The 230,686-nt window shown below is 65.0% G+C and carries 179 protein-coding genes, 2 pseudogenes and 2 riboswitches (1 of these 183 cut by a window edge); of the genes and pseudogenes, 109 read left to right on the top strand and 72 right to left on the bottom strand.

Translation table 11 applies throughout. The features are described 5' to 3' along the window. The first annotated feature begins 180 nt into the window (after nt 1–180). The 7 genes from BMX85_RS01580 to BMX85_RS01550 all read left to right on the top strand — a co-directional run bounded on the left by BMX85_RS01580 (nt 181) and on the right by BMX85_RS01550 (nt 10,071). Complete coding sequence (locus tag BMX85_RS01580) at nt 181–609, top strand: type IV pilin protein (RefSeq protein ID WP_090313939.1); 429 nt, start codon at nt 181–183, stop codon at nt 607–609. Further along, nucleotides 597–1,247, top strand: a complete 651-nt coding sequence (locus tag BMX85_RS01575; RefSeq protein ID WP_090313938.1) for a pilus assembly FimT family protein — start codon at nt 597–599, stop codon at nt 1,245–1,247. Before BMX85_RS01580 ends, BMX85_RS01575 begins: the two co-directional genes overlap by 13 nt. After that, nucleotides 1,244–1,654 carry a type IV pilus modification PilV family protein gene (locus BMX85_RS01570; protein ID WP_090313937.1) on the top strand — a complete coding sequence of 137 codons (411 nt, stop codon included), beginning with the start codon at nt 1,244–1,246 and terminating at the stop codon, nt 1,652–1,654. Before BMX85_RS01575 ends, BMX85_RS01570 begins: the two co-directional genes overlap by 4 nt. A 1-nt stretch (nt 1,655) precedes the next feature. Then, nucleotides 1,656–2,900 carry a PilW family protein gene (locus BMX85_RS01565; RefSeq protein ID WP_090313936.1) on the top strand — a complete coding sequence of 415 codons (1,245 nt, stop codon included), beginning with the start codon at nt 1,656–1,658 and terminating at the stop codon, nt 2,898–2,900. After that, on the top strand, nt 2,897–3,544 hold the full coding sequence (locus BMX85_RS01560) for a pilus assembly PilX family protein (protein WP_229210236.1): 648 nt from the start codon (nt 2,897–2,899) through the stop codon (nt 3,542–3,544). The genes BMX85_RS01565 and BMX85_RS01560 overlap by 4 nt, the downstream gene beginning before the upstream one ends. Before the next feature lie 2 nt (nt 3,545–3,546). After that, the gene (locus BMX85_RS01555) at nt 3,547–8,268 is read left to right on the top strand and encodes a pilus assembly protein (protein ID WP_229210235.1); all 4,722 of its coding nucleotides are present in this window, start codon (nt 3,547–3,549) and stop codon (nt 8,266–8,268) included. A gap of 135 nt (nt 8,269–8,403) precedes the next feature. Continuing rightward, nucleotides 8,404–10,071, top strand: a complete 1,668-nt coding sequence (locus tag BMX85_RS01550) for a peptide chain release factor 3 (RefSeq protein WP_090313935.1) — start codon at nt 8,404–8,406, stop codon at nt 10,069–10,071. Nucleotides 10,072–10,076: 5 nt separating this feature from the next. Here the strand turns inward: BMX85_RS01550 and BMX85_RS01545 are convergent, their stop codons facing one another. The 4 genes from BMX85_RS01545 to BMX85_RS01530 are packed head-to-tail and all read right to left on the bottom strand — an operon-like array spanning nt 10,077 to nt 13,007. After that, nucleotides 10,077–10,970 carry an NAD(P)H-hydrate dehydratase gene (locus BMX85_RS01545; RefSeq protein ID WP_090313934.1) on the bottom strand — a complete coding sequence of 298 codons (894 nt, stop codon included), beginning with the start codon at nt 10,968–10,970 and terminating at the stop codon, nt 10,077–10,079. After that, the gene (locus BMX85_RS01540) at nt 10,967–11,737 is read right to left on the bottom strand and encodes a histidine phosphatase family protein (RefSeq protein WP_090313933.1); all 771 of its coding nucleotides are present in this window, start codon (nt 11,735–11,737) and stop codon (nt 10,967–10,969) included. Before BMX85_RS01540 ends, BMX85_RS01545 begins: the two co-directional genes overlap by 4 nt. Then, nucleotides 11,737–12,522 carry an exodeoxyribonuclease III gene (gene xth, locus BMX85_RS01535; RefSeq protein ID WP_090313932.1) on the bottom strand — a complete coding sequence of 262 codons (786 nt, stop codon included), beginning with the start codon at nt 12,520–12,522 and terminating at the stop codon, nt 11,737–11,739. The genes BMX85_RS01540 and xth overlap by 1 nt, the downstream gene beginning before the upstream one ends. Before the next feature lie 23 nt (nt 12,523–12,545). Continuing rightward, nucleotides 12,546–13,007: a DUF421 domain-containing protein gene (locus BMX85_RS01530; RefSeq protein ID WP_090315130.1), complete on the bottom strand. Its 462-nt coding sequence runs from the start codon at nt 13,005–13,007 to the stop codon at nt 12,546–12,548. Between the two features lie 144 nt (nt 13,008–13,151). On the opposite strand from BMX85_RS01530, the gene BMX85_RS01525 reads away from it, so the two are divergent. From BMX85_RS01525 to BMX85_RS01510, 4 genes are all read left to right on the top strand, one after another. Next, a complete protein-coding gene (locus BMX85_RS01525; RefSeq protein WP_090313931.1) occupies nt 13,152–13,403 on the top strand; it encodes a hypothetical protein in 252 nt (83 codons plus the stop codon). 84 nt (nt 13,404–13,487) lie between these two features. Next, complete coding sequence (locus BMX85_RS01520) at nt 13,488–13,886, top strand: GntR family transcriptional regulator (RefSeq protein WP_090313930.1); 399 nt, start codon at nt 13,488–13,490, stop codon at nt 13,884–13,886. Continuing rightward, entirely contained in the window at nt 13,883–14,758 is an 876-nt protein-coding gene (locus BMX85_RS01515) for an ABC transporter ATP-binding protein (RefSeq protein ID WP_090313929.1), read from the top strand. Before BMX85_RS01520 ends, BMX85_RS01515 begins: the two co-directional genes overlap by 4 nt. Next, nucleotides 14,755–16,203 (top strand): hypothetical protein, encoded by a 1,449-nt coding sequence (locus BMX85_RS01510; RefSeq protein WP_090313928.1) that lies wholly within the window; start codon nt 14,755–14,757, stop codon nt 16,201–16,203. Before BMX85_RS01515 ends, BMX85_RS01510 begins: the two co-directional genes overlap by 4 nt. A gap of 22 nt (nt 16,204–16,225) precedes the next feature. Here the strand turns inward: BMX85_RS01510 and BMX85_RS01505 are convergent, their stop codons facing one another. Together BMX85_RS01505 and BMX85_RS01500 are read right to left on the bottom strand one after the other, a co-directional pair. Beyond that, nucleotides 16,226–16,615, bottom strand: a complete 390-nt coding sequence (locus BMX85_RS01505) for a cupin domain-containing protein (RefSeq protein WP_090313927.1) — start codon at nt 16,613–16,615, stop codon at nt 16,226–16,228. 91 nt (nt 16,616–16,706) lie between these two features. Next, complete coding sequence (locus BMX85_RS01500; RefSeq protein WP_229210234.1) at nt 16,707–17,045, bottom strand: DUF6677 family protein; 339 nt, start codon at nt 17,043–17,045, stop codon at nt 16,707–16,709. Nucleotides 17,046–17,169: 124 nt separating this feature from the next. Between BMX85_RS01500 and BMX85_RS01495 the strand changes: the two genes are divergently transcribed. Next, a complete protein-coding gene (locus BMX85_RS01495; RefSeq protein ID WP_090313926.1) occupies nt 17,170–17,619 on the top strand; it encodes a cache domain-containing protein in 450 nt (149 codons plus the stop codon). A 12-nt stretch (nt 17,620–17,631) separates the two neighbouring features. After that, nucleotides 17,632–19,260, top strand: a complete 1,629-nt coding sequence (locus BMX85_RS01490) for a methyl-accepting chemotaxis protein (protein WP_090313925.1) — start codon at nt 17,632–17,634, stop codon at nt 19,258–19,260. Between the two features lie 101 nt (nt 19,261–19,361). Here BMX85_RS01490 and BMX85_RS01485 read toward each other — a convergent pair whose 3' ends face one another. The 4 genes from BMX85_RS01485 to gcvT all read right to left on the bottom strand — a co-directional run bounded on the left by BMX85_RS01485 (nt 19,362) and on the right by gcvT (nt 24,462). Beyond that, nucleotides 19,362–19,775 carry a hypothetical protein gene (locus BMX85_RS01485; RefSeq protein ID WP_090313924.1) on the bottom strand — a complete coding sequence of 138 codons (414 nt, stop codon included), beginning with the start codon at nt 19,773–19,775 and terminating at the stop codon, nt 19,362–19,364. Nucleotides 19,776–19,891: 116 nt separating this feature from the next. Continuing rightward, nucleotides 19,892–22,786 (bottom strand): aminomethyl-transferring glycine dehydrogenase, encoded by a 2,895-nt coding sequence (gene gcvP, locus BMX85_RS01480; protein ID WP_090313923.1) that lies wholly within the window; start codon nt 22,784–22,786, stop codon nt 19,892–19,894. Between the two features lie 116 nt (nt 22,787–22,902). Further along, entirely contained in the window at nt 22,903–23,283 is a 381-nt protein-coding gene (gene gcvH, locus BMX85_RS01475; protein WP_090313922.1) for a glycine cleavage system protein GcvH, read from the bottom strand. A 51-nt stretch (nt 23,284–23,334) separates the two neighbouring features. Continuing rightward, a complete protein-coding gene (gene gcvT, locus BMX85_RS01470) occupies nt 23,335–24,462 on the bottom strand; it encodes a glycine cleavage system aminomethyltransferase GcvT (RefSeq protein WP_090313921.1) in 1,128 nt (375 codons plus the stop codon). Nucleotides 24,463–24,537: 75 nt separating this feature from the next. Continuing rightward, nucleotides 24,538–24,660: riboswitch (glycine riboswitch) on the bottom strand. Between the two features lie 46 nt (nt 24,661–24,706). After that, nucleotides 24,707–24,804, bottom strand: a riboswitch (glycine riboswitch). Between the two features lie 150 nt (nt 24,805–24,954). Between gcvT and BMX85_RS01465 the strand changes: the two genes are divergently transcribed. Continuing rightward, nucleotides 24,955–25,515, top strand: a complete 561-nt coding sequence (locus tag BMX85_RS01465; RefSeq protein ID WP_090313920.1) for an ATP-dependent Clp protease proteolytic subunit — start codon at nt 24,955–24,957, stop codon at nt 25,513–25,515. Between the two features lie 98 nt (nt 25,516–25,613). Here BMX85_RS01465 and BMX85_RS30875 read toward each other — a convergent pair whose 3' ends face one another. Beyond that, nucleotides 25,614–25,964: a hypothetical protein gene (locus BMX85_RS30875; RefSeq protein WP_229210232.1), complete on the bottom strand. Its 351-nt coding sequence runs from the start codon at nt 25,962–25,964 to the stop codon at nt 25,614–25,616. A gap of 15 nt (nt 25,965–25,979) precedes the next feature. Beyond that, nucleotides 25,980–27,866 carry a methyl-accepting chemotaxis protein gene (locus BMX85_RS01455; protein WP_090313918.1) on the bottom strand — a complete coding sequence of 629 codons (1,887 nt, stop codon included), beginning with the start codon at nt 27,864–27,866 and terminating at the stop codon, nt 25,980–25,982. Between the two features lie 225 nt (nt 27,867–28,091). Between BMX85_RS01455 and BMX85_RS01450 the strand changes: the two genes are divergently transcribed. Continuing rightward, nucleotides 28,092–30,473 carry a DUF1631 family protein gene (locus BMX85_RS01450; RefSeq protein ID WP_090313917.1) on the top strand — a complete coding sequence of 794 codons (2,382 nt, stop codon included), beginning with the start codon at nt 28,092–28,094 and terminating at the stop codon, nt 30,471–30,473. Between the two features lie 49 nt (nt 30,474–30,522). Here BMX85_RS01450 and BMX85_RS01445 read toward each other — a convergent pair whose 3' ends face one another. After that, nucleotides 30,523–31,161 carry a LysE family translocator gene (locus tag BMX85_RS01445; protein ID WP_090313916.1) on the bottom strand — a complete coding sequence of 213 codons (639 nt, stop codon included), beginning with the start codon at nt 31,159–31,161 and terminating at the stop codon, nt 30,523–30,525. A gap of 252 nt (nt 31,162–31,413) precedes the next feature. On the opposite strand from BMX85_RS01445, the gene BMX85_RS01440 reads away from it, so the two are divergent. The 7 genes from BMX85_RS01440 to BMX85_RS01410 all read left to right on the top strand — a co-directional run bounded on the left by BMX85_RS01440 (nt 31,414) and on the right by BMX85_RS01410 (nt 41,456). After that, nucleotides 31,414–32,001 carry a phosphatase PAP2 family protein gene (locus tag BMX85_RS01440; protein WP_229210231.1) on the top strand — a complete coding sequence of 196 codons (588 nt, stop codon included), beginning with the start codon at nt 31,414–31,416 and terminating at the stop codon, nt 31,999–32,001. A 120-nt stretch (nt 32,002–32,121) separates the two neighbouring features. Further along, nucleotides 32,122–35,649 carry a chromosome segregation protein SMC gene (gene smc / locus BMX85_RS01435; RefSeq protein WP_090313914.1) on the top strand — a complete coding sequence of 1,176 codons (3,528 nt, stop codon included), beginning with the start codon at nt 32,122–32,124 and terminating at the stop codon, nt 35,647–35,649. Beyond that, entirely contained in the window at nt 35,646–36,872 is a 1,227-nt protein-coding gene (locus BMX85_RS01430) for a cell division protein ZipA C-terminal FtsZ-binding domain-containing protein (RefSeq protein ID WP_090313913.1), read from the top strand. The genes smc and BMX85_RS01430 overlap by 4 nt, the downstream gene beginning before the upstream one ends. Before the next feature lie 14 nt (nt 36,873–36,886). After that, complete coding sequence (gene ligA, locus BMX85_RS01425; RefSeq protein WP_090313912.1) at nt 36,887–39,220, top strand: NAD-dependent DNA ligase LigA; 2,334 nt, start codon at nt 36,887–36,889, stop codon at nt 39,218–39,220. 16 nt (nt 39,221–39,236) lie between these two features. Then, on the top strand, nt 39,237–39,773 hold the full coding sequence (gene def / locus BMX85_RS01420; protein WP_090313911.1) for a peptide deformylase: 537 nt from the start codon (nt 39,237–39,239) through the stop codon (nt 39,771–39,773). Between the two features lie 26 nt (nt 39,774–39,799). Next, a complete protein-coding gene (locus BMX85_RS01415; protein ID WP_090313910.1) occupies nt 39,800–40,858 on the top strand; it encodes an AI-2E family transporter in 1,059 nt (352 codons plus the stop codon). 265 nt (nt 40,859–41,123) lie between these two features. Next, the gene (locus BMX85_RS01410) at nt 41,124–41,456 is read left to right on the top strand and encodes a hypothetical protein (protein WP_090313909.1); all 333 of its coding nucleotides are present in this window, start codon (nt 41,124–41,126) and stop codon (nt 41,454–41,456) included. 71 nt (nt 41,457–41,527) lie between these two features. On the opposite strand, the gene BMX85_RS01405 is transcribed toward BMX85_RS01410, so the two are convergent. After that, the gene (locus BMX85_RS01405) at nt 41,528–41,947 is read right to left on the bottom strand and encodes a hypothetical protein (RefSeq protein WP_090313908.1); all 420 of its coding nucleotides are present in this window, start codon (nt 41,945–41,947) and stop codon (nt 41,528–41,530) included. Nucleotides 41,948–42,069: 122 nt separating this feature from the next. Here BMX85_RS01405 and BMX85_RS01400 point away from each other — a divergent pair, with 122 nt between their 5' ends. Next, nucleotides 42,070–42,972 (top strand): hypothetical protein, encoded by a 903-nt coding sequence (locus BMX85_RS01400; protein ID WP_090313907.1) that lies wholly within the window; start codon nt 42,070–42,072, stop codon nt 42,970–42,972. Here the strand turns inward: BMX85_RS01400 and BMX85_RS01395 are convergent. Together BMX85_RS01395 and BMX85_RS01390 are read right to left on the bottom strand one after the other, a co-directional pair. Beyond that, entirely contained in the window at nt 42,958–44,055 is a 1,098-nt protein-coding gene (locus BMX85_RS01395; RefSeq protein WP_090313906.1) for a DNA topoisomerase IB, read from the bottom strand. The genes BMX85_RS01400 and BMX85_RS01395 overlap by 15 nt on opposite strands. 114 nt (nt 44,056–44,169) lie before the next feature. Continuing rightward, nucleotides 44,170–44,397, bottom strand: a complete 228-nt coding sequence (locus BMX85_RS01390; RefSeq protein WP_090313905.1) for a hypothetical protein — start codon at nt 44,395–44,397, stop codon at nt 44,170–44,172. A gap of 140 nt (nt 44,398–44,537) precedes the next feature. Between BMX85_RS01390 and BMX85_RS01385 the strand changes: the two genes are divergently transcribed. The 6 genes from BMX85_RS01385 (at nt 44,538) to urtE (ending at nt 51,213) form a co-directional block, all read left to right on the top strand. Continuing rightward, nucleotides 44,538–45,674 (top strand): porin, encoded by a 1,137-nt coding sequence (locus BMX85_RS01385; RefSeq protein WP_177196623.1) that lies wholly within the window; start codon nt 44,538–44,540, stop codon nt 45,672–45,674. Between the two features lie 81 nt (nt 45,675–45,755). After that, entirely contained in the window at nt 45,756–46,967 is a 1,212-nt protein-coding gene (urtA, locus tag BMX85_RS01380) for an urea ABC transporter substrate-binding protein (protein ID WP_229210318.1), read from the top strand. Nucleotides 46,968–47,049: 82 nt separating this feature from the next. Continuing rightward, on the top strand, nt 47,050–48,615 hold the full coding sequence (urtB, locus tag BMX85_RS01375; RefSeq protein WP_177196665.1) for an urea ABC transporter permease subunit UrtB: 1,566 nt from the start codon (nt 47,050–47,052) through the stop codon (nt 48,613–48,615). After that, the gene (gene urtC, locus BMX85_RS01370) at nt 48,612–49,715 is read left to right on the top strand and encodes an urea ABC transporter permease subunit UrtC (protein WP_090313902.1); all 1,104 of its coding nucleotides are present in this window, start codon (nt 48,612–48,614) and stop codon (nt 49,713–49,715) included. Before urtB ends, urtC begins: the two co-directional genes overlap by 4 nt. Continuing rightward, the gene (gene urtD / locus BMX85_RS01365) at nt 49,712–50,509 is read left to right on the top strand and encodes an urea ABC transporter ATP-binding protein UrtD (protein ID WP_090313901.1); all 798 of its coding nucleotides are present in this window, start codon (nt 49,712–49,714) and stop codon (nt 50,507–50,509) included. Before urtC ends, urtD begins: the two co-directional genes overlap by 4 nt. Nucleotides 50,510–50,514: 5 nt before the next feature. Then, nucleotides 50,515–51,213 carry an urea ABC transporter ATP-binding subunit UrtE gene (gene urtE, locus BMX85_RS01360; RefSeq protein ID WP_090313900.1) on the top strand — a complete coding sequence of 233 codons (699 nt, stop codon included), beginning with the start codon at nt 50,515–50,517 and terminating at the stop codon, nt 51,211–51,213. Between the two features lie 14 nt (nt 51,214–51,227). Here the strand turns inward: urtE and BMX85_RS01355 are convergent, their stop codons facing one another. Further along, on the bottom strand, nt 51,228–52,109 hold the full coding sequence (locus BMX85_RS01355) for a c-type cytochrome (protein WP_090313899.1): 882 nt from the start codon (nt 52,107–52,109) through the stop codon (nt 51,228–51,230). 231 nt (nt 52,110–52,340) lie between these two features. On the opposite strand from BMX85_RS01355, the gene BMX85_RS01350 reads away from it, so the two are divergent. Genes BMX85_RS01350 through BMX85_RS01335 form a run of 4 tightly spaced genes read left to right on the top strand, consistent with a single transcriptional unit; the run spans nt 52,341 to nt 56,480 of the window. Further along, nucleotides 52,341–52,628: a c-type cytochrome gene (locus BMX85_RS01350; protein ID WP_090315124.1), complete on the top strand. Its 288-nt coding sequence runs from the start codon at nt 52,341–52,343 to the stop codon at nt 52,626–52,628. An 8-nt stretch (nt 52,629–52,636) separates the two neighbouring features. Next, nucleotides 52,637–53,596, top strand: coding sequence for a cytochrome c oxidase subunit II (locus BMX85_RS01345; RefSeq protein ID WP_229210230.1), 960 nt, complete (start codon nt 52,637–52,639; stop codon nt 53,594–53,596). Beyond that, nucleotides 53,593–56,148 (top strand): cytochrome c oxidase subunit I, encoded by a 2,556-nt coding sequence (gene ctaD / locus BMX85_RS01340; RefSeq protein WP_090313897.1) that lies wholly within the window; start codon nt 53,593–53,595, stop codon nt 56,146–56,148. The genes BMX85_RS01345 and ctaD overlap by 4 nt, the downstream gene beginning before the upstream one ends. 2 nt (nt 56,149–56,150) lie before the next feature. Further along, the gene (locus tag BMX85_RS01335; RefSeq protein WP_090313896.1) at nt 56,151–56,480 is read left to right on the top strand and encodes a hypothetical protein; all 330 of its coding nucleotides are present in this window, start codon (nt 56,151–56,153) and stop codon (nt 56,478–56,480) included. A 7-nt stretch (nt 56,481–56,487) separates the two neighbouring features. Here BMX85_RS01335 and BMX85_RS01330 read toward each other — a convergent pair whose 3' ends face one another. The 9 genes from BMX85_RS01330 to BMX85_RS01290 form a co-directional block, all read right to left on the bottom strand. Beyond that, entirely contained in the window at nt 56,488–57,234 is a 747-nt protein-coding gene (locus tag BMX85_RS01330; RefSeq protein ID WP_143067876.1) for a hypothetical protein, read from the bottom strand. Between the two features lie 86 nt (nt 57,235–57,320). Then, nucleotides 57,321–58,259, bottom strand: a complete 939-nt coding sequence (locus BMX85_RS01325; RefSeq protein WP_090313894.1) for a response regulator transcription factor — start codon at nt 58,257–58,259, stop codon at nt 57,321–57,323. After that, nucleotides 58,243–61,662, bottom strand: a complete 3,420-nt coding sequence (locus tag BMX85_RS01320) for a hybrid sensor histidine kinase/response regulator (RefSeq protein WP_090313892.1) — start codon at nt 61,660–61,662, stop codon at nt 58,243–58,245. The genes BMX85_RS01325 and BMX85_RS01320 overlap by 17 nt, the downstream gene beginning before the upstream one ends. A 175-nt stretch (nt 61,663–61,837) precedes the next feature. After that, a complete protein-coding gene (locus BMX85_RS01315) occupies nt 61,838–62,509 on the bottom strand; it encodes a flagellar brake protein (RefSeq protein WP_090313890.1) in 672 nt (223 codons plus the stop codon). 269 nt (nt 62,510–62,778) lie between these two features. Continuing rightward, nucleotides 62,779–63,528 carry a pseudouridine synthase gene (locus BMX85_RS01310; protein WP_090313888.1) on the bottom strand — a complete coding sequence of 250 codons (750 nt, stop codon included), beginning with the start codon at nt 63,526–63,528 and terminating at the stop codon, nt 62,779–62,781. A 37-nt stretch (nt 63,529–63,565) separates the two neighbouring features. Then, on the bottom strand, nt 63,566–66,133 hold the full coding sequence (locus BMX85_RS01305) for a [protein-PII] uridylyltransferase (protein WP_090313886.1): 2,568 nt from the start codon (nt 66,131–66,133) through the stop codon (nt 63,566–63,568). Between the two features lie 21 nt (nt 66,134–66,154). Next, nucleotides 66,155–66,991, bottom strand: coding sequence for a type I methionyl aminopeptidase (map, locus tag BMX85_RS01300; protein WP_090313884.1), 837 nt, complete (start codon nt 66,989–66,991; stop codon nt 66,155–66,157). Nucleotides 66,992–67,179: 188 nt separating this feature from the next. Continuing rightward, a complete protein-coding gene (locus tag BMX85_RS01295; RefSeq protein WP_090313882.1) occupies nt 67,180–67,989 on the bottom strand; it encodes an MHFG family PEP-CTERM protein in 810 nt (269 codons plus the stop codon). Between the two features lie 282 nt (nt 67,990–68,271). Continuing rightward, a complete protein-coding gene (locus BMX85_RS01290; protein WP_090315122.1) occupies nt 68,272–69,045 on the bottom strand; it encodes a 3-keto-disaccharide hydrolase in 774 nt (257 codons plus the stop codon). A gap of 285 nt (nt 69,046–69,330) precedes the next feature. Between BMX85_RS01290 and rpsB the strand changes: the two genes are divergently transcribed. The 18 genes and pseudogenes from rpsB (at nt 69,331) to BMX85_RS01200 (ending at nt 88,754) form a co-directional block, all read left to right on the top strand. Beyond that, nucleotides 69,331–70,083 carry a 30S ribosomal protein S2 gene (rpsB, locus tag BMX85_RS01285; protein WP_090313880.1) on the top strand — a complete coding sequence of 251 codons (753 nt, stop codon included), beginning with the start codon at nt 69,331–69,333 and terminating at the stop codon, nt 70,081–70,083. A gap of 134 nt (nt 70,084–70,217) precedes the next feature. Continuing rightward, the gene (gene tsf / locus BMX85_RS01280; RefSeq protein WP_090313878.1) at nt 70,218–71,129 is read left to right on the top strand and encodes a translation elongation factor Ts; all 912 of its coding nucleotides are present in this window, start codon (nt 70,218–70,220) and stop codon (nt 71,127–71,129) included. Nucleotides 71,130–71,289: 160 nt separating this feature from the next. Continuing rightward, a complete protein-coding gene (gene pyrH, locus BMX85_RS01275) occupies nt 71,290–72,006 on the top strand; it encodes a UMP kinase (protein WP_090313876.1) in 717 nt (238 codons plus the stop codon). A gap of 55 nt (nt 72,007–72,061) precedes the next feature. Further along, complete coding sequence (gene frr, locus BMX85_RS01270) at nt 72,062–72,622, top strand: ribosome recycling factor (protein WP_090313874.1); 561 nt, start codon at nt 72,062–72,064, stop codon at nt 72,620–72,622. A 178-nt stretch (nt 72,623–72,800) separates the two neighbouring features. After that, entirely contained in the window at nt 72,801–73,553 is a 753-nt protein-coding gene (gene uppS, locus BMX85_RS01265) for a polyprenyl diphosphate synthase (protein ID WP_090313872.1), read from the top strand. Next, nucleotides 73,553–74,389 carry a phosphatidate cytidylyltransferase gene (locus BMX85_RS01260; protein WP_090313870.1) on the top strand — a complete coding sequence of 279 codons (837 nt, stop codon included), beginning with the start codon at nt 73,553–73,555 and terminating at the stop codon, nt 74,387–74,389. Before uppS ends, BMX85_RS01260 begins: the two co-directional genes overlap by 1 nt. 11 nt (nt 74,390–74,400) lie before the next feature. After that, nucleotides 74,401–75,582 (top strand): 1-deoxy-D-xylulose-5-phosphate reductoisomerase, encoded by a 1,182-nt coding sequence (gene ispC, locus BMX85_RS01255; RefSeq protein WP_090313868.1) that lies wholly within the window; start codon nt 74,401–74,403, stop codon nt 75,580–75,582. Beyond that, complete coding sequence (gene rseP / locus BMX85_RS01250) at nt 75,579–77,006, top strand: RIP metalloprotease RseP (RefSeq protein ID WP_090313866.1); 1,428 nt, start codon at nt 75,579–75,581, stop codon at nt 77,004–77,006. The genes ispC and rseP overlap by 4 nt, the downstream gene beginning before the upstream one ends. A gap of 34 nt (nt 77,007–77,040) precedes the next feature. Next, a complete protein-coding gene (gene bamA, locus BMX85_RS01245) occupies nt 77,041–79,377 on the top strand; it encodes an outer membrane protein assembly factor BamA (protein WP_090313864.1) in 2,337 nt (778 codons plus the stop codon). A gap of 67 nt (nt 79,378–79,444) precedes the next feature. After that, the gene (locus BMX85_RS01240) at nt 79,445–79,969 is read left to right on the top strand and encodes an OmpH/Skp family outer membrane protein (RefSeq protein ID WP_090313863.1); all 525 of its coding nucleotides are present in this window, start codon (nt 79,445–79,447) and stop codon (nt 79,967–79,969) included. A 23-nt stretch (nt 79,970–79,992) separates the two neighbouring features. Further along, complete coding sequence (gene lpxD / locus BMX85_RS01235; RefSeq protein WP_090313860.1) at nt 79,993–81,048, top strand: UDP-3-O-(3-hydroxymyristoyl)glucosamine N-acyltransferase; 1,056 nt, start codon at nt 79,993–79,995, stop codon at nt 81,046–81,048. 2 nt (nt 81,049–81,050) lie between these two features. Next, nucleotides 81,051–81,560, top strand: a complete 510-nt coding sequence (gene fabZ / locus BMX85_RS01230) for a 3-hydroxyacyl-ACP dehydratase FabZ (RefSeq protein ID WP_090313858.1) — start codon at nt 81,051–81,053, stop codon at nt 81,558–81,560. A 2-nt stretch (nt 81,561–81,562) separates the two neighbouring features. After that, on the top strand, nt 81,563–82,354 hold the full coding sequence (gene lpxA, locus BMX85_RS01225) for an acyl-ACP--UDP-N-acetylglucosamine O-acyltransferase (protein ID WP_090313857.1): 792 nt from the start codon (nt 81,563–81,565) through the stop codon (nt 82,352–82,354). Then, nucleotides 82,338–83,516: a lipid-A-disaccharide synthase gene (lpxB, locus tag BMX85_RS01220; RefSeq protein WP_373923099.1), complete on the top strand. Its 1,179-nt coding sequence runs from the start codon at nt 82,338–82,340 to the stop codon at nt 83,514–83,516. Before lpxA ends, lpxB begins: the two co-directional genes overlap by 17 nt. Nucleotides 83,517–83,525: 9 nt before the next feature. Continuing rightward, a complete protein-coding gene (gene rnhB, locus BMX85_RS01215; protein ID WP_229210229.1) occupies nt 83,526–84,239 on the top strand; it encodes a ribonuclease HII in 714 nt (237 codons plus the stop codon). Then, nucleotides 84,236–85,021: a TrmH family RNA methyltransferase gene (locus BMX85_RS01210; protein ID WP_090313853.1), complete on the top strand. Its 786-nt coding sequence runs from the start codon at nt 84,236–84,238 to the stop codon at nt 85,019–85,021. The genes rnhB and BMX85_RS01210 overlap by 4 nt, the downstream gene beginning before the upstream one ends. Before the next feature lie 20 nt (nt 85,022–85,041). Next, nucleotides 85,042–86,253 (top strand): EAL domain-containing response regulator, encoded by a 1,212-nt coding sequence (locus tag BMX85_RS01205; protein WP_090313851.1) that lies wholly within the window; start codon nt 85,042–85,044, stop codon nt 86,251–86,253. 86 nt (nt 86,254–86,339) lie between these two features. Next, nucleotides 86,340–88,754 (top strand): annotated as a pseudogene (locus BMX85_RS01200) (catalase). Nucleotides 88,755–88,763: 9 nt separating this feature from the next. On the opposite strand, the gene BMX85_RS01195 reads toward BMX85_RS01200, so the two are convergent. Next, nucleotides 88,764–89,738 (bottom strand): endo-1,4-beta-xylanase, encoded by a 975-nt coding sequence (locus BMX85_RS01195; protein WP_177196622.1) that lies wholly within the window; start codon nt 89,736–89,738, stop codon nt 88,764–88,766. A 76-nt stretch (nt 89,739–89,814) separates the two neighbouring features. Continuing rightward, nucleotides 89,815–90,663, bottom strand: a complete 849-nt coding sequence (locus BMX85_RS01190; RefSeq protein ID WP_090313847.1) for a posphoenolpyruvate synthetase regulatory kinase/phosphorylase PpsR — start codon at nt 90,661–90,663, stop codon at nt 89,815–89,817. A 164-nt stretch (nt 90,664–90,827) separates the two neighbouring features. On the opposite strand from BMX85_RS01190, the gene ppsA reads away from it, so the two are divergent. The 5 genes from ppsA to BMX85_RS01165 all read left to right on the top strand — a co-directional run bounded on the left by ppsA (nt 90,828) and on the right by BMX85_RS01165 (nt 96,019). Beyond that, nucleotides 90,828–93,257: a phosphoenolpyruvate synthase gene (gene ppsA, locus BMX85_RS01185; RefSeq protein ID WP_090313845.1), complete on the top strand. Its 2,430-nt coding sequence runs from the start codon at nt 90,828–90,830 to the stop codon at nt 93,255–93,257. A gap of 122 nt (nt 93,258–93,379) precedes the next feature. Further along, the gene (locus tag BMX85_RS01180; RefSeq protein WP_090313843.1) at nt 93,380–93,799 is read left to right on the top strand and encodes an NfeD family protein; all 420 of its coding nucleotides are present in this window, start codon (nt 93,380–93,382) and stop codon (nt 93,797–93,799) included. A 2-nt stretch (nt 93,800–93,801) separates the two neighbouring features. Continuing rightward, nucleotides 93,802–94,581: a hypothetical protein gene (locus BMX85_RS01175; protein WP_090313841.1), complete on the top strand. Its 780-nt coding sequence runs from the start codon at nt 93,802–93,804 to the stop codon at nt 94,579–94,581. Nucleotides 94,582–94,641: 60 nt separating this feature from the next. Continuing rightward, on the top strand, nt 94,642–95,592 hold the full coding sequence (locus BMX85_RS01170; protein WP_090313839.1) for an SPFH domain-containing protein: 951 nt from the start codon (nt 94,642–94,644) through the stop codon (nt 95,590–95,592). 10 nt (nt 95,593–95,602) lie between these two features. After that, on the top strand, nt 95,603–96,019 hold the full coding sequence (locus BMX85_RS01165) for a DUF4259 domain-containing protein (RefSeq protein ID WP_090313837.1): 417 nt from the start codon (nt 95,603–95,605) through the stop codon (nt 96,017–96,019). Nucleotides 96,020–96,059: 40 nt separating this feature from the next. On the opposite strand, the gene BMX85_RS01160 is transcribed toward BMX85_RS01165, so the two are convergent. The 4 genes from BMX85_RS01160 to BMX85_RS01145 are packed head-to-tail and all read right to left on the bottom strand — an operon-like array spanning nt 96,060 to nt 99,617. After that, nucleotides 96,060–96,764 (bottom strand): TorF family putative porin, encoded by a 705-nt coding sequence (locus BMX85_RS01160; protein WP_229210228.1) that lies wholly within the window; start codon nt 96,762–96,764, stop codon nt 96,060–96,062. Beyond that, nucleotides 96,761–98,275 carry a S8 family peptidase gene (locus tag BMX85_RS01155; RefSeq protein ID WP_229210227.1) on the bottom strand — a complete coding sequence of 505 codons (1,515 nt, stop codon included), beginning with the start codon at nt 98,273–98,275 and terminating at the stop codon, nt 96,761–96,763. The genes BMX85_RS01160 and BMX85_RS01155 overlap by 4 nt, the downstream gene beginning before the upstream one ends. Next, complete coding sequence (locus BMX85_RS30870) at nt 98,272–99,036, bottom strand: zf-HC2 domain-containing protein (protein ID WP_090313833.1); 765 nt, start codon at nt 99,034–99,036, stop codon at nt 98,272–98,274. The genes BMX85_RS01155 and BMX85_RS30870 overlap by 4 nt, the downstream gene beginning before the upstream one ends. Beyond that, nucleotides 99,033–99,617: an RNA polymerase sigma factor gene (locus tag BMX85_RS01145; RefSeq protein ID WP_090313831.1), complete on the bottom strand. Its 585-nt coding sequence runs from the start codon at nt 99,615–99,617 to the stop codon at nt 99,033–99,035. Before BMX85_RS01145 ends, BMX85_RS30870 begins: the two co-directional genes overlap by 4 nt. 158 nt (nt 99,618–99,775) lie before the next feature. Here BMX85_RS01145 and BMX85_RS01140 point away from each other — a divergent pair, with 158 nt between their 5' ends. Then, nucleotides 99,776–100,603 carry an NAD-dependent protein deacetylase gene (locus tag BMX85_RS01140; protein ID WP_090313829.1) on the top strand — a complete coding sequence of 276 codons (828 nt, stop codon included), beginning with the start codon at nt 99,776–99,778 and terminating at the stop codon, nt 100,601–100,603. A 12-nt stretch (nt 100,604–100,615) separates the two neighbouring features. Here the strand turns inward: BMX85_RS01140 and BMX85_RS01135 are convergent, their stop codons facing one another. The 3 genes from BMX85_RS01135 to smpB all read right to left on the bottom strand — a co-directional run bounded on the left by BMX85_RS01135 (nt 100,616) and on the right by smpB (nt 102,491). Further along, entirely contained in the window at nt 100,616–101,170 is a 555-nt protein-coding gene (locus BMX85_RS01135; protein WP_090313827.1) for a FlgO family outer membrane protein, read from the bottom strand. Continuing rightward, complete coding sequence (locus tag BMX85_RS01130) at nt 101,171–101,842, bottom strand: hypothetical protein (RefSeq protein ID WP_229210225.1); 672 nt, start codon at nt 101,840–101,842, stop codon at nt 101,171–101,173. It abuts the gene before it with no gap. Between the two features lie 199 nt (nt 101,843–102,041). After that, nucleotides 102,042–102,491, bottom strand: a complete 450-nt coding sequence (gene smpB / locus BMX85_RS01125) for an SsrA-binding protein SmpB (protein WP_090313823.1) — start codon at nt 102,489–102,491, stop codon at nt 102,042–102,044. A gap of 99 nt (nt 102,492–102,590) precedes the next feature. On the opposite strand from smpB, the gene BMX85_RS01120 reads away from it, so the two are divergent. The 3 genes from BMX85_RS01120 to BMX85_RS01110 all read left to right on the top strand — a co-directional run bounded on the left by BMX85_RS01120 (nt 102,591) and on the right by BMX85_RS01110 (nt 104,297). Continuing rightward, on the top strand, nt 102,591–103,025 hold the full coding sequence (locus tag BMX85_RS01120) for a type II toxin-antitoxin system RatA family toxin (RefSeq protein WP_090313821.1): 435 nt from the start codon (nt 102,591–102,593) through the stop codon (nt 103,023–103,025). Next, nucleotides 103,015–103,299, top strand: coding sequence for an RnfH family protein (locus BMX85_RS01115; RefSeq protein ID WP_090313819.1), 285 nt, complete (start codon nt 103,015–103,017; stop codon nt 103,297–103,299). Before BMX85_RS01120 ends, BMX85_RS01115 begins: the two co-directional genes overlap by 11 nt. A gap of 323 nt (nt 103,300–103,622) precedes the next feature. Then, entirely contained in the window at nt 103,623–104,297 is a 675-nt protein-coding gene (locus tag BMX85_RS01110) for a hypothetical protein (protein ID WP_090313817.1), read from the top strand. 51 nt (nt 104,298–104,348) lie between these two features. Here the strand turns inward: BMX85_RS01110 and BMX85_RS01105 are convergent, their stop codons facing one another. The 7 genes from BMX85_RS01105 to BMX85_RS01075 form a co-directional block, all read right to left on the bottom strand. Continuing rightward, nucleotides 104,349–106,613 carry a glycoside hydrolase family 3 C-terminal domain-containing protein gene (locus BMX85_RS01105; RefSeq protein ID WP_090313815.1) on the bottom strand — a complete coding sequence of 755 codons (2,265 nt, stop codon included), beginning with the start codon at nt 106,611–106,613 and terminating at the stop codon, nt 104,349–104,351. A gap of 27 nt (nt 106,614–106,640) precedes the next feature. Beyond that, a complete protein-coding gene (locus tag BMX85_RS01100; protein ID WP_090313813.1) occupies nt 106,641–109,022 on the bottom strand; it encodes a GH36-type glycosyl hydrolase domain-containing protein in 2,382 nt (793 codons plus the stop codon). Between the two features lie 37 nt (nt 109,023–109,059). Then, entirely contained in the window at nt 109,060–110,406 is a 1,347-nt protein-coding gene (locus BMX85_RS01095; protein WP_090313811.1) for an MFS transporter, read from the bottom strand. Between the two features lie 251 nt (nt 110,407–110,657). Then, nucleotides 110,658–111,182 (bottom strand): gluconokinase, encoded by a 525-nt coding sequence (locus BMX85_RS01090; protein WP_229210224.1) that lies wholly within the window; start codon nt 111,180–111,182, stop codon nt 110,658–110,660. Nucleotides 111,183–111,321: 139 nt separating this feature from the next. After that, complete coding sequence (locus BMX85_RS01085; protein WP_090313807.1) at nt 111,322–112,350, bottom strand: HTH-type transcriptional regulator GntR; 1,029 nt, start codon at nt 112,348–112,350, stop codon at nt 111,322–111,324. Nucleotides 112,351–112,424: 74 nt separating this feature from the next. Beyond that, complete coding sequence (locus BMX85_RS01080) at nt 112,425–112,982, bottom strand: DUF4124 domain-containing protein (protein WP_143067874.1); 558 nt, start codon at nt 112,980–112,982, stop codon at nt 112,425–112,427. Nucleotides 112,983–113,128: 146 nt separating this feature from the next. After that, on the bottom strand, nt 113,129–113,842 hold the full coding sequence (locus BMX85_RS01075; protein ID WP_090313803.1) for a hypothetical protein: 714 nt from the start codon (nt 113,840–113,842) through the stop codon (nt 113,129–113,131). Between the two features lie 263 nt (nt 113,843–114,105). Between BMX85_RS01075 and guaB the strand changes: the two genes are divergently transcribed. From guaB to BMX85_RS01060, 3 genes are all read left to right on the top strand, one after another. Then, nucleotides 114,106–115,578 (top strand): IMP dehydrogenase, encoded by a 1,473-nt coding sequence (gene guaB / locus BMX85_RS01070; protein WP_090313801.1) that lies wholly within the window; start codon nt 114,106–114,108, stop codon nt 115,576–115,578. A 66-nt stretch (nt 115,579–115,644) separates the two neighbouring features. Continuing rightward, nucleotides 115,645–117,255 (top strand): glutamine-hydrolyzing GMP synthase, encoded by a 1,611-nt coding sequence (gene guaA / locus BMX85_RS01065; protein WP_090313799.1) that lies wholly within the window; start codon nt 115,645–115,647, stop codon nt 117,253–117,255. A 320-nt stretch (nt 117,256–117,575) separates the two neighbouring features. Further along, nucleotides 117,576–118,415, top strand: a complete 840-nt coding sequence (locus BMX85_RS01060; protein ID WP_090313797.1) for an aldose 1-epimerase — start codon at nt 117,576–117,578, stop codon at nt 118,413–118,415. Between the two features lie 409 nt (nt 118,416–118,824). On the opposite strand, the gene BMX85_RS01055 is transcribed toward BMX85_RS01060, so the two are convergent. From BMX85_RS01055 to BMX85_RS01035, 6 genes and pseudogenes are all read right to left on the bottom strand, one after another. Continuing rightward, nucleotides 118,825–121,791, bottom strand: coding sequence for a TonB-dependent receptor domain-containing protein (locus tag BMX85_RS01055; RefSeq protein ID WP_143067873.1), 2,967 nt, complete (start codon nt 121,789–121,791; stop codon nt 118,825–118,827). Between the two features lie 492 nt (nt 121,792–122,283). Further along, a complete protein-coding gene (locus BMX85_RS01050) occupies nt 122,284–123,024 on the bottom strand; it encodes a FadR/GntR family transcriptional regulator (protein ID WP_218147296.1) in 741 nt (246 codons plus the stop codon). Nucleotides 123,025–123,322: 298 nt separating this feature from the next. After that, the gene (locus BMX85_RS01045) at nt 123,323–124,627 is read right to left on the bottom strand and encodes a rhamnogalacturonan lyase family protein (RefSeq protein WP_090313791.1); all 1,305 of its coding nucleotides are present in this window, start codon (nt 124,625–124,627) and stop codon (nt 123,323–123,325) included. Nucleotides 124,628–124,709: 82 nt separating this feature from the next. Beyond that, nucleotides 124,710–124,871, bottom strand: a pseudogene (locus BMX85_RS30865) (hypothetical protein); the annotation flags it as partial. A gap of 313 nt (nt 124,872–125,184) precedes the next feature. Then, nucleotides 125,185–128,130: a sugar-binding domain-containing protein gene (locus BMX85_RS01040; protein WP_090313789.1), complete on the bottom strand. Its 2,946-nt coding sequence runs from the start codon at nt 128,128–128,130 to the stop codon at nt 125,185–125,187. 3 nt (nt 128,131–128,133) lie between these two features. Beyond that, nucleotides 128,134–130,554, bottom strand: coding sequence for a glycoside hydrolase family 2 TIM barrel-domain containing protein (locus BMX85_RS01035; protein ID WP_218147295.1), 2,421 nt, complete (start codon nt 130,552–130,554; stop codon nt 128,134–128,136). A gap of 220 nt (nt 130,555–130,774) precedes the next feature. On the opposite strand from BMX85_RS01035, the gene BMX85_RS01030 reads away from it, so the two are divergent. The 9 genes from BMX85_RS01030 to BMX85_RS00990 all read left to right on the top strand — a co-directional run bounded on the left by BMX85_RS01030 (nt 130,775) and on the right by BMX85_RS00990 (nt 146,341). Next, nucleotides 130,775–131,353: an RNA polymerase sigma factor gene (locus tag BMX85_RS01030; protein ID WP_090313785.1), complete on the top strand. Its 579-nt coding sequence runs from the start codon at nt 130,775–130,777 to the stop codon at nt 131,351–131,353. Further along, on the top strand, nt 131,340–132,317 hold the full coding sequence (locus tag BMX85_RS01025) for a FecR family protein (protein WP_090313783.1): 978 nt from the start codon (nt 131,340–131,342) through the stop codon (nt 132,315–132,317). The genes BMX85_RS01030 and BMX85_RS01025 overlap by 14 nt, the downstream gene beginning before the upstream one ends. A 61-nt stretch (nt 132,318–132,378) precedes the next feature. After that, nucleotides 132,379–135,723: a TonB-dependent receptor gene (locus tag BMX85_RS01020; protein WP_090313781.1), complete on the top strand. Its 3,345-nt coding sequence runs from the start codon at nt 132,379–132,381 to the stop codon at nt 135,721–135,723. A 134-nt stretch (nt 135,724–135,857) separates the two neighbouring features. Continuing rightward, nucleotides 135,858–136,088 carry a hypothetical protein gene (locus BMX85_RS01015; protein WP_090313779.1) on the top strand — a complete coding sequence of 77 codons (231 nt, stop codon included), beginning with the start codon at nt 135,858–135,860 and terminating at the stop codon, nt 136,086–136,088. Beyond that, a complete protein-coding gene (locus tag BMX85_RS01010; protein ID WP_143067872.1) occupies nt 136,078–136,332 on the top strand; it encodes an STN domain-containing protein in 255 nt (84 codons plus the stop codon). Before BMX85_RS01015 ends, BMX85_RS01010 begins: the two co-directional genes overlap by 11 nt. Before the next feature lie 194 nt (nt 136,333–136,526). Then, entirely contained in the window at nt 136,527–139,646 is a 3,120-nt protein-coding gene (locus BMX85_RS01005) for a TonB-dependent receptor (protein ID WP_229210223.1), read from the top strand. Between the two features lie 149 nt (nt 139,647–139,795). Further along, the gene (locus tag BMX85_RS01000) at nt 139,796–141,088 is read left to right on the top strand and encodes a glycoside hydrolase family 43 protein (protein ID WP_090313776.1); all 1,293 of its coding nucleotides are present in this window, start codon (nt 139,796–139,798) and stop codon (nt 141,086–141,088) included. A 155-nt stretch (nt 141,089–141,243) separates the two neighbouring features. Beyond that, on the top strand, nt 141,244–144,228 hold the full coding sequence (locus tag BMX85_RS00995; protein WP_177196621.1) for a TonB-dependent receptor: 2,985 nt from the start codon (nt 141,244–141,246) through the stop codon (nt 144,226–144,228). A gap of 76 nt (nt 144,229–144,304) precedes the next feature. Then, on the top strand, nt 144,305–146,341 hold the full coding sequence (locus tag BMX85_RS00990; protein ID WP_177196620.1) for a beta-galactosidase: 2,037 nt from the start codon (nt 144,305–144,307) through the stop codon (nt 146,339–146,341). 17 nt (nt 146,342–146,358) lie between these two features. On the opposite strand, the gene BMX85_RS00985 is transcribed toward BMX85_RS00990, so the two are convergent. From BMX85_RS00985 to BMX85_RS00965, 5 genes are all read right to left on the bottom strand, one after another. Beyond that, a complete protein-coding gene (locus BMX85_RS00985) occupies nt 146,359–147,861 on the bottom strand; it encodes an AbfB domain-containing protein (RefSeq protein WP_143067871.1) in 1,503 nt (500 codons plus the stop codon). A gap of 176 nt (nt 147,862–148,037) precedes the next feature. Beyond that, nucleotides 148,038–150,833 carry a glycosyl hydrolase 115 family protein gene (locus BMX85_RS00980; RefSeq protein WP_090313772.1) on the bottom strand — a complete coding sequence of 932 codons (2,796 nt, stop codon included), beginning with the start codon at nt 150,831–150,833 and terminating at the stop codon, nt 148,038–148,040. Between the two features lie 63 nt (nt 150,834–150,896). Next, nucleotides 150,897–152,276: an enolase C-terminal domain-like protein gene (locus BMX85_RS00975; protein ID WP_090313770.1), complete on the bottom strand. Its 1,380-nt coding sequence runs from the start codon at nt 152,274–152,276 to the stop codon at nt 150,897–150,899. Between the two features lie 2 nt (nt 152,277–152,278). After that, nucleotides 152,279–155,323, bottom strand: a complete 3,045-nt coding sequence (locus BMX85_RS00970; protein ID WP_090315115.1) for a TonB-dependent receptor — start codon at nt 155,321–155,323, stop codon at nt 152,279–152,281. Between the two features lie 250 nt (nt 155,324–155,573). Next, on the bottom strand, nt 155,574–156,281 hold the full coding sequence (locus BMX85_RS00965) for a GntR family transcriptional regulator (protein ID WP_090313768.1): 708 nt from the start codon (nt 156,279–156,281) through the stop codon (nt 155,574–155,576). Between the two features lie 190 nt (nt 156,282–156,471). On the opposite strand from BMX85_RS00965, the gene BMX85_RS00960 reads away from it, so the two are divergent. The 3 genes from BMX85_RS00960 to BMX85_RS00950 all read left to right on the top strand — a co-directional run bounded on the left by BMX85_RS00960 (nt 156,472) and on the right by BMX85_RS00950 (nt 161,573). After that, nucleotides 156,472–157,245, top strand: a complete 774-nt coding sequence (locus tag BMX85_RS00960; protein ID WP_090315113.1) for an SDR family oxidoreductase — start codon at nt 156,472–156,474, stop codon at nt 157,243–157,245. A gap of 41 nt (nt 157,246–157,286) precedes the next feature. After that, the gene (locus BMX85_RS00955) at nt 157,287–159,746 is read left to right on the top strand and encodes a beta-galactosidase (protein ID WP_090313766.1); all 2,460 of its coding nucleotides are present in this window, start codon (nt 157,287–157,289) and stop codon (nt 159,744–159,746) included. A gap of 315 nt (nt 159,747–160,061) precedes the next feature. Continuing rightward, complete coding sequence (locus tag BMX85_RS00950; protein WP_090315109.1) at nt 160,062–161,573, top strand: family 43 glycosylhydrolase; 1,512 nt, start codon at nt 160,062–160,064, stop codon at nt 161,571–161,573. Between the two features lie 4 nt (nt 161,574–161,577). Here the strand turns inward: BMX85_RS00950 and BMX85_RS00945 are convergent, their stop codons facing one another. Continuing rightward, the gene (locus BMX85_RS00945) at nt 161,578–162,558 is read right to left on the bottom strand and encodes a LysR substrate-binding domain-containing protein (RefSeq protein ID WP_090313764.1); all 981 of its coding nucleotides are present in this window, start codon (nt 162,556–162,558) and stop codon (nt 161,578–161,580) included. Between the two features lie 246 nt (nt 162,559–162,804). On the opposite strand from BMX85_RS00945, the gene BMX85_RS00940 reads away from it, so the two are divergent. Next, nucleotides 162,805–163,620 (top strand): aldose epimerase family protein, encoded by an 816-nt coding sequence (locus BMX85_RS00940; protein WP_177196619.1) that lies wholly within the window; start codon nt 162,805–162,807, stop codon nt 163,618–163,620. Between the two features lie 167 nt (nt 163,621–163,787). After that, nucleotides 163,788–165,218, top strand: a complete 1,431-nt coding sequence (locus BMX85_RS00935) for a sugar porter family MFS transporter (protein ID WP_090313761.1) — start codon at nt 163,788–163,790, stop codon at nt 165,216–165,218. Nucleotides 165,219–165,229: 11 nt separating this feature from the next. Here BMX85_RS00935 and BMX85_RS00930 read toward each other — a convergent pair whose 3' ends face one another. The 3 genes from BMX85_RS00930 to BMX85_RS29900 form a co-directional block, all read right to left on the bottom strand. Next, entirely contained in the window at nt 165,230–166,105 is an 876-nt protein-coding gene (locus BMX85_RS00930; RefSeq protein ID WP_177196618.1) for an SMP-30/gluconolactonase/LRE family protein, read from the bottom strand. A 542-nt stretch (nt 166,106–166,647) separates the two neighbouring features. After that, a complete protein-coding gene (locus BMX85_RS29905; RefSeq protein ID WP_143067870.1) occupies nt 166,648–167,160 on the bottom strand; it encodes a hypothetical protein in 513 nt (170 codons plus the stop codon). Between the two features lie 138 nt (nt 167,161–167,298). After that, nucleotides 167,299–167,883, bottom strand: a complete 585-nt coding sequence (locus BMX85_RS29900) for a hypothetical protein (protein ID WP_143067869.1) — start codon at nt 167,881–167,883, stop codon at nt 167,299–167,301. 277 nt (nt 167,884–168,160) lie between these two features. Between BMX85_RS29900 and BMX85_RS00920 the strand changes: the two genes are divergently transcribed. Beyond that, nucleotides 168,161–168,598 carry an MFS transporter gene (locus BMX85_RS00920; RefSeq protein WP_229210222.1) on the top strand — a complete coding sequence of 146 codons (438 nt, stop codon included), beginning with the start codon at nt 168,161–168,163 and terminating at the stop codon, nt 168,596–168,598. 11 nt (nt 168,599–168,609) lie between these two features. On the opposite strand, the gene BMX85_RS29895 is transcribed toward BMX85_RS00920, so the two are convergent. Together BMX85_RS29895 and tssK are read right to left on the bottom strand one after the other, a co-directional pair. Continuing rightward, nucleotides 168,610–168,870, bottom strand: a complete 261-nt coding sequence (locus tag BMX85_RS29895; protein ID WP_143067868.1) for a hypothetical protein — start codon at nt 168,868–168,870, stop codon at nt 168,610–168,612. A 367-nt stretch (nt 168,871–169,237) separates the two neighbouring features. Next, a complete protein-coding gene (gene tssK, locus BMX85_RS00915; RefSeq protein ID WP_090315107.1) occupies nt 169,238–170,590 on the bottom strand; it encodes a type VI secretion system baseplate subunit TssK in 1,353 nt (450 codons plus the stop codon). A 230-nt stretch (nt 170,591–170,820) separates the two neighbouring features. On the opposite strand from tssK, the gene tssF reads away from it, so the two are divergent. From tssF to BMX85_RS00850, 12 genes are all read left to right on the top strand, one after another. Then, complete coding sequence (tssF, locus tag BMX85_RS00910) at nt 170,821–172,644, top strand: type VI secretion system baseplate subunit TssF (protein WP_090313753.1); 1,824 nt, start codon at nt 170,821–170,823, stop codon at nt 172,642–172,644. Next, nucleotides 172,608–173,705 carry a type VI secretion system baseplate subunit TssG gene (gene tssG, locus BMX85_RS00905; protein ID WP_090313745.1) on the top strand — a complete coding sequence of 366 codons (1,098 nt, stop codon included), beginning with the start codon at nt 172,608–172,610 and terminating at the stop codon, nt 173,703–173,705. The genes tssF and tssG overlap by 37 nt, the downstream gene beginning before the upstream one ends. A 145-nt stretch (nt 173,706–173,850) precedes the next feature. Further along, nucleotides 173,851–176,508 carry a type VI secretion system Vgr family protein gene (locus BMX85_RS00900; RefSeq protein WP_229210221.1) on the top strand — a complete coding sequence of 886 codons (2,658 nt, stop codon included), beginning with the start codon at nt 173,851–173,853 and terminating at the stop codon, nt 176,506–176,508. Nucleotide 176,509: 1 nt separating this feature from the next. Beyond that, complete coding sequence (locus BMX85_RS00895; protein ID WP_177196617.1) at nt 176,510–177,436, top strand: 3D domain-containing protein; 927 nt, start codon at nt 176,510–176,512, stop codon at nt 177,434–177,436. Continuing rightward, nucleotides 177,433–177,909, top strand: a complete 477-nt coding sequence (locus tag BMX85_RS29890; RefSeq protein ID WP_143067867.1) for a hypothetical protein — start codon at nt 177,433–177,435, stop codon at nt 177,907–177,909. Before BMX85_RS00895 ends, BMX85_RS29890 begins: the two co-directional genes overlap by 4 nt. A gap of 307 nt (nt 177,910–178,216) precedes the next feature. Next, on the top strand, nt 178,217–178,597 hold the full coding sequence (locus BMX85_RS00890; RefSeq protein ID WP_090313741.1) for a phospholipase D-like domain-containing protein: 381 nt from the start codon (nt 178,217–178,219) through the stop codon (nt 178,595–178,597). 179 nt (nt 178,598–178,776) lie between these two features. Next, a complete protein-coding gene (locus BMX85_RS00885) occupies nt 178,777–179,628 on the top strand; it encodes an SEL1-like repeat protein (protein WP_229210220.1) in 852 nt (283 codons plus the stop codon). Between the two features lie 18 nt (nt 179,629–179,646). Then, nucleotides 179,647–179,925 (top strand): PAAR domain-containing protein, encoded by a 279-nt coding sequence (locus BMX85_RS00880; protein WP_090313740.1) that lies wholly within the window; start codon nt 179,647–179,649, stop codon nt 179,923–179,925. 592 nt (nt 179,926–180,517) lie between these two features. Then, nucleotides 180,518–180,796 carry a PAAR domain-containing protein gene (locus tag BMX85_RS00875; RefSeq protein ID WP_090313738.1) on the top strand — a complete coding sequence of 93 codons (279 nt, stop codon included), beginning with the start codon at nt 180,518–180,520 and terminating at the stop codon, nt 180,794–180,796. A 1,011-nt stretch (nt 180,797–181,807) separates the two neighbouring features. Continuing rightward, nucleotides 181,808–183,331, top strand: a complete 1,524-nt coding sequence (locus tag BMX85_RS00860) for a pilus assembly protein TadG-related protein (protein WP_090313734.1) — start codon at nt 181,808–181,810, stop codon at nt 183,329–183,331. Further along, nucleotides 183,328–183,783: a TadE/TadG family type IV pilus assembly protein gene (locus tag BMX85_RS00855; protein WP_090313732.1), complete on the top strand. Its 456-nt coding sequence runs from the start codon at nt 183,328–183,330 to the stop codon at nt 183,781–183,783. The genes BMX85_RS00860 and BMX85_RS00855 overlap by 4 nt, the downstream gene beginning before the upstream one ends. A 46-nt stretch (nt 183,784–183,829) precedes the next feature. After that, nucleotides 183,830–184,375: a TadE/TadG family type IV pilus assembly protein gene (locus BMX85_RS00850; RefSeq protein ID WP_218147294.1), complete on the top strand. Its 546-nt coding sequence runs from the start codon at nt 183,830–183,832 to the stop codon at nt 184,373–184,375. 89 nt (nt 184,376–184,464) lie between these two features. Here BMX85_RS00850 and BMX85_RS00845 read toward each other — a convergent pair whose 3' ends face one another. Next, complete coding sequence (locus BMX85_RS00845) at nt 184,465–187,143, bottom strand: glycoside hydrolase family 3 C-terminal domain-containing protein (protein ID WP_090313728.1); 2,679 nt, start codon at nt 187,141–187,143, stop codon at nt 184,465–184,467. Nucleotides 187,144–187,360: 217 nt separating this feature from the next. Here BMX85_RS00845 and BMX85_RS00840 point away from each other — a divergent pair, with 217 nt between their 5' ends. Next, nucleotides 187,361–188,497, top strand: a complete 1,137-nt coding sequence (locus BMX85_RS00840; RefSeq protein WP_090313726.1) for a branched-chain amino acid ABC transporter substrate-binding protein — start codon at nt 187,361–187,363, stop codon at nt 188,495–188,497. A 197-nt stretch (nt 188,498–188,694) separates the two neighbouring features. Continuing rightward, the gene (locus BMX85_RS00835; RefSeq protein WP_090313724.1) at nt 188,695–191,574 is read left to right on the top strand and encodes a sensor domain-containing diguanylate cyclase; all 2,880 of its coding nucleotides are present in this window, start codon (nt 188,695–188,697) and stop codon (nt 191,572–191,574) included. On the opposite strand, the gene BMX85_RS00830 is transcribed toward BMX85_RS00835, so the two are convergent. Further along, nucleotides 191,556–192,401, bottom strand: a complete 846-nt coding sequence (locus BMX85_RS00830) for a 3-keto-disaccharide hydrolase (protein ID WP_090315102.1) — start codon at nt 192,399–192,401, stop codon at nt 191,556–191,558. The two genes, BMX85_RS00835 and BMX85_RS00830, sit on opposite strands and share 19 nt — an antisense overlap. Nucleotides 192,402–192,762: 361 nt before the next feature. Between BMX85_RS00830 and BMX85_RS00825 the strand changes: the two genes are divergently transcribed. Beyond that, nucleotides 192,763–193,371: an XAC2610-related protein gene (locus BMX85_RS00825; protein ID WP_143067865.1), complete on the top strand. Its 609-nt coding sequence runs from the start codon at nt 192,763–192,765 to the stop codon at nt 193,369–193,371. Nucleotides 193,372–193,464: 93 nt separating this feature from the next. Here the strand turns inward: BMX85_RS00825 and BMX85_RS00820 are convergent, their stop codons facing one another. Next, a complete protein-coding gene (locus tag BMX85_RS00820; RefSeq protein WP_177196616.1) occupies nt 193,465–196,137 on the bottom strand; it encodes a TonB-dependent receptor in 2,673 nt (890 codons plus the stop codon). 518 nt (nt 196,138–196,655) lie between these two features. Here BMX85_RS00820 and BMX85_RS00815 point away from each other — a divergent pair. Beyond that, a complete protein-coding gene (locus BMX85_RS00815; RefSeq protein WP_177196615.1) occupies nt 196,656–198,164 on the top strand; it encodes a metallophosphoesterase family protein in 1,509 nt (502 codons plus the stop codon). 331 nt (nt 198,165–198,495) lie between these two features. After that, a complete protein-coding gene (locus tag BMX85_RS00810; RefSeq protein ID WP_090313718.1) occupies nt 198,496–198,981 on the top strand; it encodes a DUF2165 family protein in 486 nt (161 codons plus the stop codon). 73 nt (nt 198,982–199,054) lie between these two features. On the opposite strand, the gene BMX85_RS00805 is transcribed toward BMX85_RS00810, so the two are convergent. Continuing rightward, nucleotides 199,055–199,699, bottom strand: coding sequence for a TetR/AcrR family transcriptional regulator (locus tag BMX85_RS00805; protein WP_090313716.1), 645 nt, complete (start codon nt 199,697–199,699; stop codon nt 199,055–199,057). Between the two features lie 130 nt (nt 199,700–199,829). Between BMX85_RS00805 and BMX85_RS00800 the strand changes: the two genes are divergently transcribed. Beyond that, nucleotides 199,830–200,723: an NAD(P)/FAD-dependent oxidoreductase gene (locus tag BMX85_RS00800; RefSeq protein WP_090313715.1), complete on the top strand. Its 894-nt coding sequence runs from the start codon at nt 199,830–199,832 to the stop codon at nt 200,721–200,723. 120 nt (nt 200,724–200,843) lie between these two features. Here BMX85_RS00800 and BMX85_RS00795 read toward each other — a convergent pair whose 3' ends face one another. From BMX85_RS00795 to BMX85_RS00785, 3 genes are read right to left on the bottom strand one after another with little or no spacing between them, the layout of a single operon-like run. Further along, nucleotides 200,844–202,586 (bottom strand): putative bifunctional diguanylate cyclase/phosphodiesterase, encoded by a 1,743-nt coding sequence (locus BMX85_RS00795; protein ID WP_090315101.1) that lies wholly within the window; start codon nt 202,584–202,586, stop codon nt 200,844–200,846. Further along, the gene (locus BMX85_RS00790; protein ID WP_090313713.1) at nt 202,583–203,905 is read right to left on the bottom strand and encodes a sensor domain-containing diguanylate cyclase; all 1,323 of its coding nucleotides are present in this window, start codon (nt 203,903–203,905) and stop codon (nt 202,583–202,585) included. Before BMX85_RS00790 ends, BMX85_RS00795 begins: the two co-directional genes overlap by 4 nt. Next, nucleotides 203,902–204,291 (bottom strand): phosphonate transporter, encoded by a 390-nt coding sequence (locus BMX85_RS00785; RefSeq protein WP_090313711.1) that lies wholly within the window; start codon nt 204,289–204,291, stop codon nt 203,902–203,904. Before BMX85_RS00785 ends, BMX85_RS00790 begins: the two co-directional genes overlap by 4 nt. 436 nt (nt 204,292–204,727) lie before the next feature. Here BMX85_RS00785 and BMX85_RS00780 point away from each other — a divergent pair, with 436 nt between their 5' ends. Together BMX85_RS00780 and BMX85_RS00775 are read left to right on the top strand one after the other, a co-directional pair. After that, on the top strand, nt 204,728–207,568 hold the full coding sequence (locus tag BMX85_RS00780; RefSeq protein ID WP_090313709.1) for a TonB-dependent receptor: 2,841 nt from the start codon (nt 204,728–204,730) through the stop codon (nt 207,566–207,568). A gap of 32 nt (nt 207,569–207,600) precedes the next feature. After that, nucleotides 207,601–209,580 carry an NPCBM/NEW2 domain-containing protein gene (locus BMX85_RS00775; protein WP_090313707.1) on the top strand — a complete coding sequence of 660 codons (1,980 nt, stop codon included), beginning with the start codon at nt 207,601–207,603 and terminating at the stop codon, nt 209,578–209,580. A gap of 7 nt (nt 209,581–209,587) precedes the next feature. On the opposite strand, the gene BMX85_RS00770 is transcribed toward BMX85_RS00775, so the two are convergent. The 3 genes from BMX85_RS00770 to BMX85_RS00760 are packed head-to-tail and all read right to left on the bottom strand — an operon-like array spanning nt 209,588 to nt 212,792. Next, nucleotides 209,588–210,973 (bottom strand): Dyp-type peroxidase, encoded by a 1,386-nt coding sequence (locus BMX85_RS00770; RefSeq protein WP_090313705.1) that lies wholly within the window; start codon nt 210,971–210,973, stop codon nt 209,588–209,590. Then, nucleotides 210,973–211,695 carry a hypothetical protein gene (locus BMX85_RS00765; protein ID WP_090313703.1) on the bottom strand — a complete coding sequence of 241 codons (723 nt, stop codon included), beginning with the start codon at nt 211,693–211,695 and terminating at the stop codon, nt 210,973–210,975. The genes BMX85_RS00770 and BMX85_RS00765 overlap by 1 nt, the downstream gene beginning before the upstream one ends. Nucleotides 211,696–211,706: 11 nt before the next feature. Then, a complete protein-coding gene (locus BMX85_RS00760) occupies nt 211,707–212,792 on the bottom strand; it encodes a catalase family protein (protein WP_177196614.1) in 1,086 nt (361 codons plus the stop codon). A 189-nt stretch (nt 212,793–212,981) separates the two neighbouring features. On the opposite strand from BMX85_RS00760, the gene BMX85_RS00755 reads away from it, so the two are divergent. Together BMX85_RS00755 and BMX85_RS00750 are read left to right on the top strand one after the other, a co-directional pair. After that, on the top strand, nt 212,982–215,243 hold the full coding sequence (locus BMX85_RS00755; protein ID WP_177196613.1) for a TonB-dependent receptor: 2,262 nt from the start codon (nt 212,982–212,984) through the stop codon (nt 215,241–215,243). Between the two features lie 11 nt (nt 215,244–215,254). Continuing rightward, the gene (locus tag BMX85_RS00750; protein WP_090313699.1) at nt 215,255–216,679 is read left to right on the top strand and encodes an arylsulfatase; all 1,425 of its coding nucleotides are present in this window, start codon (nt 215,255–215,257) and stop codon (nt 216,677–216,679) included. A 23-nt stretch (nt 216,680–216,702) separates the two neighbouring features. Here the strand turns inward: BMX85_RS00750 and BMX85_RS00745 are convergent, their stop codons facing one another. After that, entirely contained in the window at nt 216,703–217,551 is an 849-nt protein-coding gene (locus BMX85_RS00745) for a formylglycine-generating enzyme family protein (protein WP_090313697.1), read from the bottom strand. Between the two features lie 463 nt (nt 217,552–218,014). On the opposite strand from BMX85_RS00745, the gene BMX85_RS00740 reads away from it, so the two are divergent. The 3 genes from BMX85_RS00740 to BMX85_RS00730 all read left to right on the top strand — a co-directional run bounded on the left by BMX85_RS00740 (nt 218,015) and on the right by BMX85_RS00730 (nt 220,040). Then, entirely contained in the window at nt 218,015–219,067 is a 1,053-nt protein-coding gene (locus tag BMX85_RS00740; RefSeq protein ID WP_090313695.1) for a catalase family peroxidase, read from the top strand. Beyond that, entirely contained in the window at nt 219,064–219,600 is a 537-nt protein-coding gene (locus tag BMX85_RS00735) for a cytochrome b (RefSeq protein ID WP_090313693.1), read from the top strand. Before BMX85_RS00740 ends, BMX85_RS00735 begins: the two co-directional genes overlap by 4 nt. A gap of 209 nt (nt 219,601–219,809) precedes the next feature. Further along, nucleotides 219,810–220,040 carry a hypothetical protein gene (locus BMX85_RS00730; RefSeq protein ID WP_090313691.1) on the top strand — a complete coding sequence of 77 codons (231 nt, stop codon included), beginning with the start codon at nt 219,810–219,812 and terminating at the stop codon, nt 220,038–220,040. Between the two features lie 39 nt (nt 220,041–220,079). On the opposite strand, the gene BMX85_RS00725 is transcribed toward BMX85_RS00730, so the two are convergent. Then, on the bottom strand, nt 220,080–220,976 hold the full coding sequence (locus tag BMX85_RS00725) for a LysR family transcriptional regulator (RefSeq protein ID WP_090313689.1): 897 nt from the start codon (nt 220,974–220,976) through the stop codon (nt 220,080–220,082). A gap of 117 nt (nt 220,977–221,093) precedes the next feature. Here BMX85_RS00725 and BMX85_RS00720 point away from each other — a divergent pair, with 117 nt between their 5' ends. The 6 genes from BMX85_RS00720 (at nt 221,094) to BMX85_RS00695 (ending at nt 230,367) form a co-directional block, all read left to right on the top strand. Next, nucleotides 221,094–221,963 (top strand): SDR family oxidoreductase, encoded by an 870-nt coding sequence (locus BMX85_RS00720; protein ID WP_090313687.1) that lies wholly within the window; start codon nt 221,094–221,096, stop codon nt 221,961–221,963. A gap of 198 nt (nt 221,964–222,161) precedes the next feature. Continuing rightward, a complete protein-coding gene (locus BMX85_RS00715) occupies nt 222,162–225,407 on the top strand; it encodes an efflux RND transporter permease subunit (RefSeq protein ID WP_090313685.1) in 3,246 nt (1,081 codons plus the stop codon). After that, entirely contained in the window at nt 225,397–226,560 is a 1,164-nt protein-coding gene (locus BMX85_RS00710) for an efflux RND transporter periplasmic adaptor subunit (RefSeq protein ID WP_090313683.1), read from the top strand. The genes BMX85_RS00715 and BMX85_RS00710 overlap by 11 nt, the downstream gene beginning before the upstream one ends. Further along, nucleotides 226,557–227,960 (top strand): efflux transporter outer membrane subunit, encoded by a 1,404-nt coding sequence (locus BMX85_RS00705; RefSeq protein WP_090313680.1) that lies wholly within the window; start codon nt 226,557–226,559, stop codon nt 227,958–227,960. The genes BMX85_RS00710 and BMX85_RS00705 overlap by 4 nt, the downstream gene beginning before the upstream one ends. Before the next feature lie 148 nt (nt 227,961–228,108). Next, the gene (locus BMX85_RS00700; protein ID WP_177196612.1) at nt 228,109–230,163 is read left to right on the top strand and encodes a TonB-dependent receptor; all 2,055 of its coding nucleotides are present in this window, start codon (nt 228,109–228,111) and stop codon (nt 230,161–230,163) included. Between the two features lie 6 nt (nt 230,164–230,169). Further along, nucleotides 230,170–230,367 carry a DUF1289 domain-containing protein gene (locus BMX85_RS00695; RefSeq protein WP_090313678.1) on the top strand — a complete coding sequence of 66 codons (198 nt, stop codon included), beginning with the start codon at nt 230,170–230,172 and terminating at the stop codon, nt 230,365–230,367. Nucleotides 230,368–230,407: 40 nt separating this feature from the next. Here BMX85_RS00695 and BMX85_RS00690 read toward each other — a convergent pair whose 3' ends face one another. Next, nucleotides 230,408–230,686, bottom strand: the 3' portion of a protein-coding gene (locus BMX85_RS00690) for an alpha/beta fold hydrolase (protein ID WP_090313676.1). Its footprint extends 651 nt past the window's final position; only the last 279 of its 930 coding nucleotides appear in the window; its start codon lies beyond the right edge, outside the window; the stop codon is at nt 230,408–230,410.

Here is a 230,686-nt window from a genome sequence, read left to right as displayed (position 1 = left end):
GGGTAGGGGTTGCGGGTAGGGGATGCGGGTAGGGGTTGCGGTTTACCGCCGGGTTCGCTTAGCAATGGCGGAGCTGACGTCGGATGTGTTGTTTGTCAGGAGTTTGTCAGCATTTCCTCAGGGAAATGCAAGCTAGCGCGCGTAGACTGGTTCCAGCAGATAACATCCTCGGAGCCGGCCATGAACAAACGTCTACAACGCGGTTTTACGCTGATCGAGGTCATGGTCACCGTCGCCATCGTCGGCATCCTGCTGGCCGTGGCCATCCCCGCCTACAGCGATTACGTCGTGCGCGGCCGCTTGAGCGAGGCTTTCACCGCCCTCGGCGGCGCCCAGCCGGCCGCCGAACAATATTGGTCGAACAACCGCACCTACGTCGGCTTCGGCGCCGCCAACACCTTTCCGGCCAGTACCCCTTACTTCACCTACGCGCTCAGCGGTGAGTCGGCCTCGACCTACACGCTGACCGCGACCGGCGCCGGCAAGATGAGCGGCTTCGTCTACACCATCGACCAGAACGGCACTCACGCCACCACCGGCAGTCCCGCCGGCTGGGGCGTCAACGCCTCCTGCTGGGTCGACCACAAGGGTGGCGCATGCACCAATTGACGCCTCCGTCCCGGCGCGGCCGGCGACGCCAACGCGGCGTCACGCTGGTCGAGCTGCTGGTGACGATCAGCATTTTCGGCATCATGCTGGCGATCGGCATTCCCAACGCCAGCCGCTGGCTGCTGGCCAACCGCGCGCGCGGCGCCAGCGAGTTCTATGCCGACGGCTTCAGCCTGGCGCGCCGCCAGGCCGTCGCCCATAACGCCTTCAGCCGCATTTCGCTGACGCCCAACGTCAATACCGGCCAGATGGATTGGCAGGTCGACATTTGCTTCGTCAGCCAGGCCGCCCAGTGCACCGACGCCCAGGGCGCCTGGTCGACCACCGACGCGCCGTCGGCCAGCGACCCGGAAGGCGCCGCCGGCTGGAAGTCGGTGTTCCGCGCCGCCGACGCGCTGCCGCCGGCCGAGATCCTGCAGCCGACCACGCAACCGGCCGGCAGCAGCCAGGTGTACTACACGCCGCTCGGCTGGGTCGATCCGCTGATCGCCAACCGCCTCGCCAGCCTGCGGCTCGATCCGTCCACGGCGTTCGCCGACGCGGTGCAGCCGGTGGCGCTGGTGGTGACGCTGGCGGGCATGGCCACGAAGTGCAATCCCACCTTGCCCGGCACCGATAGCCGGGGTTGCCCGCCATGAAAACCACGCGCCGCCAGGACGGCATCGCGCTGCTGGAGGCGATGCTGGCCATCGTGATCCTGGGCATCGGGCTGCTGGGCACGATCGGCCTGCAGGCGCGCGCCTATTCCGCGCTGTCGGACGCCGGCATGCGCGCCGAGGCCACCATCGCCGCCGAGAAGCTGCTCGGCGTGATGACGGCCGACATGGCCAACCTGGCGGACTACAACCTGGCCGAGAACGGCACGCCGGGCGCGGCCATCGCGCCGTGGGTGGCGCAGACGCGCGCGGCGATCCCCGGCGCCATCGTCTCGGTGAACGTGAACCGCCAGGCGTTCCAGACCCAGGTCGATATCGCGATCCGTTGGCGGCGCAAGGCCAACACCGAGCAGAACCGGCACCTGCTCACTTCCTATATCGCGAACTGACATGGGCGCCCATCCTTCCCGCCGCCACGCCATCCGCGCCGCCCGGCGCCGTCACGGCGGTGGATTTTCGCTGGTCGAGCTGATGGTCAGCGTGGTGATCGGCCTGCTGGCGCTGGTGTTCGCCACGCGCCTGGTCGTCAGCGGCGAACAGAACAAGGATGCCGCCGTCGGCGGCTCCGACTCCATGCAGAATGGCATGCTGGCGCTGTTCTCCGTCAGCGGCGACGCCGCCGACGCCGGCTGGGGCTTGAACGATACGATGCTGTCCGGCTGCGATACCGTGTTCTCCGACGTCAACGGCTACCAGCTGGCGGCCGATCAGCGCGGCGGCGCCGCGATCACGCCGCTGGCGCCGGTCGTGATCCAGGCCAACGGCGCCGGCAGCGACGTGGTGTCGTTCTACAGCGGCACCTCGCAGGCCGCCGTCGGCTCGACCAAACTGCTGACCAACTATGTCCCCGGCGAGAGCACACTGACCGTCGACAGCCGCACGCCCTACGACTTCAATGTCGGCGACGTGCTGGTGGTGGCGCCGATGGTGCCCGGTTCGCGGCCTTGCACGCTGTTCCAGTTGTCCGGCTTCGGCATCGGCATCAACGCCAACCAGTTGCAGGTCGCCAGCGGCATCGATTTCCCGTTCAATCCGCAGACCGGCCTGAGCACCGCGTATCCGCTCAACGTCAGCTATGTCTACAACCTGGGCAGCGCCGCGCGGCTGCATTTCCATACCTGGTCGGTCGACAACGGCATCCTGCTGCTGCGCTCGACCGACATGCCCGGTTCGGCGCAGCGGGGCGCCTCCGTGATCGACAACGTGGTGTCGCTCAAGGCGCAGTACGGCTTCGACAACCGCGCGCTGGCGGCCTACGACCCGAATACGCCCGGCAACAGCTCGGTGCCGGTGTCGACCGCCAGCGGCATGCGCATCGGTGTGTGGAGTTCGACCATGATCGACGCCGACAACGATGGCGTCGTCGGCGGCGCCGGCGACTACCAGCGCATCGGTTCGGTGCGGCTGGCGGTGGTGGCGCGCAGCAAAAGCGCCGAGAAGCCCAACAGCGCCGGCCAGTGCGGCGCCACCACCGTGCAGCCGACCGTGTTCGCCGGCAACGCGCCGGCGACGGTCGCGGCCGCGCCGGTGCGGGTGAACGTGGCGGTGGACGGCGACAGCGTCGACTGGAAGTGCTATCGCTACCGCGTGTTCGAGACCATCGTGCCGATCCGCAACGCCCAATGGAGGCCATGATGGCGACGGTACCATCCACATTGCCGCCGGCGCCATGCCGCCTGCGCCGCCATCGGCATGGACGCGGCCGCCGCCGGCCGCAGCGCGGCATCGCCTTGCCGGTCATGCTGATCATGCTGGCGGTGATGCTGGTGAGCAGCATCTACCTGCTCAAGTCGAGCACGTCGACGACGATGACCGCCGCCAACCTGGCCTACGACTCGGCGTTGAGCAAGTCGGCCGACGCCGGCCTGCACGCCGGCTTCGCCTATCTGCGCTCGGTGGCGAACCGTTCCGATCTGCTGGTCAACCAGCCGGCGCAGGGCTATGTGGCGACCCTGACACCGACCTGGACCGTCAGCAACGCCGCCTTCTGGCTGGGCGCGACCACGTTGCCGGCCAATCCGGTCACCGGCGACCAGGTCCAGTACGTGATCCACCGCATGTGCACCTTTGCCGGGCCGTACAACAGCAACAACAACCGCTGCCGGACGACGTCGGCGCGGCCCAACAGCCAGGCGCCGCAACCGTTCGGCACGTCGCTGGCGCTGGGCGGGCCGAAATTCCTGCAACAGCCGCAGCTCCACTATGTGGTCACGGCGCGCATCAACGGCGCGCGCGGCGCCAACGTGGTCACGCAGGCCGTGGTCTTGAAGGGGCCGTAACTATGAACAAGCGCATGGACAAGCACACCTCGCTGGCGCGCATCGGCGCCGGCGTCACGCTGGCGCCGGCACTGGCACTGGCGCTGGCGTTGGCGCCATCCACGGCCGGCGCCGCCGCCACCCAGATCGCCCAGGTGCCGCTGTTGAATATCACCGGCACCGGCACCGTCAAGCCCAACCTGATGCTGCTGTTCGATAACTCCGGCTCGATGGAACAGACCTACACGCCGGATTACGTCAACGACAGCCTGTGCCGCAGCGGCGCCACCTTGCAGGCCGGCACCACCGTCTGCACGGTCGGCCATCCGCCGTTCATGAGTCCCGACTTCAACAAGCAGTACTACAACCCGGCGATACGCTATCTGGTGCCGATCAGGGCCGACGGCAGCTTCTATCCGGAGCAGAACCGGGCCGCCACCGTCGACTGGACTTCGGTCAGCGGCGACGGTTTCGGCGCCAGCAAGCGCGACCTGGCCGGCGCCGCCGTCACCGCCAACCTCAACCTGGTGACCGGGTTCCCGGACCTGCGCTGGTGCGCCGGCGGCACCTGCCGCGCCAACACCTCCAGCTACACCTATCCGGACGCGACCTACCAGACCGCCAGCGCGGTCACCACCGGTCCGTATTACTACACCATCGGCGTCGGCCAGTTCTGCACCGACGAGACGATGAAGGTGTGCCAGTCGACCGCCGTCGGGGCCACCGCGCCGGCCGGCTATCCGGTGCCGGTCAAGGTGCGCTGGTGCAGCGACCGGCTGTTGACGCAGTGCCAGGGCAAGCGCGTCGGCAGCTTCATCTATCCCAGCTACTCGGCGCCGGCCGGGGCGGTGGCCGCCTATGGCACCATCGCCATCGGCGCCTCGGCCACGGCGACCTCGATGACCATCACCGGCGTCACGCTGACCGACGCCGGCGGCGTCCAGACCGGCCTGACCAACGCCACCATCACCGCCGCCGCCGGCACCAACACGGCCACCAAGCAGCAGGCGCTGGCCAGCGCGCTGGCCGCCAACATCATCGCCACCACCAACCCGACGCAGAAACAGATGTTTGCCTGCGTGCGCACGCCCACCAGCCAGTCGAACGTGCCCGCTTGCAGCGTGTTCGGCATCACCCTGGCGTCCGACAACATCGTCGCCGTGGTGCCGGTGAACTGCGCCAGCACGCCGAAGACCGTGGCCGGCTGCGTCGCCGTCAGCGACAACAGCCGCGCCGGCTGGGGCCTGTCCGTGACCGCGCCGCAGGCGGTGGTGTCGGCGATGGTGCCGGCCAAGTCGGTGATCACGTTCGCCGGCACCAATACCGCCAGCGGCACCGGCCAGAACGCCATCCTGCGCAACCTGTCGCTGGGGACGACGGTGCTGGTCGGCGGCAGCAGCGGCGGCAATCCGCCTTACCTGAACATGGGCCGCAACCGCAGCCCGAGCTATGTGGCAAGCGCGCTGGCCAGCGATATCGGCGTGTCCGGCGCCATCCGCGCCTATCTGGGCGGCCACGCGCTGTGCCCGGGCCTGGCCAACACCAGCGTATGCCTGCTCGATTATGGCGCCACGTCGAACGCCGCCGCGATCAGCAATTTCACCATGGACAACCAGGGCGGCGTGACGTGGACGCGCGGCGCCACCGGCGGCTACCAGGCCGCCGTCAACGACGGCATTCCGACGTCGACGGCGGCCATTTCGGCCGGCTCGAGCGCGCCCAATCCGTTCGTGCGCGTCGACATCGTCAGCGGCCGGACCTATCCGAAGGGCGCCGAGCGCGTCGATTGCGCCGGCGCCAGCTGCAGCTACGACGAGGAGATGACCAATTTCGCCAACTGGTACGTCTACTACAAGAGCCGCCTGCAAATGATGAAGACCTCGGTCGGCCTGGCCTTCGCGGCCATCACCGGCAACTACAAGGTCGGCTACGTCAAACTGTCGAACGCCGGCTCCGGCCTGGCGATCGACCAGAAACCGGCCGACTTCACCGGCACCGCCCGCACCAACTGGTACAACAATTTATACACCACCACCACCTCGGGCTCGACGCCGATCCGCACCGCGATGGACAACGTCGGCAGCATGTTCGGCAACCTGGCCCCCTACAACTACGGCACGGGCCAGGAGGTGGTGCAATATCCCTGCCAGCAGAACTTCCTGATCCTGACCACCGACGGCTACTGGAACGGCAGCACCACCAACAACGTGGTCAACAACGACAACCTGGAAAACCCGGCCCGTTTCTGCACCCAGGCGCGCGGCTGCGTCGATGGCCGGGCGCAGGGGCAGCCGTCGATCGCCGACGTCGCGCTGCACTGGTACAACGGTGGTTCGAGCACCACCACGGTGTCGCTGCGCCCGGCGCTGGAGCCGGACATGACGCGCCCCGGCTCGGTGCCGGCCGGCCCCGGCGAGAACACCCACCTGCACATGAACACCTACACATTGGGCCTGGGCGTGGACGGCGTGATGACCTACGAGCGCAACTACGACACCGCCGCCCGGCCCGGGGGCGACTTCTACAACCTGGTCACCGGCGCCACCAGCGGCTGCCCGTGGAACGGCAACGGCGCCTACGTGTGGCCCGATCCGGCCACCGCCAGCACCGCCAACACGGTGCAGGAGCGGGTCGACGACTTGTGGCACGCGGCCATCAACGGCCACGGCAAGTACTTCAGCGCGCAGGAGCCGAAGGAGGTCATCAGCGGCCTGAGCGAGGCGCTGTCGAACATGCAGGTGCGCAGCGGCGCGGCGGCGGCGGCCGCGACGTCGACGCCGAACATCACCCGCACCGACAACGATATCTTCTCCGACACGTTCACCACCGTGAAATGGTACGGCGAGCTGTCCAACCAGAAAATCGACAGCACCACCGGCGATGTCATCCAGACGCCGGTCTGGAGCACCAACAAGACGCTCGGCAAACGCGTCGCCGGCGGCACCGATACGCGCCGCATCTATATGATGAATCCGGCGGGGGCGCCCGGCGGCGACCTGCTCGATTTCCGCTTCGCCAATATGAGCGGCATCACCGCCGGCTGGTTCAGCAACAAATGCGCGGCGCTGTCGCAGTGCACCTTGCTGTCGGCCGCCGACCGCGCCATCGTCAACGACGGCGGCAACCTGGTCAACTGGCTGCGCGGCCAGCAGCAGCACGCCGACGACAACCTGTTCCGCGCCTATTCGATGACGCCGGACGAGCCGAGCGGCGCCTCGACGCCGATCCCGATCGTGCTTGGCGATATCGCCTCGTCCAAGCCGGCCTTCGTGCGCGCGCCGCTGGGCGAATATCCGGACATCGACTACGACGCCTACAAGGACAAGTACGGCAATCCCGACAGCCCGAGCTACCGCGCCGGCACCGTGTACACCGCCGCCAACGATGGCATGCTGCACGCGTTCAACGCCCAAAATGGCGAGGAGGTGTGGGCCTACGTGCCGCGCATCACGATGAAAAAGCTGCACGCGCAGGCCAGCACCACCTACGGCACCAACCACCAGTACACCACCGACGGCTCGCCGGAGGTGGCCGACGTCAAGGTCGACACGCCTTCCGGCAAGCAGTGGCGCACCATCCTGGTGGCCGGCCTGAACGGCGGCGGCCGCGGCTACTACGCGCTCGACGTCACCGACAGCGGCGGCGCGCCCAAGCAGCTGTGGGAGTTCTGCGCCGATCCGGCCGTGTGCGCGCTCAACGACCCCGATTTGGGGCTGACCTTCGGCAATCCGCAGTTCGGCACCTTGGCCGACGGCCGCTGGGTGGTGTTCGTCACCTCCGGCTACAACAACATCACCGGCACGGACGGCGTCAGCGGCGGCGACGGCAAGGGCTACCTGTACATCCTGGACGCCTACACCGGCCAGTTGTTGAAAAAGGTGGGCACCAATTCCGGCGACGCCGTCACGCCGTCGGGGCTGGCCAGGATCACCGCCATTTCCGACGATCCGAGCTCGGACCCGAAGGCGACCTTCATCTATGGCGGCGACAACCAGGGCCAGATGTGGCGCTTCGACCTGACGGCCGCCAGCGGCGCGGTGTCGGTGATCAAGATGGGCGACGCCGGCGTCAACAAGCCGATCACCACCCGTCCCGACGTCACGATGTGCGGCGTGCAGACCACCGCCACCACCGGCGGCGTGACCACCACCAGCACGCAGGGCGTGCGGGTGGTGCTGTTCGGCACCGGGCGCCTGCTCGATATCCCGGACACGTCCAGCACCGCGATCCAGAGCCTGTACCTGCTCAAGGACAGCGGCGTGCCAATCGGTAACGTGCGCGGCGGGACGATGGTGCAGCAGACACTCAGCCTGCTCGGTTCGAGCAGCAACACCAACAGCTACGCGATCACCAGCAACCCGGTCGACCTGTCGCAGAAGGATGGCTGGTTCTTCGACTGGTCGGCCGTGCCCGGCGAGCGCATGAACCTGGACCCGCAGATCGTCAGCGGGGTGGCCAACGTGGTGACCAACCTGCCGACGTCCTCGTCGTCGTGCTCGGTGGGCGGCTCGAGCAACCTGTACCAGGTCAATGTCTGCAACGGCCACGCGATCGGCACGCAGCCGGCCGGCATCACCTTGTCGAGCACGTCGGCGGCGGTCGGGTTCATCATCGTGCGCCTGCCCAGCGGCCAGCTCAAGCTGATCTCCACGCTGGCCGACGGCCGCAAAGTGGTCAACGAGGGGCAGGAGGAGGCCGCCGCCGAGGCGCACCGGGTGGGCTGGCGCCGCGTCCGGGGCGAATAAGCGCCGTGCGCGGCGGGGCGGCGGACGACGATCCGGGGGCGGGGCGGCCCGGCCGGGCCGTGAAACAATTCACACGGCCGAGCCAAGTATCGGTAAAATCGAGGGTTTTGCAGAACCGCCTTAGATCGCGAACAAATGGTCAACGATATCGAAACCGCAATACCCGAAAATAACGACGACGCCGCCCCGGCGGCCAGCGCCAAGACGCCGGCGCTGATCGCGCGCGAAGTGCAGCGCCGCCGCACCTTCGGCATCATTTCCCACCCCGACGCGGGTAAAACCACGCTGACCGAAAAGCTGCTGCTGTTCTCGGGCGCGATCCAGATGGCCGGTACCGTCAAGGCCCGCAAATCGGGCCGCCACGCGACCTCGGACTGGATGGAGATCGAGAAGCAGCGCGGCATTTCGGTCGCCTCGTCGGTGATGCAGTTCGAATTCCGCGACCACGTGGTCAACCTGCTCGACACCCCAGGCCACCAGGACTTCTCGGAAGACACCTACCGCGTGCTGACGGCGGTCGACTCGGCGCTGATGGTGATCGACGCCGCCAAGGGCGTGGAGGCGCAGACCATCAAGCTGCTGGCCGTCTGCCGCATGCGCAACACGCCGATCGTCACCTTCATGAACAAGATGGACCGCGAGACGCGCGATCCGCTCGAATTGCTCGACGAGCTGGAATCGGTGCTCAAGATCCAGTGCGCGCCGGTGACCTGGCCTATCGGCATGGGTAAGAACTTCCGCGGCGTGTACCACCTGCTGAACGACGAGATCATGCTGTTCAAGGCCGGCGAGGAAAAGGCCGACGGCGCCTTCGAGATCATCAAGGGCATCGACAATCCGCGCCTGCAGGAGATGTTCCCGCTGGAGATGGACCAGCTGCGCATGGAAGTGGAGCTGGTCAACGGCGCCTCGCATCCGTTCGACCTGGAGCAGTTCCTGTCGGGCGTGCAGACGCCGGTGTTCTTCGGCTCCGCGATCAACAACTTCGGCGTGCGCGAGATCCTGTCGGCGCTGGTCGACTGGGCGCCGGCGCCGCGCGAGCGCGACGCCACGGTGCGTTCGGTCGATCCGAAGGAGCAGCCGTTCACCGGTTTCGTGTTCAAGATCCAGGCCAATATGGACCCGGCGCACCGCGACCGCATCGCCTTCCTGCGCGTGTGTTCCGGACGTTTCGAGCGCGGCATGAAGGTCAAGCATCTGCGCCTGGGGCGCGAGATCAAGGTGTCGTCGGTGGTGACGTTCATGGCGTCGTCGCGCGAGCAGGTGGAAGAGGCGTACGCCGGCGACATCATCGGCCTGCCGAACCACGGCAACATGCAGATCGGCGACTCGTTCTCCGAAGGCGAGTTGTTGACCTTCACGGGCATTCCGTACTTCGCGCCGGACTTCTTCCGTTCGGTGCGGATTCGTAATCCGCTCAAGATCAAGCAGCTGCACAAGGGTTTGCAGCAGCTGGGCGAGGAGGGCGCGGTGCAGGTGTTCAAGCCGGTGCAGGGCGGCGAGCTGGTACTGGGCGCGGTCGGTGTGCTGCAGTTCGAGGTGGTGGCCAGCCGCCTGCTCAACGAGTACGGTGTCGACGCCGTGTTCGAAGGCACCAGCATCAGCAGCGCGCGCTGGATCTCCAGCGACGACAAGAAGGCGCTGGCCGACTTCGAGAACGCGCTCGGCCACAACGTCGCCTACGACGCCGCCGGCAACATGGCCTATCTGGCCACGTCCAGCGTCAATTTGCGGCTGACCGAGGAGCGCTGGCCGAAGCTGAAGTTCCACGCCACGCGCGAGCACTCGGCCAAGCTGGTTTAATAGTGTTAATGCGCCGCGAGGGCCCGCAATAGCGCGGGCACCTCGCCGCTGATCTCGCGCGCCAGATACCCCAATGGCCCGTGCCGCAGCGACAGCTGCTCCCCGGCCATCGCGTGCAAGGCCACGCCCCACGCGGCGGCCTGCTCCAGCGCCGCCCCGCGCGCCGCCAGGCCCGCGATCAACCCCGCCAGCACATCGCCCGATCCCGAAATCGCCAACCCCGTGTTGCCGCCTTCATGGCGCCAGCGCTTTCCCGACGGGTCGACGATCGTGGTGACCGCGCCCTTGAGCGCCACCACCGCGCGCCAGCCGCCAGCCGCCCGCCGCGCCGCCAGTTCCGGCTGCGCCGCGATATCCTCTTTTTTAGTACCCGTCAGCCCGGCCAGCTCGCCCGCGTGGGGCGTCAGCAGCACCGGACTGTCGAAGCGGAAGCCGTCGCGCACCAGGCACATGGCGCCGGCATCCAATATCAGCGGCGCGTGCGCGCAATGCGGCAGCAACGCCCGCACCAGCGCCGCGCTGGCCGCTTCGTCCTGCATGCCCGGCCCGATCAACACCGCGCTGGCGCGCTCGCACGCCTTGTACAGACTCGCGCAGCCGTCGGCCACCAGCCCGCCGCCGGCCGTCTCGCCCAGGCCGATCACGCGCGCCTCCGGCAGCGCCACGCCCAGCTGCGGCGCCACGCTGGCCGCCGTGGCGATGGTCAGCTTGCCGGCGCCCGCCCGCAGCGCGGCCGTCGCCGCCAGCAGCAAGGCCCCGGGCATCTCGCGCGAGCCGGCGACGATCAGCACATGGCCGCGCACCTCCTTGTCGGCGTCGTGCCCCGGCATCGGCAGCTTCCAGTCGCGCAGCGAGCCGGCGGTGATATCAACGCCCGGATGGTTTTCGCGCGCGCTCATGATTTGGGGGCGGCCGGCATGTCCGGCTGGTGCGTGACCGGCGTGCCGCTGTCTTCCAGCGGCGCGACGAAGTTGGCCTGCACCAGCACCAGCTTGCCGTGCTTGCCGGCCTTGGGGTCGAAACGGTATTCGGTGATGCCGCAATTGGGCACGTCCCCCATGCGGTCGATCGCCAGGATGCCTTCCTCGTCGAGCCGCTCGAGCAGGTAGCGGAAGCAGTTGACGATCACCTGGTGGGCGACGATCAGCACCCGCTCGCCCCGGTATTCGCGGCTGATGGTGTCGAGCGTGCTGCGCAGGCGCAGGATGACGTCGCACCAGCTTTCGCCGCCGGGCGGACGGAAATAGAATTTGCCCACGTGCTGGCGCTGCTCGGCCAGCTCCGGGTATTTGTCATGAATGCCCAACGGCGTCAGGCGGTCGAGGATGCCGAATTCCTTCTCGCGCAGGCGCTCGTCGGCCACCACGGTGCTCAGGGTCTCGCGGCCCAGTTGATCGAGCACCGCGCTGGCCGTGGCGCGCGCGCGGACGTACGGCGAAAACAGCACCACCGTCGGCTGGCCGTCGGGGCCGAGCGCGCGGAACCAGCCGCCCAGCGCCTGCGCCTGGCGCTCGCCCAATGGCGATAGCGGCACGTCGACGTCGCGCTCGGCGATGTCGATCAAGAACTGCGACGCGGCTTCCGCGGCGTCGCGCGCGACATTGCCGGCGCTTTGGCCGTGCCGCACCAGCCAGATTTGGTCGGGCCATTTTTGTTCGCGTTCCATCACTTGCCTCCGTCAAGATCGAGTTCGATCCACACCGGCGCGTGGTCGCTGGGTTTTTCGCGCCCGCGCACGTCGCGGTCGACCTCCGCCGCCTTCAGCGACGGCGCCAGGTCCGGGCTGAGCAGCAGGTGGTCGATGCGCAGGCCGGCGTTGCGCCCATAGGCGTTGCGGAAGTAATCCCAGAACGTGTAGATCGTTTCGCCCGGATGCATGGTGCGCAGCGCGTCGGTCCACCCCTGCGCCTGCAGCCGGTGGAACGCTTCGCGCACCTCGGGGCGGAACAGCGCGTCGTCGCCCCAGCGTTCCGGCTTGTAGACATCGAGCTCGGTGGGCATGACGTTGAAGTCGCCGGCCAGCACGGTCGGCGCGCCGCTGTCGAGCAGGCGCGCCGAATGCGTGATGAGGCGCTCGAACCATTGCAGCTTGTAGTCGAATTTGGGGCCGGGCGCAGGATTGCCGTTGGGGAGATACAGCCCGGCGATCAGCACGCCGTTGACGACCGCTTCGATGTAGCGGCTTTGCTCGTCCTCCGGATCGCCCGGCAGGCCGCGCCCGACTTCGATCGGTGCCACGCCGCGCGCCAGGATCGCCACCCCGTTCCAGCTTTTCTGCCCGTGCCAGACGGCCTGGTAGCCGGCGTCGTTGAGCGCCGCCTCGGGGAATTTTTCCTGCGGCGCTTTGAGCTCCTGCAGGCAGACGGCGTCCGGCTGCGTCTCCTGCAGCCATTGGAGCAGTGCCGGCAGGCGGCTGCCGATGCCGTTGACGTTGAAGGTGGCGATGCGCATGGATCTCCTTGTGATTTGTTTGGCTACTCGTCGTGGAGGACGGTGATCTGGCCGTTCGCCTCGAGGAATAGGCATTTCATTTTATCTTGCGTGCAGTTGGCCTCGCGCAGCGCCTGGTCGACGTCGCCCTTGGCCACGTGGTTGCGGCGCATGGCGTCGTGGAACACCTTGCCGTCGCGCCCCAGCAGCACCGCCTCGCCGTCGATGATGGCGGCGATTTTCTCGCTGCGCGAGGTGGCGATCGCGATGCCGACATTGAGCACGATTAGCGTCAGCGCCAGGATCAGGGCGCCGGGGATCGAGTCGTCGCCGCCGGACAGCGACGACGATACCGCTTCGCTTAGCAGCATGACGACCAGCAGGTCGAACGGCGTGAACTGGCCCACCGTCCGCTTGCCGGAAAAGCGCATCATGACCAGCAAGGCGATATACACGATACTTGCGCGCAAGACGAATTCCCACCATGGCAATTCCATGTCGAACATGCTTTTCTCCAGTACCATCCATCCAGCGGTTTCATTGCATTATATGCAGCACGCCGCAGGCATGGCGCGCTGGTGCTGAGCCAAATCGTGGCGGCCGTGAGGCAACGCACACAGGGCGGGGCGCCGACCCCATAAGCTGTGAACATGCCCGATTGGATCGATTTCTTGCAGTGGCCAGCGATGGCGGTGACCGTGCTCGCCGCATGGCTGGTCGCGTCCACCCAACACACCCGACGCAAGGTCGGGTTTTGGTGTTTTCTCGCCAGCAATGTGCTGTGGGTGGTGTGGGGCCTGCACGACGACGCCTATGCCTTGATCGCGCTTCAACTGTGTCTGGTCGCGACCAATATCCGCGGCGCGTTCAAAAACGAAGACAAGCCCGCCGAAGAAAAATAAGCCGGTAAAAAATATCGCAACACGCGTTCGAGGTTGGTGTATTATTCAACTAATGCACCAATACATCAAACCCTGCGACCAGCGATGACCTCCCACTCCGCCAGCCTGTTTACGATCGCCGTCGGATCGTCCGATCCGATCTACCGGCAGTTGATCGAGCAAACGCGCCGCCTGGTCGCCGCCGGCGTGCTGGCCCCCGGCGACGTGCTGCCGTCGGTGCGCGACGTCGCGCTGGCGCTGGCCGTCAATCCGATGACCGTCTCCAAGGCCTACAACATGCTCGAAACCGAAGCCGTGCTGTCGCGCGCACGCGGCATCGGCATGCTGGTGGCCGAGCGCCCGGCGCAGGCGCACAGCCAGCGCGACCGCGAAAGCCTGTTGCGACCCACCTTGCAACGGGCGGCGGCCGAAGCCCGCCAGCTCGAACTGGATCCAGATGCCGTCCTCGCACTTTTTAAGAAAATCCTCAAGGAAGAACCATGAAATCATCCATCGTCGATGTCGCCGGCCTGCATAAATCTTTTGAGGGCCAGCAGGTGCTGCAGGGCGTGAACTGGTCGATCGAACCGGGCACGGTGATCGGCCTGCTGGGCCGCAACGGCGCCGGCAAATCGACCTTGCTGGCCTGTTTGCTCGGGCTGCGCGAGTCCGACGGCGGCGCCGTCACGCTGTTCGGCGAACAAGTGCCCGAGTTGAGCGACACGGTGCGCGCGAAAATCGGCTATGTGCCGCAGAAGTCGGACCTGTTCGAGTGGATGACGCCGGTGCAGATGCTCGACTACTTCAAGGCGATGTATCCGCGCTGGAACGCGGACAAGGTGGCGGGATTGATGCGGCGCTGGGGCCTGGACGGGGCGGCGGCGCGTCAGCAGATCGGCAAGCTGTCCGGCGGCGAGAAGCAGCGCCTGTCGATCATCCGCGCGCTGGCCCACGATCCCGAACTGCTGGTGCTCGACGAGCCGGTCGCCAGCCTCGATCCGGTCGGCCGCCGCGACTTCCTGCACGAGCTGGTGGACGACGTCATCGAACGCGATACGACGGTGATTTTCTCGACCCATATCCTGTCCGATCTGGAGCGGGTGGCGCTGGACGTGGCGTTTCTGCAGGGCGGGAAGATCACCTTGCAGGCGCCGCTCGACGAGCTGCTGGAAAGCGCGCACCGGATCACCGGCAGCGGCGCGGCCATGGCGGCGATGCGCTTCAGCGACGAGATCCGGCGCGTGCGGGACGGCGGCGACCGCGCTTGCGTGCTGGCGCGCCTGACCGGCGCCGAGGCGGCGGCGTTGAACGCCACTCCGGGATTGCGCGTCGAATCCCTCAGCCTCGAGGACCTGTTCGTCGAGGTGACCAAATGAACGCCGCTTATCGCGCACATCGCGGATATCGCGCCTACGCGCCGTTGTTCTATCAAATGTTCGGCCATGCCGGCAGCCGCCGCACGCTGCTGTGGATGAGTGGCCTGTCGGCGGTTATCGCCGTGCTGGGGGCGTGGTTGTCGGTCGCGGTCGAACGCGCGGCGGAGGGCGGCGCCGTGCTCTGTTGCTTGGCGGTGGTTCTGTTCCTGTGGATCTGGTCCAGCGTTTTCGTGAGCACCGCCATGCTCCAGAATCATCCGGCGAACGCCTGCCTGGTGCCGCATCTGCGGCGACGCCTGATCACGGCGTGCGTCGCGCTGTTTGTCGCCGCCAGCGTCGTGCTGGCGGCCACGGTCAGCGCGTTCTTCGGCCATTTCGGCTACGCGCTGGCGGGCGCCGGCTTGCTGATTCCTTATGTTCTGCTGGCGCAGCGCTTTCCGTATCTCGCCATGCTGCCCGTGTATGCCCCGCTGCTGTCGCAGTTGGTGCCGGTGGCCTGGAGCGACGGGCTGACAGCCTCGCTGGCGTCGATCGACGAATCCACGTTGTCGTTGCTCGGTATCGCCGCCGATATCGGCTTGTTGGCATGGGGTTTAAGCATCGCGCTGCCGCGCGGCGGCGACCGGCACTTCGCGATGAGCGAGCGTCGCACGTTGTGGCAGGCCGCCGGCAAGGACCCCGCGGCGCTGCGGGAGCTGCAGCGCCGCGGGGTGTGGCGTTGGGGCTACGCGCGCGTTCTGCGCCGCGATAGCCTGCGGGCCGGCGCGCCGGGGATCAAGATGCTGCATACGATGGGGACGGCCGTGAACGGCGGAAGCGCTATTGGCGGGGTGGTGGTTTGCGCGGTGGTCGGGGTGCTGGCGGCATTCTCGGGCATCTCGGATCGGAAGATCGTCGGGCCGTTGACCGTCTTCGACTTCGCCCAAGGCATGATGTTGATGTCGATTTCGTCGTACGCGATCGCGCTCCTGTCGGCGGCGGTCGCGCACAACGCCGAGCAGGGGCTGTACCGGCTGACGCCCGGGGCGCCGTCCGCGCGCGACTTGAACCGCGTGTTCGCCAAAACCGTTGTGCTGCGGTTTCTGAAGATTTGGCTGGTGGTGCTGGCGGGCCTGGTGGCGCTCGACTGCGCGCGGCGCGGCAGCCTGGAAGTGCGGGCTTATCCGCTGGCGCTGGCGTCGCTGACGCTGCCCTTTGTCTGCTTGCTGCTGCCGGATTATGCGCGTCTGCGCGCCGGCCCGCGCTGGGGTGTCGGCGTCGGCCTGCCGGTGGCGCTGATCCTTGGGTATCTGTTTTTCGCGGCGCTCGCCGCACGGCATCCCGGCTTCCCGTGGCTGGTGCCAGCGGGTCTCATCGCCGTCTGCTCGCTGTTGACGTTGTGGGTGAAGTGGACATCGATGATCAAATTGCCGCCGGCATTCCCCGCCGGCCGCCTGGCCGCCTGATGGCCGCCGGGCGGCGGACGCGCTATTTCGCGGGCGTCGCCAGCGGCTTGCCTTTTTCGACCACGAACACGCCCACCAGCTTGAGCGTGCCGGGTCCGGCGTTGACGGCGTCGTGGACGGTGCCGGCCGGGATGATGTACGACTCGCCGGCCTTGATGCGGCGCGGGTCCTCGCCGTCGACCACCAGATCCGCTTCGCCCTCCATCACATAGCCGATTTCATCGCCCGGGTGCGAGTGGCGCCCGGCGGTCGCGCCCTTGTCCAGCTCCACGCGGGCGACGACCGCCTCCCGGCCCGGCACCGAGACGTCGGCTTTTTGAATCACCGTGCGGCGGATGGCCGACGATTGCGCCAGCGCGGCCGCCGTCAAGGCGCTGGCGGCCAGCAGCAGCATCGGCGCGATGAAGCGCATCTTCGGAGTGGGGCGGGGGAACGGCGGCTGCATCATGGCGTATCCTTTCTGGGATGGATTGACCTCGGGGCGCGGGGAGCGCCGTTCGATTCTACGCCTGTCCACGCCGCCCCAGCCAATAGGCGTCGGCCACCGACCCGACCCAGCACAACAGGATCGCCAGCGAGGCGGCGTTGGTGGCCGGACTGTCGACGCCGGAGGCGTGGATGCGCGCGATGATGTCGATTGGATCGAGCGCCAGTTTGCCGCTGTTGATCTCGTCGACCAGGTTGTTGGCCAGCTCCAGCGTGGTGCGCAGCAGGAAGCCGATCGCCAGCAGCGCCGGCACGACGAACAGGCAGCCGCGCAGCGGCCGTTTCAACACCAGATGGCCGAGACCGGGGAAAATCAGCGCCGACACCAGGGCCGCCTTGGTAGTGGGTTTCATCATGCTTGCGTGGTTCCGTTCGTTGTGGCTGTTGTTTATTGGCAGGGCTGTCGCCACGTTGAGGCAACGCAAGATTGCGTAGGGGTACGAGGCGTAGATTACAGCATGTTACCTGCGGGGGAAAATCATGCGCGCCTTATTCGGAATCATCACATTGCTAAGCTGTTTATCGGTCAACGTCGCCGCCAACGCCGAACCCGGCGAGAAGGACGCCGTCGCGCTGGCCGAGCGCGGCGCCATGTTCATCAAAACCTACGGCAAGGCGGAAATGATCGCCCGCATCAACCGCAAGGACCCGCAGTTCAACCAGGGCGCGCTGTACCTGGCGATGCGCGACATGCGCGGCATCACCATCGCCCATCCCACCCACGCGTTGATCGGCAAGGACTTCCTCGACGTGCCCGACGCCGACGGCAAAGCCTTCCGCCACGAGATGGTGGCCGTGGCCCAGGGCAGCGGCAAAGGCTGGGTCGATTACAAATTCCGCAATCCCGCAACCGGCAAGGTCGCACCCAAGAGCACCTACGTGCTGCGGGTGGACGACGTGGCGCTGGAAGCGGGCATCTACAAACACTGACCGGTCAATGTCATGCTGAGCAAACTTCGTATAGGTCCCAAATTGTTGTTGGCCCCCGGTGTGGTGCTGATCCTGCTTGTTTGCCTGTCCGCCGGGGCCTACCTCGGCATGGTGCGGCAAAACGCCTCGCTCGAAAACATGGTGCAGCAGCGCGCGGTGCGCCTGAAGGCCACCGCCGACCTGGTGGCCGGCGCCAACCGCGCGCATACCGAGATCTACCAGCTGCTCACCTGGATCAACGCCAGCTTCGCGCCGGCGCGCATCGACGCGCTGGTGCGCGACATCCACACCCGGCACGCGGCGCTGGACCGCCAGTTCGCGCAGCTGGAAATGGTCACGCAATCGAGCGCCGCCGAGCGCCGCTTCGTGGTGCAGTCGCAGGCCGCGCACGCGCAGTACGTCAAGGCCGTCGCCGATGTGGTCGAGCTGGGAATGGCCGATCATTCGATGGCGGCCAACGCCATGTTCAAGGCCGAGCGGGCGTTCGACGTGGTGTCGCAGCGGCTCGAGGAGCTGTCGAAGCTCGAACAGTCGCTCAGCGAGCGCGCGTTTTCGGAGGCGGAATCGGAATTCACCAGCGTGTCGGTCTGGATGCCGATCATGGTAGCGATATCAATTGTTTTGTCGCTATTGGTGACGATGGCGGTGCGCAACGCCTTGCTGAAGGAGGTGCGCGAGATCGGCGCGGCGGCGATCGACCTGGCCGAGGGCAACCTGACGGTCAAGAACCGCGTCTACGGCCGCGACGAGATCTCCGAGACCTCGCGCGCGCTCGACACCAGCATCCGCAACCTGAACACCACGCTCAAGACGATCCTGGCGTCGGCCGAATCGATGGATACCGCTTCGCGTTCGGTGGTCCAGGGCAGCGTGGATCTGACGCAGCGGGCCGAAAAACAGGCCAGCTCCATGGGCGAGGCCAGCGGCGCGATGCGCGAGCTCACGTCCACGGTGGCGCAGACGGCCAACAACGCGCAGCTGGCCAACCAGCTGGTGCGCTGCGCCACCAACTTCGCGGTGCGCGGCGGCAGCGTGGTGCAGCGGCTGGTGGTGACGATGGCGTCGATACGCGGCAGCTCGCGCAAGGTGGTGGACATCGTCGGCGTCATCGACAGCCTGGCGTTCCAGACCAATCTGGTGGCCTTGAACGCGGCGGTGGAGGCGGCGCGCGCCGGCGCCCAGGGCGAGGCGTTCGCGCAGGTGGCCAGCGAGGTGCTGACATTGGCGCAGCGCTCGGCGACGGCGGCGCACGAGATCAAGGCCCTGATCGCCGAGTCGGTGGCGGAGATCGAGGGCGGCGCGCGCTCGGTCGAGGAGGCCGGCGACAGCATGTCGGAGATCGTGGCCTCGGTGCAGCAGGTCGGCGACATCATCGGCCAGATCAGCGAGGCCAGCGCCGAGCAGGCCGAGGGCTTGCAGGGCGCGCACATGGCGATCCTCGAGATGGACCAGGTGACGCAGCAGAATCTGGCGCTGGTGCGGCAGGCGGCGGCGGCGTCCACCGGTTTGCAGCGCCAGGCGCTCAACCTGTCGGAGGCGGTGGCGATGTTCAAGCTGGAAGAAGGGCAGGAGCCGAACGCCCCCCAGCAACCGGGCTCGCCGCGGGTGGTGCGCCTGCGGCTGGCGTCGATTAGGAACTGAACGCACCGAACGCACCGGGCGGCGACCGCTGCCCTGCTGGTCGCGCGCAGCCGCTTGGCCGATCGCGCCGCGCCCATCCGGCCGACGCGCTCGATCTTTTTTTACGCGCCCGTGCCGCGCCAGCGGTCGCCCGGGCGCTTCACGTAATGGTCGACAAAATACCGCCACGGCATGGCGATCGGTATCATCACCACCAGCAGGCAGGCGAACACGTTTTCCATCATGGCCTGGTCCATGTGCCCGGCGCGCCACGCCGGCAGCGCGACGATCGCCAGCCACAACGTTTTCCACAGCAGCTCCCACAGCAGCACCGGCAGCATTTGCAGCGGGTAGCGCACGCCGACGGCGCACAGCAACCCGAAAGCGGCCAGCATGCAGTTGACGAAACCCTGCATCAACTCCCACGGTTTGTCATGATGGACGATGCCCGGCCACACGACCATGCCCAAACCGACGGCGATGATCAGATAGACGGCCCGCAGCATGTACAGGCGTGTCAACGACACTTGATGCATGGTTCAGCTCCCCGGAGACAAAGAATATCTATCTTACAATGAAAAAAGCAGGCGTAACCGTGAGGCTTGCCTGCTTTTTTTGGGGAGGGGCGCGGCGTGCCGCGCCTTGCCGCCGTTTACTCGTAGTCGCTCATCGGCGCGCAGCCGCAGAACAGGTTGCGGTCGCCGTAGACGTTGTCGGCGCGGCCGACCGGCGGCCAGTACTTCTGCTTGCGCAGCGACGGCACCGGGTAGGCCGCCACTTCGCGGCTGTACTTGTGCTCCCACTTGTCGGCGGTCAGCACCTCGGCGGTGTGCGGCGCGAACTTCAACGGATTATCCAGCTTGTCGAATTCGCCGCTTTCCACTTTGGCGATCTCGCCACGGATGGCGATCATGGCGTCGATGAAGCGGTCCATCTCGGCCTTCGATTCGCTCTCGGTCGGCTCGATCATCAGGGTGCCCGGCACCGGGAAGCTCATGGTCGGCGCGTGGAAACCGAAGTCCATCAGGCGCTTGGCGACGTCCTCGTTGCTGATGCCGGTCGCGTCCTGCAGCTGGCGCAGGTCGATGATGCACTCGTGCGCCACCAGGCCGTCATGGCCGGAATACAGCACCGGGTAGTGCGGCGACAGGCGGCGCGCGATGTAGTTGGCGCTCAGGATCGCCGTCTCGGTGGCGGCGGTCAGGCCTTCGGCGCCCATCATCGCGATGTACATCCACGAAATTGGCAGGATGCTCGCCGAGCCGTACGGCGCTGCGCTGACCGAACCGATGCCGGCGTTGTCGCGGATATAACCGTTCGAACGCTGGTTCGGCAGGAACTTGGCCAGGTGCGCGCCGACGCCGATCGGGCCGACGCCGGGACCGCCGCCGCCGTGCGGAATGCAGAAGGTCTTGTGCAGATTCAGGTGCGAGACGTCGCCGCCGAACGCGCCCGGCGCGGCCACGCCGACCAGCGCGTTCATGTTGGCGCCGTCGATGTAGACCTGGCCGCCGTGGCCATGGACGATTTCGCACAGTTCCTGGATGCCTTCCTCGAACACGCCGTGGGTCGAAGGGTAGGTCACCATGACGGCGGCCAGGTTCTTCGAGTGCAGTTCGGCCTTGGCCTTCAAATCGGCCAGGTCGACGTTGCCGTTGGCGTCGCAGGCGGTGACCACCACCTGCATGCCGACCATGTTGGCCGACGCCGGGTTGGTGCCGTGCGCCGACGACGGAATCAGGCAGATGTTGCGATGGCCTTCGCCACGCGACTGGTGGTAGGCCTGGATCACCAGCAGGCCGGCGTACTCGCCCTGCGAACCGGCGTTCGGCTGCAGCGAGATGGCGGCGTAGCCGGTCACCGCGCACAGCATCTCTTCGAGCTGCGCGATCATTTCGCGGTAGCCGATGGTCTGGCTGTCCGGCGCGAACGGGTGGATGTTGGAGAACTCGGGCCAGGTCACCGGGATCATTTCGCTGGTGGCGTTGAGCTTCATGGTGCACGAACCGAGCGGTATCATGGTGCGGTCCAGCGCCAGATCCTTGTCCGCCAGGCTGCGCAGGTAGCGCAGCATTTCGGTTTCGGAGTGGTAGCGGTTGAAGACCGGGTGCGTCAGGTAGTCGCTCGAACGCGCCAGCGCCGCCGGGAACGATTCGGCGACCGCCGCTTCGACGCTGTCGAACGCCGGGCCGTGGGCCGGGCCGCCGACAGGGTGCGCGAACACGGTCCACAGCAGGGCGATATCTTCGCGCGTGGTGGTCTCGTCGAGCGAGACGCCGACGTGCGAGGCGTCGATCACGCGCAGGTTGACGCCGTGCGAGTGGGCCGACGCGTGCAGCTGTTCGGCGTTGGCGGTGGCGACGGTCAGCGTGTCGAAGAAGGTGTCGTTGGTGACGGTGTAGCCGAGCGTCTTCAGGTTGGCGGCCAGCACGCCGGTGTAGCGATGCACGCGCTGGGCGATCTGCAGCAGGCCTTTGGGACCGTGGTAGACGGCGTACATCGACGCCATCACCGCCAGCAGCACCTGCGCGGTGCAGATGTTGGAGGTGGCTTTTTCGCGGCGGATGTGCTGCTCGCGGGTTTGCAGCGCCAGGCGGTAGGCCTTGTTGCCCTGGGCGTCGATGGTGACGCCGACCAGGCGGCCGGACATGCTGCGTTTGAATTCGTCGCGGGTCGACAGGTAGCCGGCGTGCGGGCCGCCGAAGCCCAGCGGCACGCCGAAGCGCTGGCTGTTACCGACGACGACGTCCGCGCCCCATTCGCCCGGTGGCGTGAGCATGGTCAGCGCCAGCAGGTCGGCGGCGACGACGACCATCGCGCCCTTGGCCTTGACCGCCTCGACGCCGGCCTTGTAGTCGCGCACCACGCCGTTGACGCCGGGGTACTGCAGCAGCACGCCGAACGCTTCGCCGATGCCGGACAATTCGTCCGGGTGGAAGCCCTTGACTTCGATGCCCAGCGGCTTGGCGCGGGTCTCGACCACTTCGCGCGTTTGCGGCAGCACGTCGTCGGCGACGTAGAACACGTTCGACTTCGATTTGCCGACGCGCTGGATCAACGTCATCGCCTCGGCGGCGGCGGTGCCTTCGTCGAGCATCGAGGCGTTGGCGATGCCCATGCCGGTCAGGTCGGTGATGGTTTGCTGGAAGTTCAGGATCGCTTCCAGGCGGCCCTGCGAAATCTCCGGCTGGTACGGCGTGTACGCGGTGTACCAGGCCGGGTTTTCGAAAATGTTACGCAGCACCACCCCCGGGGTCAGCGTGTTGTAGTAGCCCTGGCCGATCATCGACTTCAGCACCTTGTTCTTGCCGGCGATTTTTTTCAGCTTGTTCAGCGCTTCCTGCTCCGGCATCGGCTGCGTGTACGCGCCCAGCGGCAGGGTGGCCTTGTTGCGGATGTTGGCAGGGACGATGGTGTCGATCAGGGCGGCGCGCGAGGCGTAGCCGAGGACATCCAGCATGGCTTGCTGTTCTGCGGCGTCAGGGCCGATATGGCGTGCGATGAAAGCGTCGCGGGCTTCGAGTTGGGTCAGGCTGGAGCGGGTCATGATTTGTCAGGGCCAAAAGAGATGCGAAGTGCCGGCGCGGCGCGCGGGCAAGGGAGGCGAAACGGGCGGGCAGGCAAACTGGCGCCGGGCCGGCGCCGGCCCGGGTCGAACCGTGGTTACGCTTCGGTGGTCTTGCCGTAAGCGGCGGCGTCGAGCAGGCCGTCGATCGCGCCGGCGTCGGCCGGTTTGATCTTGAACAGCCAGGCGGCGTAGGCGTCGGTGTTGATCGATTCCGGGGCGCTGGCCACGTCTTCATTGACGGCGATGACTTCGCCCGACACCGGCGCGTAGATGTCGCTGGCGGCCTTGACCGATTCGACCACGGCGGCGTCGTCGCCGGCGGTGTAGCTCTTGCCGACCTTCGGCAGTTCGACGAAGACGATGTCGCCCAGCGCGTCCTGCGCGTACTCGGTGATGCCGACGGTGACGGTGCCGTCAGACTCCGCGCGTACCCATTCGTGGGATTCGGTGTACTTCAGGTCTGCAGGAATATTCATGTAAGGCTCCAGAGGGTAGGGGGCGGGTTCGAACTACGATACTAAATCAATTTAAACAGCGAGGATTTTACCGTTGCGCACGAACGGCAGCTTGACCACCGACGCGGCCAGCTTCTTGTCGCGGATCTCGACGTGCACGGTGTCGCCGACGGCCACGCCGTTGGGCACGCGCGCCAATGCGATCGCCTGCTGCATGGTCGGGCTGAAGGTGCCGCTGGTGATCTCGCCGACGGCGTCGGTGCCGGCCACGATGACTTTCTGGTGGGCGCGCAGGACGCCGCCTTTTTCGCGCAGGATCAAGCCGACGAACTGGGCGTTCTGGCCCATCGCCCGCAGCGCCGCCTTGCCGATGAAGTCACGCTCGGACACCAGGTCGATGGTCCAGGCCAGGCCGGCGTCGAGCGGGTTGACGGTTTCGTCCATGTCCTGGCCGTACAGGTTCATGCCGGCTTCGAGGCGCAGCGTGTCGCGCGCGCCCAGGCCGGCAGGCCTGACGCCGGCGGCGGCCAGCGCGTTCCACAGCTTCTCGGCCTGGCCGGCGGCGACGCCGATTTCGAAGCCGTCCTCGCCGGTGTAGCCGGTGCGGGCGATCATCGCCTCGCCGAAGGCGGCGCTGTGCGCGAAGGCGACGTTGAACGGTTTCATGTCGGCGGTGCCGGCCTTCGATTCGGGGATCACTTCCCACACCTTGGCGCGGGCGTTCGGGCCTTGCACGGCGATCAGCGCCATGGCGCTGGAGACATCGCCGTCGCGGCGCTGGGTGATCGTCACGCCGCTGTTGGTGGCGGTGTTCTGCGCCTGCATCCACGCCACGTCTTTTTCGGCGGTGCCGGCGTTGACGACCAGGCGGAACCAGCTCTCGTCGATGAAGTAGACGATCAAGTCGTCGATGACGAAGCCCTGCGGGTTGAGCATGCACGAGTACAGCGCCTTGCCCGACACCTGCAGCTTGTCGACGTTGTTGGCCAGCAGGCCGCGCAGGAAGGCGCGCACGTTGGCGCCCTTGATGTCGACCACGCACATGTGGGCGACGTCGAACATGCCGACGTCGGTGCGCACGGCGTTGTGTTCTTCGATCTGCGATCCGTAGTTGACGGGCATGTCCCAACCGCCGAAATCGACCATCTTGGCGCCGGCGGCGCGGTGTGCGTTATTGAGTGGGGTGGCTTTGAGCGTCATAATTCCTCGGTCCATATCGAAAAGGGGTTAACAGAACATACAAGGAACGGCTAAAAAGCTGTTTCCACAATGATCGCAGACCCCTCTGTCCTTGGTACCTGAGAGATTACGGGCGAGTCGTGCGGCCGGACTCGATTCCCGTGCGCCCCTTCGGTGGGCCGCCGGCGTATGCCGCGACCGCTCTCCAGAGTTGGACCAGTTGGCATCCCGCCTTGATAGAACCTATCAAACAGCGGCCGCGTTGGTCCCTTGATCGGTCCTTTTGCCTGAGAGTTTTTGGGTAGTGCCCCTTCGGCGGCCGCGTTGGCGTATCCGCCCGCAACCCTCTCCCGATCAAGACTCGGGAATATATGTCAGAAGGGCCTGAATGTCAATCTTGCGGGCAAGGCGGAAGGGCCCGGTGGACGGGGGCGCGCACGAATGGAAGACAATTAAAACGCCGTATAAACAACTATTTGCTAGAATAAATCACACTTATTCGAGAGCCCACCCATGAGCCAAGATACAAATTCCTACGAGGGCCACGCGTGGTTCACGCTGTCAGGCGATGTCAACAGTGACATGGTGCGCCGAGTCTTCGACGCCGTTGCCGATATGACGGAGGACCGCATCACCACCGCCCACATCCTGATCCAGTCCAACGGCGGCTATGTCAGCGACGGCATCTGCCTGTACAACTACCTGAGCAAGCTGCCGATCAAGATCGTCACCTACAACGCCGGCGCCGTGGCGTCGATCGCGGTGATCCTGTTCCTGTCCGGCAAGGAACGTTATGCCAGCGATACGGCCCGTTTCATGGTGCACAAGTCGCACGCCAGCGCGCCGCACGGCGCCCGGCCGGACGCGCTGCGCATCATCGTCGAAGGCTTGCAGGCCGACGACGCCCGCACCGAGCAGATCCTGCGCGAACACGTGCAGCTGACCGAGGAGCACTGGCGTACGCACGCGTATTCCGACCTGCACCTGACGGCGGCCGAGGGTGTGGCGGTTGGGATGGTCAACGCGGTCAAGGATTTCGTGCCGCCGCGCGGACAGCGGGTGGCGAATATTTGATCGCGGACGCGGGCCGTATCCCGAGCGCGAATTGCAAGCTGGAAATGGAGCGGCGCCAGGGAGGCGCCGCCGATGCCGCTAATTATGGTGCAGCCTGATTAGCGGTTTTTGTTGCCCGTCTGCTTGTTGCCGTCATTTTTGTGGCTTTGCCGGCCGGCTTCCACATGTTGCTCATGGGTGCCGCCCTGGGTGCCGGAACGCGAGCCGCTGGAAGAACCCTGGTCGCCCGATTGCTTGCTGCTGCCTTGGTTGGAGCCCTGCTTGCTGCTGCCGCCTTTTTGATTCGAGTTCATTTTAATTCCTTTGTGAAAGTGAAAGAACGTACTCGCCATCAGCGCGCCGTGCTCGTCGAAAACCGGCTGGCACCGTGCGCGTTTTTGGTAGAGCAATGATGCGTTTTCGCTCAGGCACTTGCTATCGGAATGCGTCTTGGGGGGATGTAGGAACATGCCTCGCACTCGTCGTTAAAACTCTTCCCATTCCACTTCACTGCCGAGCTTGCCGGAGGCTTTTCCCAAGCCGCTGCTGGACGCGCGCCCGCTCGGGCGGACTTTGGCGCGCGCGCCGGCGTCCGGCTTGGCGCTGTCGGCCGGGCCGGTATTGCCGGCGGGTCGGCGTGGCGCGGCCTTGCGCTGGTGCGGCGGCGGCAGCGCCGCCTTGAGCCGCCCGCTGCGCAGCATGGCGGGGGCATACGCCGCAGCCTCGCCGTCCACCACCTGCGCCGCGCCCGTCATGCCGGCCGTGCCAGCGGTATTCAACGGGTCGGCGGCGCCGAACGGCGACGGCGCCGCGGCGCGCCGGGACGCGCCGTCGTGCACGGCGAAGGCGCCGATCGCCTCGTTCAGCTTGCCGGTTTCATCGCGCATCGACGACGCGGCCGCAGCAGCCTGCTCGACCAGCGCGGCGTTTTGCTGGGTCACCTGGTCCATCGCCGCGATCGCCTGATTGACCTGCTCCAGGCCGGCGGTCTGCTCGGCGCTGGCGTCGGCGATTTCTCCGATCAGCCCGGTTACCCGCTGGACGCTGCCCACCACCTCGTCCATCGTCAGGCGCGCCTGGTCGGCCAACTGGGTGCCGCGCACGACCTTGTCGACCGAGTCGTCGATCAGGCTTTTGATCTCTTTGGCGGCCGCCGCGCTGCGCTGGGCCAGGTTGCGCACTTCGGAGGCGACCACGGCGAAGCCACGGCCCTGCTCGCCGGCACGCGCCGCTTCGACCGCCGCGTTCAGGGCCAGGATATTGGTCTGGAAGGCGATGCCGTCGATGACGCCGATGATTTCGGCGATTTTCTTCGAACTGTCGTTGATTGAGGCCATCGTGCCGACCACCTGCTCGACATCGTTGCCGCCGCGCACCGCGACCGCCGACGCCGACACGGCCAGCTTGTTGGCCTGCACCGCGTGCTCGGCGTTTTGCTTGACCGTGGCCGTCAGCTGCTCCATCGACGACGCGGTTTCCTCAAGCGACGCGGCCTGTTGCTCGGTGCGGCTCGACAGGTCCTGGTTGCCCTCGGCGATTTCGGCCGACGCCTCGCCGATCGCCCGCGCGCCGCTTTGCACCTGGGCGATCATCGTCATCAGGCTGTCGTTCATGTGTTGCATCGCGCGCAGCAGCTTGCCCGTTTCGTTGCTCGATCCCGCGTCGATGTGGGTGCTCAGGTCGCCATCGGCGATGCGCTGCGCCACCCGCATCACCTGCTGCAACGGCGCCGAGATCGAGCGCGCCAGCCACAGCGCCAGCAGCACGCCGACGCCGATCGCCGCGCCGAGCGTGGCCAGGGTGGTCACGCGCGCCAGCGTGTACACATGGTCGGCGCCGCGCGCCGCTTGCTGGCTCCCGGACATGTTACTGGCCAATAATTTGTCGAGCTGGGCGTTGACCGCGTCCAGCGCCGGTTGCGACGAGCCCGTGAGCACGGCGACCGCCTCGTCCTTCTTGCCTTCGTTGGCCAGCGTCATCATTTTGCCGTGTTCGGCCAGGTAGGCGACGGCGATGCGTTGTAATTCGGTCGCCTCGGCCTTGATGTTTGCCTGGTTGACCGTCCTGTTGAGCCTGTCGGCATTGTCACGGAACGCCGATAGTGCGAGACTTAGTTTTTGCTCGGAACCGTCGATGCTGGCCTTGTCGCTGATGACAACGTGCTCGAGCTTGCGCAATTCCTGCAGATCGTTTTTGAGTGACAACACGGCAATGGTCTGCGGCAGCCAACTGCCCGACAATTGCGTCGATGCGTTGTTGATGTCGCCCATGCGCCCCAGTGAGTTGACGCCGAGCAGCACGGTCAGCATCAGCACGGTGGTGAAGGCGAGCAGCAGTTTGCTGGAGGTTTCCAGGCTATGCAGGAATTTCATGGGTATCCTTGGTAAGGGCGATCAATGAAGGCGACAAACGGACCAGTTAATGATGTTAAGCAAAGTCCAAGCTTGTTCATTGCGCCCCGTCAAAGCCGATGTTGGAACCGGGAAAGTGCGCGGACCGGCAAAAAAAGTCACGGATTCTTTCAAAGTAGATATTGCCATGTGGAAATACTGTGCAAGAATGAGATCTACGGATCGATAAGCGGGCGCGCCCACACCATGGCTGACACTTCGACAATTCCTGCGGCGCCAAAGAAGACGGTGTCGCCGCGGCATGGCGTGCTGGAGGACTTGATCGCGATTGCCGTCAAACACGCGGGCGATCAATATCTGGAGCTGGCCACCAAATTGGCCGGCGCCCTGATCGACGCCACCGACGGCGATACGCGCGCCATCCAGCAGCGCCTGCGGGCCGGAAATATGCTGCGCAACCGCCACTTCGCATTTTTGCATCTGGCGACGGAGTGCCTGGAAAAAGTGCTGCGCCACGAGATCGCCGAACTGGCGCCCGCGGTGAACGCCAAGCTCGGCGGCGGCCTGCCGATGGCGCTGGTGCCGTTCGAGGAAATGGATACCCGGGTGGCGCTCGGCGGCGTCAGCAAGCCGTTCGAATCGCTGTACTCGGACGCATTGCAGACGCTCAATGTGCGGCTGGCGTTTCTGTTGGACCGCGATATCTTGCGCGTGAGCCAGAACCCGTTTCGTCCGGAGGTGTTCCTGATGGCGTTGCAGCGCGCCTGGCTGGCGTTCGATCCCGAGCCGGAATCGGCGCCGTTGTTGCAACCACTGATCAAACCGGGCATGTTCATCGAGCTGGGTCCCATGTTCGAGGCGCTCAACCTGGCGTTGCAGAGCAAGGGCGTGCTGCCGGGCTCGGTGGATGGCTACCGGGGGCGCAAGGCCGACGCGGCGCCTGGCGCGGCGGGCGAGCGCGCGCGCGACAGCCAGGCCGCGCTGGCCCAGCAACTGCGGCAATTTTTCGCCTCCAGCGACGTGGCCGGTTCGGCAGCTGGCGAGCTCGTCGATGACATCGCCGGCGGCTTGCTGCACGGGGCCGGCGGTATCGATCTGCGTATTCCCGATCTGCCGCCGTCGGCGCTGTACGCGGATTCCGGACGGGTGCAAGGCGCGGCGCCGGGCCTGCAGTCGCGGCGCGTCGGTGATGAGCAAGCGCTGCGGCGGTCAGCGACCGGCGTCAGGCGGCCGCTGTTCGCCCATCTGGCGCAATTGCAGGCCACCACGCGGGCGGGCGTGGCCGGCGCGGGGGGCGCCGATGGCGAACCGGCGCCAGGCGACGCCGCGGCCACCCCGGCCAACGTGTTCTATCTGCCCAACATCAAGCAAAGCCTGCCGCAGGGCAGCCTGACCCGGGCCGACGAAAGCACCATCGATCTGCTAACGGCGATCTTCGACACGGTCTTCCGCGACCAGAACATCTCGCAGGAAATACGCGACCTGATCCGTTTCCTGCAAATTCCCGTGCTCAAGGCTGCGCTGGCCGACAAGAATTTCTTCTTCCAGGAGGAGCACCCGGCGCGCCGCATGATCGATCTGCTGTCGCGCATGGGATGGGAGCAGCGCAAGGGGCCGGAAGATCCGCTGTTCAAGGCGATGCAACGCAGCGTCGACCGCGTCGGCCGCGATGTCGACCAGGAGCTGTCGGTGTTCGCGCACGCCGTCAACGATCTGGAAGCATCGATCCAGGACGAGGAGCGCGCCGCCGCCGCAGCCATCGCCGAGCCGATCGCCGCCGCGCTCAAGCAGGAAAAGATGGCGGAATCGGCCAAGCTGGCGAAAAACGTCGTGGCCTTGCGCATCGGCACGGGCGAGGTCATTGCCGTGGTGGAAGCCTTCCTGGAGAAACGTTGGGTCTCCGTGCTGACGGTCGCCTATAGCGTCGAAGACGGCAAGCCGGGCGCCGTCAACAACGCCACCAGGGCCATGGACGAACTGATCTGGAGCGTGCGCCCCAAGCTGAACGCCGATGACCGCAAGCTGCTGATCGCCAAGTTGCCGGGCATGCTGGCGACGTTGAACCAGTGGCTCGACGTGATCAAGTGGCAGGACGCCGAGCGCCTGCAATTTTTCGCCGAGCTGGCCGAGTGCCACGCCTCGATCGTGCGCGCGCCGCTGGACTTGTCGCCGGAACGCCAGCTGGAAATATCGGTGCAGGTGGCGAAGCAGGCCGCCGAGCGGCGCCTCGAACTGCAGGCGAAAGCCGACGCGGCCGACAAAGCCGAGGCCGACGCGCGCGCGAGCCGCCCGGAGCTTGTCGCGGCGGAGCAGCAAGCCGCCGTCGAAGTGGAGGGTTTACGGCGCGGCATGTGGCTGGCGTTCGCGCAGCCGGACGGCGGATGGCGCAAGGTCAAGCTGGCGTGGATCAGTCCGCTGCGCACGCTGTACATCTTTTCCACGGCGGCGCGGCAGGAGGCTTTTTCGATGTCGGGCGAGCATTTGGCGCGGCAATTGCGGGAACGCACCGCCCAGGTGGCGCGCAACGACGGCGTCGTCTCGCACGCCTTGTCCGAAGCGCTGGCGCGGGGCGCCAGCGATGGGGCGGCCGCTGCGGCGCGGCCGCCGTCCGGTTTCGGCTTCGGCTAAGGCTACGACTAACGCTTCGACTAAAGCTTCGGCCAAGGCCCGTGCCCTTTTATTTCACGGTCAGCAGCGCGCCGCCCATGCCGATGAACAAGGCGCCGGTGGTGCGCTTGGTGAAGCGCGAGCGGGCCGCGCTCTGGCGTACCCGGCGCTTCATCCACGAGGCGCACACCACGTAGAAAAAGTGCGACAGCAGGCTGCAAGCGGTGAAGGTCGACGTCAGCAGCAGGAAACGCATCGGGTCGATGTGGTCCGGCGGCATGAACTGCGGGAACACGGCGGTGAAGAACAGGATCGCCTTGGGATTGCTGACGGCCACCAGCAGGCCGGAGCGGAAGGTGCTCCAGCGGCTGGCCTGGACGACCGGCGCCGTCGGCGCCGATTCATCGGCCTGGGCTGGCGCCTGCGACGCCTGGCGCCAGGTCTTCACCCCAAGATAGATCAAATAGGCGGCGCCGGCCACCTTGACCGCCCCAAAAGCGAGCGCCGAGGTCTTCAGCACGAGGCCGAGGCCGGCGACGGCGGTGGTGGCGACTATGAAGACGCCCAGCGCGTTGCCCAGCGAGCTGTACAAGGCGCGCCGCGCGCCCTGCGTGGCGGCGGTGGAGATCGCCATCAGCACGCCCGGGCCGGGGCTGAACGCCGCAGCCAGGGAAACGGAGAGGAACAGCAGCCAGGTCGAGAGTGTCATAAAGCGTATCCGATCAAACAACAGTGAGCATGGGCAATAGTATGCCATGCGCCGCCGCATGCTGCTGACGGCCCCGTGTTTCATCCCGGGCATGGTCCTTGCCTCATTATCTTTGCCTCAATCATGTTGGTACGCGGCAATTGTTCAGTTAAATACGGTCCGGTGTGCTTTAATGATGGTGCAGTGCAAAAATTGAAAGGCGGTGATTGGATGATGTGGTGGCATGCTTTAAGCGTAGCGGGTAGTTTGGCGGTGACGGGACCGATAGGCGTGGCGATCGGCGTATGGCTGCTCGCCGGCAAGTCCTGGAAGCTCTCATGGATGTGGGCGCTGTTGTTCGGCATCGGCATGGCGCTGGTCGTCATCACCAAGATGGCGTTCGTGGGCTGGGGCGTCGGCATTGAGGCGGTGGAGTTCGCCGGTTTCAGCGGCCACGCGATGCGCTCTGCAGCCGTGTATCCGGTCGCCGCTTTCCTCGCATTCCGCAGCTCCCGCAGCAATGCAAGGTATGCCGCCACGGCGATCGGCGTGGTCTTCGCCGTCCTCATTTCCATCTCGCGGGTGCCGACGATGGCGCACTCGGTGTCCGAATCGGTCACCGGAACGATACTGGGGCTGGCCATCGCCGCCGCGTTCATCCGTTATGCCAGCAGCGAGCGCCATTGGGCGCTGAGCCGCATGCTGGTCGTGCTGTGCCTGCCGATCCTGTTGATCGCGCCGCGCGTCGAGCCTGTTCCGGCTGAGCAATGGATCACCCAGGCGGCGTTGTATCTGTCCGGCCGCGACCAGCCTTATACCCGCGCCATGTGGACTGAGTCCAAGCATCGCGGCCACGAGTAGGGGCTTGGCGGGGGCTGTAGCGCCCTTCCGGCTGCGGCCGGGCTGCCCGTGTTTAAACCTTATTTAATGCGCTAAATGGTATTATTGTGATCTTTTACAGCCCATAGCCCAGATAATCACGTGCGTCTATCTTCCATTAAATTGTCGGGATTCAAGTCTTTCGTTGATCCCACCAATTTCCAGGTGCCGGGCCAGCTGGTTGGCGTGGTGGGACCGAATGGTTGCGGCAAATCGAATATCATCGATGCCGTGCGCTGGGTGCTGGGGGAATCGAAGGCCTCGGAGCTGCGCGGCGAATCGATGCAGGACGTGATTTTCAACGGCTCGACCCACCGCAAGCCGGCCGGGCGGGCGTCCGTCGAACTGGTCTTCGACAACAACGACGGCAAGGCCGCCGGCCAGTGGGGCCAGTACGCCGAGATCGCCGTCAAGCGCACCCTGACCCGCGACGGCACTTCGACCTATTACATCAACGGTCAGCCGGTGCGCCGGCGCGATATCCAGGACATCTTCCTCGGCACCGGACTCGGTCCGCGCGCCTACGCCATCATCGGCCAGGGCATGATCAGCCGTATCATCGAATCGCGTCCCGAGGAACTGCGCGTGTTCCTGGAGGAGGCGGCCGGCGTCTCCAAGTACAAGGAACGGCGCCGGGAGACCGAGAACCGCCTGCACGATACGCGCGAAAACCTGCTGCGCGTGGACGACATCCTGCGCGAGCTGAATTCGAACCTGGAAAAGCTGGAAGGCCAGGCCGCCGTCGCGACCAAATTCCACCAGCTGCAATCGGACCAGGAAGAGAAGCAAAAGCTGCTTTGGCTGCTGCGCAAGATCGAGGCGGAAAACGAGCAGAAAAAGTACTTCCGCGAGGTCGAGCAGGCGCAGAACGATCTGGAGGAGCAGACCGCGAAGCTGCGCAACGTCGAGGCGACGCTGGAGCACATGCGCCAGGCGCACTTCGCCGCCGGCGACCGCCTGCACACGGCGCAGGGCAGCCTGTATCAGACCAACGCCGAAATCGGCAGCCTGGAAGCGCAGATCAAATTCGTCATCGAATCGCGCGGCCGCCTGCAATCGCAGCTGGCGGCGCTGACCGCGCAGCGCGACCAGTGGCAGAACCAGGCCACCGAGTACGGCGGCCAGATCGAGGAAGCCGAATTCACGCTCGAAGAACTGTCGGCCAAGGTCGAGCAATCGCAGATGATGGCCGAGCAAAAAGGCGAGTCGCTGCCGATGCTGGAGCAGGCGTGGCGCGAAGCGCAGGCCAGGAGCACCGAATCGCGCGCCCGCATTATGCAGGCGCAGCAGCAGCTGGAGCTGGAGTCGGCGCACCAGCGCAACGCCAGCAACATCCTCAACGGACTGGCCGTGCGGCGCGAGCGCCTGCAGCAGGAAAAGGGCGGGCTGAGTCTGCCTGACAGCGCGCACCTGACCAATATGCGCATGCAGCTGGAGGAAAAGCAGCAGGCGCTGGAAGAACAAAGCTTCCTGCTGGAGGAGGCGCTGGAGCAGCAGCCGCGCCTTGAAGAGGAACGCCAGGCCGCGCAGCAGCAGGTCAATAGCGAAACCGCCGCCAACGCCCAATTGGAAGCGCGCCTGAACGCGCTGCGCCAGTTGCAGGAACGCGTGCAGACCCAGGGCAAGGTCACGCCGTGGCTGCAAAAGCACGAGCTGGACTCGTTGCCGCGCCTGTGGCAAAAACTGCATATCGAATCGGGCTGGGAGACTGCGCTGGAATCGGTGCTGCGCGAGCGCACGTCGGCGCTGCAAATGTCGAACATCGAATGGGCCAAGGCCTTCTTCGGCGACGCGCCGCCGGCCAAGCTGGCGCTGTTCGCGCCGTCGACGGCGGTGCCGCCGGCGCCGCTGGAAGCGCCGGGCCTGAAGCCGTTCCTGAATCTGCTCAAGCTCAACGACCCGTCGCTGCGCGGTTTGCTGCAGGACTGGCTGCACAACGCCTACCACGCCGAGGACGCGGCCGAAGCCTTCGCCGAACGCGCCAAACTGCCGGCCGGCGGCTACTTCGTCACCCGCCAGGGCCACGTCGTCACCCAGAACAGCGTGCGGTTTTACGCGGCCGATTCGGAGCAGGACGGCATGCTGGGACGGCAGCAGGAAATCGAGAACATCACCAAGCAGTTGCGCGCGCAGCAGATGCTGGCCGACGAGGCGCGCGCCCGTTCGGTGCGCGCCGAGGCGGCGCTGTCCGAGCACACGCGCCGCCTGACCGAGTACCGCGCCAAGCTGCAAAGCCTGCAGCAGTCGGTGCATACCTTGCAGCTGGATGTCGTCAAACTGTCGGAGATCGAGGCGCGCTTCAACCAGCGCAGCAACCAGATCGAAACCGACCTGGCCGAAATCGCCGCGCAGGAAGAGGAACAGACCCAGATCAAGATGGAGTCCGAGGAAAAGTTCGAGCAGCTCGATATGGAGCTGGGCAACCTGCAGGGCGACCACGAGGACGGCCAGACGGTTTTCCTGGAAAAGGAGCAGCGCCTGGCCGACGCCCGCGAAGCCTTGCGCGATCTGGAGCGCGCCGCGCAGGAGGCGCAATTCGCCGAAAAATCACAGCGCAACAAGATCGAGGAGTTGCGCCGTTCGATCGCCACCGCGACCGCGCAGGTGGCGCAGGTGACGCACAGCCTGGAGGCGGGCCAGCTCGAATTGGCGACGATGGAATCGGGCTCCGCCAACGACGGCTTGCAGGACCTGCTGGACCGCCGCACGGACCAGGAGAAGGCGCTGTCGGACGCGCGCCATGAACTCGACCAGATCACGCAGCAGCTGCGCCAGTTCGAGGAAGGTCGCATGTCGAGCGAACGCGCGCTGCAACCGCAGCGCGACAGGATCATGGAAATGCAGCTCAAGGAGCAGGCCGCGCGCCTGAACCAGGAGCAGTTCGCCGCGCAGCTGGCCGAGGTGCAGGCCGACGAGGCGGCGCTGGCCGAGAAGCTGCATCCGGATATGAAGGCGTCGTATCTGCAGGGCGAGGTCACGCGCCTGACCAACGCCATCTCGATGCTGGGCGCGGTCAACCTGGCGGCGCTGGACGAACTGGCGACGGCGTCAGAGCGCAAGAACTTCCTCGATTCGCAGAACGCCGACTTGAACGAGGCGATCAACACGCTGGAAGACGCCATCGCGCGGATCGACAAGGAAACGCGCGATCTGCTGCAAGATACCTTCGACCGCGTCAACGGTCACTTCTCCGAGCTGTTCCCGATCCTGTTCGGCGGCGGCCAGGCCAAGTTGATCATGACCGGCGACGAAATCCTCGACTCCGGCGTGCAGGTCATGGCGCAGCCGCCGGGTAAAAAGAACGCCACCATCCACCTGCTGTCCGGCGGCGAAAAAGCGCTGACGGCGACGGCGCTGGTGTTCTCGATGTTCCGACTTAACCCGGCGCCGTTCTGCCTGCTCGACGAGGTCGACGCACCGCTGGACGACGCCAATACCGAACGATTCTGCCGGATGGTCAAGCGCATGTCCGACCATACCCAATTCCTCTTCATCTCGCACAATAAGATTGCGATGGAGATGGCCAATCAACTAATCGGTGTGACGATGCAGGAGCAGGGCGTATCGCGCATCGTGGCGGTGGATATGCAGTCCGCCGCCAATTTCGCTTCAGAGGCACAAGCAGCATGACAGACCTTCAAATGAGTTTGATCGGGATCGCCGGCGTATTTGTCGCCGGTGTCTTCACCTACAACAAAATCCAGGAATACAAGGCCAAGAAGAGCGTCGAACGCGCCTTCGCGACCGATCACGACGATGTGCTGATGCGCACCGGCGAGGCGTCGCCTTCGGCGCCGGCCGCGGCGCGTCCCGAGCCGCGTCTGGAACCGCGCGTCGACCCGGTCGGCGGCGCGCGCCAGGAGCCTAGCTTCTCGCTCGACGGCGACACGCCGGCGCCGGGCGTCGCCGCGGGCTCCGAGGCGGCCGTGGCCGCGTCGCTGGGCGCCGTCGGCGGCGACTTCAGCACCGACCCTATCGATCCTTCCTCGTCGACCGAGGCGGCCGAAGCGGCCATGATCGCGCGCGCCAACGCCGCATCGGCGGCCGCCGCCGAACAGGCCACGGCGCTGGTCGACCCGTTGATCGACTGCCTGCTGCCGCTGGCGCTGGAAGGCGCGGCGCGCGGCGACAAGCTGCTGCCGGTGCTGCAAACGCTGCGCATGGTCGGCAACAAGCCGGTGCACTACATCGGCCTGGCCGTCAGCGGCGACTGGGAACCGATCGTCCACGGCGGCGTCTACACCAAGCTGCAGGGCGGCGTGCAACTGGCCAGCCGCAGCACCGCGTTGAACGAGCTGGAATACTCGGAACTGGTGACGCGCCTGCGCGCCATGGCCGACGAAATCGGCGCCGAACCTGAGATACCGGACATGATCGAAGTGATGGCCGAGGCGCGCAACCTGCACCGCTTCGTCGCCGGCCACGACGCGCAGCTGGGCGTCAACCTGCAATCTAACGGCGCGCCGTGGGCGATTTCGACCCTGATCGGCGCGCTGGAAAAGCAGGGCTTCGACGTGCGTCCGGACGGCCGCTTCGTCATGCCGGACGGCGACGGCGGCTTCCTGTTCTCGCTGTCGACCAACGTCACGCTGGCCGAGGAAACCACCTCGCGTCTGACCTTGCTGCTGGACGTGCCGTGCGTGGCGCCGGCGCGCGACGGCTTCGGCGCCATGGTGGCCTGCGCCAAATCGCTGGTGGGACGCCTGGACGGCACCATCGTCGACGACTACAACCAGCCGCTGACCGATGCCGCGCTGGGCGAGATCGCCACGCAGGTACAGGATTTTTACACCGAGATGAACGAGGCCGATATCCCGGCCGGTTCCACCCGCGCCCTGCGTTTGTTTAGCTGATTCTGGAAGTAGCAATGACTGAAGTGGATTACAAGGCGCGTATCGAATCGCTGAGCGCTGAGCTCAATCGCCACCTGCACGCCTATCATGTGGAAGACGCGCCGACCATCCCGGACGCGGAGTACGACAAACTGTTCATGGAGCTGCAGGCGCTGGAGCTCGAACACCCCGAGCTGGCGCTGGCCGACTCGCCCACCAAACGCGTGGGCGCGGCGCCACTGCCGCAGTTCGACCAGGTCACCCATTCGGTGCCGATGCTGTCGCTCAATAACGGCTTCGCCGACGAGGATGTCGAAAACTTCGACCGCCGCGTGCGCGAGGGCCTGGACGCGGCCGGCGCCGTCGAATACGCCGCCGAAGTCAAATACGATGGCCTGGCGATCAACCTGCGCTACGAAAACGGCGTGTTGGTGCAAGCGGCCACGCGCGGCGACGGCTACACCGGCGAGGACGTGACGGCCAACATCCGCACCATTCGCAGCATTCCGCTGCGCCTCAATTCGTCCAACCCGCCCGCCGTCCTCGACGTGCGCGGCGAGGTGCTGATGTTCAAAGCCGACTTCGACGCCATGAACGCGCGCCAGCGCGAAGCGGGGCAGAAGGAGTTCGTCAACCCGCGCAACGCGGCCGCGGGCAGCCTGCGCCAGCTTGATTCGCGCATCACCTCCGCGCGCAAGCTCAGTTTCTTCTGCTACGGCATCGGCATGCTCGATGGCGCCGAGATGCCGCCGTCGCATTCCGCGCTGCTGGAGTGGTACCGCACGCTCGGCTTGCCGGTGGCCAAGGAGGGCAAGGTGGTGAGCGGCTACGACGGCTTGATGGCGTACTACAAGCAGATCGGCCAAGCCCGTCCGACGATGCCGTACGAGATCGACGGCGTGGTGTACAAAGCCAATCTGCTGCAGGACCAGCGCACCCTGGGCTTCGTCTCGCGCGCGCCGCGTTTCGCGCTGGCGCACAAGTTTCCGGCCGAGGAGGCGCTGACCACCGTGCAGGCGATCGAAGTGCAGGTCGGCCGCACCGGCGCCATCACGCCGGTGGCGCGGCTGGCGTCCGTATTCGTCGGTGGCGTCAACGTCACCAATGCGACGCTGCATAACGAAGATGAAGTGCGCCGCAAGGACGTGCGCGTCGGCGACACGGTGATCGTGCGCCGTGCCGGCGACGTGATTCCGGAGGTGCTGGCCGTGGTGCTGGAGCGCCGGCCGACGCCGGAGCCGGCGATGTACGAGCTGCCGAAAACCTGCCCGGTGTGCGGCTCGCACGTGGTGCGGGAAGAGGGCGAGGCCATCGCCCGCTGCTCCGGCGGTTTGTTCTGCTCCGCGCAGCGCAAGGAGGCGATCCGCCACTTCGCCGGCCGCAAGATGATGGACATCGAAGGCCTGGGCGACCGCTATATCGACAGCCTGGTCGAATGGGGCAAGGTGCAGCGCGTGGCCGACCTCTACTCGCTCAAGCTCGACGACCTGCTGGAGATGAAGCGCCTGGCCGACGAGCGCGATGGCACCACTCCGGACACCGTCGCCAAGGGCAAGATCGCCACCAAGTGGGCCGACAATCTGCTGGAAGCCATCGCCGCCAGCAAGAACCCGCCGCTCGAACGCCTGCTGTTCGCGCTCGGCATCCGCCACGTCGGCGAATCGACCGCCAAGACCCTGGCCGAGTGGCTGGGACGCTTCGACCTGATACGCCGCGTGCCCGCCGCGCTGCTGCGCGTGCTGCCCGATATCGGTGGCACGGTGGCGCTGTCGATCGCCGAATTCTTCGCCGAGCCGAAAAACCAGGAGGCCATCGACGCCTTGCTGGCCGCCGGCGTGACGCCGAAAGGCGAGCATCCGCCGAGCGCCAAGCTGCGCGAGAAGCTCGACACCGTCAAGCTGATGGCGGCGCTGGCGATTCCGAAATTGACCGAACCGCGCAGCAAGCAGCTTGTCGACCAGGGCATGAGCCTGAAGGCGATGTCCAACCTGCCGATTTTCACCGTGTTCGGCCTGCCCGCCGCCGTCGGTGAAGCGCTGACGGCGTGGATGGCCGAACCGGGCAACCGCGAACTGGTCGCGTCGCTGCACCAGCTGCGCGAGGACTTGCTGGCGCAACTGCCGGCGGAAGCGGCCGAAGGTCCGCTGACCGGCAAGACCTTCGTGCTGACCGGGACCTTGCCGAACCTGAGCCGCGACGAGGCGGCCGCGCTGATCGAAGCGCAGGGCGGCAAGGTCTCCGGCTCGGTGTCGAAGAAGACCCACTACCTGGTGGCGGGCGCCGATGCCGGCAGCAAGCTGGCCAAGGCGCAGGAACTGGAAGTGACCATCCTCGACGAGGCGGGCCTGCAGGAACTGCTGGCGAAATAATGAAAGAGGTGGCGAGATGACCGTACGTGAAATCCTGAAGATGGGCGATCCGCGCTTGCTGCGCGTGGCCGAACCGGTGACCGAATTCGGCACGCCGGAGATGGCGCAGCTGATCGCCGACATGTTCGACACCATGCACGCGGCCAATGGCGCCGGCCTCGCGGCGCCGCAGATCGGCGTCAACCTGCAGCTGGTGATTTACGGCTTCAAGCAAAATCCGCGTTATCCGGACGCGCCGCAGGTGCCGGAGACGGTGCTGATCAACCCCGTCCTGACGCCGCTGTCGGATGAAAAGGAAGAGGGTTTCGAAGGCTGCCTCTCGGTGCCCGGCCTGCGCGGCAGCGTGCCGCGTTGGACCAAACTGCGCTACGAAGGCGTCGACCAGTTAAACCAGCCGATCGCGCGCGACGTGGACGGCTTCCACGCGCGCGTGGTCCAGCATGAAGTCGACCACCTGCTCGGCATGCTGTACCCGATGCGCATCACCGACTTCACCAAGTTCGGCTTCACCGACGTGATGTTCCCCGACCTCGATCCCAACGACGACGACTGAGGTCATCGTTCCAATAACTATAAACCATGCCACAATTCTCGTTCCAACAAAAAGTCTTCCTCTTCCTGCTGGGCATGGTCACCATCGCCTTCGTGTGGATACTCGCGCCCTACGGCGGCGCGATTTTCTGGGGCGTGGTGCTGGCGATCCTGTTCGCGCCGATCTACCGCTGGTTGTTGCAAAGAACCAGGAACAAGGCCAACCTGGCCTCGCTGTTGACGCTTTTGTTAATCATCGTGATCGTCATTCTGCCGCTGACCTTGGTGTCGATATCGATCGTCAACCAAGCCGCGTCGGTGGTGGAGATGGTGCGCTCCGGCGAAATCACCGTGGCCATGTTCTTCAACAAGATCATGGCCGCGCTGCCGAATTGGCTGATCTCGCTGCTCGACCGCTTCCACTTGACCAGCCTGGCATACCTGCAGGACCGGCTCACCGAAGTGGCGTCGCAAGTGAGCCAGGAGGTGGCCAAGCGCGCCATCAACGCCGGCCTGTACACCTTCGATTTCCTGACCAGCCTGTGTATTTTGCTGTACCTGCTGTTCTTCCTGCTGCGCGACGGCGACAAGCTGGCCAAGCGCATCCGGGAAGCCGTGCCGCTGAGCCCGAAGTACAAACAGCGCCTGTTCGTGAATTTCACGACCGTGATCCGCGCCACCGTCAAGGGCAACATCCTGGTCGCCATCGCGCAGGGCGCGCTTGGCGGCCTGATCTTCTGGTTCCTGGATGTGCGCGCGCCGGTGCTGTGGGGCGTGTTGATGGCGTTCCTGTCGCTGCTGCCGGCCATCGGCGCGGCCATCGTCTGGGCGCCGGTCGCGGTCTACTTCCTGGCGACGGGCGCGGTGTGGCAGGGCGTGACGCTGGCCGCGTTCGGCGTGTTCGTCATCGGCCTGGTCGACAACTTCCTGCGTCCGGTGCTGGTCGGCCAGGACACCAAGATGCCCGATTACGTGGTGTTGCTGTCGACGGTAGGCGGCATGGCCTTGTTCGGCCTGAACGGCTTCGTCATCGGCCCGGTGATCGCGGCGCTGTTCATCGCAGCCTGGGACTTGTTCGCCACCGCCCCCGAATTTCACGCCGACTAACCCCCCCGAGGGTCAGTGCCGACATTCGGACACGAACTGAACCACCCCGCGAGGGTCAGTGCCGACATTCGGACACGAACTGGACCTCAGCATTGCCGAGCTCCTGTCCGAATGTCGGCACTGACCCCCCTTAGGTCTTTGGGTTAATGTTGAGCTCCTGTCCGAATGTCGGCACTGACCCTCGGCGCTGCTGACCCTCGGTGCTCACCCGCGGTGGGTTAGGGGCCGTACGAAGGGCGGCATCGGCGCAGGGTATAGTTGTCCCATGCCTTCTCCGAAAAAATATCCCAGCACGTTGGACGGCCGCTACTTCATTGTCGACGGCCGGCTCTGGCGCATGAGCAATCCCGACCTGGCGCCGGAAGAACGGCAGCGGCTGGTCGACTTGCTGATGCGGGCGCGCCGCCAGGTGGGGGTGGCGAAGAAGGCCGGCGACGCCGAGGCGGAGCGCCGCGCCCGCGCCGCCGTCGATGAGGCCAAGCGCGCCTTGGGCGAGCGCGGCCCCGTTTGGTGGACCGACGGCGCCCCCGATTTCAACCGGCGATCTGTCGCGAATACCCCGTACGCCGACCAGGAAGTTCTTCATCCTCCAGCCTGAACACGACGACCAAGCGCGCCAGATTGGCAGCCTGCGTTTCCCGAATATGGCACTGCGCAGCCGCGCGGGGCCTAGTCGGCGGCGAGCAGGTCGCGCGCGTTGAGCAGCGCGTAGATGATCTCGGGATGCTGGCCAAAGCAGCGGCGTATCGCGGCGGGGATGTTTTCGCGGGTGCGCCGGCACAGGCCGGGCTGCTCCGCCAGTTTGATCTGCAAACCCATGACGGTGCGCACGCCGTTGGCGCTCGGGGTGATCGTCAGGCGTATGCCCAGAAGTTCCTGCATGCGCTGCTCGATGCGGCCCAGCGCCTCGTAGCTGTCGATCGCTTCGATGCGGGCGATCAGGGCTTTTTCCTCGTCGCGCGTCAGGCGCAGCACGCGGATGTCGGTCCGGTTGTCGCGCTCCCACGCGTCCAGCAGCTCGCCTTGCCGGCATTCGCAGGCGCCGGGCGGGCACTCTTTGCGGATGGGAAATGGCAGGGCAGCAGGCATGGGCGCACTCGCGGGAAAGGGAGTTAGATTCTACTCCGAAGGCGAAAGCCACGCGAGCGCCGCGCAACCGCGCATGTGGCCGGTATGTTAAGATTTTCCTTTCGCCAATAACCCATTTTTCCATGCGTTCGATCTACACAGTGCTGCTCGCGTGCTCCTTGCCGTGCGCGGTCCATGCGGCCGATTGGCATCCGTTCCGCTGGTACATGGCCAGCATCGGCGGCGGTCCCGTCGAGCGGGCGGCGATGCTGCTGCCGGTGAAGGTCAACGGCATCGATTGCCAGGTACAGCTCGATACCGGCGTCAGGGACGCGCTGATCTGGTCCAGACCGGCGCCTCCCTCCGGGACCGCGCCCGGCGAGACCCGGACGGCGCTGATCGAACTCGCCGGCATCCGCACGCACGTGCCCGCCCAGCCTGCCAACCTGTCGCCGTTGACGGCCGAGACCTGCTCCGCCGGCCCCATCGCCACCGTCGGCAACGCGTTTTTCGAGCATGGCACGCTGACCCTCGATTTGGGCGGCGCGCGCTTCGCGTTCGAGGCGGCGCCGACGTTGGCGGGTGAACCGGCGGCGCAATCCATGCGCTACACGCGCTGGCGGGAAGGCGGCGGCGCGCCGCTGGTGGAGGTGAAACGTCCCGGCGGCAAGACCGGCTACGCGCTGCTGGACACCGGCTCGGCGCGCTTCGGCCTGGTGGCGACCAGCGCGGACGCATGGGCCGACTTGTCCGGCGGCTTGGCCCTGGCTGCGGGGCCGCAGGTCAAGACCATGTCGGTGCAGAGCTGGGGGCGCCAGCTGCCGTGTTACGAGACCGCGCTCGCCGGCGGATTCGACGCCGGCGGAGCGCCGGGCTTGCAGGCCACCGTCTCCTACTGCGTGGAGCAGGAGTTCCATTTCGCCGTCAAGGTGATTGGCGTGCTCGGTTTGCGCCCGTTAGGCGACCGGGTGATCGCGCTCGACTACCTGTCCAACCGCTGGCGCCTGTCGGAAGCGGCGCCGCGGCCAGCGTCAGCCGGCCTGTAAGCGCTGCTGCAACAGCGCCAGCACGGCCGCTTCCTCCGGACGCAGCTCGTGCAGGTCTTCCTTCAACTCCTGCTTGGCGCGCTGGCGCAACGCCGTCAGCATCGTGCCGTCGAGATAGGACTCGATCACCGCCGGATGCACATAGCATTTGCGGCAAATGGTCGGCGTGTTGCCGAGTTTTTTGGCCACCGATTCGATCGCCTGCACGATGTTTTTCTTGGCCTGCGCCTCGGAGTCGTATTTTTCGTACTCCAGCAGCGCCACCGCCGCCAGCACGGTGCCCGACCAGGTGCGGAAGTCCTTGGCGGTGTAGTCCTCGCCGGCGATCGATTGCAGGTACTCGTTGACGTCGGCCGAGCCCACCGTATGCGGATTGCCGTCGTCGTCGACGTACTGGAACAGCTCCTGGCCCGGCAGGTCCAGGGTGCGGCGGATGGTGTTGGCCAGGCGCCGGTCCTGCACCTGCACCGTGTGGTTGACGCCGCTCTTGCCGCGGAAGCGGAACTCGACCTTGCTGCCGTCGAGCCGCACGTGGCGGTCGCGCAACGTGGTCAGGCCGAAAGACTTGTTCTCGCGCGCGTATTCCTCGTTCCCGATACGCATCATGGTCGCCTCCAGCAGGTAGACGATGGTGGCCAGCACCTTTTCGCGCGGCAGGCCCGGCTGCTTGAGCGCGGCGTCGACGGCCTTGCGGATGGCCGGCAGCGCCTTGCCGAATTTGAGCATGCGCTCGTATTTCGATTCGTCGCGCACCGAACGCCAGCGCGGATGGTAGCGGTACTGCTTGCGGCCGCGCGCGTCGCGACCCGTCGCTTGCAGGTGGCCCAGCGGCTGTTTGCAGATCCAGACGTCGGTCCAGGCCGGCGGTATGACCAGCGATTTGATGCGTGCGAGCGTGTCGGCGTCCTTGACCGCGTGGCCGTCGGCGTCGACGTAGTGGAAAGTCTTGCCGCGCTTGCGGCGCGCGATGCCCGGCTGGTGGTCGTGCACGTAGCGCAGGCCAGCCGCTTTGGCGGCGGTCTGCGCCTCGTCGGTGGCCGGGCCGGGGGCCGTTGTGACGGCAGCTGGGAGGTCGCGCTTCATTGCTGTCCTTGGGTAAGCAGTTTGGAAACAATCCTACCTTTTGAACCAGGGCAACGATGTGCGATAACGCACGCTTTATTCCATACGCTTAATCCATACGCTTAATCCATACGCTTAATCCATACGTTTGAGACGCTGGCCGAGGATGCCCCATTTGCACGGTTCGCCATCGACGGTGCCCGTCAAAGCCCAGCCGGTGCCGACCTTTTCGACCCCGATCTCGCATTCGAGTTCCTTGGCCAGTTTTTCGGCCCAGCCGCGCGCGGCGCCCTGGCCTTTGAACAGTTCGTTGCCTTCATAGATGACGGTGGCGTCGAACACTGGGGCGGCAAAGATGGTCATGATGGTCTTCCGTTAAATCTGAAAGCGCGATTGTGCCACTAATCGTGCCGCCGTACGTCATTCGACGTATTCCCCGCGTTGGCCACGCTGGATAAAGTTGCAACATTAGTTCAACAACAGTCCAACCAAGGGGAAACACGATGCGTCTGAAACGGGGAGGCCGGCAAGTGCTGCTGGCGGCGGCGGTGGCGGCGGTGGCGGCGGGCATAGCCAACCCGGCTTGCGCCGGCGCGACGATCAACATGGGCGACGACAAGTCGGTCAGCGTCGGCTTCGGCCTGCGCGAGAGCTTCACCAGCGCGGAAGACGCGGCGCCCAACGGCAGCGGGCGTTCGCAGGACTTCAACCTCGACAGCGGCCGCCTGTACTTCGGCGCTTCGTTGAACAAGAACATCAAGGGCATGTTCAACACCGAGTGGGACGGCGACAAGATCCGCGTGCTCGACGCCGCCGGCCAGTTCGCCATCTCGCCCGAATTCAATATCTGGGCCGGCCGCCTGCTGTCGCCGAGCGACCGCGCCAACATGGCCGGTCCGTACTACTCGATGGGCGGCGGCTACTGGGCCGGCGTGGCCTCGCGCTACGGCTACAACGGCGGCATCTTCCGCGGCCGCGACGACGGCGTCGTCGTCTGGGGCAACGTCGCCGACGGCAAGCTCGGTTACTCGTTCGGCGCCTTCGAGGGCCACACCTTCGGCATCGGCTCGCTGACGCAGTCGCAGGCCAAGGCGGCCGGCGTCAACGCCGACGACTCGCTGATGTACGCGGGCCGCCTGCAGTACGACTTCTGGGACGCGGAACCGGGCTACTACGGCACCGGCAATTACCTCGGCAACGCCGACATCCTGTCGATCGGCGTGGCGGGGCGCTACCAGAAGGACGGCATCCTGACCGTCGCCAAGAACGGCAAGTACAGCTCCTACAACGTCGACTTCCTGATGGAGAAGCGTTTCAAGGGCTCCGGCGCGGTGGCGGTGGAAGCGGCCTACTACGACTACGACACCGACGACATCATCCTGGCGGAGCAGGGCAAGGCCTATTCGGCGGGCGTGTCCTATATCTTCGAACAGAAGGCCGGCTGGGGCAAGCTGCAGCCGTTCGCGCACTGGCAGAAGTTCTCCGCCGATACCAACATCGACACCAAACAAGTCGACGCCGGCGTGAACTACATCATCGACGGCTACAACGCCCAGGTGAGCGCCTTCTACTCGAAGACCAAGGTCACCAGCGTGGCCAGCCAGGACAAATTCTCGGTCACTTTGCAGCTGCAATACTAATCTCGCCACCCACGGAGTCATCACATGCAAAATCGTCGCAATTTCATCGGCACCATCAGCCGCATCGCCGCCGCAACCTCCATGCTGGCCGCCGGCGTCACGCTGTCTACCTCGGCCTACGCCGCCGACACCATCAAGGTCGGCATCCTGCACTCGCTGTCGGGCACCATGGCCATCTCGGAGACGTCGCTCAAGGACGTCGCCTTGATGACCATCGACGAGATCAACGCCAAGGGCGGCGTGATGGGCAAGAAGCTCGAGGCGGTGGTCGTCGATCCGGCCTCCAACTGGCCGCTGTTCGCCGAAAAGGCGCGCGGCCTGATCGCCCAGGACAAGGTGGCCGCCGTCTTCGGCTGCTGGACGTCGGTGTCGCGCAAGTCGGTGCTGCCGGTGTTCAAAGAGTTGAATAGCCTGTTGTTCTACCCGGTGCAGTACGAGGGCGAGGAGCTGGAGAAGAACGTCTTCTACACCGGCGCGGCGCCGAACCAGCAGGCGATTCCCGCCGTCGAATACCTGATGAGCAAGGACGGCGGCGGCGCCAAGCGCTTCGTGCTGCTGGGGACCGACTACGTTTATCCACGCACCACCAACAAGATCCTGCGCGCTTTCCTGAAAAGCAAAGGCGTGAAGGATAGCGACATCGACGAGGTCTACACCCCGTTCGGCCACTCCGACTACCAGACCATCGTCGCCAACATCAAGAAGTTCTCGGCGGGCGGCAAGACGGCCGTGATCTCGACCATCAACGGCGACTCCAACGTGCCGTTCTACAAAGAGCTGGGCAACGCCGGCCTGAAGGCGACCGACGTGCCGGTGGTGGCGTTCTCGGTGGGCGAGGAGGAACTGCGCGGCGTCGACACCAAGCCGCTGCTGGGCCATCTGGCGGCCTGGAACTACTTCGAATCGGTGAAGAATCCGGTCAACACGGAATTCATCAAGAAGTGGAAGGCCTACGCCGTCGCCAAGAAGCTGCCGAACGCGAAAACGGTGGTGACCAACGACCCGATGGAAGCGACCTACGTCGGCATCCACATGTGGGCGCAGGCGGTGGAGAAGGCCAAGTCGACCGATACCGACAAAGTGATCGCGGCGATGGGCGGCCAGACCTTCAAGGCGCCGTCGGGCTTCACCCTGACGATGGACGCGACCAACCACCACTTGCACAAACCGGTGTTCATCGGCGAGATCCGCGCCGACGGGCAGTTCAACGTCGTGTGGAAGACGCCTGGTCCGGTGCGCGCGCAGCCTTGGAGCCCGTACATCCAGGGTAACGAAGGCAAGCAAAAGCTGTAATCGTGAGCCGGCCGCCGTCCGGCGGCCGGCCGGCTTCACTTGAGGAATACGTATCTTGAAAAAACTCCTGCTTATCGCCGCCATGCTGCTTGCCGGCGCGGCACAGGCGGCCATCGACAGCGCCTTGCTGGCGCCTTTGACTGGCGACGACCCCGACGCCCGCATCGAGGCGGTCGGCCGGATCGGCGCCCTGGCCAGTGACGACGCCACCCGCCTGCTGATGGCGATGAAAAACGGCGACGCCTACGCGGCGCCGGATGGCCAGGTATTGATCGTCACCGACGACAAGGCCTACAACCCCGCCACCGGCGCCACCGGGCCGCTGCCCGAGGGGATCGATGGCCTGATGATCAACAACCGGCTGCGCGGCGCGATCGACGACGCGTTGTCGGCGCTTAAACTCCTTTCCTCCGACCGCACCGAACGCCTGGCGGCCGTCACCGAACTGCAAAAAAGCGTGACCCTGGCGCAGGCGCCGCTGATCGACAAGGCGCTGGCCAAGGAAACCGACGCCGACATCCGCCCCCTGCTGCAACTGGTCGCGGCGACCGCCAACCTGCAATCGCCCGACGCCGCCAAGCGCAAAGCGGCGGTGGAGGCGTTGGCCGACAGCAGCAACGCCAACCTGCGCCCGACCTTGCAGGCGATGCTGAACAAAAACGCCGACGGCACGCCGGCCGAACCGGATGAAGGCGTGCGCGTGGCCGCCGCGCGCACGCTGGCGGCCATCGACAGCCGGCTGGCGCGCACTGAATTCATCGGCAATGTCTTCTACGGCATCTCGCTGGGCAGCGTGCTGCTGCTGACGGCCCTGGGCCTGGCGATCACTTTCGGCCTGATGGGCATCATCAACATGGCGCACGGCGAACTGCTGATGATCGGCGCCTACACCACCTATCTGTGCCAGACCGCCTTCCGCCAGTACTTTCCATCGGCGGTGGACGCCTACCTGATCGCCGCGCTGCCGGCCGCCTTCCTCGTTACGGCGGCGGTGGGCGTGGCGATGGAACGCACGGTGATCCGCTGGCTCTATGGCCGTCCGCTGGAGACGCTGCTGGCCACCTGGGGCATCAGCCTGATTTTGATGCAGGGCGTGCGCACCATCTTCGGAGCTCAAAACGTCGAAGTGGCCAATCCGTCGTGGATGTCGGGCGGCGTGACGGTGCTGGGCAACCTGGTGCTGGCGTACAACCGCATCGCCATCATCGTCTTCGCCATGATCGTGGTGGCGGGCGTGTGGCTGATCCTGAACAAGACGCGACTGGGCCTGTTCGTGCGCGCCGTGATGCAGAACCGCCGCATGGCCGGCTGCGTCGGCGTCTCCACCGCCAAGATCGACATGATGACCTTCGGCCTGGGTTCCGGCATCGCCGGCCTGGGTGGCGTGGCGCTGTCACAGTTGGGTAACGTGGGACCGGACCTGGGCCAGGGCTACATCGTCGATTCGTTCATGGTGGTGGTGCTGGGCGGCGTCGGCCAGTTGGCCGGCACGATCATCGCGGCCATCGGCCTCGGTGAGGCCAACAAATTCCTGGAACCGGTGGCCGGCGCGGTGCTGGCCAAGATCGCCATCCTGATCTTCATCATTATCTTTATCCAGAAGCGGCCGCAGGGGCTGTTCGCCATGAAAGGCAGGAGTGCCGAATGATTCATAGCTCATTGTTTTCGCGCCGGGCTTGGAGCGGCATCGTCGCCACCTGCGTCGTGCTGGCGGCGCTGCCGTTGCTTAATCTGGTTTTCCCGGACGGCCACGCGCTGCACGTGCCCAGCTACATGGTCAGCCTGATCGGAAAGTTCATGTGCTACGCACTGGCCGCGCTGGCGCTCGACATGGTGTGGGGTTACGCCGGCATCCTGTCGCTGGGCCACGGCGTATTCTTCGCGCTGGGCGCTTACGCCCACGGCATGTACCTGATGCGCGCCATCGGCAGGGACGGCGTGTACCAAAGCGATCTGCCGGACTTCATGGTCTTCCTCGATTGGAAAACCTATCCGTGGTACTGGACCGCGACCGACAGCTTCTGGTACTGCCTGGCGCTGGTGGTGCTGGTGCCCGGCGTGCTGGCCTTCGTGTTCGGCTTCTTCGCCTTCCGCTCACGCATCAAGGGCGTGTACTTCTCGATCATCACGCAGGCGATGACCTACGCCTTCATGCTGCTGTTCTTCCGTAACGACACCGGCTTTGGCGGTAACAACGGCTTCACGGACTTCAAACGGATTCTCGGCTATTCGATCAGCGCGCCGGGCACCAAGGCGACCTTGTATCTGGTGACCCTGGCGGTGCTGGCCGGATCGCTGCTGCTGTGCCGCGCGATCGTGCAATCGAAGCTGGGAAGGGTGCTTCAAGCCGTGCGCGATTCGGAATCGCGGTTGATGTTCATCGGCTATAACCCGCTGTGGTTCAAATTGTTCGTGTGGACGCTGTCGGCGGTGCTGTGCGGGATCGCCGGCGCCCTGTATGTGCCGCAGGTCGGCATCATCAACCCGTCCGAAATGTCGCCGGCGAATTCGATCGAGATGGTGATCTGGGCCGCCGTCGGCGGGCGCGGAACCCTGATCGGTCCTATCATCGGCGCGTTCTCGGTCAATGGTTTGAAGAGCTGGTTCACCGGCGCCTTTCCGGACCTGTGGCTGTTCGCGTTGGGATTGATATTCATTTTAGTGACGCGCTATCTGCCGCAGGGCATCGCCGGCCTGGCGGCGCGTTGGGGCAATGGCCGGGACAAGGCGCACGAGGAGGCGGCATGAGCGGAAACGAGAGCTATGACCGCGTTGCAGGGCAGGGACTGGATACGACGCACGGCGCGATCCTGTACCTGGAGGAGATCACGGTGTCGTTCGACGGCTTCCGGGCGCTCAATAAACTGAGCCTGGATATCTCGGTCGGCGAGCTGCGGTGCATCATCGGGCCCAACGGCGCCGGCAAGACGACGATGATGGACGTCATCACCGGCAAGACGCGGCCGACGTCGGGCACCGCCTACTTCGGCCAGACCATGGACTTGAGCCGCATGACCGAGTATCAGATCGCCCACGCCGGCATCGGCCGCAAGTTCCAGCGTCCGACCATCTTCGAGCAGCATACGGTGTTCGAGAACCTGGAGCTGGCGATGAAGACCGACAAGCGCGTGCGGCCAACCCTGTTCGCGCGGCTGAATTCCGAGCAGCGCGGCAAGATCGACGAGATCCTCAAGCTGATACGCCTGAACGGCAGCGAGAGGCGGCTGGCCGGCCTGCTGTCGCACGGGCAGAAGCAATGGCTGGAGATCGGCATGCTGCTGATGCAGGAGCCGCAGCTGATTTTGCTCGACGAGCCGGTGGCCGGCATGTCCGACGCCGAGACGGCGCGCACGGCCGAACTGTTGAACGAATTACGCGGCAAGCATTCGATCATGGTGGTCGAACACGACATGGCGTTCGTGACGGAGATCGCGCAGCAGGGCGTGGTGACGGTGCTGCACGAGGGTTCGGTGCTGGCGCAGGGGACGATGGCGCAGGTGCAGTCCGACGAGCGGGTGATCGAAGTCTATCTGGGACGCTGAAGAATATGCTGCAAGTTGAAAAAATCAATCAGTACTACGGGTCCTCGCATACCTTGCGGGGCGTGTCGCTGGAGCTGGAGCGCGGCAAGTGCATGGCGCTGTTGGGCCGCAACGGCGTGGGCAAGACCACGCTGTTGAAGTGCCTGATGGGCGTGTTGCCGGTGTCGGCGGGGAGCGTCAAGCTGGAGGGACGCGACATCACGCGTATGGCGCCGCACCAGCGCGCGAGGGCGGGCATCGCCTACGTGCCGCAGGGACGCGAGATTTTCGCGCGCCTGACGGTGGAAGAGAACCTGCTGATGGGGCTTGCCACGCATAGCGGCAAGAAGGCCGGCATCATCAAGGGCGAGGTGTATGAGCTGTTCCCGGTGCTGAAGGATATGCTGCACCGGCGCGGCGGCGACCTGTCCGGCGGCCAGCAGCAGCAACTGGCGATCGCGCGCGCGTTGTTGGCGGAGCCGAAGTTGATCATCCTGGATGAGCCGACGGAGGGTATCCAGCCGTCCATCATCAAGGACATCGGCAATGTCATCCGCTTATTGCGCCAGCGTGGCGACATGGCGATTCTGCTGTGCGAGCAGTATTTCGATTTCGCGCACGAATTGGCGGACCAGTTCATGGTGCTGTCGCGCGGCGAGGTGGTGGCCTCCGGCGCGCAGGCGACGATGAACGATCCGGACGTCAAGCGGCATCTGGCGGTGTAGCCGTTAGTTGCCAGCTACTTGGACAGTAAATATGCGGCCATGTCGCGCGCGTCCGATTCGGTGACGTCCATTGCCGGCATCGCTGTTTGCGGATTGATCTGGCGCGGATCGCGTATCCAGCGCGCCAGGTTGGCGGCGCTGTTGGGCAGGTGCCCGGCGATGTATTTGCGCGCTGCCAGGTCCTTGAGCGGCGGACCGACGAACGTATCCGGTCCGGTCACGCCGGGAATCACATGGCAGGCGTTGCACGCATACTGGCTCAGCGCCAGCCGTCCGCGCACGGCGTCGGCGTGGGCGCGCTCCGGCCGTGGCGCGCGCGGCTGCGGGCCGGCTTGTTTGGTGACCGCCGCATACGCCTGCGGCGACAGTTCCGGCAGCGCGACCAGAAAGCCGACCACCGCCCACAAATCCTCGTCGGCGAGATGGAACTCCCACGCCGGCATGCCACTCATCTTGATGCCGTGGCGGGTGATCCAGTACAGCTCGTTGGGAAGCCAGCGGCGCGAGGCGTCGGCCAACGGCCCCGGCACCGGCTGCATGCTCTTTCCGATATCGTGCTGCGCCACGCCGGGCGCGCCATGGCACACCACGCAATTGTCCCGATACAGTCCGGCCCCGCGCAGCAAGGCCGGCGACGAGGCGACGCCGCCGTCCGCTACCGCCCGCGCCTTGGCCTGCGCCACGAACGCCGGCGTCCGGACGTCGCGCGCGTAGTGCCGCACCGATTCGCGCATGCCCTGCTCGAGCACCGTGTGCACCGGCTGGAAATGGAGTTTGGTCGAGGAGATGTCGTAATAGCCGCCGAAAAAAATCACCGCGCCGATCGCGGCGCCCAGCGTCCCGAGCGTCGCCAGCGTGGCGGCGACCGTGATCAAAACGAGTCGTCGGCGGTGCATCGTCATCGTGCGGGCCCTTCGCTGAACGGGCCGACAGGCCCGCGCCGGCTGGTGTTCTGTTGAAAATAGCGGAATGATATGTTTCTTGTATTATAGCCATTCGACAGGCTTGAGCTGCTTCCAATCGTGCGCATCCTTCACCTTTCCCTACCGGCCTTGGTGGCCTTGCTGGCGGCTTGCGATTCGGGCGAGCAGGCGCGTGCGCCTACGGGCGAGCAGGCGCGTGCGCCCGTGCCAGGCGCCGACGTCGGGCGCGGCAAGCTGCTGCTGGCGCAGTACCAGTGCGGGTCCTGCCATCAGATCCCGGAGGTGGCGGCGGCGCGCGGCACCCTTGGCCCGGCGCTGGAAAGCTATGGCCGGCGCAGCTATATCGCCGGCCAGATTCCCAATCGTCCCGATGCGCTGGCGCGCTGGATCGTCGATCCCGCGTCCATGAAGCCCGGCACCGCGATGCCCGCCATGGGCGTGTCGGAAGCCGACGCCCGCGACATGGCCGCCTTCCTGTACGCGCTGCCATGAGTGCGGCCATGAGTCCCGCCGCCTGGCTGCAATCGGCGCTGCACCCGGCCGGGCCGGATGCGGCCGTCATCGCGCAACTGACCTGGGTGTTGTTCATCGGCGGCACGCTGCTGTTCATCGGCGTGATGGTCCTGTGCGCGATGAGCCTTCGCGGCGGGCGACCGGTGCGGCCGATGGTCTGGATCATCGGCGGCGGCGTGCTGCTGCCGCTGGTGCTGCTGTCGGCATTGCTGGTGTTCGGCACGTGGCGCAGCGCGCAGTTAAGCAAACCGACGTCGCAGCACGCGATCAAGATATCGGTGATCGCGCGCATGTGGTGGTGGGAGGTGCGCTACACCGACCCCGCCGGCGGCGAGGATATCGTGCTGGCCAACGAGATCCGCGTGCCGCTCGGCCAGCCCGTTTACCTGGGCCTGAGCAGCGCCGACGTGATCCACAGCTTCTGGGTGCCGGCGTTGGCGGGCAAGGTGGACATGGTGCCGGGCCGCGTGCACGGCATGACGTTGCAGGCCGACCGCGCCGGCGTGTACCGCGCACAGTGCGCCGAATACTGCGGCGAGCAGCACGCGCGCATGGCCTTGCACGTGGTGGCGCAATCGCCGGCTGAATTTCTCGCCTGGCTGGCGGCGCAGGCGCGGCCTGCGGGCGTCATGGTGCAGGGAGTCGAGGTCGAACGCGGACGGCGCGCATTCGACGAACAACGTTGCGCCGCCTGCCATACGATACGCACGCGACCAGGCGCTAACACGCCGACGGACAACGGCGGCGCCGCCTTGGGTCCCGACCTGACGCACGTCGGCAGCCGCCTGTATCTGGGCGCCGGCACCTTGCGCAACGGGCAGGGCGCGCTGGTGGCGTGGATCGCCGATCCGCATGTCGCCAAGCCCGGCGTGCGCATGCCCGCCAGCGCCGACATGGACGGCGCCACCCTGCGCGCGCTGGCCGCTTACCTGGAGCAGCTCAAATGACGGCGGTACATGACCTTCCAAGCTCGCTGCCACGGCCGGCGGGCGAGCTTGAACAACTTGAACGCGTCTGGCGCACGCCGCGCGGGCTGGCCTTTCTAACATCCGTCAACAACACCAATATCGGGCTGCTGTACATCGGCACCGCGCTGCTGTTCTTCATCCTGGCCGGCATTCTGGGTCTGATGATCCGGGCGCAGCTGGCGGTGCCGGAGAACGCGCTGCTCAGCGCCGGCACCTACAACCAGGTGTTCACCATGCACGGCACCGTGATGATGTTCCTGTTCGCCATTCCGGTGGTCGAGGCGATCGCGGTGTTCCTGTTGCCCGGTATGCTCGGCGCGCGCGACCTGCCGTTTCCGCGCCTGTCGGCCTACGCCTTCTGGGCCTACGCGGTGGGCGGCCTCGGTTTTTTCACCAGCCTGTTCTGGGGGCTGGCGCCGGACGGCGGCTGGTTCATGTATCCGCCGCTGACGGGTAAGGAATACTCACCCGGCCTGAACGCCGATTTCTGGCTGCTGGGCATAGGCTTTATCGAGATCTCGGCGATCGCCGGCGCCATCGAGCTGATTGTCGGCATCCTGTTCACGCGCGCGCCGGGCATGACCCTGGGCCGCATGCCGGTGTACGCGTGGGCCATGCTGGTGGTGGGCGTGATGATCGTGTTCGCGTTCCCGGCGGTGATCGCCGGCACCACCTTGCTGGAACTGGAGCGCGCCTACGACTGGCCGTTCTTCATTCCCGCGCGCGGCGGCGACCCGCTGCTGTGGCAGCACCTGTTCTGGTTCTTCGGCCACCCCGAGGTGTATATTATTTTCCTGCCGGCGGCCGGCATGGTCTCGACGATGATACCGGCGCTGGCCGGCACGCCGCTGGTCGGGCACCGCTCGATCGTCGCGGCGCTGGTGGCCGTGGGCTTCTTCAGTTTCGCGCTGTGGGCGCACCATATGTTCACGGCGGGTCTGGGGCTGCTGGAAACGAGCCTGGTGTCGGCGGCCAGCATGGCGGTGGCGATACCGACCGGCGTGCAGGTGTTCGCGTGGATCGCCACCTTATGGCGCGGGCAGGTGCGCATCAACGCCCCGACCCTGTTCCTGCTCGGCTTCATGTTCATCTTCGTGCTGGGCGGCCTGACCGGCGTGATGGTGGCCGTGCTGCCGTTCGACTGGCAGGTGCACGACACCTACTTCATCGTCGCCCACCTGCACTATGTGCTGATCGGCGGGCTGGTGTTCCCGATGTTCGCGGCACTGTATTACTGGATGCCGCTGGTGAACGGCAACCGCATGTCGGAGCCGGTCGCGCGCTGGGTGTTCGGGCTGATGTTCGGCGGGATGAACCTGGCGTTCTTCCCGATGCATATCACCGGTTTGCTCGGCATGCCGCGCCGGGTGTACACCTACTCGCCCGAAATGGGATGGGACCTCCTGAACCTTTTATCCAGCATCGGCGCCTTCGCCCTGGCGCTGGGCGTGCTGGTGTTCATCGTCGACGCGGTGCGCACCTTGCGCCAGCCGGAGCGCGAGCATGGCAATCCGTGGAACGCCTCCACGCTCGAATGGCTGCCGGCCGACGATTACGCCACACGCAGCATTCCGCAAGTGGAGTCGCGCGAGCCGTTGTGGGACAGGCCGCAACTGGCGCAAGAGGTGGAAGAGGGCGCGCACTGGCTGCCGGGCACCGCGACCGGACGGCGCGAGTCCATCGTCACCAGCCCGGTGCGGGCGCGCCCGCTGTATTTACTTGTGCTCCCGGGCGACAGCTGGTGGCCGTTCGCGGCCGCCGTCGGCACGGCCGGCTTCTTCCTGCTGTTGACGATCAAAATGACCCTGGTCGCGTGGGCCTGTGGCATCGTCGCGGTGGCCTCGGTGCTGGCGTGGATGTGGCAGTCCGACAAGCCGCCGGTGCAGCGCACGGCCAAGGTGTCGGATGACGTGTCGTTGCCGGTCGGCGTCACGGGCACGGCCTCGCATTCATGGTGGGGCACCGTCATCATGCTGGTGGTGGACGGCACCATCTTCGCCGCCTTCCTGTTCGCACATATTCACATATCGATGCGGCTGGAAGTGTGCCCGCCGCCCGGAAGCCGCTTGCCCGAAGCGGTTTGGCAGTTGCTGTCGTGCGGCCTGCTGCTGGCCGGGTCGATGCTGATCGAATGGACACGGCGCACCTGCGCCGTCGCGCCGGCCGAGGTCAGTAAGGCTAACAGGGCGCCACGCCGGGGGCAGGGTTGGCAGCGGCTGGCGATCGCGCTGGCGTTGGCGTGCATGCTCGGCTCCTTCGGACTCGATCTGCGCGGACAGGCGCTGGCGGGACTCGATCCCACAGCCCACGCATGGGGTGCGACCGTGGCGGCGATGCTGGCCTATCAGGGGCTGCACGCGGTATTGTTGTTCATCCTGGCGTTTTATCTGCTGGCCCGCTCGTGGACCGGCAGGGTGGCGCCGGCCAGTCGTGCCACCTTGGACAACTGTGCACTGGTATGGCATTACGCCACGCTGCAAGGTCTAGTCATCGCGGCGGCTGTGCAATGGCTTCCTAAAGTGATGGGGTGACCATGCGCACTCAAGACATGCTGTTACGCAAAATGACGCTGACGGTGGCCCCGCTGCTGGTTTGGGCCGCCCACTTCTTTTTTTGTTATGCGTGGACGGCGGCGGCTTGCCAGCGCAACGGCGATCCAGCCTTGGTGCTGGGCGTGGTGTCGGTGTTGGCGGTGAGCGCGGCGGCGCTGCTGCTGGCGCATTCGCTGCGCCGGCTGTGCCGCGCGCCGCAACCGGTACCCTTGATCGTCTGGGTCCACTTCGCGTCGGCCGCGCTGGCGCTAACCGCCGTCGTGTGGACTTGCGTACCGATATTGATGCTGGCGAGGTGCACCGGCCCTTGAAACGCCGCTAGCATCCTTTGGGCGAAAACTGCCCCACATGGCTGCCATCCTTGCGGCGTGTCGGAATATAGCCGGCTTTCGGCAGCGCCGGTCCAGCGCCGCGAACGGGTTTATATAGCGTGACTTTGTAGTAACGTCGGGAGCCTTGCTTGACGATGCCGTCGATGCGGTAGGGTTGCTGGCTGATCGATTCAAGTTCGTACTTCCCGGCGACCACGCGTTCGATTTCTTTGCGCATGGTTGTAGGCAGCGCCGCGCACTTGCCCGGGTGGCTGCACCAAGTGTCTAGATCCTCGGCCCAATTCGCCAGCGACTCATAGTCGTCGGTTTCTCGCGATGGCGTTTGTATCCAGAATTTGCCGTCCTCGTATTCGACTTCCGACCATGCCTTGCCCGACAGGCGCAGCACCGGCCGGTACGTCACCAGCGACTCCTGATCGTAGCCCACCATTTGGTGGTAAAGCTCGATGCGGCGTCCACCCGCCAGCTTCAAATACCAGGCGCGCGGCGCGCCGCAGGCATAGCCGTCGTCGCCAGCCGGGCATGGCGACAGGTCCGCGACTACTTGTCCGATTGTTTTTCCGGATGGGCGGTCAAAGGCGGGCAATGGCGCGTAGGGCGCGCGCGGGCTTCCCTCGCTCGGGAATAACTGCGGTGGCGAGATGAAGGCCTCGACCGGGCGCGGTCGGGTCTCCACGGCATGACTGATGGACAGGCAAAGCGCTGCCAAAATGGCGAGACGGGCGACTTTCATGGCACGGGGCCTATGCAATGGGGAGGGAGTGCTAGATTATCACCCGCCTGGGTGCCTTGCTTGCGCTTGCTCATCAACCGCGTCGGTCAGGAGCGCTCCAGCTCTTCCTTGCGGCCGCCGCCGCGCAGTTTGGTCATGGCGACCGCCGCTGCCGAGGTGCGCGTCTCGACGCCGAGCTTCACGAACACGTGCTCGAGGTGTTTGTTGATCGTGCGCGGGCTGGTGCCGAGGATCTCGCCGATGTCGCGGTTGGTCTTGCCCTTGATGAGCCAATTGAGCACCTCGGATTCGCGCTGCGTCAGTTTGAAGGCTGCCATCAGCTTTTCGATCTGGACGGCGTCCGATTCCTCGCGCAGCACAATCATCCATTGTTCGTCCTCGCTGAATTCCGCCGCCGAGAAAATCAGCCGGCGGCTGCCGCGCGCCAAGGTTAAAGGCGGATGCGATTGGCCCTGGCTGTGCGCGGTCTGCGTCGCCGCCAGCCAGTCGGTCAGTTCCGAGTCGACCAGATACCCCTGCATCAAGGTGCGCGCCAGCGGCGTTTGCCAGACGATCTTGCCGTCGCGCGGCGACATCGCGATGACGGCGTTGCCGAAGGCGTCGAGCGCGCTGCGGGCCTGGTCCATCAGGCGCGCCGTCTGCATGTGGGCGGCGATCCTCGCCAGCACCTCGCCGGTGCGCAGCGGCTTGGTGACGTAGTCGTTGCCGCCCGCCTCGAAGGCGGCCACCACGTGCTCGGCCTCCGTCAGGCCGGTCATGAACACCACCGGAATATGGCGCGTGGCCAGATTGGCCTTGAGCCTGCGGCACGCTTCGAAACCGTCCATGCCGGGCATGATGGCGTCGAGCAGGATGATGTCCGGCTGCGCCTCGGCGGCGCGCTGCAACGCGACCTCGCCGTTGTTCGCAACCAGCACCGTGAAGCCCGATTCGTCGAGCGCGTCGTGCAGCACGGCGAGGTTCTCCGGGACGTCGTCGACCACCAGCACCAGGTTGCCGCGCGCGGGTTCAATGTTGAAGTTCATCGCTCTTATTCTTTCGGACAAAGTCGGCCATCGCATCAAGCTGGAAGCGCTTGGCGAAATCGCGCATGGCGTGGGTGAAGCGGGAGTAGTGCGCGTTGAGCGCGTCGATCTCGTCGAGTTTGGACTGGATGCCGCGCACGTAGCCGATGCGTATCAGTTCCTCCAGCGCCGTCATTTGCGCGGCCGGCGGCAGCGCCATGGCCTCGGCGCCCGCGGCGGCCGGCACCTCGCTGCTGATCGCTTCCGCGCGCGGCTGAGTAATCCATTCCAGCGCGAGTTTGCGGCCGATCCAGTCCAGCAGCTCGCCGACGTTGACCGGCTTGATGATGAAGTCTTCCGCCTTGATGCCGGCGGCGTTCTCCATGCCCTTGTCGAAGGCGTTGGCGGAGACGATGGCGATCGGCACCGGCGACAACTGGCGGCGACGCAGGATGTAGCTGGCCTCCCAGCCGTCCATCCCGGGCATGGCGAGGTCCATCAAAATCAGGTCCGGCCGGAACGCGGCGTGCAGGTCGAGGCATTCGAGGCCCGACGCGGCCTGCGCGATCTCGAAACCGAGCGGCGCCAGGATGTTGAGCAGCAGTTCGCGGTCGACCCGTTCGTTGTCGACAACCAGGATGCGCCGGCGTGCGCCGCGATAGCCGGTGCGCTGCTGCGCCGGCGCCTCCAGCTCCCTGAGCTCCTTGCCGGTGACGTGCACGCTGGGCAGGAACAGGCGGATGTGGAACAAGCTGCCCTGTAGCGGCGCGCTGCGGATCTTCATTTCGCCGCCCATCAGCTGCGTCAGCATTTTGCTGATCGGCAGACCGAGGCCGGTGCCGCTGGCGTTGGCGTGCGCGCTGGCGCTGCCGCGCGTGAACGGTTCGAAGATGTGGTCCAGTTCCTCCTGCAGGATGCCGGGGCCGGAGTCCTCGATCTCGAAGGAGGCGATCTCGCGCGCGTACTTCAGCCGCAGCACGACGCCGCCCTCGCTGGTGAACTTGACGGCGTTGCCGAGGATGTTGATGAGGATCTGGCCCAGGCGTTTGCGGTCGGCGCGCACGATGCGCGGCAGCGCGCCGGTCAACTCGTAGCGGAAGGTCAGGCCCTTGTTGGCCGCCTGCAGTTCGAACATGCGCACCAGCTGCCCGATGAAGTCGGGGAAGTTGATCTCCTTGGTGTCGAAGGTCAGCTTGCCGCCCTCGATGCGGGCGATATCGAGCGTGCCCTCGATCAGCGACAGCAGGTGCTCGCCGCTGCTGCGGATCACGCGGATGGCCTGCTGGCGGTGCTCGGGAATCGACGGGTCGTTGTCGAGCAGCTGGGCGTAGCCGAGGATGGAATTGAGCGGCGTGCGGATCTCGTGGCTGATGCCGGCGATATAGCGGCTCTTGGCCTGGTTGGCCAGGTCGGCGGTCTTCTTGGCCTGCTGGAGCTGGGCGTCGGTCTGGCTGTGCAGTTCGATCTCGCGCGTCAGCAGGCCGGTTTGCCGGTTCGATTCCTCCTGCGCCACGCGGCGGCTTTCGCTGGTGAGCACCAGCCACCAGGCGACGATGCCGCTGGTGATCAGGAGCGCGGCGAAGATCTTGAAGAACACCAGCCGCAGTTGCGGCAGCAGCGCGGCGTCGCCGGCCGGCAGCACCGATTGCTCGTGGTAGTAGATCAATCCGAGCAGGGCGCCGAGGAACAGCACCGTGACGATCATCAGCAGCAGGTAGTGTCCCAGGCCGCTGCCCAGATAGCGCCACAGCGATTTGGGCAGGATCGCCCGCATCGCCTGCTGCCACTGCGCCGACACCTTCGCGTGCGGCTTGCAGACGTCGTTGCAGCGCGCGTCCAGGCAGCAGCACAACGAGCAGATCGAGCCCTGGTAGGCCGGGCAATGCGCCATGTCTTCGGCCTCGTATTCCTTCTCGCAGATCACGCAAGTCTTCTGCACCACGCCCGGCTGGCGGGCGATGTAGTACTTGCCGTTGGTGGCGATGGCGATCAGCGGCGAGACCACCAGCGCCGTCAGCAGCGCGATGAAGGCGGAGAAGGCCTGCGCCTGGTGGCCGAACACGCCCATGAAGGCGGCCACCGACAGCGCCGACGCCAGCACCATCGCACCGACGCCGACCGGATTGATGTCGTACAGGTAGGCGCGGCGGAACTCGATGCCCTTGGGGCTCAGGCCCAGCGGCTTGTTGACCACCAGGTCGGCCACCACCGCCGTGATCCACGAGATCGCGATGCACGAGTACAGCCCGAGCACCTGGTCGAGCGCCTGGAACACGTCGAGCTCCATCAGCAGCACGGCGATCAGTGCGTTGAACACGGCCCACACCACGCGGCCGGGATGGCTGTGCGTCAGGCGCGCGAAGAAGTTCGACCACGCCAGCGAGCCGGCGTAGGCGTTGGTCATGTTGATCTTGACCTGCGAGACCACCACCAGCAGCGCGGTGGCCAGCAGCGCCCAGCGCGCATCGGCGAACACCTGGCCGTAGCCGGCCAGGTACATATGCGTCGGGTTGACCGCCAGGTCGAGCGGCACGGCGCTGCTGATGGCGAGGAATGCCAGCAGCGCGCCGCCCAACATCTTGACGATGCCCAGCAAGATCCAGCCCGGTCCCGCGACCAACACGCCCAGGTGCCAGCGCACGCGGTTCTCCGCCGTCTTGGGCGGCATGAAGCGCAGGAAGTCAACCTGTTCGCCGATCTGCGTGATCAGCGCCACGCCGACGGCGGTGGCGGCGCCGAACATCAGCACGTTGAACTGGCCGTTCTGGCCGGAGCGGCCGGCGTAGTCCATCAGTTGCGGCAGCAATTCCGGCTGCTTGTGCAGGATGGCGACGAAGGGCAGCGCCATCAGCACCAGCCACACGGGCTGGGTGATCATCTGGATGCGGCTGATCAGGGTCACGCCGTGCGTCACCAGCGGGATGACGGCCAGCGCGCTGACCATGTAGCCCAGGTAAAGCGGCAGGCCGAAATACAGTTCCAGCGCGTAGGCCATGATGGCCGCCTCCAGCGCGAACAGGATGAACGTGAACGAGGCGTAGACGAAGGACGAGATGGTCGAGCCGATGTAGCCGAAGCCGGCGCCGCGCGTGAGCAGGTCCATGTCGACGCCGTAGGTGGCGGCGTAGTAGCTGATCGGCAGGCCGGTGAGGAAGATGATCAGGCCGACGGCCATGATGGCCCACAGCGCGTTGATGAAGCCGTAGTTGACGGTGATGGTGCCGCCGATCGCTTCGAGCACCAGAAAGGAGATGGCGCCGAAGGCCGTGTTCGAGACGCGGAACACCGACCATTTGCGGAACGAGCGCGGCGTGTAGCGCAGCGCGTAATCCTCGATCGTCTCGTTGGCCACCCAAGTGTTGTAGTCGCGCCGGATCTTGACGATGCGCTGGGGCGGTTCGGTCTCGGCCGCAGTGGTGCTCATGTGCTCCCTGTTCTAGCTTATCGTTATGTTCTCCTGACTTTCAAGCAAGAAATATGCCGATAAATGCACGCGAACCCGGGGAATGACAAGGCTGGGAGCGGACGCTGGCGGACGCCGCGCCCCATCGCGGTGCGGCCGGCACAGGCCGCACCATGATGGTGCTAAACGGGAGGGGTCAACGGTGGCGAGCGCTGTTGAGCTTGTCGAGCAGGCGGGTCAGCTCGTCCCTCATGGCCGGCGACAGATTGGTGAACTGGCAACCGATCTGCACCTGTTCGCCCAGCAGGAAGGAGCGGAAGGTGCGCGACAGGCGCACCTCGAGGTCGGCGATCATGACCGATTCGGGGCCCAGTTCCAGCCGCACGCGCTGCAGCTTGCGCCCCACGTGCAGGCCGACGCAGTCGCGCGGCGGCGCGCGCATGCCGACGCCGCCGGACGAGAAATCGTACAGCTGCAATTCGTATGGTTTGCCGTTCAGTACGAACGAGGCCATGTAGTAGATGCCCAGCGGCGTTTCGAGCCGGGTCGAGGCGCGCCGGTTCAGCACCAGGCACTTGAGCGGGAAGCCCAGCGGGATCAGCGTCGGCGTGCCGGGCAGGCTGGCCCAGTCGTCGGATGTCAGGTTGAACTGGATCTTGGCCGAACGCAGCCAGGCGACAAAGGTCGCCTCGCCGGGCGGCAGGAACTCGCCCTCGTTCAGTTCGAGCACGAAGCGGGGATTTTCCGGGTCCACCGAGCGGATGCGCGCCATCACCACGTTGCTGGTGCTGGCGGGGTAGATCGAGACCGGGTCGCCATTGTCGGCAAGCAGGGTCAGCGAGTCGCCGATGTCATGCTCATCGGTCATGTCATGCGGCTTCGAACCCGCCGGTATTGGCTCCACAGCGTCTTTTAGGCTGGGCGGGCCGCGGCGAATTTCGTTTGGTATGGGATCGTTCACGACGGCATATCTCTTTGATTATGACTTCAGCAATGCGAGGTCGGTTCGAACAGTTTACAAGTTATTCGCGCGCTTGGCTTGCTAAATAGCAATAACCAGCGAGAATATTTCGCTGAATGTGCGGTTTGATCCACGCGCGGCCGGGCGGGGCGCCACCGGCGCCCCCGCGCCGCCGCTTAGAACTGTTCTTCGGGACGCAGGTAGCGCCATTGGCCGACCGGCAGGTCGCCCAGTTTGACCTTGCCGATGCGTACCCTTTTCAACCCGATCACTTTCAGGCCGACCATGTCGCACATGCGGCGGATCTGGCGCTTCTTGCCCTCGCGCAGCGTAAAACTGAGCTGGTCGTCGTTTTGCCAGCGCACCTTGGCCGGCAGCAGCGGTTTGCCGTCCATCCACAGGCCGTGGTTGAGTTTTTTCAGGTCGCTGTCGGGCAGCTTGCCCGGCTTGGTGTACTCCACGCGCACCAGGTATTCCTTGTCGACGCTGGTGGTCTCGCCGATCAGGTGCTTGGCCACGCGGCCGTCCTGGGTCAGCACCAGCAGGCCGACCGAATCGATGTCGAGGCGGCCGGCCGGCACCAGCGAGCGCAGCTGGGTAGGGTGGAACAGCTCCGGCGACGGATCGTCCGGCCAGCGGTTTTCCGGCTTGACCAGCACCACGGCCGGCTGGTAGCCGTCCTCGGCCTGGCCGCTGACGTAGCCCATCGGCTTGTTGATCAGCACCGTCACGCGCTTCGATTGCTCGGCGGCGGCCTGGCGCTCGACGGTGACCTTCTGGCTCGGGTAAACCTTGCTGCCGAGCTCGGAAACGACCTGGCCGTCCACACGGACCCAGCCGCGCGCTATCCACTCGTCGGCTTCGCGGCGCGAGCACAGGCCCAGCTCGGACATGCGCTTGGACAGGCGTAATAATTCTTCTGACATGATGCTTTTCTATAAATGATGGTGGGGTAATGCCGATCTAAACCTTGATCGCCTCGAGCAGATCGGTTTCCAGCTGCAGCTGGCTGCGCGCATTGCCCAGCGCCGCGCCGTCGATCAGGAACACGTCCTCGACCCGCTCGCCCAGGGTCATGACCTTGGCCGTATGCAGGTTGACGCGGTACTTGGCCAGCACGTTGGCGATCGAGTACAGCAGGCCGGTGCGGTCGTTGGCGGCGATCGACAGCAAGTAGTATTGCCCGCGCTCGTCCGGGCGCAGGTCCACCGTCGGCTGCATCGGGAAGGTGCGCGACAGGCGCGACAGGCGGCCCTTGCCGGGCGTGGTCAGCGGCTCCGGATGGGTCAGCGCGCCGCACAGCTCGTGCTCGATCAGGTTGATGATGTCGCGGTAGCTCTTGGCGAAGTTCTGCTCGGTCACCAGGAAGGTGTCGAGCGCGTAGCCGTGGCGCGTGGTGTGGATCTTGGCATCCAGGATGCTGAAGTTCTTGCGGTCGAAGTAGCTGCAGATGCGCGCGAACAGGTCCGGCTGGTCGCGGATGTAGACGGCGATCTGCAAGCCTTCGCCGATCGGCGCCAGGCGGCACTTGACGACCGGCTTGTCGCTGGTGAAGCGGTCGTACAGCGCGCGCGTCTGCCAGGCGATGTCGGAGGCGTCGTGGCGCAGGAAATAGGCGACGTCGAGTTGGCGCCAGAAGGCCTCGTGCGCGTCCGGCCCCAGGCCGTACAGGCGCAGGGTGGCCAGCGCTTCCTGCTGGCGGTTTTTCAGTTCGTGGTCGGCGCTGTGCGGCTCGCCGCCCAGCACGCGCAAGGTGATGCGGTACAGGTCCTCGAGCAGCTTGGCCTTCCACGCGTTCCACACCTTGGGGCTGGTGCCGCGGATGTCGGCCACCGTCAGCAGGTACAGCGCGGTCAGGTGGCGCTCGTCGCCGACCGTCTTGGCGAAGGCGGCGATGACGTCCGGGTCCGACAGGTCCTGCTTCTGCGCCACCTGCGACATGGCCAGGTGCTGCTCGACCAGGAACACCACCAGCTCGGTGTCCTCGGCGCTCATGCCGTGCTCGGTGCAGAACTGCTGGGCGTCGACCGTGCCCAGTTTGGAGTGGTCGCCGCCGCGTCCCTTGGCGATGTCGTGGAACAGCGCGCCCAGGTACAACAGCCACGGCTGCGCGAAGTTGGCCATCAACTGGCTGCAGAACGGGTACTCGTGCGCGTGCTCGGCCATCGTGAAGCGGCGCATGTTGCGCACCACCATCAGGATGTGCTGGTCGACCGTGTACACATGGAACAGGTCGTGCTGCATCTGGCCGACGATCTTGCGGAAGTTGGGCAGGTAGCGGCCCAGGATCGACAAATCGTTCATGCGGCGCAGCGCGTGGATGATGCCTTGCGGCGCCTGCAGGATGCGCAGGAACAGCGCGCGGTTGGCCGGGTCGGCGCGGAAGGCGGTGTCGATCAGGAAGCGGTCGTGCCACAGCGCGCGCATGGTGCGCGAGGTCATGCCCTTGAGCGACGGACGCTCGGTCATCAGCACGAAGATTTCGAGGATGGCCGGCGGCCGCCGGGCGAAGGTGTCGTCCTCGCGCATGTCGATCAGGCCGTTCAAATCGTTGAAGCGCTCGTTGATCGGCACGGCCAGCTCTTCCTGCGGGAACAGCCGTTCCTCGATGTTTTGCAGCAGGATGGTGTTGAGCTGGGTGACGGTCTTGGCGGCCCAGTAATAACGCTGCATCAGGTATTCGCTGGCGCGGCGCATGCCGGGACCGCTGCCGGTGGCCTGCAGGCCCAGCGACTCGGCGATCGCGGTCTGGATGTCGAACACCAGGCGGTCCTCGCGCCGGCCCGCGTGCAGGTGCAGGCGCACGCGGATGTCCTTGAAGGCGCGTTCCTTCTCCATCAGCTGCTTGGCCTCGGTCTGCGTGATCAGGCCGCTGGTAGCCAGCGTGCGCCACGAGTTGGCCAAGCCGGCGGCCTTGACCAGCCACAGGATCACCTGCAGGTCGCGCAGGCCGCCCGGGCTTTCCTTGCAGTTCGGCTCCAGGCTGAAGGCGGTGTCCTCGTACTTGGCGTGGCGCTGGCGCATCTCCAGCAGCTTGGCGTGGTAGAAGGCGCGCGGGTCCATCGCGGCGTCGTAGCGGCGCTGCAGCTGTTCAAATAGTTGCTCGTCGCCGCAGATCACGCGCGCCTCGAGCAGGCTGGTTTGCACGGTGATGTCGGCCGCCGACTCGGTCAGGCATTCATCGACGGTGCGGATGCTGTGGCCGATCTCCAGGCCCAGGTCCCACAGCAGCTGCACCAGCTCTTCCAGCTTGGCGGTGGTGGGGGCGTCGGGCGCCTCCTCGAGCAGGATCAGCAGGTCGACGTCGGAATAGGGGAACAGTTCGCCGCGCCCGTAGCCGCCGACGCCCACCAGCGCCGTGTTGGCCGGCAGGCGCGCCTCGTGCCAGGCCGTCGTCAAGACCGCGTCGACGCTCTGGCGCAGGCTGCGCAGCAGCTTTTCCGGCATGCCGTCGGCCTGGAAGCCGGCGATGACGATCTGGCGTTCGGCCTTGAGCTGGCGCTTGAGCTGCTCGCGCAGCTCGTTCTTCATGACGGCCGCCGACATGCGCGCTTACGCCGCCACGGCCGGTGCGGCCGACGCATCGGCGTTCAGGATGAAGGCGGGCGGCGGCGGGCTGCCGGCCGACAGGGTCAGCACCTCGTAGCCGGTCTCGGTGACCAGGATCGTGTGTTCCCACTGCGCCGACAGGCTGCGGTCCTTGGTTTTGATGGTCCAGCCGTCGCCCATTTCGCGGATCTCGCGCTTGCCGGCGTTGATCATCGGTTCGATGGTGAAGATCATGCCCGGCTTGAGCTCGTCGAGCGTGCCGGGACGGCCGTAGTGCAGCACCTGCGGCTCTTCGTGGAAGATCTTGCCGATGCCGTGGCCGCAGAACTCGCGCACCACGCTGTAGCCGGCTTTTTCGGCGTGCTGCTGGATCGCGTGGCCGATGTCGCCCAGGTGCGCGCCAGGCTTGACCTTGGCGATGCCCAGCCACATGCATTCATAGGTGATGTCGGACAGGCGCTTGGTCATGATCGACGGCTCGCCGATCAGGAACATGCGGCTGTTGTCGCCGTGGTAGCCATCCTTGATGACGGTGATGTCGAGGTTGACCGAGTCGCCGCTCTTGAGCACCTTGTCGCCCGGGATGCCGTGGCAGATGACGTCGTTGACCGAGGTGCAGATCGCCTTCGGGTACGGCGTGTAGCCGGGCGGGCAGTAGTTCAGCGGCGCCGGGATCGTGCCCTGGACGTTGACCATGTATTCGTGGCAGAGGCGATCCAGCTCGCCGGTGGTCACGCCGGCCTTGACGAAGGGGGTGATGTAGTCCAGCACTTCGGAGCCCAGGCGGCCGGCCACGCGCATGCCGGCGATATCTTCGGCGGATTTGATGGAGATAGACATAGAGGATCGCAATCAGCAAGGTAAACGGTAAAAACGCAGGCGGCGAGCGGACTTTCGTCCCTCGCGGCGTGCAAATATGCTGAAATTATAAACGACGCGGGGGACGTCGCGTGCGGCAGCGACCGGTCTGTGGTGGAATCGGTCCCTGTTCGGTCCCTGTTCGGTCCCGGCGCGCCGCGGCCGCGGGCTTAGGCGGCCTTGCCTGCGGCGGCCGCGGCCGCGGCGGCGCGGCGTTTGCGGCGGGCGGCGAAGCCCAGCAGGCCCAGGCCGCTCAGCAGCATGGCGTAGGTTTCCGGTTCGGGTACCGGGGTGACCGGCGGCACGCCCGGCGCCGGCGGCGTCAACGGACGCACGCTGCCGCCCGGGAAGATCGGCTGGTTGCCCGGGACCGGACGGCCGAAGCCGCCAGGGCCTTCGATCGTGCGTTCCTCGACCGGCGCCATGGCGACCGGCGCCGGCAGGAAGCCGGCGGTGCGCAGGTTGGGCACGTCTTCCACGATGGGCGCGTCCACCAGGCCGAGGTCGGTGTCGCCGACATGCTCGCTCCAGTTCGGCGGCGCTTCGGCGGCGGGTGGCGGCACTTGCGCCACGGCCGGGCGCGGGCGCACGATGCGGCTGACGTTACCGCAGATTTTTGGTACCAAAATGCAATGTTGGTCGACGCAGTAGACGGCGCCCGGCTCGTTGCGGCTTGCGGCCCACTTGCTGCGGGTGACGGTATGGCAGACCGAGGCGGCGCCGAAGTGCATGTCGCGGATTTCAGCGTCATAGACGTATTTGCCGGTGATCGCGTCGCGCGTGATGTTGACGGTCTCGTCGGGATTGCCATAGTTGAGCCGGTGCTTGAGCTTGACGCGGGTGCGTTCCGGAATGTCCGTATAGCGGTCGATCGCGGCGTCGGCATTGCCGGTATACGGATTGGCGCCCGGCCGGTCCCACGAACAGCTGGGTTGTACGGTGGCGGCAGCCGCAAGGGTAATGGCAAAAAGGGTAGACATCGAGACAATCTCCGGGACACAACATTGCAATTTTATCAGATATTACAGAATAGCAAGTATCTTAATGCCGAGGCACTAAACTTTGGCAAATGATATTACAAATTGGATAAATTCCGCGCGATACAGAACAATAAATTCCCGAATGTTACAATTTAACGTTTGCCGCGTTGTATTGCCGTCGCGATTCGAGATTGTTGTCCAGGGCAGGGTGGCGCGCGGCGCGGGGGCAGGGTTCTGGAACTTATCGGATTTGCAAGCATGTGTGCCGGAATTGTTGGTGCCTCATTCAAGTTCGCGCACCCAGATATTCCTGAACTCGACGCCCGGCCCCTTGTCCCCGTGGTCCTGCAGCATGATCGGTGAGCGGCCATGCGGGAAATACCGGGGCGTTCCCGCGTACACCGTTTCACCCGTGAGCTCGGCGTTCCATTGCACCAGTACCCCGTTATGGAATGCCGTCACACGGGCCGGGCTGCGCAGCGTGCCATCGGCAAGAAAGCGCGGGGCGGTCCACAGGATGTCATAACTTTGCCACGCGCCATTCGGACGGCAGGCATTTACCAGCGGAGCAAGCTGTTTATAGATGCTGGCCGCCTGGCCGTTGACATAAGTCTGGTTCGCCGCGCAGTCGAGCACCTGCAGCTCGTACCCGCGCAGTGCCGGACCGGTGGCCGCCAGGAATACCCCGCTGTTGCCGCGACTTTGGCCGGTGCCCACGACATCGGCCGGCGTACGCCATTCGATGTGCAGCTGGTAATCGAGGAAGTCGCGCCGTGTCTGGATGTGGCCGGCGCCGCTGCGCACTTTGAACGCACCGTCGGCCACCGGCCACTTGGCCGCGACCGGCTTGGCGTCGGTCGACATCCATTCTTCCAGACTGGCGCCGCCAAACAGCACGATGGCATCCGATGGCGGCTTGGCGCCGTCGCCCGGCGTCACCCTGGCCGGCTCTGGTGTCCACAGTTCGGTCGCGGCAGGGTCCGGCTGTGCGGCCGAGGCGGCCGAGAGCTGCAAGCAGGCGAGCACGACGCTCGCATAAACGGATGTGATTTGCATAAGTTTCCTATCGGGCGGGTGGCTGCGGGGCGCGCGCAGCGAGTTTACCAGCAACATTCGCCATTTTTGCGCATGCGGTGGATTCGCCCCGTCCGATCGCCCGCGAAGGCGCCGCCGGACTTGCCTAAGTGGCTGTTTTCAGGGTAGAATCTCGGGTTGCTTGGATTTGACTTTCGGTTCAGGCAATAAAGTAGTCAATATTGTTTATTCATAAACGCGAATCCGATCGACAAGGGTGCCTCTATGGTGACTGATCGGATTCCAGACCCAACCCTGGAGTTAAATATGTCCGTAACGATGCGCGAAATGCTGGAAGCCGGTGTCCACTTTGGTCACCAAACCCGTTTCTGGAACCCAAAGATGGCACCGTTCATCTTCGGTCACCGCAACAAGATCCATATCATCAACTTGGAAAAGACGATGGGTATGTATCAAGAAGCGATGAAACACGTGAAGCAGGTTGCTTCGAACCGCGGCACCATCCTGATGGTCGGCACCAAGCGTCAAGCCCGCGAAATCATCGCTGCCGAAGCGGCACGCGCAGGTGTTCCTTTCGTCGATCAGCGTTGGCTCGGCGGCATGCTGACCAACTTCAAAACCATCAAGACCTCGATCAAGCGCCTGAAAGACATGGAAGCCCAGATCGAAGACGGTTCGGTTGAGAAGCTGTCGAAAAAAGAAGCGCTGATGTTCCAACGCGAAATGATCAAGCTGCAAAAATCGATCGGCGGTATCAAGGACATGGGCGGCGTTCCTGACGCAATCTTCGTCGTTGACGTTGGCTACCATAAAGGCGCCATCACCGAAGCCGCGAAACTGGGCATCCCGGTTATCGGCGTGGTCGATACCAACCACTCGCCAGAAGGCGTTCAGTACGTCATTCCAGGCAACGACGACTCGTCGAAAGCCATCACGCTGTACGCCCGTGGCGTTGCAGATGCGATCCTGGAAGGCCGTGCAGCCGCCGGTAACGAAGTAGTTGAAATGGTCAAAGCCGCAGCAGGCGACGAATTCGTCGAAGTGAACGAACAGGCTTAATTGTTCCTAGCTAGCTGTAAGCTGTGAGGAAAAAGGGGTGGCCAACAGCTCCCCCTTTTTTTTAACGTAAATGGGTAGAGCAGGGCTTACCGGCCGCTCCCCTTCCACCGAATACCGAATACAGGAGAAACACTATGGCAGCGATTACTGCAGCAATGGTAGGCGAACTGCGCGCCAAGACGGACGCGCCAATGATGGAATGCAAAAAAGCACTGACCGAAGCCGAAGGCGACATGGGCCGTGCCGAAGAGATCCTGCGCGTCAAGCTGGGCGGCAAGGCCTCGAAAGCGTCGTCGCGCGTGACCGCCGAAGGCGTGGTCGCCACCTACATCGCCAACGGCGTGGGCGCGCTGATCGAAGTGAACTCGGAAACCGACTTCGTCGCCAAGAACGACGACTTCCTGAACCTGGCCAACACCGCCGCCAAGCTGGTCGCCGAAAACAACCCGGCCGACGTCGCCGCGCTGCTGGCCCTGCCAGCTGGCAACGGCCAGACCTTGGACGAGGTGCGTGCCGCCTTGATCGGCAAAATCGGCGAAAACATGTCGATCCGCCGCTTCCAGCGCTTCGAAACGACCGCCAAGCTGGCGTCGTACCTGCACGGCACCCGTATCGGTGTCGTGGTCGAGTTCGACGGCGCCGACGAGCAAGTCGGTAAAGACGTCGCCATGCACATCGCCGCGATGAAGCCGGTGTCGCTGTCGGCCGACCAGGTTCCTGCCGAACTGATCGAAAAAGAGCGCTCGGTCGCCCAGTTGAAGGCCGACGAGGACGCGGCCACCGCCGCCGCCGCCGGCAAGCCTGCGCAATCGCCGGAAATCGTCGCCAAGCGCCTCGAGGGCTCGGTGCAGAAGTATCTGAAGGAAGTGTCGCTGCTGAACCAGGCGTTCGTCAAGAACGACAAGCAGTCGATCGAGCAGATGCTGAAGGAAAAAGCGACCACCGTGAAAGCGTTCACGATGTACGTCGTCGGTGAAGGCATCGAGAAGAAGGTCGATGACTTCGCCGCAGAAGTGGCCGCTCAGATGGCCGCTTCCCAGGGTTAATAGTGAAAACGGGCCGCGAGGCCCGTTTTTTTAGCCCGGCAAGATAATCTTGTCTGTAACACCAGTTGTCCCCGGCGGCCGTCGCGCCTATCTCAAGGTATGATAGGCGCCGGCAGCCTTCCCTGAATCAACCCCATACACACTTTAGGAGCCCCGTCTCATGTCCAAACCAGCCTACAAGCGCGTCCTCCTCAAATTGTCCGGCGAAGCCCTGATGGGCGATGATCCTTACGGCATCAACCGCGGCACGATCGAACGGATGGTCGCCGATGTGGCCGAGGTCGCGAAAATGGGCGTGGAACTGGCGATCGTCATTGGCGGTGGCAACATCTTCCGCGGCGTCGCCCCCGGCGCCCAAGGCATGGACCGCGCCACCGCCGACTACATGGGCATGCTCGCCACCGTCATGAACGCGCTGGCGCTGGCCGACGCCATGCGCCATGTCGGCATCACCGCGCGCGTGATGTCGGCCATCGGCATCGAGCAGGTGGTCGAGCCGTATGTGCGCCCGAAAGCGCTGCAGTACCTGGAAGAGGGCAAGGTCGTGGTGTTCGCCGCCGGCACCGGCAACCCGTTCTTCACCACCGACACGGCCGCCGCGCTGCGCGGTTCCGAGATCAGCGCCGAGATCGTGCTGAAGGCCACCAAGGTCGACGGCGTCTACACGGCCGATCCGAAGAAAGACCCGAACGCCACCTTGTACCACTCGATCACCTTCGACGAAGCGATCGCCAAGCACCTGCAAGTCATGGACGCGACCGCCTTCGCGCTGTGCCGCGACCAGAAACTGCCGATCAAAGTGTTCTCCATCACCAAGCCGGGCGCGCTCGCACGCGTCATCATGGGCGAGGATGAGGGTACACTGGTTCACGTTTAACGCTGTTGTTTAGTTAACACCATCATTATTTATATCCGATCACAGGAGAGCAGCAATGTCCGTAGCTGACGTTAAAAAGAATGCGCAAGAACGCATGACCAAATCGCTGGAAACCCTGCGCGCCGATCTGGCCAAGGTGCGCACCGGCCGCGCCCACACCGGCATCCTCGACCACGTGATGGTCGAGTACTACGGTTCGCCGACCGCGTTGACCCAGGTGGCCAACGTCACCCTGATGGACGCGCGCACCATCGGCGTGCAGCCGTTCGAAAAGAAAATGGCCTCGACCATCGAAAAAGCCATCCGCGACGCCGACCTGGGCCTGAACCCGTCGTCGCAGGGCGACATGATCCGCGTGCCGACGCCGCCGCTGACCGAGGAACGCCGCAAGGAAATGGTCAAGCTGGTCAAGAGCGAAGCCGAGGACGCCAAGATCGCGGTGCGCAACATCCGCCGCGACGGCAACGAATCGCTGAAGAAACTGGTCAAGGACAAGGCCATCTCCGAGGACGACGAGCGCCGCGCCTCCGACGACGTGCAAAAGCTGACCGACAAGTTCATCGCCGACATCGACAAGATGGTTGTCGAAAAAGAAAAAGAAGTGCTGACGGTTTAAGTTCGGCGACGCCCCGACCGCCAGCCGCCCGGCCGCTTCTGTGCGTCCGGGCGGCGTCCGCTTTAGTGGCGTCCTGTTTTGGCGTCCTGGTTTGGCATCCTGGTTTGGCATCTTGTCCTGGCGTCTTGTCTTTTTGCGTCACACCTGCAATACTTTATACTTTGGCACCAAAGTTTTCATGAAATATACGAGTTCGACTACTGAGGTTCCGGAAGCCCCGAATGTGCCGCGTCACGTGGCGATCATTATGGATGGCAACGGCCGCTGGGCGACCAAACGCTTTCTGCCGCGCGTGGCCGGCCACGTCAAGGGCGTGGAGGCGGTGCGCACCGTGGTCGAGGCCTGCGCCCGCCGCGGCGTCGAATACCTGACGCTGTTCGCCTTCAGCTCCGAAAACTGGCGCCGCCCGGAAGAGGAAGTATCGCTGCTGATGCGCCTGTTCGTCACGGCGCTCGACCGCGAAGTGTCCAAGCTGCACGCCAACAATATCCGCTTGAAGGTGGTTGGCGACCTGAGCCGCTTTGACGCCAAGCTGCAGGGCATGATCGCCAGCGCCGAGCGCAAAACCGCCAACAACACCCGCATGACCGTCACCGTCTGCGCCAACTACGGCGGGCGCTGGGACATCATGCAGGCGGTCGGCAAGATGGTGGCCGCCCATCCGGGCGCCGGCAACTTCACCGAGGAACAGCTGGCGCCGCACCTGGCGATGGCCTATGCGCCCGAGCCGGACCTGTTCATCCGCACCGGCGGCGAGCAGCGCATCTCCAATTTCCTGCTGTGGCAGCTCGCCTACACCGAACTGTTCTTCACCGAGACGTACTGGCCCGATTTCACCATCGAATGCCTCGACGAGGCGATCGCCTCCTACCAGCACCGCGAGCGCCGTTTCGGCCGCACCGGCGCGCAACTGGCGGAAAAGAAAAACTAATGCTGAAAACACGGATTATTACCGCGGTGCTCTTGCTGGCGGTGTTGCTGCCGGTCCTGTTCTTCAATTATTTCCCCGCGTTCGCCGTGGTCGTGACGCTGTTCGTCGGCGCCGCGATGTGGGAGGGCGCGCGCCTGTTCGGCCTGTCGCCGACCGCCGCCAAGGTCGCCGGCGTGGTCAGCTGCGCCCTGTTCGTGCTGCTGATGTACAGCGCCAAGCCGGGCGCCGTCACCGCGCTGTACGGCGTGGCCGCACTGCTGTGGCTGATCCGCTACGCGCCGACGCTGGGCCTGGGCCTGCCGCCGCTCAAGGGCGCGGCCAACTGGTCGATGGCGATCACCTTCAGCTTCGCCATCTTCGCCTGCTTCTTCGCCATCGTCGGCCTGTACCTGAAATCGCCGCTGTACCTGCTGTCGGTGCTGGCGCTGGTCTGGATCGCCGACATCGGCGCCTATTTCTCCGGCAAGGCCTTCGGCAAGCGCAAGCTGGCGCCCACCATCTCCCCCGGTAAATCGTGGGAGGGCGCCATCGGCGGCGGCATCGCCGTGCTGGCGATCGCCTCGCTGACCATCATCTTGGCAGGCTTGGCGCCGTGGCTGCGCGACACCTTCGCCGTGCAACTGCAGGCGCGCTTCGGCTGGGCGTTGACCTTGCTGGCGCTGCTGGTGATCGTCGCCGCCTCCGTCATCGGCGACCTGTTCGAATCCCAACTCAAGCGCCGCGCCGCCATCAAGGACAGCAGCAACCTGCTGCCGGGCCACGGCGGCGTGCTCGACCGTGTCGACGCGCTGATCCCCGTGCTGCCGCTGGCCGCGCTGCTGACCGCCTGGCTCTGAAAGACATTCCTATGCAACGCATCACCATCCTTGGCGCCACCGGTTCGATCGGCGTGTCCACGCTGGACGTGCTCGCCCGCCATCCGGAGCGCTACTCCGTCCACGCGCTGTCGGCGCACAGCCGCGTCGACGAACTGGCCGCGCAGTGCGTCCAGTTCCGTCCGGCGCGCGCCGTGGTCGGCACGGCCGACGCCGCCGAGCGCCTGGGCGCGTTGCTGCGCGCGGCCGGCGTCGCCACCGAGGTCGACTACGGCGAGGCGGCCCTGTGCGCGATCGCCAGCGCCCCCGAGGTCGACAGCGTGATGGCCGCCATCGTCGGCGCCGCCGGCCTGGCGCCGACCCTGGCCGCCGCCCGCGCCGGCAAAAAAGTGCTGCTGGCGAACAAGGAAGCGCTGGTCATGTCCGGCCAGCTGTTCATCGACGCGGCGGCCGAAGCGGGCGCCGTGCTGCTGCCGATCGACAGCGAGCACAACGCGATTTTCCAGTGCCTGCCGTCGTCGTACGGCCGCGCTCCCGACTCGAGCGGCGTCGCCAAGATCCTGCTGACCGCCTCCGGCGGTCCGTTCCTGACGCGCGCCGTCGAGACGCTGGAAGACGTCACGCCCGAGCAAGCCTGCAAGCACCCCAACTGGTCGATGGGCCGCAAGATCTCGGTCGACTCGGCCACGATGATGAACAAGGGGCTGGAAGTGATCGAGGCGCACTGGCTGTTCGGCGCCCCGGCCGACCGCATCGACGTCGTCATCCATCCGCAGTCGGTGATCCATTCGATGGTGTCGTACGTCGACGGCTCGGTGCTGGCGCAGCTGGGCAACCCCGACATGCGCACGCCGATCGCCCACGCGCTGGCCTACCCGGAGCGCATCGACTCCGGCGTCGCCCAGCTCGACCTGACGCAAGTCGCCACCTTGCAGTTCGAGCGTCCCGACTTCGCCCGCTTCCCGTGCCTGGCGCTGGCCTTCGACGCGCTGCGTGCCGGCGGCACCGCGCCGGCGCTGCTGAACGCGGCCAACGAGGTCGCGGTGCAAGCCTTCCTCGACCTGAAAATCGGCTTCCGCCAGATCGACCGCGTGATCGCCCAGGTGATGGACGCGTTGCCGCACGGCGCCGCCGACAGCATCGAGGCCGTCATGGCGCAGGACGCGCTGGCGCGCGCCGCCGCCGACAGCATCGTCGCCGGGATGGCAAAATGAATTTCCTGCAAACCGTGCTGGCGTTCGTCGTCTGTCTCGGCTCCCTGATCGTCTTCCACGAATTGGGCCACTACCTGGTGGCGCGCTGGTGCGGCGTCAAGGTGCTGCGCTTCTCGGTCGGCATGGGCAAGGTGGTGTGGTCGCGCCGCTTCGGCCCCGACCAGACCGAATGGGCCGTGTCGGCGCTGCCGCTGGGCGGCTACGTCAAGATGCTCGACGCCCGCGAGGGCGACCTGTCGGCGCTGCCGCCGCAGGATTTGAAGCGCGAGTTCACGCGCCAGAACGTGTGGAAGCGCATCGCCATCGTCGCCGCCGGCCCGCTGGCCAATTTCCTGATCGCGATCGTGCTGTTCGCCGGCCTGTACATGTATGGCGTGGAAGAGCCGGTCAGCAAGATCAGCGTGCGCGCCGGCGAGGCGGCCGCGCTGGCCGCCGGCGCTGCGGCGGCGGACCAGGCCGATGCCGCGCCGTCCGCGCCGTCGGCCACGCCGGCCTGGCGCGCCGGCCTGCGCAGCGGCGACCTGGTCACCGCCGTCAACGAACAGCCGGTGGCCGTCTGGTCCGAGCTGCGCTGGAACCTGATGCAGTCGGCCATCGACAAGAAGGAGGCGCGCCTGACGGTCGAACGTCCGGGCCAGGGCCGCATGCACTTCGCGTTGCCGGCCGACGTGCTGGCCGCGCTCGACCTCGAGGGCGACGTGCTGGGCAAACTGGGCCTGGGCGTGGCGCGTCCGGCGCCGGTGGTGCAGCAGGTGCTGGCCGGCGGCCCGGCCGAGCGCGCCGGCCTGCGCGTCGACGACCTGCTGCTGTCGGTCGGCGGCACGCCGGTGGCCGACGGCATCGCCTTCATCGACATCATCCGCGCCTCGGCCGGCAAGACGGTCGAGGTGGTGGTGCGGCGCGCCGGCCAGCCGCTCGCGCTGGCCATGACGCCCCAGGCCGAGCAGGCAAAAAGCGGCAAAGGAACTGTAACAGTCGGTAAGATCAGCGCTTACGTCGCTTTGCAGCCGGATATGATCGTCGTGCCATCGTCGCCGCTGCAGGCGGTGGGCAAGGCCATGACCCGCGTCTGGGATACTTGTACGATGACGCTGAAGATGATCGGCAAGATGATCGTCGGCGAGGTCTCGCTCAAGAACGTCACCGGCCCGATCACGATCGCCGACTACGCCGGCCAGACCGCGCGCATGGGCGTGGTCAGTTATTTAAGCTTTATCGCCTTCATCAGCATCAGTTTAGGGGTAATGAATTTGCTACCGATTCCGGTTCTAGATGGGGGGCATTTGCTGTATTATTCGCTGGAAGTTTTAACTGGGCGTCCTGTGCCGGAACGTTTTAACGAGATTGCACAGCGAGTTGGCATCGGTTTGCTGATGACGTTAATGCTGTTGGCGGTATTTAACGACGTCGCCCGGCTTTTATAAAGTAGTTCGTTGATTTAGCCATTGAATAACCCCAATGAAATTATATTCTGACCGTATTACTTCACCTTCTTTACGCCGCAGTCTGATCGGCGCCGCCGTCCTGGCGCTGTGCGCCGGCCGCGCCATGGCGATCGAGCCGTTCGTCATCAAGGACATCCGCGTCGAAGGTATTCAGCGTACGGAGGCCGGCACCGTGTTCAGCTACCTGCCGGTGCGGGTGGGCGAGACCTTCAACGACGACAAGAGCGTCACCGCCATCAAGGCGCTGTACGCGACCGGTTTCTTCAAGGACGTCAAGCTCGAAGCGGACGGCCAGGTGCTGGTGGTGCTGGTCGAGGAACGCCCGGCCATCTCCAAGGTGGAGTTCACCGGCACCAAGGAATTCGAGAAGGACACGCTGGTCAAGGCGCTCAAGGACATCGGCGTCGGCGAGGCCAAGATTTTCGACAAGGCGTCGGTCGACCGCGCCGAGCAGGAATTGAAGCGCCAGTACCTGTCGCACGGCCTGTACGGCGTCAAGATCGTCACCACCGTCACGCCGATCGAGCGTAACCGCGTCAACATCACGTTCGCGGTCGACGAGGGCGACGTCGCCAAGATCAAGCAGATCAACATCGTCGGCAACAAGGTCTTCGACGATAAGGAATTGAAGCAGCAACTGGCGCTCAACACCGGCGGCTGGTTCAGCTGGTACACCAAGGCCGACCAGTATTCCAAGACCAAGCTGACCGGCGACATCGAGTCGCTCAAGTCGTTCTACCTCGACCGCGGCTACATCGAGATGAACATCGACTCGACGCAGGTGTCGATCACGCCGGACAAGAAGGACATCTACATCACGATCAACATCACCGAAGGCGAGAAGTACACCGTCTCCGGCATCAAGTTCGAGGGCGAGACCTTCGGCCGCGAGGAGGAGCTGCGCTCGCTGGTCCTGCTGCGCAACGGCGAGACCTATTCGGGCGCGCGCCTGACCGCCACCAACAAGCTCATTTCGGACCGCCTCGGCACCTTCGGCTACGCCTTCGCCAACGTCAACGCCAATCCGGACATCAACCGCGACAAGCGCGAAGTGGCGTTCACCTTCTTCATCGATCCGGGCAAGCGCGCCTACGTGCGCCACATGAACATCGCCGGCAACACCACCTCGCGCGACGAAGTGATCCGCCGCGAGTTCCGCCAGTTCGAGTCGTCCTGGTACGACGCCAACAAGATCAAGCTGTCGCGCGACCGCGTCGACCGCCTGGGCTACTTCAAGGACGTCACCGTCGACACGCCGGAGGCGCAGGGCACCTCCGACCAGGTCGACGTCAACCTGACCGTGGTCGAAAAGCCGACCGGTAACTTCCAGATCGGCGGCGCGTTCTCGCAGTCGGAGAAGTTCACCTTCCAGGCGGCGATCCAGCAGGCCAACTTCGCCGGCTCGGGCACCACCGTCGGCATGGAACTGAACACGTCCAAGTACAGCCGCACGATCTCGTTCTCGCAGACCGACCCGTATTACACCGACGACGGCGTCTCGCGCTCGTACGAGATCTACCTGCGCACGCAAAAACCGCCGGCGCTCAACACCGGTTACTACACCATCAAACAGCAGGGTGGACGCGTCAGCTACGGCGTGCCGTTCTCCGAAGTCGACACGGTGTTCTTCGGCATCGGCCTGGAACGCTCGAACATCGAGACCGACGCCACCTCGCCGACCCGCTTCCAGCAGTATGTGCGCGACATCACCGGCATCCAGAGCGGCATCGGCAGCGCCAAGACCAACGCCGTGCCGCTGACGATGGCGTGGGCGCGCGACAGCCGCGATTCGGCGCTGACGCCGACGGTCGGCCGCTACCAGCGCGCCAACCTGGAACTGGACATCATCGGCCAGCAGAAGTACTACCGCGCGGTCTACGAGCAGCAGTGGTACAAGCCGCTGTTCTCGAAGGTCACGCTGGCGCTCAAGGGCGAGATCGACTACGGACGCGGGCTGCGCGACAGCTCCTATCCGGTGTTCAAAAACTTCTACGGCGGCGGTATCGGTTCGGTGCGCGGCTACCTGAGCTCCTCGCTGGGCGCGGTCGATCCGCGTTACGGCGACGCGCTGGGCGGCGCCTCGCGCCTGATCGGCAACGCCGAGCTGCAGCTGCCGTTCCCCGGTTCCGGCCAGGACCGCAGCCTGCGCTGGTTCGGCTTTGTCGACGGCGGCCAGGTGTACCAGGAAGGCGAGAAGATGCGCCTGCAGCAGCTGCGCTATTCGGCCGGCCTGGGGATCAGCTGGATTTCGCCGGTCGGTCCGCTCAAGTTGAGTTATGCTAAGCCTTTGAATGCCAAGGAAGGCGACCGCCTGGAACGCTTCCAGTTCCAGATGGGTAGCGGCTTCTGATGCGGGCGGGTGGTTTACAGCGTACCGCTACGGCACACCGTACCAATATTTACCTCGGAGAAACAAGTTGAAGACTGCATCCGCTAATCTGACCAAATATCTCGCCGTGCTTGCGCTGGGCTGGAGTGCATTGGCGCCGGTGCAGGCCCAGACCTCGGCCTCGCGCATCGCCTGGCTCAGCCCCGAGCGCATCTACAACGAGTCCAAGCTGGCCAAACTGGCCAGCGAGAAGCTGCAGGAAGAGTTCAAGAGCCGCGAAAAAGCCATGCAGGAGATGGCCGGGCGCCTGAAGACGGCGTCCGACAAGCTGGAAAAAGAGGCGCCGGCGCTGTCCGAGGCCGACCGCGTCAAGCGCCAGCGCGACGTGTTCGAACTCGATAAGGAATACCAGCGCCGCCAGCGCGAGTTCCGCGAAGACCTGAGCCAGCGCACCAACGAGGAGCGCCAGGCCATCTCGGACCGCGCCACCAAGATCATCCGCCAGATGGCCAATGTCGAAGGCTTCGACATCGTGCTGCAGGACGCGGTGTGGGCGAGCCCGCGCATCGACATCACCGACAAGGTGCTGGCGGCGCTCGATAAAGACAAATAAATCACACAAGATTGGATACCCCGATGGGCACTCGACTGGGAGAATTGGTCGAACGCTTCGGCGGGCAGTTGATGGGTGACGCGAACCTGGAAGTGACCGGGATCGCGCCATTGACCGACGCCGGCGTTTCGCACATCAGCTTTCTGAGCAACAGCAAACTGCGCGCCCAGGCGCTGCAGACGGCGGCGGCGGCATTGATCGTCTCGCCCGCCGATGACGAATTCATCGCCGCCGGCTACACCGGCGCGCGCATCGTCACCCCCAACCCGTACGTCTACTTCGCCAAGGCGGCGCAGTATTTCCACTCGCTGACGGCCATCGTGCCGCCGGCGGGCATCCACCCGACCGCCTTCATCGGCGAGGGCGCGCAGATCGCCGCCACGGCCCATATCGGACCGAAGGTGGTGGTGGAGGCGGGCGCCGTCATCGGCGAGCACGCCGTCATCGACGCCGGCTGCTACATCGGGCGCGAGGCGGTGATCGGCGAGGGCACTCACTTCTTCGCCAACGTCACCTTCCACGCCTATTGCCAGATCGGCGCGCGCGGCATCATCCACTCGGGCGCCGTGATCGGCACCGACGGTTTCGGCTTCGCCAACGAGAAGGGCGTCTACATCAAGATCCCGCAGACCGGGCGCGTGATGATCGGCGACGACGTCGACATCGGCGCCAACACCACGGTCGACCGCGGCGCATTGGCCGACACGGTGATCGAGGACGGCGTCAAGCTCGACAACCTGATCCAGATCGCCCACAACTGCCACATCGGCGCGCACACCGCGATGGCCGGCTGCGTCGGCATGGCCGGCAGCACCACGGTGGGCAAATACTGCACCTTCGGCGGCGCCGCCATGATCAACGGCCATATCACCATCGCCGACCACGTGAACGTCGGTCCGTCGACGATGATCCCGCGCTCGCTGACGGAACCCGGCACCTATATCGGCTACTACCCGATGTCGCGCCCGGCCGAATGGGAAAAGTCGGCCGTCATCGTGCGCAACCTGTCGGCCATGCGCGACAAGGTGCGGGCGCTGGAAAAAACAATTAAAACACTGACGAATCAAGAAGAGAAATAATTATGACCACCACTCCGGAAACCACCGAATCGTCCTGCACCAAGAAGTGCCTGGATATTCACGCGATCAAACAGTACCTGCCGCACCGTTATCCGATGCTGCTGGTAGACCGCGTGCTGGATTGGGAGGCCAACAAGCGCATCACGGCGATCAAGAACGTCACCGTCAACGAGGAGTTCTTCAACGGCCACTTCCCGCACAAGCCGGTCATGCCGGGCGTGTTGATGATCGAGGCGATGGCGCAAACGGCGGCCATCCTGTCGTTCCTGTCGATCGGCGTCAAGCCGGACGAGAATTCGGTGGTCTACTTCGTCGGCATCGACAACGCGCGTTTCAAGCGTCCGGTCGAGCCGGGCGACCAGCTGGTGATGAACGTCGAGATCCTGCGCCACGCGCGCGGCATCTGGAAGTACAAGGCCGTGGGCACGGTCGACGGCCAGCTCGCGCTCGAGGCGGAACTGATGTGCACCATCCGCAGCGCCGTCGACGCCAGCCAGCCGATGGGGAAGTAAGCATGTCGAAGATTCACGCCACCGCCATCGTCGATCCGAAAGCGGAACTCGACAGCAGCGTCGAGGTCGGCCCGTACTCGGTCATCGGTCCGAACGTGCGTATCGGCTCGGGCACCGTGGTCGGACCGCACGTGGTCATCGAAGGCCACACCAGCATCGGCTGCGACAACAAGTTCTTCCAGTTCTCGTCGATCGGCGCCGCGCCACAGGACAAGAAGTGGTCGGGCGAACCGACCCGCCTGGAGATCGGCGACCGCAACACGATCCGCGAATTCTGCACCTTCAACACCGGCACGGTGCAGGACAAGGGCGTCACCACGCTCGGCCACGACAACTGGATCTCGGCCTACGTGCACCTGGCGCACGACTGCCAGGTCGGCAGCAACACGATCTTCTCGAACAACGCGCAGATCGCCGGCCACGTGGAAATCGGCGACTGGGTGATCATGAGCGGCTTCGCCAACGTGCACCAGTTCTGCAAGATCGGCGCCCACGCTTTCGTCGGCATGAGCACCTCGCTGACCCAGGACGTGCCACCGTTCGTGCTGTTGAACGGTAACCCGGCGCAGGCGCACGGCGTCAATATCGAGGGTCTGAAGCGGCGCGGTTTTACGCGCGAGCAGATCAACGGCATCCGCACCGCCTACAAGCTGATTTACCGCTCCGGCCTGACGCTGGAAGAGGCCAAGGCCGCGCTGCTGGCGGAGGAAGAGGCGTCGCCGGCGGCGGTGGCCGAGCACATTCGGTCGATGCGCGAATTCCTCGGCGTCGCCAGCCGTGGCATCGTCCGCTGACATGACGCAGCCGGAACGATCGCCACTATCGCTGGCGGTCGTCGCCGGCGAGCCTTCGGGCGACGTGCTGGCCGCGCGCCTGTTGTCGGGACTGCGTCCGCATCTGCCGGACGCGCGCTTCCACGGCATCGGCGGCGAGCATATGATCGCGCAGGGATTCGAATCGCACTACCCGATGGACAAGCTGACGGTGCGCGGCCTGCTGGCCGTGATCCCGCGCTATCCCGAAATCAAACGCATCCAGAACGAACTGCGCGACCGCCTGCTGGCCGAGCGGCCGGCCGCCTTCATCGGCGCCGACTATCCGGGCTTTAACCTGGGCCTGGAGATGCAGCTCAAGGACGCCGGCATCCCGACCATCCACTACATCGGGCCGCAAATCTGGGCCTGGCGCGGTGGCCGCATCAAGAAAATCATCAAGGCTGTGTCGCACATGCTGGTGGTCTTCCCGTTCGAGGAGGAGATCTACCGCCAGGCCGGGGTTCCGGTCAGCTATGTCGGCCATCCGCTGGCCGAGCTGATACCGATGGCGCCCGACGAGGCGGCGGCGCGCCGCGTCCTCGGCCTGCCGGAGGACGCCAACGTCGTTGCGATCATGCCCGGCAGCCGCATGTCCGAGTTGAAGTACAACACGGCGGCGTTCATCGGCGCGGCCAGGCTGCTCAAGCAGCGCGACCGCTCGCTGCGCTTCGTCGCGCCGATGGCGGGCGAGCGCCAGCGCCGGTACTTCCTCGAACTGGTGGCGCAGGCCGGATTGCAGGACGTGGAGATCCAACTGCTCGACGGCCAGTCGCACACCGCCATCGCCGCGGCCGACGCCGTGCTGGTGGCGTCGGGCACGGCGTCGCTGGAGGTGGCGCTGTTCAAGAAGCCGATGGTCATCGCCTACAAGATGATGGCGGCCGAATACCAGATCCTGCGCCACTTCGGCTACCAGCCGTGGATCGGGTTGCCGAACATCCTGGCGCGCGAATTCCTGGTGCCGGAGATGCTGCAAAACGACGCCAGCCCGCAGGGACTGGCCGACGCCATGTGGAAGCAATTGAGCGACGTGCCGCACCGCCTCAAGCTGGTGCAGCGCTTCAGCGACATCCATCACAGCCTGCTGCGCAACAGCGCGGTGGAGAGCGCGGCGGCGGTGCTCAAGGTCATTTCAAGATAGAGAATCAACGTGAAAAATCAACATCCCGGTCTGTTCGACGACCTGCCCGATTCGCCCGACGAAATCATTTGCGGCGTCGATGAAGCCGGCCGCGGCCCGCTGGCCGGTCCGGTGTTCGCCGCCGCCGTCATCCTCGACGTCTCGCGGCCCATCGCCGGCCTGCGCGACTCGAAAAAGCTGACCGAAGCCAAACGCGATTTGCTGGCGCCGCTGATCAAGGCGCAGGCGCTGGCCTGGGCCATCGCCGAGGCGTCGGAAGAAGAAATCGACAAGCTCAATATCCTGCAGGCGTCGATGCTGGCCATGCGGCGCGCGGTCGAGGCGCTGAAGACGGTGCCGACCTTGGCGCTGATCGACGGCAACCGCTGCCCGGTCATGAAAATCCAGAGCATCGCCGTCATCGGCGGCGACGACAAGGTCGACGCCATTTCGGCGGCGTCGATCCTGGCCAAGACCGCGCGCGACGCCGCGCTGGTGGCGCTGCACGCGCAGTATCCGCATTACTGCTTCGACCAGCACAAGGGCTACGGCACGGCGCTGCATATGGAACGCCTGCGCGAGCATGGCGCCTCGCCGGTGCACCGCCGCTCGTTCGCGCCGGTGCGCGAGGTGCTGGAGCTGCACGCGACGCGCAACGGCGTGGTGGTCGAGACAGTCAGGATTGAACAGAAGGTGCAACCGGCGCAAACCATGGACTTGCTGCTTGCCGGAGGGTTCGCATGAAGACCATCACCTCGCGCGACAACGCGCAGTACAAGGAACTGGTCAAGCTGGCCGGCAGTTCGCAGGCGCGCCGCAAGTCCGGCCGCACCCTGCTCGATGGCGTGCATCTGTGCCAGGCCTACTTGCAGCTGCGCGGCCTGCCGGAGCAGTGCATCGTCAGCGAGACCGCGCTGCACAATCCCGAAGTGATGGAGATCGTCGGCCAGCTCGAGGCGAAGCACGCGCACGTGCTGGCGCTGCCCGATGCGCTGTACAACGCCGTCAGCCAGGTCGAACACGGCGTCGGCGTGATGTTCTCGGTGCCGACGCCGGAGCGCGCCGTCGGCGAGCCGCTGGCCGTATCGGCCGTGCTGCTCGATAACGTGCAGGACCCCGGCAACGTCGGCTCCATCCTGCGCAGCGCGGCGGCGGCTGGCATCAAACAAGTCTATTGCAGCGCCGGCACCGCGTTCTGTTGGTCGCCCAAAGTGCTGCGGGCGGCGATGGGCGCGCACTTCGTGCTCGATATTTTCGAGAACGTCGACCTGGCCGCGCTGGTGTCGTCGTCCAGGGTGACGTCGCTGGCCACCAGCGGCTACGCCACCCAGCGCCTGTACGACGTCGATCTGCGCCAGCCGGTCGCGTGGCTGTTCGGCCATGAAGGGCAGGGCGTGGCGGACGATCTGCTGTCGATGGCGACCCACCAGGTGGTGATCCCGCATCTGGGGCAAGTGGAGTCGCTGAATGTCGCCGCATGCGCGGCAGTATGCTTTTTCGAACAAGTCAGGCAGAATCAACTGTAGAACGTTTGATCGGAGCCCCCATGGATATCGCGCCGTTGCACTCGCAGTTGCACTTTCTTGTAGCGGAAGGGGATCAAATACAACGACACGCGCTGGCCGATATCCTGGTCCATCTGGGCGTGGGCCGCATCACGCAGGCGCCCGACGGCTACACCGCGCTGCGCCACTTCAGCGCCGGCATCACGCCGCCGGTTGATATCGCCATCCTCGACCTGGCGTTGCCGGGGATGGACGCGCTGGAGTTGATACGCCGGCTGGGTGAAGCGAAAAGCACGGCCGGCATCATCATCGTCGGCGCACAGACCAACGCGGTGCTGTTTTCGGTCGAGACCATGGCCGACGCCTACGGCGTCAACGTGCTGGGCGCGATCGGCAAGCCGGTGATCGGCAGCCGCCTCGAAGCGCTGGTCGCCAACCATCTGCACCGGCCGGAACCCCACGCCGCCACCGGCAAGGTGCGGCCGATGTCGTTCGCCGAAGTGGGCGCCGGATTACAGGGGCGCGAATTCGATCCCCACTTCCAGCCCAAGATAGAACTGGAGACGGGGCAGGTCAAGGGCCTGGAGATGTTCGCGCGCTGGCGCCATCCGCTGCACGGCGTACTGGGGCCGGCGTCGTTCATGCCGGCGCTGGAGCAGAACCGGCGCATCGACTTCCTCGACTGGAGCATGATCGAAAAGTCGGTCGCCGCCTGCCGCACCTTGCACGACCAGGGCATTCCGATCTCGTTCTCGATCAACGTCGACCAAAGCACGCTGGCGCACCCGCAATTCATGGAGCAGATCGCGGCCTGCCTGACGCGGCACGGCATCCTGCCGGACTACATCACGTTCGAGATGACCGAATCGGCGGTGCTGACGACCGATCCGCACTTCCTCGAGCGGCTGCTGCGGCTGCGGATGAAAGGCTTCGGCCTGGCCATCGACGACTACGGCACGGGGCGCAGCAATTTGCAGCTGCTGGCGCGCATCCCGTTCTCGGAGCTGAAGATCGACCGCAGCTTCGTCGACGGCGCCTCCAAGAAGCAAGCCATCGGCACGGTGCTGCGTTCCTGCCTCGGCCTTGCGCGCAGCCTGGACCGCCGCTCGGTGGCGGTCGGCGTCGAAACCAAGCAGGACTGGGATTTCCTGCAAGGGCTGGGCTGCACCTACGCCCAAGGCTACTACATCGCCAAGCCGATGCCGGTTGAAGAATTCCCCGCCTGGCTCGCCGACTGGCAACATTTTTTCTAATACCCTGGAATTGCGCCGTATCAAACCTGCCACGCCTTAACAAAAGCAAACTCGACCTCAGCGTTCATTTTTGATGAGGTCCAGACATGGCTAAACGTAAAACCAATGGTGGCGCGGTCGATGGCGCCGGCTCCGTGTTGAGCACTATCGCGGGGCCGGCCGAGCCGGCGCATCCGACCCGGCTCGGGCCGCCCAACCAGATCGCCGAACAGCTGTTGACGAAAGTCGTCACCGACCAGGCGCTGGCCGCCGGGATGCCGTTCAATCCCACCAAACCGCTTGAATACGGCGAGGCGGCCTACACTCCTCACGAGGGCGACACCGAAAGCCCGGCCAGCGATTGGGCCACCGCCAGCACCAGCACCGAGAGCGTCGCTTCGCCCAAGGTCGGCGACGGCCGGCCCGACATCGGCGGCAATCCGCTCGACGGCCCGCTGGACCGCGTGCGGGTCGACGACAGCGGCCGCGAGCTGACCACCAATCAGGGCGTGCCGGTCGCGGACAACCAGCATAGCCTCAAGATCGGGCTGCGCGGTCCGACCGCGATGGAGGATTTCATCCTGCGCGAGAAGATCACCCACTTCGACCACGAGCGCATTCCCGAACGCGTGGTCCATGCGCGCGGCTCGGCCGCCCACGGCTATTTTGAAAGCTACAACGACCTGTGCGCGATCACGCGCGCCGCGCCGTTCAGCGCCGCCGGCAAGCGCACGCCGGTGTTCGTGCGTTTCTCCACGGTGGCCGGCGAGCGCGGTTCGGCCGACACCGTGCGCGATGTGCGCGGTTTCGCCACCAAGTTCTATACCGACGAGGGCAACTGGGATCTGGTCGCCAACAACATCCCGGTGTTCTTCATCCAGGACGCGATGAAGTTCCCCGACCTGGTCCACGCGGTCAAGCCGGAGCCGCACCACGCGATGCCGCAGGCCTCCAGCGCCCACGACACCTTCTGGGATTTCGCCTCGCTCAGTCCCGAGATTTTTCACATGCTGATGTGGCATACGTCGGACCGCGCCATCCCGCGCAGCTACCGCATGATGCAGGGCTTCGGCGTGCACACCTTCCGGCTGGTGAACGCCAAGGGCGAGTCGGTGTTCTGCAAGTTCCATTAGACGCCGAAGGCCGGCACCCATTCGCTGGTCTGGGACGAGGCGGTGCGCCTGGCCGGCGCCGATCCGGACTACCACCGCCGCGACTTGTGGGAGGCGATCGATAGCGGCCAGTTCCCCGAGTGGGAGCTGGGGCTGCAGCTGTTCAGCGAGGAGCAGGCGGCCCAGTTCCCGTTCGATATCCTCGACCCGACCAAGATCGTGCCGGAGGAGATGGTGCGTTTGCGTCCGGTGGGCAGGCTGGTATTGGACCGCAATCCGGATAATTTCTTCGCCGAGACCGAGCAGGCGGCGTTTTGCGCGGCCCACGTGGTGCCGGGTATCGACTTCACCGACGATCCGCTGCTGCAAGGGCGGCTGCATTCGTATATCGACACCCAGATCTCGCGGCTGGGCGGCCCGAACTTCCACGAGATCCCCATCAACACGCCGCTGGCGCGGATCCACAACAACCAGCGCGAGGGTTTTCACCGGCAGTCGATCAACCGCGGGCGCGTCAACTACGAGCCCAATTCGCTGGCCGGCGGCTATCCGTTCCAGGCCGGAGCGGGCGGGTTTGTCAGTTTTCCCGAGCCTGTGCGGGCGACCAAGGTGCGCGGCAAGCCGGAGCTGTTCGCCGACCATTATTCCCAGGCGCGGCTGTTCTGGATCAGCCAGACCCCGATCGAGCAGGCGCACATCATCAACGCCTTCCGTTTCGAATTGACGCGGGTGCAGACGCCGGCCGTGCGCGAGCGCGTGGTGGCGGGGCTGGTCAATGTCGATGAGCGGCTTGCGGCGATGGTCGCTGCGGGCCTGGGGATGCAGGTGCCGCCGCCGCTGCCGCTGGCGACCGACCGGCCGATGTACCAGTATGCGCCGTCGTCGGCGCTGTCGTTGTTCAGCCGTCCGGGCAATCTCGGCGTGGCCACGCGGCGGGTCGCGCTGCTGGTGTCGCCGGGCGTGGATGGCAAGCAGACGCGCAAGCTCTACGCGGCGCTGCTCGATGCCGGCGCCGTGCCGCGACTGGTCGGCCAGCGGGTGGGGCCGGTGGCTTCCGCCAACGATGCGCCTTTGGATGTCGAAATCAGTTTCGAGGCCGGGCCTTCGGTGCTGTTCGATGGTGCCATCGTTCCCGACTGCGCGGACGGTGAGGGGAGGCTGAGACGGGATGCGTTGGCGATCGAGTTTTTGAAGCTGCAGTACCGGCACGACAAGCCACTACTGGCGCTGCGCTCGGGGGCCGTGCTGCTGCGGGCGGCGGGGATTCCCTCCAAGCTGCCCGATGGCGAGCCCGATCCTGGTGTGATCGTCGCGCAGGAGGGGGAGGTGGGGCCGGCGCTGGCGCGGTTCGAGACGGCGTTGGCGCAGCACCGGATTTATGCAAGGGAGACCGATCCACCTCGGGTTTGAGTTCCCCGCCTATTTTGCCGCGTCGAGCATGCCGGTGAACGCTGGTTTGGGTTTTTGCTGGCGGTCGAACAGCAGCGGCGAGTCGTGGCGTCCTTCGTATTCGCCGTGATTGAGCCAGGTGTGGCTGTCGGAGATGCCCCACAGCGTCACCGCGCGCAGCTCGGGATGCGCCAGGAAGACCTTCATCAGCGCCGCATAGCGCTCGCCCTGCAGTTGCAGCAGCTTTTCCTCGGTGTCGGACAGCGACTTGGCCTGATACCGGTACAAGCTGACGTCGAGCTCCGTGACCTGGTTTTCCAGGCCCAACCGGGCGAACGTGGCCAGCGATTCATCGACCGATTCCGTCGACGGCCCGAACACCGACACGTGCATCTGGTGTCCGACGCCGTGCACCGGAACCCCGCGCGCGATCAAGCCCTTGACGATCCGTTGCAGGCAATCGCGTTTGGCCGGTTCGTCGGTCGAATAGTCGTTGATGTACAAACGCGCCTTCGGATCGGCGGCGTGGGCGTAGCGGAAGGCCTTCTCGATATACTCGTCGCCGGTCGCCGCGAACCATTTGTCCTTGCGCAGGCAGTTGGGCTGCTTCTCGTCGATGACTTCATTGACCACATCCCAGGCGTACACCGCGCCCTTATAGCGGCCGACGACCGTGTCGATATGCGACTTCAAACGCGCCAGCACCAGATCGCGCGACGCCGGCTTGCCCTGTTTGTCGGTCCACATCCACTCGGGCGTGCGCAGATGCCACAGCAGCGTGTGGCCGCGCATGGCCATGCCGTGTCCCTGCGCGTAGGCCACCAGCTTGTCGGCCGGCGCGAAATTGTATGCGCCTTCCTTGGGCTGGATATCGGCCGGCTTCATGACGTTTTCGGCGACGATGCTGTTGAAGTGCGCCGCCAGCAGCGGCGCCTCGGCCGACGCCAGTTGCGACGGCTCGATGGCGGCGCCGATCTTCAGCCGTCCCTCGTAGGCTTTCGCCAAAGAGGGCGTCTGCTGCGCCGCCCCGTTCAAAACAACTGTCCCCAATAGCATGGTCAACGCGGCGCGCCGGATCATTTCAGTACTCCCGACGGTTAGGTTTGATCTCTTGAAGGATCGTGGTCGAAATCTCCTCGATCGACTTGGTCGTCGACGACAGCCAGCGGATGCCTTCGCGCTTCATCATCATTTCCGCCTCGTTGACCTCGTAGCGGCAGTTCTCGATCGACGCGTACTTGCTGCCGGCGCGGCGCTCGTTGCGGATCTCGGCCAGGCGCTCCGGCGTGATCGTCAGGCCGAAAATCTTCGGCTTGTAGTCGTACAGCGACGACGGCAGCTTGCCGCGCTCGAAATCGTCCGGGATCAGCGGATAGTTGGCCGCCTTGATCCCGTACTGCATCGCCAGATACAAGCTGGTTGGCGTTTTGCCGGAGCGCGAAACGCCCACCAGGATCACGTCGGCCGAGGCCAGGTTCTTGTGCGATTGCCCGTCGTCGTGCGCCAGCGAGAAGTTGATCGCCTCGATGCGGTTTTTGTATTCCTCGCTGTCGACGATGTTATGCGAGCGGCCGATGGTGTGTGTCGACTTGACATTCAATTCTTGTTCCAGCGGGGCAACAAATGTCTGGAACAAATCCATGTACATGCCTTTGCAGGCGCGGATCACGTCCGACAACTGGGTCTGCACCAGGGTCGAAAAGATGATCGGGCGTTGACCATCGGTTGCAAAAGCTTCGTTGATCTTGCGCGCCGCGTCGTGCGCTTTGTCGAGCGTGTCGATGAACGGCAGGCGCACCTGGCGGAAGCGCAGCTCGAACTGGGTCAGGACGGAGTGACCAAAAGTTTCAGCCGTGATGCCGGTGCCGTCCGAGACGAAGAACACGGTGCGGGCGGACGACGGCAGGGGAAGACGTTGTTCTTGTGTCATGTGATGTAAGCCTGTCAGGATTGTGAATCGTCAATTTGAGCCGCAGGCTGTAGAATGGACGCCATAGGTAAGATTGTGCTGCACGACGACCAGAATAACAAGAATGAAACATGGTACAGCGTCTGCGCACCGCCGGAAGATTTCTATCATCAAAAGGTGTCAATATGTCTAACGCAGCATTGAAGGAGCAAAATAACGAAGCGGTTTACGTCGCATCGTTCGAAAATTTGCGCATGACGGATGTCGAATCCGTCGGCGGCAAAAACGCCTCGCTGGGCGAAATGATCAGCCAACTGGCGGAAGCCGGCGTGCGTGTTCCGGGCGGTTTCGCCACCACGGCGCAGGCATTCCGCGACTTCCTGTCGCATAGCGTCGACGGCGGCAAGCCGCTGGCCGACCGCATCGCCGACCGCCTCGCCGATTTGAACATCGACGACGTGCGCTCGCTGGCGCAAGCGGGCGCCGAGATCCGTCAATGGATCGTCGAAACCCCGTTCCAGCCTCGCCTGCAGCAGGAAATCGAGACCTTCTACGACAAACTGGTGGCCGATTCGAGCACCGAAATGTCGTTCGCCGTGCGTTCGTCGGCCACCGCCGAGGATTTGCCGGACGCCTCGTTCGCCGGCCAGCAGGAGACCTTCCTCAACGTCGTCGGCATCGAAAACGTGCTCGACGCGATGAAGCACGTCTTCGCCTCGCTGTACAACGACCGCGCGATCTCGTACCGCGTGCACAAAGGCTTCACCCACGCCGAAGTGGCCCTGTCGGCCGGCGTGCAGCGCATGGTCCGTTCGGACCTGGGCGCGGCCGGCGTGATGTTCACCATCGACACCGAGTCCGGCTTCAAGGACGTGGTCTTCGTCACCTCCAGCTATGGCCTGGGTGAGACGGTGGTGCAGGGCGCGGTCAATCCGGACGAATTCTACGTCCACAAACCGATGCTGGAAAAAGGCAAATCGCCTGTCATCCGCCGCAACATCGGCTCCAAGCTGCTGAAGATGGAGTTCACCAGCGAAGCGAAGGCCGGCCGCTCGGTCAAGACCGTCGACGTTCCCGTCGAAATGCGCAACCGCTACTCGCTGAACGACACCGAAGTGGTGGAGCTGGCCAAGTACGCCGTCATCATCGAGAACCACTACGGCCGTCCGATGGACATCGAGTGGGGCAAGGATGGCCGCGACGGCAAACTGTACATCCTGCAGGCGCGTCCCGAGACCGTCAAATCGCAGCAGAAGGCGACCGACGTGCAGCAGCGCTTCAAACTGAAGTCGAGCGGCACCGTGCTGACCTCGGGCCGTGCGATCGGCCAGAAGATCGGCGCCGGTCCCGTGCGCGTGATCCACGACCCGGCCGACATGGAACGCGTGCAGCCGGGCGACGTGCTGGTGGCCGACATGACCGACCCTAACTGGGAACCGGTCATGAAGCGCGCCTCGGCGATCGTCACCAACCGCGGCGGCCGCACCTGCCACGCGGCGATCATCGCCCGCGAACTGGGCGTGCCGGCGGTTGTCGGTTGCGGCGACGCCACCGAGATCCTCAAGGACGGCACCTTCGTCACCGTGTCCTGCGCCGAAGGCGACGAGGGCAAGATCTACGACGGCCTGCTGGAAACGGAAGTGTCGGAAGTGGCGCGCGGCGAACTGCCGAAATTGTCGACCAAGATCATGCTCAACGTCGGCAATCCGCAGCTGGCGTTCGACTTCCAGTCCGTGCCGAACGCCGGCGTCGGCCTGGCGCGTCTGGAATTCATCATCAACAACAACATCGGCGTTCACCCGAAAGCGATCCTGGAATATCCGAACATCGATGCGGACCTGAAAAAAGCGGTGGAGTCGGTCGCGCGCGGCCACGCCTCGCCGAAAGCCTTCTACGTCGACAAGCTGGCCGAGGGTATCGCCACCATCGCCGCCGCCTTCTGGCCGAAACCGGTGATCGTGCGCCTGTCCGACTTCAAGTCGAACGAGTATAAAAAACTGATCGGCGGTTCGCGCTACGAGCCGGACGAGGAAAACCCGATGCTGGGCTTCCGTGGCGCGGCGCGCTACCTGGCCGAGGACTTCGCCGGCGCGTTCGAAATGGAATGCCAGGCGATGAAGCGCGTGCGTAACGACATGGGCCTGACCAACGTCGAGATCATGGTGCCGTTCGTGCGTACCCTGGGCCAGGCCGAGAAGGTCGTCAACCTGCTGGCCAAAAACGGTCTGGTGCGCGGCGAAAACGACCTGCGCCTGATCATGATGTGCGAAGTGCCTTCGAACGCGATCCTCGCCGACCAGTTCCTGGAGCACTTCGACGGCTTCTCGATCGGTTCCAACGACCTGACCCAGCTGACGCTGGGCCTGGACCGCGACTCCGGCATGGCGCTGCTGGCGGCCGACTTCGACGAGCGCGATCCGGCCGTCAAGGCGCTGCTGTCTCTGGCGATCAAGGCTTGCCGCGCGCAGGGCAAGTACATCGGTATTTGCGGCCAGGGTCCTTCCGACCATCCGGACTTCGCGGTCTGGCTGATGGAGCAGGGCATCGAGTCGATGTCGCTCAATCCGGACTCGGTGATCGACACCTGGCAGAAGCTGGCCGCGCTGCAGAAGTGATAGCGTGCTGAAAAATATAAAGAAGGCAAAAATAATGTCTTCACAACGATAAGGATATCCTTTATCGTTACCCTCGCCGCCCACAGGGCCGCGGGGGTTTTTACTTTTTGGGGGGCAAGAACATGACGGACTGGATTATGTGGCTGGCGGTGGCGGGCGCGCTGGTGGCGCTCGAGCTGTTCGTCGGCACGTTCTACCTGCTGATGGTGGCGCTCGGCGCGCTCGCGGCGGCGTTGGTGGCGCTGCTGCGCATCGATATGCCGGTGCAGATGCTGGCGGCGGCCATCGTCGGCGTCGTCGCCACCTTGCTGCTGCGCCGCAGCCGCTTCGGCAAGCGAACCAAGCTCGACGCCATGCGCGACCCGAATGTGAATCTCGACATCGGCCAGGCGGTGCAGGTGGCGCACTGGGACCACGGCGCCGCCCGCGTGATGTACCGTGGCGCGCAGTGGGACGTGGAGCTGGCGCCGGGGGCGGCCGCGCAGGCGGGGCGCTTCATCATCCGCGAGGTGCGCGGCAGTACACTCATCGTGGGGCACTGAGCATGGCCGACACCAAGATCACCGAACCGACAGAGATCCTGCTCGCCTTCATCGACGACGAGGACAAGGCGCTCGAAAAGCTCGAGCAGGGCTCGTTCTACTGCTACAACCATTACGAGATCAAAGCACTGATTCCGCGCGCGCCCAGGTTGCTCGACGACGAGCAGCTGTTCATGTTCTATTTCCACCTGCTGCGCAACGACGTGCTGCCGGCGGTGAAGAAAGAGGAAGACTTCGAGGTGCTGCGCCTGGCCTACCAGCCGGTGACGAATTTGCTGGGCTCCGATTACACGCTGTGCGGCCTTGGACGCGCGCAGGGCATCCTGCTGTTCGGCCACGATGGCAAATGGGCGCTGGCCAACGAGGAACCGCTCACGCTGGAGGCATACCTGAAGTACCGCAAGGTGTGGGCGCACGTGAACAATTACGTTTCGATCCCGGGCATGCTGGAGAAGAAGGCCAGGTTCCTGCCCTACGGCGAGGACATCCTGCTCGTCATGCGCATCATGAAAGTGCTGCGAGGGCAGCGCTATACCGAAGCGGAGAATCTCCGCGTGACGCAGTTGTGGTTCTGGGGCCTGGTGTTCATCGCGCTGCTGCATCCGCCGTCGGCCCGCGTGGTGGTGGAGGATTTGACGACGCTGTTCGATGGTTCCGGGGACTGGATCGACCGCCTCGAGATCCTGCGCCGATACCTGGTCGTCGCCGGCTATCCCGACCTGGTCGAGAAAACAGATTTGAAGCTGGCGACGGCGACCGGATCGCGGCCTGAACTGGCCTAAAAGCGGCCTGAATCGGGCCCAACTGGCCTGAATCGGCCTTACTTATTAGCAGAGGAATTTATGGATATCTCATTTGGCAGCGTCACCCTGGTGATCCTGTTTGTGGCGCTGGTGTTCGTGTTCAAGACGATCAACGTGGTGCCGCAGCAGCACGCGTGGGTGGTCGAGCGGCTTGGTAAATACCATGCCACGCTGGCGCCCGGACTCAATATCGTGATCCCGTTTGTCGACCGCATCGCCTACAAGCACGTGCTCAAGGAGATCCCGCTCGACGTGCCGCCGCAGGTCTGCATCACCAAAGACAACACGCAGCTGCAGGTGGACGGCATCCTGTACTTCCAGATCACCGACGCCATGCGCGCCTCGTACGGTTCGTCGAACTACATCGCCGCCATCACGCAGCTGGCGCAGACCACCCTGCGCTCTGTGATCGGCCGCATGGAACTGGACAAGACCTTCGAGGAGCGCGACCACATCAACACCACGGTGGTCAACGCCATCGACGAATCGGCCGCCAACTGGGGCGTGAAGGTGCTGCGCTACGAGATCAAGGACCTGACGCCGCCGAAGGAGATCCTGCACGCGATGCAGGCGCAGATCACCGCCGAGCGCGAAAAGCGCGCGCTGATCGCCGCCTCCGAGGGACGCAAGCAGGAACAGATCAACATCGCCAACGGCGAGCGCGAAGCGCAGATCGCCCGCTCGGAGGGCGACAAGCAGGCTGCCATCAACCGCGCCGAAGGCCAGGCCGCCGCCATCGTCGCGCTGGCGGAAGCCAATGCGACGGCGCTGCGCCAGGTGGGCGCCGCGATCCGCGAGCCGGGTGGCGAGGACGCGGTCAACCTGAAGGTGGCGGAGCAGTACGTCGGCGCCTTCGGCCAGCTTGCCAAAACCAATAATTCGATTATCATCCCGGCCAACCTGGGTGAAATGAGCGGCTTGATCGCCACCGCCATGCAAGTGGTGAAGACGCAGAAGGACGCGCCGCTGATCAAACCAGCCAAAGTATAAGGAGCAGGCGATGGGGACATGGGCGGTGGACGCTTTCGGCAACGACTACGCGCAGGACTGGGCGCAGGATTTGCAGGAGATTAGCAATCTGGACGCGGTCGAGGACACGCTCAACACGGCGCTCGACACCAGCGCCGGCGAGCTGGAGGCGCCGTTCGCGGCCGAGGCGCTGGTGGCCGTCGAGGTCATCGCGCGCCTTCAGGGCAAGGGTGGCGCGGCCAGCGAAGACAGCGCGGTGGTGGACCAGTGGGTCGCGGCGCGCAAGCCGAAGGCGCGCCGGCGCGCCGATCTGGAGGACAAGGCCCTGCAGGCCATCGCCCGCATCCTGTCGGACCAATCGGAATTGCGCGAGCTGTGGGCCGAGAGCGAGCATTACGAGGCGTGGCGCGCGTCGGTCGAGGAGCTGCGCGCGCGCGTGCAGCCGTGAAGCCGTGAAGCCGTGAAGCCGTCGGCGGGCGGTCGTTCGCTTAGAACGCGTAGGTCAGGCCCAGGCTCCACGATTTTGGCGGATGCACCGGATACCAGGCATAGCGCCGGCCGTCGTCCTGCACATATTCGCGGGCGATTTGCACCGTCCAGTTGCCTAACGGGATGCCGACGCCGAGCCGCGCGTCGATGCGCGAGGAAGTCGGGATGCCAGGCCAGTAGTCGCCGCTAACGTTATGCAGCACGCCGGCGTGGGCGATCAGGTTGAAGCGCGGATGCACCGGGTAGAACGCGCTCACCTCGGCGTACACCGTCTTCACCGGGAAGCCCAGGTACTTGGGCGAATAGTAGATCCGCGTGCTGCCACGCTCGAAGCTCAAGCCGGCGTAGCACTCCGAGAAGTCATTTTGGTGCGCTTGCGTGTAGGTGATGCGGCTGCAGCCCGCCTCCCAGCTGCCGCCCGAGGCGAGCCGTCGCGCATAGCCGGCGTAGCCTTGCAGCTTGTAGCCTTCGGCGTCGCCGATGGTCATGGCGCTGGCGAACCCGCCCAGATACCATCCCGCCACGCCGTCGACATTGACGGTCACCTGCGGCACGGCGTTGCCCTTGCCCGGATTTTGTCCGCGATAGCGGTACTCCGACTGCAGCGCCACGCTGCCGCTGATGTCCATGTCCGCCTGCGCGCGCGCCGCCGGCGCCAGGGCGCACAGCCAGGCGAGGGCGACGGCAGCGCCGCGCGGCTTCACCGGGTGGCGCCGCGCTGGGTCAACTTCGCTGGGCAGCCGCAGGTGCAACGGTCGATGAGATGGGAGATGGTGGCGCATGCGTCAATATTAACAGCGTTCAATACTTCCGGCGCTTGCAGCATGCCCCGCAGCTGGGCGGGCGTGGCGCCGGGTTGCAACTCCCCCAGCAGCGCCAGCATACCGGAGACGTGGGCCGCCGCGTACGAGCTGCCGCTGACGAAGGCCCAGCGCGCGCCCGGGGCGGTGGTCGGCACGTCGTTGCCGGGGGCGAACAACGGCCGCTCCAGGCCGGCCGCCGCCGCGGTCTTGACCATCAACGCGGCCGCGCTCACGGGCGCGAAATTGCCCGACACTTTGACGCTCGGCTGCGACGCGACGGCCAGCACGCCGCGATGGCTGGCGGGGAATGTCGGCGCGCCCGCCTGCGCGTCCACCGCGCCGACCACGCCGATGCCGCGCTGCAGCGCGACGTCCAGTAAACGGTCCAACAGCCTGTCGGGCGGACCGGACAGGCTCAGGTTGATGACTTTGGCGCCGTTGAGGATCGCGTAGTTGATCGCCTTGCTCAACGTGAAGCTGTTGCACCGGGTGCTCTGATTGGGCAGTTGCCAGCAGGCCCGCAACCCCATCAGTTTGGCCTTGGGCGCCACGCCGACGATGCCGCCGTTGCCGCTGCGCGCGGCGATGATGCCGGCGACGGCGGTGCCGTGCAGTTCCGGCGGCGGCTCGCCGTTGTCGACGAAATTGGCGTTGACCGCCAACTGGCCGTGCAGGTCGGGGTGGCTGCCGTCGATGCCGCTGTCGATCACCGCGACCCGGACCTCGCGGCCGGTGGTGTAGCGGTGCAGGTCGGCAACGTGCCAGTAGCGGGCCGCCGGCTGCACCGGATACAGCGCGTCGGCGGCGGCCGGCGAACCGGCAGTCGGCGCCACCGGATTGGCCGAATTCATCGAGGAGGCCGGCGCGGAATCACCGCCGGGCGCGCCGCGCGGCGCCTGGCCGGCCATACCTTCGAACCTGGCCACCGGCTGCGCCCATTCCACCTGCGGGTCGCGCGACAACTGCTCGATGATGCGGGCGGCGTCGGCGTCGTCCTTGTAGCGCATCACGTAGCAATCGATGCCGAGCAGCGACATGGCCCAGCCCTCGACCACCGTCATGCCGTGCTGCCGCGCCAGCGCCTCGGCGCGGCGCCGACGTCCGCCGCTGCCGCTGTCGTCCATGTAGCGGCCGCCGTAGGTGGCGTCGGGACGGTAATGCGTGGCGGGCAGGCGCAGCATCACCAGCAACTGGTTCGCGCCCGGATCAAGCGAGCCGTCGTCGGCTGGCGGCAGGATGCGTTCGTCGCCCGCCGGCGGCGAGGCGCCGGCCACGGGGGCCGACGCTGCCGCTTGCGGCTCTGGGACGTCCGCATGGAGCGCGCCCGCCGCCGCTGGCGCCAGCACTGTCGCCAGCACGGCGGCCAGCACGGCCGGCAGCAAGGCCGCCCGCACGATGGCGCGCGCGGTCACGGCGTGCCGCCGTCGTCGAGCGCCTCGGCGAATTTGACGGCGGGGTCGGCGCGCAGCGCTTGCAGCGCGCGGTCGCGGTTCTCGTCCGCTACGCTGATCAGGTAGGCATCGGTGACGGTGGGGCCATCGACCACGCGCGCGCCTTGCGCTTGCAGGATGCGCCGCAATTCGCGTTCGGTGGTGGTGGGCTGGAACATCACGACGAGGTTGCCAGCCGGGGCCGCGCCGACGCTGTTGCCCAGCACGCGATAGGCGGCGGGCGGCGCGTCCGGACGCGCCAGCAGCGCCACCAGACCGACGATCAACACCCATTGCGCCGCCACCGCCCAGCGCAGCCAGGTCGGCTGGTTGGCCGCGCCCATGGCCCACCAGCGCCGCGGCACGGCCGGCACGATCGGGAGCGCGGGCGCATCGGCCGGCGGGCTGACATCGGCGGCGGCGGCGGTCGTGGCCGTGCCGGCCGGCGCCGCGTCGGCGCGCGCCGGAACATCGCCGGTGTCGTCCACCGGACCGAGCGCCGGCAGCAGCCGCGCCCAGGCGCGTTCCATGTCCACTCCCGGCGGCAGGGCGGTGTCGGCGCTCCCTTGGTCCAGCATCTCGCGCTCCCATTGCAAATCCTGACGGCATTGCTCGCACGTGTGCAAATGCGCTTCCACGCGGTGCGCGTCGTCGGGTTCCAGTTGCGATGACGCGTACCAGGGCAGCAGTTCCTGCACCGCCTGGTGCGCCGGGACATCCAGTCTGAAGACTCGCCCGTTCATCGCCCGTTCTCTCTCTCGTTCCACAACAAATCCTTCAATCTGTGCCGCGCATGAAACATCCGGGTTTTGACCGTGTTCACCGGGCAATCGACCACTTCAGCGATGTCGCTGTAGGCCATCTCATGATAATAGGTTAGTACCATCACCGCGCGCTGTGCGGCCGGCAATTGATCCAACGCCTCGGCGACCGTATTCTGCAATTGCAGCCGGGTAATCGCCTGCTCCGGCTGGTTGCCGCTGTCGTCCTCGTACAGCGACGCGTCGGACTCCACCGGATCGTCGCTGCCACGCAAACCCTTCAGCGTTTTGCGGTAGGCGATGGCGAAAATCCACGTGGAAGGCTTGCAACTGCCGTCGAAGGTCTCTGCTTTTTGCCAGACCACCAACATGGTGTCGTTGACAATTTCCTCGATCAAGGTCGCGTTGCGGGTCATGCGTCCGATGAAGCGCGACAGGCGCGAAAAATAGCCGCGGTACAGCTGCTCGAAGGCGGCCCTGTCCCCGCCCGCTATCCTGCCCAGCAGGCACGCCTCGTTCGCATCCGGTAATGAGCCCGTCGACAGGCCCTGTGATTGACGCATCCGCCATCCTCCATTGTTTGCCGTAGATGCCGTTCGGCGGGCAAATGGTTCTACTAAACAGCAAATATATATGCGCAACAAGCACGCAACCGTGCGCGACAGCGACGCCGGGTCAAAAACCTGTCCATCGCGCATGCTACCACCCGGATTCGGCTACCATGGCATGCATGGACCTGAACGCTCACATCGACCACCTGCAAACGTTTTTACACCGGCACCGGCGCGTGCTGGTGCTGACCGGGGCCGGTCTCAGCACCGACTCCGGTATTCCCGACTACCGCGACAGGGACGGCGTGCGCCGTGGCCGCACCCCGATCCAGGGCCCGGATTTCCGCCGCGACGAGGGCGTGCGCCGCCGTTACTGGGCGCGCAGCATGGTCGGGTGGCCAACGTTGGCGCAGGCCGCGCCGAACGTCGGCCACCGCGCGCTGGCGGCGCTGGAGGAGGCCGGCCGCATCGACGGCGTGATCACGCAGAATGTCGACGGCCTGCACCAGCGCGCCGGCAGCCGCCAGCTGATCGAGCTGCACGGCAACATCCACGGTGTCGTCTGCCTGGACTGCCGCCGGGTCGCCGGGCGCGCCGCGATCCAGGCCGAGCTGCTGGAAGCGAATCCCGGCCTGTTCGCGGTCGACGCCGAGGTGCGCCCCGACGGCGACGCCGAGGTCGAGCTGGAGGCGCTGCAGCACTTCCACGTGCCGGTCTGCGCGCACTGCGGCGGCACCCTGCAACCCGACGTGATCTTCTTCGGGGATAATATTCCGGCCCAGCGCACCGCCGACGCGCTGGCCATGATGGAGCGCGCCGACGCCTTGCTGGTGGTCGGCTCGTCGCTGATGGTGTTTTCGGGCTACCGCTTCTGCAAGCTGGCGGCGGCGACGGGCAAGCCGATCGCGGCGATCAACCTGGGCAAGACGCGCGCGGACGACCTGATCGGACTGAAGGTGGAGGCGGCGGCGGCCGAGGTGCTGCCGCGCCTGTTGTGAGCGGGTGGCGGCTTAGTTCCGCTGCAGCATCGAGCGGACGATGGCTTCCTTGGCCAGCACATAGTCCTGGCCGGCCAGCACCAGGTTGGAGTTCGGCTGGATCACCTTGACGTTGATGAACACCATGTCGCTGGTTTCCGCGTACGATCCCACCACGATGGCCTGGGCGTTGTGCGCAGTCGCCACTTCGCCGATTTCGCGGGTAAGCATCAACTCGCCCTGGTTGCGCTTCAGGTAGACGTTGTTGCGCAGTTTCATTTCGATCATCCGCATGCCGCCCTGCGCCAGGCGGGTCGACACCTGTTCCGACACCAGCCGGCCCAGCGTCGTGGTCTGCTCCAGCGCGTCGATGTTGACGATGGTGGCCATGATCAGCGGCTTGTCGGCGGTCAGCTTGCCGCTCAGCTGGTGCATCAGCGAATCGGCGGCCTTGTAGTTGGCGTCGATGAACTGGTTGGACGAGATCGTCGAATAATTGCCTTCCTCCTTGGTGGCGGTGGAGGAGCAGGCCGCCAGCAGCAGCGGCAGCGCCAGCGCGGCGGCGCGGGCCAGGGATGTCATGGGCATTTACATGTCTCCACGTACTTTGAAGGTACGGGTCAATTTGGTGAGTTCGGCGTCCTGCTCGAGCACGCCGTACAGTTCGCGGTCGGAATCGGCCACATAGTAGGCCGACGTGGTGCGCGCCAGGTAGCGGTACTGGTCGGACACCGACAGCGTGACGATGATCTCGGTCTTGGGCGTTTGGCCGGGGGCGAACTGTGCGTTGTTGAGGTCGTACGGGTCCCAGCCGGCGTTCATCGCGTCCTCGTCCGACATCGGCGTCGGCGACAGCTCGGCCATCGAGACGCCGCCGGGCAGCGCGGTGCGCTCGCCGATCGGACGGTATTGCGGACGGTCGGCGGCGAAGGTGACGGCCTGGATGTCCAGATCGATCTTGAGCGAGCCGGCCGGCGTGCGCGTGACGACATAGCCGTCGTTCACCAGCGAGGTCGTCAGCTGGGTGACCAACGCGCGCTGGAAGGCGTTCGAATCGGCCGGCTCGTTGATGAAGACTGGGCGCGGCGGACTTTTCTTGAGCTGGGCCACCAGCCGTTTTTCGATGCTGTTGGACACCACGCCCCAATGGTAGGCCGCTTGCAGCTTGGCCTGCTTGGTGGTGGGGAAGTTCGCCGCCAGCGGAGTCGGCGTATAGCGCGCCGCACATCCTGACAGGACCAATCCGGCTGCCAGAGCCATTGCAGTTTTCAGCGCCATTGTTGCCTCATCGTCAAAAGTCTACCGTGATCCGTGCCCGCGCGCAGTGCCTGGGGGCGCGAATGTGAAATCATCCAGCGTCCAGTTTAGCATGGATGTTTCCGATTAGAAATTCTGAAGGCGATAAAAAACCCGGTTCGGGACCGGGTTGTGTACGGAGCGCGCAACAGTTTTGGCGGTTTCAGCGGCTGTGGGTCTTCATCGCCGCCGCCACTTCGCGTTTGCCGTCGCGGTCCTTCTCGGTGGCGCGCTTGTCGTGCATTTTTTTACCCTTGGCCAGGCCGATTTCACATTTGACCCGTCCGCCCTTGTAATGCAGGTTGAGCGGCACCAAGGTGTAGCCGGAGCGCTCGACCTTGCTGATCAGCTTGTCCATCTCCTGGCGGTGCAGCAGCAGCTTGCGGGTGCGCACCGCTTCCGGGCTGATGTGGGTCGAAGCGGTGGGCAGCGCGCTGATGTGGGCGCCGAACAGGAACAGCTCGTCGCCACGGATGGTGACGTAGGCCTCCTTGATCTGGACGCGGGCGTCGCGGATTGCCTTCACTTCCCAGCCTTCGAGCACGATGCCCGCTTCGTAGCGGTCCTCGATGAAGTAGTCAAAAAAGGCTTTTTTGTTATCGGCTATGGTCATGGGGTTCGTAAATCAGCTGAAAACCCGTGCGGGTCGGTTAAACTACTGCTTCGCGTCAAAAAACGCGACTAATTCAACATCATAGCAAATGGTTAGCCAATGGCAGTAGTGCACAAATCAGTTTTCCTCGGTTACAGCGCCCAGCAGATGTTCGACCTGGTTGCCAACATCGATGACTATCCCAAGTTTCTGCCGTGGTGCAGCGGCGTCGAGATCCGCGAGCGTGGCGACAGCGTGGTGGTGGCCAGCATCGGCATCAACTACCACGGCGTCAAGCAAAGCTTCACCACCTCCAACGAGAACACGGCGCCGACCACCATCAAGATGAAGCTGGTCGACGGTCCTTTCAAGTGCCTCGACGGCGTGTGGACGTTCAAGGCGCTGCGCGAGGATGCCTGTAAGATCGAACTGGATATGCGCTACGAATTCTCTGGCACCCTGCTGGACAAGCTGGTCGGGCCGGTGTTCGGCATGATCGCCAACAGCATGGTCGATTCCTTCTGCAAACGGGCGGAAACCGTCTATGGCGGCTGAACCGATCAACGTCGAGGTCTGCTACGCCAGCGACGCGGTGCAATTCCTGCGCGCGTTGCGGGTGCCCGTGGGCACCACGCTGGAGCAGGCCATCGCCGCCAGCGGCGTGCTGGCCGAGGTGCCCGGCATCGACCTTGCCACGATGCAGGTCGGCATCTATGCCAAGAAAAAGCCGCTGGACACGGTGCTGCGCGAGCACGACCGCGTTGAAATCTACCGCCCGCTGATCGCCGATCCCAAGCAAGCGCGCCGCCGCCGCAAGCTCTCCGCCTGACAGCCCGGGGTCAAGTCTGTCATTCGGACACGGCCTGATCAATCTGTGACGCCTTCCCGTTGAATGGCGTAACGGTTTGCGCCGATTTTGCTCAGGCGCTCTATCCGGCCGGTCCCAATGCGGCTTCCATTGAGATAGCTCAGACGCCGTGCCATTGGTGGGAAGAGAATGACGCGGTCTTGATTTCGCCGGGAGCATGATTTACTACAATCTTTTCGTCGACTGCATGCGGATTCACCCACTGACATCGAGCGCGGCATAGGCGAGCGGCCGGTTTGGCATCAGCTACAATATTGGCTCATTGTAATTACTGCGGAGCCAAATTGATCGAAACGCACACCGCACCACCAATCCTGCACCGCGCCGGCGTCGTACTGCTGGTGGTTGGCGCGGTCGATATCGCCTACATGATCTGGCGCCTGTCCACCGGCGCCAGCTATTCCTACAGCATGACCATCCCCGCCGTGATCGCCGGCGTGCTGCTGATGCGCGGCAGCCTCAAGGCTGCCTCCGCACTGATCTGGATCGCCGCCATCCTGCTGCCGATGGCGATCGCCAGCGGCGCGATGTCGCTGATGCAGCCGCTCGACCTGACTATCACCGAACTACGCGTGGCGCCCGCCGCCCATCTCGGCGCGGCGCTGCCGCTGGCGGTCTTCTGCGCGCTGTTGTACTGGCTGTTGCAGCAACTGGGCCGCCTGCCGGTGCAATCGGCGATTCAGACCGCTGGCCGCAAGAAGCCCGCCATCAACGTGGCGCTGACCATTGGCGTGGCGCTGTCGATGCTGGCGCTGACCGGCAAACAGCTAGGCCAGAACAGTGATTTAAAGAAGAAGGCAGAACAGCTTGCGCAGGAAAAGCACGGCGCGCAGTTCCGCTATCACGCGACCAGCATCACGCCGCGGGACGATACGGAAGGCACCTTCGTCGAGGCCAAGGTCCAGGCGTGGAATCAGAACAGCGTCGACACGGTCGACGTGTTCTGGAAAGAGAAATGATGCGAGGGGACTGCGGCATCGCGTGAACCGCGATGCCGCGTGCGGGACGGCTTAGCGTCCGCTGATGTTGAGCGTGCGCGCGTCCAGCTTGACCTTGACGGTGGCCGCAGGCTTGGCGCCGGCCGATTCGGCCAGCGTCACGATGTACTCGCCGCCGGCGATCTTCCAGGTTTTGCTGGCGCTGTCGTACATGGCCAGCAGGCGCGGATCGATCTTGACCTTGGCCTTGCCGCTGGCGCCGGCCTTCACCGCCACCTTGTCCCAGCCGCCCAGGCGCTTCGGCGCTTCCCAGCCGCCGGCCGCCGGCGACACGTACACCTGGCCAACCGCCTTGCCATCGCGCTTGCCGGTGTTCTGCACGTTGAAGGTGACGTCGATGCCGGCGCCATCGGTCGACTTGTTCGCGCTCAGGTCCGCAAAGGCGAAGCTGGTGTACGACAGGCCGTAACCGAACGGGAACAGCGGCTTGTGGCCTTTCAGGTCGAACCACTTGTAGCCGACGGCCGCGCCCTCGATGTTGTAGTCGGTGCTGATCTTTTCGATGATGTTCTCATCCTTGGTCACCGCGTCGCCGTCGAGCACCGGACGTGGCAACTGCGCCACCGAAGCCGGGAAGGTGGCCGGCAGGCGTCCCGACGGATTGACTTCGCCGGTCAGCACGCGCGCGATCGCCGCGCCGCCGCTGGTGCCCGGATACCAGGCTTCGACCACGGCGCCGACGTTGTTCAGCCACGGCATGACGACCGGGCCGCCGGTTTGCAGCACCACGATGGTCTTGGCGTTGGCCTTGGCCACTGCCGAAATCAGCGCGTCCTGCTTGTTCGGCAGGTTCAGGTCAGGCGCGTCGATGGCCTCGGCCATCCACTGGTTGCCGAACACGATGGCGACGTCGCTCGACGCGGCCAGCTTGGCGGCTGCGGCGGCATCCTTGCCGTCGTTGTAGACCACTTTGGCGCCGGTGCGCGTGCTCAGTTCCTGCATCGGCGACGAGCGGTGGTAGACCATCGGTCCCGGGAAGAAGGCCGGGCCCTCGTTGGCGACCGGCGACAAGCCGACCGGATAGACCTGCGCCGAGCCGCCGCCGGACAGCACGCCGACATTGGCGTGGCCGCCGATAATGGCGATGGTGCGCACGTTGGCGCCGAGCGGCAGCAGGTCGTTGCTGTTCTTGAGCAGGACGATGGCTTCCTCGGCGTCCGACTGCGAGATCTTGCCGTTGGCGGCGAAGTCGATGCCGGCGTCGTCGGTGGTCGGCGTGACCACCGGATGCTCGATCAAGCCGTTGGCGAACATGGCGCGCGTGATGCGCTTGACCATGTCGTCCAGGCGCGCCTGCGGCACGTGGCCGTTGACGACCGCTTCCTTCAGCGCTTCGTTGAAGTAGGCCGATTTGTCGAACGGGTGGCCCGACTGCTGATCCAGCCCGTGCATGGCGGCGGGAACGGTGGAGTGGGTCGCGCCCCAGTCGGACATGACGTAGCCCTTGAAGCCCCAATCCTTCTTGAGCACCTGGTTCAGCAGATAGTCGCTCTCGCAGGCGTAGGAACCGTTGACGCGGTTGTACGCGCACATCACCGAACCAGGATCGCCGCGCTCCATGGCGATTTGCAGCGCCAGCAGGTCTGACATGCGGCCGGCTGTGTCGTCGATCTTGACGTTGACGTGATTGCGGTTGGTTTCCTGGTCGTTGAAGGCGAAGTGCTTCAGCGTCGAGACCATGTGGTTCGACTGCACGCCGCGAATCTGCTCGCCGACCATGACGCCGGCCAGCAGCGGATCTTCGCCGCCGTATTCGAAGTTACGGCCGTTGCGCGGCTCGCGCAGCAGGTTGACGCCGCCGGCCAGCATGATGTTAAAGCCCGTCTTGCGCGCCTCGCTGCCGATCATCGCGCCGCCGGCGAACGCCAGTTCCGGGTTCCACGTGGCCGTGGTGGCCAGGCCGGAGGGCAGGGAAGTGCGCTGGTAAGGTTTTTTGGACGCCGCCTGGGTGGCGACGCCGACGCCGGCGTCGGCCTGCCATTGCGGCGGCAGGCCAAGACGCTCGATGCCCGGAATGAAGCCGGCCGAATCCTTGCGGCCTTCCTTTGGCGCGACGTGTTTCTTGGACTCGAAATCGGTGGAGAAGTAGCCGAACACGGTCTGGATCTTCTCATCCAGCGTCATCGCCTTGACCAGCTGCTCGGCGCGCGCGTCCGGCGTCAGCTTTTTATCGAGCCATGGGCGCTTGGCGTCGGCGGCATGGGCCGCTCCGCTTAACGTGGAAGACAGCATGAGGGGATAAACCAGTGCCAGTGACAGCCAGAGACGCTTCTTCATACGATTGCTATGTCCTTATATTTCGATTTATAGGTCGGCGCGCGGGATTAAAACCTCGAGCGCGTATACGCCACCCGCAACGATACCGGTCACGCGCGGTTCAGGCAATCGTTTTCCGTCCAGCGCGACCTGAATTTCACCGACATCGGCGCGGCGGATCGATACCTCGAACGTGGCGTAGCGGAACTGGCGGGTGACCTTGATGCCGTCCCAGTGCTTGGGCAGCTGCGGAGCGACCAGCAAACCGTCGGTGTCACCCTTCAAACCGCACAGGCCCTCGATGAAGCAGCGGTAGGCCCACGACACGGTGCCGGTGTTGAACAACTGGCTGGAGCGGCCGGCCGTGCGCGGATACTGGTGGTAGGCGCCGCGATAGTAATTCGGGATGAACACCGGCAGCTGGCCGCGCTGCAGGTAATCGGCCTCGCTCGGGCCGGGGATCATCTGGCGCAGCAGCTTGTAGGCGCGGTCGCCTTCGCCGACCGTGTACAGGCTATAGATGTAGAAAATCGAGGCGTGGTTGTAGACCGCGCCGTTCTCCGCCGAACCGGGGTGCTTTTGCGTCACGCGGCCGACGTCGTCGCGCATGGCGCTGTACGGCGGCGCGAACATCGCCACGCCGTACGGCGTGTCCAGCTGCTCCTCGACCTGCGCCATCATCGCCGCGCGCTTGTCCGCGTCGGCGGCGCCGCCCAGCATCGCCCAGGCCTGCGGGTTCAGATAGATGCGGCCTTCCTTGTCCTTGCTGATGCCGAAGGTGACGTTGTCGTCGGTGATGCCGCGCGCGTACCAGTCGCCGTCCCACAGGTGCTCGTTGGCGGCGCGGTTGACCGCCACCGCGCCGGCGCGGAAGTGCTTCGCGCTTTCCGCCAGCGAGGCGTTGGCGGCGCCGCTCTTCTCGCAGATATCGGCCCACAGGTTGAGCGCGTAGGCGGTGGCCACCGTCAGCCAGCCCGACACGCCGCGCCCCTTGTAGCCGACCATGTTCATCGGATCGCACCAGTCGCCCTGGGCGATGTAGCTCAAACCGCGCTTGTCGCGCGCCTGCAGCAGCCAGTCCATCGCGCTGCTCATGCGCTCGGAGACGGTGATGGCGACGCCGCTGTCGTGGCCGACGACGTCCTCGTTGAGGATGTCGTAGTCGCCGGTTTCGTCCAGGTACACCTTGAGCGCCACGGGCAGCCACACGCAATGGTCGGTGTGCGGCACCTGGTTGATGTATTTGAGCTCCGCGCCTTCGGCCAGCAGGATCCCGTCCGGCATCGCGCCGCTGGCTTCCTGCTGCGACAGCGCATGCAGGAAAGCCGCGCGCATCACACCGGGCTTGATGAAGCTCATGCCCATATTGTCCTGCAGGTAGTTGCGGGTCTGCGGATCGGTGCTGAGGCGATTGACGTCGCCGTGGTAGAACACCTGGCGCGGCAGCCAGTTGTTGACGAAGTTATCGAGCTCCTTGTCGGGCGTCTCGATGCGCAGGCATCCGCGTCCGCCGGCGATGTAGTCGGCGTAGTCCTTGCGCGCGTTGTCGAAGGCGGCGGCGCCCAGGTATTTTTCGCGCATGGCGATGATTTCGGCGTCGTCGAAGGCGGGGCCGAAGATGAAGCGGTAGTCGTGCGACTGGCCTTGCGCGAGTTCCAGGCGGTACTGGACCACGGCGGCCGGCGTCTCGTACCGGGCGTCGCCGTTGGCCAGCAACGGTTCCTGGATCGCGCTCGGATAATGCAGGCCGCCTTCGCCTTCGAACGCCTGCTGCTGCACTTCCCACGCCACTGGCGCCTGCTCGCACAGGAAGTAGGTCTTGTCCTTGAAATCCTTTTGCTTGAAGTAGTCGGTGACCTTCTGATACGGCGTCACGCTGCTCGCCACCACGCCCCCCAGGTCGGCGCGATACTCGCCCGACTGGTTCATCCACGACATGTAACCGATCGGGAAGTAGGGGTAGACACTGAGCTTGCGCGCGCGGCCGGACAGATTGGTCACGCGCAGCGACCACAGTTCCACCACGTCGCTGGTCGGGATGCTCAACGTCAGTTCGATGCGCAGGCCCAAATACTCGATGGTCCATTCGATGTCGCTTTTGCCGACCGAGAAAGTGAAGCTGTCGACCGGCGTGCGCACCGGCTCATACGGCGCCGAGAACAGCTCGCCGGTTTCCTCGTCCTTGATGTAGAAGAAGCGGCCCGGGTGGTGGGCGTAGTAGTTCTGCTCCGGCTGCATGAAGGTCTTGGCCTCCAGGTTCGGCGCGTAGGCGTACTTGGCGGGTTCCGGCTGCATGTACTGGGCGACGGCGTAGCCACGGCAGGTCACCTGGATCATCATTTTCTGGTTCCACAGGAAGCCGGCGGCGCGCGGCATGGCCGTGGCGCTGGTCAGTTCGAAGCGGTCGCCATTGTGGGTTGGGCGTAGCATGAGACGGTCTCCGTATTAAGCTGAATTGAATGCGGGGTTATGCGGGTTTGGCTTTGCGTTCTTCCAGCTCGGCCTGGATCTGAACCAGCTTGGTGTTATCGAGGTTATAGAAGAACATGACCACCACGGCCAGCGCCGCGAAGGCGGCCGGAATGAACGACATCAACCAGACGATGCCGGCCTGCGAACCGGCCGACTGCGCCGCGTTGGCGACATACCCCAGCTGCGTGAACAGCGAGCCGATGACGGCCACCGCGATCGCGGTGCCGAGCTTTTGCGAGAACGTGGCGGCGGCGAAGGTCATCGCGGTGGCGCGGCGGCCGGTGCGCCATTCGTTGTAATCGGCCGTGTCGGCGTACATCGAGAAGGCCAGCGGCGACTTCGGTCCCAGCGCCAGGCCCATGCCGATCTGCAGCGCGAACATCAACGTGACCTGGTCCTTGGGCACGAAGAAGAAGGCCGACGACAGCACGGCGGTCACGCTCATCAAAATCATCATCAGCTTCTTCTTGTCGACGAAGCGCGTCAGGAAGGGCGTGATCGAGGCGCCGACGGCGGCCGAGATCATATACGCCGGCACGAAGCCCTGCATCAGCTCGGGGCGTCCCACCACATATTTGAAGTAGTAGGCCGCGCTGGTGGTGCGCAAGGTGATGGTGATCATGATGATCAGCGCCAGGAAGAACAGCGCCACCCACGGCCGGTTCTGCGACAGGTCGCGGATGTCCTGCGCGACGTTGGATTTCTGCGACGGCGCCGGCGCGATGCGCTCGCGCGTGTTCAGGAACGTCAGCACGAACAGGCCGGAGGCGAATATGCTCCACACCAGCATCGTCAGCTGCCATCCCAGCTTGTCGTCGCCTGCGCCCAGCCACGACACCATCGCCGGCGTGGCGGCGGTGACCAGGGTGCCGCCGGCGAAGGCGAAGATGAAGCGCAGGCCGTTGACGGTGGAGCGCTCCTGCGGATCGGCCGACAACACGCCCGACAGCGCGTTGTAGGGGATGTTGATGCAGGTGTAGCAGACCATCATCAGCAGGTACGTGGCGTAGGCCCAGACGATCTTGCCGTCGTGGCCCAGGTCCGGCGTGGTGTAGGTGAGGATGGCCGCGCAAGCCAGCGGCACCGGCACCCAGACCAGATAGGGGCGGAATTTGCCGAAGCGGGTGCTGGTGCGGTCGGCGGCGGCGCCGATCATCGGGTCGGTGAAGGCGTTGATGATTTTGATCGTAAACATCATCGACGCCGCCGCGCCGGCCGAAATGCCGAAGACGTCGGTGTAGTAGATCAGCAGGAACGTCGCGATATTGGTCCAATAAAAATTGAAGCCCATATCGGCGATGCCGTAGCTGATCTTTTCGCGCCAGGTCAGTTGTTTATTCACAGTCGCCTTGTTTTAACGATACCCGACAGTCTAATGCCGTCGGTTCTTGCACATGTAAAAACAGGCAGTGAAGCCGGAACTCCACTGCCCGAACGGGGCGGAACGCCGGGACCGTACTCGCGCGCGCATGCACTTGCACGATCCAGCGTGGCGGGAGACGCCACCCCGAGAGAGCTCGGTGTGCGGCCGTCAGCCGGGGGCGGGCGGCGCGAGTTGGGCGGTAATCTTGGTAGCGGTAACTATGGTGGCTGTCATCGTGTCTCCTGCTTATAGGTTTGTAAGATCTCCCGCACCAGTTCCGCCGGCTCCTTGCTGATGTCGAGCACGATGCCGGCTTCGTCGGCCTGCAGCGGCTCCAGCGACGCCAACTGGCTGTCCAGCAGCGACGTCGGCATATAGTGGCCGGGGCGCGCCGCCATGCGCGCGGCGATCAGCTCGCGCGGCCCGTGCAGATGGGCGAAGCGCAGTTGCGGGTCGGCCCCGCGCAGCAGATTGCGATAACGGCGTTTCAAGGCCGAGCACGACAGCACCAGGCCGGACTGGCGGTCGCGCGCCGCGGCAATCTCGCCGTGCAGCGCCTTCAGCCAGTCGGCGCGGTCGTCGTCGGTCAACGCCATGCCCGCCGACATCTTGGCGACGTTGGCGTATGAGTGATAGGTGTCGCCTTCCAGGAAGGGCGCGCCCAGCGCGCTGGCCAGTTGTAGGCCGACCGAGCTTTTGCCGCAGCCGCTCACGCCCATGACGACCCAGCGGACCTGCGTTGTTTGATTACTCATAGTGGTAGATGCATGTTAGCGCTAACAGATTGTTTGTAGTGTAAGCTTTTGCGGCGATTTGTAAACAAGAATCTATGGTGCGCCGCACCAAGGCGAGCGCGCGTGGACGCGACGGCGCGGCCGGCTGGCCGCTCCAAGCTCAGGCGCTTTCCCTGGCCATCAGCGTGAATCCCAGGTCGATCTGGCGGTTGGGCGGCGCCTCGCCTTTGATGACCGCGCGCAGCAAGGTGGCCGCCTCGAAGCCGATGCGGTAGCGCGGCGTGCCGATCGTCGTCAGCGACGGATTCATCCAGGCCGACGCCGGCAGGTCGTTGAAGCCGCAGATCGCCAGCTGGGTCGGCACCGAGATGCCGCGCCGCTGGCATTGATAGATGGCGCCGTGCGCCAAGTCGTCATTGCAGCAGAAGATGGCGTCGCAGTCGGGCGCCTGCGCCAGCATGCGGCCCAACAGCTCGGCGCCCAGCGCGATGGTCGACGGCTCGGCGACCATGACCTCCAGCCGGACGTCGGCCAGGCCGGCTTCGTTCATGGCCTGGCGGTAGCCCTCGGCGCGGCGCAAGGTGCGCTCGTCGAGCTGGGCGCCGATGAAGCCGATGCGCTTGTGGCCCTTGTCGAGCAGATAGCGCGTCATCGCCTGGCCGGCCTGGAACTGGGAGAAGCCCACGGTCAGCTGGGCCGGGTCGGTGGACATGTCCATCATCGACACCACCGGCACGCGCGAGTTGGTCAGGATCTGCTGCACCCGGTCGCTGTGCGACAGCCCCGACAACAGCATGCCGTCGGGATTCGATTGCAGGTAGGTGCCGATCAGTTTTTCCTCTTCCTGGTCGGAATAGCGGGTGTTGCCGATCAGGATCTGGTAGTCGTCGGCGTCGAGCGCGTCCTGGATGCCGGCCAGCACTTCGGTGAACACGGCGTTCGACAGCGACGGCACCAGCACGGCGATCACCTTCGACTGCGACGAGGCCAGCGCGCGCGCGGCGCGGTTGGGCACGTAGCCCAGTTCGATCACTGCCTTGTCGACGCGGTCGCGCAGCGCCTGCGACACCATGTCCGGCTGGGTGATGGCGCGCGACGCGGTCATCGTCGCCACGCCGGCGTGTTTGGCCACCATCGCCAGGGTGATGCGGCCGCTGGCCCGGCTCCTGCCCGCTTGTGATTTCGTCATCAGTAATACTTATAGTGGTAGTGATAGCGATATCATACGGCAGCTTATGTCCAAAGGGAGAGGCAGGGCAGTGCTTATTGGCAGCCAGCCAACACTTTTTGATTCTTTTTGCCCAATTCGGCGCGCTCGGCGTCGGTCATGATGGCCCGCTCGCCGTTTTTATCGACATTGACCATGCGCATGCCTTGCTCCAGCGCCCGCTGGTTTTGCCGGGCGGCCTCGCAATTGGCGGCGGTGTCGGCCTTTTGCCGGGCCTCCTCGGCGCTTTTGCGCTCGGCGGCTTCGGCGTCGGCGCGGCGTTTGTTGAAGGCTTCGTTACGCTGTGCCAGGGTGGGGGCGGGCTTGGCCCCGGCGTCGGCGGACGGAACAGCGGCGGGCGGCTCATCGACGTCCAACGGCGCGGCGTTGGGGTTGAACGGGACCTTGCCCGGCGCTTTCAAAATGCGCTTTGCGGGTACCGACGGCGGGGGCGGGCGGTCCGACAATTGTTTGACGCCCTTGTCATCGATCCAGATGTACTGTGCGAGGGCCGCGCGCGGCAGGCCCAGCGCCAGCAGCGCCAGCAGCGCCAGCAATAGGACGGATTGTGCGAGCGGCGGGCGCGCCCGGCGAGTGCTGCGGAAGTGATCCATGGTGCGCTCCGGTAACGTTGGAGCTGATTTCGCCATGATTCGGTGCGGGTGTCAACCGATCTCGCATGAGGCTCGGGCAGGGCGCATGGGCGTCGGCAGGCGCCGACGCCCCTTTTTAGTTCCGGCGGGTTACGCCAGCCAGCGCATTACGCCGCGATGGCGGCAGTCTTCTTGCGGCCTTTGTAGCGCGCGCAAAGGCCCAGGGCCGCCAAGCCCGCGCCCATCATGGCGAACGGCGGCAGTTCCGGCACCGGGCTCGCCGCGTCCACCGCCTCGAAGGACACGGTCAGCGCGGTGATGTTGAACGAGCCATAGGCCGGGTCCAGCGCCATGTCGTAGAACATGTAGGCGAACAGCCTGTCGTAGCTGCCGCTGGCGGCGGATGCGTTGGAGGCGAACGACAACTTGCCGTTGGTCGGCGACGTGATGATGGTGGTGTTGGCACCCTGTGCATTGCCCAGCAGTTCGGCGTCGAAAGGTCCGCAGGTGCCGCAGTTCGGCGACAGCACGTCGAAGCTGGCCCGGGCATAGGCGCTGTAGTTGCCGGTGTGCGGCCACGGGTTCGGGTCGGTGCCGAATTCGTATTCGACGTCCATCGTGAAGCTCATTTTGCCCGTCAGCGCCTTGCCGGCGTGCGCATCGATCAGGAAGAGCTGCTTATATGACGTATTGCTTGGAATGCCGTCTTCATCGTAGCGGCCGCCGGAAAAGGTGAAGGTATTGCCGGTGCTCGACACCGGCGTAAAGCCCTCGATCGTTACGTCGACATCGCGGCCGTGGGCGGTGGCGGCGACAGCCGGCGCGGCGACGGTGGCGACCAGCGCGGCCGCCGACAGCAACTTCAAAATCGTCTTGTTCACGTGTACTCCTGAATGGTGGTTGAAATAAGTGGAGCGACTCGCTGGCGATATTAAAAAACCAAGAGCCGCCGGCACTATACACAGAATGTTAAACATGCAATCTAACCAAACATCACATTCTAGAAATATTTACAATATTTCCATGCTATGTGTTTGAAGAACGCCCGCGCGACGTGGCGGGGGCCGCGGCGGGGCGGCGTCGAAGTTCCAGACAGAACGGCTCAAAGTCTGTATAATCTGCTTTTGCGCCTATAGGAATTGCTATGCGTCTTCTCCAAAAAGCACTCACGTTCGATGACGTGCTTCTCGTCCCAGCGTACTCGAATGTTCTGCCTGCCGATACGTCCCTCAAAACTCGTCTGACCCGCAATATCACGTTGAACATTCCGCTGCTGTCGGCGGCGATGGATACCGTGACCGAAGGCCGTCTGGCGATCGCCATGGCGCAAGAGGGTGGCATCGGCATCATTCACAAGAACCTCAATCCGAAGGACCAGGCGCGCGAAGTGGCCAAGGTCAAGCGGTTCGAGGCCGGCGTGCTGCGCGATCCGATCACGATCCCGCCGACGATGAAAATCCGCGACGTCATCAAACTGACCGAGCAGTACGGCATCTCCGGCTTCCCGGTGGTCGAAGGCAAGGAAGTGGTCGGCATCATCACCAACCGCGACCTGCGTTTTGAACAGGAACTCGACGCCGAGGCGCGCGCCAAGATGACCCCGCGCGAAAAGCTGGTGTTCATCAAGGAAAGCGGCGACGGCGCCGACCGCGACGAAGCCAAGCGCCTGATGAACAAGCACCGCCTCGAGCGCGTGCTGGTCGTCAACGACGCCTTCGAGCTGCGCGGCCTGATCACCGTCAAGGATATCCAGAAATCGACCGAGCATCCGAACGCGTCGAAGGACCAGCACGGCAAGCTGCTGGTCGGCGCCGCCGTCGGCGTTGGCGCCAAGGACGAGGAACGCATCGAGCTGCTGGTCGCCGCCGGCGTCGACGTGCTGGTGGTCGACACCGCCCACGGCCACTCGCAGGGCATCCTCGACCGCGTGAAATGGATCAAGACCAAGTTCCCGCACGTCGACGTCATCGGCGGCAACATCGCCACCGCCGCCGCCGCCAAGGCGCTGGTCGAATACGGCGCGGACGCGGTCAAGGTCGGCATCGGCCCCGGCTCGATCTGCACCACCCGTATCGTCGCCGGCGTCGGCGTGCCGCAGATCACCGCCATCAGCAACGTCGCCGAGGCGCTGGAAGGCACCGGCGTGCCATGCATCGCCGACGGCGGCATCCGCTTCTCGGGCGACATCTCCAAGGCGCTGGCCGCCGGCGCGTCGACCGTGATGATGGGCTCGATGTTCGCCGGCACCGAAGAGGCGCCGGGCGAAGTGATCCTGTACCAGGGCCGCTCGTACAAGTCGTATCGCGGCATGGGTTCGCTGGGCGCGATGTCGGACGGTTCGGCCGACCGCTACTTCCAGGACGCCACGATGAAGGCCGACAAGTTCGTGCCCGAAGGGATCGAGGGGCGCGTCGCCTACAAGGGCAGCGTGCTGGCGATCATCTTCCAGCTGGTCGGCGGCGTGCGCCAATCGATGGGTTATTGCGGCTGCGCCACCATCGACGAGCTGCGCAACAAAGCCGAGTTCGTCGAGATCACCTCGGCCGGCATGCGCGAATCGCACGTGCACGACGTGCAAATCACCAAGGAAGCGCCGAACTACCGTTCCGGCGACTAAGCAGTCCTTGCAACGCCGGCTAGCACGCCGGCGTTGTTCCATTCCAGACCTCTTCTGTAGATATCCATGCATTCTAAAATCCTCATTCTCGATTTCGGCTCCCAAGTCACCCAACTGATCGCCCGCCGCGTGCGCGACTCCGGCGTGTTCTCCGAGGTGTTCCCGTACGACGTCAGCGACGAGTTCGTGCGCAATTACGGCGCCGCCGGCGTGATCCTGTCGGGCAGCCACAACTCCACGCTGGACGGCGACTCGCCGCGCGCGCCGCAAGCCGTGTTCGAGCTGGGCGTGCCGGTGCTGGGGATTTGCTACGGCATGCAGACGATGGCCGCGCAGCTGGGCGGCAAGGTCGAAAACGGCCTGGTGCGCGAATTCGGCTACGCCGAGGTGCGCGCGCGCAGCCACACCAAGCTGCTCGACGGCATCAACGACTTCGTCACCGACGAAGGCCACGGCATGCTCAAGGTGTGGATGAGCCACGGCGACAAGGTGCTGGAAATGCCGCCCGGCTTCGTCCTGATGGGCAACACGCCAAGCTGCCCGATCGCCGCCATGGCCAACGAGGAAAAGCATTTCTACGGCGTGCAGTGGCACCCGGAAGTGACGCACACGGTGCAGGGCAAGGCCATGCTGGGCCGCTTCGTGCACGAGATCTGCGGTTGCAAATCGGACTGGAACATGCCGGACTACATCTCCGAAGCGGTCGAGAAGATCCGCGCCCAGGTCGGCACCGACGAGGTCATCCTCGGCCTGTCCGGCGGCGTCGACTCGTCCGTGGCCGCCGCGCTGATCCACCGCGCCATCGGCGACCAGCTGACCTGCGTGTTCGTCGACCACGGCCTGCTGCGCCTCGACGAAGGCCAGATGGTCATGGACATGTTCGCCAAGAACCTGGGTGTCAAGGTGATCCGCGTCGACGCCGAGGACCAGTTCATGGGCCATCTGGCCGGCGTCGCCGATCCCGAGCAAAAGCGCAAGATCATCGGCCGCGAATTCGTCGAAGTGTTCCAGGTCGAATCGGGCAAGCTGGTCAACGCCAAATGGCTGGCGCAGGGCACCATCTACCCGGACGTGATCGAATCGGCCGGCAAGGGCAAGAAGGGCCAGACCATCAAGAGCCACCACAACGTCGGCGGCCTGCCCGAGACGATGAAGCTCAAGCTGCTCGAGCCGCTGCGCGAACTGTTCAAGGACGAGGTGCGCAAGCTGGGCGTGGCGCTGGGCCTGCCGCATGACATGGTCTACCGCCACCCGTTCCCGGGCCCGGGCCTGGGCGTGCGCATCCTCGGCGAGGTGAAGAAGGAGTTCGCCGACCTGTTGCGCCGCGCCGACGCCATCTTCATCGAAGAGCTGCGCAACACGCCTTACGAGGCGGTGGTAGTGCCAGGCTTCGATCAGGACAGCGTGCCGACCAACTGGTACGAGGCGACCTCGCAGGCGTTTGCCGTGTTCCTGCCGGTCAAGTCGGTCGGCGTCATGGGCGACGGCCGCACCTATGAGTATGTCGTCGCGCTGCGCGCTGTGCAGACGCAGGACTTCATGACGGCGCATTGGGCGCACCTGCCGCACGCGTTGCTGGGCAAGGTGTCGAACCGCATCATCAACGAAGTGCGCGGGATTAACCGGGTGGTGTACGACATTTCGGGCAAGCCGCCGGCGACGATCGAGTGGGAATGATTTTTAGCTCGGCAGCCGCTGGCAACGCCGGCTAAACGGGATGAGATTAAGCCCCTGATTTTCAGGGGCTTTTTTATGGGCGATGGCAAAGGGAGCAAGTCCGAACATTGGCGAGCAGCCGGTTTCACGAGTGGTTATGCTAGTACGGCGGGGAACCAGCAGCCGCGTCAGAAACTTGGTGCGACACTTGAATCGGTCGGCGTAGTGCGCGTCCGACCTATACGATTTTCGTTACCCGAGCATGGCAAAGCGGCATAGCTGGACGAGACTGGCCCACCGTATAATCGGCCCGCTTATAACATGATTGGTACAGGTGTTAATTGGAAGCGATTCAACTTCAATGCGGCGACAGCACGCTGACCGTGTTTCCCGCCATCGGTGCGGCGATCGGCGACTGGCGCTGGCGGCAGCGATCGCTGCTGCAGGCCTTTCCCGGCAACACCGGGGTCGATGCCATCGCATGCTTTCCGTTGGTGCCGTTCGCCAACCGCATCGCGCTGGGCCTGTTGCCGGGCGAGCCGGCGTTGACACCGCACGTAGGCGAGGCGCACAGCCTGCACGGCGTGGGCTGGCAGCGGCCGTGGCATGTATTGGAGCGCAACGCCGCGCACCTCGTGCTCGGCCTGCGTCATGCCGCCGGGCCGGCATGGCCGTTTGATTTCAGCGCGACGCTGACCATCGCCCTGGGCGGGAGCTGGCTGATGCAAACATTGACGGTCACCAATCTAGCCGGGCGGGCGATGCCGGCGGGCCTGGGATTTCATCCGTTTTTTCCGGCCGGCGCCGATACCGTGCTGAGTACCGGCTGGGATGGCGTGTGGGATGTCTCGGATGACCATTTGCCGTTGGGATTCCGCGCGCAGCTCGCGCCGGACGACATCGCCGTCGGCGGCTGGCGCGTCAACAATTGCTTCACGGGCTGGTGCGGTCGCGCATTGCTGTCCTACCCCGGCTACAAACTGTTGATCAGCGCCGATCCGGCCTGCGGCTATTTGCAATGTTATCGTCCCGCCGACAGCGGCTTCATCGCGATCGAGCCGGTCACGCACATTCCCAACGCCCACCAGCTGCGTGGCGACGGCGTCTCCGCTCACGGCTTGCGCGACTTGCAGCCGGGCGCGACGTTGTCGGCATGGATGACGCTGCAGGCCAGCCTGTGAGCGGCGCCTGACTGCATCGGTCGCGCCTCCCGGGCGCGCGTGCCGCCCCGGAGGCCGAATGCAAGCGCGAGAACGACGTCGTCTTTTTCTGCGCGCCCCGGAACGTCGCCAGGAATGAAACCACCTGGCGCGAGGTGCAAGCATCCAGGCTCGGCATCGGCTTCGACGGTGCGCTCAAGGTGGCCAGCCGTTACGACTCGGTGCGCTCGTGATCGTGTCGATGCGACCTGGGCCCGGCGCCGGCGCCTATACCAAATCAAACTGGCTCTAGCGCCGTTTGGCATAGCTCGGCGATGGCGCAAGACCTATCATGTGGATGCACGGCTTTGCTGTGCGTCCCTTAGTGTCTTTTGCACTATTCGGCTCGCCTCTACAGGCGGGTTTTTTTGTCCCGGGCAGGCGTGAAGGCTCAGTACTTGAAGCGCACACCGGCGGTGAAGTAGCGGCCGATGATATCCGCATACGGCAGCGACGGATATTTCAGGCCCGGCGAACCGGAATAGCCGGGGTGCTGTTGCAGGTCGCCCGCCGTGTTGAACAGGTTGCTCACGTTCAGGAAAGCGGTCATCGCGCCATGATCCATCTTCAGGTCGTAGGCGAAGTTGATGTCGGTCTGCTTGTAGGCAGAGACCTTCGGCTGAGCCCACACCACGTTGGCCACGTTGGTGATGTTCGACGATGAAATGAAGCGCTGCAGCAGGTCGATGGTGACGCGGTCCTTGCGATATGTCGCCGACAGGTTGACCTTGTTGGCCGGGGCGTCGATCGAACCGGCGTTGTTGGTGGCGGCCAGGTTGGGTATCGTAATCGCTGATAGTTCCGACTGGTGCGACCATAGGGTGCGCAGCGCCACGTCGCCGTACTGGCCGAGGCCGAGCAGATAGTTCACCTCGGCGTCGAAACCGCGCGACTTGGCCACACCGGTGTTTTGCAGCGTGTTGTAGACCAGGGTCGGGAAGTTCGCCGGCGTCGTGTTGTTGTACGAGATCGGGCGCACCAAAGCTGCGCAATACGGCGAATTGCCGCCCGATTCCAGACACAGGCGTTGCGCGTTCGCATCGAGGCCAAACACGGTGCCGATCGCGTCCTTGACCTTGATGTGGAAGGTGTCGAACGCGAAGCTCAGGCTCTTGATTTGCTTGGGCTGGAACACGAAGCCGACAGTGTAGCCATCGGCCACTTCCGGCTTCAGATTCGGATTGCCACCGCTGACGCTGTTGACCGTGCCGGCCGTGCTGGTGAGGATGTCGGTGACGCCAGAGGCGGAGACGAACTGCTTTTGGTACAGTTCCCACAAGGTCGGCGCACGGAAATCGCGCGACTTGGTGGCGCGCACGCGGAAGCCATCGACGATGGCCCAGTCCCCGCCCAGCTTCCAGGTCTTGGAGGCGAACTTGTTGGACGGGGCGTCATTGCCCTGGACCCGGTAATCGGCCCGGCGGTAGGCGCTGTTGAGCGTCAGTTCCTTGGCGAACGGCACGGCGCTGAGCACCGGCACGGTGAACTCGACGTTTTTCTCGAGCACGTGCGACTCGCCGTCGGCCGACGACGGGACCTCTTTGAAGTACGCCAGGTTGCTGGCCGGATAGCTGCCGCTGGTGGCGCCGCCGTTCGGGCCGAGCCGCAGGTTTTGTGGGTTGAACACATTGCTGCCGACGCTGGGCGACATGCCTAGCGTTTCGTGTCGGAATTCCAGACCGGCGGCGAACTTGATCGGACCGGCCCAGCCTTCGACCACGGTGCCGTTGAAGTCGACGGCGGCGTCGGTGGTGGTGTTGGTGGCGCGGTACGAGGTGTCGTCCAGCACGTAGTCGATCGCCGCCGCGCTGCCGCGGCCCGCGCCGAGCAGGTTGAGCGGCGCGCAGCCGGGGTAGGCGCCGGGCGCGGTCAGGGCCACGCGGCATACGGCGCTGCCGGTCGCCGGGTCGATCACGGCATCGGTGGCGGCGTAGAACTTGGCCGTGTTGACGTTGTTGAGTGTGGTGTAGCTGTTGGTATTGCTGCCGCGCGTGACGTGGGCATCCCACTGCAAGTCGCCGTAGCCGACATCGCCGTTCAGGCCGGCCGTGGCGGCGCTCGACTTGAGCTTCTGGTTGAACGTCAGCTTGCGCATCAGGTCGTTGTCCATGCGGTTCAGCGCGAAGCTGCCGGCGCCGTTCAGGGTGGCGCGCTGGGCGGCGGTCAGGAAAGCGTTGTCGTTGTAGATCCACAGCGGATAGCTGCCGCCAGCGGCGGTCGGGTTGGCCGCGCTGGCGTTCGAGACGTTGGTGTAGATCTGGTTGGCGCCGAAGTCGCTGTTTTGCGCCGTTCGGCCCTGCACGAAGAAGTGCGTGTTGCCGGTCAGGTCGTAGTCGAAGCGGGCGAAGCCCTGCGCGGTGCGGTGCTTGAACAACAGGTACTGGTGCTCGGCCGAGCTGCCGTCGCCGCCGATGGCCAGGTTGTTGGTGACGGTCGGGGTGCCGGAAACGAACGGCGCCAGCGAACCGTCGCTCTGGAAGCGCTGGCCGGCGAACGGACCGGTGGTGACGAGGCCGCCGGACGAGAGGTTGTTTTGCCGGATGTTGTAACCGGTCGTGTACGGGTTGGACGCGGTGCCGCTGCCGAGCACCACGGCGCCGGCGCGGCCGAATGCGCGCGAGGCGGTATCGGTGACGGCGGCGCGTTCGTAGAATTCGACGCTGCCTTCGAAGTGGCCGCGGTCGCCGACTTCGGTGCCGAAGGCCAGGCCGCCCTTGGCCGAATTGCCGTCGCGGTATTTCGAGGTGCCGCCCTGCAGCACGCCCTTGACGCCGATGAACTTGTTGTCGGTGATGAAGTTGACCACGCCGGAGACCGCGTCCGAGCCGTACACCGACGACACGCCGCCGGTGACCACGTCCACGCGCTTGAGCAACAGCTGCGGCAGCAGGTTGGTGTCGACCTTACCGTCGAACGCCGTGGCCGGCACGCGCTTGCCGTCCTGCAGGATCAGCGTACGGTTGGTGCCGAGGCCGCGCAGGTCGAGGAAGTTGCCCGGCTGGCCGAAGCCGGCGCCATTGGAGGCGATCGAGCTGTTTGGCGACGATAGGCTGGTGGCGAACGCCGGCAGCTTCATCAGCGCGTCGGGAATGCTGCTGGCGGTGGTCGCGTTGAGCTTTTCGGCCGTGATGACGGTGGTCGGGGTCGGCTCGAGATTGGTGGTGCGGATGCGTGAACCGGTCACGACCACGACCTTGCTTTCGGCTTCTTTCTCCGGTGTCGCGGGCGCTTCTTGCGCGGCGGCCGGCGCCGACGCGGCCTGCTGGACCTCGGTGGTTTGGGCCTGGGCGCAGACGCTGGTGGCGAAGATGGTGAGTGCGCTGCCGCCGAGCAGGCAGAGCTTGGATGTTTGTTCCACGTTGTTTCCTCCGTTGTGCACGCCGGCGGAAGTCGCTCTCTGGCCGGGTGCGGTTAGTCTTGTTTCCTGGTCTTGCTGTCGAGACCATTGCGTGTGCTGTCCATCGATAACAACTGGTGATGACTGTTATCGATCGGTATATATAGTATTTATATGAAATCAACTGCGCAAGAATTTTTGCGGCTGTGGCCCTTTCACAACCGCGAAAAACACGGAAAATCGCCTATTCCCTTGGGGTTAAAGGCGCGCTTTGGGCGGCTCCGCAAAGGGGGATTTTGAGTGGGGAAAAATGGCGTTTCATTTGTAGTACTTAAGGCGCTTTGATTTGGCGGTGCCCCGCGCGCACCACCGCGCCGACGGCGCGGGCGGCCGCCATTTGCCGACCCATACTCATTTTGCATATGAGCGGCCGCATGCGGCATGGGTGGACCTCCCTGGGAGGGTTATGATCGCGTAGCGTAATCGGGTACCGGCAGGCGCCGACGCGGCGGGTTATCTGTGGCGCGGTGCCTGGTCGGCGGCGGCCAGCAGCAAATCGAGCGCGCCTTGCAGCAGCTCGGTCATCAACTGGCGCGCCAGCGCCGGGTCGCCCTTGATGATGGCTTCCTGCACCAGCGCGTGGCCGCGGGCGGAGGCGCGGGTGACGCCGGCGTATTCGTTGGTGCGGCGTATGCTGAAGCGCAGCGTGGCCTCGGTCAGGTCGCGGAACTGGCGGATGAAGCGGTTATTGCTTGCCGCCAGCACGGCCGTATGAAATGCGATGTCCGCCTCCAGGCCGTCATCCTCGCCGCGTTCGGCGGCGAACATGCGTTCCGTGGCCAACACGATGGCGCGCCGCTGCGGCCCGGACGCGCTATGCGCGGCCAGGCCGGCGGCGCGCGGCTCGATGGCCATGCGCACTTCCGTGAAATCGATCAGCAAGTCGAGCGAGAATTTGCGCTCGAGCATCCAGCGCAGGATGTCCGGATCGAGCAAATTCCAACTGTGTTCCGGCTCGACCGAGGTGCCCGCCCGCCGGCGCGATTTGAGCAATCCCTTGGCGGTCAGCATCTTGACCGCTTCGCGCACGATGGTCCTGCTGGCGCCGAACTGTTTGCACAATTCCGCCTCGACCGGAAACGGCGCCGACAGCGAAAATTGTTCGGTGACGATGGCCAGCCCCAGACTGTCGACGATGCGCCGCGTCATGTTGCGGTCCGGTTCGCCCAGCGCGTCCTCCAAGCCATCTGGCACATCTTCTTTTTTATCCTGGTATGCCATCGGTGTCGCCGGAAACGTTGTTCAAAGTGCCGGCGATTGTAGCGTAAAAGCCGCAACGGGCCGGGATTCGAGGCGCCGCCGCCGCACAGCACCGTCACCGAGGCGCCACGTCATGTGCACGGCGCCCAGATCCAGCGCCCCGGGGCGCCGGCCTCTACGGCACCGTGACTTCGTCTATGAACGCCAGGTCCTGGCCGTTCGATTCAAAGCGCAGCGTGTTGTCCTGGCCGGCGGCGAGGTTGACGGTGCGCGTCGTCGTGGCCCTGCTGGTTCAGCCGCCGGTGCTGGGGAAGGTCATGGTGTAGGCCGTGCCGTTCACCCGCAACACGTCAGTCAGCGCGGCGGCCTCGCCGTTGGCGTAGCGGATGGTGAGCGTCCTGGCGCCGCCGGCGCCGCCGTTGATTCGCTTGAGCTCGGCGCTGCCGCCGCTGGGCGGGAAGTTCAGGTAGCCGGTGCCGTGATAGCCGGCCTTGGCCGCCTGCGCCACCGCGCCGCCGCCGACGATGGGCTGCACATTGGCGATCAGCACGCCGGTGGCGCTGCGCACGCCGCCCACCGTGCTCCAGCACTCCTCGCCGGCGTAGGCGGGATCGATGTCCATGCAGGTGCCGCGGCCGACATCGAGTCCTTCGCCGCTGGTGCTCCACAAGATCGCGCCGGTGGCGGCGTCGTGCATTTCCATGCCCTTGCTACCGTAGCAACCGGGATCCTCGTGCACCATGAATACTTGCTGGCCCGCCAGGTCGGGATTGAACTTGCCGACGTGCAGCGCATCGCCGTGGCACAGGCCGGTGCTATAGATCAGCGTGCCATAGCTGGAGATGGTGGCGGCGCCGTAGATGATGTCGTCCTTGCCGTCGCCGTCGACGTCGGCCACGGAAAACCAGTGCGCGCCCTGGCCGGCGGCGGCGCCGCCGGCGACGTCGCTGTCGAACACCCAACGGCTGGTGAGGGCGCCGTCGCGCCAGTCCCAGGCGGCGATCACGGCGCGCGTGTGGTAGCCGCGCGAGAACACCGCGCTCGGCCGCGCGCCGTCCAGGTTGGCCACGCCGGCCAGGAAACGGTCGACCCGGTTGCCGTAGCTGTCGCCCCAGGCGGCCACCGTGCCCCGTGCCGGCAAGTAGTTGACGGTCTTCATCGCCGCGCCGGTCAGGCCGTTGAACACGGTCAGGTATTCCGGCCCGGTGAGGATGCGTCCCGCCGCGTTGCGGTAGTCGGCCGCGGCCGACCCGATGGTCACGCCGACGCCGTCGACGGTGCCATCGGCGGTCTTGACCATGAGTTCTCGCTGGCCGTCGCCGTCGAGGTCGTATGCGACAAACGGGCTGTAATGGGCGCCGGCGCGGGTGTTCTTGCCCAGGTCGATACGCCACATGCGGGTGCCATCGAGCTTGACGGCATCGATGTAGGTGTTGCCGGTGTAGCCGTCGATGCTGTTATCGTTGGCGTTGGTGGGCGCCCAGATGAACACGATCTCGTAGACGCCGTCGCCATCGAGGTCGACCGCGGAACCGTCGCTGATCTCGTAGGTGTAGGCCAGGTCGTCCGGGGTGGTGCCGCCGGTCGGCTTTTGCACCGCAACGGTCTTCGATTGCGGACCAGACGGTGCCGGCGTTGGCGGCGGCAAGTTCGACACCGTTGACCACCGGTCGCACCGAGTACGCGCTGCTGGCGCTGCCGCCGCTATCGGTCCAGTTGGTCACGGACAGGGGACTGCTATTGAGTTTCGAGCCGCCCCGGTAGAGGTTGAAGGTGACGCCGGCCGGATCGCTGGCCAACACGCGCCAACTGATGAACGGCTTGCCTGCGCCATTGAGCATGGCCACCACGCCGCGGTCGAGATACTCGACTTGCTTGCCGGGCGAAGTGACGACGGCGCCGGCGCGGCCCGCGTGGGCGGCCCAGGCCAGCAGCAGTCATGATGCGACTGATTTTATTGTAGTCATCGATACACCATTAGGAAAAAGTTGCCGCGCCAAGGCTGGCGCGGTGACGATGGCCCGCCAATGTCTCCACATGGCGGGCCGCTTTTTGCCGTTGGTCCGGAGTCGGGATGGGGGGAGTGCGGTCCGGACCACCGCGCAAACCTGGTTGCGCCACGCCGGCCGGCGCGGCGACTGGGGACGGTCACGCTCAGCCCGGGTCGGCTACGTCGCCGCTGGCCGGCGGGCTGAGCACCATCGGCGGCGCGCGGTGGCGTGCCGCCATCCACGCCTCCAGCGCGGCCAGCGCGATGCTGGCGGCGGGCGTCCCAGCCGGGCTGGCCAGATGGGCCAGCAGCGAGTCGCGCAGCGCGCCGGCGCCGGCGTCGCGGGCGACCGCCTGGTCGGACAGGTCGAAGGCGCTGACCACCAGCCGGCCCGGGCCGGCCTGGCATTCGAACAGCATCGCCAGGCGCAGGTTGCGGTTCCAGTCGTCGATCGGCAGCACGATGGGCGCCAGGGCCGCCGGCAGCGTCTCGATGTTCATCGCCGTCGTATCGCCCAGCAAGCTGACCCATTGCCAGTCGCAATGGGCCGCGCTCGGATAGCCCTTGAGCGCCGCGTGGCGGGCGTCGATCCACAGGCCCAGCATCCAGGTACGCTTCGGGTTCATCAAGCGGTTCCAGAAGATCGGCGTGCGGCTCAGCGCCAGTTCCGGCGCCGGCGCCCCGGGTTGGCCCGACAACAGCAAGACCTTGCCGCCGGCCGACAAGGCCTCCCTGGCCGCGTCCCACGAGGCCGTCACGAGCACGCCGTCCGGCGCGCCTGGCCCGGCGCTGGCCGGCGCCGGCGGATAGACCCACAGCGACCAGCTGTTGCCGATTTCGGTCCCCGGGTACGCCACTTCGAGCCGGTATGCCGCCGGTGCCGGTAAGGCCGACAGGGCGGCGTGGATCGTGCCGAACGCGATGTTTTTACCGCGCGGCAGATCGCGCACCGGCAAGCTCCCCGAGAGCCAGGCGCGGCCGGCCTCATCGACGATGCGCCAGCCCAGCGCGACCTTGGCGATCGGTTGCGGTCCGAAATGCATCATCTCGACCGCTGCCGCCAGCGTGTCGCCGGTGGTGAACACGCGCCGCGCCAGGCGCGCCAGCGGCACGGTCGGGCCGCTGAACTGGCGGAATTGCCGCGCCGTCACATAGCCCTTGCTTTCCCAGAAGGCGTCGAGCACGCCCACCAGCGCGCCGCCCTGGCCCAGGTAGTCGTGCAGTTCCAGTAATTGATAGCCGGAGTAGGACGGCGTGCGCAGGTTGGCTTCGATCTCTTCCTTGTAGCAGGCCACCTGGAAGCGGCCGGAGGCCTGGGCGAATTCGCGGTTGCGCGCCAGCAGGCCGTGCGCCCGCGCGGAGTCGCGCATGATGAGGTAATTCCCCGGATGCATATATGGCTGCATGCCGGCCGGAACGCCGTCCGCAAACGCGGCGTAGCGCTGTTGCTTGCCGTTGAACTTGGCGATCACGTCGAAGTCGGGGTAGGCGCAATACTGGCCGATTTCATGGGCGATGCACGGGATCTCGGTGCCGAGCCTGAGTTTGTTCAAGCCCTGCTCGTAATCGGCGCCCATCCAGCCCGGGGTGCCGCGCGCGCCGGTGCCGGTGACCAGGTAGTCGGCGGCGAACGGCGTGCCGGGACCGCCGGGCGGCGCCGGCCAGCGGCCGGGGCCGTCGCAGTACAAGCGGCGCGGGTCGGCCGCCCGCCACTTGGCGTCCCACAGCGGCAGTTCGGTATGGTAGGCGCCGGCCGGCTCGTTGCTGGCGCCCAGCATCACCAGCGACGGATGGTTGCCGTAGGCTTTGAGCAAGCGCGCGGTCTCGTCGTTGAGCAGGTCCAGCATCCGGTGGCCGCTGTCGAAGGCGTTCCACATGCCGCATTCGGGCTGCATGTAAAAGCCCAGTTCGTCTGCGGCGACGAATGCCGCCTGCGGCGGGCACCACGAATGGAAGCGCATGCCGTTCAAGCCCCATTCCTTGCAGATGCCGATGATGCGCTTCCAGGTCGCCACGTCCATGGCGGGGAAACCGGTCAGCGGGAAGCCGCCGCCGTCGTGCGTGGCGCGCAGGTGAAACTGGTCGCCGTTGAGCAGGATGCGGTTGCCGTCGGTCTTGATCTCGCGCATGCCAAAGCTGAGCCGGCGCTGGTCGGCGGCATCGCTCCCGCTCAGCGCCACGGTGAGGTGTTGCAGCTCGGGCGTGAATTCCGACCAGGGCCGGGCGTGCGGCAGCGGCACCTCGAGCGTGGCCGTGCCGCCGTCCGCGGTCCACCGCACCGGCAGCGTGACGCCGCCGGCCGAAACGGTGCCGTTGCCGTCGCGGCCGCCGAGGTTGCCGAAGGCGAGCCGTACCCGCGCCGAATTCGCCGCCAGGTCGGGGTAGACCTGGGCGTCGGCGATCCAGACCGGCGAGGTGGCGCGCAGCTCGATGCGGCCGGCGATGCCGTTCCAGGTCGCGCCCTCGGCATCGGACACCGCGTGGCCGTCCGGGCGGTAGTCCGGCTGCTGCATGCGGTTGTCGATGCGCACCGACAGCCGATGGCGGCCGGCGTCGAGCAGGCCCAGCTCGAATTCGTGCGGCGCCACCAGCGAACGGCAGGTGCCGACCGGTCTGTCGTCGAGGTAGACGCTGGTGTGCCAGCGCGGGCGCTCCAGCGTCAGCGCGATGCGCTTGCCGTGCCAGGCCGGCGGAATCACGATCTCGCGCTGGTACCATGCCACGCCGAGGTAGTGACGCACCGGTTGCGACAGATATGGCACCTGGACGTTGCCGGGTTTGGTGTAGGCCTGGTACTGCGGCAGCAGGTACCAGCGCATGTCGCGCGGCAGCGCGGCCACGAACGGCGTCTCGGCCGTGATCTCGTTGCCGTAACCTTGGGTTTGCAAGATGCCGGGCAGGGCGATGGTGGCGGCCGCCGGCAGCGGGCCGGCATGCCAGCGCGCGCCGGCGCCGACGTCTTCGCGGTCGAGCGCGAAGCGCCAGCGTCCCGCCAGCGAGCGCGCGCCTGGCGACGCGGGCGTGGCCGGCAGGGGGTGGGCGAACATGCGCGGCGCCGCCGAGGCCAGTGCGCAGGCGATGAAGCGGCGCCGGTCGATGGAGGGGGCCACGATCTAGCGTACCTCGAATGACTGCTGCGCCCCTTGCAAGCCCGGCGCCGTCACGCTCAGCCTGACCGTGCCGGCCCTTTGCTCCGCGCGCAGGATCGCCATCGCAAAGCCGTTGTGCAGCTTTTTCTTGTTCCCCGCGAACAGGTCGTCGCTCCAGTGGTTGCCGTTGTCGACGGCGATCAGGCGCGCCGCGCCGCGCACCTCGAAGCTCACTTCGCCGCCGGTGGTGGGCACCTTGCGGCCCTTGGCGTCGACCGCGTACACGCGCACATATTGCAGATCGAGGCCATCGGCCTTCCAGTGCGGGTTTTCCACCTCGATCTTCAGCGCCACCGCCTTGCCGGTGGTTTCCAGTTGATGTTGCGCGACGACCTTGCCGGCGGTGCGCGCCAGCGCGGTGATGGTGCCGGGCGCGTAGGGCACATCCTTCCAGTAAATTGTGTTGCGCCGGGTGACCTCGGTCGGATTCCGTTGCACGCCGATGGACTTGCCGTTAACCAGCAGTTCGACCTCGTCGGCATTGGTGTAGGTGTACAGGTTGTAGGACTTGCCTTGCTGGCGGTTCCAGTGCGAGGACACGACTTTTTGTCCGACCATCACGTCGTTCCACAGCTTCGATTCGCCCTCGTTGTCGACCACGCCGATGTGCACCAGCGGCTCGGGCTTGAAGATGCTTTGCATCAGCCACGCCTGCGGGAAGGGTTCCAGCGCGTGGTTGAAGAACGAGTACGCCCAGCCCTTCTTCGGCCAGCCGTCCGATTCGCCCCAGTATTCGATCGCTCCCCAATATGCCAGGCCCACCATCTTGTCGCGGTCCATGCCGAAGTACGGCGCCGCCAGCTCGTTGGTGACGGCCTCGCTCTGGTAGATGATCATGTTCGGCGCATGCTTCAGGTATTGTTGATAGTCCACCCAGGTGTAATTGAAGCTGGCGACCTCGGTGATCGTCGCCAATTCCGGCGGCACGATGTTTTCCTGGATATTGAAGGCCGGATTGGCCTTGATGATGCCGTTGGCGCGCGCCGGGTACATGGCCACGGTGGTCTTGCGGGTCGGATCATAGCGTTTGGCCACCACGTCCATGATGCGGTAGGTTGTTTTGCCCCAGTCGCCGGTCGGGAAGCCCCAGCGCTCCTCTTGGAACTGCAACTCATTGCCGAAGCTCCACATGATGACGGACGGATGGTTGCGGTCGCGCTTGATCCATTCCTTGAGGTTGCCGAACCATAGGTCGTTCCACGGCGCGCTGCCGGCCCATGCCCGCGTGCTGCCCCATTTGTCGTACAGCTCGTCGACTACCAGAATGCCTTTTTCGTCCGCCAGTTCCAGGAACGACTCCGAGTACGGATTGTGCGAGGTGCGGATATGGTTGAAGCCGAAGGATTTCAGCCGGTCCATCATGCGCGCGATCGAGGTGCGGTAGGCGGCGGCGCCCACGGCGCCCAGGTCGTGGTGGTTGGCCACGCCCCGCAGGAAGATTTTTTTCCCATTCAGCTTCAAGCCGAATTCCTTCGAGAATTCGATGCTGCGAATGCCGAAGCGCTTGCTTACCCTGTCGATCACCCTGCCGCCGGCCAGCAGTTCGACCTCCGCCGCATACATGGCCGGCGCCTCGGTCGACCACAGGCGCGGGGCGGCGACGCCCACGGTCGGCAGTGGAACCTCGATCTCCGCCAGGTTGCGCACCGGCGGCACCATGCCGCGCGTGGCGCCCACCTGTTTGCCGTCCGGCCCGAAGATGCGCGCGCGGATTTCAATGGCGTCGGTCTTTTCCTTCAGGCCCGCCACTTCCACCTGCACGTTGATGTCGGCGTTGGATTCGGAGATCGCTGGCGTGGTCACGAACACGCCGTGGCGCGCGATGGAAATGGGCGCCTTGACGACCAGGTGGATATCGCGGAACAGGCCGCCGCCAGTGTACCAGCGCGAATTGCCATCTTTGTTCGAGGCGCGCACCGCCACCACGTTGTCGCCGCCGTAGTCGAGCACGTCGGCGATGTTGGCCTCGAAGCCGAGGTAGCCGTAGTGGGTGCCGCCGACCTTCTTGCCGTTGACCCAGACCTCGCCGGCCATCAGGATGCCTTCGAAATCGAGCAGCACCTGCCGGCCCTTCCACGCCGGATCGGCCCGGAAGGTCTTGCGGTACCAGCCAAGCCCCGGCGCTTTGAAGCCGAGGCTGCGGTTGGCCTTCTGGTCCCATGGCTGTTCGATCTGGAAATCGTGCGGCAGGTCGAGCCGGCGCCACGCCTTGTCGTCGAAGTCCGGGCGCTGGGCCTGCGCGGCGTCGCCCGGATGAAATTTCCAGCCGAAGTTGAACAATTGGCGGGTCCTGACCTCGTCCGGCATCCCGCCGGCCTGGGCGAAGGCCAGGGCGTGGACAACGCAGGCGATGAACATTAATAAGATTTTGACATTCTTTATCATGGTGTCTCTAATTGATTTAATCGTGAATGCACCGGCGGCCTCTCCGCACCGGCTCATTCAATATGACGCTTGGGGCGCCAACTTCCTACGTGGCGCCGGCAACAGTCATTTTTTTGAGCGAAACCCCCGGTATCGGCCGCGGGGACAATTATTTCTGCATCGCCCCATAGGAAATCGTTTTGCCGACCGTCATACTGATATACCGAAGAGGAAAGCGCGCATGGATTCAGATGTTGTCGATTGGGTAACTTCAAATTTTCTGCCGTTCGAGGCGGAGTTGCGGCTTATCCTGCGCCGGGTCTGTTCCGGGCCGGCCGAGATCGACGACGTGGTGCAGGAGGTTTATTACAAGGTGTTAATGCTCGGTAGCATGGCGCACGTGCGCGAGCCGAAGGCTTTCCTGGTGCGGACGGCCAAAAACGTCGTCATCGACCGCCTGCGGCGCGAGGCCATCGTCAGCATCGAGGCCATGGCCAGTCTGGACGAGCTGGAGATCGAGGACGGCTCGCCGTCGCCCGAGCGGGTGGTGCAGGCGCGCTCCGAACTGAAATGGGTGATCGGCCTCATCGCCAATCTGCCGGAGCGCTGCAAGGCGGTGTTCCGGGCGCGCCGCATCTACGGCCTGTCGCAGATCGAAACCGCGCAGACCTTGGGCATCTCGGAGGGTATCGTCGAACAAGAGACAATGAAGGGAATGAATCTGATCGCTCAAATGGTCGCGCGCGTCGGCTTGCACGAGGACGCCATCGAGATGAAGTCGGCCTCCCGCACAGGCAGGAAAAAAAATGTCCATCATTGATCAACAGGCAATGGACTGGCTGGTGCGCCAGTCGGAGCGCAGGCTGGGCGCCGCGGAGCGCGCCGAGTTCGACGCCTGGTACGCCGCCGACATCCGGCACCAGGGCGCTTTTCTGCGCGCCACGGCGATCGACAACGCGCTGTCGCGGGCCACGGTGCAGCAGTCGCTGCGGCCAGGCCGTGAGCGCCTGCGGCTGGAATGGGCGGGCGCGTCCTGGCACCGGACCCAACCGCGCCGGGCGTGGCTGGCCCTGGGGGCGATGGCCGCCGGCGTGGCCGTCTTCGGGGTGGGCGCCTTGTTTCACGCGGCGCCGGCCGGTCAGCTCTACGCGACCGCGAAGGGCGAGTTCCGCAAGGTGCCGCTGGCCGACCGTTCGGTGGCGAGCATCAACAGCGACAGCAGGGTGGAGGTCGATTTCGGCGGGCGCACGCGCAAGGTGGCGTTGCTCCACGGCGAGGCGTGGTTCGAGGTGGCCAAGGACAAGAGCCGGCCCTTCGTCGTCGATGCCGGCAACGCCACCGTGCGGGCCGTGGGCACCGCCTTCGCGGTGCGCCGCCGCGACGGTGGCGCGGACGTTGCCGTCACCGAGGGTACGGTCGAGATTGTGTCTGGCCCGGTGCGCCAGTTATTGACGGCCGGCCAGAGCGCCGCCGTCAACGCCCGGGGCGGCGCCATCGCGGTCTCGCGCCGGCCAGACGAGATCGCCAGCAGGCTGGCCTGGCGCGAGGGCAAGCTCGTCTTCGTGAACCAGACACTGAGCGATGCGGTGGCGGACTTCAACCGCTACAGCGCGAAGCAGATCGTCATCGGCGACCCGCGCCTGGGCGGCAAGACCCTGGTGGGCCAGTACCAGATCGACGCGCCGGAGCTGTTCGCCCGGGATGTCGGCGCCTTCCTGGCGGTGCCGGTGCTGGTCACCGCCGACCGGATCGTGATCGGGGAGGCGCCGCGCGCCAGGCGCTAGCAATACCGCAACACCGTAACATGCAGGCGCGGGACCAATAAAAACAAAGGGGACATGCAAGATGCTGGTTCGTCATCGCGGTGGCGTTGCGACGATGTTGGTGGGCGCGCTGCTGGCCGCCCAGGCGGCGGCCGGCGCGCGGCCGCAGCAGCCGGCCAGGCCGTTCGACATCGCGGCCGGCCCGGCGGCCGACGCCATCGGCCGCTTCGCGCGCCAGGCGCAGGTCAACGTGTTGGCGTCGGGCGAAAAGCTGGCGGGGCTGCGCGCCAACGCGTTGCGGGGCGATTACAGCGTCGCCGACGGCCTTGCGGTGCTGCTGGCCGGCACCGGCCTGGCCGGCAAGCTGATGCCGAGCGGCGCCATTTTTATCACGGAGGCAGGGCCGGGGCCGGCGGCCCCGCCGGCCCCGGCCCCGGTGGCGGACGCCGACACGCCGGCAGCAGTGGTGCTGGTGCCCGGCACGCGCCAGGCCATTGCCTCGGCCATCGGGCATAAGAAGACGGCGGCGACGATCACCGATTCCATCGTGGCCGAGGACGCCGGCCGGTTTCCCGACAAAAACGTCGGCGAGGCGCTGTCGCGCATCACCGGTGTGCAGATCTCCAGCGATTTCGGTGAGGGCAACCAGATCTCCATCCGGGGCGTGCAGCCTGACTTGAACCGCATCGAGATCAACGGCATGTCGGTGTTGTCGACCGCCGAGGGCGGCGTGCGCGCGCCGGACCTGCGCGAAATGCCGTCCGAGCTGATCAAGTCGATCGACGTCGTCAAGGGCGTCACCGCCGACCTCACCGAGGGCGGTATCGGCGGCACGGTGATCATCAAGACCAACCGGCCACTCGATTTCGACAAGTTCACGCTGGTGACGACCGTCTCGGCCGAACGCAACACGCTGCGCGGCGGCGTGCAGCCGCGCATCAACCTGCTGGTGGCCGACCGTTTACTCGACGGCCGCCTGGGCTTGATGGCCAACGTCGTGCACGACAAGGTGCTGACCCAGGCCGACCGCGTGCGCAATTCGGGCTGGCGCTTCATCCGCGACTGGGACTTGTCGGCCGATAAGACGGTGCCCTCGCTCAATCCGGTGGCGGCGGCCGTCGGCGCCAGCGGCGGCTGCGCCGCGCTGGCCGCCGCCGACCGCGCCGACTGCGAGCGCCAGTGGTTCGACTACAGCCCCAGCAATCCGCGCTATGGCATCCTGCGCCGCGACCACGCGCGCAGCACCGGCGAGTTCACCGCTCAATACCAGTTCGGGAAGGAGCTGAGCGCGTTCGCATCGCTGCAGCGTTTTCGCCAGGCATCGCGCTTCAGCGATCTGAATTATGCGACCGACCTGACCTCCGCCGACCGCCTCGCCACCGCCGGCAGCGCGCCGACCTATGACGGCGCCGGCGTGCCCTCCGGCGGCGCCTGCGACACGCCGGCGGCCGGCGCCACGCCCGCCGGCGTGGTGGTGACCAACCACCACGTGACCGAATACGTGGTCGGCGACTGCCTGGCCGTGCCGGGGCGGGGCGGCGGCAACGCCTTCAGCATCGAAGCGCGCGATTTCCGCCAGCGCGTCGACAACAGCTACCGCTCCGGCGGCGTCAACTGGCGTCGCGGGCCGTGGGAAGCCGACGCCATGGTCGCCACCTCGGCCGGGCGCTACAGCAACGACAGCAACTTCCTCGGCCTGGTGCTCAACGCCCCCGGGCTCAAGGTGCGTCTGGACGGGCAGGGCTTTCCGCATTTCGTCTTCCCGGATCACGCCGGCCCCGCCGATGCGGGCGCCTATACCCAGGTCCAGCTGACCTACAACCCGGTGGAGCTCGATACGTACGAAGACCAGCTCAAGCTCGACCTGCGCTACCGCGCCCGGCTTCCGCTGGTGCGCCGGATCGCTGTCGGGGTGCAGGCCCGCAAGTACGGCTCGCAGCGCTACGCCAACGGCGGCCATGTGCTGGACGCCGGCGACGATCTGGCCGGTACGGCCGACGATCTGTCGGTGCAGTCGTCCAATGTGCGCTATACGTGGAACTACGATCCGCTCAACACCAGCGGCGTGCTGCGCGCGCCCGTGCGGCAGGCGTTCATCGACGCCAACAACAGCGAGCAGTGGGTCAGCGCCGGGCAGATGCGCGCGCTGGTGGCGGCGGTGCGCTCGTCTTCGCCCGATTTCCTCGCGGGGGCGGGGCTGAACGGCTTTCCGGCCAACTGGACCAGTCCCAGCTTCAACGCGGCGGCGCCGTTTTTCGACACCGCCGTCTTCACCCATGCGCGCCTGCGCGAGGCGCCGGGCAGCGACGGCGCCGTCCACGCCCAGTCGCCGCAATACCGTGTGGAAGAGCGCATACGCGCCGCCTACCTGCGGCTCGACTACGAACACGTGCTGTTCGGCCGCGCCATCGAGGGCAACGTCGGGCTGCGCTACGCAGGCACCCGCACCGACTCGGTGGGCCGCCAGCGCCTGTTGCAGCGCGTCGAGCGGGAGCCGGGCGGCGCCGCCTACGACGACCGCCTGCTCGGCACCACGCCGGTCGCCAGGCACCACAACTATCGTGATTTCCTGCCCAGTTTCAACGCGGCGGCGTGGTTGCGGCCGGACGCCTTGCTGTTGCGCGCCGGGTACGGCAAGGTCATGGCGCGTCCGGCCATCGATCGCCTCACGCCCAATATCAGCTGCACCATCAACAGCGGCAATCCACAATTCGGCGGCAACGGCGTCGACCAGTGCACGGCCGGCAATCCCGACCTGCATCCCTACCGCGCCACCAACAAGGACCTGTCGCTGGAATGGTATCCGGATCGCCAGAACCAGCTCAGCCTGGCGTACTTCCGCAAGGATATCGACACCGCCATCCGCAACAACGTCACGGTGCGCACCGATGTGCTAGGAGACGGCAGCCGGTTCGACGTGCTCACCACCGTCAACGCGCGCGGCGCCACCACCAAGGGCATCGAGGCGGCAGTGCGCGCCGCGCTGACCTTCCTGCCCGGGCCGCTCGGCGGGCTGGGGCTGGACGGCAACGTCACCCGCATGGGCTACAACTACGCGCCCGGCACGGCGCTGGTCAATCCGCTCGACGGCAGCCGGCTGCCGTTTCCCGGCATGTCCCGGACCGCCTGGAACCTGGCGCTGTGGTACGACCGCGGCCCGCTCAACGCGCGGCTGGTGTACAACCGGCGCGCCGGCTACTACACCGGCTCGAACGACACCAACACCGGCAATCCGCTGTTCGTGGAGGCGGCAGGCTTTCTCGACCTCAAGCTGCAGTTCCAGCTGGGCCGGCGCCTGTCGCTGGCGCTCGAGGCCCGCAACCTCGGCGACGAGCACACGCTGACGACGGCCGGGGCCATCACCCGGCCCAACGAATATTCGTGGAGCGGGCGCCGCTACTTCGTCAGCCTCGGTTACGCGCTGTAGCAAAGTTTCCGTCCGCTGCCGTAGGAAACGGCCGCGCCGTCCGTCATATGGGTAGGAGCGCGCGTATCAAGGGCCCGCGCGCTCCCGCCGCACCAGGCTCCCAATCCACCGCCGGCCCGCGCGGGAAGCGTGCCATGATTTTTGTGAACCGAACCCTGATCGACGTCGTGATGGATTTCAACCGCTATGGCGCGCGCATGATCATCGTCGCCGATCCGGCGCTGGCGGCCAAGACCTTTGTCGGCCGCTATCCGATCAACCACGGCGAGCTGTTCGCGCGCGACGTCTGCGCCTACCTCGGCGTACCGCTCACACTCGCCGACGACCATATCGTCATCGGCGCCCGGGCAGCGGGTGCGGTTTGACGTGCCGGCGGCGCCTGCCGCCGACGCCATCGCCGAGTTCGCGCGGCAGGCGCATATCAACATCCTCGCTTCGACGGCCGACCTTGCCGGCATCGTCACCAACGACGTCAGAGGCGTCTTGCCGGTGAGCGTGGCGCTCGCCATGCTGCTGGCGGACACGCCGCTGACCACCCGCCAGTCCGCCAGCGGCGCCGTGCTGGTGGTGGCCGCGGTGGTCGAGCCACACCGTCCCGCGCTGGCCTGACGGCGCATCCCGGCCGACTGCCGCCGCGCGCCGCGGCCCCGCAATCAATCAATTCCATGAGTGATACGCGCATTGCCTTTGTGGTGCGTAGGAAACCCAAATTCCGCCCGTCATAAGCAGTAGGAGCAGCGAAAACACGCGCCCCGCGCGCGGCGATGCCGCTCGGCGGGCGCTGATAAAAACAGGAGACAATAGTGGAACAGACGTTAATCGCGCGCGCCGGTCCGCGGCGCCAGCGCTGCGCGGCGGCCGTCGCCGCCGTGGTATCGATGTTGGGCGCCCACGCGGGAGCGCAGGAGGCCCCGGAAAAGCCGGAGGGGCTCGATGCCGGGCCGGCCGCCGGGCAGGTGGTGGTGGTGTCGGGCACGCGCCTGTCGGTGATGTCGGCGATCGACCGCAAGAAGGGCGCCGGCACGGTGGCCGATTCGATCGTGGCGGAGGACATCGGCCAGTTTCCCGATAAGAACGTCGGCGAGGCCTTGTCGCGCATCACCGGCGTGCAGCTGTCGCGCGACTTCGGCGAAGGCAGCCAGATCGCCATTCGCGGCGTCGAACCGGACTTGAACCGGGTCGAGATCAACGGCCTGTCGGTGCTGAGCACCAACAACACGGCCGGGCGCGGCGCCGAACTGCGCGAATTGCCGGCCGAATTGATCAAGTCGATCGACGTCTTCAAGGGCATCACCGCCGATATGACGGAAGGCGGCATTGGCGGCACGGTCAGCGTCAAGACCAACAAGCCGCTCGACTTCAAGAAGCTGACCGTGGTCGGCAACCTCGCCGGCCAGAAGAACACCCTGCGCGCCGGCGTGCAGCCGCGCGCCAGCCTGCTGATCGCCGACCGATTCCTTAACGGTGACCTGGGGCTGATGGCCAACATGACCTACGACAAGGTGCATACCCAGGGCGACACCGTGCGCAACACGGGCTGGCGCTTCCTGCGCGATTGGGATTTCTCGCCCGGCAAGACGGTGGAATCGATGAACGCGCGCGCCGCCGCCGTCACGGCCAAGAGCGGCTGCGCCGCGCTGGGCGGCGCGGCCGCGACCGAGTGCGAGCGCCAATGGTTCGACTATTCGCCGTCGGTGCCGCGCTACGTGATCGGCACCCGCTCGCATGAGCGCAAGTCGGGCGAGTTCACCGCCCAGTACAAGGTCAGCAACGAACTGAGCGTGTTCGCCAGCTACCAGCGCAACGAGCAGGACGCGCGCTACCAGGATCTGACCTACGGCACCGAACTGGCCGACGTCAACCGCCTGGCCGACGCCGGCAGGGGCCCCGTCTACGCCGCCAACGGCACCGTCGCCACAGCCGGCACCTGCGTTCCGGCCACCACCACCGCCACGCCGGCCGGCATGGTGGTGACCGACCACCACGTCACCGAGTACGTGGTCGGCAGCTGCCAGGCCTTGTCCGGTCGCGGCGGCTATGGCGCCTTCGGCACCAGCGCGCGCGACTTCGCCCAACGCAACGTCGCCCAGTACCGTTCGGCCGGACTGAACTGGCGCAAGGGCGCCTGGGATGTCGAGGCGCTGGTCGCCAAGAGCGGCTCGGCCTACGAGAACGACAGCAATTATCTGGGCCTGGTGCAGAACGCGCCGGGACTCAAGGTCACGCTCGATGCCGACGGCCGCCCGCACTTCGTGTTTCCGCAAGGGTGGGACCCCACCGCGGCCAGCTCGTACACCCGCGCCGAGCTCAGCTATCGTCCGACCGAATCCGAAAGCCTGGAGGACCAGGTCAAGCTGGACTTGCGCTACCGTACCGGCCTGCCGTTCATCAATAAAATCTGGTTTGGCGGCCAGGCCCGCAAGACGCGCATGTTCCAGTACAACGGTGGCGGCTACCTGATCGACAACGGCGCCAACCTGGCCAGCACCGCCGACGACCTCGACGTGAAGTCGGCGAATGTCACGCAGCTGTGGAACTGGGATCCCCTGTACAGCGGCGGCGGCCAGCGTCCGGCCACCAGCCAATCCTTCCTCAACAGCAATAACTCGGAAATCTGGGTCGGGCCGCAGCAAATGCGGCAACTGGTCGACGCGGTGCGCGCGACATCGCCCGATTTCCTGCGTGGCGCCGGCATCGGCGGCTACCCGGTCAACTGGATGTCGCCCAGCTACCAGGCGGGCGTGCCGTTCTTCGACACGTCCCATTTCAACCACGACGACGTGCGCCAGGCGCTCGGGCGCGACGGCAAGCTCTATCCGCAACCGCCGGCCTACGATACCGAGGAACGCATCCGCTCGGCCTACCTGAGGCTCGATTTCGACCACGCCTTGTTCGGCTATGAGATCGAGGGCAATGTCGGCCTGCGCTACAGCGGCACCCGCACCAGGTCGAGCGGGCTGCAGCAGTACCGCCGCCGCGTGGAGAAGGGCCCCGGCCTGCCCACCTATGACGACCGCATCATCGCCAACACCATCGCCGCCCGCGACAACAGCTACAACGACTATCTGCCCAGCTTTAACGCCGCCACCTGGCTGGCACCGGACACGCTGGCAGTGCGCGTGGGCTATGGCAAGGTCATGTCGCGCCCGGCGATCGACAAGCTCACTCCCGCCATCAACTGCCTGGAAAACAGCGGCAGCACGCAGTTCGGCGGCGACGGCACCGACGATTGCACGGCCGGCAACCCCGACCTGAAGCCGTACCGGGCGGCCAACAAGGATGTGTCGGTCGAATGGTATCCAAACCGGGACAGCCAGCTCAGCCTGGCCTACTTCCGCAAGGACATCGCCACCTCGATCCAGCAAAACGTCACGGTGCGCAAGGACCTGTTCGGCGACGGCCGGCTGTGGGACGTGCGCACCACCGTCAATTTCGCCGGCGCCACCACCAAGGGCTTCGAGCTGGCGGGGCGCACGGCGCTGACCTTCCTGCCCGGCTGGCTCGGCGGCTTCGGCGTCGACGCCAACTACACGCGCATGGATTACGCCTACGCGCGCGGCGCTGAACTGATCAATCCGCTCGACGGCAGCTTGCTGTCGTTCCCCGGCATGTCGAAGAACAGCTACAACGCCTCGCTGTGGTACGACCAGGGCAAGATCAACGCGCGCCTGGCGTACAACTATCGCAGCGCCTATTACACCGGCGCCAACGACGTCAACACCAGCAACCCGATCTATATGGAGGCGAACGGCTACCTCGACGCCAAGATCCAGTACCGCCTCACGCCCAACCTGACGCTTTCGGTCGAAGCCAAGAATTTGACCGACGAGGTGACGCAGACCACGGCCGGCAGCGGCTTGCGCAAGAACGATCTGGCCTGGAACGGCCGCCGCTACTACGCCGGCGTCGGCTACAAGTTTTGATACGCATGGCGTCCCCGAGCATCTCCCGCCGGCGTCTCCCGTCGGGGTCTTTCTCCCGCGCACTTCGGTGTGCGGGATTTTTTTGGCGCCGGCGTTGGGGCGCGGCGGTATCACCGCTGCCGGCACGCACCTGAAAGGCTGGAAATATTATGTTGAGCAAGAATTATAGGTATATGGCGGCGGCGTGGCCGGCCGCACTGTTGGCGGCGGCGCTGTCCGCCTGCGCGGCGCGACCGCCGTCGCTGCCGGCTCCGCTTGCGCGCGCCATTGGCGAACTGAGCGTCGTCAATGCCCGGGCTGCCTATGGCAACCTGACCCTGCCGACCAGCGTCGACGGCGCGACGGTGACGTGGTCGTCGAGCGACGAAAAACTGGTCAGCGCCGCCGGCGAGGTGACCCGGCCAAGGGAACGCGACGCCAACGTCACGCTGCGCGCGACCATCCGGCATGGCGCCGGAACGGCCACGAAGGACATCCCGGTGCGCGTGGTCAAGGCCTTTGCCAGGGCGCCCGACCAGGCCTATCTGTTCGTTCACTTCACGTTCAAGGAAGAGAAGATCCATTTCAGCCTGTCGAAGGGAAACAACGCCCTCGAATGGCGCGAGCTCAACAACGGAAAGCCCGTGTTCACCTCCACCCTGGGCACCACCGGCCTGCGCGATCCGTACATCGTGCGTTCGCCGGAGGGCGACACCTTTTACCTGATGGCGACCGATCTGAAATGGTTCAAAGGCGCGACCAATGGCGTCCCGGGACCCGACCGCAGGCGCTACATCCAGGTGTGGGAATCGCACGACCTGGTCAACTGGTCGGCGCAACGCGACGTGCTGGTGGCGCCGGACACGGTGCGAAACACCTATGCGCCCGAGGCTTTCTGGGACGCGTCGATCGGCGCCTACGTGGTGTTCTGGACCTCGAAGATCGGCGCCAACGACTACCACACGCCGATGTACGCCACCACCCGCGACTTCGTCACGTTCACCGAGGCGCAGGTGTGGCAACCGGGCGAGTGGCGCATCGACTCGACCGTGGCCAAGGTCGGCGACATGTATCACCGCTTCACCAAGTCGATCGACAAGGCGCACGGCAACTGCCACGACATCGTGCACGAAAAGTCGGCGGACCTGCGCGCGCCGGGCGGGCAATGGCGGACGGTCGAGAGCTGCCTGGCGGCGGTGGTGGGCGTGCCCGAGACCGAGGCGCCGCTGGTGTTCAAGTCGAACCCGGGCGACGTCAACGGCGATTACCACTACCTGTGGATCGAGCGCTGGATACCGGACAAGACCTATGTTGCCTTGCGCAGCAAGAGTCTGGACACGCCGCGCTGGGAAGTGGTGCCGGTGAAGTTTCCCGATCCACTCCCCAAGCACGGCGCAATCTTACCGATCACGGCCGCCGAAGCGGCCGCGCTGGCCGCCGCCTATCCGACCACCAGGCCGTAAAAGGAGGACACGACAAATGACAAAAACGTAGGTCGGATTAGCGCAGCGTAATCCGACAACAGCCGCCAGCGCCCGCGCCGGGGTCGTGGCAGGGGCGGCAGGGACAGGCGCAGCACGCAGGAGACAGTGTTTCAAACAACAATATGAGGGATGAGATGATTTCGAAGCAAACCAATGGATACCGGCTGCGGCCGAACGCGATCGCGCTGGCGATCGCGGCGCTGACATCGTGCGCGCACGCGCAGCAAGCGGAGCAGCCCGCCACGCAAGCCGCCGCCCCGGACCCCAACGTGGTGGTCGTCACCGGCTTTCGCGCCAGCTTGAACAGCGCCTTGAACACGAAGAAGAACGCCGACGGCATCGTCGACGTGATCAAGGCCGAGGACATCGCCAAGTTCCCGGACGCCAACCTCGCCGAGTCGCTGCAGCGCGTGCCCGGCGTGGCGCTGGCGCGCGGCGACGGCGGCGAAGGCAAGCAGATCACCGTGCGCGGGCTGAACGCCGGCTTCACGCGCGTGCGCATCAACGGCATCGAAGGCGTCGCCGCCACCGGCGCGTCGGACATCAACGGCAGCACCAACCGTGGACGCGGCTTCGACTTCTCGGTGTTCGCCTCCGAGCTGTTCAACAGCCTCGAAGTGCGCAAAACGTCGGAGGCGGCGGTCGAGGAGGGCTCGCTCGGCGCCACGGTCGACCTGCGCACGGCGCGCCCGTTCGACTTCAAGGGCCGCACCGCCTCGCTGGGCGCCCAGGAATTCCACAACGACCTGTCGAAGAAGACCCAGCCGCGCTTCACCGGCCTGCTGTCGGATCGCTGGGAGACCCCGTACGGCAAGGTCGGCGCGCTGGTTTCCGGCGCATACGCCAGGCGGCGCGCGCAGGAGGAGGGCTACGAGGCGGTCGACCTGCTCAGCGCCAGCGCCGACGGCGGCTTTTGCTCGCCGGTCGGCGTCGCGCCGCAAACCCCGGGCAACGACGCGCTCAAGGGCAGCGACGCGCTCAACTGCGGCAGCGGCGCGCCGCGCACCTCCAGCCTGGCCGCGTGGAACGACGTCATGGGCCGCACCGACAACTACGGCGGCACGGTGGCCAATCCGGCGCCGGGCTCGGGCGCGTTCGCGCCGCGCATTCCGCGCTACCGCCGATCGATCACCGACTACGAGCGCACCGGCCTGACCGGCTCGCTGCAGTGGCGTCCCAGCCCGGACACGGAGGCGAACCTCGACCTCATGTACGGCAAGTTCGAGAACAAGCGTTACGACAACTACATCTCGGCGATTTCGTTCGGCCGTACGCTGGGACAGGCCAACGGTAAGCCGCAGACGTCGATCGTCGAATCCCACTTCGACCAAAACGGCAGCTGGGACTATGGCAAGTTCAACGACGTCGACGTCCGCAGCGAGGGGCTGCTCGATATCTATACGACCACGTTCCGCCAGCACGTGTTCTCCGGCAGCCACCGCTTCAGCGACCGCTTCAAGGTGAACCTGCTGCACGGCACCTCGAACTCCGAACTCGACGAGCCGATGCGCGCGACGGTGCAGTTCGATTCGCCCAACGTCGACAACTTTTCCTTCGACTTCCGCAACAACCGCAACGTGCCGGCGCTCAACTTCGGCGTCGACGTCGCCAACCCCAACAATTTCACGTTCGGGCCGCAGGACGCCGACGGCACCTTGCACGGCCAGTTCACCGGCCGCTACCTGAACACCAGGAACCGCCTGCGCACGACGGAAGTGAACGGCGCCTTCGAACTCAACGACAACCTGACGTTGAAGGCGGGCCTCTCCTCGCGCAAAAACGATTGGCACAATGTCGAGATCGGCTCCGGCGGCAACGGGCTGCGCCTGCCGGCCGGCACCACCGTGGCCGACATCTCGCGGCAGATCTCCGGCTTCGGCAGCGGTCTCGGCGCCGGCGTGCCGTCGTCGTGGGCGGCGGTCGACCTCGACAAGCTGCGCGCCGTCTACGACATCGAATGCCACTGCTCGAGCGTGCCGGGGTCGACCTACGCGCTGCTCGGCCAAGCCAACCGCGGGGTCGAGGAAAAGATCGACGCGCTGTACGGCATGGTGGATTTCAACTACGAGCTTGGCGGCATCACCTGGCGCGGCAACGTCGGCGTGCGCGGCGCCGAGACCAAGGCGACGTCGATGGCGCTGATCAATGTCGGCGGCACGCTGCAGCCGAATTACGTCGTCAAGAAATACCGCGACTGGCTGCCGGCGCTGAACCTGACCGCGCAATTGCCCAAGGACGTGTTCCTGCGCTTCTCGGCGGGCAAAACCTTGTCGCGGCCGGAATACATCGACCTGGCGCCGGTGGCCGCCGTGCCCAACGGCGCCGGCACCGTCAACATCGGCAACGGCAACCTCGATCCGATCCGCGCCAAGACCTACGACCTGCAAGCGGAGTGGTACTACGACAAGGGCGCGATGGTGTCGCTGGGCCTGTTCCGCAAGGAGATCGACAGCTTCATCCAGACCGTCTCGGACCGGGTCGCGTACAACACGCTGGGTCTGCCGAACGAATTGCTGGTCTACAGCGGCTGCTCGGTCACGGGCGGCGCGCCGGCCTGCCCGATCCAGCCGGGCGACCCGGTGATCGTCAGCCGCAAGGTCAACACGCCGGGCGGGCCGCTCAATGGCGCCGAGTTCAACCTGCAGGCGCCGTTCAACTTCCTGCCCGGCGTCTGGCGCAACTTCGGCTTGCTGGCGAACTTTACCTACGTCAAGTCGAAAATCACCTATATCACCCGCGTGGACAACCCGGCCACGGCGGCCAACGAGCTGAAATCGGTGACGGCCAACTTCACCGGACTGTCGCCGCGTGCGCACAACTTCACGCTGTATTACGAGGACCAGAAGTTCAGCGCGCGCGCCTCGCTGGCGCATCGCTCCAGCTACCTGAACGCGGTGCAGGGCGATGTGCTGGGACATGATTTCACCACGGTCGACGCCATGACCAATATCGACGCGAGCATTTCGTACCAGCTCACGCCAAACTTGCGCATCTCGCTCGAAGGCCAGAACCTGACCGACGAGCCGCTGCGCTACAGCCGCGACTCGCAGCGCAACGACACATTGTTGTACGTGCACTCGGGTCGCTCGGCGGTGGTGGGGTTGAGCTACAAGTTCTAGGCCCCGCACGGACGTTTTCGGCAACCGCAAGGCCGCGCCCCTCCGGACGCGGCCTTTGTACTGAAGGAATAACAAGATGAAACCGACGGTCATGAAGAAAATGGGGGCGGCGCTGCTGGCGGCGTTGGCGGTATCGGCGGCGCCGGCCATGGCGCAGCAGGCGCGCACGCGCGCCGACTGGGTGGCGCAGGGACAGTTGTTCGTCGGCGTGAACTACCAGCCGGTCGACCGTTCGCCGGCGCAGATCACGCGCGACATTGCGTTGATGAAGCAGGCCGGCCTGCAGGTGGTGCGCATGGGCGACCTGTCGTGGGATTACTACGAGCCGGCCGAGGGCAGGTTCAGCTTCGCCGCCTTCGACGCGGTGATGGAACAAATGCAGTCGGCCGGCATCAAGGTGGTACTCGACATCGGCGGTTCGATCGCGCCGCAATGGCTGCACCACCGGTATCCGGGCGCCACGCTGGTCAAGGAGGACGGCGGCAAACAATACCCGTCGCGGCGCTACATGCTCGACATTTCCGACCCCGACTACCGGCGCCTGTTGCACCGCTTCGCCGGGGCCTTGCTCGAGCGGTATGGCAAGCATCCGGCCGTCGTCGCGATCGGCTACAACAACGAGATGGGCAACGGCTACATGTCGTACTCGGAAGCGACGCGCCAGCGCTTTATCGCCTGGCTGAAAACGACATACAAGGATTTACCCGCGCTCAACAAGGCCTGGGCGACCCAGCGCTGGTCGCGCACCATCGGCGACTGGGACCAGATCCGCCTGCCGGACAACAGCAGCCCGGGCGAACGGTATCTGGACATGCGGCGCTTCTGGTCGGCGGCGGCGATCGACCTGCTGAGCGACCTGGAGTCGGTGCGCAAGCGCCACGCGCCTGGCAAGCCGGCCCTGTCCAACCTGTGGCCGGACGGTCCGCGCCTGGGCTTCGACTGGCTGCAAAGCTACCGCCGCTACGCCACCCACGGCGCATTCGGCTACTACGCGACCGATCCGCTGCAAGGCGCTTTCGATACCATGATGATGAAGGGCGGCATGTCCGCGCCGGTGTGGTTCAACGAGTTCCAGGCCGGCGGCGAGGGTTTTTACGGTGAACCGGGCCGCTCGCGCATGCTGGCCTACCTGGGCCTGCTCAATGGCGGGCAGGGCGTGCTGGCCTGGACCTTCAACAGCCACCTGGGCGGCGAGGAGCAGATCCTGTTCGGGTTGCTTGACCACGACGACACGCCCAACTGGAAGCTTGACGAATGGGGCGGCCTGGCCGGCGAGTTCAAGACCATGCAGAAACTCGGCTTTCCGCGCGAGATGCAGCCGGAGGTGGCCATCTCGTATTCGTGGGATTCGCTGCTGGCGGCGGGACGGGTCAAGAAATACTACGCCACGCCGTATATGGAACAAAAATACAGTGCCTTCGCGCCGCTCTACAACGACAACATCGACACCGCCGTCGTCGCCGTCACCTACGAGGACCTGAGCCGCTACAAGCTGCTGGTGCTGGCCGGCGAATACCTGATGGACCGCGCCGCCACCGATGCCGTGCGCCGCTATGTCGCCAATGGCGGCACGGTGGTGATGACGGCGTCGTCGGCCAAGGTGGATGGCAACAACCAGTGGTACGACACGGCCCTGCCGGGCGGACTGGCCGATGTCTTCGGCCTCAAGACGCACGCCTTTTACACCCATCCGCAAGCGCTGGCCGGCACCATCGGCGGCGTCGGCTTCAAGACCACGATCCACGCGTATGAAGTGCTGGAACCGTCGACGGCACAAGTGCTCGCGAAGCTCGACAATGTCGACGGCGCGCCGCCGGCCGTGACGTCGAACCGGTTTGGCAAGGGCAGGGCGATCTACGTCGCGACGCAGGCCCAGCCGTCGTTGCTGGCGCCGCTGTACTCTCAGCTGTATCGCGAGCTCGGCATCGCGCGCGGGCCGGTCACGCCGGCCGGCGTCTACGCGCGCGTGGTCGATGGCCGCACGCTCTACGTCAACACCAATCGCCAGCAGGTCAACGTGGCGATCGACGCCGCCAGGAAGAGCGTCCTGACCGGTAAGAGCGTCAGCGGCACGCTCTTACTGGGGGCAAACGGGGTCGACGTTCTTGAGTGAACCCGGCGCCGTGACGATCAGCGGATGTATGGCGCCAGGCCGAGGTTCTGGCGCGTGATCTCGCTGGCGATCATCTGCGCGAACACTTGCGCACCCGCTTCGTTCGAGTGGGTGGTGTCGGTGCCGACGAAGTAGGCCTGCGCGGCGGTCTTGCCGAGCGCCGCCACCCACTCGCTCGACAGCTTCATCAGGTCGATCAGCGGCGCTCCTTCGGAGGCGGCGAGGCCGGTCAGCTGGGTACGCACGTTCAAGTCGCCGTAGATATGCTGTGTGGCCAAGGTGGCGCCGGTGTTGCGCACCATCGGCGTCACCAGCACCGGATGCGCGCCCTTAGCCTTGATGGCGTTGATCATGCCGAGAATGCGCGAGTGGTAGACGGCGGCGCTGGTGTTCTTGTCGTTGTGGCCGAGCTGGATCAGCACCCAGTCGTTGGCCTTCAGGCGGGCGTCGATCTTAAACCAGATGAAGCCGCCATCGGTCCGGAACGCCTGCGTGCCTTCGCCGGAGTCGGCGTAGTTGGCGACGGCGATCTTGTTGTTGAAGAACCTAGGCAGCATGCCGCCCCAGCCGGTGTAGCGCGCGGCCGGCGCCAGGTCCAGCTGCGGCGGCTGGTCGGCGACCGTTGAGTCGCCGGCGATAAAGATCACGGGCACGTCGGTCACGGCCTTGGCCGACAGCGCCGTCAGGCCGCTGGCGCCGGAGGCGATGCGCAAGTTCAGGCCCGGCGTGCCCGGGTCGCGCGCTTGCTGCGGTTCGCCTTCGAACAGGTAGTCGCGCACGTCCACCAGCGTGCTCACGCAGCGGCCGTTGGCGGCGCTCTGTTGTGCGCCGACGAACATCCGGCGGCGCGATTCGGCATACACGTCGAGCGGTCCGAGGTAGCTGCGGTCGAAACGCATCGCCACGCTGTAGATGCTGCCATCGTTGCCGCCGACGGCGCACACGGCCGGGTCGCCGGTGCACGCTTGCAGCGCCGCCACGTCCGCCGCGCTGGCGCCGATGCCGCCGCAATCGTCGACCACGACATTGAACGTGGCGTCCTGCATCTGGGTGTCGGTGGTGATGGTGTCGAGCCGCAAGGTCTGGTAGTGGCGGATATATTTGGTCGGGTAGCGGTAGGATTGGAACGACGTCGCCGCCGCGTTCTTCAGGCCGGGAACCTTTTTGAAGGTGGCGTCCTCGGCGAAGTCGAGGGTGTTGTCGGGCAGCGCCAGTTCAAGCACGTAGTTTTTCTGGCGCAGGAAGTAGCCCGGCTTGCTCACCGACTCGAACGAGACGTAGGCGCTCGACGAATTGGCCCGTCCCGCCACGATCTTCCAGTTGGACTTGTTTTCGGGATTGACGTCGGCGGCGATGGCGGTGGCCAGTCCCGACTCGCGCCAATACAGCGACGGATAATTATAGGACTGCACCTTGACGATGTCCTGCGCCCGCGCCGTCATCGGCTGGGCGAACAGGGCGGCGAGCATGAGGCATAAGGACAACAGGAACTGTTTGAGGGGTTCAGACGAGATGTTCACAAGGCACCTTTTAAAATGTTATTCGGATGGTGAATGGTGGATATTCAGGCTGTGCGGCAGATGGGATGCTAATACGCCGCGCCCGCTCCAGCTATGCGGAACGGCGCCTGCGGCATATCGCTTTGGTATGGGAATTTGTACGGAAATTGCCGCCGGTTATGACGGCTTTCCTGTGGTTACAGCGGCTTGCCGTAGTAGCGCGGCGCGCCGTCGAAGCTGACTTCAATGCGGTCGAGTATCACGCCGGGGTCGAGCGCGTACACTTGCAGCCGATGGCTGCCGGCGGCCAGCGGCGCCACCGTCGCGCTGCGCACGGCGGTGTTGGAGAGCACGTTCGCCTTCCATTCGTCGCTGCGGCCGACGGTCTCGAAGTCGAGCAGTCGCAGCGGTCCGTTGTCGAGGCGGTACGCCAGCCGCACGTGGTGCGCCGACGTCAGCGGGTGTACCGGCAGCGCGACGAATTTCAATTGAGCGTCGCCGCCGCTCGAGGTGGCGAATTCGTACGTCAGCGCGGGCGCCGCGCCGGCGCCGGACAGCGCCCGCGACGGCAGGTCGAGGCGGGCGCGCATGCTGCTGCCGTAACTGCCCAAGCCATCGAGTTTTTCCCAGCCGGCGCCGGCATGGCCGCTCGCGGCGGGCAGGGCGACGATGCGTTCGCGCTCGGCGCTGAGTTGCCCGCCCGGTGCGGACGCGAGGTCGATGCGCGCCGCCAACGCCGTGGCGCCGCAGGCAGGCCGCAAACCCTTGGTATCGCCCCGGCCGTCGTAGCGCACGCTCAGGCGCTGCTCGTAGCCGTTGTCGGCGTTCAATTCTCCGTCTTGTCGGTCGATGCTGAGGCCGGCCGGCGTGGCCTCCACCGACCAGGGCTGCGTCTTGGCGGCGTAGTTGACCAGGGTGAGCGTGTAGGCGGCGGGCACGCCCTTGGTGAAGGTCAGTGCTTCGCTTTCGCCGGACAGCGCGGCCGGGTACACCAGCGAACAATCCTTGCGCGGCGATGGGCCATAGGTCGGTATCAACCCGGGCACGAACACCGGCAAGTTGCGCGGCGCGGCGTCCATCATGCCCTGCCATTTACCGTTCGCCAGGCTGTTGTAGTGTTTGGTGTCGGCGGCGATGTCGGCCTGCGCCTGCGCCGCCCGGGCGGCGTAGAGCGACGCCACCGGCCTGCCGGCGCGGGCGTATTGCGACGCCAGGTCCAGCTTGAGGATGCGCGTGTTGAGGTTGGCGCTGGCGCGCACCGGGTACAGCACCAGCTGGAAGTATGCGTCCCGCTGCGATGCGGGCATGGCCGCGCCGATCGCCTGCGCGCGGTCGGCCAGCGCGCGGTAGCGCAGCAGGCGCTGCTCGGCTTCCTCGCCGCCGCTGTCGAGGTAGGCGCTGGCGCGCGCCGGCGTGATCGATTCCACTTGGCTAAAGCCCATGAACTCCGGCCGGCGCTCCCACGCCAGGTCGTAGTATTCCTTGAGCACGGCGCCGATCTCGCGCGCCTGCGCCGGTCCGAACTGGCGTTGCAGCCACGCCTCCAGGTGCGACTGCGCCGGCGTGTCGAGCTTGGTGGCGTCGAAGGCCGCGTCGAGGAAGTAGTCTGTCAGGTATTCACCGGGCTTGATGTCGCCGACATTGACCACCCACAGCTTGCGCGTGCCGGTCGCGATGGCCCGCTGCAACTGGTCGCGCACCAGCGCCGGATGCGTCGTCGCCAGCCACAGGTAATCGTGCGGGCGGCCCCAGTACGACAGGTGGTAATACAGCCCGGTGCCGCCGCCGCGCCTGGCCTCGGCGGGCGTGCTCAGCTGATGCAGATAGCCGTAATTGTCGTCCGGCCAGACCAGCGTGACGTCGTCCGGCACCACCAGTCCGGCCTTGTAGATGTCCAGCACCTCCTTGTACAAGGTTAGCGCTTGCGGGATCTGCGCAGCCGGCTTGCCCTGCGCCTTGGACAGCAGGTCGCGTTCGATGCCGATCACCTGTTCCACCGCCTTGCGGGCCTGTGGAACCGTATCGGCGCCTTCCATGCCGCTGTCGTGGATGCCGCGGATGCCCACCGAATAGATGTTCTCGAACTCCTTGACCTCCTGGGCGCGGCTGTCCCAGTAGCTGACCAGCGCGTCCTTGTTGGTGAAGAAGTTGAATTCGCCGCGCGCCTTGTGGTCCCATTCGCGCACGTTGTTGCGCATCATCGGCTCGGCGTGCGAGGTGCCGACCACGATCCCGTAGCGCTTGGCCATCGCCGCGTTGCCGGCGATCTGGTAAAACGGCTTGGTCGATTCGTGCATCGCCGGCCAGATGAGGTTGGCCTTCAGGCGCAGCATCAGTTCAAAGATGCGTTCGTAGGTCGCCGGGCCGATGTCGCCGCTCGGATCGCGCCCGGCGGCCCACGGCTGCAAGCCCCAGTCCTCGTCGTTGAGGAAGATGCCACGGTATTGCACCGACGGCGCCGCCGAGGCCACGCGCCGGTCGTCGATGGCGGCGTCGGCGCGCGCCGCCGGCTTGACGTCGGCCCACCACTCCCAGGCCGAGACGCCGATCTCGCGCGTGACGTCGACGGCGCCGTAGATGGCGCCGCGCGTGTCCGAGCCGGCGATCAGCACCAGCCGCGCGCCGGCCTGGCCCGGCGCCGGGATGACGATGCGCTCGTAACGTTCCCATTGGTGGCGCAGCTTGCGGAGGTCGAGGCCGGCACGGCGGGCGATCCCGGCCACCAGCGGCGCGTCGTAGCGGCCGATCACGAAGCATAGCTGCGCGCATTGCTCGAGGCGGTCGATGCCTTGCGACGGCTGGCCGGTGACGGCGTCGAGGTCGCGCCGCAGCAGCCCGGCGGCCTGCGTGAGCGGTTCGTCGTCGTCCGCCAGCACGGTCGGCGCGGCGCCGGCGGCGTCGAGCAGTTGGAGGGGCGCGGCGCGCGCGGCACCGGCCGCGCCCAGCAATGAGGTGGCGGCGAACAGCAGCGAACAGATTTTTACGTGTCTCATGGCGTCTGATTATAGTTGGGAAAGATGCGCGCCGGGATGGCGGCCGGCGGTTGGCGCCGGATCTTAGCGCCCCAGGCTGGGCCGTTTCGGATCGTAGCGCCAGCCGGGCACCAAAAATTGCATGGCGACGGCGTCGTCGCGCGCGCCGTGGGCGATTTTCTTGTACAGTTCGTGCGCCTTGTCGATCTGGTCCAGGTCCGGCTCGATGCCCAGGCCCGGCTTGTCGGGCACGGCCACGGCGCCGTGCTCGATGCGCAGCGGTTCGCGCGTCAGGCGCTCCGTGCCCTCCTGCCAGATCCAGTGCGTGTCGATGGCGGTGATGGCGCCCGGTGCCGCCGCCGCCGCGTGCGTGAACATGGCCAGCGAGATGTCGAAGTGGTTGTTCGAGTGCGAGCCCCACGTCATGCCCCATTCGTGGCACAGCTGCGCCAGCCGCACCGAGCCCTGCATGGTCCAGAAGTGCGGGTCGGCCAGCGGAATGTCGACCGCGCCCAGCAAGTGCGAGTGGGCCATCTGGCGCCAGTCCGTGGCCACCATGTTGGTGGCCGTGCGCACCCCGGTGGCGCGGCGGAACTCCGCCATCGTCTCGCGCCCGGAGTAGCCGTGCTCGGGGCCGCACGGGTCTTCGGCGTAGGACAGCAGATGGCCGAATTCCTTGCCGATGGCGATCGCCTGCGCCAGCGACCAGGCGCCGTTCGGATCGACCGTGACGTTGGCGTCGGGGCGGCGCTGCTTGATCGCGGCCAGCGCCAGCAACTCCTCCTCCGGCGCCATCACGCCGCCTTTGAGCTTGTAGTCGCGGAAGCCGTAGCGCTCGGTGGCGGCGTCGGCCAGGTCGGCGATGGCGGTCGGCGTGAGCGCCTCGCGCCCGCGCGCCGCGTACCACGAACCGGCCGGGCCGCCGGCATCGGCGTACGGCAGCGAGGTCATGCCGCTGTCGCCGATGTAGAACAGGTAGGCGAGCATCGGCACCGCGTCGCGCTGCCGGCCGTTGCCCAGCAGCTCGCAGACGGGCACGCCCAGGTGCTGGCCCAGCAGGTCGAGCAGGGCCGCCTCGACGGCGGTGATGACGTTTTCCAGCCGCAGGTTGATCTCGTGCGGCTGGCGCAGCAGCGCCGCCTCGGCGTCGGAGCTGACCTGGTGTTGCATCGCGCCGGGCTGGGCGCCGTGGCGCGCGCGCAAGCGGTTCAAGGTGCGCTGGTAGCGGCCGATTTCGCCGCCGACCACCAGCGGCACGGCGTCCTGCAATGCGCGCAGGATGCCGTCGCCGCCGGGCACCTCGCCGATGCCGGTGGTGCCGGCGTTGGTGGTCAGCAGCACCAGGTTGCGGGTGAAGAACGGGCCATGCGCGCCGCACAGGTTGAGCAGCATGCTGTCGCGGCCGGCCACTGGGATGACGCGCATCGCGGTGACGACGGGGGTGGTGGATACTGGATTGGTCATCGTCAGAATTTCATGCGCAGGCCCAGGCCGAAGGTGCGTCCGGCCTGGTAGTTGGTGTAGGGCGCGTTGGCGTACTGGAAGTAGGTGCGCTGCTTGGCATTGTTGACATTGCTGATGTCGGCGGTGATGGTGGGCCAGCCGTCCTTGTCCAGGATGCGGTCGAGGTCGAAGCTGGACGAAAAATCGAGCTGCTTGTACGTGTCCTGGAACAGCGCGGCGCTGGTCACGCCGTTCTGGTTGGCGCCGGTGGTCTGGAAGCCGTCCGAATAGGTGTGGGAGAAACGCACCATGTAGCCGTCGCGCTCGTAGTACACGGTCAGGTTGTTGCTCTTTTTCGGCACGCCGAGCGAGACGAAGCTGCTGGCGCCTTCGCCGCTGGCGCGCTGGTGCACGAAGGTCATGTTCTCGTTGATGCCGAAACCGCGGATCGGCAACCACTTGTCGAGCGGCTGCACCCAGCCCAGTTCCACGCCGTCGACGATCAGCTTGCCGCTGGAGTTGCGCGATTGCGCCATGATGGTGGTGGCCACGTCCGGGCCGCCGCGGGTGTCGATCGCCTGGCGCTGCAACGGCGTGATGGAGTCGTACGTCACGCCATACTTGGCCAGATCGCGGAACGGTGTGGTGAGGTTGTCGGTCACCGTGAAGCCGCCGATCTTCTTGTGGAAGTAGGTCGCGCTCATATAGCCTTCCTTGCCGGTGTACCACTCCAGGCCGAGGTCGAGGTTGTCCGAGATGTAGGGCGCCAGGTCGGGATTGCCGATGGTGCCGGTGTCGGCCGACGGCTGGAAGAACGAGATGCCGGGACGCATCTGGTCGGGATTGGCGCGCGTCATCGTGCGCGACAGCGAGCTGCGCACGATCAAGTCCTTGCTTAAGTCCAGCGCCACGCTCGCCGACGGCAGGGTGTTGTGGTAGGTCTTGTCGAGGTAGGTCCAGCGTATCAGGTCGGGATAGCGCGCGCCGCTCAGGGTGGCGGCGGTGTTGCGCGGATCGGCCGAGGTGTTGATCGAGCCGACCACCTGCTGCGTGCGCGCATAGCGCACGCCGCCGTTGTAGCGCACCGCGTAGCCCAGCAGTTCGGTCTTGCCGTTGCCTTCAACAAAGAAACCGGTGGTTTTTTCGCTGATGTAGCCCGAGTTGCTTTGCGGGACTTCTGTGGCTTGATAGGCGGCGTAGTTGCTATCCTTGGCGAATTTCTCCCAATCGAGCAGGACGAAGCCGTCCGGACCCGGGTGCAGGTAGGCCGACGGATTTGGTATCAACGAGCCGGTATACACCGCCGGGGCGGTGGCGCCGGCGGTGGCGCCGCTGCCGTAGGCCGGGTACAGCGCCGCCGCGCTGCCGGGTGCGACCGTGCCGGTGCACGCGGGCGAACCATTGGGCGCCGCCAGGTTCGGACTTGGATTGTTGCCGCACACGGCGTTCTGCCACAGTTGCGAATTGTCGTAGTTGGTGGTGCGGCGCTTGAAGGTGTCGTACGCGGCGCCGAGTTTCACGCTGAAGCCGGCATCGCCCCAGTTCAGGTCGGTACGCAAGCCGTTGGTGGCGATCGTGCGCGTGACGCTCTGGATGTTCACGCGGCCGCCGGTCCAGGCGAAATTGTCCGGGTTGTTCAGATCGACGCTGCTGGTCGCCACCGGACGCTCGCCGGTGTTGTCGTAGGTCATCGTGTTGCCGTTGCCCAGCGACGTGATCGGCAGCACGGTCGGGCTGGTGCTGCGGTTGCGCGACTTGTTGACGTTGGCCTGGGCGTTCCAGGTGAGTTTGTCGGTGAGCTTCCATTGCATGCCCGGGTTCAGGCTGCTGAGCGAGGCGTCGTCGTTATAGCGGCGGAACTCGAGGAAGTTCTGGGTGTTGGCGAAGGTGGCGCCGGTGACCACGCAGCCGGCCGCGCAGTCGGCGCGGTCGACCGTCATGTTGAGCGGAATGCCGGCGCTGTTGCGCACCACCCAGTTCATGTCGGCGCGGTCGTATTCGTTTTCCTTCTTGGTGTACATCGAATCGAGGTAGAACTGCAGCTCCCTGGTGGGGCGGTATTCGACGCTGACGATGCCGGTGCCGCGGTCTTTGGTGCCGGTCTCGGACATATTGCGCAGCAGGCGCGGGATCAGGGCGTTGTCGATCTGGCCGATGTTCAGGCCCGGGTTGTGGGCCAGCAGGAAAGCCTGGTCGACCACGGTGCCGGCCACCAGGCCGTTGCCGGCGCCGGCCGGCACGGTGGCGGGAATGGTCCAGTTGCCGCCGCCGGTGGCATTGCGGCCGGCGCCGGTGTTTTGCGCCGCCGACAGGTTGGGATTGGTCCAGCCGACCGTCTCGAAGCCCCGCGTGCCGATCTTGTTGTGGGCGCCGGACAGGCCGACCAGCACGCCGAAGGTGTCGCCGAAGGTCTGGCTGGCGATGACCGAGCCTTTGGAACCGGGCGACTTGGCGCCCGAGTTGTACTTGCCGTCGAGGCTGACGGCCACGTATTTGCCCGGATTGTCGAACGGCCGCGCGCTGCGCAGGTCGACCACGCCGGCGGCGCCGCCTTCCACCTGGCCGGCGGTCGGGCTCTTGCTGACGGTCAGCTTGGTGAACAGCTCGGTGGGCAGCATGTCGAGGTCGACTTCGCGGTTGAGGTTGCCGCCGCCGTCGGTGCGCCCGCCGGAGGCCGTCGCCACCGGCGCGCCGTTCAGCAGGGTCTGGGTGAAGCTCGGTCCCAGCCCGCGGATCTGGATGTTCAGGCCTTCGCCGGTGATTTCACGCGTGATCTGGATGCCGGGGATGCGCGCCAGCGAGTCGGCGATATTGGCATCGGGGAATTTGCCGATGTCCTCGGCGAACACGGCGTCCTGGAAGCCGGTCGATTTCTTCTTTTCGCGGGCCGAGGTTTGCAGGCTGGCGCGGTAGCCTTCGACCACCACCACCGCCGGTTCGGGCGCCTGGGCGGCGGCGGCCGGCGCCTCCTGCGCGTACGCTTGCGAGATCATCGCCGCCAGCGCGGTCAGCCCCAGCAGGAACGGGCGTCCCGGTGTCTTGTCATGCCATTGTGTATTTGCAGCCATTTTCATCTCCTGTATTTTTATCGAGGCCCATCGCCGGCCAACGCGCTCGCTTGTCATCAAAACACTAAAACACTAAAACATCAGTGCTGGTTATAAGCGCCGTTCGAGCCGCCAACGCACTGATTGCGCCGCGTGCGAGCTGTCATTAATCATTGCGGCATAGAAAATGATACGGAAAGCGGCGGCGCCGCCCCATGTCATTTGCGCGCGCAGCTATGCCAAAAATGCATGGCTCCCACGTCCACTACGCTCAGCCGGTCGTTTCCATCAGATAACTGGCATAGTTGACCCGGATTTGCGCCAGGTTGCTCAAGGTGCCCGACAAATGCGCGCGCACCGCCGCTTCCACGGCCTGGACGTCGCGCGCCGCCAGCGCCCGCACGATGTGTCGGTGTTCATCGATGACGCTTTGGGCCTTGCCCGGCATCGGCAGGTGCAGATTGCGCAGCCGGTCGAGATTGCCGCTGGCGCGCCGCACCATCTCCCACAACGGTTCGACCTTCGCCGCCGCGTACATGGTGCGGTGGAAGTCGTGATCCTTGAGCACGAACTCGTCGAAGTCGGCCAGCCGCAGCGCGTCGGCCTGCTGGCTCAGCTTGATGTCCAGGCGGGCGATCAGGCTGTCGTTGACGTCGCGCGCCAGCGTGCGCACCACCTCGATTTCTAGCGACTTGCGCAGGAAGTGCGCGCGCTGGGCCGAGGCGACGTCGATGGCGCGCACGACGGTGGCGTGCTGCGGGTAGATCGCCACCAGGCCTTCCTCCTCCAGTCGCAACAGGGCGTCGCGGATCGGGGTTTGCGACAGGTCGAAATGCTCCGCTAGCGCCGGCCGTGGCAGCGGGGTGGCCGGCTTGAGCGACAAATTGATGATGTGCAGGCGCAGGTAGTCGAATACCTGCGCCGACGCGCTGCGCGAACGATCGAGCACAAACGGTTGCGGCAATTGAAATTGGTCCATGTCTCTGATCAGTCGGCCGTTCGGCCTGTTCAAGGTATTACTTTAAAATAACATAAGAGCCGCGCCGCCGGTGCGGCCATACCAATCCGGCATGGCTGGGCGGCCTTTCTGCATACCTTGGCCATCGCGCCGCCGCTTAGGATGATGGACGCGTGATTTTATGCCAAGTTTAAAGCGAGGAGCGATGCCGATGGTGGACAGGCTGAAGGACAAAGTGGTGGTGGTGACGGGATCGACGCTGGGTATCGGCAAGGCGGTCGCCAAGCTGTTCCTGGCCGAAGGGGCGGCGGTGGTGCTCAACAGCCACCGCGACGATGCCGACGCTGCCGCCGTCATGGGCGAGCTGGCCGGTGAGCGGGCGCTGTATCTGCGCGCCGATATCTCCCGGCGCGACGAGGTCGAGGCGATGGTGGCCGAGATCCTGGCCCGCTACGGGCGCATCGACGCCATCGTCAACAATGCCGGCGTCAACGTCTTCACCGACCCGCTGGAGATGACGGCCGACGACTGGCGGCGCTGCTTCGCGGTCGACCTCGAAGGCGCGTGGAACGTGATCCGCGCCGCGCTGCCGTCGATGCTCGAGCGCGGCTACGGCAACATCGTCAACATCGCTTCGGTGCATGGCCACAAGATCATACCCGGATGCTTTCCCTATCCGGTCGCCAAGCACGCGCTGCTCGGGCTGACCAAGTCGCTGGGCATCGAATACGCCTCGCGCGGCATCCGCGTCAATTCCATCTCCCCCGGGTTGATCATGACCGAGAGCGCCGAGGCCTGGCTCGCGTCGTGTCCCGACCCGGCCGCCGAGCGCGCGCGCCAGGTCGACCTGCTGCCGGTGCGCCGCATCGGCGAGCCGCTGGAGGTGGCCTACACGGCGCTGTTCCTGGCCAGCGACGAGGCCCGCTTCATCAACGCCGCCGATATCCTGATCGACGGCGGCCGATCCCAGCTCTACAGCGAATGAGCGGCAGTTCAACAACAACCACAGATCGAGACGAAAAAAATATGAAAAGGATTTGCGCAATCAGCGCGGCGGTGGCCGCATTGTTCGTTCCCGCCACGGCGGCCTGGGCCGACATGCTGTTGAAGGTGGACGCCAGCGCGCCGGCCAGCGCGCCGCTGGAAGGCCATGTCAAGCAGGGCGCGGCGGTGTCGCCGTCGGGCGTGCGGCTCGGCATCAACAGCCGCTACCTGACGCGCGGCGGCCAGCCGTGGTATCCGGTCATGGGCGAGTTTCACTACACCCGCACGGCGGCGGCGCAATGGGAGCTGGAGTTGCGCAAGATGAAGGCGGCCGGCATCACGGTGGTGGCCACCTATATTTTCTGGAACCACCACGAGGAGCAGGAAGGCAAGTTCGACTGGAGTGGACGGCGCGACCTGCGCCATTTCCTCGAGCTGTGCAAGAAGGTTGGACTGGAGGCGCTGATCCGCGTCGGCCCGTGGGCGCACGGCGAGGTGCGCTTCGGCGGTGTGCCGGACTGGGTGGTCTACGCGATGCCCACGCGCGGCAACGATCCGCAGTATCTCGGCTATGTGGAGCGCTTGTACCAGCAGATCGGCAAGCAGGCCAAGGGTTTGCTGTGGAAGGATGGCGGGCCGGTGATCGGGGTCCAGCTGGAGAACGAGTATAACCTGCGCGGCCCCGGCCAGGGCGCCGAGCATATCAGCGCGCTGAAGAAGCTGGCGCTCAAGGCCGGCCTGGACGCGCCGCTGTACACGGTGACCGGCTGGGACGGCGCGGTCTACCCGTCCGGAGAAGTCACGCCCGTGTTCGGCGGCTATGTCGACGAGCCGTGGGGCGTGAGCACCGCCGAGCTGCCGCCGAAGGAAACGCACGCGTTCCGCTTCGACACCCGCGTCAGCGGCGACCTCGGCGCGCAGACCGTGGCGCACGGCGTCGGCACCGCCGACGAGGAAATCGACAAGGTGCCGTTCTTCGGCGCCGAGTACGGGCCGGGCGTGCCATTCATGTACCGCCGGCGCCCGGTGGTGTCGGCCGCCGACATCGCCTCGATGATCCCGACGCAGATCGGTTCCGGCGTCAACCTGCTCGGCTACTATATGTTCCACGGCGGCCGCAACCCGGAAGGGCGCACCTGGCTGCAGGAGAGCACCGGCAGTGGCGCCTACAACGACCTGACCTTGATCAACTACGACTTCCAGGCGCCGCTCGGACCGGACGGACAGCAGCGGCCGGTGCTGGCCAGCCTGCGGCCGTACCACTGGTTCCTGCAAGAGTTCGGCGCGCGGCTGGCGCCGATGACCGTGCGTCGGCCGGCGGTGGTGCCGAGCGGCCCCGGCGACCTCAAAACGCCGCGCTTCGCCCTGCGCAGCCAGGGCGACAGCGGCTTCGTCTTCGTCAACAACCACGTGCGCCAGTACACGATGGCCAAGCATGAAGGCGTGCGCTTCGAGGTGGCCTTGGCCGACCGCAAGCTGGTGTTCCCCAGCACCCCGGTCACCATCGCCGACGGCGATTACTTCGTCTGGCCGTTCAACCTGGACCTCGACGGCGTGCTGCTGCGCCACGCCACGGCGCAGCCGTTGGCGCGCATCGACCAGGGCGCGCAGGGCGTGCTGTACGTGTTCGCCGCGCACCAGCGGATACCGGTCGAGCTGGCCTTCGACGCGGCGCTGGCGCCGCAGCTGAAGGCGGCCGGCGCCAACGCCGTTGCGCGGGACGGCGCGCTGGTCGTTTCGGGGGGGACGCCCGGCACGGCCGAGGCGATCACCATCGCGCGGCCGCAAGGCGGGCCGGTGCGCGTGGTGGTGCTCACCGCGAAGCAGGCGGAGCAGTTGACGATCGCCGACGTCGCCGGCAAGCGCCGCCTGCTGCTCAGCGAGCAGCAGGTGGTGACGTCGGCCGGCGAATTGCAGTTGCGCTCGGTAGGCAAGTCCGGCTTTCGGGTCGGCGTGTTCCCGGCGCTGGCCAAGGCGCCGACGGCGGCCGGCGCCCGCGTGGGCGAGGCGGCCGACGGCGTGTTCCAGCGTTTCGAGGTGACGCTGCCGGCGCGCGAGTTGTCGGCGACGGTGACGCCGGTGCGCGAGGCGGGCGTGGCGCCGCCGGTGATGAAGGGCGGGCTGGCCAACGCCGCGCTCGAGCCGATTCCGGAGGCGTTCAAGGCCGCCGCCGCGTGGAAGGTGGCGGTGCCGCGCGCGCAGTTGCAGGGGCTGGACGACGCGCTGCTCAATATCGATTTCGTCGGCGATATCGGCAGGTTGTACTCGGGCGTGCAGATGCTCGACGATTGGTACTACAGCGGCTACGGCTGGCAATTCGGCCTGCGCCAGGTGGAGGCGCGGCTGGACCAGCCGTTGACTGTCTCGGTGTTGCCGCTGCGCGCGGACGCGCCGGTGTACATCCCCAAGGAGGCGCGGCCGGACTTCCAGGGCAAGGGCCAGGTGGCGGAATTGCGCAAGGTAAGCGTCACCCCGGTCTACCTGCTGAAGCTGAAGTTGTGACACCCCGTAGGTCGGATTAGCCGGCACGGCGTAATCCGACAGGAGCCGCCGCCGGCTCCCGGCGGATTACGCCCGGTTAATCCGCCGTCTGTGTCTCCTCGCGTGCCAGTCGAATCCGATATGCCAAATGGTCAAAATTGTTTAGCTGCCGCCCGGTAGAAACTTTACGATTTAAGCAATGCGCATCGCCGCGCGTCCGGCGCGACCTACCCACCGTAGGCCGGCCGCGCCGCGTACGCATGTGCGTCCGTAACACCGGGCGCATTCGACGTGGACCGGTCCGGTCCACTTTTTTTGACCATCAAGGAGACAAAAATGACTATCAAGTCGAGGTCGATCACGCGCGGCACCGCCGCCCTATGCCTGGCCATGCTGTACGGTATGGCGCCGGCGCACGCCGCGCCGAAAACCATCCAGAACGACGTGTTTTGGAAGGATACCAGCAACAATCCGATCTACTCGCAGGGCGGCGGCATCCTCAAGGTCGGCTCGACCTATTACTGGTATGGCGCCAAGTACGACGGCGCCGTCACCTACGCGGCCAATCCGGCCAGCAAGAACAGCAATACCGCCTTCAACGCCGTCACCGTGTATTCGTCGACCGACCTGGCCACCTGGAAGTTCGAGGGCAACGCGCTGTCGGCGGCGGCCGGCACCACCTTCGATCCGTCGATCTGGCTGGGGCGGCTCGGCGTGGTCTACAACAGCAACACCAACAAGTACGTGTTGCTGACGCAATACGGATCGTCGACCTTGTCCGGCGTGCTGTTCGCCACCAGCGACACGCCGGTCGGTCCGTTCACCTACGACCACGTGCAGACCTACATCACCAACGTCAGCAGCAACGGCACCGGCGACCAGACCATCTTCACCGACACCGACGGCGCCTCCTACCTGATCTTCAGCAATTCGGGCGGGCGCCAGCGCTCGTACGTGGCGCAGATCCGCGCCTCCGATTCGCTCAACATCGAGCCGGCCACCAACGTGTTCCTCAACAGCGTGGGCCGCGAAGGCAATGCCATGTTCAAGAACAACGGCACCTATTACTTCTGTGCGTCGGACCTGCATGGCTGGAACGCCTCCCAGACCTACTGCCGCTCGGCCAACGCCATCAACGGTCCCTACACGGCTGAATTCGTCATGTCGGGCTCGGAGGCCGATTTCTCGCACGTCACGCAAACCGGTTTCTTCGTCCAGGTCAACGGCAGCGCCGCCACCACCGTGCTGTACGCGGGCGACCGCTGGAGCGATTTCGCCGGCAACGGCATCGGCTACAACCAATGGATGCCGATTTCGTTCAGCGGCACCACACCCAGGCTGAATTCGCTCAGCCAGTTCAGCCTGGACGCCGCCACCGGCGCCTGGAGCGTCGGCGCCGGCAACAACTACAGCCTCAATCCCGGCTTCGAGGCCGACCGCGTGCCGCAGACCGCGCTGGCGGGCTGGGTCAACTGGACCAACCTGACCGACGCCAATCCGAACAGCAACGTGCTGGGCGGGCATACCGGGCGTTGGGCCGCGCAGCACAAGCACACCGCCGCCTACAGCGCCAGCCGTTACCAGAACCTGTCCGGTTTGCCCGACGGGACCTACACCTTGAAGGCGTGGGTGAAGAGCAGCGGCGGCCAGAGCACCGCGCAGGTGTACGTGAAAAACTACGGCGGCGCCGAGATCGACTACAGCGTCAACACGCCGATCGCCAGCTGGACCCAGATCACCATCCCGAACATCGCGGTGACCAACGGCAAGGCGACCCTGGGGATTTACTCGGTGGCCAACGCCAACAACTGGCTGCTGGTCGACGACGTCAGCTTCGTCAAGAACTAGCGGTTCACGGCGCCGGCGGCACGCTGCGCCGGCGCGCGCGGCTCGGGTAGTATTCCACCGCGACCTCGCGCAGCGCGGTCAGCATGGCCGAGGCCACCGGCGAGAGCTGGTGGCCTTTGCGCGTGATGATGCCGTACACGTCCATGCGCAGGCGCAGGTCGATCGGCACGGCCACCAGCAGGCCGACGTCGATGTAGCTCTGGATCAGCGCCTCGGGCAGCGCCACCACCATGTCCGTGGTCATCAGCAGCGAGGCCACCAGCGGCGGCGACAGCGTTTCCACCGTTTCCATCGGCGGCTCCAGGCCCTCGGACAGGAACAGGGCGGTCAGGCGGTCGCGCAGGATGCTGCCCGACGGCGGCACGATCCACGATTGTTCGGCCAGTTCGGCCAGGCCCAGGTCGGCGCGCTCGGCCAGCGGATGGCCGGCCCGCACGATCAGGCGGTGGTCCTCGTCGGTGATCGGCTCGAAGTCCAGCACGGCGGCGCTCTCGGCGTCGAGGATGCGTCCGACCACGAGGTCGAGCTGGCCGTTGCGCAGGCGCTCGACCATCGATTTGCTGGTGTTCAGGTCGACCGACACATGCACCCGCGCGTAACGCGACTTGAGCAGCTTGATCGCCTTGGGCAGCAGGCCGGTGGCCGGCGTCAGCACGCTGCCGATGTCGACCTTGCCGCGCAGGCCGGAGATCAGCTCGGAGATTTCCTGGTGGGCGGCGGTCATCTCGGCCAGCGCGATGCCGGCGCGCCGTATCAGCACCTGGCCGTACCAGGTCGGTGTGACGCCGCGCGCCTGGCGCTCGAACAGTTGGATGCCGAGCAGGTGTTCAAGCTCGCCAATTAACTTGGAAGCGCCGGGCTGGGTCAGGTTGGACGCCTGCGCCGCCTGCGCGATCGAGCCGTTGCGGCCCAGTTCCACCAAAAGCACCATATGGCGCATCTTCAGATGCGCGCGCACGAAACGGTCAGCCTGGAAAGTATTCATGTGATCCTAAACGCCTTATTACTCAATGATATGGTTATAAATATGCCCGGTCAATCGTTTACCCCCATCGCCGCGCTCATGTTGATGACGCATATGAATTTGGTATGCCGCCAGCGCGCACGGGCATATCTGCCGCGCGGACGTGGCCATATCATGGCTGAACGTGCGCGGGTGGGCACGGTTGGTTATCCTGGGAGCCGTACATTGGAGGGACTGGTCATTTCTTGCGGCGGCAGCGAAGCGCGTTTGTTTCCCCTGCTGGGCGGCGCGGTCGGACACTGGCGCTGGAACGGTATCGACATCCTGCGGCCGGCGTCTCCTGGCGTCGGCGCCGGCGCCGGCGCCGAGGCGATGGCGGGTTTTCCGCTGCTGCCGTACGCCGGGTTCCTCGGCAACGCCGAGCTGCCCGGATTTGGCCGCCTGGCGCCCGGCGCGGCGCCGGCGCGCCCCGGCCTGGACGGCATCGGCTGGCAGCGGCCGTGGGCGGTGACGGCGGCCGCGGCGGACAGCGTCGAACTGATGCTGCGCCACGGTGCGGATCGCCACTGGCCGTTCGACTTCCTCGCCGTCATGCGGTTCAGCCTGGCGTCCGACACGCTGTCCACCACGCTGGCGCTGACCAACCTCGATGCCAGGCCGATGCCGGCGGGGGCCGGCTTTTATAGCGTCTTTCCGATCGACGCCTTTACGCGGTTCGACAGCGATTGGCGCGGCGTGTGGGAACTCGGCGACGATCCGCTGCCGGCGCGGTATCACCCGGTCGTCAGACCGGCGCCGCGGCTGGCGCTCGGCTGGGGCGTCAACAGCTGTTTCACCGGATGGCGCAGGGCGGCCAGCCTGGCATACGCGTCCCATCGCGTCACCGTCCGTGCCGGCTCGGGCTGTCACTACTTGCAGTGCCGCCAGTCGGGCCCCGCGCATCCCGAAATCGTGCTGGCGCCGGTCAGCCACGCGCCCAACGCCCATCAAATGCGGGTTCCAGCCAACCATGGTCTGCGCCAGCTGGACACCGGTATGCGTTTCATCGTTTCAATGAGCATCAACGTGGAGGCGTTCACGTAAAAAAGCGGAATAGTGTCGCCACTATTGCGCAAACCCCCGGGGGCACTGGAGCACGCTCCGAACAGGAACGTGTAGCCGGATCGTACCCCCTCCCGCCGGCGCCAGCCATGTCATCCGGCGCGCCCGGCATACCAAAAAAAATATCTCATCAATCAGGAGCACATCACATGCATCACAGTCATGAACGGATCGAGGCCGGCCACCAGGCGGCGCCGGCGATTCCGCCCGCCAGCACCCACACACTATGGCTCGCGGCCGCCGTGTCCGCGCTCGGCGGCCTGTTGTTCGGCTACGACTGGGTCGTCATCGGCGGCGCCAAGCCCTTTTATGAAGCTTATTTCGGTCTGGTCGAGCCAAGCCGGCAAGCGTGGGCGATGAGCTGCGCACTGATCGGCTGCCTGGCCGGCGCCGTCGCCTCGGGGGTGATCAGCGAGCGGCTCGGCCGGCGCGGCGGGCTGCTGGTGGCTGCTGCCATTTTCGCCGGTTCCGCCGTCGGCACCGCTTGGGCCGCCAGCGTCGATGCCTTCGTGCTATGGCGTATCGTCGGCGGCGTGGCGATCGGCTTGGCGTCCGGCCTGTCGCCGATGTACATCGCCGAGATCGCGCCGGCCTCGATCCGCGGCCGCATGGTGTGCCTGAACCAGATCGCCATCGTGGCCGGCATCCTCGGTGCGCAGATCGTCAACTGGCTCATCGCCGAGCCGGTGGCGGCCGGCGCCACCGGCGCGCAGATCGCCGCCTCGTGGAACGGCACAACCGGCTGGCGCTGGATGTTCGCCGCCGCCGGCGTGCCGGCCGTCGCCTTCATTGTCGGCGCGTTGCTGATCCCCGAAAGCCCGCGTTGGCTGGCGGGGCGCGGCGACTGGGACGGCGCGCAACGAGCGTTGCGGCGCCTCGGCGGTGTCGCCTACGCCGAGCGCGCGCTGCACGCGATCCGCGCCTCGCTGCAGGCGTCGACCGGACGCGGCCTGCGCGAGGTGCTCGCCGAGCCGCGTTTCGTGCGCGTGCTGGCCATCGGCGTGGTGCTGGCGGTGCTGCAGCAGTGGTGCGGCATCAACGTCATCTTCAATTACGCCCAGGAGATCTTCGCCTCGGCCGGCTATGCGGTGTCGGACACCCTGTTCAACATTGTCATCACCGGCGTCGTCAATTGCGTGTTCACCCTGGTCGCGCTCGGCACGGTAGAGCGCTGGGGCCGCCGCCGCCTGATGCTGTTGGGCTGCGCCGGCCTGGCGCTGATCTACCTGTTGCTGGGCGGCTGCTACCTGGCCGGATGGCAGGGCTGGCCGTTGTTGCTGCTGGTCGTGCTGGCCATTGCCTGCTATGCCATGACGATCGCCCCGGTGACGTGGGTGGCGCTGTCGGAGATCTTCCCCAACGAGGCGCGCGGCGCCTGCATGGCGGTCGCCACCACGGCGCTGTGGGCCGCGTGCTTCCTGCTGACCTACACCTTCCCGCTAATTAACAGCGCGATGGGCACGGGCATGACGTTCTGGGTGTATGGCGCGATTTGCGCGGCCGGCTATGTGTTCATCTTCCGCTGCCTGCCGGAGACCAGCGGCAAAAGCCTGGAGGAGATCGAGAAGGCCTGGCGCTGAAGGGCGCGCCGTCAGCGCCGCGGCCCGGCGGGCGCGGCGTCGTCGAAGGGCGTGTCGGCGCGCCCGGTGGCGCCATCCGGCGAGGCGGCCCGAAAGCCGCCCCGGGCGCCGGTAAGCAGCAGCGTATCGAGCGCGGCGCCGCCGAAGGCCATGCTGGCCGGCGTCGGATCCGGCAGCGCGATGGCGCACAGTCGCGTACCGTCGGGGCTATGGCGCGCAAGCGTCCCCTGGGCGCCGCCGGCGCCCTGTGCGATCCAGACGCAGCCTTGCTGGTCGACCAGCGCGTCATGAACGGCGGCGCGTGGCTGCGCGGCCGCGGCGAAGGGACGCAACCTGCCCACGCTGGCCAGCTCCGAGTCATAGTCCGCCGCGTGCAGCACGCCGTGGGCGGCGTCGGCGAAATAGAGTGTGCGCCCGTCCGCGCTGAAGCAGATGGCGCTAGCCGAAACCACTGTGGGCAGCGCCAGCCGGCGCACGCCATGGTCGGCCGAGTACTGGTAGAAACTGCCGATCGGACGCTGATCGGCGCCGATATTGCGTGTACCAAAAACAAAACGCCCGCTGCGGTCGGTGCGGCCGTCACCGATAGCCGTGCGCGGCTCGGCGGCGTCGACCACGCATAACACCGTCGCCGCAGGTTCGTCCGCCTTGCCACGTGTGACGCTCAACGGCCTGGTCAGGGCGCACAGTTTCTTGGCGAAGCCCAGCAGCAGGGCGCCGCTCGCGCAAGTGGCGAGCGTGCGCACGCTGTCGGGGAAGCGGCGCCGCACCGGAGCGCCGGCATTGCCGCCCAGGTAGTACAGACTGGCGCTTTGCGGCTGGGACCACCACCAGCCTTGGCGCTCCGCGTCCCAGCGCAATCCGTGGCCTTTTGTCGGGAGGGGCAATGCCGTTTTCCCTGCGGTACAGTCGTCGGTCTGTTGTTGCAAGATCGCGCCTCCAAGAAAGTGATGCAGCCGACGATAGCCTGCTTCCGAGGAGGCCTGCAATGTTATTTGATGGGCCGTCCATACGAAATTGGGATAGGGTATGGCATGGCGCGGCGTCCGCTATGCGAAGTTCATTCCGGCTTGGTTTGGCTGCGACGGGAGGCGTGACTTGCGTTAGCCAAAAGGCGCTTGGCCCAAGTCGGGTGCGACCGCGATCAGGTTGCAGTTGGCGATGATCTCGTTCCACGTACCGCCGCTTCGAGAGCAATCAATCGCCATAGTTCCACCCGCCCGCACCGTCCCAGTACCCTGTGGCCCTCGCTTACTCGGTCTTGACACCAACGCCGTCAACGGGCGCGGCGTATACGAACGTTTCATGATTTCCCCGGTTATTTGATAACAACGCCGGCGCACCTGTCTGGTGAAGGAGAACGAAGCACGGAGTCATGCCGCAAGGCGGTTAGGCACTTGCGGCATGAAGTTGGAACAAACTTCACGTACTAATAACAGCCTTCGTCTAAAGCGACAGCATCGGCCTGTCCGGCGGAGATACTGTCGATCCTGGACTGATCGAAAGTGAACCTGAAGGCGTAAAGTTTATCAGGAGAGACGATCGTGACTTGCTTCTGCTCCGGTGCGCCGTTCTGTTGTTGCAGCACTGCCTCATGATAGCGCAGCTTTAGAGCATTAAAGTCATCACCAATTCCTAGTCCACTTGATGTTCGGAATAGCGGCTGGGTGACGTCAATACGGACGAGATGATCTTTTTTGAACATCAGCGTCATGCCTGGATGTTTGACGGGCGAGACGTGATAGCAGTCGGATGACGCTCGAAGTTTTGATGCGACGGGGAAAACTTCATTTGGCAGTAGTTTGGACACCTCGCTAAAGCTTTGACCAACTTTAAGATCGCCTAAGCCATCAAACCGAATCTGATCGGCGGGGGACGGATTAGCGAAACAGATCGTCGCTGCAACCATCGATGTACCGAATATCAAATGTTTAATAACCATTTTTTTCCTCAATCCCTGAATGTGCTCCAGTGCACGTGGTTATTCATCGTAGGCAAGTCAGCGGATCGATGCCAGGCTTCCCCGGGCTCGGACCGCGCCCAGTTGCCTCCTGGGCCTTCAACGTAGCGGATGTTCGGATTAGCCAGGGCTTGGGCTTAGCTGCAAGCCCAGATCTCGGCCCGCGCCCGAAATCGACTGACCGTTCACCTGATAAATGTCTACCGCATTGCCTACGTAATGATCTGAATTAGTGGTGTGCACGCCGTTAGTGGTCGACGTTACGTTTACAAACTGAATATTTTCCGGCGTCGCCGTTAGAATGTCCGCTGTAACTTGGGCGAGATTGGAGGTAACAGCCTGATCGCCATTTTTCCCGTCAGAGGTAGTGCCTCCAAAATAGACGTTAACGAAAGAGCCGCTGTCGCGCTCGTTAGAGCCGGCCAGATGAACTTGCGCAAGCGAAGTTTCAACGCCAGCATTGAAGCCGTCGCTGACGGCGTTGCTGCCGGCCCAATCAATGCCGCCGTCCGGGTTCCAATACCCGTAGTCCGACGAATATGAATCATAGCCGCCTCCACAGTCACCACCATTATTATCCTCCCACAAATTGGTCTGGACAATACCGGAGGATTTCATTGCTTGTGAATAAGTAATATGATTTGTCGAAACGTTACTAATTATATTTAATATATCCTGCACATCAGCAGTATGTCCGATTGTCATCGCAGTAGCGGGCTCAATATTTATAATGTGTTCGACAGGCAGAACAGCAGGATGGGCACGGCAAGGTTGTCATCGAAAATCATTTTCCGTCCTTTAGTTAATTATGGGAAAAGTTCCCGCAACTTCGACCAAGGACATAGGCACGAGTTCACATAAAATTACGGAACTCACAATTTGTTACAATCACACCCGGGATTTGTGAGGGTCTGACTAAACGGTGCGACTTTGCACGGTTGTTTCCAAAGCCGTGCTTAAATTGATTGACCCGTCACTGTGCTTGCCAGTCGCGCTCGGCACGGTGGAACGCTGGGGCCGCCGCCGCCTGATGCTGTTGGGCTGCGCCAGCCTGGCGCTGATCTACCTGTTGCTGGGCGGCTGCTACCTAGCCGGATGGCAGAGCTGGCCGTTGTTGCTGCTGGTCGTGCTGGCCATTGCCTGCTATGCCATGACGATCGCCCCGGTGACGTGGGTGGCGCTATCGGAGATCTTCCCCAACGAGGCGCGCGGCGCCTGCATGGCGGTCGCCACCACGGCGCTGTGGGCCGCGTGCTTCCTGCTGACCTACACCTTCCCGCTAATTAACAGCGCGATGGGCACGGGCATGACGTTCTGGGTGTATGGCGCGATTTGCGCGGCTGGCTATGTTTTCATCTTCCGCTGCCTGCCGGAGACCAGCGGCAAAAGCCTTGAGGAAATCGAGAAGGCCTGGCGCTGAATTGTCCGCCGTCAGCGCCGCGGCCCGGCGAGCGCGGCGTCGTCGAAGGGCGTGTCGGCGCGCCCGGTGGCGCCACCTTGGCGCTCCGCGTCCCAGCGCAATCCGTGGCCTGTTGTCGGAAGGGGCAATGCCGTTTTTCCTGCGGTACAGTCGTCGGTCTGTTGTTGCAAGATCGCGCCTCCAAGAAAGTGATGCAGCCGACGATAGCCTGCTTCCGAGGAGGCCTGCAATGTTATTTGATGGGCCGTCCATACGAAATTGGGATAGGGCATGGCATGGCATGGCGCGGCGTCCGCTATGCGAAGTTCATTCCGGCTTGGTTTGGCTGCGACGGGAGGCGTGCTTTACGTTAGCCAAAAGGCGCTTGGCTAGCACGCATAGTTTGATGGTATTTTTGATGGTTGCGGGTTCCCCGGCGCCGTTAAATTGCCAATGAAATCAATCCGTTGCAGGTTTGGTTAATCATCGAGTGGCATAGGATCACGAGCTGAAGGGCGCTGTTGGCGGTCTAATGCTTGGTGAGCTCAGCGCTGAAATGCTGCGCGAGTTGTGCGATCGTATTGTTGGTCGTGGCGCTCCTGCTGTCGCCGTGAGCGCTATACCCCTCACGGCCGGTTTCGGTCTGTAGGCTTTTGCCGCTCAGTTGGTGATGGCGAACAATTCCAGCCGCAGTTCCGGGATGGTGCTCGGCGCAAAAATAGCTATCGCCTGGGTCTTTGTCAGCGCCTCGTAAAGCTCGCCACGGCTATCAATCGCGAAATAATAGGCGTTCGGGCGTACCGGCACCTCCATCGGCACCTGGGCCAAGTGCACTAGCTGCAACCCGGGTAGCGCGCTGCGTATCAGCGCGTCGATGTCGTTCGGCGAGGCGACCTTGAGTTGGCGCGGCACCTCCGAGACCAGATTGAGCGCAGGCATATTGGCGCTGACGGCGAGGTACAGTCCAGCCTTCCGGTCCATCAGTGCCGAGTCAATTTTCCCGTGGTGATACTGGCCTCGCTCCTTGTCCACGGTGAGCGGAATGACGACGTATCGTGAGGACATCACCGTATCGAGCAACTCGCGGATGATGGCATCGAGCGCATCGAATCCGGGCGCCGGATTGTCGTGGTCGTAACCGGGCAAATCGGCAACCACATACTTGCGGGAAAACGCCATCAGACCGCCGGCGAGCACCGTCAGTTTCTCGAACAGGTACTCTGGATGACAGTGGCCGGATTTGGCGGAATGCGCAAGTGAGGCGTTCGCCGCGCTCACCGTATTGAGCATCCAGAACGAGGAGACGTCGCCGCTGTGGGCTTCGACGGCGTGCCCCCTCGGCTGCCGTTGCAAACGGTACAGCGCCTCCGCTTTCGCGGCCAACTTTCCAAGCAAGCCCCGCAGCATATTTTGCATGGCCGGGTCGGCGTCGATCGACAGGCTGGGCGCCATGAACGTCGGGTCGATTTCAAAGGTACTGTCCGCCTTGCGGCGCACCTTGACGACCGGGATGCAATCGTAGGCGTCGCGGACGTCGAGATGCGAGAACAGCCGCAGCGTTTTTCTCATGTAGGAAACATTGGAGTTCAATGCATCGGTATAAAGGTCGGGCGTCTCCGCAACGAACGGCACGTAGCGGGTATCGTCGCGCTGTGCAAGGCCATTCGACAAGTTGCCACCGTGCGCCTTGACGACCGGCAGCGCCGCGTAAAAGACGAAGCTCTGCTCGTCGGATGGCAGCTTGCTTAAATCTATCGCCAGGGGCAACTCGTCGGACAGCGGCGCCTGGTAGATTTCACCGTCCTTGAAAATCAGCGTCAGTGCCTTGGCATACAACGAGTTGCTGCCGACGCCCTCAATGCTCCACCGTGCCAGCTGGACGCCCCAGGCGAACGGACTGATGGCGGCAGCGATGTGCCGTAGCCGGGACTCGTGGTAAAGGTCCAACTGCTGGAAGTGCTGCGCATCGAGCGTGAGGCCCTCCGCCCACAATACTTTTAATGAGATGGTCATCGTCTTCTCCGTCGGCTTGCGTTGCTCATCGACCGAGTTTGACGCTGCCTCATGGAAACTCTTTGAGTTTTCGCAGCAAAGGCTTTGTCGACGTGCCAATCCGAGACACGGTGGCGGCTTCCGCTTTCCTTAATCCCCAATGTTGCGCGAGCGCAAGATAAATCATGTCGGTTGGCTGATACTGGAACACCTGCGCACGGCTTTCGTCGGCGGCGGGCGAGGAGAGAGCGATGGAGGAATTACTGCCGTATTTCGAGCGTGAACTTATTTATCTGCGCCGTCTCGGCCGGGAATTTTATGAACGCTATCCCGGTGTGGGTGGCGGATTACAGCTCAGCGACGACACTTGCCCCGACCCGCATGTTGAGCAACTGATACAGTCCGTCGCACTGCTGTCGGCGCGCGTGGCGAAGCGGCTCGACGACAGCTATCCGGAATTCACCGAAGCGTTGTTGGAGTCGATGTTCCCGCACTACCTACGACCATTCCCGTCTTGTTCGATCGTGCGCGCCGTGCATCCCTGCGTCAAATCCGCGGGCGAGGCGCCGGCATTGAGCGTCCCGCGCGGCACCGAAATGGATTCCGGCGCCGTCGACGGCGTGCGCTGCCGCTTCAAAACCGCGTATGAGATCGTGCTTTCGCCGATGGCACTGACGGCCGCCCGGTTCGATGCATTGATACGAGCGCCCGCTAATGTCACCGTGCCCGCGTCCGCCAGCTCTTCAATGAGTATTGTCATTGAAGGTAACGTGCCGGCCGAGCTTCGGGCGCTGCGCGTGTTCATCGATGGCGAACCCTCGTTTTGCGCCGCGCTGCGCGATGTGTTGTTCCTGCGTGCCGTGCGCGCCTACGTGGAAGTCGAGGAGGGACGCTGGATAGAGTTGCCGGCCTTGCCGCTTGCACCGGTCGGGTTCGCCGAGGACGAGGCGCTCATCCCGTTCGACGCGCGCTCGCACGTGGCCTATCGCGTGCTCAGCGAATATTTTGTTTTTCCGGAAAAGTTCAATTTCTTCGATATCGACCTGTCGGCGTTGCGGGCGTTCCTTCCACCCGGGTGTCGCCGGTTGACGTTGCATGTGGCCTTGGCCGGGCTGCGGCCGGACTCAAACGATGCCCGTATGCTGTCGGGCTTGTCCGCAGCGAATCTGCTGTTGGGATGCAGTCCCGTCGTCAACCTTTTCCAGCGGCCCGGTCAGCCGATATCGGTGACGCATCTGACCGCCGATTACGGCGTCTCGGCGGACGCCGCGCGGCCACAAGCCTTCGAGGTGTATTCGATCGACTCGGTCAAGATGGTGCGCCGTCGCGAGCAGAAGGAACTGGTGACCGAATTTCGCCCGTTCTATTCGCTGCGCCACGGCGAGGACGCAACAAAAAAAGGGCAGTATTGGGTCGTTCGCAACGATGCCAGGCTGGCCGTTACCAGCCCCGGACATGAAAAGCGCATCACCCTGGTCGACAGCGACTTCAATCCCATGCAAGTCGAAAAGACAAGCCTGTCGATTAAGCTCAGCTGCACCAACAAGGATTTACCCAGCGCCTTGAAGTATCAGCAAGCGGCCGGGGATCTGACACCGCTCCACGACGCTGACAGCTACTCGGTTCGCCTCCTGCGCAGGCCCACCAAGACCTATCGTTTCTCTCAAGGGGGACAACATTGGCGGCTGATTTCCCATTTGACGTTGAACCATCGAACGTTGTCACAGGGTGGCCTACCGGCCTTTCGGGAAATGCTGGCGCTTTACGACCTGCCGCAGTCACCGATTTCACGGCGTCAGATAGAAGGCATCACCGGCCTGGAACAAGCCGAAACAGTCGCATGGATACGGCAAAAGCACGGCGCCTCCCTGGTGCACGGGACCGAGATGCGCATGACGGTTGACGAGGAAGCTTTCGTCGGCAGCGGATTGCTGCTGTTCGTGGAAGTCATCGACCAGTTGCTGGGGATGTACGTGCAGGTTAACAGCTTCATCGAATTGGTCGTTCTCTCCAAAGAATCCGACAAGGAACTCATCCGATGCAAGCCAAGAAGCGGCTATCTGAAGTTAGCGTAATCCAGGGGTTGCTCGATGCGCCGGAACGGTTCCAGTTTTACCAGAGCCTGCGCATCCTTGTGCGTTGGCTGAGGCATGGCGGCGTCCCGTATGACCAGGCGCTGTCCCAGGTGCTGCGCTTTCAGAATAGTCTTTCAATGAGCTTTCCGGCGAGCGAAATCGAAGCGCTGTGGGCGGAGCCGGCCGACTGCCGGAGCGACATCGATCTGCTGCGGGCCGTGCGGGGCGACGGTGCGAAGATATGCCTGACGCCCGCCTTCCTGGGACTATTGGGCGCGAACGGAACGCTGCCTTCGCATAAGACGGAACGCGTTGGTGCAGCGCTGCGTCGGGATCATGAAAGCAGCGCGCGCGCTTTTATCGACCTGTTTTCCCAACGCATGGTGGGCATGTTTTTCGAAGCTTGGGGAAAGTACCGCCTGGAACACCGCTTCGACATGGGCGACCAGGATGCTCAGCTACCGTTGTTGAGAGCCTTGGCGGGTCATCGCGATGGCGGGCTGTCTGACGGTGCGGCGCACGGCGTCACCGACGAGGTCGGGGGCTACTACGCCGCCTTGCTACGTACCAGACCTGTGGCGGCGAGTTCGGTTTCCCAGGTATTGACGCATCACTTTGGCGTGCCGGTTGAGCTGGAGCCATTCGTCGAAGCCTGGGATGACATTCCGGTAAACAAGCGCAGCAAGTTGGGCGGAAACGTCGCCAAGCTTGGCTGCGGCGCGGCGCTGGGGCAGCGGTTGCGCCGCAGGGATCTTCGCGTCCGGTTGAACATCGGTCCGCTTGACCCCGTCGACGCCGAGCGCTTCCTTCCCCGCAGCGCCGCCGCCGTGGCGCTGGAGAAGATGGTGTCGCTGTTCGGGCTGCCAAATCTGCGGTTCGAGGTCAGGCTCCTGCTAAAACCGCCGTGCGTACGGCGCGTGGTCCTGACCAGCCAACCTGGCCTCGCCCGGCGCTTGGGATGGGATTGCTTCCTGCCACGCCACGACGGCAGCGTTTCAAGGGCCACGGTCGGCTACATGTTACGTCCACTGGACGCGGACGCCGCTGCGGCGAGTGATTAGGCGGGGATTTGCACTGACCGCTTAACACGCGACGGGTTTACTTGAGTCAACTCAAGACAGCCACGATCCGCCGAACCTATAGTGGCTGACACTGGATAAATACCGCACACCGACCCGCCATTGGCAGGAGGGAAATGGAGGCTGCATGATACGCAATGTTGTGGAGGCTGGCATGGCGGCGTTGTCTGTGTTCGGCGCCAACTCCCAAACCAATCGCTTGATGCGAATGGACTTCCCGCACAAGGACGGCCCTGCGGGCGCCGTTATGTTAGTCAACAAGGTGACGATGAAGGAAGAGCTGTCGCGCGATTTCCGCATCGAGGCCGAAGTGTTGTCGGACGACGCCTGCATTGCGCTCAAGAGCATGATGGGTAGAATGGTCACCATCTCGCTAGTGCGCGAGAACGGCACCCTGCGTTACATGAACGGTTATGTCGGTACTTTCCGCTTCGTTCGCACCGATGGCGGCTTCGCCTACTATCAAATGGTGCTGACGCCTTGGCTGGCACTCGCCAGGCTGCGCACGGACAACGTGTCCTTTCACAACCGCAGCGTCATCGAGCTGACCGAAGCCACCTTCGCCCACTACCGGCAGCATGAGTGGAAGACCAGACTGAGCCTGGACTACGACGATAGGAAACTTACCTGCGCCAACCAGCACAACGAGACCGACTACAACCATCTGCACCGGAGGTGGGAAGACGCCGGGCTGTACTACAGCTACGAGCACCGGGCGGACGGGCACACGCTGGTCCTCAGTGATAACTCCACCCAGGCCGAGCCCATCGACGCCGCCCATTTTGCGGATGCGTCGGACGCGATGCAATTTCGAGCACAGGCAGGGGCCGATGAGGCGGACGGCATCCACGACTGGCAAGCGGTGCGGGAACTGGGCTCCGGCAAGATGACGCTGGCAAGTTTCAACTATAAAAGCCCGCGCCCCCAACTGGTCCACGGCGTCTCCGTCAACCAGCAAGGGGATGTGGATGACTACGAGCTCTACGAAAACACGGGGGCCTACGGCTTTCCGAATCTGGGTGACGGCGAGGTGCTGGCGCAACGCCGCATGGAAGAGCGCGACCAGCGCACCCAGCATTTTGAGGCAAGCGGCAACGATCGTACGGCGCAGCCAGGCCGCACGTTTAAGTTGGGCGGGCACTTCAGCGCGGAGGTCAAGCCCCCGGCGCCGGGCGAGGACCGGAAACCGAGCATCGGTGCGCGTGATTACCTTATCGTGTCGGTCGAGCATACGGCGAGCAATAACTATCCAGCCGGCGCCGACGGCAAATCGGAATACACCAATTCAATCGTCTGCATTCGTCGCGATATCCGGTGGCGGCCGGGGCGCCAGCATAACAGCGAGCCTTGCGCCCATCCCGGCGTGCAGACGGCCATCGTCGTCGGCCCGCCTGGCGAGGATATTTATACAGACGAATTGAGTCGGGTGAAATTGCAATTTCATTGGGATCGGCTGGGTCAATTCGACCAGGCCAGCTCGCCGTGGATCCGCGTCATGATGCCGATGGCCGGACAATACTTCGGCCAGATGTGTTTGCCGCGTATTGGACAAGAGGTTGTGGTGCAGTTCCTGGATGGGAATATCGACCGTCCCATTGTCGTGGGCATCGTCTACAACCGCGACAACATGCCGCCATGGCATTTGCCGGCGCAGCGGGCGCTGGCCGGGCTGCGCAGCCGCGAGCTGGGCGCCGGCGGCGACGGCGGCAGCAACCATCTGATACTGGACGACACCAAGGGCGCCCTTCAGGCGCAGCTCAAGAGCGACCACGAGCACAGCCAGCTCTCGCTAGGCAGCATCACCCGCATCGAAACGTCCGACGGGCGCATGGACGCGCGCGGCGAAGGCTGGGAGCTGGCGACCAATGCATGGGGCGTGGCGCGGGCGAACCGCGGCATGCTCATCACCACCGAGGCGCGTGCCAATGGCACCTCGCACATCAAGGATATGGGCGAGACGCAGCAACGGTTGAGTGCAGCGCATGGACAGCATGAATCGTTGGCCAAGTTGGCGCAGCAATCGGGCGCGCAGGAAGGGGAAGACCAGGCCAAGGCGGTCGCCGCGATCAAGGCGCAGAATGACGGCATCAAGGGCGGCGCCGGCGCCAAAGGGAGCTTCCCCCAACTGGCGGCCCCGCATCTCGTGTTCGCCAGTCCGGCGGGCATAGAGGCCACAACGCGCGCCTCCATTCATCTTTCGAGCGACCAGCATACCGCCATCACCACTGGCCAGGACCTTTCCATCGCCGGGGGCGGAAGCATGTTCGCCAGCGTACGACAAGCGTTGCGCCTGTTCGTCCACAAGGCGGGCATGCGATTGGTGGCGGCGGCCGGCGATATTGACCTTCGGGCGTTGTCGGACAGCGTCAATGTCTTGGCCAAGCTCAACATCACCCAGACGGCAAACCGTATCACCATCAGCGCGAAGGAGGAGGTGGTGATCAACGGCGGCGGTAGCTACGCCAAGTTCAGTTCGGCAGGTATCGAACAAGGCACCAGCGGTACCTTTGTGGCTCATGCAGCAAAACACAGTTTGCCGGGCCCCAACAGTATGAGCTTACCTGCAATCGGCCAGCACATACCGCCCCCTGCGGAATCGTTTGACGAGCAATTTCGTTTGGTATCAAAAGATCGCAAGACGCCGATATCTAATAAACGGTATTTAATTACGGCGTCTGATGGCACGTCTTGGACTGGTGTAAGCGATGTTGACGGACTTACTGAGCGAATCTACACATCTTCGTCAACTGTGATTTCCTTAAAGTTACTGGCCGATGAGGAATAAAATGAGTGATGTTATTGTTGCTACCGCCAATACAAATCCAACACCTGGATCTGTTGTGGAAGTGTCGGTGGACGAAATGGTTTGTTCCTTGTCAATTGAAAATAATAAGTTCTCGGACAGTTTGCCCATTATTCCATCTGCGGCTAGAGTTCGAAGCAACAAAGTACTTTACCGTCTAAAACTTAAGGCGCGCCTTTCCACTCACGCAGACGGGGTGAAGGTATCTGGTAATCGACTGAATATTGAATCTAACAGGCAGATGGATAATGTGGTTTCTCGTGGGAAAACCGATTCCAAAGGGGAATTGATTATAGTATTTGAGACACGCGAACCTGGAGACGTTGAGTTGCGGGTGACGACAACGGGTATAACGTGTCCCGTTTTAAAAATAAATTTAAAGGAAGCATGGTATGAGGAATTGTTTCTAATTACGGGCTACAACGTTTGCGAGGAGGATGATTTTTCAGGCCCTCTAGTAGAGGCCAAAGGCCTCGACAAAAATCACAAAGAGGACTTTTTGTTCGGGGCGAGAGGCGTCGCGATGCAAGGCACTGGCAAGGATACAGAAGGTCACTACATCGGGTTGACTCAAATGAGTGGTGGATGGCATCGAAATTCAAGAGGCGCTCCGGACCGTGTGATGTCACAAACTGGCACGTCTTTCCGCTATGTCGACGGCGTTGTCGGTAAGTACGGCCTAGTGACCGAAAATCATTCAATTGCAGTTGATCCAAGCATCATTCCGCCACATGCTAAAGTGGACATTGAAGGTGTCGGCCCTCGTTTCGCCGACGATAAGGGTAGTGCGATTCGCACATATCATATCGATAATTTTATCGGCGCGGGGGAGTCTGTTGTCAGAACGTGGATGCGGGGTGGGGTGAATGGGACGAAGCGTCGAGTGAAGTATCTCGGAGGTGGCGTATGATAAAATTAGTGTTTGTTTTTCTATTTTTATCTTTGTTGGCATCGAATTCTTATGCGACTCAAGATTATTTTATAAAAGTTTATCTCGATAAAAAAAATAACGTCCATGTTATTTCTTCTGATGGCATAGATAGAAAAGTAACAAGTGATGGGCGCCTATCCGGCGTTAAAATATCTCCTGATACGCGAACGGTCATCTGGTTGGTTTTAAATATTTGGATCGCTGAGGGGGATGTCATCCCTGGTGGAAGCGTGCTTGCAATCTATCAAAATGGAAAATTGCGTCATATTAAGTGTGAGCCTTTTATTCGTGACTATTGGTTTTGGAGCGATGGGCGGCAGATCGCAATCGATTGTGGAGGTCGGCATTTTGCCGGGACTCTTATCTTATATGACGCAGTTAGTCTCCGAAAACTAGATTCGATTTCTCAATCAGACGTTCCAGAAGAGAAACGGCCGGAGTGGGCTAAATAAGAGGGTAATTTCAATTAGGATACCGATCAGTGAACTGGGCAGGGGCATGTGCTCTAAAACCATGACCGTCGATTACGACATCGCCCCCACAACGACTAAGTCCTCGGCGGCTTGCCGATCCGCTACGTGAGCGGGAAAGCGATTGCCCGAATTGGAGAAAAGGTGCAGTTCAGGTATTTTTTGCCCAGCGGAACGCCACGGTGATGGAACATGAGGCCGCCGTGGCGGAATCGCAGCAAGGTAAGAGCCCATCACCAATTACCGCCGAACAAATGCAAAAACAAGGGGTTAATGTTTTATGGGATCAATGTGGACCTGCGCTGACCGTGACGAGCCGTTGCAGTCTTCGGATTACGAAGAAATTTACATCCATGCCAAGGTCGCGGTGGTGGATGATGCCGCGTTCACTATTGGATCGACCAATTTGAACCTGCGTAGCATGGCGATAGACAGCGAGCTCAATATTCTGAGTGAGGCGAAGGACGTGGCGTTCGAGCTACGGACCGACTTGTTCAGACAGTGCACCTGCGACCCGGGACCGGCGCAATTTGAGGACATGTCGAAGTGCTTCAGCGTTTGGAATGATCTTGCGCTCCAAAACAAGAAATCGATGGCGGCTGGTCGGGCCTATAAAAACCAAGTTCTGCCGTTTTACGTTGAGCGTAAACCCGGCTCTACGGTTGTTTAAAAATGAGATACCTCACGCTGCGCTCGTTACGTCTGCTGATCGCGTTAGCGATATTGGGATTGTGCGCATTTTTTCTGAATGACTACTTAAGGGCGCGAACCTTGCACACCCTACCGCATGGCTTTAAGAAGTTTAGCTTGTCGGATCCCCTGCCTCCATGTGCGAGATGGAAAGAACATATGCCCGCAACGCGTGACGCGTCCGCGTACCGGATATACATCGAAGCACGCAAAATATGGCGGAGCAAATTAGAGTGGGAGCTTACACTTGAGGAAACAACGCGGATACTCACTGATGTCAGGACAGCCGCCAGTCTAGGGGACTGGGGGGCAAGAGCGTTGCTTGCCCATTTTTATCTTGAAGGGCTCGGACCGCTCAAATCGAACAAAGTACTTGAACCTGATCCGTATAAGGCAGTCGAGATTGTCCGGATTGCCGCAACGGCGATGCAACCTTGGGCGCTGTACGATCTGGGCGTCGCCTATGAGCATGGTTACGGCGGAGCCAATTACGATCCCGATTTAGCTTGGGCATATTATTTGAAGGCTGCGCAACTAGGCAGCCCCGAAGCACAAATGGCATTAGCACAGGCGTATAGCGCAATAAGACGCTTAGGCGAGGAACAAATTATGCAGCAATGTGCATATCAGCAAGGTCACGGGGGGGCGGCCCTTGAACTAGCAATGACGGCAAGAATTAATAATCGTTTTGAGGATGCGATAACTATCTATCAGCAGGGCGTTAAGTTTGGAAATTCAGATTGTGCGGCAGCCTTGTGGTTTTTATTCGAGGCCGGGCATTGGTCAAATGATACCGAGGAAGAGATAAGATCTCTAAAATCACTTGGTATCTTCTTAGATCATGAACGCAGTAAGCGATACAAAGCTATTTCGGAGAGATTGAAGATCAATCCCGACTTGAAGTTAAGTAGACTCGACCAAGTGCTTCCGCTGCCTCCAGCGAAATTGCCACAGTGGTCTGGCGTGGAAGATGCATTTACGCCGGAGTCAAACGACCCGCCGACTTATTGACGCAAGGGAGCAATATCCATGTCACTAAAAATTATTACGCTTGGCGACTCGACCGACCATGGCGGCAAGGTTAGCAGCGGCTCGCCAACCCGCGACATTGGCGGCAAGCCGATCGCGCGGCTAGGCGACGAGGTCCAGTGTGCCCAACTCTATCCAGGGGGCGCGCCGCATGGTGTCAATAAAATCATTACTGCTCACGAAACCCTGACCGCATGGGGAATTCCGGTCGCCGTCGAAGGATCCAAGGCGGCATGCGGATGTTCGCTAATCGGCAAAGTGAATGCGACGGTGGGATAGCCTTTGCAACCTGTTCAGCAGCGGTGTGGTTCGCCCCGACGTGAGACTGCGTGGACATTTGCCCGCCAAACCGAATGGGCAAAATTGAGGAAGCGCCGGCGTTTAGAAATATGCAGCAAAGCAAGCAGGAGCAAAATCACATGGCAGCTTTTACCTGTTTACGTCGACCGAAAACCTGGTTCGTCAGTCGTTTAATCATGGAGAATTCCCGCCTACGGTGGATGTGCGCTTTGGCCCTGCTGGTGGGCGGGGCAGCGGGCTTGGTTTTCGCTAACCATTATCTGCAGGAGAGGGCGTTGAATTCACTACCAGTTGGATTCAGAAATTTTAGTATCTGCGCACCGCCACCAGCATGTGCTCGCTGGAAGGACCACATGCCCCACACTCGCGATCCTGTAACTTATCGGCTATACATGGAGGCGCGCAAGCTGTGGCGCAGCAAGCTGGAGTGGGAGCTTACTCATGAGGAAGCATTGCGGATACTTTCAGATGTTCGAACAGCCGCTGAACTGGGCGACTGGGGGGCTCGCGCGTTGATGCCACGCTTCCATCTCGAGACCCGCCCACATACTAAAGACAAAGGAGCAATATCATGTCCCTAAAAATCATTACGGTCGGCGACTCGACCGACCATGGCGGGAAGGTTATCAGCGGCTCGCCGACTCACGACATCGGCGGCAAGGCGATCGCCCGGCTAGGGGACGAGGTCCAGTGTCCCCAGCTCTATCCAGGGGGCGCGCCGCATGGTATCAATAAAATCATTACCGCTCACCAGACCCTGACCGCAGGGGGAATTCCGGTCGCCGTTCACGGATCCAAGACGGTGTGCAGGTGTTCTCTAATTGGCTACGGGAATGCGACGGTGGGATGAGTGCCCGGCGGCTGTTCAGCAGCGGTATGTTTTGCTTCGACGCGCGACCGCAAGGATTTTTTGCCGCAAACCGACTTGGATAAGATTGAGGGTGTTCTACGGACCGAGCCAGCCCGGCCTTCAACGCACTGCTAGGAAGGTGGCATTAACGCGGCACTCTCCGCCACTTTTAGTTTGCCCGCGCTGGTCGGTAGGGCAACGACCAGATCGTCCGTGACATCTGTGAAGCGCTGTGCGGCTTCGCGCTGCGATGTCCCTGGCGCGACGTCCGAGGTCTTGCGGGCGTAAGCGAGGAGATGAACAACCGCCGCGGCTCGGGATATTTTCCCTCTGCACCTTCGGGTGGCTCAGTCGGTAAATTCTGGTCGAGCGAGTGCTGCCATAGGTCGTCGATCATATGGCGGCTGAGGTTTGTATTCGCCATAGACACTGATGGCTACTGATCGGGACTACAAGGTAGCGGACCGAGACGGGCTGTACGTGGTAGTCTGCACTACCGGTGGAATTTCTTTTCGATACAACTATCGGATATACGGGCGTCAGGAGACAGTGGCGCTTTGGGATCTTTTGTGCTTCTCCGATAATGCGTGCTCGCTGCTGCTCGATCAACCAACAGGCCCGCGCCAACTTCAGACCATAGTGGGCAATGGTGTATTCCACCGCCACCCATCTCAGCCTGCCTGGAGCTCCTCTGGCTCAGAAATTTGACCAAACTCGCGATCCAAAGCAGGTCGGCTGCGCAACGTTTGGGTGCCCTGCGGGCTGGGAGTGGGCCGTTTAAGAACCCCCCAGCGTAGATCGTCTCTGCAAGCTCGTCAACGGGCTGGTGTTGAAAAACCCGGTCCTTGAGCTGCCGGGCCCAAGACGCGCCGGTGCGGCGCGGGAACGAAATCGAGCTGGACAGAAATCTCTTGTTCCGCGTCAATTACTCCTAGGCATCGGTCTATTACACTCGCTTGTGTCATGTGCGAACTAATGACCGTGCCGTCTGTAGCGCGAGGGGAAGGTTGCATGAATCAACGTCGAGACAATATATTGGCCTTGCCTGATGGCGATGCGCGCACGGCCGCTCTGGTGCCGAAGGGACTTCCGTTCTGCCGCCGACAGCGCGGCGCGATCGCCATCGTCTTCTGCTTGATGCTGGCTGTACTGATCGGATTTATCGGTGTAGCGTTAGACCTTTCTCGCGTTTATAACCGGAGGATCGAGCTGCAGGGAATCGCTAATGCGGCCGCCCTGGCGGCGGCGGGCCAGCTCAACGGTACCACGAGCGGCATCGACAACGCGTTGCTTAAGGCTAGCGCTGCAATCAGCCTGCTCAAGTTTCAATACAATCAGAGTGCGATTACTTGGGACAGCGCGGCGCTCTCGTTCAGCGCTTCGCCCGACGGGGGATGGGTCGATGCCGCGACAGCACAAGGCGCTCCTGACGGCTTGTTGTATGTGCGCGTAGATACCGACCGCTTAGGCGCGTCGATGGGGACAATAGAGCTCATCTTCATGCGGGTCATCGCCGACTCCCTGGTCTCGGCCGACGCCTCGGTTGTGTCCGTGGCGGGGCGATCCACAATCGATGTGACGCCGCTAGCGGTGTGCGCGCTTTCCAACGCGGAAGCGACATCGCGCGCCAATCCAGGGCCGCCTGCCAATGCCGAGCTGGTGCAATACGGATTCAGACGCGGCGTTGCCTATGACCTCATGAAGCTCAACCCGAATAGCACCACTGCAGAAAACTTCGTCGTCGATCCGTTCTCGCTACCAGGAACTTCCGGGGTTTTGAGCAACGTCTCTCCCGCTTTTGTCGGGCCGTATGTCTGCACAGGCCAGCTCGGCATTCCGCGCGTGCGCGGTGGCACCATTACCGTCGGTAGACCATTCCCGCTGGCGTCGTTGTACAACCAACTCAATTCTCGCTTCGATCAATACAGCGGATCGTTCTGTTCACATTCGAACGCGCCGCCCGATGTGAACATTAAGTCCTACGTTTCGGGAACCGCCACGCCATGGATGGGTGCGACGCCGGCGGGGCAGGGGGCGCAAACGACGACAGTCGAGGGCAAACTATGGACGGTGGCCGACCCTTCGGTGAAGCCCGCTGGCACCACTGCGGCAATGTACGGACCGCTGTGGGCGTACGCCAGGGCCGTACCCTACAGCTCTTATGTCGCGGGTGCCACTGAACCGGTCGCTGGGTATGCCGCCTTCACCACTTCGGCCTGGAGCACGCTCTACGGTCCGGCAGCCCCGGCAGCAACGGGAACGTATCACTCGGGGACGTCGATGCCATATAAAGCTACGATCGGCAGTACCGTCTTGGCGCCGTCGTCCGCACACAAAGGAATCGCAAACCGCCGCGTTCTCAATATTGCTTTGCTGTCCTGTCCGGTCGACCCAGGCGCCTTGGCGGCTGCGAATGTACTCGCCATCGGCAAATTCCTGATGACCGTGCCAGCCACTGCGACCAGCCTTTATGCTGAGTTTGGCGGACTGGTTGCTGATCAGTACCTTGGTGGCGCCGTGGAGCTGTACCCATGAGGTCGATCCGCCATTCGAGTCCCCGACGTGAGCGCGGCATCGCCGCCGTCGAGCTGGCATTAATGATGCCCTTTCTTGTCCTACTGCTGGCATTCCCTTTGTTCCTGGGCCATGTGCTTTGGCATTACTCAGCCATGCAAAATGCTGCCCAGGATGCCGCACGCTACCTGTCCAAAGCGCCTCTGAGTGACATGACCAATCCAGCGCGAGCGATCGCAGTGGCCTCTGTGGCTGACGCCATCATCGCGCGCGATCTGGCAAGCGTTGCGCCAGGTGCCTTGCCCTATCTCATCGATGTCACCTGTGATGGTGCAAGCTGCGGTGGTTATTCCAGACCTACGAGAGTGGGAGCAACCATCCAGATTCTCATGAATAACGTTTTTTTTACTGGCTATATGTCGCTGAGCATCCCGTTGACCGTCTCCGTCACATATCCCTACATGGGACGCTAGCGCCATGCTCCCGCGCGCTACGCATTTTCGCCGCCTTGCCGGGTCCGTGACCGCCGAGTTTGCGATCGTGATAATTCTCTTCATGCTGATTGTGTGCGGCGTGATGGAGTTGGCCCGGGTCGTTTATATGTTCAACACGTTGCAGATGGTGACGCGGCGGGCCGCCACATTGGCCGCCAACGTGGACTTTACCGATGCCGCCGCAATGAATGCCGTGCGCGAGCGGGCCGTGTTCCGCAGCTCACCAGGCGGCCTGGTCTTGGGTGCGCCAGTGACGGAGGCTCACGTTCGTATCCGCTATCTGTCCCTTGGGAGCGCCGGAGGCGACGCTGTGGCAGAGATTCCGACCGCCGGACTTCCAGCTTGCCCGGCTAACAATCGGATTACTTGTATGGCCGATCCTTATGGCGCGAGCTGCATACGGATGGTGCAGGCAGAAATTTGCGATCCTGTAGACACCAGTGAATGCAAAGGCGTCAGGTATCAGGCATTGTTCTCGTCGATTGGCCTTTCGTTTGCGCTCCCGAAGTCCACCTCGACCGCGGCTGCGGAGACCTTGGGCGCACCGCCTGGCCAGGCGCCATGTCCCTGAGTATCCATCGCTCCGGCGGATCCACAGCTTCTTTCAACGGTAATCATGACGGCGCTTTTGGCACGTTGCTGTCCGCCTGGGCATCGCCTTCACTTCGGCAGCGATGCCTCGCCCGTCACCTTCAGCTGCGCACGGGATGCGTTGACGAAGGCCGGCTGGCCGCCGCCGATGTGCAGCGTGTACTTGCCCGGGCGCACGGCGCGCCGGCCCTGCGCATCGACCTGCGACTGCGCCCGCGCATCGACGTCGAGCGTCACCGTCCGGCTGGCGCCGGCTTTCACATGCACGCGCCGGAACCCCGCCAGCACCGGCGCCGAGCGGTCGCCCGGCTTGGCGACATATAGCTGCACCACCTCGTCGCCATCGCGCTTGCCGGTGTTGCTGACCGTGACGGTGGCCTTGATCGCCTGGCCCGCGCGCACGCGCGTATTTGACAGCTTCACCGCGCTATAGGCAAAGCTGGTGTAGCTCAGGCCTTTACCGAACGGATGCAGCACCGGCCCCTTGAAGTAGCGGTAGGTGCGCGTATCCATCGCATAGTCGTCGAACGGCGGCAAGTCGGCGGCCGAACGGTAGATGGTGTACGGAAGGCGTCCCGCCGGGTTGACGTCGCCGGACAGCACGCGGGCGATCGCCATGCCGCCCGCTTCGCCCGGATACCAGGCCTGCACGATGGCGTCGGCGTTTTGCTCCACCCAAGGATCGGAGATCGCCCCGCCGGTGACGTACACCACCACGAGCGGCTTGCCGATGGTCTTGACGGCTTGCAGCATGCGGCGCTGCGCTTCCGGCAGGTCGAGCGTCAAGCGGTCACCGCCGCGAAAGCCTGGGAAGCTGACCTTCATCTCTTCGCCTTCCAGATCCGGCGACAGGCCGACCAGCGCGACCACCACGTCGCTGTCGCGGGCGGCGGCCACGGCATCGTTAAGCAGCGCATCGCTGGGCGGCGCCCATTGCAACGCGCTGTAGCGGTCGTTGATCGTGCGGACGTAGTCGATGCGCACCTTGTGCGGCCGGGTGTCGGCGAAATTGAGTTCGATCTTGTCGGTCCGCTGGTCACAATTGCCGGCCACGCAGACGGCCGTGTTGGCGCCGCCGATGCCGGCCAGCGCCGGCGTGATGATCAGCTTGTCGTCGATGTAGACTTTGATGTCGGGAACCGGGCGGTCCTTGCGCACCACCATGCGGAAGGCGACTTCGTAGGCGCCCGGCTTGGGCGGTGTGACCACGCCGCTCCAGCGCACCGAAAATCCGCCCGGTTTGAAACCGGCGGGCGCGCTGTGCTCGAAGTTGAAGTTGACCTGCGGATCGATGCGCGTCAGGCGCGGCGCGCCGGCGAACGTCGGGTTGTCGAAGTATTCGCCTTTCAGGCCCTGTTCGCGGCTGTCTTCGGACGGTTTGAGGTAGGTCGCAGGAATCGGCATCAGCATGCCGTCGGTTAGCGGCGCGCCGTCGGCGTAGCGTACCTTGTCGGCGCCAAAGCGCTGGCGCAGGCCGTCCACCGGCAGCACCGGCTCGACGGCTGTGCCGTGATAGTTGCCTTCGAGGCTTTGCAGCAGCGCCGCATTGGGGCCGATAACGGCGATACGCGCGCCCGTCTTCAGGGGCAGCACGCCGGCGCCGTTCTTCAGCAACACCATCGCGCTTTCGGCCGCCTGCCGCGCCAGCGCGCGGTTCCCGGCGGAGCCGATTTCGCTGTACGGGATCGCGTCGTAGCGGCTGCCGTCCAACAGGCCCATGCGGATGCGCGCGACCGTCAGGCGTTCCAGCGCGGTATCGATCTCGGCCTCCGTGATCAGGCCCTTGGCCACCGCTTGCGGCAGGCCGCGGTAGGTCGGGCCGCAATCGAGGTCGGTGCCCGCCTTGACCGCTACTGCCGACGCGTGGGCGATGTCCGGCGAAGTCTTGTAAGCCTTGACCAGGTCGCCCACCGAATCGCAGTCCGAGACGATGAAGCCCTTGAAGCCCCAGTCGGTACGCAGCGGGCTTTGCAGCAGCGGGCTGACGCACATCGGATGCCCGTCCACCGCGTTGTAGGCGCACATCAGCGAGTAGGCCTTGGCGTCGACGATGGCGTTGCGGAAGGCCGGCAGGTAAGTGTCCTCGAGGTCGAATGGCTTGACGTCGACGTTGAAGCTGTGGCGTTCCGGTTCCGGTCCGGAATGCACGACGAAGTGCTTGGGCGTGGCGATCGATTTGAACAGGACCGGATCGTCGCCCTGCAAGCCGCGAATGAAGGCCATGCCGATCCGGCCAGTCAGGTGCGGGTCTTCGCCGTACGTTTCCTGGCCCCGGCCCCAGCGCGGGTCGCGGAAGATATTGATGTTCGGGGTCCAGTAATTCACGCCGAAATACCGCGACGTACCGCTTGGGTCCAAGGCCAGCGCGGCGTTGAAGTTGGCGCGGCCTTCCAGGGCGCTGGCGTCGGCGATGCGTTCGATCAGCGCGGTGTCCCAGGTCGCGCCAAGCGCGATCGCCTGCGGAAAAACGGTCGCTTGGCCGGCGCGGGCGACCCCGTGCAGCACCTCGTTCCACCAGCCGTAGCGCTTCAGGCCCAGGCGCTCGATCGCGGGTGCGTTGTCCTGCATCTGGGCGGCTTTCTCCTCCAGCGTCATGCGCGACACCAGGTCGCTGGCACGCTGCTCCGGCGACAGCGAGGGGTTGCGGAACGCTGCGGCGTCATTGGCGTGGGCGCATGGCGCCATGGCCGCCATGCAGGCGAGGCACGCCGCCAGCGCCAGGCGGCCGGGGGTCGAAGTGCGGATCATATGTCTCCTTGTTGTGCTGATGCATTTTGTTTTTGAATCAGCATTGTGCGGACTTTTCGATCCACCTGGCAATTGTGAAAACCGCCAACGCCGGGATGGATTTTTGCGCAGCGCTTCACGCTTCGGCCGGCGTGCATTCGGCCGCAGCGTGGCTTGCCGTACGAATGGAGGAGCAGGGGGCCGTTACAATCGGCCTTTCGCTTCTGATAAGGCTTGTATGCGCTACGTTTCCACCATCCTCGCGGCGTGCGCGCTGGCCTCGGCCACGGCCGCCGCCCAGACCATCGTCAAGATCGGCGCGGCGGCGCCGCTTTCCGGCCCGGGCGCGCATCAGGGAAAGGACATCGAGAACGGTGCGCAAATGGCGATCGACGATCTCAACGCCAAGGGCGTCAAGATCGGCGGCAAACCAATCAAGTGGGTGTTGCAGGCGGAGGACGACGCCAGCGATCCCAAGCAAGGCACGGCGGTGGCGCAGAAACTGGTCGACGCCGGCGTGGCCGGCGTGGTCGGCCACCTGAACTCCGGCACCACGGTGCCCGCTTCGAGCATCTACCACCGTGCGGGCATTCCGCAGATCTCGCCGGCCGCGACGACGCCGACCTACACGCACCAGGGCTACGAAACCGCGTTCCGCATCGTCGCCAACGACAATCTGGTCGGCGCGGCGCTGGCGCGCCATGCGATCAAGAAGCTCAAGGCGGGCAGAATCGCCGTGATCGACGACCGCACCGCCTTCGGCCAGGGCTTGGCGGACGAGTTTGTAAAGGGCGTCAAGAAGATCGGCGGGGCGGAAATCGTCAGCCGGCAGTTCACCAATGACAGGGCGGTGGATTTCAACGCGATCCTGACCCAGATCGGCGCGCGCAAGCCCGACGTCATCTTCTATGGCGGCATGGATGCGGCGGCGGGCGTCATGCTCAAGCAAATGAAAGCGCTGGGGGTAGGGGGCAAATTCATGTCCGGCGATGGCATCTGCTCCGAGAAACTGCCGCTGATCGCCGGCGATGCGCTGGACGATGACAAGGTGATTTGCGTGGTGGCCGGCGGCATCGGCAAGGCGCAGGAGCCGGCCCACGCGGCGTTCGCCGCCCGCTACAAACAGCGTTACCAGCTGGACGTCCAGACCTACGCCCCCTATGCCTACGACGCGGTGATGGTGCTGGCGGCGGCCATGGGTCGGGCCAACTCGGCGGCGCCGGCGCGCTACCTGCCGCAGCTGGCCAACATCACCTATCAAGGCGTCACCGGGGCCATCGCGTTCGACGCCAAAGGCGACCTGCGCGACGCCGCGCTGACGCTGTTCACCTATCGCCAGGGCAGGAAGACCAAGCTTGAGGTGGTGCGTCAATGAGCGTGCGTCACTGATCGATGGCGCGGCGCGCCCCGGCGGCGGGGCGCCGCTGTCACACCGACGCGCTGCGGCGGGCCGGCGCTGGTGCTAATTTGGCGACACACCAGCGCATTATTGCCGGCAATATACCCGCAATGATATTTCCTTTCGGCATCACATGCTACTATCAACCACTGCATTCCTAGCGTGGTTTTCTCATGATTTTCCTGCAACGTTTCAAGCGCATCGCGCTGGCACCATCGCTTGCGGCCGTCTCGGCGGCGGTCATGCTGCTGCTCACGCTCGTGACGCTGCAGGTCGTCGGCCAGACCGTGGCCAGGCAGGTCGAGCAGGAAATCGGCCAGAATCTGGCCGAATTGTCGTTCCAGACGACGGACAAGCTCGACCGGGGTATGTACGAGCGCTACCGCGAAGTCCAGCTGATGGCCGAGCGCTACGAAGTCACCGGCGCCGACGTGCCCGTGCCGGCAAAGCGGCGCGTGCTCGAGCGGATGCAGCAAACCCATCCTTATTACGCGTGGATCGGCATCACCGATAACGATGGGCTGGTGCGGATCGCCACCGGCGCGCTGCTGGAGGGCAAGGATGTCTCCGGCCGTCCATGGTTCAAGGCGGCCAACGCCGGCGTGCACCTGCTCGACGTGCACGAAGCCGTTCTGCTGGCCAAGCTGCTGCCCAATCCGACCGGCGAACCGAAGCGCTTTTTCGATGTTGCCTTCCCCTATAGGGGCGCCGACGGCCGCGTGCTCGGCGTGCTCGGCACCCACCTGAGCTGGCAATGGGCCGCCGATGTCCAGCGCTCCGTGCTGCGCCCGCTGGCCGAGCGCAAGGCCGTCGATACCCTGATCCTCAGCAAGGGCGGCGCCGTGCTGCTGGGGCCGCCCGAATATGCGAACCAGGTGCTGCACCCGGAAAGCTTGGCGCTGGCCCGGCGCGGCATGAGCGGCGCCGTCGTCGAAGCCTGGCCGGACGGCAAGCGCTACCTGGTGGGCTATAGCAAGAGCCGCGGCCACCAGTCGTATCCGAGCCTGGAATGGACCGTGCTGGTGCGCCAGCCGCTCGACGAGGCGTTCAAGCCGGTCGAAGCGTTGCGCGACAAGATCCTGTGGGGCGGTATAGGCGCCGCGGCGCTCGTGTCGCTGCTGGTGTGGCTGCTGTCGCGCGGCATCGCCAAGCCGCTGGAGCGCATCACGCGCCATGCCGGCGAGCTGACGGCGGGGCAGCTGGACCGCATCCCCCCGGTGCGCAGCCGGCTGGCCGAGGTGCAGATCCTGCAGGACGCGCTCAATGAACTGCTGGCCAAGGTGCGCGTCAAGGAGGCCGGCCTGCGCGAGCTGAACGCGACGCTGGAAAACCGCGTCGCCGAACGCACGGCGGAGCTACACGCGGCCGTCGAGGACACGCGCAAGAGCGAGCACCGGGTGCGCGCCATCATCGACACCGCGCTCGACGCCTTCATCGGCGTCGACGCGGAGGGCCGCATCACCGACTGGAATCCGCGCGCCGAGGAAATCTTCGGCTGGCGCCGCGCGCAGGTACTGGGCAAGACCGTGACCGAAACCATCATCCCGCCGCGCTTCCGCCAGGCCCACGAGCACGGCATGCGGCGCTTCGCCGTCGAGGGCAGCTCCGGCGTGGTCGGCAAGCGCATACAACTGTTCGCCCTGCGCAGCGGCGGCGCCGAATTCCCGGTCGAAATGACGATCGGCCTGATCAATGCCGGCGATACGCATTTCTTCGGCGCCTTCATCCAGGATATTTCACAGCGCAAGGAAACCGAGGACGCGCTGGCGCGGGAGCGGGAGCTGCTCGACGTCGTGCTCGATTCGATCGACGTCGGCGTGGTGGTCTGCTCGCGCGAAGGCGAGGTGACGATGTTCAACCGCGCCGCGCGCGCGATCCACGGCCTGCCGTCCGCGCCGCTGCCGGCCGACCAGTGGGCGGACCACTACCGCCTGTTCCTGGGCGACGGCCAGACGCCGATGGCGACCGAACAGGTGCCGTTATTCCGCGCCCTGCGCGGCGAGCTGGTGGAAAACACCGAAATGGTCGTCAGGCCGGCCGACGGCGCGCCGCGCTTCCTGTTCGCCAGCGGGCGCGCGCTGCATGCGCAGGACGGCACCGGCATCGGCGCCGTCATCGCGCTGAAGGATGTGACGGTGCTGAAGGAGTCGGCGCGGCGCCTGGAGGCGAGCGAGCGCAGCCTGCGCACCATCACCAACAACCTGCCCGTGCTGATCGGCTATGTCGACGACAAGGAACGCTACACCTTCGCCAACGCCACCTACGAAACGTGGTTCGGCGCGCGGGCGGGCGGCATCCTCGGCAAGACGGTCCGGGAAGTGATGGGCGATGAGTTGTACCTGGCGCACCGCGACAAGCTGCAGGGCGGCCGCAACGACGTCACGTTCGAAATGACGATCGGCCAGGGCGGCTCGGCCCGCACCGTCGAAGTGACCCGCATACCGGATATCCACGACGGCGTCTACAACGGCGTCTATGTGCTGGGCGCCGACATTTCGGCGGCGAGGCGCCACGAGGAAGAGCTGAGCCGGCTGGCGCGGGTCGACATGCTGACCGGCCTGCCCAACCGGCGCGCCTACCAGGAACACCTGGAAGCGGCGGTGCAGCGCGCCCAGCGCAGCGGCAACGGTCTGGCGCTGATGTTCCTCGACGTCGACCATTTCAAGCAGGTCAACGATACCCTGGGCCATGCCGCCGGCGATATCGTGCTGCAGGAGTTCGCCCGCCGCGTCAAGGATGCGGTACGCGTGACCGATACGGTCTGCCGGCTGGCCGGGGACGAATTCACGGTGATCCTGGAGGGGCTCAAGGGACCGGGCGAGGCGGCCGTGGTGGCGCAGAAAATCATTGCGGCGTTCAAGGCGCCGTTCGAGCTGGCCACGGGCGCGCGCACGGTGTCCACCAGCATTGGGGTTGCCTACGCGGGCCGGCTCCCCGTCGCGCTGGTTGAACTGGGCGAGAGCGCCGACCGGGCCCTGTATGCGGCCAAGATCCAAGGGCGTGCCGGCTTCACGGTTGTGGACATGCAGGCAGTTCAGGGCAAGGTTGTTTGACCAGGCGCTTGTTCGAGCGGCAAGATTTCGATCCGGCGAAATTCCGTGGGATGCGTCTCCGCCTGGATCGCGATGTAGCCGCTTTCCAGCATCTTCGGGAAGCCTTTCTCCAGCAGTTGCCGACTGTGAGGATCGCGCGGGTCCAGCTGGGGCTCGCTGTAACTGATCACGGTCTCGCCATCGAGGATGTGCTTGATTAATTTTCCGCCGCGTACTTCAACCTCGATCGTTACCCAATCGTCCCCCATGTACACCTTCGACTTGGCCGAGGTGCGGTGGGTGGTCGTCAGCTGCCCGTTAAACACCGCTCTGGTATGAGGGGTGCAGAACGATCCGTTGTTCTGGTCACCAGGCCCGCCGCCGCCAAGCATCTGCACCTCGATCGACGCGGGAAAGTCCTGGTCGAGTTCCATGGTCTCTGGTGGTTCGCTAAAAATCATGATGCCGTTATTCCGAAAACCCCAGCCCGGAGCGCCTGCGAGCTGTTTGCCGACGAAACGATATTCAGCGCGAATGCGGTAATGCGACAGCTTCTGTTTCCAGAACAGGTGACCGAATTCGCCGTCGAATTTGTCGTATTCGCTGTAGTCGACCTTGAGGATGCCGTTTTCAACCTTGAATGTGTTTTTGTAATTGACGCCGGCCGGATAGCCTTTGAACTTCGGGGTCCAGCCGGATAAGTCTTTGCCGTTGAATAGTTGAATCCATCCGCCCTGGTCGAGTTGTGGCCCGCTGGCGCTCTGTGATTCGGGCGCGTCGCCGCGGACGCCGACACACCCCGTCAACGCAAACGCGCAATAAAGCGCTGATAATTTTATTTTCTTCATTGCCCATCTCCAGATGGCGGTTAACAACGCTGGGGGAAGCCGCATCCGACAGTGTCGTTGAAATTGCTCGCCGGATCAAGCAAGTGGCCTGAAGCGACGGTCCGGGGCGAATCGAGGCACGCATCGCCTATACTGGCCGCGACGCACTCAACGCAGCCGCGCGGACCTCATTCGACTGCGGGGCAAATTGCGCGCCGAAGCAAGCCGCTTGTCGATATCATCAGCGGCGATGAAAGCATGGCGCGTGCGCGCTGGTGAAGGATTCCGGTGTATGGAGAAGGCTGCGGCGGTATCGCGCCGGCAGCTCGCAGGCCCACGGTTGCGTGCGGTCGAATAAGGAGACGAGAAGATGTGGCGCACAATGTTGATCACCTTGCTGGGACTGGCATCCGTACCCGCGTGGAGCGCGGAGAATCGCTGCAGCCCGAATTCCAAGGATATGTTCACCTTCATTTGGGTGCCGAAAACAGCAGCGGAGCCTAACGTGGGCAGCATTCGTATTGCGGACCGTGCCGGTCGGACGGTGCAGGTGCTCGACAATCAAACATACTATTACGGTGACAGCGAAACCGCTGGCGATAATATGGATACCCGGGATTTCAACAACGACGGCTGCGGCGATCTGGTGTTTGCCAGCGAGATTGCCGGTATCGGCAACACAAGCAATACCGCATTTCTCTACGAGCCCGCGCGCGGGCGCTTCGTCGCGCACGAATCGCTGTCCGGGATCATGGGGCTGGACATTGATCCACGTGACAAGCGCTGCGTTACCGGCTTCGGCAAAGGCGGTGCCGCCGATATTCATGCGGAGCGGTATTGCTGGTCAAAGGGCAGGCTGGTGGTGACCCAGGAGTACTCCGTCTCACCGCAAGTCGATGCCGAAGGAAATCCCACCTGCTATCTGCACACGACCACCACCTATCGTCACGGGCAAAAAAAGACACGAACGAAATGCACCAAAGATTTGTAGAAAACAAGGCGACATAAGCCGCAGCGAGGCGTCCCGCAGGAGGGGCAGTCGCGCGCCGCTCAAGCCGCAAGCGGTCACGCCACACAGGGTTGCCTAGAACTTATACTGCAGGTTGGCGAACATCGAACGCCCGCGAGGGTCCCCGTAAGTCGGGTCCCAGGTCACTTCGAAGTAGCGCGACTGGTTGGTGAACGGTGGCGCCGTATCGAGCATATTGATGACGCCAGCGCGCAGCTTGATGTTCTTGGTGAACGAGTAGCTGCCCGTCAGATCCCACAGCGAATAGGCCTTGACGTCGCGGTCGTTCCAGCCCGCATCGGCCAGGCCGGGAATGTTCTGGTCGCGATAACTCGAGAAGAAAGTGTTGCCAAGGGTGAGATTGACCGCGCCCCGGGTCCAGTCGATAGTGAGCTTGTGGCGCCAGCGCTGCACGGCCTTGTCGTCGCGGAATACGCCGAGGCCATCCGTCATCGGCGAATTCGGATCGGACTGGAATTCATATTTGGTGATCAACGTGCCGTTCAGGCTGGCGCTGAAGCGGCCCAGCGCCGTGTCGTCGCCGCGCCAGTTCAGTGCGATATCGAGCCCGGACGTGTTGAGCTTGCCGCGGTTTTCTTTCTTGAACTGCAGGTAGGACACGGCACCGTCTTCGTCGCGCACGACGATGTTCGGATCGTTGTAGTAGACCGGATTGTCGAACACGGTTTGCTCGCCGATTTCGGAGATGATGTCGGTCTTGCGGATGATCCAGTAGTCGAGGCTGCCGTTCCAGTTCCGGTTCGGTTCCAGCACCAGGCCGGCCGAGAACTGCTTGGACTTTTCCGGTTTCAGCAGCGGGTTGCCGTAGCGGTCGAGGTCGAACTGGGCAATTTCGCCGGAGACTGGGTCGCTGACGAAGCTGGCCGTCGTGCCGGACCGCACCGGCAGGAACAATTCGGCAATCGACGGTGCGCGGAAACCGGTGCCGTACGAGGCGCGGCCCAGTACCGCCTTGCTTGGACGGTAGCTGACGGCGATTTTCGGATTGGTGGTGGTCAGCGCCGGCGTGGTGACGTTCGACAGCGGATCGTGCACGCCTTTGTAGCGGTCGTGGCGGATAGCGAACTGGCCTTCCCATTCCTTGCTGAACGGTGCATTGATCTCGGTGTAGACGCCGGCGATGTCGCGCGAGTTGGACGAGTCGGCCAGCAGTTCGTCCGAGCTGGCCCGGTCTCCCTGCACGTCATTGGTGCGCAGCGCATCGGTGGCGCTGAATTCGGTCTTCTCGCGACGCAGTTCGACGCCCACCGCCAGCATGGCGTCGCCGCCGCCCAGCGCCATCAGCGCGCGCGTGAGTTTGCCGTCGACGCTGTCGCTGGTGCCCTTGGAAACGCGTGCCGCGCCATGGATTTTGATGGAATCCATAAACTTGCGGCCGGCGTCGTCGGTGGCCGGGACGAACGGGTTGTAGTTGCCACTGGCGATGCCCGCCAGCAGTTTGCTGCGCGACACCCAGCCGTCGATATCCAGGTCGGTGGCCTTGTTGACGCTGTGGTTGTACGCCGTATCGTATTCCCAGTCGCCCACCTTGCCGGTCGCGCCGACCACGATGCGCGACGCCTTGCTGGTCACTTCCGACGTGCGCCGGCCCGCATCCGTCAGGCGGAAGCGGAAGTTGACCGGCGTGGTGATGCCGGTTTGCGTCTGCAATCCGGCCGGCAGCGAGATGCCCGTGCTGGCGCCATTGATGCTGCCCGAGGTGGCGGGCGAGGCGGCGTAGCTCGTCTCGGCCTTGCTCAGCAAAACTTCCGCGAACAGTTGATGGTCGCCGGGGGCCAGCAAGGTGGCGCGGCCGATGAAGCTTTGTTTCTTCGCGTCGGGGTAGACTTCCGAATCGCCCATGTAATTGTAGGAGCAGCCTTCGGTGCCGCCTGGACCGAGCGGACGCACCACGTTCGGGCTGCCGTTGACGCAAGTGCTGTTGCCGAAGTTGACCCGTCGTCCCGGCGACGGCGCCCAGGTGCCGCCGGGGCCGGACCCCTTCAGGTAGCCGGAATTGTTCAGCGTCGCCAGCTGGGCGGCGCTCAGATCGACGTTGGCCGGGAAAGTGTAGCTCGACAACTGAGGCGACAGACGGTCGGGCAGGCTGTATTCCTGCATGAATTTGCGCTGCGAGCTGGCCAGGCGCTCGGTTTTCTGCACGTCCAGCGCGCCGAACACGTTGAAGCGGTCGGTGCTCAAGGAGCCGATGCCGCCGGACAACGATGCCGATTTTTTGCCGGCGCCACCTTCGTCGGTACGCAGCGCATACACGCTGGCCTCGCCGCCCTGGTAGTCCTTGCGGGTGATGAAGTTGATCACGCCGCCCATGGCGTCGGTGCCGTAGATCGCCGACGCGCCATCCTTGAGCACTTCGACGCGCTGGATGGCGCCGGCCGGGATGTTGTTCAGGTCGACCCCGGAATTGTCGCCCGGGCTGGCGAAGTTGGCCATGCGACGCCCATTCAGCAGCACCAGCGTGCTTGAAACACCGAGGCCGCGCAGGTTGGCCCCGTTAAACCCGCGCTGGCCGCCCATGACGTCGCTGACGCTGGACCCATCGGTCAGGCCGCCGACATTCGAGGATATCTTCTGCAGCAACTCGGCGGCAGTGGTCACGCCGGACTTATCGATATCGTCGCGCTTGATGATTTCCACTGGCAGCGCCGCTTCGCCTTCGATGCGCTTGATGCTGGAGCCGGTGATCTCCACGCGCTGCATGTCCTGTGCTTGGGTGCCTACGCTCATGGCGCCAAGCGCGAGCAATACAGCGTGGGTGCAGCGGGAGCGACGGAACAGCGAAGCCTTATGGGTGCCAGATATCTTCATGCGATCAATCCCCCAGGTGAGTTAGAAGAATTGTATTGTTGCATGAAGGAAGCGGCTTATCTGTTGCGATCTGTCCACAGTCACTAATTGGGGCGGTGGCTTGTCGGCACGAGGATTTTATAGCTAGAAATTAGTTCCATGAGGCATTGTTTTTACCGATTTTTGGTAATATTGCGGGATAAAAAAATACTTGTTACGCTCACGTAGTCGAATCTATGCCAAACAACCTTTTCCCACTGACTTGCTTTCTAAGCAGCTGCTTTTACCTCTTCGTTATCTGCGCCGGCGCTGGCCTTGTCTACCTGCTAGTACGTGGTGTGTCCAATCGCCGGGGCCTTCTCGAGGACGCGCTACCCCATGACAGTAGCCACACCGGTCCTGTGATCCTTTCACCCTTACTCCATATTTTATTTGGGTTCTTGGTACTAGGCTCCCTGATGGGACTGTTCGGCTCGCTTTCTCGCTCGTCTATATGGCTAGCCCTGCTGTGCCTCGGTGTGTCTGCGCTCTTTATTTTCAGAAATTGGCATCACATAAAAGGATTAGTAGGCGACCTTTTGAATATCATTGAGCGGATGGTGGCTGTAATTATCAGTCTGGATTATGGCCTGCGTGAAAATCTATCCATGCGGATAATATGGGCAACGTTTGGCATCCTGCTTGCTCTATTTGCTGGCGCATTTGGGTGTTTATGGCCTGTGCTGGAGGAGATGTGGAATTCGACAGGCATCTTTTCTCTATTGCTTCGAATCGCCGTGTGGTTATTTGGCCCATTGTTTTCGTTGATGCTGGGGCTCGGCGTGGTGGGTCTTATCCGCCAGGGACAAAATCCGTTAAAGCCTTCGATGTTGGCGCTGTCCACGCTGAGTCCCCAGCAAGCTGCCTGTCACGTCCACGTTGCGCATTTGTCCGATTTGCATATTCCGCGCGACACGCGTTTGACGGAAGACGAGCCTTGGGAGCCAGGCATTCTGGACAAGTGCCGCAATGCACTGGCTGAGAATGATGAGAACACACCCCTTGCCGCCATCGTATGCTCGGGCGATATCACGGACACCGGCCATCCGGATGCTTGGAAGAAGTTCGTCACGAGCTTCGGCGCGTACAAGGGCCGTATCGTCATGGGGCCTGGCAACCACGATTTGAACATCGTGGGCTACGGGGCGTTAAGTATCCTTCTCGTCGGAGATAAGTTTGGCACGGCAGGACGCTGGGTTCGGATGGTCGCATTTATGAAAACGGCGATAGAGATGATGGACGACCGTGCGCAGGTCTGGCAGCACGGCAAACTCGTGCCGCTTGCCGATGCATGGGAAACCATTTCAGCGGACACGTCAAATGAGAGGAAAGCGCTGCAGGCCGCCAATGATTTGTTTCCATTTGTGGTGACGGTCGAAAAAAATCAGGCGCTCACTTTCATCGTCTGGAATACCGTCCGCTCATCCTCACTGGCATTTAATAACTCCTTCGGGAATATCGGCAAAAAACAGCTAAACAATTTCCAGGCAATCAATGAGCACTTCAAGCAGACCGGAATGAGTCTTCTTCATGTCATGCACCACAAAATCGGCTTGCCAAAGGCGAGATTTAAGCGCCAGAAAACAGTTACGGGAACGCGAACCTATCGACTGCGGATGTATCTCAGAGACTCTCTTCAGTTGGCCGGAATGACGATGGCAAACGCGCGAACGGTCCTTCCCGCCATCCTGCAAAACCAGAGCACGGTCGTGCTGCATGGTCATCACCATGCAACGTTTACTGGCGAATATGCGCTAGGGGGCAAGGTGATGCAGGTGGTTTCCGCACCGTCCTCTACGCTCGGTACGGAGTATCACGTCGGTACTGATGGTCGCCCGCGCAAAGGCTTTGACATTCTTGAACTCGGGCGTAACGATATGGGATGGGCGCTCATGCGCCAGCCAATCCAGATCGATTACAAGGTCTGAGTACGGGCGATACCAGCGCGTCCTCGGCCGGATAAGGAGAAACGCCGCCGCAGCGCCAGCTGTCGCGGCGGCCCGTGTTCGGCGTCTTGCTGCCCGATCAAGTGCAGCGGCGCGATGCGGCGCAACGCACACGCGGCGATGGCATCCTTGCTGGAGGTCATTTTGACCAAAGCGATTCAGTCCTCTTGACCTCAAGTTAACCTGAGGTAATACAATCATTTCGCCGCGTTCGGTAACCGCCGCCTTTAGCGCCATCGGCTGGAGAGGCGTGCTGAACGACGCTTCCACAGCGGCGCCAACAAGGGACAGTCTCCATTCACAAGGACAATTTATGAGCTTGTACACTTCACTATGGCTGTTCCAATCCGTCTATGCGGTGGGCTTGGCCATCTGGTTGACCATCGCTGTCGTCGACAACCTCTGGGCGTTTCGTGAGCTGGTCCATGCGGTGGGGACCACGATGTCCATGGCGCCCCTTCAACGTTCTCCCGCAATACATTCGGTTCTGTCAGCGCGCGCAGTGACATCAATCCGCTGGCATCGGTTGGCAGTGGTCGGGTTGCTGATCCTGAAGCTACTTGCGTTCACCACCTGGTGGATCGGTTGCTATAAGTTGCTCATCGGTGGCGGTTTGGAGCAGGCACGTCCTTGGCTAAACCTCGGATTGTGCGCATTCACCACATTCCTGTTCGCAATGCATCTTGCAGGCCTTTGGTTTGCCTATTGGATCCGCGAGGACGACCTTCAACGCGGACATTTAGCGCTTATGCTCTGGACGCTAGGTGCCTTTTTCCTGTTCAACGGCCACTGGACATGACCTGCCTCGTCGGCCCCAATCCCGCAGCTCGGCAGCGTGTAAATCTGCACGCTGTCGGAGCTCCGCAAGCCCGCTAGCCCGCGTGGTTGTTGCCCCTGTGCGCGGACATGAACATGGCCACGGCCGACCGGCAATAGGATTCGATTTCGTGGTCGTCGTCCGCTATCGCCTCATCGAAGCGCGCGATGATCAGCAGATCGGATCCTTTTAACAGCGCGGCAAACAAGCGGGCGGACTGGCGAGGATCCGGCACATTCAACGCCGCCTTCGCGTCCAGCTGGCGCAACAGGGCCTCGATTTGGGCGATGACGTGGGCCGGACCGGCTTCGTATTGGAGCTTGCTTAACGACTTTTGATTCGTCTTGTCGGCCATGATCATCGCTTCGACACGGCGCACGTCCGGGTTCAGGAAAGTGCGGAGCAGGGATGACCCCACCGTCATCAGCTGATCCTCGGCCGGACCGGCGACGCCTTCAAAAAGGGCCTGCGGCGCAAACCGGTGACAGCTGGCCGCGATGGCGGCGCTGAACAGTGCCTCCTTGTTTTCGAAGTGCCGATAGATGCTCAGCTTGGATATCTTGGCGCGCTGGGCAACCTTGTCCATGGTCGTCGCTTGAAAACCCAATTCCACGAAAAGTTCGCACGCGGCGTCGGCGATCGTTCGGCCCAGCGCCTCGTTGGCGGGGCGGCCCCGCCGGCCCGGATTATTCTCGGTCATAACAATTCCAGTACTTGACAGTATCTAATTTAGTAATTAGGATACCACGAAGTATCCGAAATACGCAAACCCGGCGGGCGGGCTGGTGCGCGACCAGCCCATCCGCATCCCCAACACGGAGCCTATCATCATGAACGACGTCATCATCATCGGCGGCAGTTTCGCCGGCCTCGCCGCCGCCCTGCAGCTCGGCCGTGCCCGCCGCAAGGTCACGGTCCTCGACACCTGTCGGCCGCGCAACCGCTTCGCCGGCCACTCGCACGGCCTGCTCGGCCACGACCACAAGCCACCGCTCGACATCCTGGCCGAGGCGCGGCAGCAGCTGGCGCGCTATCCAACGGTCAAGCTGGTCAATGCCCGCGCCGAGAGGGTGTCCGGCGCGATCGACGATTTTTCCGTCGTCACCGACGATAACGAACGCCTGGGCGCACGTCGTTTGATCCTGAGCTATGGCGTCGCCGACCAGATGCCCGACGTTCCGGGATTTGCCGAAAGCTGGGGCACAGCCATCGTGCCCTGTCCCTATTGCGACGGCTTTGAAGTCGCCGGCCGGCATTGGGGCCTCGTCTGGTCCGGCCCGCAGTCGCACAACTATGTCAGGCTGTATGGCCACTGGACCGAGACGCTGACGGTGTTCGTCGATGGCCACGACATTCCGCCCGATATCCGGGCCGATCTGGCGCGCCGCGACACCTCGGTCGTCGATGGCCGGATCACGGAAATCGCCCGCCACGGCGGCCATCACGCCAGCGTCAAGCTCGCTACGGGCGCCAATGTCGCGGTCGACATCCTGTTTGCGCATCCGCGCAACAAGCCGTCCGCCAGCCTGCATGAATCACTGGGCCTGGCCACGGTCGACACGCCATTCGGCATCGCCCTCAAGGTCGACGAGCGGCGCGAGACCAGCATCCCCGGCATCTATGCCGCCGGCGACCTGGCAAACCCGCTCATGGCCTCGGTCACCACGGCCATATCGCACGGCGCGACGGCGGGAATCTCCGCCCAGCAGTCGATGCTGGTGTGAGCAGCAGATGGCACGACAGTGCCAAATGCCGATCCGGTCGCCGACTGGAATGGGCCAGCGATGGATTGAGCCGAAACGCGTCATGCCGCTCGCCCAGGTCTCGCATAAGGCGCCGCCGCCTCACCCCGGCGCCGGCTGCGTGGCCAGCCATCGCAACAGGTCGGCGCTCTCGAGCGGGCGGCTGTACAGGTATCCCTGTCCCTTGTCGCAGCCCTGCGCATGGGCCACGTTCGCCTGTTCGATCGTTTCGATGCCTTCGGCCACCGTGTTCATGCCCAGGCTGCGCGCGACCAGCACCGTCGCTTCGATCAGCACCTTGTGGTGGGCGCTGCTGGCCGCCAGGCTGACGAACGAGCGGTCGATCTTGACCGTATCGACGGGCAGCAGGTGCAGGCTCGACAGCGAGGAGTAGCCGGTGCCGAAGTCGTCGAGCGCCAGCTTCACCCCCAGCCGCTTCAGGCCGAGCAACTGGTGCTGGATGTCGGCCCCCTGGGCCGCTAGGCTCTCGGTAATTTCCAGCTGCAATTGCGCCGCCGGCATGCCGCTGGCGGTGAGGATGGCGGCGACCTTGTCGCACAGGTCGGACTCGGCCAGCTGCGCGCGCGACAGGTTCACCGCCAGCAGCCGGGGCGCCTGCGCGCCCAGCTGCCGCTGCCAGGCGACGAAATCGCGGCACGCGGCGGCCAGCACCTGCTCGCCGATCGCGTGGATCATGCCGGTCGCTTCGGCGACGCCGATGAACTCGATCGGCGAGACCAGGCCGCGCACCGGGTGGCGCCAGCGCACCAGCGCCTCGACGCCGGCGGCGGGATCGATCCGGCCGCCGTCCATCAGGCCGACCACGGGCTGGTAGACGTTGAACAGTTCGGCGCGCTCGACGGCCGTGCGCAAATCCGCTTCCAGGCTGCTGCGCAGCAGTGCCTGATCGCGCATGGCCTGCTCGAACATGACGATGCGGTGGCCGCCCTGCGACTTGGCCACCGTCATGGCGATCGCCGCGTCGCGCAGCAGGTTGTCGGCGTCGCGCGACCCGGCGTCCAGCACCACCATGCCCAGGCTGCACGTGAGCGCCAGCTCCTGGTTGCCGACGCGGTAGGGCTGGCCGAGGCGCTCGAGCAGGCGCGCGGCGATGCGCTCGACCACCGCCGGTGCCGGCAGGCCGTCGAGCAGCACGGCGAATTCGTCGCCGCCCAGGTGGGTGGCGGTTTCGGCGGTGACGCCGTCGGCGCCGGCGCGGCCGCCGGAACGCACCGTCGTGCGCAGCCGTTCGCCGACCAGCGCGAGCACCTGGTTGCCGACCGCGTTGCCCAGCGTATCGTTGACTTGCTTGAAGCGGTCCAGGTTGAGCAACAGCAGCGCGCAGTGGTCGCCGCTGGCGGCCCGCTCGCGCGCGGCCATCTTGCGCAACAACAACAGCGTGCCGGCGCGGTTGGGCAACTGCGTGAGCGTGTCCACTTGCGCCGCGCGCGCCAGCATGGTTTGCTCGCGCACCACCTCCTGGGTGGCGTCCAGCAGCACCGCCATCAGGCGGTTGTCGTCCAGTTTGAGCAAGCCGAGCGAAAGCACGGCGGGGGCCTCGGCGTGGCTGCCGGCGTCGTCGACGCTGATGCGCAGGCCTTCGCAAATGACGCCCTGCGGGGCGCCGAAGTCCGCGCAGCGCTGCGGCAAATCGGGCGCGTGGCGGCGCAGCACGTGGAAGAAGTTGTCCATGTCGCCGTCCGGCGTGAGCGGCATCAGCAGGCGCGCGGCCATCGGGTTGAGGATTTCGATGGCGCCGTCGCGTTGCAGCTGGATCAGCGCCACCGGCGCCCGATACAGGAATTGGATCAGCGCCTCGTAGGCGAGGTCGATGTCGCCGCTCATGCCGCCGCCCACGCCGCTACGCGGTTGCGTCCGCCCCGTTTGGCCGCGTACAGGGCTTCGTCGGCGCGTTTCATCAAGTCGTCGAAGCCGGCCAGCGCGTCGTCCATGACGGCCACGCCCAGGCTGATCGTGTACGCAATCGGCTGCTGCGCGTAGACGGCCGGCGCGGCGGCCACCCCGGCGCGCAGGCGCTCGGCGATCGCCAGCGCATCGTCGAGCGCCACCGACGGCAGGATGATGGCGAACTCCTCGCCGCCGATGCGCGCGAGCACGTCGACCTGGCGGCAGACACCGCGCATGGTGTGCGCCAGGTGCACCAGCACGGCGTCGCCGGCCGGGTGGCCGTGACTGTCGTTGATCGCCTTGAAATGGTCGGCGTCGATGACGATCAGCGCGACCGGGCGCACCGCTTTTTTGCGGCGCGCCAGCTCCAGCTGCGCCGCTTCGAAGAACGCGCGCCGGTTCGACAGGCCGGTCAGGTGGTCGCTGTAGGTGGCCTTGCGCAGGTTTTCGCTGACGTCGCGGCGGTCGGAAATGTCGCGGATGATCATGCAATAGGCCGGTTCGTCGTCGGCCCCCGGGGCGCCGGCGGCGCCGTCGTCGTCGCCGCGCAGCGGCAGCGGTGAAATCATCGCGCTGCCCCAGAACTCGCTGCCGTCGGCGCGCAGCCGCAGGCCCTCGTCCAGGGTCCAGCCGTTCTCGTCGGCCTCGCGCAGGCGGTCCAGTTGCTGCGCCTCGGTGGTGGCGCCGTCGGGATAGAAGCGGGCGTAATGCTGGCCCTTGATGGCGGCCGCCTCGTAGCCGGTCACGCGCTGGATGCTTTCGTTCCAGGACTCGACCCGCCCCTGGCGATCGAGGCTGACCAGCGCATAGTCGGTGATGTTGGTGATGATGGCGTTGAGCCAGGCGTCGGTCTTGCGCAGTTGGCGCTCGCGACGGTCCTGCTCGGTGACGTCGGTGAGCACCGCCATCAAACGGTCGGCGTTCAGTTTCAATAGCGTCAGCGACATGACCTGGGGGCCGCTGCCTTTGGCGTCCGCGTGCAAGTACAGGCGGAGCGCGTCGCACACCTGCCCCTGTTCCGCGGCGAAGCTGCCGCACTGCGAGCGCAGGTCGGGCGCCACTGGCGCCAACGCCTCGAACAGGTTGGTCAGCTCGCCGTCGCGGCTGAGCGGCATGAGTAGCTGCGCCGACAACGGGTTGAGCATCTGGATGGCGCCGTCGGCAGCCAGTTGCACCAGCCCCACCGGGGCCAGATACAGGAACTGCAACAGCGCCTCGTAGTCCTGCGCGTCGGCATGCTCGTCGGCGGCGCTCACGGCCGTTGCACCAGGACGTAGGCCAGCGCGGCGCCGGGCTGGTACAACAGCCGCAGCTTGACCTTGGTCGGGCGCATGCGCAGCGTCAGCACGTAGTTGATGGTGTCGTCGAGCGGCGCGCCCTCGGCGCGCGCGTCGCTGAAGCGCTGCGCCACCATGAAGTTGTTCATGCATGGCGCGACCGCCACGAACAGGTCTTCGCCCAATACCCGCTGCGCCCGCAGACCGGCCGCTTGCGATTCGAACGCGTTGTAGCGCTGGACTCGGCCATCGAGGTCGAAGCCGATCACGCCGAAGCCGAGGGCGTCGAGGCCGGCGGTGTCTGCGTGCTCCAGCAAGGCGGCCAGATCGGACTGGTCGAACGGGGTTTCTGCGTGCAATGTCATTTTGTCGTTTCCATCAGTGGCGGTCAGGAGGAAGCATATCATTGGCTCAGGGCAACTCGCCAGTGTTCGCGCATGCCGTGCGTGCATTACCGCGCATTTGTGGCACGCGGGCGCCACGCGGTTGCAGGGCCCGGTCGCCCGGCGCCCGCTTTCGAACGAAGGAAGGCTCGCCAAATCGCACAAATGCAACATTCATATCGAAAAAATACGCAAGACCTTTGGAGTTGACTGCCATTTCGCTATAGACTGAATCACTTCAAAGCTTTCCTTTCCTTGCTTTAGACTTTCGAAACGTTTGGAAGGGCGATTTGATTCCACGTATTTCCTCTATGCGAAACAAAGCGAAAGTGCCGGGCAAGCAAGCGCCCGGTCCGGGTGGCCCTGTGGGTTCGCCGGCATCGCCTTCGCTGCACCGACAACTTAAAAGGAACCGTTAATGAGTCACCTGCAACGCCGCGCGCACGCCGCCAGCCATCCCCGCCTGGTGCCAACTCCGCTCACTTCCGCTTGCCTGCTGGCGCTGGCCGCGCTGGCCGCGCCGGCGCGCGCCCAAGAGGACGCCGCCACAGATGCCGAGCAGCTCGCCAAGGTCGTGGTGACCGGCGCCCGCGCCAGCCTGCAGCAGTCCCTGGCGCTCAAGCGCAACTCCGCCGTCGTGCAGGACAGCATCAGCGCGACCGAACTGGGTCGCTTCCCGGACAACAACGTGGCCGACTCGCTCAGCCACATCACCGGCGTCTCGATCTCCCGCACTGCCGGCGGCGAGGGCCAGAAGGTCAGCATCCGCGGCCTGGGCCCCGAATACACCATCACCACCTTCAACGGCCGCCTGCTGGGCACCGACAGCGCGGGGCGCTACTTCGCCTTCGACGTCTTGCCGGCCGACGTCATCAGCGGGGCCGACGTCGTCAAGTCGACCCAGGCGCAGTTGGTCGAAGGCGCCATCGGCGGCCTGGTGAACCTGCGCTCCGCCAGCCCGTTCGACCAGAAAGGCCAGCGCGGCCTGCTGCGGGTGGAGGCCGACCGCAATCAGATGAGCAGCTTGAACGGCAAGAAGCTGTCCGGTACCTACAGCAACACCTTCGGCGACCAGATCGGCGTGCTGCTCGGCGTCGTCTACGCCAAGCGCGACGTGCGCACCGACACGGCCGGCAACGATGGCGGCTGGTCGCGCAACCCCATCCCCAGCGACCCCAGCCAGTTCTGGGAGTTCGGCAACACCTGGGGCGGCGCCATCGATCCGAACGGCAACGGCATACTCGATCCCAACGAGGAAGGCCTGATCGGACCCGGACAGTTCCGTTTCGGCTCCATCATGGAGAAGAAGGAACGCGTGGCGTTCTCGGGCAAGGTCGAGTGGCGGCCAAGCAGCGACGTCAAAGTCGTGGTCGACGGTTTCAAGACCCGGCTGGACTCGCCCCAGGTCGGCTACCAGCTTTCGTTCTATCCGCTGTTCGCGCCGGGCCGCTGGTCCGACATGAAGGTCAGCAACGGCGTCGTGACCGACCTGACCTTGTCCGGCGCCGACCCGGAAATGCGGCTCAATCCCGAGATCCTCAACAAGACCGAGTACCGCGTGGTCGATACGGCGATGTACGGCGCCAAAGCGGACTGGAAGATTTCGCCGACGCTGAAGGTCGCGGGCGACATCTACGAATCCACGTCCAAGCGCCATTCCGGCGGCAAGGACAGCTACGTCGTGCTGCGCATGAACCAGCCCAACGTCACGCGCATCCAGCTCACCGGCGCCGCCGTGCCCGATGTCAAGACCACGTTCGCCGACGGCCGCGACCTGCAGGGCGGCCTGGCGCAGGGCCTGTTCAAGGCCAGCGACTTCAACACCCACTACTACAGCCGGGCGGGCGACAACATCGACGACCGCATCCGTGGCGCGACGGCGAATGCCGAGTGGAAGCTGGATCGGTTTCACATCAACCAGCTCAATTTCGGTCTGAGCCAGACCGATCGCAGGAAGACGCGCGACATGGTCAACAACGCCTTCAATGGCGGCCAGGACCACTACTCGGGGCAGAACGCCATCGATGTGGGAACCCTCGGCGGCAACGTCATCAACCAGACCTTGAGCCCGAAGGGCTTCCTGTCCGGCGTGGGCGGCAACTTTCCGCGCAGCTTCCTCGGCTTCGATATCGCGAACTACGCGCAGGCGTTGCAGGCCTACGACGGCAAGCCGCGGCCGGGCGGCGGCGTCTACAGCTCGACCTTGTCTGCGCCCGCGTGGAACGCGCTGGAAAGCTACCGGGTAGGGGAGAAGACCACGGCGGCCTATGTGCAGGCGGATCTGGCCGGCGACAGCTGGAGCGCGGACCTTGGCGTGCGCCTGGTCCACACCAAAACCACCGCGCAGGCGTGGGACGCCAAGATCACCGACATCGTGGAAAACGGCGCCTTCAACTACACCGCCGTCTATGCCACGCCGTCGGCGGTGGAGCAGGAGGCCAGCTATACCTTCGCGCTGCCGGCGGCCAACTTCACCTACATGTTCACCGACACGCTTCAACTGCGGCTCGGCGCCGCCAAGACCATGGCGCGGCCGTCCGTGGACAAGCTGGCGCCGTCCAGCACCACGGCCAGCATCTCCTGGGGCGACTTCACGCAGATCTACGGCGGCAATGCCGAGCTCAAGCCTTACACGGCGCGGCAGGCCGACGTCTCGCTGGAATGGTACTTCGCCAAGGACTCCGCGCTCACGCTCGCCGTCTACCAGAAGAACATCCGCAACCAGATCACCACCTTGTGGTTGTCGGGCCAGGACATCGGCGCGCCCGGCGGCCGGCTGTTCAACGTACAGCGTCCCGTCAACGGCGACAAGGCAACCGCGCGCGGCGTCGAGATCGGCCTGCAATACCTGTTCGACAACGGCTTCGGCGTGCGCGCGCAGTACACGCGCAACCGGTCGCGCAGCTGGGTGAACGGCAGCGAACGCCCGCTCGAGGGCATCGCCCCGGCGACCGCGTCGCTGGGCTTGCTGTACGAACGGGGGCCGTGGAGCATGAGCACCACGGCCGACTACACCGATGCCTTCGTCACCGCCACCAATGTGATCGGCGCCGGCTTCAACGAGACCGCCAACGCGGTGACGTGGCTGACCGCGCAGTTGGCCTACGATGTGAACAAGTCGCTGCGCATCAGCATCGAGGGCAACAACCTGACCGATGCGGTGCAGAAGCCCAAGCTGGGCAACGGCACCATCAGCCTTCCGAACGGCTATTACCGCTACGGCCGCTCCATCACCGTCGGCGCGAGCCTGAAGTTCTGAACATCCCGATGAAAACAAGTAAAGGGTTACGCATGCCTCACCGCCGGTCCAATAACGGAAAACCTCATCCACGCGCCGTCGTCGGCGGGCTGCTGGCGGCATTGGCCATGCTGGCCGTGCCCGGCGTCGCCTTGGCCGCCGACGATCCGCTGGCGCCGGCGGGCCGCTGGGAGGGGCGTACGGCGGGACGGGCCGCCACGCCCCCGATGGGCTGGAACAGCTGGAACGCGTTTCGCACCGAAGTCGACGAGGACAAGGTCATCGGCGCGGCCCGTGTGCTGGTCGACAGCGGCCTGGCGAGGTTGGGCTACCGCTACATCAACGTCGACGACGGCTGGTGGCTCAAGCGGCGACAGGGCGATGGACGCCTGCAGATCCGCACCAGCATTTTCCCGTCGGCGGCCACCGGCGGAAAGGACGGCACCAGCTTCAAGCCATTTACCGACAAGCTGCACGCCATGGGTCTGAAGGCGGGCATCTATACCGACATCGGCCGCAATGCCTGTTCGCAGGCCTACGACCTGCATTCGCCCAATCTGCCGCAAGGCACGACGGCCGAGCGCGAAGTCGGACTCGATGGGCATGTCGAACAGGATATCGATCTGTACTTCAAGGAATGGGGATTCGATTACATCAAGATCGACGCCTGCGGGCTGGCCGACTTCGTGCCGGGCTCGCCATTGGTGGCGCAGCAGCAATACCGCGCGGTCGCTCCGCTGATCGACCGTGGCGCGATCAATCGCACCGACAGCGGCGCGGTGCGGACCCGGTACGAGGCGGTTGCCGCCGCCCTCAAGGCCGCCAATGCGGACGGCGACTACATCCTGTCGATATGCGCCTGGGGCATGGCGAATGTGCGCTCGTGGGGCAAGGACGTCGGCAACTTGTGGCGCACCAGCGCCGACATCACGCCCAGCTGGACCAGCATGCTGCACAACTTCGACAGCGCGGCGAAGCGCGCGCTGTACGCCGGCCCCGGTCATTGGAACGATCCCGACATCCTGCACATCGGCCACGAGGCGTTCGACGCCAACCACATGGTCGAGGCGCGCTCGCACTTCACCTTGTGGGCGATGATCAACGCGCCGCTGCTGATCAGTTACGACCTGCGCAACGGACCGGCGTCGCTGCTGGGCGTGCTGGGCAACGCGGAGCTGATCCGCCTCAACCAGGACAAGGCGGGACACCAGGCCGTGGTGGCCTACGACTCCGACGATGCGCAGATCCTCGTCAAGACACTGGGCGAGGGCGACCGCAAGGCCGTGGCGCTGTTCAACCGCGGCGCGGCGCCGGCCCCGGTGGTCTTGCTGGCCGGGCATTTAAAATTGTCGGATGATGCACCGGTGGTGCTGACGGACCTGTGGACCAAGGAACGGCTGACGTTCAGCGGCGAACAGGCGTTCACGCTGGCGCCGCACGAGACGCGCGTATTCGAGGCTAGCGGCAAGCGGCGCTTGCCGAACGGCGTCTACCTGTCCGAAATTCCCGGTTCGATCAACGTCGCCGTCGACGGAACCCGGCAGCCGGAGCTCGATCCGACCATCCATCGCATGATCGACCCGTGGACCGGGACGCGCTCGGGCGGATCGCGCGCCCAGTACGCTGGCTGGGGCGGCGCCCAGGCCGACACCACGCCGTTCGGCCAGACGCTGCAGATTGCCGGCCAGTCGTTTGATTCCGGCATCGGCGTGCTGTCCAATTCGCGGCTGCAAGTGCGCAACGACGCCGGCCATGCGCTGCTGATGGCGTCGGTGGGCGTGGACGATTCCTCGGCAATGGCGGGCGCCGGGGTGCGGTTTTTTGTCTATGGCGACGGCAAGCTGCTTGCCGAAAGCCCGTTGACGGTCCCGGGCGGCGGGGCGGCGCCGATCACGGCCAATATCGACGGCATCAAGATCGTCGAGTTGGTGGTGCGGGACGCCAAGCCGCAACCGACACCGCAATCGACGCGGCCGACGGTGGCGACCTGGGGCGATGTGCGCCTGCTCACCCGGGCCGCCGCGGCGCGCTGACGCCGCCCTACTGCCAGCCGCCGCCCGCGATCCAGCGCAACGCTCCCAGCGACGGCATGAACAGGTACTCGCCGCCGCGCAGCCGGTTGAACGTGCCGACGCCGTCGATGCGGCGCCGCACCGGCTGCTGCGGGATCGTGAACGTGCCCGGCGTGTCGTGCAGGCCCACCAGCGGATCGCGCTCGGTGCCCAGGTCGATGAAGTTGCCCCGGTTGATCCATTCCTGCTGCAGGAATTCGATCGTATCGTAGGCGCGCGCGCTGATGAAGATGAAGTAGATGCCGCGTTCGCCCCGGTCGTCCCGCGCGGTCAGCTCGCGCCGCCACTTGGGGCCGTACGTGGACGAGCGGCGGATGATGCGGTGGATGTTGACGTCGGTAAGGATGGACAGCTGGCTGTCGCGCGGGTTCAGCCGGCGCATGTGCGACGCGTGCGGGCACACCATCCCGCGCGGGTCGCGCGAGTAATCGAAGCCGTTGTTGCGCTGCGGGTCGGCGCCGAGCGCCGGATCGTCGTGGTCGGGCGCCAGCGGCAAAGGCGCACCGCTGCGCCAGCGTCCCACCAGCTTGGCCGCCAGCAGCTCCTCGTCGGCGCCACCGTCGCCGCCGCTGGCGTGGGCCTGGCCGCGGATGAAATCGTTGAAGGCGCCCGCCTGGCTTTCGTACTTGCGCAGCACCACGTACGAGCCGTTGCGACCGAGTTCGGGCGGCTCCGGCATGGCCACCGGCTTGCCCGTCTCGCTGTTTTCACCGAGGATGAACTCGCCCGCCGCGATCGCCCGTTCCTGTCCCGGCAACGGCGCCACGCCGCTGCCGGCGACCAGCGGCTGCGAGATCGAATCGCGGAAGCCGAACGGATTCTTGGCCTCTTCGTCGGCGCCGAACGCATGCCGGCCGACCAGCGTCACGCCGCTCGACTCGTCCAATGCCTTCATGGCCTGGTCCAGCGCCAGCGCCAGCGCGGCGTCGTCGCGCGCGTAGATCGTCAGGGCGATGTGGCAGGCGCCGGGCGCGAAGGCGTCGTCCCAGTGCTCGGGCGCGTTGGCGCCGGTGTCGCGCAATTGCTCGGCGCGTTGCGCCATGCCTTGCTGGAACGGTAGCGGAAAGCTCTCCAGCGACGCCTGCGGCACGCCCAGCGCTTTCAAGCCTTCGAAGCTGATGGCCAGGCCCATCCAGGCGTCGCGATCATCGGTCCAGCCGGCGGCCGATGGAACGTGCTCGGCCATGCGGCCCAGCAGGGCCCGTCCACCGGCGGCCTCGTCGATGTGCAGCATCGCGTGCACGCCCACGTACGGCTCGGGGCGCGAGCGCAGGATCAGCGCCTGGATATCGTCGAGGGCGAGGGTGGCTTGGTCGCCAATGAAGCGTGCCTTGAGGTCGTTGAGTATGCTCATCAGTAATCCACCCCTTCCGGCTGGCCGATGGCCGCGCCCAGGGTCTCGAGCGCGCGCCGCGTGGCCTCGTCCCGCGGCGGGTGGGCGGCCATCTCGTCGAGGAAGGCGGTGAGCGCCCGGTCCATGCGCTGGAAGCGGCGCGTGTCGACCACCGTCACCTGCGGGTTGGCGACGAACCAGCCGGCGGCGTCGATCTGGTGGCCGGCGATGAAATCCTTGACCGCCGGGCTGTCGATGCCGGGCCAGCCTTCGATATTGGTGAACAGCAGATCCATCAGCTCGGGAATCTTGGTGGCGAAGTCGTTGATGTAGCTGTCCCAGTCGCCGTCGTAGGTGGTGGCGAACAGGATGCGGGTGTCGTTGTCGAAGAAAACGAAGCGCATGTCGTGCAAGGTGGACACGCGCTGGGCGCCATCCATATTGCCGTTGGTCAGATCGAAAATACGGCGCAGGCGCTCGGCGCCGCCCGGCTTGAGCGGCGCGATCGCGGTCAGTTCCGAGACGTTGCCGGACTGCCTGCCCGCGCGGCCGGCCGAGTCGGCGCTGCCTTTGAGGTCGGGATTATGCTTGCGCACCATCGCTTCGAGCGCGATTTTGGCCAGGTGCGGCGCGTCGTGGGCGACGGCGTCGATGCGGCGGCGGATCGCTTCGAGCCGCGTCTCGTCGAGCAGGCGCGGGTCGCCGGTATTTTCGTTGGGATTGTTATCGGGGCTTTGGTTCATGGGGAAGTCCTTTAGTCGGGAATGTCGGAAGCTTGGGTCGGTTCGACGCGCGGACGCGCGTTCATGGCGTGGCGGAACGCCGTGGAGCGCTCGTACGCGACGCGCCGCACGCGCATGATGGCGCCCAGCGGTTGGTGCGCGGCGACGCCGTTCCACGGGTTGAACGACAGGCTGTCGTCGCCGTACACCTGGCGCGCCGGGTGCGCGGTCGACTGCGGGGCGAAGCGCAACGTGGCCACGGGCCGGTGCGGCGACAGTTCCTCGGGCCAGGCGATGGCCGCGTCCTCGACCGGCATGCGCTGCAGGTCCACGCACAGCTGCGCCGACAGCGTGTATTCCGCCCCGGCGCCGGCGAAGTGCGCGCCGATCGCGTCGCGCATGCCGGCATAGCCGATGTCGTCGACGTCGCGCCCGCTCAGCGCGCGCACCTCGGCGGACGCCGGCGCCAACGACAGCTTGGCGATATGGTCGCCGTAGCGCAGCGCGGCCTGGGTGTGGTAGGTCTCGCCCAGCGGATGGTGGTTGTCGCGCGCCAGCCCGTCGAGCGTGGCGCCGGGCGTGCCGCCCAGGCCCTCGAGCACCTGCTTGGCGCCGTGGGCGGTGCCGGCCACCAGGCGCTGGAACGCGTCCGGCGCCGCCGCGTTCGCCTCCAGCAGGCCGAGCATGCGCTTGTACTTGGGCAGCGTGCCGAACGCCAGGGCGGGGAAGTTCACCATCAGGAAATCCTGGTTGTGGCCGGCGATGTCGGGCGCCAGCCGCGCGCCGTCGACGCCGATGATCTTGAAGGCGAAGCCGCGCGCGGCCGGGATTTCGTCGGAATGGATGTCGCTGGGCGCCGACGACAGGCGCGCCACGATGGCGTAGGTGCGCGGCGTGGCGAACACGCCCTGGCGCAACTCGGGCGGCAGATTGTCGTGGACCACCAGCTCGCCCGTGAGCAAGCCGTTGGACTTGGCGTGGGCATCGCGGATCGCGTGGCGGTGGCGCTCGAAGGCGCAGCGCGACGAGGCGGCCATCTGCTCGACAATGCTGGCGATCAGTTGCTGCTCGTCATCGTCGATAACCTCGACGTCGGGAGTGAAAAGTAGGGGTGTCACGTGACCTCGGCATGGTATATAAAAGAACGGTTGTGCTTTTCTGTTTTATTAAAATACCATTGTTTCGCCGGGGTGGGCGATACGATTGCGCCGGGCGCACGCCGCCGCGAAAAATATTTTCATTTTCCGCTGACGCTTTTCGATTCTCATTGCACAAGGTACGTATCACCGACAGCCATGAGGATTTCCATGTATCAGACGCTCCAAAACACCACGCTGGCGCTGGCCGTGCTGGCCAGCCTGCCGGCGGCCGCCGCCGCCGCCGCCGATGCCGCAGCCCCGCCGATCGCCAGCGTCACCGTCAGCGGCAACCGTGGCGCCCAGGACGCGGTGGACGAGGATGTCCGCCGCGCCCCGACGTCGAGCTACCGCGTCACCGGCGAGCAGTTCGAGCGCCAAAACATCCGCTCGCTGGAGGACTTGCAGCAGCTGGTGCCCGGCCTGAACGTGCAAAGCACGGACCCGGCGGACATGCAAATCACCATACGCGGCGTCGGCGACGGCGGCGGCCAGCCCAGCGGCGAACAGAATATCGGCATGGCCAGCAGCGTGGCCGTGTACGTCGACGGCGTCTACCTGGCGCGGCCGGGAATGCTGTCGGGCCTGGGCGACGTCGCCTGGGTCGACGTGCTGAGCGGCGCGCAGGGCACGATGTTCGGCGCCAACGCCACCGGCGGCGTGCTCGACATCCACACCAAGGAGCCCGGCTTTGTGCCGGAGGCGTCGATCTCGGCGTCGGTGGGCCAGCACGACTACGCGCGGGTGCTGACGGTGTTGTCCGGGCCGCTGTCGGAGAACTGGGCGGGCCGGCTGAACCTGCTCGGCAGCGGCAGCGACGGCGCGGTGACCAACCAGCGCAACGGCCGCAAGCTCAATGGCGCGCGCTCGACCGGCGGCCGTGGCCAGCTGCTGTACCGCGACGGCGAGCGCTTCAAGTTGCGCCTGTCGGCCGACTACAGCAACAGCAACAGCACGCCGACCCCGGTGCTGGTCGCCACCCACAGCTTCAACGGCAGCGACCCTTACCTGGCCCGTTCGCGGGCGATCGGCAACAACGTGGTGTTCGGCCCGAACGTCGACCTCGACGACGAGACCAGCACGCACGTGGTGCAGGGCGGCACCTCGGCGCTGGCCCAATGGCAGCTCGACAACGGCTGGCGGCTGCGGTCGGTCACGTCGTTCCGCTACTTCCATTCGGCGCCGTCGCTGGCCGATTACCAGTCGGTGCGGATCTATTCCGACAGCGGCTTCCAGCAGCACGACCGCAGCTGGTCGCAGGAGCTGCGCGTCGATTCGCCCGCCGGCGGCGTCGTCGACTACGCCTTCGGCCTGACTTACCTGGGGCAAAAGCTCGGCATCGAGGCGCATACGCGCTATGCGGACACGAGCGTGCCGGATGTCTGGCTGGGCACGGCCGCCGGCGTCTCCCGCAAGCTCGACGTCATCCGCCTGGGGCTGTTGCGCGACCGTTCGCTGTCGCCGTTCGTCCAGGGCACGTGGCATGTCGGCGACGCTGTCGACCTCACGGCCGGCGCGCGCCTGAACCACGACCAGCGCGGCGGCAGCTTCGTGCGCTACAACCGCTCGCCGTTCAACTCCGGCTACCTGGAGCAGAGCAACAACCTGCCGGCGGGCACCGTGGTGGCCACGTGGCGGGCGGCGCCGTCGCTGAGCACCTACGTTGCCGCGTCCTACGGCGAGAAATCCGGCGGCCTGAACATTTCATCGGGCGCGGCGGCGCAGGCGGGGCTCGATTCGCTGATCATCAGGCCGGAGCGCACGGCCAGCGCGGAGCTGGGCGTCAAGGTCGAGCTCGACCACAACCGCCTGCGCCTCAAGGCCGACGTGTTCGCCACGCAGGTGCGCGACTTCCAGACCCAGGGCTACGATCCGGTCGACCAGCAGGCCTATTTGCTCAACGCGGGCGCCTATGTGTCGCGCGGCGCCGAGGCGACCGTGCACTGGACGCCGAACCGCGCCTGGCAGTTCGACGCCGCCGCCGTCTTCAACGACACCTACTACACCGACTACGACAACGCGCGCTGCCCGCCGGAGGTCCTGTTGGCGCCGAAGCCGCCCAAATCGTGCGACCTGACCGGCCAGCGCGTGTTCAACGCGCCGCGGGTGACGGCCAACGTCGGCGCGCGCTACGAGTGGAGCGGCGGCGACGGCTTGAAGAACTTCGTCTCCGGCCGCTATGCGTGGCGCAGCTGGATGTACGGCACCGTCGACGCCTCGCGGTTCACGCGCGTGTCCGGCTATGGCCTGGCGGCGTTCTCGGCGGGCACGTCGGGCAAGGCCGGGCAGGGCGAGTGGAGCGCGTCGCTGTGGCTCAACAATGCCTTCGACAAGACCTATTACAAGCGCCTGGTGAACAATGAATACGGCTCGGTGACCGGCTACCTCGGCGATCCCCGCACCCTGGGCGTCACGCTCGGCTACCGCTATTAAGGAGCGCACCGATGATCCGTAGAGAATTCATCCTCGGCGCGCTGGCCGCCATCGCCGCCGCGCCGGCCATCGCCGCGCCGCCGGCGGGCGCGCGCCGCCCCAACATCGTCTTCATCCTGGCCGACGACATGGGCTACGGCGACGCCGCCGCCTATGGCCAGCGCAAGATCGCCACGCCCAATATCGACCGCCTGGCCCGCGAGGGCATGCTGTTCACCCAAGGCTACGCCGGCGCCCCCGTGTGCGGGCCGTCGCGCTGCGCACTGATGACCGGCCTGCACACCGGCCACGCGCGCATCCGCGACAACACCGCCATCGCCGGCGGCAAGACCGGCACCAAGGGCGGCGGCACGCAACTGTGGCGGCGTCCGAACCTGTTGCCGGAGGACCGCACGGTGGCGCAGTATCTGCAAGCGGCCGGCTACCGTACCGGCTTGATGGGCAAGTGGCACCTGGACGGCTTCGAGGCCAACGCCACGCCGCCCAAGTTCGGCTTCGACGAGTTCAAGGGCTGGCTGATCCAGTTCGACACCACGCCGGGTTACTGGCCGGCGCAGCGCGTGCACGGCGACAAGCTGGTCGACATTCCGGAGAACGCCAACGGCAGGCACGGCCGCTACGAGCCGTTCATGGTGACCGACGACGCGATCGACTTCATCGAGCGCCACCGCGAGGCGCCGTTTTTCCTCTACACGGCCTACAACAGCCCCCACTCGCCGTTCACGGCGCCGGATTTCGGCCCCTACGCCGACCGCGCCGGCTGGGCCGACGACGAGAAGACCTACGCCGCCATGATCCACTATCTGGACCAGGGCATCGGCCGCCTGCTCGACAAGCTGGCCAGCACCGGCCTGGAGCGGGATACGGTGATCTTCTTCGCCTCGGACAACGGTCCGCGCTCGGAACCGACGGTGCAGCAGACCCGCGTGGCCGATTTCTTCGATTCGAACGGCGGCCTGACGGGCTACAAGCGCGACATGTACGAAGGCGGCATCCGCGACCCGTGGATCGTGCGCTGGCCCGGCAAGGTCGCCGCCGGCGCGGTCACCGACGTCCCGGTCTACTTCCCGGACTTCCTGCCGACCGCGCTCGACCTGGCCGGCGCGGCGCCGGAAAGAACCGACGGCGTGAGCCTGAAGCCGCTGCTGGTCGATCCCGGCAGCCGTCCCGCCGAGCGCCTGCTGTACTGGGAATTCTACGATCCCGAATTCCGCCAGGCGGCGCGCTGGGGCAAGTGGAAGGCGGTGCGCCTGACGCGCGGCGGGCCGCTTGAACTGTACGATCTGGCGCGCGACCCGAAGGAGAGCACCAACCTGGCCGCCAGGCACCCGGACATCGTGGCCCGGATGGCGGCGGGCATGGCGCGCGAGCACGTGGCCTCGGCCGAGTACCCGGACCCCGGCCCGGCCACCACGACCAAGCCCGGCAAGGGCTAGCTCAGGGCTAGCTCACGGCTAACTCAGCGCAGCGGCCTGGCGCAGCGGAAGCCGATGTTGGAGGCCGCGCTGTCGGGCGTGTTGCGGGTGCGCGCGGCTGGCCGGTAGCGGTTGCAATACGACGCGTGGCACAGGAACGAGCCGCCCTTCATCACGCGCGCCGCGCCGTCCGCCGGGCCCTGCGGATCGGAAGCGGGGGCGGCGCTGAAACCGACGCCCCAGAAGTCCAGGCACCACTCCCAGGTGTTGCCGGTCGCCGCATACAGACCGTGTCCGTTCGGCGGAAACGCGTCGACCGGGCTGGTGGCGGCGTAGCCGTCGTCCGCCGTGTTCAGGTCGGGGAAGCGCCCCTGCCAGACATTGCACAGGAATTGTCCGCCGGGCGTCAGTTCGTCGCCCCACGGATACAGCTTCTGTTCGAGGCCGCCGCGCGCGGCGTATTCCCACTGCGCCTCGGTCGGCAACGCGCCGCCGCTCCAGGCCGCGTAGGCCATGGCGTCGTGCCAGGACACATGCACCACCGGATGCGCCATGCGCGCGTCGATGCTGGAGCCCGGCCCCTCCGGCGCGCGCCACGACGCCCCGTCGACCAGGCACCACCACGGCGCCGCCGCCAGCGTGTCGCGCACCAGTTCGTCGTAGCGGCCCGCCGGGATCTGGCCCTGGAACACGAAGGAGTTGCCATAGTGCTCGGACGTGGTGACATAGCCGGTGGCGCGCACGAATCGCGCGAAGTCGGCGTTGGTCACCGGACAGGCGTCGATCGCGAACGGCGACAGCGCGACCGGCCGCACCGGCCCCTCGCCGTCGCCGGGGTTGGCGCCCGCATAGTCGGTGCCCATCAGGAAGGTGACGGCGGGGAAGGCGACCATGGGGCGGGGCGGCGCCGCGTCCGGCGCAGCCAGGGGCTGCGGCGCCGGCGCCGGCGCGGTGTGGGTGCGTGTAGCGGCGCAGCAGGGCGTCGCGCCCGCTGCATCCCGCGGGCGGTGTGTTTCAGGCTTGGACAAGGAAGTCATCGGCGATCGGCTCCAGGAGACAGGCGCCAGTATAGTACGCGGGCGATTCCCTGCGCAGGCGTCAACGCCACCCGCGCCGGATACATCCTGGAAACAATTAGTAATCTGGTCGTAATGATAAGACGGCTAAAATCGCTTCGATGATGTGGCGACCGGCCGGCGTTTCGGCGCGGCCCGCATCCACACCAATGTCCTGAAGGACCGGTGTTTCGCGCCGGGAGCGCTATGATCGCTCCACGCAAAATCCCTCACCAGCCATCGAACCAACGAAAGCCAGACCGACATGCCCACTCCCACGCCTACGCCCCGCCGAGGCCCCATGCTTCTGTTGCTACCGATCGCCCTGATCCTGGCCGTCCTTGCCGCGCTGTTCGCGTGGGTCGGCGGCTGGTTCGGCAACCACAACCTGACCCCGCAAAAAATGATGGACTTCGCCGAGACGTCGGGCAAGCAGGCGGCCGGCTTCCGCCGCGCGCACAGCAAGGGCGTTTGCTTCGCCGGCACGTTCGCGCCGACGCCCGAGGCGGCCAAACTGTCGAAGGCGCGCGCCTTTTCGCAGCCGTCGATCGCCGTCATCGGCCGCTTTTCCGCGTCCTCCAACAACCCGTACGCGCCGGACGGCGCCTCGCCGGTGCGCGGCATGGCCGTGCAGCTGAAAACGGACGACGGCCAGGACTGGCGCATCGCGATGAACAGCTTCCCGTTCTTCGCCGCGGCCACGCCGCAGGCCTTCCAGGCCATGAACGAGGCCGGCAAACCCGATCCCGCCACCGGCAAGCCCGACCCGGCCAAGATGAAGGCGGTGCTGGCCGCCAACCCGGAGATCGCCGCGTTCCAGGCGTGGGCCAAATCGGCGCCCAGGTCGGACAGTTTGGGCAGCACCCGTTTCAACGGCGTCAACGCGTTCCGGCTGACGGACGCCCAGGGCGCCGACCGCATGGTGCGCTGGTCGATGCGGCCGCGCGCGCCGTTCGTGGCGATGACGCCGGATCAGCTGAAGGCGGCCAGCCCCGATTTCCTCATCGAAGACCTGAACCGGCGCCTGGCCGCCGGCCCGCTGGTGTGGGACATGGTGGTGCAAATCGCCGCGCCCGGCGATCCGATCACGGATCCATCCAAGGCCTGGCCCGATACGCGCCAGGAGGCCACGCTGGGCACGTTGACGTTGGCGCATGCCGAGCCGCAGGCGACCGGCCCGTGCCGCGACATCAATTTCGATCCCTTGATACTGCCAACCGGCATCGCCGCCAGCGACGATCCGGTCCTGCATGCCCGCTCGGCCGCGTACTCGGTGTCGTTCAACCGGCGCGAGCGCGAAATCAGCCAAGGCAAGACCGCCCAACCCATCGGCCAGACCGGGAGCGCACGATGAACCGCCCACGCCACTTCAACCTTCTCGCCCGGGTGCTGCACTGGTCCATGGCGCTGGCCATCCTCGCCATGCTGTTCGTCGGCGCCGGCATGGTCGTCTCGCTGCGCTACCGCGATCAGCTGCTCGACCTGCATCGTCCGCTCGGCATCGCCATTTTGCTGCTGGCCATCGTGCGCCTGGTCAACCGCCTGACCCGGCCGACGCCGGCGCTGCCGGCCGACCTGCCGGCGATCCAGAAATTGGCCGCGCACGCGTCGCACTGGCTGTTGTACGGGCTGATGCTGGCGATGCCGCTGATCGGCTGGGCCATGCTGTCGGCCGGCGGCTATCCGATAACGATGTTCGGCGGCGTGCACCTGCCGGCGATCCTGCCGCACAGTGCCGAGGTCTACGGTTTCCTGCGCCCGCTGCATGGCGTGCTGGCGTACCTGCTGTTCCTGACCATCCTGGCCCACCTCGGCGCGGCGCTGTATCACGCCTGGGTGCGGCGCGACGAGGTGTTCGGCCAGATGGCCGAGGGCGATTCGCAGTAGAAATCCGGCGCGATCATCGCACGCGCCATCTTGAGCGGGTCGCCGTCCGTGGCCAGCATTGCTGACGACGACATCGATCCGCCCCCAGGCGGCCAAGGCCTGCGCCATCACCTTTTCGCTTCGCATTTTTATTGCGTCGAATGTGCGGGATTTCGCATACAGCCGGCACACCAAAAAGTATCCTGAACGTCATTTCAAGGGAGGGCGCCATGCCGACAGGAGCCAACGCGAAACGCGAGAAGGAATACAAAAAGATCGAACGCAAGTTCAAGAAGGAGGGCCGTTACAAGGGCAGGGAAGAGGAGGTCGCCTCGCGCATTGTCAACAAACAGCGCGCCGAGGCGGGCGAGACGAAGAAGCACACGCACAAACCGCCGCGCCGGTCGGCGTCGCGGCGCAAGAGCAGCGGCGCGCGCAAGGCGACCCGTCGCGCAAAATGAAGCGCAGCGTTCGGCGGGCGCGGCGCCGTCGCGCCTTCGCTAGCGATTGGATATGAAATTGGCCAGTTCTTCCGCCGTGCCATCGGGAAACGCTTCCCTGAGATAGTTGAGGAAAGCGGATACGCGGGCACTTAATAATCGCCGCGACGGGTAGAGCACCCACAGCGCCACGTCCGGTCCGTCGACGTCGCCCCAGGCCACCAGCGAGCCGTCCGCCAGGTCGCCGATCACCATTGACACCGGCAGGCGCGCGGCGCCGGCGCCCAGCCGAACCGCGTCGCGCACCATGAAGTGCGATGACAGGCGCAACACCGCCTCGATGGCGATGCTGGCCTTGCCCGCCGGCGTGGTCAACTCCCAGCGCTCGCTCCTGTCGGCCGTGCCGCGCACCACGGCGGCGACGACCGACTGGTCCGCCGGCCGTTGCAACGCCGGGTGCGCCACCACGACCAACCGATCGCGCAAAAAGATCCGTCCGACGAGGCTTTCATCGGGATCGGGGTTGACCCGGATCACCAGGTCGTAGCCTTCCTCGACCATGTCGACGGGGCGGTCATCGGTGGTCACCTCCAGCCTTACCTGCGGATATTTGACCGCGAATCCGGCGGCCAGCTTGCCCAGTGCGGCATGGGAAAACAGTAGCGGCGCGCTGATCCTCAACCTGCCTTGCGGCGTCTCGCCGCCGGACACGATCGCCGCCACCGTCTCGTCGACCTCCGCCAGCAACGCCCACGTGCGCTGATGCAGCGCGCGGCCCTCCTCGGTCAGCTTCAGCGAATTGACGCCCCGTTCAAGCAGGCGCAGGCCGAGCGCGGCCTCCAGTTCCGCTACCCGGCGCGATAGCGTGGCTTTGGGCCGGCCGGTGGCGCGCGCGGCCCGTCCAAAGCCTCCGTGTCGGGCGACAAGATTGAAATCGGTCAGTGCGAGCAAGTCCATGTGTTCCACCAGTGAGACGAGGTGTCCCATTATGGCATCTATCGGACCATGCGCGGTACTACTACCATGGAACTGTCTTTCAAGCACAGTCTTTCAACCCAACCAAGGAGCACTACCATGACTATCCTCGTTACCGGCGCCACCGGCCGTGTCGGCCGCCAGGTCGTTCAGCAACTCGTTACCCGTGGCGCCAACGTGCGCGTCCTCGTTCGCGATCCGGCCAAGGCCGATTTCCCCTCCAGCGTGGAGATCGTCAAGGGCGATCTGCTCGACATCGACTCGCTGCGCAGCGCCTTCAAAGGCGTCGGCACGCTGTTCCTGCTCAACGCCGTGGCCGGCGACGAGTTCACCCAGGCGCTGATCACGCTCAACATCGCCCGCGAATCGGGTGTCGAGCGGCTCGTCTACCTGTCGGTGCTGCACAGCGACCACTTCGTCAACGTGCCGCATTTCGCGGTCAAGCTGGGCGCGGAGCGGATGATCGAACAGATGGGTTTTAGCGCCACCATCCTGCGGCCGTCGTACTTCATCGACAACGAGCACATGGTCAAGGACGTCATCTTCCAGCACGGCGTGTACCCGATGCCGATCGGCGGCAAGGGCGTCGCCATGGTCGATGCCCGCGACATCGCCGAAGTCGCGGCGATCGAGTTGATCCGCCGCGACCGGGCGCCGGGCAAGCTGCCGATCGACACCATCAACCTGGTCGGTCCGGACACGCTCACCGGCGCCGGCGTCGCGGCGATCTGGTCCGAAGTGCTGGGGCGTCCGATCGCCTACGGCGGCGACGATCCGGCCGGCTTCGAACAAAATCTGGCGACCTTCATGCCGAAGTGGATGGCTTACGAGATGCGCCTGATGGCCGAGCGGTATGTCAGCGACGGCATGATCCCCGACGCTGGCGACGTCGAGCGCCTGACCGGCATCCTGGGCCGTCCGCTGCATTCCTATCGCGACTTCGCCATGGAAATCGCGCCCGCCGCCTGATCGTCGGCCGAGCCTTTGGGCCGCCATCGCGCGGCTGGCCCAATGGTTCGCCGGAGCCCCGCCGCCCCATCACCTCCAGCCGTGATACATAGCAGAAACAATTCTTAAGCCGTGAATAACGATAAAACGGCTAAAATTGATTCACTAATGTAGCATATCCGGCCCTATGCGCGGCCGGGCCGTCCCTGGGGGTAACTTGTGTTAATCGATATCGTCCGCGTGGCGCTCCGGCGTCCCTATACCTTTGTGGTTATGGCCTTGCTGCTGCTGATCGCCGGTCCGCTGGCGGCACTGCGCACGCCGACCGACATTTTCCCGGACATCAAAATCCCGGTGATCGCGGTGGCGTGGCAGTACACCGGCCAGCCGCCCGACCAGATGGCCGGGCGCGTGTCGACCTTGTTCCAGCGCGCGCTGACGACGACGGTCAACGACATCGAGCACATCGAGGCCAACACCTACACCGGCGTGAGCATCGTCAAGATCTTTTTCCAGCCCGGCGTCAACGTGGCGGTGGCCAACGCCCAGGTGACGGCGATCTCGCAGGCGCTGCTCAAGCAGATGCCGGCCGGGATCACGCCGCCGTTGATCATCAACTACAACGCCGCCACCGTGCCGATCCTGCAGGTGGCGCTGTCGGGCAAGGGCCTGTCGGAGCAGCAGCTGTCCGACCTGGGCACCAACACCGTGCGCACGCCGCTCGTCAGCGTGCCGGGCGCGGCGATTCCGCTGCCGTACGGCGGCAAGCAGCGGCAAGTGCAGATCGACGTCGATCCGGCGCTGCTGCAGGCGCGCGGCCTGTCGGCGCAGGACATCGCCAACGCGCTGGCCGCGCAGAACGTGCTGACCCCGGTCGGCACGCAGAAAATCGATACGCTCGAATACACGATCCAGCTCAACAGCGCGCCGTCGGCCATCGCCGACCTGGCGCGCCTGCCGGTCAAGGTGGTCAACGGCGCCACGATATACCTGGGCGACATCGCCAACGTCCACGACGGCAACGCGCCGCAGACCAACGTGGTCCACGTCGACGGCAGCCGCTCGGTGCTGATGTCGGTGCTGAAGAACGGTTCGGCGTCGACGCTGGCCATCGTCGACGGCGTCCGCGCGAAGATCGACACGCTCAAGGCCGGCTGGCCGGACGCACTGAAGGTCACGCCGATCAACGACCAGTCGGTGTTCGTGCGCGCCGCCATCAAGGGCGTGGCGTCGGAGGGCGTGATCGCCGCCGCGCTGACGTCGCTGATGATCCTGCTGTTCCTGGGCAGCTGGCGCTCGACCATCATCATCGCGGTGTCGATCCCGCTGTCGATCCTCGGTTCGATCGTGGCGCTGTCGGCCATCGGCGAGTCGCTCAACCTGATGACGCTGGGCGGGCTGGCGCTGGCCGTCGGCATCCTGGTCGACGACGCCACCGTCACCATCGAAAACATCAACTGGCACCTGGAGCAGGGCAAGTCGGTGGAAAACGCCATCCTCGACGGCGCCGCGCAGATCGTCACGCCGGCCTTCGTCTCGCTGCTGTGCATCTGCATCGTGTTCGTGCCGATGTTCTTCCTCGACGGCGTGTCGCGCTTCCTGTTCGTGCCGATGGCCGAGGCGGTGATCTTCGCGATGGTCTGCTCGTTCATCCTGTCGCGCACGCTGGTGCCGACGATGGCCAACTACCTGCTCACGGCGCACGACACCGGCGAGGGCCATGCCCACGCCCACGGCGGCCACGGCGCGCCCGCGCCGTCCGGCAACCCGCTGGTGCGCTTCCAGCGCGGCTTCGAGGCGCGCTTCGAGAAGGTGCGCGCCGGCTACATGGACATCCTGCAATCGGCGATCGGCAACCGGCCGCCGTTCGTCATCGGCTTCCTGCTGGTGGTGGCGGCGTCGTTCGTGCTGGTGCCTTTCCTGGGCAGTAATTTCTTCCCGGCGGTCGATTCGGGCCAGGTGCTGATCCACGCGCGCGTGCCGGTCGGTACCCGCATCGAGGAAACCGCGGCCCGCTTCGCCCGCATCGACCAGGCGATCCGGCGCGTGATTCCGGCCAGCGAGATCGTCACCATGACCGACAACATCGGCATGCCGGCCAGCTCGATCAACATGGTCTATAACAATACCGGCATGATGGGCGCGCAGGACGGCGACTTCCAGATCGCGCTGGGCGAGGAGCACGCGCCGACCGCCGAATATGTGCGCAAGCTGCGCAAGGTGCTGCCGGAGGAATTCCCCGACACCACGTTTTCGTTCCCGCCGGCCGACATCGTTGGCCAGATCCTGAACTTCGGTTCGCCGGCGCCGATCGACGTGCAGATACGCGGCGGCAAGATCGACGACAACTATGTCTACGCCGAAAAGCTGCTCAAGCGCATCCGCGCCATTCCCGGCGTGGCCGACGCCCGCATCCAGCAATCGAACAAGGCGCCGGTGTTCAACGTCGACGTCGACCGGGGCCAGGCGCAGCAGCTGGGCCTGACCACGCGCGATGTCACCAACAGCATGGTGGTCAACCTGGCCGGCTCGTCGCAGGTGGCGCCGACCTTCTGGCTCAATCCGGCCAACGGCGTCAGCTACCCGATCGTCATGCAGACGCCGCAGCCGCAGCTCGATTCGCTGTCGGCGCTGGCCAACCTGCCGGTCGGCAACGGCGCCACCACCGGCGGCGCCACCTTGGGCGGCGTTGCCCGCTTCCAGCGCGGCACGGCGTCGGCGCTGGTGAGCCAGTACGACATCGCGCCGATGGTGCAGATCTACGCCACCACCCAGGACCGCGACCTCGGCGCCGTCGCCAAGGACATCAACAAGCTGCTGGCGGAAACGAAGGCCGAGCTGCCCAAGGGCGCGTCGGCGCAGATGCTGGGCCAGGTCAAGACCATGGACCGCGCCTTCTCCGGCCTGCTGTTCGGCCTGCTGGGCGCGGTGGTGCTGATTTACTTCCTGATCGTCGTCAACTTCCAGTCCTGGCTCGATCCGGCGGTGATCGTCTCGGCGCTGCCGGCGGCGCTGGCCGGCATCGTCTGGATGCTGTTCGCCACCAACACCACGCTGTCGGTGCCGGCGCTGACCGGCGCCATCATGTGCATGGGCGTGGCCACCGCCAACTCGGTGCTGGTCATCTCGTTCGCGCGCGAACGCCTCGACGAACTGGGCGACGCCACCGCCGCCGCGCTGGAGGCGGGCTCGGTGCGCTTCCGTCCCGTGCTGATGACGGCGCTGTCGATGATCATCGGCATGCTGCCGATGGCGCTGGGCCTGGGCGACGGCGGCGAGCAGAACGCGCCGCTGGGCCGCGCCGTCATCGGCGGCCTGATCTTCGCCACCACGGCCACCTTGCTGTTCGTGCCGGTTTTGTTCAGCATCGTCCACAAACAACACGCGCCCGGGACCAAGGCCTCGCCGTCCCCGCAGCCGAAAAATGATCAACCTGTTTCAGGAGCCCCCGTCCATGCCAACTAACACCACCCGCAAGGGGCACAAGCCGCTGTTCCTGGGACTGATCGTGCTGGCCGCCGCGCTGGTCGCGGCCGGCGTCATCAGCCGCCGGTCCGAGGCGCAGCAAGTCAAGCAAGCCAGCGCGCCGCTGGTGCCGGCCGTCAGCATCCTGCCGGCCGGGCAAATGGCCGGCGCCGCGATCGACCTGTCGGCCCGCATCGAGCCGTGGGCGCGGGCGCCGATCTACGCGCGCGTCAGCGGCTACCTGAAAAACTGGAAGGTCGACATCGGCGCGCCGGTCAAGGCCGGCCAGACCCTGGCCGACATCGAAACCCCGGACCTCGACCAGCAACTGCTGCAGGCGAAGGCTGAACTGGCCAGCGCGCGCAGCAACCTGGCGCTGGCCACCAGCACCGCCAAGCGCTGGCAGGGGCTGCTGGAGGCGGACGCCGTCTCGCGCCAGGAAGCGGACGAAAAGGCCGGCGACCTGGCGGCCAAGCAGTCGGCCGTCAACGCCATGCAGGCCAACGTCGACCGCGTGCAGGCGCTGCAGCGCTACACCCGCCTGGTGGCGCCGTTCGACGGCGTGGTCACGGCGCGCAACACCGACGTCGGCGCGCTGATCGGCGTCGGCGGCACGCCCGGCAGCGAGCTGTTCGTCGTGTCCGACATCAGCCGCCTGCGCGTCTACGTCAACGTGCCGCAGCGCCAGGTGGCCTCGATCAAGGTCGGCGACCAGGCCGAGCTGACCGTGCCCGAGCGCGCCGGCAAGGTCTACACCGCCACCGTGCAGTCGCTGTCGCAGGCCATCAACGCCAACTCCGGCGCCATGCTGGTGCAACTGGCGGTGCGCAACGACAGCGGCGAGCTGCTGCCGGGCGGCTACGCCTCGATCCACTTCGAGGCGCCGTTGTCGAGCGGCGCGCTGAGCATTCCGCCGAGCGCGCTGATCTTCAACAAGGCCGGCACCCAGGTGGCCGTGCTGGGCAAGGACAACCGTGTGGTGGTCAAGCGCATCACCGTCGGCCGCGACCTCGGCAATGCGGTCGAGGTCGCGGCCGGTCTCGACAAGGGCGACCAGGTGATCGCCAATCCTCCGGACGGCGTCGCCACCGGCGACGTGGTGCGGGTGGCGGCCAGCGCCGGCGCGGGCGCCAACGCCAAGGCCAAGCCGTGAAGCTCCTCTACGCCACCACCTTGAGTCTGGCCTTGGCGGCGTGCGCCGAGGCGCCGGTGCAGGCGCCGCCGGCGGTGCCGATGGCCGCCGCCTTCCGCGACGTGCCGCCCGGCTGGTCCGCCGCCAGCGACCAGGTCCCGGCCTTGCCGGCAGACTGGTGGACGATGTACGCCGATCCCCAGCTGGACCAGCTGGAACGGCAGCTGATCGCCAACAGCCCGGACCTGGCCAGCGCGCTGGCGCGCTACCGCCAGGCCCAGGCCGCCACCGGCGTGCTGCGCGCGGCGCAAGCGCCGACCCTGGGCGCCTCGCTCAACGGCCAGCGCTTGCGCCAGTCCGATCTGAAGCCGCTGCGCGGCGCCACGTCGCCGAGCGAGTACGACAGCGGCACCTTGCAATTCGACCTCGGCTACGAAGTCGACCTGTGGGGCCGCATCGGCAAGCAGGTCAGCGCCGGCGTGGCGCAGGAGCGCGCCGCCGAGGCCGACCTGGCCGCCGCGCGCCTTTCGCTGCAGGTGCAGCTGGCCGACACGCTGCTGGCGCTGCGCGGCGCCGACGCCGACCTCAAGCTGCTGCGCGAGACCGAGGCCGCCTACCGGCGCCAGGCGGAGCTGGTCACGCAGCGCCACAACGGCGGCAGCGCGTCCGGCCTGGACCTGGCGCGCGCCGAGACCCAGCTCGAATCGACCCGTTCGCTGCTGCGCCAGCGCCAGGCGCAGCGCAACGTGCAGGAGCACGCGATCGCCGCGCTGGTCGGCGCCAACGCCGCCGACTTCGCGGTGGCGCCGGCCGATTACGGCTTCGTCGCGCCGGTGCTGCCACTGGGCCTGCCGTCGCAATTGCTGCGGCGCCGGCCCGACATCGCCGCCGCCGCGTCGCGCGTGGCCGCCGCCAGCGACCAGGTCGGCGTGGCGCGGGCGGCGCTGTTCCCGTCGCTGACCTTGAACGCGGCCGGCGGTCTGCAGTCCGGCGACTTCGGCCGCTTCGCGCAGGCCTCGAACCTGTTCTGGGCGATCGGTCCGACCCTGGCGGTGAGCCTGCTCGACGGCGGCAAGCGCAAGGCGCAGATCGCCAACGCCGAAGCGGTGCTCGACGAGGCGGGGCAGCGCTACCGCTCGGTGGTGCTGACCGCCTTCCAGCAGGTGGAGGACCAGTTGTCGCTGCTGACCAACTACGACGAGGCCGCCAAGTCCGACCGTCTGGCGGCCGCCGCCGCACGGCGCGCGCTGGAGCTGGCCAAGAAACGCTACGACCAGGGCGCGGCCAGCTATCTGGAAGTGGTGACGGCGCAAACGGCGTATCTGCAGTCGGCCCGCAGCGAACTGGATCTGACCACCCGCTACCGCCAGGCCGGCGTGCAGCTGGTGAAGGCGATCGGCGGCGGCTGGTCGGCCGGCTAGCGGCTCGGCAGGAGTCGCGCGGCGCGGCGCAAGGCGTCGGGATCTTCGAGGAAGAGGTGCTGCTTATTGCAAAAGACTTGCAATAGTGCGGGGCGCGTGTATACTGCCACGCGGCGCCGCCTTTGTGATTTCTCCACTGAAGATCCTTATGAAACCAAAACTCCTGCCGCTGGCCATCGCCTCGGCCATGCCTTTTATCAGCGCCGGCGTCCAGGCCGACGACACCGCCATCACGATCGGCCAGGTGCATATCAGCGGGCAGCGGCTCGCCGGGCCGTTGTTAAGCAACCGCGTGCTGACGTCGGTCGATATTCTCGGCGCCGACAAGGTCGAGGACAAGAACGTCGCCAACAGCTGGGAACTGGTCGGCCAGTTGCCCGGCGTCCAGCTCACGGAGACCCGCATGGGAGCCGAGTCCGGCAAGGCCACGTTCCGGGCCTTCAACGGCGAGGGCTACATCAACGGCATCAAGGTGTTGATCGACGGCGTGCCCAGCAATGTCAACAGCGGCAACCAGCGCTTCATCGACATGATATTCCCGCTGGAGGTCGACTACATCGAGGTCGTGCGCGGCACCAACGACCCCCGGTACGGCCTGCATAACATCGGCGGCAACATCAACTTCGCCACGCGCCAGGGCGGCAATTATGTCGACAGCCGCTTTACCTACGGCAGCTTCGACACCCGCGAGGCGCAGGTGGCGATCGGCCACGAGAGCGACGGCCTGGCCCAGAACTACATGCTGGCCAGGCAGGTTTCGAGCGGCCCGCGCGATCACAGCGATAGCGACAAGTACTCGCTCGGCGCCAAGTGGTTCCTGACGTCGCCCGGCAAGGACGTCAAGGCCGGCCTGGTGGTGCGCGCCTACAAGCATGACGCCGACGAGCCGGGGTTCCTGACCGCCGGGCAGATGGCCGAGGACCGTCACCAGTCGCCGGCCAAGAACGCCAACGACACCAGCGAGCGCGAGATGCGCCACGCCAGCGCGCACCTCGACTGGCAGCTGACGCCGGACGCGTTCCTGAGCAGCAAGCTGTACTACAACAGCTATGCGGACGATCGCCGCGTGACCTTCACCAGCAATCCGGCCGGCACCGCGCCCCGGCAGCGGCGCCTGTGGGACGAGGATCAATACGGTTTCCTGGGCACGCTGACCTGGCGCGCCAACGACACGCTCGTCATCGACGGCGGCGTCAACGCGGAGCATCAGGACAACCGCTATCGCCGCCAGCGCTACACCTTCGCCGTGCCGACCGACTTCGGCACGCCGGCCCAGATCCAGAACAATGACGTCTACACGCTCGATAACTTCGGCGCGTACGTCCAGGCGATCATCAAGCCGTTCGATTCGCTGAAGATCGTCCCCGGCTTCCGCACCGATAAATTCTCGGGTACGTCGAAGGTCAGGACGCTGGGCGTCCAGTCCGACCTGCAGGATTATGGCTGGATCGAACAACCGAAGTTGAGCATGGTGTACAACCCGGCCGCCAATGTCAGCCTGTACGGCAACTGGGGACGCACGTTCCAGGTCCTGACCGGATCGGGCGGCCCGGCCTATCTGGTGGCGAACCAGGCCACGTTCGCGCCATCGATCAACACTGGCAAGGAACTCGGCGTCAAGTTCAAGCCGCTGCCAGGGTCGGACATGCGGCTGGCCGTGTGGCGCCAGGACGCCACCGGCGAGGTCGCCAATATGCCGGCCACCGGCACCACGGTCGGCCTGGGCGAAACCCGCAGGCAGGGCGTCGACATCCAGATCTCCGCGCGCGCGACCGACACGCTGGATTTCTGGCTTTCCCATTCGCTGCAAAAGGCCGAAGTGGTCAGCGCCTTCACCGCCGATGGCGTCTCGCTGGCCGGCAAGGAAGTGTTTTCCACGCCGCGCCATATCAGCAACGCCGGCGCCGAATATCGTCCCTCGGACAAATGGCGTGTGGGCTTGCAGGGCAGGGCGCAGGGCGATTATTTTATCGACAGCCCGAACGCGCGCGGCAAGTTCGGCGGCTTTGTCCTGTTCGACGCCAGCGTGCGGTACGCGCTGTCCAGGCGCGTGAGCGTCGATGTTCAGATCAAAAACCTTGCCGACCGCCGCTATGCGTATGCGTGGTACGACAATTTCTTCTGGCCGGCCGCCGACGCGCAACCGATGTTCTCGCCCGGACCGGGACGCGCCGCATATATCTCGCTGACCCTGAAGATGTAAGGCGTTATGGCACTCAAATCACCTTGCACCGGTGTGTGCGAATTCGACGGCAAGACCGGTTATTGCGGGGAGTGCCTGCGCACCCTTGACGAGGCGCGCGACTGGAAGAAAATGACGGATCACAAGCGCCACCAGATCGTCAACGACAAAGGCCGCCGCGTGAAAAAACTGGCCAAGGCGGCCGGGGCGGCCAGGGACGAATGACTGCCGCCGGGTGGCCAACGCGCCCGGCGCGCACCCGGGCTTAGTCCGCAGCCGCCAGGAAGCGCTCCAGTTCCTCCAGCACGTCGAGCGGCCGCTCCTCCTGCAGCGTATGGCCGCAGTCGAGCGCGCGCCCGCGCACGTCGCGCGCTTTCTCGCGCCATGTTTCCAGCACGTCGTACAGGGCGCCGACGGTGCCCAGACCGCCCCATAGCGCCAGTACCGGCATGGCCAGCCTGGTATCGGCATCGGCCGCGTCGTGTTCCAGGTCGATATCCGCCGCCGCCCGGTAGTCCTCGCAGATCGCGTGGCGGGTGCGCGG

It is taken from the genome of Duganella sp. CF517 (assembly GCF_900110275.1).
In the GTDB taxonomy this organism is placed as follows: Bacteria; Pseudomonadota; Gammaproteobacteria; order Burkholderiales; family Burkholderiaceae_D; genus Rugamonas.
The sequence above is the reverse complement of the archived record's forward strand: the minus strand, read 5'-3'. Positions and strand labels throughout refer to the sequence as shown.

Bases quoted from the DNA above. Each gene is read 5' to 3' on its own strand.
- urtA (WP_229210318.1), top strand. From the start codon at position 45,756: ATGCTGGCCGCCGGCGTCACGCTGTCTACCTCGGCCTACGCCGCCGAC.
- lpxA (WP_090313857.1), top strand. From the start codon at position 81,563: ATGTCGAAGATTCACGCCACCGCCATCGTCGATCCGAAAGCGGAACTC.
- BMX85_RS29905 (WP_143067870.1), bottom strand. From the start codon at position 167,160: ATGGTTATTAAACATTTGATATTCGGTACATCGATGGTTGCAGCGACG.
- ispC (WP_090313868.1), top strand. From the start codon at position 74,401: ATGCAACGCATCACCATCCTTGGCGCCACCGGTTCGATCGGCGTGTCC.
- BMX85_RS00955 (WP_090313766.1), top strand. From the start codon at position 157,287: ATGAAAAGGATTTGCGCAATCAGCGCGGCGGTGGCCGCATTGTTCGTT.
- BMX85_RS01530 (WP_090315130.1), bottom strand. From the start codon at position 13,007: ATGTTCGACATGGAATTGCCATGGTGGGAATTCGTCTTGCGCGCAAGT.
- BMX85_RS00825 (WP_143067865.1), top strand. From the start codon at position 192,763: ATGTTGATCACCTTGCTGGGACTGGCATCCGTACCCGCGTGGAGCGCG.
- BMX85_RS01495 (WP_090313926.1), top strand. From the start codon at position 17,170: ATGCGCGCCTTATTCGGAATCATCACATTGCTAAGCTGTTTATCGGTC.
- ctaD (WP_090313897.1), top strand. From the start codon at position 53,593: ATGACGGCGGTACATGACCTTCCAAGCTCGCTGCCACGGCCGGCGGGC.
- BMX85_RS01320 (WP_090313892.1), bottom strand. From the start codon at position 61,662: ATGAGCACCACTGCGGCCGAGACCGAACCGCCCCAGCGCATCGTCAAG.
- BMX85_RS01190 (WP_090313847.1), bottom strand. From the start codon at position 90,663: ATGACACAAGAACAACGTCTTCCCCTGCCGTCGTCCGCCCGCACCGTG.
- BMX85_RS01305 (WP_090313886.1), bottom strand. From the start codon at position 66,133: ATGAAGAACGAGCTGCGCGAGCAGCTCAAGCGCCAGCTCAAGGCCGAA.
- def (WP_090313911.1), top strand. From the start codon at position 39,237: ATGACCGTACGTGAAATCCTGAAGATGGGCGATCCGCGCTTGCTGCGC.
- BMX85_RS01135 (WP_090313827.1), bottom strand. From the start codon at position 101,170: ATGCCCATGACATCCCTGGCCCGCGCCGCCGCGCTGGCGCTGCCGCTG.
- urtD (WP_090313901.1), top strand. From the start codon at position 49,712: ATGAGCGGAAACGAGAGCTATGACCGCGTTGCAGGGCAGGGACTGGAT.
- BMX85_RS01325 (WP_090313894.1), bottom strand. From the start codon at position 58,259: ATGAACTTCAACATTGAACCCGCGCGCGGCAACCTGGTGCTGGTGGTC.
- BMX85_RS00965 (WP_090313768.1), bottom strand. From the start codon at position 156,281: ATGGACCAATTTCAATTGCCGCAACCGTTTGTGCTCGATCGTTCGCGC.
- BMX85_RS01170 (WP_090313839.1), top strand. From the start codon at position 94,642: ATGGATATCTCATTTGGCAGCGTCACCCTGGTGATCCTGTTTGTGGCG.
- BMX85_RS00800 (WP_090313715.1), top strand. From the start codon at position 199,830: ATGAACGACGTCATCATCATCGGCGGCAGTTTCGCCGGCCTCGCCGCC.
- BMX85_RS01540 (WP_090313933.1), bottom strand. From the start codon at position 11,737: ATGGAACGCGAACAAAAATGGCCCGACCAAATCTGGCTGGTGCGGCAC.
- BMX85_RS00805 (WP_090313716.1), bottom strand. From the start codon at position 199,699: ATGACCGAGAATAATCCGGGCCGGCGGGGCCGCCCCGCCAACGAGGCG.
- BMX85_RS00725 (WP_090313689.1), bottom strand. From the start codon at position 220,976: ATGGACTTGCTCGCACTGACCGATTTCAATCTTGTCGCCCGACACGGA.
- BMX85_RS01355 (WP_090313899.1), bottom strand. From the start codon at position 52,109: ATGCACCGCCGACGACTCGTTTTGATCACGGTCGCCGCCACGCTGGCG.
- frr (WP_090313874.1), top strand. From the start codon at position 72,062: ATGTCCGTAGCTGACGTTAAAAAGAATGCGCAAGAACGCATGACCAAA.
- uppS (WP_090313872.1), top strand. From the start codon at position 72,801: ATGAAATATACGAGTTCGACTACTGAGGTTCCGGAAGCCCCGAATGTG.
- BMX85_RS01570 (WP_090313937.1), top strand. From the start codon at position 1,244: ATGAAAACCACGCGCCGCCAGGACGGCATCGCGCTGCTGGAGGCGATG.
- BMX85_RS29890 (WP_143067867.1), top strand. From the start codon at position 177,433: ATGATAAAATTAGTGTTTGTTTTTCTATTTTTATCTTTGTTGGCATCG.
- BMX85_RS00995 (WP_177196621.1), top strand. From the start codon at position 141,244: ATGATTTCGAAGCAAACCAATGGATACCGGCTGCGGCCGAACGCGATC.
- urtE (WP_090313900.1), top strand. From the start codon at position 50,515: ATGCTGCAAGTTGAAAAAATCAATCAGTACTACGGGTCCTCGCATACC.
- BMX85_RS01260 (WP_090313870.1), top strand. From the start codon at position 73,553: ATGCTGAAAACACGGATTATTACCGCGGTGCTCTTGCTGGCGGTGTTG.
- BMX85_RS00880 (WP_090313740.1), top strand. From the start codon at position 179,647: ATGTCACTAAAAATTATTACGCTTGGCGACTCGACCGACCATGGCGGC.
- BMX85_RS01210 (WP_090313853.1), top strand. From the start codon at position 84,236: ATGAAGACCATCACCTCGCGCGACAACGCGCAGTACAAGGAACTGGTC.
- BMX85_RS01510 (WP_090313928.1), top strand. From the start codon at position 14,755: ATGAACGCCGCTTATCGCGCACATCGCGGATATCGCGCCTACGCGCCG.
- BMX85_RS00840 (WP_090313726.1), top strand. From the start codon at position 187,361: ATGCGCTACGTTTCCACCATCCTCGCGGCGTGCGCGCTGGCCTCGGCC.
- BMX85_RS01105 (WP_090313815.1), bottom strand. From the start codon at position 106,613: ATGAAGAAGCGTCTCTGGCTGTCACTGGCACTGGTTTATCCCCTCATG.
- BMX85_RS00820 (WP_177196616.1), bottom strand. From the start codon at position 196,137: ATGAGCGTAGGCACCCAAGCACAGGACATGCAGCGCGTGGAGATCACC.
- BMX85_RS01205 (WP_090313851.1), top strand. From the start codon at position 85,042: ATGGATATCGCGCCGTTGCACTCGCAGTTGCACTTTCTTGTAGCGGAA.
- BMX85_RS01565 (WP_090313936.1), top strand. From the start codon at position 1,656: ATGGGCGCCCATCCTTCCCGCCGCCACGCCATCCGCGCCGCCCGGCGC.
- BMX85_RS00895 (WP_177196617.1), top strand. From the start codon at position 176,510: ATGAGTGATGTTATTGTTGCTACCGCCAATACAAATCCAACACCTGGA.
- BMX85_RS00970 (WP_090315115.1), bottom strand. From the start codon at position 155,323: ATGGCTGCAAATACACAATGGCATGACAAGACACCGGGACGCCCGTTC.
- BMX85_RS01465 (WP_090313920.1), top strand. From the start codon at position 24,955: ATGAGCCAAGATACAAATTCCTACGAGGGCCACGCGTGGTTCACGCTG.
- guaA (WP_090313799.1), top strand. From the start codon at position 115,645: ATGCATTCTAAAATCCTCATTCTCGATTTCGGCTCCCAAGTCACCCAA.
- BMX85_RS00785 (WP_090313711.1), bottom strand. From the start codon at position 204,291: ATGACATTGCACGCAGAAACCCCGTTCGACCAGTCCGATCTGGCCGCC.
- BMX85_RS00935 (WP_090313761.1), top strand. From the start codon at position 163,788: ATGCATCACAGTCATGAACGGATCGAGGCCGGCCACCAGGCGGCGCCG.
- BMX85_RS01015 (WP_090313779.1), top strand. From the start codon at position 135,858: ATGATTTTTGTGAACCGAACCCTGATCGACGTCGTGATGGATTTCAAC.
- rpsB (WP_090313880.1), top strand. From the start codon at position 69,331: ATGTCCGTAACGATGCGCGAAATGCTGGAAGCCGGTGTCCACTTTGGT.
- BMX85_RS01410 (WP_090313909.1), top strand. From the start codon at position 41,124: ATGCCTTCTCCGAAAAAATATCCCAGCACGTTGGACGGCCGCTACTTC.
- BMX85_RS29900 (WP_143067869.1), bottom strand. From the start codon at position 167,883: ATGACAATCGGACATACTGCTGATGTGCAGGATATATTAAATATAATT.
- BMX85_RS01295 (WP_090313882.1), bottom strand. From the start codon at position 67,989: ATGTCTACCCTTTTTGCCATTACCCTTGCGGCTGCCGCCACCGTACAA.
- BMX85_RS00720 (WP_090313687.1), top strand. From the start codon at position 221,094: ATGACTATCCTCGTTACCGGCGCCACCGGCCGTGTCGGCCGCCAGGTC.
- BMX85_RS01345 (WP_229210230.1), top strand. From the start codon at position 52,637: ATGAGTCCCGCCGCCTGGCTGCAATCGGCGCTGCACCCGGCCGGGCCG.
- BMX85_RS01580 (WP_090313939.1), top strand. From the start codon at position 181: ATGAACAAACGTCTACAACGCGGTTTTACGCTGATCGAGGTCATGGTC.
- BMX85_RS00845 (WP_090313728.1), bottom strand. From the start codon at position 187,143: ATGATCCGCACTTCGACCCCCGGCCGCCTGGCGCTGGCGGCGTGCCTC.
- BMX85_RS01085 (WP_090313807.1), bottom strand. From the start codon at position 112,350: ATGACGAAATCACAAGCGGGCAGGAGCCGGGCCAGCGGCCGCATCACC.
- BMX85_RS00975 (WP_090313770.1), bottom strand. From the start codon at position 152,276: ATGACCAATCCAGTATCCACCACCCCCGTCGTCACCGCGATGCGCGTC.
- BMX85_RS01390 (WP_090313905.1), bottom strand. From the start codon at position 44,397: ATGACCATCTTTGCCGCCCCAGTGTTCGACGCCACCGTCATCTATGAA.
- BMX85_RS00990 (WP_177196620.1), top strand. From the start codon at position 144,305: ATGAAACCGACGGTCATGAAGAAAATGGGGGCGGCGCTGCTGGCGGCG.
- BMX85_RS00745 (WP_090313697.1), bottom strand. From the start codon at position 217,551: ATGGTCGCCTTCCCCGCCGTCACCTTCCTGATGGGCACCGACTATGCG.
- BMX85_RS01500 (WP_229210234.1), bottom strand. From the start codon at position 17,045: ATGATGAAACCCACTACCAAGGCGGCCCTGGTGTCGGCGCTGATTTTC.
- BMX85_RS01560 (WP_229210236.1), top strand. From the start codon at position 2,897: ATGATGGCGACGGTACCATCCACATTGCCGCCGGCGCCATGCCGCCTG.
- tssG (WP_090313745.1), top strand. From the start codon at position 172,608: ATGCAAGCCAAGAAGCGGCTATCTGAAGTTAGCGTAATCCAGGGGTTG.
- BMX85_RS00755 (WP_177196613.1), top strand. From the start codon at position 212,982: ATGTATCAGACGCTCCAAAACACCACGCTGGCGCTGGCCGTGCTGGCC.
- fabZ (WP_090313858.1), top strand. From the start codon at position 81,051: ATGACCACCACTCCGGAAACCACCGAATCGTCCTGCACCAAGAAGTGC.
- BMX85_RS00810 (WP_090313718.1), top strand. From the start codon at position 198,496: ATGAGCTTGTACACTTCACTATGGCTGTTCCAATCCGTCTATGCGGTG.
- BMX85_RS01405 (WP_090313908.1), bottom strand. From the start codon at position 41,947: ATGCCTGCTGCCCTGCCATTTCCCATCCGCAAAGAGTGCCCGCCCGGC.
- BMX85_RS01550 (WP_090313935.1), top strand. From the start codon at position 8,404: ATGGTCAACGATATCGAAACCGCAATACCCGAAAATAACGACGACGCC.
- BMX85_RS01445 (WP_090313916.1), bottom strand. From the start codon at position 31,161: ATGACACTCTCGACCTGGCTGCTGTTCCTCTCCGTTTCCCTGGCTGCG.
- BMX85_RS00770 (WP_090313705.1), bottom strand. From the start codon at position 210,973: ATGAGCATACTCAACGACCTCAAGGCACGCTTCATTGGCGACCAAGCC.
- BMX85_RS01180 (WP_090313843.1), top strand. From the start codon at position 93,380: ATGACGGACTGGATTATGTGGCTGGCGGTGGCGGGCGCGCTGGTGGCG.
- ligA (WP_090313912.1), top strand. From the start codon at position 36,887: ATGACTGAAGTGGATTACAAGGCGCGTATCGAATCGCTGAGCGCTGAG.
- BMX85_RS00740 (WP_090313695.1), top strand. From the start codon at position 218,015: ATGCTTCTGTTGCTACCGATCGCCCTGATCCTGGCCGTCCTTGCCGCG.
- BMX85_RS00815 (WP_177196615.1), top strand. From the start codon at position 196,656: ATGGGACTGTTCGGCTCGCTTTCTCGCTCGTCTATATGGCTAGCCCTG.
- BMX85_RS01000 (WP_090313776.1), top strand. From the start codon at position 139,796: ATGTTGAGCAAGAATTATAGGTATATGGCGGCGGCGTGGCCGGCCGCA.
- BMX85_RS00835 (WP_090313724.1), top strand. From the start codon at position 188,695: ATGATTTTCCTGCAACGTTTCAAGCGCATCGCGCTGGCACCATCGCTT.
- gcvP (WP_090313923.1), bottom strand. From the start codon at position 22,786: ATGACCCGCTCCAGCCTGACCCAACTCGAAGCCCGCGACGCTTTCATC.
- BMX85_RS00775 (WP_090313707.1), top strand. From the start codon at position 207,601: ATGCCTCACCGCCGGTCCAATAACGGAAAACCTCATCCACGCGCCGTC.
- BMX85_RS00795 (WP_090315101.1), bottom strand. From the start codon at position 202,586: ATGAGCGGCGACATCGACCTCGCCTACGAGGCGCTGATCCAATTCCTG.
- BMX85_RS30875 (WP_229210232.1), bottom strand. From the start codon at position 25,964: ATGTTCCTACATCCCCCCAAGACGCATTCCGATAGCAAGTGCCTGAGC.
- BMX85_RS01035 (WP_218147295.1), bottom strand. From the start codon at position 130,554: ATGATAAAGAATGTCAAAATCTTATTAATGTTCATCGCCTGCGTTGTC.
- BMX85_RS00735 (WP_090313693.1), top strand. From the start codon at position 219,064: ATGAACCGCCCACGCCACTTCAACCTTCTCGCCCGGGTGCTGCACTGG.
- tssF (WP_090313753.1), top strand. From the start codon at position 170,821: ATGGAGGAATTACTGCCGTATTTCGAGCGTGAACTTATTTATCTGCGC.
- BMX85_RS00695 (WP_090313678.1), top strand. From the start codon at position 230,170: ATGGCACTCAAATCACCTTGCACCGGTGTGTGCGAATTCGACGGCAAG.
- BMX85_RS01400 (WP_090313907.1), top strand. From the start codon at position 42,070: ATGCGTTCGATCTACACAGTGCTGCTCGCGTGCTCCTTGCCGTGCGCG.
- BMX85_RS01315 (WP_090313890.1), bottom strand. From the start codon at position 62,509: ATGACCGATGAGCATGACATCGGCGACTCGCTGACCCTGCTTGCCGAC.
- BMX85_RS01120 (WP_090313821.1), top strand. From the start codon at position 102,591: ATGGCAGTAGTGCACAAATCAGTTTTCCTCGGTTACAGCGCCCAGCAG.
- BMX85_RS01165 (WP_090313837.1), top strand. From the start codon at position 95,603: ATGGGGACATGGGCGGTGGACGCTTTCGGCAACGACTACGCGCAGGAC.
- BMX85_RS01310 (WP_090313888.1), bottom strand. From the start codon at position 63,528: ATGTCAGAAGAATTATTACGCCTGTCCAAGCGCATGTCCGAGCTGGGC.
- guaB (WP_090313801.1), top strand. From the start codon at position 114,106: ATGCGTCTTCTCCAAAAAGCACTCACGTTCGATGACGTGCTTCTCGTC.
- tssK (WP_090315107.1), bottom strand. From the start codon at position 170,590: ATGACCATCTCATTAAAAGTATTGTGGGCGGAGGGCCTCACGCTCGAT.
- pyrH (WP_090313876.1), top strand. From the start codon at position 71,290: ATGTCCAAACCAGCCTACAAGCGCGTCCTCCTCAAATTGTCCGGCGAA.
- BMX85_RS01555 (WP_229210235.1), top strand. From the start codon at position 3,547: ATGAACAAGCGCATGGACAAGCACACCTCGCTGGCGCGCATCGGCGCC.
- BMX85_RS01080 (WP_143067874.1), bottom strand. From the start codon at position 112,982: ATGGATCACTTCCGCAGCACTCGCCGGGCGCGCCCGCCGCTCGCACAA.
- BMX85_RS01450 (WP_090313917.1), top strand. From the start codon at position 28,092: ATGGCTGACACTTCGACAATTCCTGCGGCGCCAAAGAAGACGGTGTCG.
- BMX85_RS01130 (WP_229210225.1), bottom strand. From the start codon at position 101,842: ATGGCTCTGGCAGCCGGATTGGTCCTGTCAGGATGTGCGGCGCGCTAT.
- BMX85_RS01545 (WP_090313934.1), bottom strand. From the start codon at position 10,970: ATGAGCGCGCGCGAAAACCATCCGGGCGTTGATATCACCGCCGGCTCG.
- BMX85_RS01515 (WP_090313929.1), top strand. From the start codon at position 13,883: ATGAAATCATCCATCGTCGATGTCGCCGGCCTGCATAAATCTTTTGAG.
- BMX85_RS29895 (WP_143067868.1), bottom strand. From the start codon at position 168,870: ATGCCCTATCCCAATTTCGTATGGACGGCCCATCAAATAACATTGCAG.
- BMX85_RS01490 (WP_090313925.1), top strand. From the start codon at position 17,632: ATGCTGAGCAAACTTCGTATAGGTCCCAAATTGTTGTTGGCCCCCGGT.
- BMX85_RS01430 (WP_090313913.1), top strand. From the start codon at position 35,646: ATGACAGACCTTCAAATGAGTTTGATCGGGATCGCCGGCGTATTTGTC.
- BMX85_RS01020 (WP_090313781.1), top strand. From the start codon at position 132,379: ATGCTGGTTCGTCATCGCGGTGGCGTTGCGACGATGTTGGTGGGCGCG.
- BMX85_RS01290 (WP_090315122.1), bottom strand. From the start codon at position 69,045: ATGCAAATCACATCCGTTTATGCGAGCGTCGTGCTCGCCTGCTTGCAG.
- BMX85_RS01145 (WP_090313831.1), bottom strand. From the start codon at position 99,617: ATGCGTCAATCACAGGGCCTGTCGACGGGCTCATTACCGGATGCGAAC.
- BMX85_RS01175 (WP_090313841.1), top strand. From the start codon at position 93,802: ATGGCCGACACCAAGATCACCGAACCGACAGAGATCCTGCTCGCCTTC.
- gcvT (WP_090313921.1), bottom strand. From the start codon at position 24,462: ATGACGCTCAAAGCCACCCCACTCAATAACGCACACCGCGCCGCCGGC.
- BMX85_RS00700 (WP_177196612.1), top strand. From the start codon at position 228,109: ATGAAACCAAAACTCCTGCCGCTGGCCATCGCCTCGGCCATGCCTTTT.
- BMX85_RS01335 (WP_090313896.1), top strand. From the start codon at position 56,151: ATGCGCACTCAAGACATGCTGTTACGCAAAATGACGCTGACGGTGGCC.
- BMX85_RS00855 (WP_090313732.1), top strand. From the start codon at position 183,328: ATGAGGTCGATCCGCCATTCGAGTCCCCGACGTGAGCGCGGCATCGCC.
- rseP (WP_090313866.1), top strand. From the start codon at position 75,579: ATGAATTTCCTGCAAACCGTGCTGGCGTTCGTCGTCTGTCTCGGCTCC.
- BMX85_RS01455 (WP_090313918.1), bottom strand. From the start codon at position 27,866: ATGAAATTCCTGCATAGCCTGGAAACCTCCAGCAAACTGCTGCTCGCC.
- tsf (WP_090313878.1), top strand. From the start codon at position 70,218: ATGGCAGCGATTACTGCAGCAATGGTAGGCGAACTGCGCGCCAAGACG.
- BMX85_RS01090 (WP_229210224.1), bottom strand. From the start codon at position 111,182: ATGAGTAATCAAACAACGCAGGTCCGCTGGGTCGTCATGGGCGTGAGC.
- BMX85_RS00890 (WP_090313741.1), top strand. From the start codon at position 178,217: ATGTGGACCTGCGCTGACCGTGACGAGCCGTTGCAGTCTTCGGATTAC.
- BMX85_RS01575 (WP_090313938.1), top strand. From the start codon at position 597: ATGCACCAATTGACGCCTCCGTCCCGGCGCGGCCGGCGACGCCAACGC.
- BMX85_RS01505 (WP_090313927.1), bottom strand. From the start codon at position 16,615: ATGCGCTTCATCGCGCCGATGCTGCTGCTGGCCGCCAGCGCCTTGACG.
- BMX85_RS00960 (WP_090315113.1), top strand. From the start codon at position 156,472: ATGGTGGACAGGCTGAAGGACAAAGTGGTGGTGGTGACGGGATCGACG.
- gcvH (WP_090313922.1), bottom strand. From the start codon at position 23,283: ATGAATATTCCTGCAGACCTGAAGTACACCGAATCCCACGAATGGGTA.
- BMX85_RS00750 (WP_090313699.1), top strand. From the start codon at position 215,255: ATGATCCGTAGAGAATTCATCCTCGGCGCGCTGGCCGCCATCGCCGCC.
- BMX85_RS01100 (WP_090313813.1), bottom strand. From the start codon at position 109,022: ATGCTACGCCCAACCCACAATGGCGACCGCTTCGAACTGACCAGCGCC.
- BMX85_RS01415 (WP_090313910.1), top strand. From the start codon at position 39,800: ATGCCACAATTCTCGTTCCAACAAAAAGTCTTCCTCTTCCTGCTGGGC.
- BMX85_RS01115 (WP_090313819.1), top strand. From the start codon at position 103,015: ATGGCGGCTGAACCGATCAACGTCGAGGTCTGCTACGCCAGCGACGCG.
- BMX85_RS00730 (WP_090313691.1), top strand. From the start codon at position 219,810: ATGCCGACAGGAGCCAACGCGAAACGCGAGAAGGAATACAAAAAGATC.
- BMX85_RS30870 (WP_090313833.1), bottom strand. From the start codon at position 99,036: ATGAACGGGCGAGTCTTCAGACTGGATGTCCCGGCGCACCAGGCGGTG.
- BMX85_RS01030 (WP_090313785.1), top strand. From the start codon at position 130,775: ATGGATTCAGATGTTGTCGATTGGGTAACTTCAAATTTTCTGCCGTTC.
- ppsA (WP_090313845.1), top strand. From the start codon at position 90,828: ATGTCTAACGCAGCATTGAAGGAGCAAAATAACGAAGCGGTTTACGTC.
- BMX85_RS00950 (WP_090315109.1), top strand. From the start codon at position 160,062: ATGACTATCAAGTCGAGGTCGATCACGCGCGGCACCGCCGCCCTATGC.
- BMX85_RS00710 (WP_090313683.1), top strand. From the start codon at position 225,397: ATGCCAACTAACACCACCCGCAAGGGGCACAAGCCGCTGTTCCTGGGA.
- BMX85_RS01520 (WP_090313930.1), top strand. From the start codon at position 13,488: ATGACCTCCCACTCCGCCAGCCTGTTTACGATCGCCGTCGGATCGTCC.
- bamA (WP_090313864.1), top strand. From the start codon at position 77,041: ATGAAATTATATTCTGACCGTATTACTTCACCTTCTTTACGCCGCAGT.
- BMX85_RS01140 (WP_090313829.1), top strand. From the start codon at position 99,776: ATGGCATGCATGGACCTGAACGCTCACATCGACCACCTGCAAACGTTT.
- BMX85_RS01485 (WP_090313924.1), bottom strand. From the start codon at position 19,775: ATGCATCAAGTGTCGTTGACACGCCTGTACATGCTGCGGGCCGTCTAT.
- BMX85_RS00830 (WP_090315102.1), bottom strand. From the start codon at position 192,401: ATGAAGAAAATAAAATTATCAGCGCTTTATTGCGCGTTTGCGTTGACG.
- BMX85_RS00860 (WP_090313734.1), top strand. From the start codon at position 181,808: ATGAATCAACGTCGAGACAATATATTGGCCTTGCCTGATGGCGATGCG.
- BMX85_RS01395 (WP_090313906.1), bottom strand. From the start codon at position 44,055: ATGAAGCGCGACCTCCCAGCTGCCGTCACAACGGCCCCCGGCCCGGCC.
- BMX85_RS01330 (WP_143067876.1), bottom strand. From the start codon at position 57,234: ATGAAAGTCGCCCGTCTCGCCATTTTGGCAGCGCTTTGCCTGTCCATC.
- BMX85_RS00765 (WP_090313703.1), bottom strand. From the start codon at position 211,695: ATGAACCAAAGCCCCGATAACAATCCCAACGAAAATACCGGCGACCCG.
- urtC (WP_090313902.1), top strand. From the start codon at position 48,612: ATGATTCATAGCTCATTGTTTTCGCGCCGGGCTTGGAGCGGCATCGTC.
- BMX85_RS00945 (WP_090313764.1), bottom strand. From the start codon at position 162,558: ATGAATACTTTCCAGGCTGACCGTTTCGTGCGCGCGCATCTGAAGATG.
- BMX85_RS00900 (WP_229210221.1), top strand. From the start codon at position 173,851: ATGATACGCAATGTTGTGGAGGCTGGCATGGCGGCGTTGTCTGTGTTC.
- map (WP_090313884.1), bottom strand. From the start codon at position 66,991: ATGTCTATCTCCATCAAATCCGCCGAAGATATCGCCGGCATGCGCGTG.
- xth (WP_090313932.1), bottom strand. From the start codon at position 12,522: ATGCGCATCGCCACCTTCAACGTCAACGGCATCGGCAGCCGCCTGCCG.
- BMX85_RS01025 (WP_090313783.1), top strand. From the start codon at position 131,340: ATGTCCATCATTGATCAACAGGCAATGGACTGGCTGGTGCGCCAGTCG.
- BMX85_RS00980 (WP_090313772.1), bottom strand. From the start codon at position 150,833: ATGAGACACGTAAAAATCTGTTCGCTGCTGTTCGCCGCCACCTCATTG.
- BMX85_RS01385 (WP_177196623.1), top strand. From the start codon at position 44,538: ATGCGTCTGAAACGGGGAGGCCGGCAAGTGCTGCTGGCGGCGGCGGTG.
- urtB (WP_177196665.1), top strand. From the start codon at position 47,050: ATGCTGCTTGCCGGCGCGGCACAGGCGGCCATCGACAGCGCCTTGCTG.
- smpB (WP_090313823.1), bottom strand. From the start codon at position 102,491: ATGACCATAGCCGATAACAAAAAAGCCTTTTTTGACTACTTCATCGAG.
- BMX85_RS01525 (WP_090313931.1), top strand. From the start codon at position 13,152: ATGCCCGATTGGATCGATTTCTTGCAGTGGCCAGCGATGGCGGTGACC.
- BMX85_RS00780 (WP_090313709.1), top strand. From the start codon at position 204,728: ATGAGTCACCTGCAACGCCGCGCGCACGCCGCCAGCCATCCCCGCCTG.
- lpxD (WP_090313860.1), top strand. From the start codon at position 79,993: ATGGGCACTCGACTGGGAGAATTGGTCGAACGCTTCGGCGGGCAGTTG.
- BMX85_RS00875 (WP_090313738.1), top strand. From the start codon at position 180,518: ATGTCCCTAAAAATCATTACGGTCGGCGACTCGACCGACCATGGCGGG.
- BMX85_RS00885 (WP_229210220.1), top strand. From the start codon at position 178,777: ATGCCCGCAACGCGTGACGCGTCCGCGTACCGGATATACATCGAAGCA.